This is a genomic window from Pseudomonas sp. 210_17 TE3656 (assembly GCF_054821965.1).
In genome coordinates, this window is sequence record NZ_JBTRBC010000001.1 from 3187501 (window position 1) to 3411081 (window position 223581).

General features: G+C 60.5%; 216 protein-coding genes, 7 tRNA genes, 2 rRNA genes, 1 other RNA gene and 3 pseudogenes (2 of these 229 cut by a window edge). 156 read left to right on the top strand and 73 right to left on the bottom strand.

Going from position 1 to position 223581, the window contains the following annotated elements:
• The 52 genes and pseudogenes from ACVI9W_RS14890 to bfr form a co-directional block, all read left to right on the top strand.
• A 23S ribosomal RNA gene (locus ACVI9W_RS14890) occupies positions 1-1812 on the top strand (it extends 1078 nt beyond the left edge of the window).
• 137 nt (positions 1813-1949) lie between these two features.
• Positions 1950-2065, top strand: a 5S ribosomal RNA gene (gene rrf / locus ACVI9W_RS14895).
• A 162-nt stretch (positions 2066-2227) separates the two neighbouring features.
• On the top strand, positions 2228-3187 hold the full coding sequence (gene birA, locus ACVI9W_RS14900) for a bifunctional biotin--[acetyl-CoA-carboxylase] ligase/biotin operon repressor BirA (RefSeq protein WP_461530400.1): 960 nt from the start codon (positions 2228-2230) through the stop codon (positions 3185-3187).
• Positions 3177-3923: a pantothenate kinase gene (locus ACVI9W_RS14905; protein ID WP_461530401.1), complete on the top strand. Its 747-nt coding sequence runs from the start codon at positions 3177-3179 to the stop codon at positions 3921-3923. The genes birA and ACVI9W_RS14905 overlap by 11 nt, the downstream gene beginning before the upstream one ends.
• Positions 3924-3930: 7 nt before the next feature.
• On the top strand, positions 3931-4359 hold the full coding sequence (locus tag ACVI9W_RS14910; RefSeq protein ID WP_461530402.1) for a hypothetical protein: 429 nt from the start codon (positions 3931-3933) through the stop codon (positions 4357-4359).
• A gap of 143 nt (positions 4360-4502) precedes the next feature.
• Positions 4503-4587 (top strand) — tRNA-Tyr (locus ACVI9W_RS14915).
• 23 nt (positions 4588-4610) lie between these two features.
• Positions 4611-4684: transfer RNA gene (locus tag ACVI9W_RS14920), tRNA-Gly, on the top strand.
• A gap of 27 nt (positions 4685-4711) precedes the next feature.
• A tRNA-Thr gene (locus ACVI9W_RS14925) sits at positions 4712-4787 on the top strand.
• Positions 4788-4872: 85 nt separating this feature from the next.
• Positions 4873-6066 carry an elongation factor Tu gene (gene tuf / locus ACVI9W_RS14930; protein ID WP_010220303.1) on the top strand — a complete coding sequence of 398 codons (1194 nt, stop codon included), beginning with the start codon at positions 4873-4875 and terminating at the stop codon, positions 6064-6066.
• A gap of 53 nt (positions 6067-6119) precedes the next feature.
• A tRNA-Trp gene (locus ACVI9W_RS14935) sits at positions 6120-6195 on the top strand.
• 45 nt (positions 6196-6240) lie between these two features.
• Positions 6241-6609: a preprotein translocase subunit SecE gene (secE, locus tag ACVI9W_RS14940; protein WP_038606143.1), complete on the top strand. Its 369-nt coding sequence runs from the start codon at positions 6241-6243 to the stop codon at positions 6607-6609.
• A gap of 9 nt (positions 6610-6618) precedes the next feature.
• Complete coding sequence (gene nusG, locus ACVI9W_RS14945) at positions 6619-7152, top strand: transcription termination/antitermination protein NusG (RefSeq protein WP_010220294.1); 534 nt, start codon at positions 6619-6621, stop codon at positions 7150-7152.
• Positions 7153-7271: 119 nt separating this feature from the next.
• Positions 7272-7703 carry a 50S ribosomal protein L11 gene (gene rplK / locus ACVI9W_RS14950; protein WP_010220295.1) on the top strand — a complete coding sequence of 144 codons (432 nt, stop codon included), beginning with the start codon at positions 7272-7274 and terminating at the stop codon, positions 7701-7703.
• Complete coding sequence (gene rplA, locus ACVI9W_RS14955; RefSeq protein ID WP_461530403.1) at positions 7703-8398, top strand: 50S ribosomal protein L1; 696 nt, start codon at positions 7703-7705, stop codon at positions 8396-8398. Before rplK ends, rplA begins: the two co-directional genes overlap by 1 nt.
• A 200-nt stretch (positions 8399-8598) precedes the next feature.
• Positions 8599-9099 carry a 50S ribosomal protein L10 gene (gene rplJ, locus ACVI9W_RS14960; RefSeq protein ID WP_045190247.1) on the top strand — a complete coding sequence of 167 codons (501 nt, stop codon included), beginning with the start codon at positions 8599-8601 and terminating at the stop codon, positions 9097-9099.
• Between the two features lie 78 nt (positions 9100-9177).
• The gene (rplL, locus tag ACVI9W_RS14965; protein ID WP_043861936.1) at positions 9178-9543 is read left to right on the top strand and encodes a 50S ribosomal protein L7/L12; all 366 of its coding nucleotides are present in this window, start codon (positions 9178-9180) and stop codon (positions 9541-9543) included.
• 219 nt (positions 9544-9762) lie between these two features.
• Complete coding sequence (gene rpoB, locus ACVI9W_RS14970; protein ID WP_461530404.1) at positions 9763-13836, top strand: DNA-directed RNA polymerase subunit beta; 4074 nt, start codon at positions 9763-9765, stop codon at positions 13834-13836.
• Between the two features lie 64 nt (positions 13837-13900).
• Positions 13901-18100 (top strand): DNA-directed RNA polymerase subunit beta', encoded by a 4200-nt coding sequence (gene rpoC / locus ACVI9W_RS14975; protein WP_400171206.1) that lies wholly within the window; start codon positions 13901-13903, stop codon positions 18098-18100.
• 210 nt (positions 18101-18310) lie between these two features.
• Positions 18311-18682, top strand: a complete 372-nt coding sequence (gene rpsL, locus ACVI9W_RS14980) for a 30S ribosomal protein S12 (protein ID WP_003186084.1) — start codon at positions 18311-18313, stop codon at positions 18680-18682.
• Positions 18683-18802: 120 nt separating this feature from the next.
• Complete coding sequence (gene rpsG / locus ACVI9W_RS14985; RefSeq protein ID WP_008089143.1) at positions 18803-19273, top strand: 30S ribosomal protein S7; 471 nt, start codon at positions 18803-18805, stop codon at positions 19271-19273.
• A 30-nt stretch (positions 19274-19303) separates the two neighbouring features.
• Positions 19304-21452, top strand: a pseudogene (gene fusA, locus ACVI9W_RS14990) (elongation factor G).
• 30 nt (positions 21453-21482) lie between these two features.
• The gene (tuf, locus tag ACVI9W_RS14995) at positions 21483-22676 is read left to right on the top strand and encodes an elongation factor Tu (RefSeq protein ID WP_010220303.1); all 1194 of its coding nucleotides are present in this window, start codon (positions 21483-21485) and stop codon (positions 22674-22676) included.
• Between the two features lie 143 nt (positions 22677-22819).
• Positions 22820-23131: a 30S ribosomal protein S10 gene (gene rpsJ, locus ACVI9W_RS15000; protein ID WP_003186070.1), complete on the top strand. Its 312-nt coding sequence runs from the start codon at positions 22820-22822 to the stop codon at positions 23129-23131.
• A gap of 80 nt (positions 23132-23211) precedes the next feature.
• Positions 23212-23847: a 50S ribosomal protein L3 gene (gene rplC / locus ACVI9W_RS15005; protein WP_028944484.1), complete on the top strand. Its 636-nt coding sequence runs from the start codon at positions 23212-23214 to the stop codon at positions 23845-23847.
• 12 nt (positions 23848-23859) lie between these two features.
• Positions 23860-24462, top strand: a complete 603-nt coding sequence (gene rplD / locus ACVI9W_RS15010; protein ID WP_010220305.1) for a 50S ribosomal protein L4 — start codon at positions 23860-23862, stop codon at positions 24460-24462.
• Complete coding sequence (rplW, locus tag ACVI9W_RS15015; protein WP_010220306.1) at positions 24459-24758, top strand: 50S ribosomal protein L23; 300 nt, start codon at positions 24459-24461, stop codon at positions 24756-24758. The genes rplD and rplW overlap by 4 nt, the downstream gene beginning before the upstream one ends.
• A gap of 14 nt (positions 24759-24772) precedes the next feature.
• Entirely contained in the window at positions 24773-25597 is an 825-nt protein-coding gene (gene rplB / locus ACVI9W_RS15020; protein WP_400171208.1) for a 50S ribosomal protein L2, read from the top strand.
• A gap of 16 nt (positions 25598-25613) precedes the next feature.
• Complete coding sequence (gene rpsS / locus ACVI9W_RS15025; protein ID WP_002555486.1) at positions 25614-25889, top strand: 30S ribosomal protein S19; 276 nt, start codon at positions 25614-25616, stop codon at positions 25887-25889.
• An 11-nt stretch (positions 25890-25900) separates the two neighbouring features.
• Positions 25901-26233 carry a 50S ribosomal protein L22 gene (gene rplV, locus ACVI9W_RS15030; RefSeq protein WP_003103908.1) on the top strand — a complete coding sequence of 111 codons (333 nt, stop codon included), beginning with the start codon at positions 25901-25903 and terminating at the stop codon, positions 26231-26233.
• Between the two features lie 13 nt (positions 26234-26246).
• The gene (gene rpsC / locus ACVI9W_RS15035) at positions 26247-26933 is read left to right on the top strand and encodes a 30S ribosomal protein S3 (RefSeq protein ID WP_010220308.1); all 687 of its coding nucleotides are present in this window, start codon (positions 26247-26249) and stop codon (positions 26931-26933) included.
• 12 nt (positions 26934-26945) lie between these two features.
• Positions 26946-27359, top strand: a complete 414-nt coding sequence (gene rplP, locus ACVI9W_RS15040) for a 50S ribosomal protein L16 (RefSeq protein WP_003255479.1) — start codon at positions 26946-26948, stop codon at positions 27357-27359.
• Positions 27359-27550 carry a 50S ribosomal protein L29 gene (rpmC, locus tag ACVI9W_RS15045; protein WP_002555481.1) on the top strand — a complete coding sequence of 64 codons (192 nt, stop codon included), beginning with the start codon at positions 27359-27361 and terminating at the stop codon, positions 27548-27550. Before rplP ends, rpmC begins: the two co-directional genes overlap by 1 nt.
• 2 nt (positions 27551-27552) lie before the next feature.
• Positions 27553-27819, top strand: a complete 267-nt coding sequence (rpsQ, locus tag ACVI9W_RS15050) for a 30S ribosomal protein S17 (protein ID WP_028944481.1) — start codon at positions 27553-27555, stop codon at positions 27817-27819.
• A gap of 23 nt (positions 27820-27842) precedes the next feature.
• A complete protein-coding gene (rplN, locus tag ACVI9W_RS15055) occupies positions 27843-28211 on the top strand; it encodes a 50S ribosomal protein L14 (RefSeq protein ID WP_002555479.1) in 369 nt (122 codons plus the stop codon).
• Positions 28212-28222: 11 nt separating this feature from the next.
• On the top strand, positions 28223-28537 hold the full coding sequence (gene rplX / locus ACVI9W_RS15060) for a 50S ribosomal protein L24 (RefSeq protein WP_009397501.1): 315 nt from the start codon (positions 28223-28225) through the stop codon (positions 28535-28537).
• 20 nt (positions 28538-28557) lie between these two features.
• Positions 28558-29097 (top strand): 50S ribosomal protein L5, encoded by a 540-nt coding sequence (gene rplE / locus ACVI9W_RS15065; RefSeq protein ID WP_028944480.1) that lies wholly within the window; start codon positions 28558-28560, stop codon positions 29095-29097.
• Between the two features lie 13 nt (positions 29098-29110).
• A complete protein-coding gene (rpsN, locus tag ACVI9W_RS15070) occupies positions 29111-29416 on the top strand; it encodes a 30S ribosomal protein S14 (RefSeq protein ID WP_203479709.1) in 306 nt (101 codons plus the stop codon).
• A gap of 209 nt (positions 29417-29625) precedes the next feature.
• A complete protein-coding gene (gene rpsH / locus ACVI9W_RS15075) occupies positions 29626-30018 on the top strand; it encodes a 30S ribosomal protein S8 (RefSeq protein WP_010220313.1) in 393 nt (130 codons plus the stop codon).
• 12 nt (positions 30019-30030) lie between these two features.
• Positions 30031-30564, top strand: coding sequence for a 50S ribosomal protein L6 (gene rplF / locus ACVI9W_RS15080; protein ID WP_038606175.1), 534 nt, complete (start codon positions 30031-30033; stop codon positions 30562-30564).
• A gap of 10 nt (positions 30565-30574) precedes the next feature.
• On the top strand, positions 30575-30925 hold the full coding sequence (gene rplR, locus ACVI9W_RS15085) for a 50S ribosomal protein L18 (RefSeq protein ID WP_038606178.1): 351 nt from the start codon (positions 30575-30577) through the stop codon (positions 30923-30925).
• Positions 30926-30928: 3 nt separating this feature from the next.
• Entirely contained in the window at positions 30929-31429 is a 501-nt protein-coding gene (gene rpsE / locus ACVI9W_RS15090; protein WP_010220316.1) for a 30S ribosomal protein S5, read from the top strand.
• 2 nt (positions 31430-31431) lie between these two features.
• Positions 31432-31608 carry a 50S ribosomal protein L30 gene (rpmD, locus tag ACVI9W_RS15095; protein WP_038606181.1) on the top strand — a complete coding sequence of 59 codons (177 nt, stop codon included), beginning with the start codon at positions 31432-31434 and terminating at the stop codon, positions 31606-31608.
• A 3-nt stretch (positions 31609-31611) separates the two neighbouring features.
• On the top strand, positions 31612-32046 hold the full coding sequence (rplO, locus tag ACVI9W_RS15100; RefSeq protein WP_010220318.1) for a 50S ribosomal protein L15: 435 nt from the start codon (positions 31612-31614) through the stop codon (positions 32044-32046).
• Entirely contained in the window at positions 32047-33378 is a 1332-nt protein-coding gene (gene secY / locus ACVI9W_RS15105; RefSeq protein ID WP_010220319.1) for a preprotein translocase subunit SecY, read from the top strand.
• Between the two features lie 28 nt (positions 33379-33406).
• Positions 33407-33523 (top strand): 50S ribosomal protein L36, encoded by a 117-nt coding sequence (gene rpmJ, locus ACVI9W_RS15110; protein WP_002555468.1) that lies wholly within the window; start codon positions 33407-33409, stop codon positions 33521-33523.
• Positions 33524-33654: 131 nt separating this feature from the next.
• A complete protein-coding gene (gene rpsM, locus ACVI9W_RS15115; protein WP_028944477.1) occupies positions 33655-34011 on the top strand; it encodes a 30S ribosomal protein S13 in 357 nt (118 codons plus the stop codon).
• 30 nt (positions 34012-34041) lie between these two features.
• Entirely contained in the window at positions 34042-34431 is a 390-nt protein-coding gene (rpsK, locus tag ACVI9W_RS15120) for a 30S ribosomal protein S11 (RefSeq protein ID WP_002555466.1), read from the top strand.
• 15 nt (positions 34432-34446) lie between these two features.
• The gene (gene rpsD, locus ACVI9W_RS15125) at positions 34447-35067 is read left to right on the top strand and encodes a 30S ribosomal protein S4 (protein ID WP_422417066.1); all 621 of its coding nucleotides are present in this window, start codon (positions 34447-34449) and stop codon (positions 35065-35067) included.
• A gap of 22 nt (positions 35068-35089) precedes the next feature.
• Positions 35090-36091, top strand: coding sequence for a DNA-directed RNA polymerase subunit alpha (locus ACVI9W_RS15130; protein ID WP_003186012.1), 1002 nt, complete (start codon positions 35090-35092; stop codon positions 36089-36091).
• A 42-nt stretch (positions 36092-36133) separates the two neighbouring features.
• Positions 36134-36520, top strand: a complete 387-nt coding sequence (rplQ, locus tag ACVI9W_RS15135) for a 50S ribosomal protein L17 (RefSeq protein ID WP_002555463.1) — start codon at positions 36134-36136, stop codon at positions 36518-36520.
• A gap of 181 nt (positions 36521-36701) precedes the next feature.
• Positions 36702-38150, top strand: coding sequence for a catalase (locus ACVI9W_RS15140; RefSeq protein ID WP_461530405.1), 1449 nt, complete (start codon positions 36702-36704; stop codon positions 38148-38150).
• A 155-nt stretch (positions 38151-38305) separates the two neighbouring features.
• On the top strand, positions 38306-38770 hold the full coding sequence (gene bfr, locus ACVI9W_RS15145; protein ID WP_038606192.1) for a bacterioferritin: 465 nt from the start codon (positions 38306-38308) through the stop codon (positions 38768-38770).
• Between the two features lie 120 nt (positions 38771-38890).
• Here bfr and uvrA read toward each other — a convergent pair whose 3' ends face one another.
• Positions 38891-41725, bottom strand: coding sequence for an excinuclease ABC subunit UvrA (gene uvrA / locus ACVI9W_RS15150; RefSeq protein WP_461530406.1), 2835 nt, complete (start codon positions 41723-41725; stop codon positions 38891-38893).
• 129 nt (positions 41726-41854) lie between these two features.
• On the opposite strand from uvrA, the gene ACVI9W_RS15155 reads away from it, so the two are divergent.
• The 9 genes from ACVI9W_RS15155 to ACVI9W_RS15195 all read left to right on the top strand — a co-directional run bounded on the left by ACVI9W_RS15155 (position 41855) and on the right by ACVI9W_RS15195 (position 53175).
• The gene (locus ACVI9W_RS15155) at positions 41855-43249 is read left to right on the top strand and encodes an MFS transporter (RefSeq protein ID WP_038606197.1); all 1395 of its coding nucleotides are present in this window, start codon (positions 41855-41857) and stop codon (positions 43247-43249) included.
• A 9-nt stretch (positions 43250-43258) separates the two neighbouring features.
• On the top strand, positions 43259-43774 hold the full coding sequence (locus ACVI9W_RS15160) for a single-stranded DNA-binding protein (protein ID WP_107024803.1): 516 nt from the start codon (positions 43259-43261) through the stop codon (positions 43772-43774).
• 226 nt (positions 43775-44000) lie between these two features.
• Positions 44001-47066 carry a formate dehydrogenase-N subunit alpha gene (fdnG, locus tag ACVI9W_RS15165; RefSeq protein WP_461530407.1) on the top strand — a complete coding sequence of 1022 codons (3066 nt, stop codon included), beginning with the start codon at positions 44001-44003 and terminating at the stop codon, positions 47064-47066.
• On the top strand, positions 47066-48016 hold the full coding sequence (gene fdxH, locus ACVI9W_RS15170) for a formate dehydrogenase subunit beta (protein ID WP_191831388.1): 951 nt from the start codon (positions 47066-47068) through the stop codon (positions 48014-48016). Before fdnG ends, fdxH begins: the two co-directional genes overlap by 1 nt.
• Positions 48013-48666, top strand: a complete 654-nt coding sequence (locus ACVI9W_RS15175) for a formate dehydrogenase subunit gamma (RefSeq protein WP_422417057.1) — start codon at positions 48013-48015, stop codon at positions 48664-48666. Before fdxH ends, ACVI9W_RS15175 begins: the two co-directional genes overlap by 4 nt.
• A gap of 4 nt (positions 48667-48670) precedes the next feature.
• On the top strand, positions 48671-49597 hold the full coding sequence (gene fdhE, locus ACVI9W_RS15180) for a formate dehydrogenase accessory protein FdhE (RefSeq protein ID WP_461530408.1): 927 nt from the start codon (positions 48671-48673) through the stop codon (positions 49595-49597).
• A gap of 129 nt (positions 49598-49726) precedes the next feature.
• The gene (gene selA, locus ACVI9W_RS15185) at positions 49727-51157 is read left to right on the top strand and encodes an L-seryl-tRNA(Sec) selenium transferase (RefSeq protein WP_461530409.1); all 1431 of its coding nucleotides are present in this window, start codon (positions 49727-49729) and stop codon (positions 51155-51157) included.
• Positions 51154-53073 carry a selenocysteine-specific translation elongation factor gene (gene selB / locus ACVI9W_RS15190; RefSeq protein WP_461530410.1) on the top strand — a complete coding sequence of 640 codons (1920 nt, stop codon included), beginning with the start codon at positions 51154-51156 and terminating at the stop codon, positions 53071-53073. Before selA ends, selB begins: the two co-directional genes overlap by 4 nt.
• Positions 53074-53079: 6 nt before the next feature.
• Positions 53080-53175, top strand: a tRNA-Sec gene (locus ACVI9W_RS15195).
• Positions 53176-53179: 4 nt separating this feature from the next.
• Here the strand turns inward: ACVI9W_RS15195 and ACVI9W_RS15200 are convergent.
• Entirely contained in the window at positions 53180-54172 is a 993-nt protein-coding gene (locus ACVI9W_RS15200; RefSeq protein ID WP_461530411.1) for an asparaginase, read from the bottom strand.
• Between the two features lies 1 nt (position 54173).
• Positions 54174-55616, bottom strand: coding sequence for an alanine/glycine:cation symporter family protein (locus tag ACVI9W_RS15205; RefSeq protein ID WP_461530412.1), 1443 nt, complete (start codon positions 55614-55616; stop codon positions 54174-54176).
• Between the two features lie 177 nt (positions 55617-55793).
• Between ACVI9W_RS15205 and ACVI9W_RS15210 the strand changes: the two genes are divergently transcribed.
• A complete protein-coding gene (locus tag ACVI9W_RS15210) occupies positions 55794-56612 on the top strand; it encodes a helix-turn-helix domain-containing protein (protein ID WP_461530413.1) in 819 nt (272 codons plus the stop codon).
• On the opposite strand, the gene ACVI9W_RS15215 is transcribed toward ACVI9W_RS15210, so the two are convergent.
• Complete coding sequence (locus tag ACVI9W_RS15215; protein WP_461530414.1) at positions 56613-57458, bottom strand: alpha/beta hydrolase; 846 nt, start codon at positions 57456-57458, stop codon at positions 56613-56615.
• A 163-nt stretch (positions 57459-57621) separates the two neighbouring features.
• Here ACVI9W_RS15215 and ACVI9W_RS15220 point away from each other — a divergent pair, with 163 nt between their 5' ends.
• The gene (locus tag ACVI9W_RS15220) at positions 57622-58506 is read left to right on the top strand and encodes a sugar nucleotide-binding protein (protein ID WP_038606229.1); all 885 of its coding nucleotides are present in this window, start codon (positions 57622-57624) and stop codon (positions 58504-58506) included.
• A complete protein-coding gene (locus tag ACVI9W_RS15225) occupies positions 58499-59431 on the top strand; it encodes an NAD-dependent epimerase/dehydratase family protein (RefSeq protein WP_461530415.1) in 933 nt (310 codons plus the stop codon). Before ACVI9W_RS15220 ends, ACVI9W_RS15225 begins: the two co-directional genes overlap by 8 nt.
• A gap of 51 nt (positions 59432-59482) precedes the next feature.
• On the opposite strand, the gene ACVI9W_RS15230 is transcribed toward ACVI9W_RS15225, so the two are convergent.
• From ACVI9W_RS15230 to ACVI9W_RS15250, 5 genes are all read right to left on the bottom strand, one after another.
• On the bottom strand, positions 59483-60166 hold the full coding sequence (locus tag ACVI9W_RS15230) for an OmpW/AlkL family protein (RefSeq protein ID WP_157190985.1): 684 nt from the start codon (positions 60164-60166) through the stop codon (positions 59483-59485).
• Between the two features lie 109 nt (positions 60167-60275).
• A complete protein-coding gene (locus ACVI9W_RS15235) occupies positions 60276-60791 on the bottom strand; it encodes a DUF3299 domain-containing protein (protein WP_038606238.1) in 516 nt (171 codons plus the stop codon).
• 8 nt (positions 60792-60799) lie between these two features.
• Positions 60800-62065, bottom strand: coding sequence for an ABC transporter permease (locus ACVI9W_RS15240; RefSeq protein ID WP_038606241.1), 1266 nt, complete (start codon positions 62063-62065; stop codon positions 60800-60802).
• Entirely contained in the window at positions 62065-62784 is a 720-nt protein-coding gene (locus ACVI9W_RS15245) for an ABC transporter ATP-binding protein (RefSeq protein ID WP_038606243.1), read from the bottom strand. The genes ACVI9W_RS15240 and ACVI9W_RS15245 overlap by 1 nt, the downstream gene beginning before the upstream one ends.
• 47 nt (positions 62785-62831) lie before the next feature.
• The gene (locus ACVI9W_RS15250) at positions 62832-63401 is read right to left on the bottom strand and encodes a DUF2796 domain-containing protein (protein ID WP_461530416.1); all 570 of its coding nucleotides are present in this window, start codon (positions 63399-63401) and stop codon (positions 62832-62834) included.
• Between the two features lie 132 nt (positions 63402-63533).
• Between ACVI9W_RS15250 and ACVI9W_RS15255 the strand changes: the two genes are divergently transcribed.
• Complete coding sequence (locus ACVI9W_RS15255) at positions 63534-63881, top strand: hypothetical protein (RefSeq protein ID WP_461530417.1); 348 nt, start codon at positions 63534-63536, stop codon at positions 63879-63881.
• 102 nt (positions 63882-63983) lie between these two features.
• On the opposite strand, the gene trxA is transcribed toward ACVI9W_RS15255, so the two are convergent.
• From trxA to ACVI9W_RS15270, 3 genes are read right to left on the bottom strand one after another with little or no spacing between them, the layout of a single operon-like run.
• Entirely contained in the window at positions 63984-64856 is an 873-nt protein-coding gene (gene trxA / locus ACVI9W_RS15260; RefSeq protein ID WP_461530418.1) for a thioredoxin, read from the bottom strand.
• A 31-nt stretch (positions 64857-64887) separates the two neighbouring features.
• Positions 64888-65547: a class I SAM-dependent methyltransferase gene (locus tag ACVI9W_RS15265; protein WP_038606254.1), complete on the bottom strand. Its 660-nt coding sequence runs from the start codon at positions 65545-65547 to the stop codon at positions 64888-64890.
• On the bottom strand, positions 65547-65993 hold the full coding sequence (locus ACVI9W_RS15270) for a hypothetical protein (protein WP_461530419.1): 447 nt from the start codon (positions 65991-65993) through the stop codon (positions 65547-65549). The genes ACVI9W_RS15265 and ACVI9W_RS15270 overlap by 1 nt, the downstream gene beginning before the upstream one ends.
• Positions 65994-66100: 107 nt before the next feature.
• Here ACVI9W_RS15270 and nrdR point away from each other — a divergent pair, with 107 nt between their 5' ends.
• The 12 genes from nrdR to ACVI9W_RS15330 all read left to right on the top strand — a co-directional run bounded on the left by nrdR (position 66101) and on the right by ACVI9W_RS15330 (position 74785).
• Positions 66101-66565: a transcriptional regulator NrdR gene (gene nrdR, locus ACVI9W_RS15275; protein ID WP_038606259.1), complete on the top strand. Its 465-nt coding sequence runs from the start codon at positions 66101-66103 to the stop codon at positions 66563-66565.
• 2 nt (positions 66566-66567) lie between these two features.
• On the top strand, positions 66568-67698 hold the full coding sequence (gene ribD / locus ACVI9W_RS15280) for a bifunctional diaminohydroxyphosphoribosylaminopyrimidine deaminase/5-amino-6-(5-phosphoribosylamino)uracil reductase RibD (protein ID WP_461530420.1): 1131 nt from the start codon (positions 66568-66570) through the stop codon (positions 67696-67698).
• 42 nt (positions 67699-67740) lie between these two features.
• Positions 67741-68406, top strand: a complete 666-nt coding sequence (locus tag ACVI9W_RS15285; RefSeq protein WP_157190994.1) for a riboflavin synthase — start codon at positions 67741-67743, stop codon at positions 68404-68406.
• 18 nt (positions 68407-68424) lie between these two features.
• The gene (gene ribBA, locus ACVI9W_RS15290) at positions 68425-69516 is read left to right on the top strand and encodes a bifunctional 3,4-dihydroxy-2-butanone-4-phosphate synthase/GTP cyclohydrolase II (RefSeq protein ID WP_191831404.1); all 1092 of its coding nucleotides are present in this window, start codon (positions 68425-68427) and stop codon (positions 69514-69516) included.
• 87 nt (positions 69517-69603) lie between these two features.
• Positions 69604-70080 (top strand): 6,7-dimethyl-8-ribityllumazine synthase, encoded by a 477-nt coding sequence (ribH, locus tag ACVI9W_RS15295; protein ID WP_028944446.1) that lies wholly within the window; start codon positions 69604-69606, stop codon positions 70078-70080.
• Complete coding sequence (gene nusB / locus ACVI9W_RS15300) at positions 70077-70577, top strand: transcription antitermination factor NusB (RefSeq protein ID WP_038606270.1); 501 nt, start codon at positions 70077-70079, stop codon at positions 70575-70577. Before ribH ends, nusB begins: the two co-directional genes overlap by 4 nt.
• A gap of 18 nt (positions 70578-70595) precedes the next feature.
• The gene (thiL, locus tag ACVI9W_RS15305) at positions 70596-71561 is read left to right on the top strand and encodes a thiamine-phosphate kinase (RefSeq protein WP_461530421.1); all 966 of its coding nucleotides are present in this window, start codon (positions 70596-70598) and stop codon (positions 71559-71561) included.
• On the top strand, positions 71558-72061 hold the full coding sequence (locus tag ACVI9W_RS15310) for a phosphatidylglycerophosphatase A family protein (protein ID WP_038606274.1): 504 nt from the start codon (positions 71558-71560) through the stop codon (positions 72059-72061). The genes thiL and ACVI9W_RS15310 overlap by 4 nt, the downstream gene beginning before the upstream one ends.
• 12 nt (positions 72062-72073) lie before the next feature.
• Positions 72074-72829, top strand: coding sequence for a substrate-binding periplasmic protein (locus tag ACVI9W_RS15315; RefSeq protein ID WP_461530422.1), 756 nt, complete (start codon positions 72074-72076; stop codon positions 72827-72829).
• A gap of 113 nt (positions 72830-72942) precedes the next feature.
• Positions 72943-73560 carry a GTP cyclohydrolase II gene (gene ribA, locus ACVI9W_RS15320; protein WP_038606280.1) on the top strand — a complete coding sequence of 206 codons (618 nt, stop codon included), beginning with the start codon at positions 72943-72945 and terminating at the stop codon, positions 73558-73560.
• Positions 73557-73976: an MFS transporter gene (locus tag ACVI9W_RS15325; RefSeq protein ID WP_461530423.1), complete on the top strand. Its 420-nt coding sequence runs from the start codon at positions 73557-73559 to the stop codon at positions 73974-73976. The genes ribA and ACVI9W_RS15325 overlap by 4 nt, the downstream gene beginning before the upstream one ends.
• Positions 73976-74785, top strand: coding sequence for a cobalamin-binding protein (locus tag ACVI9W_RS15330; protein WP_461530424.1), 810 nt, complete (start codon positions 73976-73978; stop codon positions 74783-74785). Before ACVI9W_RS15325 ends, ACVI9W_RS15330 begins: the two co-directional genes overlap by 1 nt.
• On the opposite strand, the gene ACVI9W_RS15335 is transcribed toward ACVI9W_RS15330, so the two are convergent.
• From ACVI9W_RS15335 to ACVI9W_RS15350, 4 genes are all read right to left on the bottom strand, one after another.
• The gene (locus tag ACVI9W_RS15335) at positions 74763-76643 is read right to left on the bottom strand and encodes a TonB-dependent receptor domain-containing protein (RefSeq protein WP_461530425.1); all 1881 of its coding nucleotides are present in this window, start codon (positions 76641-76643) and stop codon (positions 74763-74765) included. The genes ACVI9W_RS15330 and ACVI9W_RS15335 overlap by 23 nt on opposite strands.
• Positions 76644-76720: 77 nt before the next feature.
• On the bottom strand, positions 76721-78619 hold the full coding sequence (dxs, locus tag ACVI9W_RS15340; RefSeq protein ID WP_422415994.1) for a 1-deoxy-D-xylulose-5-phosphate synthase: 1899 nt from the start codon (positions 78617-78619) through the stop codon (positions 76721-76723).
• A gap of 140 nt (positions 78620-78759) precedes the next feature.
• Positions 78760-79647, bottom strand: coding sequence for a (2E,6E)-farnesyl diphosphate synthase (gene ispA / locus ACVI9W_RS15345; RefSeq protein ID WP_461530426.1), 888 nt, complete (start codon positions 79645-79647; stop codon positions 78760-78762).
• Positions 79644-79886, bottom strand: coding sequence for an exodeoxyribonuclease VII small subunit (locus tag ACVI9W_RS15350; RefSeq protein WP_107024764.1), 243 nt, complete (start codon positions 79884-79886; stop codon positions 79644-79646). Before ACVI9W_RS15350 ends, ispA begins: the two co-directional genes overlap by 4 nt.
• A gap of 243 nt (positions 79887-80129) precedes the next feature.
• Here ACVI9W_RS15350 and ACVI9W_RS15355 point away from each other — a divergent pair, with 243 nt between their 5' ends.
• The 4 genes from ACVI9W_RS15355 to ACVI9W_RS15370 all read left to right on the top strand — a co-directional run bounded on the left by ACVI9W_RS15355 (position 80130) and on the right by ACVI9W_RS15370 (position 85298).
• The gene (locus tag ACVI9W_RS15355) at positions 80130-81533 is read left to right on the top strand and encodes an MBOAT family O-acyltransferase (protein ID WP_461530427.1); all 1404 of its coding nucleotides are present in this window, start codon (positions 80130-80132) and stop codon (positions 81531-81533) included.
• On the top strand, positions 81520-82635 hold the full coding sequence (locus ACVI9W_RS15360) for an SGNH/GDSL hydrolase family protein (RefSeq protein WP_461530428.1): 1116 nt from the start codon (positions 81520-81522) through the stop codon (positions 82633-82635). The genes ACVI9W_RS15355 and ACVI9W_RS15360 overlap by 14 nt, the downstream gene beginning before the upstream one ends.
• Positions 82635-83840, top strand: coding sequence for an SGNH/GDSL hydrolase family protein (locus ACVI9W_RS15365; RefSeq protein WP_461530429.1), 1206 nt, complete (start codon positions 82635-82637; stop codon positions 83838-83840). Before ACVI9W_RS15360 ends, ACVI9W_RS15365 begins: the two co-directional genes overlap by 1 nt.
• A gap of 252 nt (positions 83841-84092) precedes the next feature.
• Positions 84093-85298 (top strand): RtcB family protein, encoded by a 1206-nt coding sequence (locus ACVI9W_RS15370; RefSeq protein WP_461530430.1) that lies wholly within the window; start codon positions 84093-84095, stop codon positions 85296-85298.
• On the opposite strand, the gene ACVI9W_RS15375 is transcribed toward ACVI9W_RS15370, so the two are convergent.
• Positions 85288-86232 carry a LysR family transcriptional regulator gene (locus ACVI9W_RS15375; RefSeq protein WP_461530431.1) on the bottom strand — a complete coding sequence of 315 codons (945 nt, stop codon included), beginning with the start codon at positions 86230-86232 and terminating at the stop codon, positions 85288-85290. The two genes, ACVI9W_RS15370 and ACVI9W_RS15375, sit on opposite strands and share 11 nt — an antisense overlap.
• An 88-nt stretch (positions 86233-86320) precedes the next feature.
• Between ACVI9W_RS15375 and ACVI9W_RS15380 the strand changes: the two genes are divergently transcribed.
• Both ACVI9W_RS15380 and ACVI9W_RS15385 read left to right on the top strand, forming a co-directional pair.
• Positions 86321-87646 (top strand): MFS transporter, encoded by a 1326-nt coding sequence (locus ACVI9W_RS15380; RefSeq protein ID WP_461530432.1) that lies wholly within the window; start codon positions 86321-86323, stop codon positions 87644-87646.
• A gap of 32 nt (positions 87647-87678) precedes the next feature.
• Complete coding sequence (locus ACVI9W_RS15385; protein WP_461530433.1) at positions 87679-88611, top strand: carbon-nitrogen hydrolase family protein; 933 nt, start codon at positions 87679-87681, stop codon at positions 88609-88611.
• 237 nt (positions 88612-88848) lie between these two features.
• Here the strand turns inward: ACVI9W_RS15385 and ACVI9W_RS15390 are convergent, their stop codons facing one another.
• On the bottom strand, positions 88849-89559 hold the full coding sequence (locus tag ACVI9W_RS15390) for a LexA family transcriptional regulator (protein WP_461530434.1): 711 nt from the start codon (positions 89557-89559) through the stop codon (positions 88849-88851).
• 415 nt (positions 89560-89974) lie between these two features.
• Here ACVI9W_RS15390 and ACVI9W_RS15395 point away from each other — a divergent pair, with 415 nt between their 5' ends.
• Together ACVI9W_RS15395 and ACVI9W_RS15400 are read left to right on the top strand one after the other, a co-directional pair.
• Entirely contained in the window at positions 89975-90235 is a 261-nt protein-coding gene (locus ACVI9W_RS15395) for a hypothetical protein (protein WP_422415987.1), read from the top strand.
• Positions 90232-90495, top strand: a complete 264-nt coding sequence (locus ACVI9W_RS15400; protein WP_461530435.1) for a DUF3077 domain-containing protein — start codon at positions 90232-90234, stop codon at positions 90493-90495. Before ACVI9W_RS15395 ends, ACVI9W_RS15400 begins: the two co-directional genes overlap by 4 nt.
• Positions 90496-90549: 54 nt before the next feature.
• Here ACVI9W_RS15400 and ppa read toward each other — a convergent pair whose 3' ends face one another.
• The 8 genes from ppa to exaC form a co-directional block, all read right to left on the bottom strand.
• Positions 90550-91077 carry an inorganic diphosphatase gene (ppa, locus tag ACVI9W_RS15405; RefSeq protein ID WP_007933577.1) on the bottom strand — a complete coding sequence of 176 codons (528 nt, stop codon included), beginning with the start codon at positions 91075-91077 and terminating at the stop codon, positions 90550-90552.
• 91 nt (positions 91078-91168) lie between these two features.
• The gene (locus ACVI9W_RS15410) at positions 91169-91984 is read right to left on the bottom strand and encodes a M90 family metallopeptidase (RefSeq protein WP_461530436.1); all 816 of its coding nucleotides are present in this window, start codon (positions 91982-91984) and stop codon (positions 91169-91171) included.
• Positions 91985-91993: 9 nt separating this feature from the next.
• Complete coding sequence (locus ACVI9W_RS15415; RefSeq protein ID WP_461530437.1) at positions 91994-92641, bottom strand: DedA family protein; 648 nt, start codon at positions 92639-92641, stop codon at positions 91994-91996.
• 270 nt (positions 92642-92911) lie between these two features.
• Positions 92912-93370, bottom strand: a complete 459-nt coding sequence (locus ACVI9W_RS15420) for a GNAT family N-acetyltransferase (RefSeq protein ID WP_107024753.1) — start codon at positions 93368-93370, stop codon at positions 92912-92914.
• 104 nt (positions 93371-93474) lie between these two features.
• Entirely contained in the window at positions 93475-94299 is an 825-nt protein-coding gene (gene eutC / locus ACVI9W_RS15425) for an ethanolamine ammonia-lyase subunit EutC (protein WP_461530438.1), read from the bottom strand.
• Between the two features lie 11 nt (positions 94300-94310).
• A complete protein-coding gene (locus ACVI9W_RS15430) occupies positions 94311-95705 on the bottom strand; it encodes an ethanolamine ammonia-lyase subunit EutB (protein ID WP_461530439.1) in 1395 nt (464 codons plus the stop codon).
• Between the two features lie 51 nt (positions 95706-95756).
• Positions 95757-97205 (bottom strand): ethanolamine permease, encoded by a 1449-nt coding sequence (gene eat, locus ACVI9W_RS15435; protein ID WP_461530440.1) that lies wholly within the window; start codon positions 97203-97205, stop codon positions 95757-95759.
• Between the two features lie 109 nt (positions 97206-97314).
• Positions 97315-98835 carry an acetaldehyde dehydrogenase ExaC gene (exaC, locus tag ACVI9W_RS15440; RefSeq protein ID WP_461530441.1) on the bottom strand — a complete coding sequence of 507 codons (1521 nt, stop codon included), beginning with the start codon at positions 98833-98835 and terminating at the stop codon, positions 97315-97317.
• Between the two features lie 268 nt (positions 98836-99103).
• Here exaC and ACVI9W_RS15445 point away from each other — a divergent pair.
• From ACVI9W_RS15445 to ACVI9W_RS15465, 5 genes and pseudogenes are all read left to right on the top strand, one after another.
• Positions 99104-100832: pseudogene (locus ACVI9W_RS15445) on the top strand (sigma-54-dependent Fis family transcriptional regulator); the annotation flags it as partial.
• Positions 100833-100915: 83 nt separating this feature from the next.
• Positions 100916-101062 (top strand): annotated as a pseudogene (locus ACVI9W_RS15450) (helix-turn-helix domain-containing protein); the annotation flags it as partial.
• 66 nt (positions 101063-101128) lie between these two features.
• On the top strand, positions 101129-102478 hold the full coding sequence (gene mpl, locus ACVI9W_RS15455; protein ID WP_461530442.1) for a UDP-N-acetylmuramate:L-alanyl-gamma-D-glutamyl-meso-diaminopimelate ligase: 1350 nt from the start codon (positions 101129-101131) through the stop codon (positions 102476-102478).
• Positions 102475-103104: a flavin prenyltransferase UbiX gene (ubiX, locus tag ACVI9W_RS15460; protein ID WP_461530443.1), complete on the top strand. Its 630-nt coding sequence runs from the start codon at positions 102475-102477 to the stop codon at positions 103102-103104. The genes mpl and ubiX overlap by 4 nt, the downstream gene beginning before the upstream one ends.
• A complete protein-coding gene (locus ACVI9W_RS15465) occupies positions 103101-103388 on the top strand; it encodes a YceK/YidQ family lipoprotein (RefSeq protein ID WP_461530444.1) in 288 nt (95 codons plus the stop codon). Before ubiX ends, ACVI9W_RS15465 begins: the two co-directional genes overlap by 4 nt.
• 121 nt (positions 103389-103509) lie before the next feature.
• Here ACVI9W_RS15465 and ACVI9W_RS15470 read toward each other — a convergent pair whose 3' ends face one another.
• From ACVI9W_RS15470 to ACVI9W_RS15480, 3 genes are all read right to left on the bottom strand, one after another.
• The gene (locus ACVI9W_RS15470) at positions 103510-104151 is read right to left on the bottom strand and encodes an oxidoreductase (RefSeq protein WP_038606457.1); all 642 of its coding nucleotides are present in this window, start codon (positions 104149-104151) and stop codon (positions 103510-103512) included.
• A 26-nt stretch (positions 104152-104177) separates the two neighbouring features.
• On the bottom strand, positions 104178-105908 hold the full coding sequence (locus ACVI9W_RS15475) for a C13 family peptidase (protein WP_461530445.1): 1731 nt from the start codon (positions 105906-105908) through the stop codon (positions 104178-104180).
• 88 nt (positions 105909-105996) lie between these two features.
• The gene (locus ACVI9W_RS15480; RefSeq protein ID WP_038606463.1) at positions 105997-106452 is read right to left on the bottom strand and encodes a MaoC family dehydratase; all 456 of its coding nucleotides are present in this window, start codon (positions 106450-106452) and stop codon (positions 105997-105999) included.
• Between the two features lie 169 nt (positions 106453-106621).
• Here ACVI9W_RS15480 and ACVI9W_RS15485 point away from each other — a divergent pair, with 169 nt between their 5' ends.
• The 3 genes from ACVI9W_RS15485 to ACVI9W_RS15495 are packed head-to-tail and all read left to right on the top strand — an operon-like array spanning position 106622 to position 108297.
• Complete coding sequence (locus ACVI9W_RS15485) at positions 106622-106984, top strand: CidA/LrgA family protein (RefSeq protein WP_422415975.1); 363 nt, start codon at positions 106622-106624, stop codon at positions 106982-106984.
• A gap of 2 nt (positions 106985-106986) precedes the next feature.
• A complete protein-coding gene (locus ACVI9W_RS15490; RefSeq protein ID WP_422421262.1) occupies positions 106987-107697 on the top strand; it encodes an LrgB family protein in 711 nt (236 codons plus the stop codon).
• A 9-nt stretch (positions 107698-107706) separates the two neighbouring features.
• Positions 107707-108297: an LON peptidase substrate-binding domain-containing protein gene (locus tag ACVI9W_RS15495; protein ID WP_461530446.1), complete on the top strand. Its 591-nt coding sequence runs from the start codon at positions 107707-107709 to the stop codon at positions 108295-108297.
• Between the two features lie 4 nt (positions 108298-108301).
• On the opposite strand, the gene ACVI9W_RS15500 is transcribed toward ACVI9W_RS15495, so the two are convergent.
• Both ACVI9W_RS15500 and ACVI9W_RS15505 read right to left on the bottom strand, forming a co-directional pair.
• Positions 108302-109618 (bottom strand): bifunctional DedA family/phosphatase PAP2 family protein, encoded by a 1317-nt coding sequence (locus ACVI9W_RS15500; protein WP_422415974.1) that lies wholly within the window; start codon positions 109616-109618, stop codon positions 108302-108304.
• A 4-nt stretch (positions 109619-109622) separates the two neighbouring features.
• The gene (locus ACVI9W_RS15505) at positions 109623-110315 is read right to left on the bottom strand and encodes a DNA-3-methyladenine glycosylase (protein ID WP_038606500.1); all 693 of its coding nucleotides are present in this window, start codon (positions 110313-110315) and stop codon (positions 109623-109625) included.
• Between the two features lie 182 nt (positions 110316-110497).
• Between ACVI9W_RS15505 and ACVI9W_RS15510 the strand changes: the two genes are divergently transcribed.
• The 13 genes from ACVI9W_RS15510 (at position 110498) to ACVI9W_RS15570 (ending at position 122856) form a co-directional block, all read left to right on the top strand.
• Positions 110498-111769, top strand: coding sequence for a glutamate-5-semialdehyde dehydrogenase (locus tag ACVI9W_RS15510; RefSeq protein ID WP_461530447.1), 1272 nt, complete (start codon positions 110498-110500; stop codon positions 111767-111769).
• Positions 111770-111806: 37 nt separating this feature from the next.
• Positions 111807-112457, top strand: a complete 651-nt coding sequence (gene nadD, locus ACVI9W_RS15515) for a nicotinate-nucleotide adenylyltransferase (protein WP_167335134.1) — start codon at positions 111807-111809, stop codon at positions 112455-112457.
• A gap of 44 nt (positions 112458-112501) precedes the next feature.
• Entirely contained in the window at positions 112502-112927 is a 426-nt protein-coding gene (gene rsfS / locus ACVI9W_RS15520; RefSeq protein WP_038606533.1) for a ribosome silencing factor, read from the top strand.
• Positions 112928-112936: 9 nt separating this feature from the next.
• A complete protein-coding gene (gene rlmH, locus ACVI9W_RS15525) occupies positions 112937-113404 on the top strand; it encodes a 23S rRNA (pseudouridine(1915)-N(3))-methyltransferase RlmH (RefSeq protein WP_461530448.1) in 468 nt (155 codons plus the stop codon).
• A 16-nt stretch (positions 113405-113420) separates the two neighbouring features.
• A complete protein-coding gene (gene mrdA, locus ACVI9W_RS15530) occupies positions 113421-115310 on the top strand; it encodes a penicillin-binding protein 2 (protein ID WP_038606544.1) in 1890 nt (629 codons plus the stop codon).
• Positions 115311-115348: 38 nt separating this feature from the next.
• A complete protein-coding gene (gene rodA / locus ACVI9W_RS15535) occupies positions 115349-116452 on the top strand; it encodes a rod shape-determining protein RodA (RefSeq protein WP_051939583.1) in 1104 nt (367 codons plus the stop codon).
• Positions 116453-116469: 17 nt separating this feature from the next.
• Positions 116470-117480, top strand: a complete 1011-nt coding sequence (gene mltB / locus ACVI9W_RS15540) for a lytic murein transglycosylase B (protein WP_038606550.1) — start codon at positions 116470-116472, stop codon at positions 117478-117480.
• Positions 117480-118472: a septal ring lytic transglycosylase RlpA family protein gene (locus tag ACVI9W_RS15545; RefSeq protein WP_191831432.1), complete on the top strand. Its 993-nt coding sequence runs from the start codon at positions 117480-117482 to the stop codon at positions 118470-118472. The genes mltB and ACVI9W_RS15545 overlap by 1 nt, the downstream gene beginning before the upstream one ends.
• Positions 118473-118607: 135 nt before the next feature.
• Positions 118608-119768, top strand: coding sequence for a D-alanyl-D-alanine carboxypeptidase family protein (locus ACVI9W_RS15550; RefSeq protein ID WP_157191036.1), 1161 nt, complete (start codon positions 118608-118610; stop codon positions 119766-119768).
• Positions 119769-119844: 76 nt separating this feature from the next.
• Positions 119845-120117: a DUF493 domain-containing protein gene (locus ACVI9W_RS15555; protein ID WP_038606559.1), complete on the top strand. Its 273-nt coding sequence runs from the start codon at positions 119845-119847 to the stop codon at positions 120115-120117.
• On the top strand, positions 120117-120764 hold the full coding sequence (gene lipB, locus ACVI9W_RS15560) for a lipoyl(octanoyl) transferase LipB (protein WP_038606561.1): 648 nt from the start codon (positions 120117-120119) through the stop codon (positions 120762-120764). Before ACVI9W_RS15555 ends, lipB begins: the two co-directional genes overlap by 1 nt.
• Positions 120765-120766: 2 nt before the next feature.
• On the top strand, positions 120767-121765 hold the full coding sequence (gene lipA / locus ACVI9W_RS15565) for a lipoyl synthase (protein WP_010222903.1): 999 nt from the start codon (positions 120767-120769) through the stop codon (positions 121763-121765).
• Between the two features lie 134 nt (positions 121766-121899).
• The gene (locus tag ACVI9W_RS15570; RefSeq protein WP_461530449.1) at positions 121900-122856 is read left to right on the top strand and encodes a S66 peptidase family protein; all 957 of its coding nucleotides are present in this window, start codon (positions 121900-121902) and stop codon (positions 122854-122856) included.
• 67 nt (positions 122857-122923) lie between these two features.
• On the opposite strand, the gene ACVI9W_RS15575 is transcribed toward ACVI9W_RS15570, so the two are convergent.
• The 5 genes from ACVI9W_RS15575 to leuS all read right to left on the bottom strand — a co-directional run bounded on the left by ACVI9W_RS15575 (position 122924) and on the right by leuS (position 128922).
• The gene (locus ACVI9W_RS15575; protein ID WP_461530450.1) at positions 122924-124240 is read right to left on the bottom strand and encodes a lytic murein transglycosylase; all 1317 of its coding nucleotides are present in this window, start codon (positions 124238-124240) and stop codon (positions 122924-122926) included.
• Positions 124241-124301: 61 nt separating this feature from the next.
• Complete coding sequence (gene arfA / locus ACVI9W_RS15580) at positions 124302-124457, bottom strand: alternative ribosome rescue factor ArfA (protein ID WP_038606564.1); 156 nt, start codon at positions 124455-124457, stop codon at positions 124302-124304.
• 110 nt (positions 124458-124567) lie between these two features.
• The gene (gene holA, locus ACVI9W_RS15585) at positions 124568-125605 is read right to left on the bottom strand and encodes a DNA polymerase III subunit delta (RefSeq protein ID WP_461530451.1); all 1038 of its coding nucleotides are present in this window, start codon (positions 125603-125605) and stop codon (positions 124568-124570) included.
• Between the two features lie 36 nt (positions 125606-125641).
• A complete protein-coding gene (locus ACVI9W_RS15590; RefSeq protein ID WP_461530452.1) occupies positions 125642-126250 on the bottom strand; it encodes an LPS-assembly lipoprotein LptE in 609 nt (202 codons plus the stop codon).
• A 65-nt stretch (positions 126251-126315) separates the two neighbouring features.
• On the bottom strand, positions 126316-128922 hold the full coding sequence (gene leuS / locus ACVI9W_RS15595) for a leucine--tRNA ligase (RefSeq protein ID WP_461530453.1): 2607 nt from the start codon (positions 128920-128922) through the stop codon (positions 126316-126318).
• A gap of 238 nt (positions 128923-129160) precedes the next feature.
• Between leuS and ACVI9W_RS15600 the strand changes: the two genes are divergently transcribed.
• A complete protein-coding gene (locus tag ACVI9W_RS15600) occupies positions 129161-129478 on the top strand; it encodes a hypothetical protein (protein ID WP_461530454.1) in 318 nt (105 codons plus the stop codon).
• A gap of 129 nt (positions 129479-129607) precedes the next feature.
• On the top strand, positions 129608-130369 hold the full coding sequence (locus tag ACVI9W_RS15605; protein WP_461530455.1) for a YdcF family protein: 762 nt from the start codon (positions 129608-129610) through the stop codon (positions 130367-130369).
• Here ACVI9W_RS15605 and lnt read toward each other — a convergent pair.
• The 5 genes from lnt to miaB all read right to left on the bottom strand — a co-directional run bounded on the left by lnt (position 130366) and on the right by miaB (position 135677).
• Positions 130366-131883, bottom strand: a complete 1518-nt coding sequence (lnt, locus tag ACVI9W_RS15610; protein WP_461530456.1) for an apolipoprotein N-acyltransferase — start codon at positions 131881-131883, stop codon at positions 130366-130368. The genes ACVI9W_RS15605 and lnt overlap by 4 nt on opposite strands.
• A gap of 8 nt (positions 131884-131891) precedes the next feature.
• Positions 131892-132731 carry an HlyC/CorC family transporter gene (locus tag ACVI9W_RS15615; RefSeq protein WP_028944390.1) on the bottom strand — a complete coding sequence of 280 codons (840 nt, stop codon included), beginning with the start codon at positions 132729-132731 and terminating at the stop codon, positions 131892-131894.
• 5 nt (positions 132732-132736) lie between these two features.
• Positions 132737-133231, bottom strand: coding sequence for an rRNA maturation RNase YbeY (gene ybeY / locus ACVI9W_RS15620; protein ID WP_461530457.1), 495 nt, complete (start codon positions 133229-133231; stop codon positions 132737-132739).
• Complete coding sequence (locus ACVI9W_RS15625; protein ID WP_461530458.1) at positions 133224-134225, bottom strand: PhoH family protein; 1002 nt, start codon at positions 134223-134225, stop codon at positions 133224-133226. The genes ybeY and ACVI9W_RS15625 overlap by 8 nt, the downstream gene beginning before the upstream one ends.
• 123 nt (positions 134226-134348) lie before the next feature.
• Positions 134349-135677, bottom strand: coding sequence for a tRNA (N6-isopentenyl adenosine(37)-C2)-methylthiotransferase MiaB (gene miaB / locus ACVI9W_RS15630; RefSeq protein ID WP_038606590.1), 1329 nt, complete (start codon positions 135675-135677; stop codon positions 134349-134351).
• 129 nt (positions 135678-135806) lie between these two features.
• On the opposite strand from miaB, the gene ACVI9W_RS15635 reads away from it, so the two are divergent.
• Positions 135807-136133 (top strand): DUF1820 family protein, encoded by a 327-nt coding sequence (locus tag ACVI9W_RS15635; RefSeq protein ID WP_038606593.1) that lies wholly within the window; start codon positions 135807-135809, stop codon positions 136131-136133.
• Positions 136134-136142: 9 nt separating this feature from the next.
• On the opposite strand, the gene ACVI9W_RS15640 is transcribed toward ACVI9W_RS15635, so the two are convergent.
• The 4 genes from ACVI9W_RS15640 to ACVI9W_RS15655 form a co-directional block, all read right to left on the bottom strand.
• On the bottom strand, positions 136143-136691 hold the full coding sequence (locus ACVI9W_RS15640) for a tetratricopeptide repeat protein (protein WP_461530459.1): 549 nt from the start codon (positions 136689-136691) through the stop codon (positions 136143-136145).
• Between the two features lie 224 nt (positions 136692-136915).
• A complete protein-coding gene (gene hemL, locus ACVI9W_RS15645) occupies positions 136916-138202 on the bottom strand; it encodes a glutamate-1-semialdehyde 2,1-aminomutase (protein ID WP_461530460.1) in 1287 nt (428 codons plus the stop codon).
• Between the two features lie 15 nt (positions 138203-138217).
• Positions 138218-138844 (bottom strand): thiamine phosphate synthase, encoded by a 627-nt coding sequence (gene thiE / locus ACVI9W_RS15650; RefSeq protein ID WP_422415202.1) that lies wholly within the window; start codon positions 138842-138844, stop codon positions 138218-138220.
• 15 nt (positions 138845-138859) lie between these two features.
• Positions 138860-139657: a hydroxymethylpyrimidine/phosphomethylpyrimidine kinase gene (locus ACVI9W_RS15655; RefSeq protein ID WP_038606609.1), complete on the bottom strand. Its 798-nt coding sequence runs from the start codon at positions 139655-139657 to the stop codon at positions 138860-138862.
• A gap of 264 nt (positions 139658-139921) precedes the next feature.
• Here ACVI9W_RS15655 and ACVI9W_RS15660 point away from each other — a divergent pair, with 264 nt between their 5' ends.
• The 4 genes from ACVI9W_RS15660 to ACVI9W_RS15675 all read left to right on the top strand — a co-directional run bounded on the left by ACVI9W_RS15660 (position 139922) and on the right by ACVI9W_RS15675 (position 145814).
• Complete coding sequence (locus ACVI9W_RS15660; protein WP_461530461.1) at positions 139922-141904, top strand: sensor histidine kinase; 1983 nt, start codon at positions 139922-139924, stop codon at positions 141902-141904.
• An 83-nt stretch (positions 141905-141987) separates the two neighbouring features.
• Complete coding sequence (locus ACVI9W_RS15665) at positions 141988-143640, top strand: acyl-CoA dehydrogenase family protein (protein ID WP_461530462.1); 1653 nt, start codon at positions 141988-141990, stop codon at positions 143638-143640.
• Between the two features lie 32 nt (positions 143641-143672).
• On the top strand, positions 143673-145178 hold the full coding sequence (gene amn / locus ACVI9W_RS15670) for an AMP nucleosidase (RefSeq protein ID WP_371261980.1): 1506 nt from the start codon (positions 143673-143675) through the stop codon (positions 145176-145178).
• A gap of 6 nt (positions 145179-145184) precedes the next feature.
• A complete protein-coding gene (locus ACVI9W_RS15675; RefSeq protein WP_038606621.1) occupies positions 145185-145814 on the top strand; it encodes an rRNA large subunit pseudouridine synthase E in 630 nt (209 codons plus the stop codon).
• Here the strand turns inward: ACVI9W_RS15675 and ACVI9W_RS15680 are convergent.
• Complete coding sequence (locus ACVI9W_RS15680) at positions 145811-146014, bottom strand: DUF2788 domain-containing protein (protein WP_038606624.1); 204 nt, start codon at positions 146012-146014, stop codon at positions 145811-145813. The genes ACVI9W_RS15675 and ACVI9W_RS15680 overlap by 4 nt on opposite strands.
• Positions 146015-146069: 55 nt before the next feature.
• Positions 146070-146546, bottom strand: a complete 477-nt coding sequence (locus ACVI9W_RS15685; RefSeq protein WP_038606626.1) for an Lrp/AsnC family transcriptional regulator — start codon at positions 146544-146546, stop codon at positions 146070-146072.
• A gap of 441 nt (positions 146547-146987) precedes the next feature.
• Between ACVI9W_RS15685 and ACVI9W_RS15690 the strand changes: the two genes are divergently transcribed.
• The gene (locus tag ACVI9W_RS15690; protein ID WP_461530463.1) at positions 146988-147821 is read left to right on the top strand and encodes a DUF6515 family protein; all 834 of its coding nucleotides are present in this window, start codon (positions 146988-146990) and stop codon (positions 147819-147821) included.
• A 9-nt stretch (positions 147822-147830) separates the two neighbouring features.
• On the opposite strand, the gene ACVI9W_RS15695 is transcribed toward ACVI9W_RS15690, so the two are convergent.
• A complete protein-coding gene (locus ACVI9W_RS15695; protein WP_191831452.1) occupies positions 147831-148703 on the bottom strand; it encodes a cation diffusion facilitator family transporter in 873 nt (290 codons plus the stop codon).
• A 25-nt stretch (positions 148704-148728) separates the two neighbouring features.
• Positions 148729-149148, bottom strand: coding sequence for a hypothetical protein (locus ACVI9W_RS15700; RefSeq protein ID WP_038606632.1), 420 nt, complete (start codon positions 149146-149148; stop codon positions 148729-148731).
• Positions 149149-149266: 118 nt separating this feature from the next.
• Here ACVI9W_RS15700 and hrpB point away from each other — a divergent pair, with 118 nt between their 5' ends.
• Positions 149267-151792 carry an ATP-dependent helicase HrpB gene (hrpB, locus tag ACVI9W_RS15705; protein ID WP_461530464.1) on the top strand — a complete coding sequence of 842 codons (2526 nt, stop codon included), beginning with the start codon at positions 149267-149269 and terminating at the stop codon, positions 151790-151792.
• Positions 151793-151812: 20 nt separating this feature from the next.
• On the opposite strand, the gene ACVI9W_RS15710 is transcribed toward hrpB, so the two are convergent.
• A complete protein-coding gene (locus ACVI9W_RS15710) occupies positions 151813-152481 on the bottom strand; it encodes a hypothetical protein (protein WP_461530465.1) in 669 nt (222 codons plus the stop codon).
• Positions 152482-152636: 155 nt separating this feature from the next.
• On the opposite strand from ACVI9W_RS15710, the gene ACVI9W_RS15715 reads away from it, so the two are divergent.
• The 3 genes from ACVI9W_RS15715 (at position 152637) to ACVI9W_RS15725 (ending at position 154581) form a co-directional block, all read left to right on the top strand.
• Entirely contained in the window at positions 152637-153377 is a 741-nt protein-coding gene (locus tag ACVI9W_RS15715; protein WP_461530466.1) for a DUF2076 domain-containing protein, read from the top strand.
• Positions 153378-153479: 102 nt separating this feature from the next.
• Positions 153480-153959: a LabA-like NYN domain-containing protein gene (locus ACVI9W_RS15720; protein WP_045182683.1), complete on the top strand. Its 480-nt coding sequence runs from the start codon at positions 153480-153482 to the stop codon at positions 153957-153959.
• Positions 153960-153978: 19 nt separating this feature from the next.
• A complete protein-coding gene (locus ACVI9W_RS15725) occupies positions 153979-154581 on the top strand; it encodes a 3'-5' exonuclease (protein ID WP_157191058.1) in 603 nt (200 codons plus the stop codon).
• Here ACVI9W_RS15725 and ACVI9W_RS15730 read toward each other — a convergent pair.
• Positions 154578-155036: an Lrp/AsnC family transcriptional regulator gene (locus tag ACVI9W_RS15730; RefSeq protein ID WP_461530467.1), complete on the bottom strand. Its 459-nt coding sequence runs from the start codon at positions 155034-155036 to the stop codon at positions 154578-154580. The two genes, ACVI9W_RS15725 and ACVI9W_RS15730, sit on opposite strands and share 4 nt — an antisense overlap.
• Positions 155037-155188: 152 nt before the next feature.
• On the opposite strand from ACVI9W_RS15730, the gene yedA reads away from it, so the two are divergent.
• Together yedA and ACVI9W_RS15740 are read left to right on the top strand one after the other, a co-directional pair.
• Positions 155189-156121, top strand: coding sequence for a drug/metabolite exporter YedA (yedA, locus tag ACVI9W_RS15735; protein ID WP_461530468.1), 933 nt, complete (start codon positions 155189-155191; stop codon positions 156119-156121).
• A gap of 75 nt (positions 156122-156196) precedes the next feature.
• Positions 156197-157528: a DEAD/DEAH box helicase gene (locus tag ACVI9W_RS15740; RefSeq protein WP_422415192.1), complete on the top strand. Its 1332-nt coding sequence runs from the start codon at positions 156197-156199 to the stop codon at positions 157526-157528.
• Positions 157529-157657: 129 nt separating this feature from the next.
• Here ACVI9W_RS15740 and ACVI9W_RS15745 read toward each other — a convergent pair whose 3' ends face one another.
• A complete protein-coding gene (locus ACVI9W_RS15745) occupies positions 157658-158893 on the bottom strand; it encodes a TIGR03862 family flavoprotein (RefSeq protein ID WP_461531836.1) in 1236 nt (411 codons plus the stop codon).
• Between the two features lie 149 nt (positions 158894-159042).
• Positions 159043-159957: a histone deacetylase family protein gene (locus ACVI9W_RS15750; RefSeq protein WP_038606657.1), complete on the bottom strand. Its 915-nt coding sequence runs from the start codon at positions 159955-159957 to the stop codon at positions 159043-159045.
• 95 nt (positions 159958-160052) lie between these two features.
• Here ACVI9W_RS15750 and ACVI9W_RS15755 point away from each other — a divergent pair, with 95 nt between their 5' ends.
• Positions 160053-160478: an EamA family transporter gene (locus tag ACVI9W_RS15755; protein ID WP_038606660.1), complete on the top strand. Its 426-nt coding sequence runs from the start codon at positions 160053-160055 to the stop codon at positions 160476-160478.
• Between the two features lie 14 nt (positions 160479-160492).
• Here the strand turns inward: ACVI9W_RS15755 and pmrG are convergent, their stop codons facing one another.
• Entirely contained in the window at positions 160493-161179 is a 687-nt protein-coding gene (pmrG, locus tag ACVI9W_RS15760; RefSeq protein ID WP_461530469.1) for a lipopolysaccharide core heptose(II)-phosphate phosphatase PmrG, read from the bottom strand.
• A 565-nt stretch (positions 161180-161744) separates the two neighbouring features.
• Here pmrG and ACVI9W_RS15765 point away from each other — a divergent pair.
• The 4 genes from ACVI9W_RS15765 to ACVI9W_RS15780 all read left to right on the top strand — a co-directional run bounded on the left by ACVI9W_RS15765 (position 161745) and on the right by ACVI9W_RS15780 (position 165975).
• Positions 161745-163730, top strand: a complete 1986-nt coding sequence (locus ACVI9W_RS15765) for a TonB-dependent receptor (RefSeq protein WP_461530470.1) — start codon at positions 161745-161747, stop codon at positions 163728-163730.
• Positions 163731-163868: 138 nt separating this feature from the next.
• Positions 163869-164438, top strand: a complete 570-nt coding sequence (locus ACVI9W_RS15770) for a GNAT family N-acetyltransferase (RefSeq protein ID WP_342624148.1) — start codon at positions 163869-163871, stop codon at positions 164436-164438.
• 77 nt (positions 164439-164515) lie between these two features.
• Positions 164516-165385, top strand: coding sequence for an acyl-CoA thioesterase II (tesB, locus tag ACVI9W_RS15775; RefSeq protein ID WP_038606666.1), 870 nt, complete (start codon positions 164516-164518; stop codon positions 165383-165385).
• On the top strand, positions 165382-165975 hold the full coding sequence (locus ACVI9W_RS15780) for an HAD family hydrolase (RefSeq protein WP_461530471.1): 594 nt from the start codon (positions 165382-165384) through the stop codon (positions 165973-165975). Before tesB ends, ACVI9W_RS15780 begins: the two co-directional genes overlap by 4 nt.
• Before the next feature lie 41 nt (positions 165976-166016).
• On the opposite strand, the gene ACVI9W_RS15785 is transcribed toward ACVI9W_RS15780, so the two are convergent.
• The 3 genes from ACVI9W_RS15785 to ACVI9W_RS15795 all read right to left on the bottom strand — a co-directional run bounded on the left by ACVI9W_RS15785 (position 166017) and on the right by ACVI9W_RS15795 (position 170044).
• The gene (locus ACVI9W_RS15785) at positions 166017-168491 is read right to left on the bottom strand and encodes a TonB-dependent siderophore receptor (RefSeq protein ID WP_461530472.1); all 2475 of its coding nucleotides are present in this window, start codon (positions 168489-168491) and stop codon (positions 166017-166019) included.
• A gap of 104 nt (positions 168492-168595) precedes the next feature.
• Positions 168596-169543 (bottom strand): FecR domain-containing protein, encoded by a 948-nt coding sequence (locus ACVI9W_RS15790; protein ID WP_461530473.1) that lies wholly within the window; start codon positions 169541-169543, stop codon positions 168596-168598.
• Positions 169544-170044, bottom strand: a complete 501-nt coding sequence (locus ACVI9W_RS15795) for a sigma-70 family RNA polymerase sigma factor (RefSeq protein ID WP_038606675.1) — start codon at positions 170042-170044, stop codon at positions 169544-169546.
• A gap of 141 nt (positions 170045-170185) precedes the next feature.
• Here ACVI9W_RS15795 and ACVI9W_RS15800 point away from each other — a divergent pair, with 141 nt between their 5' ends.
• Positions 170186-171196, top strand: coding sequence for a zinc-dependent alcohol dehydrogenase family protein (locus tag ACVI9W_RS15800; RefSeq protein ID WP_461530474.1), 1011 nt, complete (start codon positions 170186-170188; stop codon positions 171194-171196).
• Between the two features lie 273 nt (positions 171197-171469).
• Positions 171470-172723 (top strand): aromatic amino acid transport family protein, encoded by a 1254-nt coding sequence (locus ACVI9W_RS15805; RefSeq protein WP_051939156.1) that lies wholly within the window; start codon positions 171470-171472, stop codon positions 172721-172723.
• A gap of 67 nt (positions 172724-172790) precedes the next feature.
• On the opposite strand, the gene ssrA is transcribed toward ACVI9W_RS15805, so the two are convergent.
• The 5 genes from ssrA to ACVI9W_RS15830 all read right to left on the bottom strand — a co-directional run bounded on the left by ssrA (position 172791) and on the right by ACVI9W_RS15830 (position 179472).
• Positions 172791-173182, bottom strand: a transfer-messenger RNA (tmRNA) gene (ssrA, locus tag ACVI9W_RS15810).
• A 101-nt stretch (positions 173183-173283) separates the two neighbouring features.
• A complete protein-coding gene (locus ACVI9W_RS15815; protein WP_157191074.1) occupies positions 173284-173556 on the bottom strand; it encodes a hypothetical protein in 273 nt (90 codons plus the stop codon).
• Between the two features lie 145 nt (positions 173557-173701).
• Positions 173702-176512 carry an FAD-binding and (Fe-S)-binding domain-containing protein gene (locus ACVI9W_RS15820; RefSeq protein WP_461530475.1) on the bottom strand — a complete coding sequence of 937 codons (2811 nt, stop codon included), beginning with the start codon at positions 176510-176512 and terminating at the stop codon, positions 173702-173704.
• 80 nt (positions 176513-176592) lie between these two features.
• Positions 176593-177738, bottom strand: coding sequence for an FMN-dependent L-lactate dehydrogenase LldD (lldD, locus tag ACVI9W_RS15825; RefSeq protein ID WP_038606701.1), 1146 nt, complete (start codon positions 177736-177738; stop codon positions 176593-176595).
• 69 nt (positions 177739-177807) lie between these two features.
• Positions 177808-179472: a lactate permease LctP family transporter gene (locus ACVI9W_RS15830; RefSeq protein ID WP_038606703.1), complete on the bottom strand. Its 1665-nt coding sequence runs from the start codon at positions 179470-179472 to the stop codon at positions 177808-177810.
• Positions 179473-179725: 253 nt separating this feature from the next.
• Between ACVI9W_RS15830 and ACVI9W_RS15835 the strand changes: the two genes are divergently transcribed.
• The gene (locus tag ACVI9W_RS15835) at positions 179726-180493 is read left to right on the top strand and encodes a GntR family transcriptional regulator (protein WP_461530476.1); all 768 of its coding nucleotides are present in this window, start codon (positions 179726-179728) and stop codon (positions 180491-180493) included.
• A 105-nt stretch (positions 180494-180598) separates the two neighbouring features.
• On the opposite strand, the gene smpB is transcribed toward ACVI9W_RS15835, so the two are convergent.
• Entirely contained in the window at positions 180599-181081 is a 483-nt protein-coding gene (gene smpB, locus ACVI9W_RS15840) for an SsrA-binding protein SmpB (protein WP_038606709.1), read from the bottom strand.
• A 116-nt stretch (positions 181082-181197) separates the two neighbouring features.
• Between smpB and ACVI9W_RS15845 the strand changes: the two genes are divergently transcribed.
• The 3 genes from ACVI9W_RS15845 to ACVI9W_RS15855 are packed head-to-tail and all read left to right on the top strand — an operon-like array spanning position 181198 to position 183335.
• Entirely contained in the window at positions 181198-182601 is a 1404-nt protein-coding gene (locus ACVI9W_RS15845; protein ID WP_422415176.1) for a sodium-dependent transporter, read from the top strand.
• A 7-nt stretch (positions 182602-182608) separates the two neighbouring features.
• Complete coding sequence (locus tag ACVI9W_RS15850; protein ID WP_038606715.1) at positions 182609-183043, top strand: type II toxin-antitoxin system RatA family toxin; 435 nt, start codon at positions 182609-182611, stop codon at positions 183041-183043.
• Positions 183006-183335 (top strand): RnfH family protein, encoded by a 330-nt coding sequence (locus tag ACVI9W_RS15855; RefSeq protein ID WP_422415175.1) that lies wholly within the window; start codon positions 183006-183008, stop codon positions 183333-183335. Before ACVI9W_RS15850 ends, ACVI9W_RS15855 begins: the two co-directional genes overlap by 38 nt.
• A gap of 55 nt (positions 183336-183390) precedes the next feature.
• Here the strand turns inward: ACVI9W_RS15855 and ACVI9W_RS15860 are convergent, their stop codons facing one another.
• Positions 183391-183930, bottom strand: coding sequence for an outer membrane protein assembly factor BamE (locus ACVI9W_RS15860; RefSeq protein WP_461530477.1), 540 nt, complete (start codon positions 183928-183930; stop codon positions 183391-183393).
• Positions 183931-184027: 97 nt separating this feature from the next.
• On the opposite strand from ACVI9W_RS15860, the gene fur reads away from it, so the two are divergent.
• A complete protein-coding gene (gene fur, locus ACVI9W_RS15865; protein ID WP_461530478.1) occupies positions 184028-184432 on the top strand; it encodes a ferric iron uptake transcriptional regulator in 405 nt (134 codons plus the stop codon).
• A 68-nt stretch (positions 184433-184500) separates the two neighbouring features.
• Here the strand turns inward: fur and recN are convergent, their stop codons facing one another.
• The gene (recN, locus tag ACVI9W_RS15870) at positions 184501-186174 is read right to left on the bottom strand and encodes a DNA repair protein RecN (RefSeq protein WP_461530479.1); all 1674 of its coding nucleotides are present in this window, start codon (positions 186172-186174) and stop codon (positions 184501-184503) included.
• Positions 186175-186404: 230 nt separating this feature from the next.
• Here recN and grpE point away from each other — a divergent pair, with 230 nt between their 5' ends.
• From grpE to ACVI9W_RS15910, 8 genes are all read left to right on the top strand, one after another.
• Positions 186405-186959, top strand: coding sequence for a nucleotide exchange factor GrpE (gene grpE / locus ACVI9W_RS15875; RefSeq protein WP_038606729.1), 555 nt, complete (start codon positions 186405-186407; stop codon positions 186957-186959).
• Between the two features lie 101 nt (positions 186960-187060).
• The gene (gene dnaK / locus ACVI9W_RS15880) at positions 187061-188977 is read left to right on the top strand and encodes a molecular chaperone DnaK (protein WP_038606732.1); all 1917 of its coding nucleotides are present in this window, start codon (positions 187061-187063) and stop codon (positions 188975-188977) included.
• A 210-nt stretch (positions 188978-189187) separates the two neighbouring features.
• Positions 189188-190312, top strand: coding sequence for a molecular chaperone DnaJ (gene dnaJ, locus ACVI9W_RS15885; RefSeq protein WP_461530480.1), 1125 nt, complete (start codon positions 189188-189190; stop codon positions 190310-190312).
• Between the two features lie 13 nt (positions 190313-190325).
• On the top strand, positions 190326-191129 hold the full coding sequence (gene dapB, locus ACVI9W_RS15890) for a 4-hydroxy-tetrahydrodipicolinate reductase (protein WP_422415171.1): 804 nt from the start codon (positions 190326-190328) through the stop codon (positions 191127-191129).
• A gap of 292 nt (positions 191130-191421) precedes the next feature.
• Positions 191422-192558 (top strand): glutamine-hydrolyzing carbamoyl-phosphate synthase small subunit, encoded by a 1137-nt coding sequence (carA, locus tag ACVI9W_RS15895; protein ID WP_422415169.1) that lies wholly within the window; start codon positions 191422-191424, stop codon positions 192556-192558.
• Between the two features lie 103 nt (positions 192559-192661).
• The gene (gene carB, locus ACVI9W_RS15900; protein ID WP_461530481.1) at positions 192662-195883 is read left to right on the top strand and encodes a carbamoyl-phosphate synthase large subunit; all 3222 of its coding nucleotides are present in this window, start codon (positions 192662-192664) and stop codon (positions 195881-195883) included.
• Entirely contained in the window at positions 195880-196362 is a 483-nt protein-coding gene (greA, locus tag ACVI9W_RS15905; protein ID WP_178082823.1) for a transcription elongation factor GreA, read from the top strand. The genes carB and greA overlap by 4 nt, the downstream gene beginning before the upstream one ends.
• On the top strand, positions 196340-196786 hold the full coding sequence (locus tag ACVI9W_RS15910; RefSeq protein WP_422415166.1) for an MFS transporter: 447 nt from the start codon (positions 196340-196342) through the stop codon (positions 196784-196786). Before greA ends, ACVI9W_RS15910 begins: the two co-directional genes overlap by 23 nt.
• 12 nt (positions 196787-196798) lie before the next feature.
• Here the strand turns inward: ACVI9W_RS15910 and yhbY are convergent, their stop codons facing one another.
• Entirely contained in the window at positions 196799-197107 is a 309-nt protein-coding gene (gene yhbY / locus ACVI9W_RS15915; protein WP_038606752.1) for a ribosome assembly RNA-binding protein YhbY, read from the bottom strand.
• Between the two features lie 101 nt (positions 197108-197208).
• Between yhbY and rlmE the strand changes: the two genes are divergently transcribed.
• The 16 genes from rlmE (at position 197209) to ACVI9W_RS15995 (ending at position 213135) form a co-directional block, all read left to right on the top strand.
• On the top strand, positions 197209-197832 hold the full coding sequence (gene rlmE, locus ACVI9W_RS15920) for a 23S rRNA (uridine(2552)-2'-O)-methyltransferase RlmE (protein WP_203482764.1): 624 nt from the start codon (positions 197209-197211) through the stop codon (positions 197830-197832).
• Between the two features lie 212 nt (positions 197833-198044).
• Positions 198045-199943, top strand: coding sequence for an ATP-dependent zinc metalloprotease FtsH (gene ftsH / locus ACVI9W_RS15925; RefSeq protein ID WP_461530482.1), 1899 nt, complete (start codon positions 198045-198047; stop codon positions 199941-199943).
• Between the two features lie 8 nt (positions 199944-199951).
• Complete coding sequence (folP, locus tag ACVI9W_RS15930; RefSeq protein WP_461530483.1) at positions 199952-200803, top strand: dihydropteroate synthase; 852 nt, start codon at positions 199952-199954, stop codon at positions 200801-200803.
• A gap of 16 nt (positions 200804-200819) precedes the next feature.
• Positions 200820-202160, top strand: coding sequence for a phosphoglucosamine mutase (glmM, locus tag ACVI9W_RS15935; protein WP_038606763.1), 1341 nt, complete (start codon positions 200820-200822; stop codon positions 202158-202160).
• Positions 202161-202226: 66 nt separating this feature from the next.
• Complete coding sequence (gene tpiA, locus ACVI9W_RS15940; RefSeq protein WP_461530484.1) at positions 202227-202982, top strand: triose-phosphate isomerase; 756 nt, start codon at positions 202227-202229, stop codon at positions 202980-202982.
• A gap of 3 nt (positions 202983-202985) precedes the next feature.
• On the top strand, positions 202986-203372 hold the full coding sequence (secG, locus tag ACVI9W_RS15945) for a preprotein translocase subunit SecG (RefSeq protein WP_038606768.1): 387 nt from the start codon (positions 202986-202988) through the stop codon (positions 203370-203372).
• Between the two features lie 19 nt (positions 203373-203391).
• Positions 203392-203477: transfer RNA gene (locus ACVI9W_RS15950), tRNA-Leu, on the top strand.
• A gap of 97 nt (positions 203478-203574) precedes the next feature.
• Positions 203575-203651, top strand: a tRNA-Met gene (locus tag ACVI9W_RS15955).
• Positions 203652-203780: 129 nt separating this feature from the next.
• Positions 203781-204239 carry a ribosome maturation factor RimP gene (rimP, locus tag ACVI9W_RS15960; RefSeq protein ID WP_038616231.1) on the top strand — a complete coding sequence of 153 codons (459 nt, stop codon included), beginning with the start codon at positions 203781-203783 and terminating at the stop codon, positions 204237-204239.
• A gap of 59 nt (positions 204240-204298) precedes the next feature.
• Positions 204299-205780 (top strand): transcription termination factor NusA, encoded by a 1482-nt coding sequence (gene nusA, locus ACVI9W_RS15965; RefSeq protein WP_038606771.1) that lies wholly within the window; start codon positions 204299-204301, stop codon positions 205778-205780.
• Positions 205781-205807: 27 nt separating this feature from the next.
• Positions 205808-208306, top strand: coding sequence for a translation initiation factor IF-2 (gene infB / locus ACVI9W_RS15970; protein WP_461530485.1), 2499 nt, complete (start codon positions 205808-205810; stop codon positions 208304-208306).
• A gap of 121 nt (positions 208307-208427) precedes the next feature.
• On the top strand, positions 208428-208826 hold the full coding sequence (rbfA, locus tag ACVI9W_RS15975; RefSeq protein WP_038606777.1) for a 30S ribosome-binding factor RbfA: 399 nt from the start codon (positions 208428-208430) through the stop codon (positions 208824-208826).
• 3 nt (positions 208827-208829) lie between these two features.
• Positions 208830-209747, top strand: a complete 918-nt coding sequence (gene truB, locus ACVI9W_RS15980; protein WP_461530486.1) for a tRNA pseudouridine(55) synthase TruB — start codon at positions 208830-208832, stop codon at positions 209745-209747.
• Between the two features lie 153 nt (positions 209748-209900).
• On the top strand, positions 209901-210170 hold the full coding sequence (gene rpsO / locus ACVI9W_RS15985; protein ID WP_010222985.1) for a 30S ribosomal protein S15: 270 nt from the start codon (positions 209901-209903) through the stop codon (positions 210168-210170).
• A 250-nt stretch (positions 210171-210420) separates the two neighbouring features.
• A complete protein-coding gene (gene pnp, locus ACVI9W_RS15990) occupies positions 210421-212526 on the top strand; it encodes a polyribonucleotide nucleotidyltransferase (protein WP_461530487.1) in 2106 nt (701 codons plus the stop codon).
• Positions 212527-212784: 258 nt separating this feature from the next.
• Positions 212785-213135, top strand: a complete 351-nt coding sequence (locus ACVI9W_RS15995; RefSeq protein WP_038606786.1) for a BON domain-containing protein — start codon at positions 212785-212787, stop codon at positions 213133-213135.
• 128 nt (positions 213136-213263) lie between these two features.
• Here ACVI9W_RS15995 and ACVI9W_RS16000 read toward each other — a convergent pair whose 3' ends face one another.
• From ACVI9W_RS16000 to panC, 7 genes are all read right to left on the bottom strand, one after another.
• Positions 213264-216251 (bottom strand): DUF748 domain-containing protein, encoded by a 2988-nt coding sequence (locus ACVI9W_RS16000; protein ID WP_461530488.1) that lies wholly within the window; start codon positions 216249-216251, stop codon positions 213264-213266.
• Positions 216252-216297: 46 nt separating this feature from the next.
• Positions 216298-217314 (bottom strand): class I SAM-dependent rRNA methyltransferase, encoded by a 1017-nt coding sequence (locus ACVI9W_RS16005; RefSeq protein WP_461530489.1) that lies wholly within the window; start codon positions 217312-217314, stop codon positions 216298-216300.
• Positions 217315-217393: 79 nt separating this feature from the next.
• Entirely contained in the window at positions 217394-218572 is a 1179-nt protein-coding gene (locus ACVI9W_RS16010) for an acetyl-CoA C-acetyltransferase (RefSeq protein WP_342624166.1), read from the bottom strand.
• A gap of 125 nt (positions 218573-218697) precedes the next feature.
• Positions 218698-219567 (bottom strand): oxygenase MpaB family protein, encoded by an 870-nt coding sequence (locus tag ACVI9W_RS16015; protein ID WP_461530490.1) that lies wholly within the window; start codon positions 219565-219567, stop codon positions 218698-218700.
• A gap of 39 nt (positions 219568-219606) precedes the next feature.
• Entirely contained in the window at positions 219607-221541 is a 1935-nt protein-coding gene (acs, locus tag ACVI9W_RS16020; RefSeq protein WP_461530491.1) for an acetate--CoA ligase, read from the bottom strand.
• Between the two features lie 87 nt (positions 221542-221628).
• The gene (pgi, locus tag ACVI9W_RS16025; protein WP_461530492.1) at positions 221629-223293 is read right to left on the bottom strand and encodes a glucose-6-phosphate isomerase; all 1665 of its coding nucleotides are present in this window, start codon (positions 223291-223293) and stop codon (positions 221629-221631) included.
• A gap of 123 nt (positions 223294-223416) precedes the next feature.
• Positions 223417-223581 carry the end of a pantoate--beta-alanine ligase gene (gene panC, locus ACVI9W_RS16030; RefSeq protein WP_461530493.1) on the bottom strand. 693 nt of this gene lie beyond the right edge of the window, so the window shows 165 of its 858 coding nt (coding positions 694-858); its start codon lies off the right edge, out of view; its stop codon occupies positions 223417-223419.

Here is a 223581-nt window from a genome sequence, read left to right on the forward strand (position 1 = left end):
AAGCGTAATAGCTCACTAGTCGAGTCGGCCTGCGCGGAAGATGTAACGGGGCTCAAACCATGCACCGAAGCTACGGGTGTCACTTAGGTGACGCGGTAGAGGAGCGTTCTGTAAGCCTGTGAAGGTGAGTTGAGAAGCTTGCTGGAGGTATCAGAAGTGCGAATGCTGACATGAGTAACGACAATGGGAGTGAAAAACTCCCACGCCGAAAGACCAAGGTTTCCTGCGCAACGTTAATCGACGCAGGGTTAGTCGGTCCCTAAGGCGAGGCTGAAAAGCGTAGTCGATGGAAAACAGGTTAATATTCCTGTACTTCTAGTTATTGCGATGGAGGGACGGAGAAGGCTAGGCCAGCTTGGCGTTGGTTGTCCAAGTTTAAGGTGGTAGGCTGAGATCTTAGGTAAATCCGGGATCTTAAGGCCGAGAGCTGATGACGAGTTGCCTTTAGGCGACGAAGTGGTTGATGCCATGCTTCCAAGAAAAGCTTCTAAGCTTCAGATAACTAGGAACCGTACCCCAAACCGACACAGGTGGTTGGGTAGAGAATACCAAGGCGCTTGAGAGAACTCGGGTGAAGGAACTAGGCAAAATGGCACCGTAACTTCGGGAGAAGGTGCGCCGGTGAGGGTGAAGGACTTGCTCCGTAAGCTCATGCCGGTCGAAGATACCAGGCCGCTGCGACTGTTTATTAAAAACACAGCACTCTGCAAACACGAAAGTGGACGTATAGGGTGTGACGCCTGCCCGGTGCCGGAAGGTTAATTGATGGGGTTAGCTAACGCGAAGCTCTTGATCGAAGCCCCGGTAAACGGCGGCCGTAACTATAACGGTCCTAAGGTAGCGAAATTCCTTGTCGGGTAAGTTCCGACCTGCACGAATGGCGTAACGATGGCGGCGCTGTCTCCACCCGAGACTCAGTGAAATTGAAATCGCTGTGAAGATGCAGTGTATCCGCGGCTAGACGGAAAGACCCCGTGAACCTTTACTATAGCTTTGCACTGGACTTTGAATTTGCTTGTGTAGGATAGGTGGGAGGCTTTGAAGCGTGGACGCCAGTTCGCGTGGAGCCATCCTTGAAATACCACCCTGGCAACTTTGAGGTTCTAACTCAGGTCCGTTATCCGGATCGAGGACAGTGTATGGTGGGTAGTTTGACTGGGGCGGTCTCCTCCTAAAGAGTAACGGAGGAGTACGAAGGTGCGCTCAGACCGGTCGGAAATCGGTCGTAGAGTATAAAGGCAAAAGCGCGCTTGACTGCGAGACAGACACGTCGAGCAGGTACGAAAGTAGGTCTTAGTGATCCGGTGGTTCTGTATGGAAGGGCCATCGCTCAACGGATAAAAGGTACTCCGGGGATAACAGGCTGATACCGCCCAAGAGTTCATATCGACGGCGGTGTTTGGCACCTCGATGTCGGCTCATCACATCCTGGGGCTGAAGCCGGTCCCAAGGGTATGGCTGTTCGCCATTTAAAGTGGTACGCGAGCTGGGTTTAGAACGTCGTGAGACAGTTCGGTCCCTATCTGCCGTGGACGTTTGAGATTTGAGAGGGGCTGCTCCTAGTACGAGAGGACCGGAGTGGACGAACCTCTGGTGTTCCGGTTGTCACGCCAGTGGCATTGCCGGGTAGCTATGTTCGGGAGAGATAACCGCTGAAAGCATCTAAGCGGGAAACTTGCCTCAAGATGAGATCTCACTGGAGCCTTGAGCTCCCTGAAGGGCCGTCGAAGACTACGACGTTGATAGGTTGGGTGTGTAAGCGCTGTGAGGCGTTGAGCTAACCAATACTAATTGCCCGTGAGGCTTGACCATATAACACCCAAGCAATTTGCGTCGAAAGGCCAGATTGCGGTGTTGTGAAGACGAAACGAACCGAAAGTTTGCGACTCACAATCATCACATACCCAATTCGCTGGAGTGTCTAACAAGACCTTCTGGCAACAGAATTTCTTGACGACCATAGAGCATTGGAACCACCTGATCCCATCCCGAACTCAGCAGTGAAACGATGCATCGCCGATGGTAGTGTGGGGTTTCCCCATGTGAGAGTAGGTCATCGTCAAGATTAAATTCCGAAACCCCTATCTGCGTATGCAGGTAGGGGTTTTGTCTTTTCCGGCCCACTCCCGTGCTAGATGCCTCTTCAGGCGCCTGAAACCCATCAGTTTTCTATGCAATCCCTACCTGCATAGCTATCATGCCAGCCTCATTACGAGTCGAGATTGGCATGCTGAAGTTGTTGAAGCTCCTCAAGGATGGCCGGTTCCATTCCGGGCAGGACCTGGGGGTCGCCCTTGGCGTAAGTCGTAGTGCTGTCTGGAAACAGTTACAGCACCTCGAGGCCGAGTTGAATCTGCCCATTCATAAAGTGCGTGGCCGCGGCTATCAGTTGGCCGCACCGCTGTTCCTGCTAGAGGAATCGGCTATTGCTGAGCGCTCGCAGGGTGAGTACTGGCCTGCGCTGATATTCGACTCTATTGATTCCACCAATGCCCAGGCTTTACGCGCTATCACCGAAGGTCAGGCTGCCCCCTTTCTGGTGCTGGCCGAGCGTCAGACAGCAGGACGCGGGCGGCGTGGGCGTCAGTGGGTCAGTCCCTTTGCCGAGAACCTCTATTACAGCCTGGTGCTGCGTATTGAAGGCGGCATGCGTCAGCTTGAGGGTTTGAGCCTGGTGGTGGGGCTTGCGGTCATGCGTACGCTGCAGTCTTTCGGTGTGGCTGATGCAGGCTTGAAGTGGCCGAACGACGTTCTGGTCAATAATCAAAAGATTGCCGGTATCCTGCTGGAGTTGGTTGGCGATCCCGCTGATGTCTGCCACGTGGTATTGGGTATTGGCATCAATGTGAACATGCAGGCTACGACTGAGGTCGATCAGCAATGGACCTCTGTGCGTCGCGAGACGGGCGCGGCCATCGATCGCAATCTGTTGGTCGCCAGGCTCAACCACAATCTGCAGCTCGACCTTGAGCGGCATCGGCAGGCCGGTTTCGCCGCATTCCAGCATGAGTGGGAGCAGGCGCACCTTTGGCAGGGGAGGGCGGTGTCCTTGATTGCCGGAGTCAACAAGATCGACGGTGTGGTATTGGGTATCGACGGCCAGGGCGCATTGCGCCTTGAGGTCGATGGCGTAGAGAAGAGCTTCAGTGGTGGTGAGCTCAGTTTGAGGCTGCGTGATGATTCTTGAGCTCGATTGCGGTAATAGCTTTATCAAATGGCGCGTAATCCGTAGCGCCGATGCATCTATCGTTGCTGGTGGTGTGGTCGACTCCGATCAGGCATTGCTGGCAGCAGTCGCGGCGTTGCCCCTGCCACCTCAGCGTGGCCGTCTGGTCAGCGTGCGCAGTGAAGAAGAAACTACAGCGCTATCGGCGTTATTGGCCCAACGCTTCGGGTTTGACGTACTGGTGGCGCAGCCCGCTCAGGAAGTGGGAGGTGTGCGCAATGGTTATGAAGACTTCGAGCGTTTAGGTCTGGACCGCTGGCTTGCAGTGCTGGGGGCTTATCGGTTGGCCAAGGGCGCGTGCCTGGTCATGGATTTTGGTACTGCGGCCAAGGCGGACTTCGTTGCTGCGGATGGCGAGCACCTGGGCGGCTTCATCTGTCCTGGCATGCCGTTGATGCGCAGCCAGTTGCGCACCCATACCCGTCGTATCCGTTATGACGATGCGTCGGCCGAGCGCGCTTTGTCGAGTATGGCGCCCGGGCGCTCAACAGTAGAGGCGGTTGAGCGCGGCTGTGTGCACATGCTCCAAGGTTTCGTTCGTTCCCAGCTCGATCATGCACAAGCCTTGTGGGGTGAAAATTTCACCGTATTGCTGACCGGAGGGGATGCGCCCCTGGTGCAAGAGGCTGCGCCGAATGCGCGAGTGGTGCCGGACCTGGTATTTGTAGGCCTGGCCATGGCCTGTCCTCTGGATTGAGGTGACTATGCGTTGGTTGTTTCTGTTGCTGGTGGTGCTTAATGGCGTCTATTACGTCTGGCATCAGCAGGAAGCGCCCTTGAAGGTCAAGGAGGTCGCACCGCTATCGCTGTACAAGGGTAATCAGCAGGATATTCGTCTGTTGAGCGAGTCTCATCCGGGTAAGCAAGCTACCGAGCGTGGTCAGGAATGCCTTTATGTCGGTGGCCTGAACACTCAGGAACAGCTCGATGCCTTGCGCCAACGCCTGCTTAGCTTGGATGTGGCTGCGATTCCGGTGGTTGGTCGCCTCGGAGATGCGACCGGCCTGTGGCTGCAGATAGCGCCCCAGAGCCAGCGTTTGCTGGACCAAACCCTGCTCGGAACACTTTCCCATGATTTCAACGACTTAAAACATAAAATAATGTTGTGCAGGGGTATTGCAACTGGCGAATAGCTTGATAGAATGGCGCCCGCTTCACAGGGATGACCACTAAGTGGCAACACTGAGAAGCAGCTGTCAAATTAGCTAACCTCAAGATTTTAATGAGAAAAAGCTTGACAGCAGGACGGCAAGAGTTGAAAATGCCGCCCAGCTCAGGAGGGGTTCCCGAGCGGCCAAAGGGATCAGACTGTAAATCTGACGTCTACGACTTCGAAGGTTCGAATCCTTCCCCCTCCACCATTTTAGCGAGAGCTGCAAGCTCCGCGGGTATAGTTTAGTGGTAGAACCTCAGCCTTCCAAGCTGATGATGCGGGTTCGATTCCCGCTACCCGCTCCAAGTTTTGCGGTTGTTGCATAGTGTTACGCTCTTGTAGCTCAGTTGGTAGAGCACACCCTTGGTAAGGGTGAGGTCAGCGGTTCAAATCCGCTCAAGAGCTCCATATAACAAGGCAGATATGAAAATATCTGCCTTTGTTTTAATGGTCGTATTAACTTGCTTATTTCTTCTTGCTGAGGATTGTCTCGATGGCTAAGGAAAAGTTCGATCGTAGTCTGCCGCACGTGAACGTCGGCACCATTGGTCACGTTGACCATGGCAAGACCACGCTGACCGCAGCGCTGACTCGCGTTTGCTCCGAAGTTTTCGGTTCGGCCGTCGTCGAATTCGACAAGATCGACAGCGCTCCAGAAGAGAAAGCTCGCGGTATTACCATTAACACTGCTCATGTCGAGTACAACTCGAACATTCGTCACTACGCTCACGTTGACTGCCCAGGTCACGCTGACTACGTGAAGAACATGATCACCGGTGCTGCCCAGATGGACGGCGCGATCCTGGTTTGCTCGGCCGCCGATGGTCCGATGCCGCAAACCCGTGAGCACATCCTGCTGTCCCGTCAGGTTGGCGTTCCGTACATCGTGGTCTTCCTGAACAAGGCTGACCTGGTAGACGACGCTGAGCTGCTGGAACTGGTCGAGATGGAGGTTCGCGACCTGCTGTCCACCTATGACTTCCCAGGCGACGACACCCCGATCATCATCGGTTCGGCTCGTATGGCGCTGGAAGGCAAAGACGACAACGAAATGGGCACCACCGCTGTCAAGAAGCTGGTTGAGACTCTGGATAGCTACATCCCAGAGCCTGAGCGTGCTATCGACAAGCCGTTCCTGATGCCAATCGAAGACGTATTCTCGATCTCGGGTCGTGGTACCGTTGTTACCGGTCGTATCGAGCGTGGTATCGTCCGCGTTCAAGATGCCCTGGAAATCGTTGGTCTGCGTGACACCACCACCACCACCTGCACCGGTGTTGAGATGTTCCGCAAGCTGCTGGACGAAGGTCGTGCTGGCGAGAACTGCGGCGTTCTGCTGCGTGGCACCAAGCGTGACGACGTTGAGCGTGGTCAGGTTCTGGTCAAGCCAGGTTCGGTTAAGCCGCACACCAAGTTCACCGCAGAAGTTTACGTTCTGAGCAAAGAGGAGGGCGGCCGTCATACTCCGTTCTTCAAAGGCTACCGTCCACAGTTCTACTTCCGTACTACTGACGTGACCGGTAACTGCGAGCTGCCAGAAGGTGTTGAAATGGTAATGCCAGGTGACAACATCCAGATGACTGTCACTCTGATCAAAACCATCGCAATGGAAGATGGTCTGCGTTTCGCTATCCGTGAAGGCGGTCGTACCGTCGGCGCTGGCGTCGTAGCAAAGATTATCGAATAAGTAGTTGATTTCTCTCGATCAGGTCGGCATAATGGCCGGCCTGATAAGCTTTTAGGTCAGTAGCTCAATTGGCAGAGCGACGGTCTCCAAAACCGTAGGTTGGGGGTTCGATTCCCTCCTGACCTGCCAGATTCACCTCGTGTGTCTGGCTTTCTTTTCACAGGATCTTCCTAGATGACTCCCAAGGCTGAAGCCCAAGACTCTCGTTTTGATCTGCTCAAGTGGCTGGCTGTTGTCGCTTTGGTGGTCGTTGGTGTTGTAGGTAATCTTTATTACTCCGCTTCGCCGATTCTGTATCGCGTACTCGCACTGCTCGTTCTGGCTGCTGTTGCTGGCTTTATCGCCCTGCAGACCGCCAAGGGCAAGTCGTTCTTTACGCTTGTGAAGGAAGCTCGCACCGAGATTCGTAAAGTCGTATGGCCAACCCGTCAAGAGACCATGCAAACCACGCTCATCGTAGTGGCGGTTGTTCTGGTTATGGCGTTGCTGCTGTGGGGTCTCGACTCCCTGCTCGGTTGGTTGATTTCCTTGATTGTTGGCTAAGGGTGTCCCGTGGCTAAGCGTTGGTATGTTGTGCATGCTTACTCGGGTTACGAGAAGCATGTAATGCGCTCGCTGATCGAGCGCGTAAAGCTGGCTGGCATGGAAGACGGCTTCGGCGAAATTCTGGTCCCCACTGAAGAAGTGGTTGAGATGCGCAATGGCCAGAAGCGCAAGAGCGAACGTAAGTTCTTCCCTGGTTATGTCCTGGTGCAAATGGACATGAACGAAGGTACCTGGCACTTGGTCAAGGATACCCCTCGTGTCATGGGCTTCATCGGTGGTACTGCAGACAAGCCTGCACCAATCACTGATAAAGAGGCTGAAGCCATTTTGCGTCGCGTTGCCGATGGCAGCGATAAGCCCAAGCCGAAAACGCTGTTCGAGCCGGGTGAAGTGGTTCGCGTTATCGATGGTCCGTTTGCTGATTTCAACGGTACCGTTGAAGAAGTTAACTACGAGAAGAGCCGGATCCAAGTGGCCGTGCTTATTTTCGGTCGCTCTACCCCGGTAGAGCTCGAGTTCAGCCAGGTCGAAAAGGTCTAGCCGAACAAAGCATCCCATACCCCGCAGCCCTATGTGCTGCGGGGTTTTGTCGTCACTGGGATAAAACGCAAGTAATCCGGGGAGCCATCTGGCGTTCGTACCCGATATTGGAGTAGCTCATGGCTAAGAAGATTCAGGCTTACATCAAGCTGCAAGTAAAGGCCGGCCAGGCCAACCCAAGCCCACCCGTTGGTCCTGCACTGGGTCAACACGGTGTGAACATCATGGAATTCTGCAAGGCCTTCAACGCCCGTACTCAGGGTCAAGAAGCCGGCCTGCCGACTCCTGTGATCATCACTGTTTACAGTGACCGCAGCTTCACCTTCGAAACCAAAAGCACCCCTGCTTCGGTTCTGCTGAAGAAAGCAGCTGGCCTGACCAGCGGTTCTGCACGTCCGAACACCGTTAAAGTCGGTACTGTGACCCGTGCTCAGCTGGAAGAGATCGCAAAAACCAAAAATGCTGATCTGACCGCTGCTGACATGGATGCGGCCGTGCGTACCATCGCCGGTTCCGCTCGCAGCATGGGCCTCAACGTGGAGGGTGTGTAATGGCTAAGCTGACCAAGCGCCAAAAGGCCATTGCTTCGAAAATCGAAGCTGGCAAAACCTACAACTTCGAAGAAGCAGCAGTGCTGCTGGCCGAACTGTCCACCGTGAAGTTCAGCGAATCCTTCGACGTTGCTGTCAACCTCGGCGTTGACCCACGTAAATCCGACCAGGTCGTTCGTAGCGCTACCGTGCTGCCACACGGCACTGGCAAGACTGTACGTGTTGCCGTCTTCACCCAGGGTCCAGCTGCTGAGGCCGCTCTGGCTGCCGGCGCTGACCGTGTAGGTATGGACGATCTGGCTGCCGAAATGAAAGGCGGCGACCTGAACTATGACGTCGTTATCGCTTCCCCGGACGCAATGCGTGTTGTAGGTCAGTTGGGTCAGGTTCTGGGTCCTCGCGGCCTGATGCCTAACCCGAAAGTCGGTACCGTAACTCCAGACGTAGCCACCGCGGTTAAAAACGCCAAGGCTGGTCAGGTTCGTTATCGCACCGACAAAAACGGCATCATCCACACCTCCGTTGGCAAAGTCGGCTTTGAAGCTGGCAAGCTGAAGGAAAACGTTGAAGCCCTGATCGCTGATCTGAAGCGTATCAAGCCAGCTTCTTCGAAAGGTATCTACGTTAAGCGCGTTACCCTGAGCACCACTATGGGCCCAGGTCTGGTCATCGACCAAGGCTCGCTGAACGCGTAAGACAAAAGCCGGCGCGAGTAATCGCGTCCGCTTGAAAAAATTGGGGTCCCTGCCTGGCGGGGGCTATCCAAGACCGTAGGCGACGCAAGTCTTAAACCAAAAGCCTACGCAGATGGTGCCCCTGGTTCCTTAACGAATCAGACACCAAAACGACATCCGGCTTCGGCCAGATGAAACGGTAACAAGCAGGAGTTTTACCCGTGGCAATTAAACTCGAAGACAAGAAGGCCATCGTCGCTGAAGTCAACGAGGCTGCCAAAGTCGCTCTGTCTGCTGTCGTGGCTGATGCCCGTGGCGTGACTGTAGGCGCAATGACCGGACTCCGTAAAGAGGCTCGTGAAGCTGGCGTTTACGTACGTGTTGTACGTAACACCCTGCTCAAGCGCGCTGTTGCTGACACTGAATTCAGTGTCCTCAACGACGCCTTCACCGGCCCTACCCTGATCGCGTTCTCCAACGAGCACCCGGGCGCTGCTGCCCGTCTGTTCGCAGAATTCGCCAAGGGTCAGAGCAAGTTCGAGATCAAGGCAGCTGCGTTCGACGGCAAGTTCCTTGCCGCAAACCAGATCGACGTGTTGGCTTCCCTGCCGACCCGCGACGAGGCCATTGCGAAGCTGATGAGCGTGATCCAAGGCGCTACCAGCAAGCTGGCTCGTACTTTGGCAGCCGTTCGCGACCAGAAAGAAGCTGCTGCAGCCTAAGGCGCAGAAAGCACTTTCGAAATCATACGTTTAATTTGATGGCTGCGTAGGCTGTCACCCCAATACAGGATTTAAGTCATGTCTCTGACTAACGAGCAAATCATCGAAGCAATCGGCCAGAAAACCGTTCTGGAAGTTGTTGAGCTGATCAAAGCAATGGAAGAAACCTTCGGCGTTACCGCTGCTGTTGCCGCTGCTGGCCCAGCTGCTGCCGCTGCCGTTGTTGAAGAGCAAACCGAGTTCAACGTTGTTCTGGTTGCCGCTGGCGACAAGAAAGTAAACGTGATCAAGGCTGTTCGTGAACTGACCGGCCTGGGCCTGAAAGAAGCCAAGGAAAAGGTTGATACCGCTCCTCAGGTTGTTGCTGAAGGCGTTTCGAAAGAAGCCGCTGACAAAGCTAAAGCTGACCTGGAAGCAGCAGGCGCTACCGTCGAACTGAAGTAATTTCGACTGTGCGTCTCCAGCCCGAGCGATAAGCGAAAGGCTGATGGCTGGTGGCTCTTGCCACCGGCCTTTTTCCGTTATTGGCAGCTGACCAGGTCGGCGCCGATAACGAGCTGTAACCACCAACGATGGTGGCGCAAACCATGGGGTTTGCACGATTTTCTGGCTGCTCCCGTCGGGAGAAGCCAAACAAGCAGGTGACCAAGCTGGGGAACGCTGATGGCTTACTCATACACTGAGAAAAAACGTATCCGCAAGGACTTTAGCAAGTTGCCGGACGTCATGGATGTGCCTTACCTCCTGGCCATCCAGCTGGATTCGTATCGTGAATTCTTGCAAGCGGGAGCGACCAAAGATCAGTTCCGCGACGTGGGCCTGCATGCGGCCTTCAAATCGGTTTTCCCGATCATCAGCTACTCCGGCAATGCTGCCCTGGAGTACGTTGGCTATCGTCTGGGCGAACCGGCTTTTGATGTCAAAGAATGCGTACTGCGCGGCGTGACCTACGCGGTACCGCTGCGGGTAAAAGTCCGCCTGATCATTTTCGACAAAGAATCGTCGAACAAAGCGATCAAGGACATCAAAGAGCAAGAAGTCTACATGGGTGAAATCCCCCTGATGACTGAAAACGGTACCTTCGTAATCAACGGTACCGAGCGTGTTATCGTTTCCCAGCTGCACCGTTCGCCGGGCGTGTTCTTCGATCACGACCGCGGCAAAACGCACAGCTCTGGCAAACTGCTGTACTCGGCGCGGATCATTCCTTACCGCGGTTCGTGGCTGGACTTCGAATTCGATCCGAAAGACTGTGTATTCGTCCGTATCGACCGTCGTCGCAAGCTGCCTGCCTCGGTACTGCTGCGCGCGCTGGGCTACAGCACTGAAGAAGTGCTCAACGCTTTCTACACCACCAACGTATTCCACGTGTCGGGCGAGAGCCTGAGCCTGGAGCTGGTGCCTCAGCGTCTGCGCGGTGAGATTGCGGTCATGGATATCCATGACGAAGCCGGCAAGGTGATTGTCGAGCAAGGTCGTCGTATTACCGCTCGTCATATCAACCAGCTGGAAAAAGCCGGCGTCAAGCAGCTCGACGTTCCTATGGAATACGTCCTGGGCCGCACCACCGCCAAGGCCATCGTGCACCCGGCTACCGGCGAAATCCTGGCCGAGTGCAACACCGAGCTGAACACCGAGCTGCTGATCAAGATCGCCAAGGCTCAGGTTGTCCGCATCGAGACGCTGTACACCAACGACATCGATTGCGGTCCGTTCATCTCCGATACCCTGAAGATCGACTCCACCAGCAATCAGCTGGAAGCGCTGGTCGAAATCTACCGGATGATGCGTCCTGGCGAGCCGCCAACCAAGGATGCCGCTGAGACCCTGTTCAACAACCTGTTCTTCAGCGCCGAGCGTTACGACCTGTCGGCCGTTGGTCGCATGAAGTTCAACCGTCGTATCGGTCGCACCGAGATCGAAGGTTCGGGCGTGCTGAGCAAGGAAGACATCGTCGAGGTCCTCAAGACCCTGGTCGATATCCGTAACGGCAAAGGCATCGTCGACGACATCGACCACCTCGGTAACCGTCGCGTTCGTTGCGTCGGCGAGATGGCCGAGAACCAGTTCCGCGTTGGCCTGGTACGTGTTGAGCGTGCGGTCAAAGAGCGTCTGTCGATGGCAGAAAGCGAAGGCCTGATGCCTCAGGACCTGATCAACGCCAAGCCGGTTGCGGCAGCGGTGAAAGAGTTCTTCGGCTCCAGCCAGCTCTCGCAGTTCATGGACCAGAACAACCCGCTCTCCGAGATCACCCACAAGCGTCGTGTCTCCGCACTCGGCCCTGGTGGTCTGACCCGTGAGCGTGCAGGCTTCGAAGTCCGTGACGTACACCCGACCCACTACGGCCGTGTGTGCCCGATCGAGACCCCTGAAGGTCCGAACATCGGTCTGATCAACTCCCTGGCGGCTTATGCCCGCACCAACCAGTACGGCTTCCTGGAAAGCCCGTACCGTGTGGTTAAAGAGGGTGTTGTCACCGACGACATCGTGTTCCTGTCGGCGATCGAAGAAGCTGATCACGTCATCGCCCAGGCTTCGGCCGCGATGAACGAGAAGAAGCAACTGATCGACGAGCTGGTAGCCGTTCGCCACCTGAACGAATTCACCGTCAAGGCGCCGGAAGACGTCACCCTGATGGACGTTTCGCCGAAGCAGGTAGTTTCGGTTGCAGCGTCGCTGATTCCGTTCCTCGAGCACGACGACGCCAACCGTGCGTTGATGGGTTCGAACATGCAGCGTCAGGCTGTACCAACCCTGCGTGCCGACAAGCCGCTGGTCGGTACCGGCATGGAGCGTAACGTTGCCCGTGACTCCGGCGTTTGCGTCGTGGCTCGCCGTGGCGGCGTGATCGATTCCGTCGATGCCAGCCGTATCGTTGTTCGCGTTGCCGATGACGAAGTTGAAACCGGTGAAGCCGGTGTCGACATCTACAACCTGACCAAGTACACCCGTTCGAACCAGAACACCTGCATCAACCAGCGTCCGCTGGTGAGCAAAGGTGATGTGGTTCAGCGTAGCGACATCATGGCCGACGGCCCGTCCACCGATATGGGTGAACTGGCACTGGGTCAGAACATGCGTATCGCGTTCATGGCGTGGAACGGCTTCAACTTCGAAGACTCCATCTGCCTGTCCGAGCGTGTGGTTCAGGAAGACCGCTTCACCACGATCCACATCCAGGAATTGACCTGTGTGGCCCGTGACACCAAGCTTGGCCCAGAAGAGATCACCGCGGACATTCCGAACGTCGGTGAAGCTGCGCTGAACAAGCTGGACGAAGCCGGTATCGTTTACGTTGGTGCTGAAGTCGGCGCTGGTGACATTCTGGTCGGCAAGGTCACGCCAAAAGGCGAAACCCAGCTGACGCCAGAAGAGAAGCTGCTGCGCGCGATCTTCGGTGAGAAGGCCAGCGACGTTAAAGACACTTCCCTGCGCGTGCCTACCGGCACCAAAGGTACTGTCATCGACGTACAGGTCTTCACCCGTGACGGCGTTGAGCGTGACAGCCGTGCGCTGTCCATCGAGAAGATGCAGCTCGACGAGATCCGCAAGGACCTGAACGAAGAGTTCCGTATCGTTGAAGGCGCAACCTTCGAGCGTCTGCGTTCTGCCCTGAACGGCCAGGTCGTCGATGGTGGTGCAGGCCTGAAGAAAGGCACTGTGATCACCAACGAAGTGCTGGACGGTCTGGAGCACGGCCAGTGGTTCAAACTGCGTATGGCCGAAGACGCGCTGAACGAGCAACTCGAGAAGGCTCAGGCCTACATCGTTGATCGTCGCCGTCTGCTGGACGACAAGTTCGAAGACAAGAAGCGCAAGCTGCAGCAGGGCGATGACCTGGCACCGGGCGTACTGAAGATCGTCAAGGTCTACCTGGCAATCCGTCGCCGCATCCAGCCGGGCGACAAGATGGCCGGTCGTCACGGTAACAAGGGTGTGGTCTCGGTGATCATGCCGGTCGAAGACATGCCGCACGACGCCAACGGTACTCCGGTTGACGTGGTACTCAACCCACTGGGTGTACCATCGCGTATGAACGTTGGTCAGATCCTCGAAACCCACCTCGGCCTGGCGGCCAAAGGTCTGGGCGAGAAGATCAACCGCATGCTCGAAGAGCAGCGCAAGGTCATTGAACTGCGCAAGTTCCTCACCGAGATCTACAACGAGATCGGTGGTCGTCAGGAAAGCCTGGAAGACTTCTCCGACCAGGAAATCCTGGATCTGGCGAAGAACCTCAAAGGCGGTGTGCCAATGGCCACTCCAGTCTTCGACGGCGCCAAGGAAAGCGAGATCAAGGCCATGCTGAAACTGGCAGACATGCCAGAAAGCGGTCAGATGCAGCTGTTCGACGGCCGTACCGGTAACAAGTTCGAGCGTCCAGTGACCGTTGGTTACATGTACATGCTCAAGCTGAACCACTTGGTGGACGACAAGATGCACGCGCGTTCCACTGGTTCTTACAGCCTGGTTACCCAGCAGCCGCTGGGTGGTAAGGCGCAGTTCGGTGGTCAGCGTTTCGGGGAGATGGAAGTGTGGGCGCTGGAAGCATACGGCGCGGCATACACCCTGCAAGAAATGCTCACAGTGAAGTCGGACGACGTGAACGGTCGGACCAAGATGTACAAAAACATCGTGGACGGCGATCACCGTATGGAGCCGGGCATGCCCGAGTCCTTCAACGTGTTGATCAAAGAGATCCGTTCGCTCGGTATCGATATCGATCTGGAAACCGAATAACACGTGACGCGAATCGGGAGCGTGGCTGAAAAGCCCGCTCCCTGCTCCGCCAGGAGGAAAGGCCTTGAAAGACCTACTGAATTTGCTGAAAAACCAGGGTCAAGTCGAAGAGTTCGACGCCATCCGCATCGGATTGGCCTCGCCTGAGATGATCCGTTCGTGGTCGTTCGGTGAAGTTAAAAAGCCGGAAACCATCAACTACCGTACGTTCAAGCCTGAGCGTGACGGCCTGTTCTGCGCCAAGATCTTTGGCCCAGTCAAGGACTACGAGTGCCTGTGCGGTAAGTACAAGCGCCTGAAACACCGTGGCGTGATCTGTGAGAAGTGCGGCGTTGAAGTCGCCCTGGCCAAGGTTCGTCGTGAGCGCATGGCGCACATCGAACTGGCCTCTCCAGTTGCCCACATCTGGTTCCTGAAATCGCTGCCGTCCCGTATCGGCTTGCTGATGGACATGACCCTGCGTGATATCGAGCGCGTTCTCTACTTCGAGAGCTATGTCGTTATCGACCCGGGCATGACCACTCTGGAAAAAGGCCAGCTGCTCAACGACGAGCAGTACTTCGAAGCGCTGGAAGAGTTCGGCGATGACTTCGACGCCCGCATGGGTGCCGAGGCTGTCCGCGAGCTGCTGCACGCTATCGACCTGGAGCACGAGATTGGCCGCCTGCGCGAAGAGATTCCGCAGACCAACTCGGAAACCAAGATCAAGAAGCTGTCCAAGCGTCTGAAACTGATGGAAGCCTTCCAGGGTTCGGGCAACCTGCCTGAGTGGATGGTCCTGACCGTTCTGCCGGTTCTGCCGCCAGATCTGCGTCCATTGGTTCCGCTGGACGGCGGTCGCTTTGCGACTTCCGACCTGAACGATCTGTATCGTCGGGTGATCAACCGTAACAACCGTCTGAAGCGCCTGCTCGACCTGTCCGCGCCGGACATCATCGTGCGCAACGAAAAGCGCATGCTGCAGGAAGCGGTCGACGCCTTGCTGGATAACGGCCGTCGTGGTCGTGCCATCACCGGCTCGAACAAGCGTCCTCTGAAATCCCTGGCCGACATGATCAAGGGTAAGCAAGGTCGTTTCCGTCAGAACTTGCTCGGTAAGCGTGTTGACTACTCCGGCCGTTCGGTAATTACCGTAGGTCCGACCCTGCGTCTGCACCAGTGCGGTCTGCCGAAGAAGATGGCTCTCGAGCTGTTCAAGCCGTTCATTTTCGGCAAGCTGGAAATGCGTGGTCTGGCGACCACCATCAAGGCTGCCAAGAAGATGGTCGAGCGCGAGCTGCCAGAGGTGTGGGACGTTCTCGCCGAAGTGATTCGCGAACACCCCGTACTGCTCAACCGTGCACCGACCCTTCACCGTCTGGGCATCCAGGCATTTGAACCGGTACTGATCGAAGGTAAAGCTATCCAGCTGCACCCGTTGGTCTGTGCTGCGTACAACGCCGACTTCGACGGTGACCAGATGGCCGTTCACGTACCGCTGACGCTGGAAGCCCAGCTCGAAGCGCGTGCGCTGATGATGTCGACCAACAACATTCTGTCGCCAGCCAACGGTGAGCCAATCATCGTTCCGTCGCAGGACGTTGTACTGGGTCTGTACTACATGACCCGTGAAGCCATCAACGCCAAGGGCGAAGGTCGCGTATTTGCTGACCTGCAGGAAGTCGACCGCGTATTCCGCGCCGGCGAAGCTGCCCTGCACGCCAAGATCAAGGTTCGTATCAACGAAACCGTCAACGATCGTGATGGCGGCAGCGTCAAGAACACCCGTATCGTCGACACCACTGTCGGCCGTGCTCTGCTGTTCCAGGTTGTTCCACCAGGTCTGTCGTACGACGTGGTCAACCAGCCAATGAAGAAAAAGGCGATCTCCAAGCTGATCAACCAGTGCTACCGCGTGGTTGGTCTGAAAGAGACCGTGATCTTCGCTGACCAGCTGATGTACACCGGTTTTGCCTACTCGACCATCTCCGGCGTTTCCATCGGTGTTAACGACTTCGTTATCCCGGATGAAAAAGCCCGCATCATCGGTGCTGCCACCGACGAAGTGAAAGAGATCGAGAGCCAGTACGCCTCCGGTCTGGTAACCCAGGGCGAGAAGTACAACAAAGTCATCGACTTGTGGTCCAAGGCGAACGACGAAGTTTCCAAGGCGATGATGACCAACCTCTCGAAAGAGAAGGTCATCGACCGCGAAGGCAACGAAGTCGAGCAAGAGTCCTTCAACTCGATGTACATGATGGCTGACTCCGGTGCCCGGGGTTCGGCAGCTCAGATTCGTCAGCTGGCCGGTATGCGTGGTCTGATGGCCAAGCCGGACGGCTCGATCATCGAGACGCCGATCACCGCGAACTTCCGTGAAGGTCTGAGCGTACTCCAGTACTTCATCTCGACTCACGGTGCTCGTAAAGGTCTTGCGGATACCGCGTTGAAAACCGCGAACTCCGGTTACCTGACCCGTCGTCTGGTTGACGTTGCCCAGGATCTGGTCGTTACCGAGATCGACTGCGGCACCGAGCAAGGCCTGCTGATGACGCCGCACATTGAAGGCGGCGACGTTGTAGAGCCGCTGGGTGAGCGTGTACTGGGCCGTGTTATTGCTCGTGACGTGTTCAAACCGGGCACCGACGACGTTATCGTTCCGGCCGGCACCCTGGTCGACGAGAAGTGGGTTGAATTCATCGAGCTGAACAGCATCGACGAAGTGATCGTGCGTTCGCCGATCAGCTGCGAAACCCGCTACGGTATCTGCGCCAAGTGCTACGGTCGTGACCTGGCTCGCGGTCACCAGGTGAACATCGGTGAAGCTGTCGGCGTTATCGCTGCCCAGTCGATCGGTGAGCCGGGTACCCAGCTGACCATGCGTACGTTCCACATCGGTGGTGCTGCAAGCCGGACCTCGGCTGCCGACAGCGTCCAGGTGAAGAACGGCGGTATGGTACGTCTGCACAACCTGAAGCAGGTTGAGCGTGCCGACGGTAACCTGGTTGCCGTATCGCGTTCCGGTGAGTTGGCGATTGCCGACGAATTCGGTCGTGAGCGTGAGCGTTACAAACTGCCGTACGGTGCTGTGATTTCCGTCAAGGAAGGCGACAAGGTCGACGCTGGCGCAATCGTCGCCAAGTGGGACCCGCACACCCACCCGATCGTTACCGAAATGAAAGGTACCGTGACCTTCGTGGGCATGGAAGAAGGCATCACCATCAAGCGTCAGACTGACGAATTGACTGGTTTGACCAACATTGAAGTTCTGGACGTTAAAGACCGTCCGGCTGCAGGTAAGGAAATCCGTCCTGCAATCAAGATGGTCGACGCTAATGGCAAGGATCTGCTGCTGCCAGGTACCGATGTACCGGCTCAGTACTTCCTGCCGGCTAACGCCCTGGTCGGCGTGGCCGACGGTGCGCAAATCGGTGTTGGTGACGTTATCGCGCGTATCCCGCAAGAAACGTCGAAAACCCGTGACATCACCGGTGGTCTGCCACGGGTTGCCGACTTGTTCGAAGCCCGTCGTCCGAAAGAAGCCTCGATTCTGGCTGAAGTCAGCGGCACCATCGCGTTCGGTAAAGAGACCAAAGGCAAACGCCGTCTGGTTATCACCCCGAACGACGGTAGCGATCCGTACGAAGAGCTGATTCCGAAGTGGCGCCACCTGAACGTCTTCGAAGGCGAACAAGTGAACCGCGGCGAAGTTATCTCCGACGGTCCAAGCGATCCGCACGACATCCTGCGTCTGCTGGGTGTAAGCGCGCTGGCCAAGTACATCGTCAACGAGATTCAGGACGTTTACCGTCTGCAAGGCGTGAAGATCAACGACAAGCACATCGAAACCATCCTGCGTCAGATGCTGCGCAAGGTCGAGATTGCCGAGTCGGGCGATTCCAGCTTCATCAAGGGCGACCAGATGGAACTGACTCACGTACTGGTAGAAAACGAGCGTCTGAACGCGGAAGACAAGTTCGTCTCCAAGTTCACTCGTGTTCTGCTGGGTATCACCAAGGCCTCGCTGTCCACCGAATCGTTCATCTCGGCGGCTTCCTTCCAGGAAACCACCCGCGTACTGACCGAAGCGGCGGTAACCGGCAAGCGCGATTACCTGCGCGGCCTGAAAGAAAACGTGGTCGTGGGTCGTCTGATCCCGGCCGGTACCGGTCTGGCCTACCACAGCGAGCGCAAGCGTCGCCGTGACGCCGACAAGCCGCTGCGCGTAAGTGCCAGTGAGGTGGAAGCCGCACTGACTGAAGCGCTGAACTCCAGCGGTAACTGAAAGTAGGGCAGGGCCCCGGCTGACCCGATCCGGTCATTGACGACATAAAATGTTGCCGATGACTGGAGGAGGGAGGCTGGGGCCTTGTCTTGACTGGGGGCAAGATCCTCTTTAGACTCTTGTACCCCTAAATTTGGTGGGACTCCGTCCTGCCAATTTTTGCTTTTCTTGCAAGACAATAGCGTCGCAAGACAACAGTGGAGCTAGTAGATGGCAACTATCAACCAGCTGGTACGTCAGCCGCGTAAGCGTATCGTCGAGAAATCCGACGTTCCTGCGCTGCAGAACTGCCCGCAACGTCGTGGCGTGTGCACCCGTGTGTACACCACTACGCCGAAAAAACCTAACTCGGCACTGCGTAAAGTATGCCGTGTGCGTCTGACCAACGGTTTCGAGGTTTCCTCGTACATCGGCGGTGAAGGCCACAACCTGCAAGAGCACAGCGTCGTACTGATCCGTGGCGGTCGTGTAAAAGACTTGCCAGGTGTTCGTTACCACACCGTTCGCGGCTCCCTGGATACCTCCGGTGTTAAAGGTCGTAACCAAGGTCGTTCGAAGTACGGTACCAAGCGTCCGAAGTAATCGGTCGTTTGTTGCAGTTTGCAGTTATCAATTTTATTGAGTCGATAAGAGTAAGGTCGGGCACGCACCCTTTGGGTTCACTGTCCCGGGCTAACCTGAAGACCGTTTGAGGGCTTATCAATGCCAAGACGTCGTGTAGCAGCCAAGCGTGAGATTCTGGACGATCCAAAATACGGAAGCCAGATCCTCGCCAAGTTCATGAACCACGTAATGGAAAGCGGCAAAAAAGCCGTTGCCGAGCGTATCGTTTACGGTGCACTGGACAAGGTTAAAGAACGCAAGAACAGCGATCCCCTGGAAATCTTCGAGAAAGCTCTCGACGCCATCGCTCCGCTGGTCGAAGTTAAGTCGCGCCGTGTTGGCGGTGCCACTTACCAGGTTCCTGTTGAAGTTCGTCCATCCCGTCGTAACGCCCTGGCAATGCGCTGGTTGGTAGACTACGCCCGTAAGCGTGGCGAGAAGTCCATGGCTCTGCGCCTGGCTGGCGAGCTGCTGGATGCCGCTGAAGGCAAAGGTGCTGCAGTCAAGAAGCGTGAAGACGTACACCGTATGGCCGAAGCCAACAAAGCGTTCTCGCACTACCGCTTCTAATTCAGGCATCACTATTTTTGCGAGGGCTCTATGGCTCGTACTACACCAATCAACCGCTACCGTAACATTGGTATTTGCGCGCACGTTGACGCGGGCAAGACTACCACTACCGAGCGGATCCTGTTCTACACAGGTCTGAGCCACAAAATGGGCGAGGTGCATGATGGCGCCGCGACCACCGACTGGATGGTGCAGGAGCAGGAGCGGGGTATTACCATTACCTCCCGCTGCTGTTACCACCTTCTGGGAAGGTTCCCGTGGCCAGTACGGCAAATACCGCGTAAACGTCATCGATACCCCCGGCCACGTTGACTTCACCATTGAAGTAGAACGTTCGCTGCGCGTACTCGACGGCGCGGTCGTTGTGTTCTGCGGTACTTCCGGCGTTGAGCCACAGTCCGAAACCGTATGGCGTCAAGCCAACAAGTACGGTGTTCCACGTGTTGTTTACGTGAACAAGATGGACCGTGCAGGCGCTGACTTCCTGCGCGTCGTAGGTCAGATCAAGAACCGTCTGGGTCACACCCCGGTTCCTGTTCAGCTGGCCATCGGTTCGGAAGATAACTTCCAGGGTCAGGTAGACCTGATCAAAATGAAGGCTATCTACTGGAACGACGACGACAAAGGCACCACCTATCGCGAGGAAGAAATTCCTGCCGATATGCTGGAGCTGGCTGAAGAGTGGCGCGCCAACATGGTCGAAGCCGCTGCCGAAGCCAATGAAGAGCTGATGAACAAGTACCTTGAAGAAGGTGAGCTGTCGGTCGAAGAAATCAAAGCCGGTCTGCGTGCGCGCACCCTGGCCAGCGAGATCGTTCCGGCTGTCTGCGGTTCTTCCTTCAAGAACAAGGGCGTTCCTCTGGTTCTCGACGCTGTTATCGACTTCCTGCCTGCTCCTACCGAAATCCCGGCGATCAAGGGTATCCACCCTGATCTGATCGAGAAGCCGAAGGACGAGCTGGTTGCAGAAGACTACGACGAGCGTCATGCAGACGACAACGAGCCGTTCTCGGCTCTGGCGTTCAAGATTGCCACCGACCCGTTCGTTGGTACTCTGACCTTCGTCCGCGTTTACTCGGGTATGCTGCAGTCTGGCGACTCCGTGATCAACTCGGTCAAGGGCAAGAAAGAACGCGTTGGTCGTATGGTGCAGATGCACGCCAACCAGCGTGAAGAAATCAAAGAAGTTCTGGCAGGCGACATCGCTGCTCTGATCGGCATGAAGGACGTCACCACCGGTGACACCCTGTGCAACGCCGACAAGCCGATCATCCTCGAGCGTATGGACTTCCCTGAGCCTGTGATCTCGGTAGCTGTTGAGCCGAAGACCAAGCAGGACCAGGAAAAGATGGGTATCGCACTGGGCAAGCTGGCTCAGGAAGACCCGTCGTTCCGCGTCAAGACTGATGAAGAAACCGGCCAGACCATCATCTCGGGTATGGGCGAGCTTCACCTGGACATCCTCGTTGACCGCATGAAGCGCGAATTCAACGTTGAAGCCAACATCGGTAAGCCGCAGGTTTCGTACCGCGAGCAGATCACCAAGGACAACGTCGAGATCGAAGGTAAGTTCGTTCGTCAGTCCGGTGGTCGTGGTCAGTTCGGTCACTGCTGGATTCGCTTCTCGCAGCCATCAGTGGATGCCCAGGGCAACATCACCGAAGGCCTGGAATTCACCAACGAAGTTGTAGGTGGTGTGGTTCCTAAGGAATACATCCCGGCGATCCAGAAGGGTATCGAAGAGCAGATGAAGAACGGCATCGTTGCCGGCTATCCGCTGATCGGCCTGAAGGCAACCGTGTTTGATGGTTCCTACCACGACGTCGACTCCAACGAGATGGCGTTCAAGGTAGCCGCTTCCATGGCGACCAAGCAACTCGCAGCCAAAGGCGGCGGTAAGGTGCTTGAGCCGATCATGAAGGTAGAAGTTGTGACCCCTGAGGACTACATGGGTGACGTGATGGGTGACCTGAACCGTCGTCGTGGTCTGATCCAGGGTATGGAAGATTCGGTGTCCGGCAAGGTTGTCCGTGCTGAAGTTCCGCTCGGAGAGATGTTCGGTTATGCGACCGACGTTCGTTCCATGTCTCAGGGTCGCGCGAGCTACTCCATGGAATTCTCCAAATACGCCGAAGCTCCGTCGAATATCGTCGAAGCACTCGTTAAAAAACAAGGCTAATCCAGCCCTTTAGGCAAGAGGTTCACTGTCGTGGCTAAAGAAAAATTTGATCGTTCCCTTCCGCACGTCAACGTTGGCACCATCGGTCACGTTGACCACGGTAAAACCACTCTGACTGCTGCTCTGACCCGCGTCTGCTCCGAAGTTTTCGGTTCGGCCGTTGTTGAGTTCGACAAGATCGACTCGGCTCCAGAAGAGAAAGCTCGCGGTATCACCATCAACACCGCGCACGTCGAGTACAACTCGAACATTCGTCACTACGCTCACGTTGACTGCCCAGGTCACGCTGACTACGTGAAGAACATGATCACCGGTGCTGCCCAGATGGACGGCGCGATCCTGGTTTGCTCGGCCGCCGATGGTCCGATGCCACAAACCCGTGAGCACATCCTGCTGTCCCGTCAGGTTGGCGTTCCGTACATCGTGGTCTTCCTGAACAAGGCTGACCTGGTAGACGACGCTGAGCTGCTGGAACTGGTCGAGATGGAAGTTCGCGACCTGCTGTCCACCTATGACTTCCCAGGCGACGACACCCCGATCATCATCGGTTCGGCTCGTATGGCGCTGGAAGGCAAAGACGACAACGAAATGGGCACCACCGCTGTCAAGAAGCTGGTTGAGACTCTGGACAGCTACATCCCAGAGCCTGAGCGTGCTATCGACAAGCCGTTCCTGATGCCAATCGAAGACGTATTCTCGATCTCGGGTCGTGGTACCGTTGTTACCGGTCGTATCGAGCGTGGTATCGTCCGCGTTCAAGACGCCCTGGAAATCGTTGGTCTGCGTGACACCACCACCACCACCTGCACCGGTGTTGAGATGTTCCGCAAGCTGCTGGACGAAGGTCGTGCTGGCGAGAACTGCGGCGTTCTGCTGCGTGGCACCAAGCGTGACGACGTTGAGCGTGGTCAGGTTCTGGTCAAGCCAGGTTCGGTTAAGCCGCACACCAAGTTCACCGCAGAAGTTTACGTTCTGAGCAAAGAAGAAGGCGGCCGTCATACTCCGTTCTTCAAAGGCTACCGTCCACAGTTCTACTTCCGTACTACTGACGTGACCGGTAACTGCGAGCTGCCAGAAGGCGTTGAAATGGTAATGCCAGGTGACAACATCCAGATGACTGTCACTCTGATCAAAACCATCGCAATGGAAGATGGTCTGCGTTTCGCTATCCGTGAAGGCGGTCGTACCGTCGGCGCTGGCGTCGTAGCCAAAATCATCGAGTAATTCTCGATAGGTTGAAAAAGCCCCCGCTCAGCGGGGGCTTTTTTTATTGGGTTGACACCCAATAGGGGCGTCTATAGAATCACGCCTCCTTTTAACGGGCGTAGTGCGCCCGGTGGGAATAGCAGCCTGGAGTCTGAAATCCAATGCAAAATCAGCAAATCCGTATCAGGTTGAAGGCTTTCGACCATCGCCTGATCGACCAATCCACCCAGGAAATCGTGGAAACCGCGAAACGTACTGGTGCTCAAGTGCGTGGTCCAATTCCACTGCCTACCCGTAAAGAGCGGTTCACCGTTCTGGTCTCCCCGCACGTCAACAAAGACGCGCGTGACCAGTACGAGATCCGTACTCATAAGCGCGTTCTGGACATCGTCCAGCCAACGGATAAAACCGTTGATGCTCTTATGAAGCTTGATCTTGCGGCCGGCGTGGAAGTGCAGATCAGCCTCGGCTAAGACACGGTCTTAGTCGTGTAACGCTCTGAAATGGGCGGCCATAGCGGGTGAAAGCCCCGTACACTCATGAGGTTTACAACATGACTATTGGTGTAGTCGGTCGTAAATGCGGTATGACCCGTATTTTCACCGAAGAAGGTGTCTCCATTCCGGTCACGGTCATTGAGATCGAGCCGAATCGCGTCACCCAGTTCAAAACCGAAGAAACTGATGGCTACCGTGCAGTGCAAGTCACTGTGGGTGAGCGTCGTGCTTCGCGTGTGACTGCTGCTCAAGCAGGTCACTTCGCTAAAGCGAACGTTGCCGCTGGTCGCGGTGTCTGGGAGTTCCGTCTTGAAGAAGGCGACTACCAGGCTGGCGACTTGATCAATGCAGAAATCTTCGCTGCTGGCCAAATGGTAGATGTTACCGGTCAGTCGAAAGGTAAAGGCTTTGCCGGTACCATCAAGCGTTGGAATTTCCGCGGTCAAGATAACACCCACGGTAACTCCGTTTCCCACCGCGTCCCGGGCTCTATCGGCCAGTGCCAGACTCCTGGTCGTGTATTCAAGGGCAAGAAAATGTCCGGTCATATGGGCGCCGAGCGCGTGACCGTTCAGTCCCTGGAAGTAGTGCGCGTCGACGCTGAACGCAATCTGTTGCTGGTCAAGGGTGCCGTTCCTGGCGCTACTGGCGGTGATCTGGTTGTGCGTCCGGCTGCCAAGGCTCGCGGTTAAGGGGAAGCTGACATGCAACTAAATGTAAATGACGCTCAAGCGATCGAAGTTTCCGAACTGACTTTCGGTGGCGAATTCAACGAGACGCTGGTTCACCAAGCAGTCGTGGCCTACATGGCCGGCGGCCGTCAGGGCACCAAGCAGCAGAAAACCCGTTCCGACGTTGCTGGTGGCGGCAAGCGCCCATGGCGTCAGAAAGGTACTGGTCGCGCTCGTGCCGGTACTATCCGTAGCCCAATCTGGCGTGGCGGCGGTACCACTTTCGCAGCTCGTCCTCAGGATCACTCGCAGAAGCTCAACAAGAAGATGTACCGCGCAGCAATGCGTTCCATCCTCGCTGAGCTGGTGCGTACCGACCGTCTGGTCGTGGTTCAGGACTTCGCTGTTGAAGCACCGAAAACCAAAGACCTGCTGAACAAACTGAACGGCATGGGTCTGAGCGACGTACTGATCGTTTCTGACGCTGTTGATCAGAATCTGTACCTGGCTGCTCGTAACCTGCCGCACGTCGACGTACGTGACGTACAGGGTTCCGATCCGGTCAGTCTGATCGCATACGACAAAGTGTTGATCACTGTGTCGGCCGTGAAGAAATTCGAGGAGCTGCTGGGATGAACCAGGAACGCGTATTTAAAGTCCTCCTTGGCCCGCACGTTTCCGAGAAGGCTACCGTTCTGGCTGAGAAAAAAGGCCAGTTCGTATTCAAGGTTGCTACTGATGCAACCAAGCTGGAAATCAAGAAAGCTGTCGAAGGCCTGTTCGGCGTAAAAGTCGAAAACGTGTCGACCGTCAACGTTCTGGGTAAAACCAAGCGTACCGCACGTGGTCTGGGCAAGCGTAATGACTGGAAGAAGGCGATCGTCTCCCTTCAGCCAGGCCAAGATCTCGATTTCAGCAGCAGTGCTGAGTAAGGAAGGGGTGCATCATGGCAATCGTTAAATGCAAACCGACTTCCCCTGGCCGCCGTTTCGTGGTCAAGGTGGTCAACAAGGAGCTGCACAAAGGCGCTCCTCACGCACCGCTGCTCGAGAAAAAATCGAAGTCTGGTGGTCGTAACAACAATGGCCGCATCACTACTCGTCACGTAGGTGGTGGTCATAAGCAGCATTACCGTATGGTCGATTTCCGTCGCAACGACAAAGATGGCATCGTCGCCACTGTCGAGCGTATCGAATACGATCCAAACCGTACTGCTCACATCGCACTGCTCTGCTACGCAGACGGCGAGCGCCGCTACATCATCGCCCCTAAAGGCGTGAGTGCTGGCGACCAGCTGATCGCAGGTGCTCTGGCTCCAATCAAGCCAGGCAACTCCCTGCAACTGCGCAACATCCCAGTGGGTAGCACCATTCACGGCATCGAACTGAAGCCGGGCAAAGGTGCACAGATCGCTCGTTCCGCTGGTGCTTCGGCTCAGCTGATCGCTCGCGAAGGTGTCTATGTGACCCTGCGTCTGCGCTCTGGTGAAATGCGTAAAGTCCTGGCTGAATGCCGTGCGACCCTGGGTGAAGTCTCGAACTCCGAGCACAGCCTGCGTTCGCTGGGTAAAGCCGGTGCCAAACGCTGGCGTGGCGTTCGCCCAACCGTTCGTGGTGTTGCCATGAACCCGGTTGACCACCCACATGGTGGTGGTGAAGGTCGTACCTCCGGTGGTCGTCATCCGGTATCGCCATGGGGCTTCCCGACTAAGGGCGCGAAGACTCGTGGTAATAAGCGTACCGACAACATGATCGTCCGTCGTCGCAAGTAAATAGAGGGATACGACAGTGCCACGTTCTCTGAAAAAAGGTCCTTTTATCGATCTTCACCTACTGAAGAAGATCGAAGTGGCGGCGGAAAAGAACGATCGCAAACCAGTTAAGACCTGGTCGCGTCGTTCGATGATCCTGCCACAAATGGTCGGTCTGACCATCGCGGTACACAACGGTCGCCAACACGTCCCAGTTCTCGTGAACGAAGACATGGTCGGCCATAAACTGGGCGAGTTTGCCGGTACCCGCACTTATCGTGGGCACGTGGCTGACAAGAAAGCCAAGCGTTAAGGGGTAAGGAAATGGAAGTAGCCGCTAAGTTGTCGGGCGCTCGAATCTCCGCCCAGAAAGCCCGCTTGGTCGCCGACCAGATCCGCGGGAAGAAGGTGGGCGAAGCGCTCAACCTGTTGGCTTTCAGCAGCAAAAAAGCCGCTGAAATCATGAAGAAAGTCCTCGAGTCGGCCGTAGCCAACGCCGAGCATAACGAAGGCGCAGACGTTGATGACCTGAAGGTCTCCACCGTTTTCGTCAACGAAGGGCGTTCGCTGAAGCGCATCATGCCGCGTGCCAAAGGCCGCGCTGATCGCATCGTCAAGCGGTCTTGCCATATCACTGTCAAGGTTGCGGACAAGTAACGGAGTCGATCAGATGGGTCAGAAAGTACATCCCACTGGCATTCGCCTGGGAATCGTCAAGGAGCACACCTCCGTCTGGTACGCAGACGGTCGGACTTATGCGGACTATTTGCTCGCAGATCTGAATGTGCGTGAGTACCTCCAAGACAAACTAAAAAGCGCGTCCGTTAGCCGTATCGATATCCATCGTCCGGCTCAAACTGCACGCATCACCATCCACACCGCTCGTCCAGGTATCGTTATCGGGAAGAAAGGTGAGGATGTTGAAAAACTGCGTCAGGACCTGACCAAGCAAATGGGTGTGCCTGTGCACATCAATATCGAAGAGATCCGCAAGCCGGAACTCGACGGTATGCTGGTTGCTCAGAGCGTAGCTCAGCAGCTGGAGCGTCGTGTGATGTTCCGTCGCGCCATGAAGCGCGCCGTACAGAACGCCATGCGCATTGGTGCCAAAGGCATCAAGATCCAGGTGAGCGGTCGTCTCGGTGGTGCTGAAATCGCACGTACTGAATGGTATCGCGAAGGTCGTGTGCCGCTGCACACCCTGCGTGCTGATATCGACTATGCCACTTACGAAGCTCACACCACTTACGGTGTGATCGGTGTGAAGGTTTGGATTTTCAAAGGCGAAGTTATTGGTGGTCGCCAAGAAGAACTGAAACCACAAGCACCAGCGCCTCGTAAAAAAGCTGCTAAGTAAGGGGTACGCCAAATGTTGCAACCAAAGCGTACAAAATTCCGCAAGCAGATGACTGGCCACAACCGTGGTCTGGCCCTGCGCGGTAGCAAAGTCAGCTTCGGCGAGTTTGCTCTGAAAGCTGTTGCTCGCGGTCGTCTCACCGCCCGCCAGATTGAGTCGGCACGTCGTGCTCTGACCCGTCACGTAAAACGTGGCGGTAAAATCTGGATCCGTGTGTTCCCGGACAAGCCGATCTCCAAGAAGCCTCTCGAAGTGCGGATGGGTAAAGGTAAAGGTTCCGTGGAATACTGGGTTGCCCAGATCCAGCCAGGCAAAGTCCTGTACGAGATCGAGGGTGTTTCTGAAGAGCTGGCGCGTGAGGCTTTCGCCTTGGCAGCTGCAAAGTTGCCTCTCGCCACCTCCTTTGTTAAGCGGACGGTGATGTGATGAAAGCGAATGAACTTCGTGAAAAATCAGCACAGCAGCTGAACGAGCAACTGCTCGGCTTGCTGCGCGACCAGTTCAATCTGCGCATGCAGAAAGCAACTGGCCAGTTGGGGCAGTCGCACCTGCTCTCGCAAGTTAAGCGTGACATCGCTCGCGTGAAAACTGTGCTCAACCAGCAGGCAGGTAAGTGATCATGGCTGAAGCTGAAAAAACCGTCCGTACGCTGACTGGCCGTGTCGTCAGCGACAAGATGGACAAAACCATCACCGTACTGATCGAGCGTCGCGTAAAGCACCCGATCTACGGTAAATACGTTAAGCGTTCGACTAAGCTGCACGCGCACGACGAAACCAACCAGTGCCATATCGGCGACAAGGTCTCCATCCGTGAGACTCGTCCGCTGGCCAAGACCAAAGCTTGGGCACTGGTTGAAGTTCTCGAACGCGCTGTTGAAGTCTAAGGGCTAAGGGTCGGAGAAATTTTATGATTCAGACTCAATCCATGCTCGATGTGGCCGATAACAGCGGCGCTCGTCGCGTCATGTGCATCAAGGTTCTCGGCGGTTCGCACCGCCGTTACGCCGGCATCGGTGACATCATCAAGGTAACCGTCAAGGAAGCAATTCCGCGCGGTAAAGTGAAGAAAGGCCAAGTGATGACTGCTGTTGTAGTCCGCACTCGCCACGGTGTCCGTCGTGCTGACGGCTCCATCATCCGCTTTGATGGCAATGCTGCTGTTCTGTTGAACAACAAGCAAGAGCCGATCGGCACCCGTATCTTTGGGCCAGTGACCCGTGAACTTCGTACTGAGAAGTTCATGAAGATCGTCTCGCTCGCCCCAGAAGTGCTGTAAGGAGATCCGACATGCAAAAGATTCGTCGTGACGACGAGATCATCGTGATCGCCGGCAAAGACAAAGGTAAGCGCGGTAAGGTGCTCAAGGTTCTCGCTGACGACCGTCTGGTCGTTGGTGGGATCAACCTGGTGAAGCGTCATACCAAGCCTAACCCGATGTCGGGCGTACAAGGCGGTATCGTCGAGAAAGAAGCGCCACTGCACGCTTCCAACGTCGCCATTTTCAACGGCGAAACCAACAAGGCTGACCGCGTTGGTTTCAAAGTAGAAGACGGCAAGAAAATTCGTGTCTTCAAGTCGACCCAAAAAGCGGTTGATGCTTGAACACTGCTAGGTAGAAGACCATGGCACGACTGAAAGAGATTTACCGGAAGGAAATTGCTCCGAAGCTTAAGGAAGAACTTAAGCTGGCGAACGTGATGGAAGTTCCGCGCGTTACCAAGATCACCCTGAACATGGGTCTGGGCGAAGCTGTCGGCGACAAAAAAGTCATCGAACACGCTGTTGCTGACCTGGAGAAGATCACCGGTCAGAAAGCCGTTGTGACTTTCGCTCGGAAATCCATCGCGGGCTTCAAAGTCCGTGAGGGCTGGCCGATCGGCGTTAAAGTTACTCTGCGCCGCGATCGTATGTACGAGTTCCTGGACCGCCTGCTGGCGATCTCCCTGCCTCGGGTTCGCGACTTCCGCGGCCTGAATGCCAAGTCCTTCGATGGTCGTGGCAACTACAGCATGGGCGTGAAAGAGCAGATCATCTTCCCGGAAATCGACTACGACAAGATCGATGCTCTGCGCGGTCTGGACATTACCCTGACCACCACTGCCAAGAACGATGACGAAGGCCGCGCTCTGCTGCGTGCTTTCAAATTCCCGTTCCGCAACTGATTGGAGTAGGAAAATGGCCAAGAAGAGCATGAAAAACCGTGAGCTGAAGCGTCAGCTCACTGTTGCCAAGTACGCCAAGAAGCGTGCCGAGCTGAAAGCGATCATCGTAAATCTGGAAGCAACTCCAGAAGAGCGTTTTGCCGCTGTCGTAGCTCTGCAGAAGCAACCACGTGACGCCAGCGCTTCGCGCATGCGTAACCGTTGCCGCATCACCGGTCGTCCACACGGCGTTTACCGCAAGTTCGGCCTCGGCCGTAACAAGCTGCGTGAAGCAGCAATGCGCGGTGACGTTCCAGGTCTGGTTAAAGCCAGCTGGTAAGACGTACCGGCAGCGTCCAGGTGGCGGGGGAGCAATCTTCCGACCACCGGTGACTTTGCAACGAAACAAGCCCCTTCTGGGGCTTGTTTCGTTTCTGGGATCTGTCTAGAATGACCGGCTCTCCTGAGCCCGGGTTTTTTGACCTGGCGAACTCAGGTGACTGTAGTAGCCGAGAGGCTAATTTTTCTTGTATCAGGAGCGTCTAGCCCATGAGTATGCAGGACCCGTTAGCGGACATGCTAACTCGCATCCGTAATGCCCAGATGGCTGAAAAGTCCGTCGTAAGCATGCCTTCGTCGACTCTGAAGGTTGCGGTAGCCAAAGTTCTGAAAGACGAAGGTTACATCGCTGGCTATCAGGTCAGCAGCGAAGTAAAACCATCGCTTTCCATCGAGCTGAAATACTTCGAAGGCCGTCCGGTCATCGAGGAAGTCAAGCGCGTAAGTCGTCCAGGCCTGCGTCAGTACAAGTCCGTCGAAGAACTGCCGAAAGTACGTGGCGGTCTGGGCGTGTCTATTGTCTCCACCAACAAAGGTGTGATGACTGATCGTGCTGCGCGCGCTGCCGGTGTCGGCGGCGAAGTACTCTGCACAGTGTTCTAAGGGGGGATAAGCATGTCTCGCGTCGCTAAGAACCCCGTTAAGCTGCCAGCCGGTGTCGAAGTCAAATTCGTCGGCCAACAGCTTTCGGTGAAGGGTGCCAAGGGCACTCTCGAACTGAACGTTCACTCGTCCGTAGAAGTCGTTGAAGAAGCTGGTGAGCTGCGTTTCGCTGCTCGCAATGGCGATCAACAAACTCGCGCAATGGCCGGTACCACCCGTGCCCTGGTTAACAACATGGTCCAAGGCGTAAGCCAAGGCTTCGAGCGTAAGCTCCAGCTGGTCGGTGTTGGTTACAAAGCACAAGCCAAAGGCACCGTGCTGAACCTGGCGCTTGGCTTCTCGCATCCAGTGGATTACGAACTGCCAGCGGGTATTACCGCTGAGACCCCAAGCCAGACCGATATCCTGATCAAGGGTATCGACAAGCAGCTGGTAGGTCAGGTGGCCGCTGAAATCCGCGACTTCCGTCCACCAGAGCCGTACAAAGGCAAGGGTGTGCGTTACGCGGACGAAGTCGTCCGTCGTAAAGAAGCCAAGAAGAAGTAGGGCCTAGCAAATGACCGACAAAAAAGTTACTCGACTGCGTCGCGCTCGCAAAGCACGCCTGAAAATGCACGAACTCGAAGTCGTGCGTCTCTGCGTGTTCCGCTCCTCGCAGCACATCTATGCCCAGGTCCTTTCGGCCGACGGCAGCAAAGTCCTGGCCAGCGCCTCGACTTTGGACAAAGAACTGCGTGATGGCGCCACCGGCAACATCGACGCGGCCACTAAGGTTGGCAAGCTGGTAGCTGAGCGCGCGAAAGCCGCCGGTGTATCTCAAGTTGCCTTTGACCGTTCCGGCTTCAAGTACCACGGCCGCGTCAAGGCGCTGGCTGATGCTGCTCGTGAAGGCGGGCTGGAGTTCTAAGTTATGGCAAATAACGATCAAAAGCGCGACGAAGGCTACATCGAGAAGCTGGTTCAAGTTAACCGCGTTGCCAAAACCGTAAAAGGCGGCCGTATCTTCACTTTCACCGCGTTGACCGTGGTTGGTGATGGTAAAGGTCGTGTTGGTTTCGGCCGTGGCAAATCGCGCGAAGTACCTGCTGCGATCCAGAAAGCTATGGAAGCTGCTCGTCGCAACATGATTCAGGTTGACCTGAACGGCACCACTCTGCAGTACGCCACCAAGTCCGCCCATGGCGCGTCGAAGGTGTACATGCAGCCTGCCTCCGAAGGTACCGGTATCATCGCCGGTGGCGCAATGCGTGCCGTCCTGGAAGTTGCTGGCGTTCAGAACGTCCTGGCCAAGTGCTATGGCTCGACCAACCCTGTAAACGTGGTTCACGCCACTTTCAAGGGTCTGAAGGCTATGCAATCTCCTGAATCCATTGCTGCCAAGCGCGGCAAGAGCGTTGAGGAGATCCGTTGATCATGGCTACCGTTAAAGTAACGCTGATCAAAAGCACCGCCGGCCGTATCCCTAACCACAAACTGTGTGTTAAGGGTCTGGGTCTGCGCCGCATCGGTCACACTGTAGAAGTCCTGGATACTCCCGAGAACCGCGGGATGATCAACAAGGCTTACTACATGCTGCGCGTCGAGGGTTAATCGATGAAACTCAATGATCTGAGTCCAGCGCCGGGTTCCCGTCGCGAGAAGCATCGTCCGGGTCGTGGTATCGGTAGTGGTTTGGGTAAGACTGGTGGCCGTGGTCACAAAGGTCAAACCTCCCGCTCCGGTGGCACCATCGCTCCAGGCTTTGAAGGCGGTCAACAGCCGCTGCACCGTCGTCTGCCGAAATTCGGCTTCGTTTCCCTGAAAGCCATGGACCGCGCCGAAGTGCGTCTGTCCGAGCTGGCCAAAGTGGAAGGCGACGTTGTCACCGTGCAATCCTTGAAGGATGCCAACGTGATTAACCAGAACGTACAGCGTGTGAAAATCATGCTGTCGGGCGAAGTTACTCGCGCGGTCACCATCAAGGGTATCGCAGCCACCAAAGGTGCGCGTGCGGCTATCGAAGCAGCTGGCGGCAAGTTCGAGGAATAAATGGCTAAGCAAGGTGCTCTCTCTTCGCTCGGCAAAGGCGGGATGTCTGAACTTTGGGCTCGTCTGCGTTTTCTGTTCCTGGCGATCATCGTCTATCGGATAGGCGCACACATCCCAGTTCCAGGTATCAACCCGGACCGGCTGGCGGAACTGTTTCGACAGAATGAGGGGACCATTCTTAGCTTGTTCAACATGTTTTCCGGCGGCGCGCTGGAGCGGATGAGCATCTTTGCACTGGGGATCATGCCGTACATTTCGGCATCGATCATCATGCAGCTGATGACCGCCGTGAGCCCGCAGCTGGAGCAGTTGAAGAAGGAAGGTGAAGCTGGCCGTCGCAAGATCAGCCAGTACACCCGCTACGGCACCGTAATCCTGGCGCTGGTCCAGGCCATTGGCATGTCCATTGGTCTGGCCGGTCAGGGCGTGGCGTTTTCTGCTGACTTTGGCTTCCATTTCGTCGCGGTCTCCACGTTTGTGGCTGGCGCGATGTTCATGATGTGGCTGGGTGAGCAGATCACAGAGCGCGGTGTAGGCAACGGTATCTCGATGTTGATCTTCGCAGGTATCGTCGCCGGTCTTCCGAGAGCAATCGGGCAGTCTTTCGAGTCTGCACGTACAGGCGATATCAACATTTTCGCTCTGGTCGCTATCGGTTTGCTGGCAGTAGCGATTATCGGTTTTGTGGTGTTCATTGAGCGTGGTCAGCGTCGTATCGCCGTTCACTACGCCAAGCGTCAGCAGGGCCGCAAGGTCTTCGCTGCGCAGACCAGCCACTTGCCGCTGAAAGTGAACATGGCGGGCGTTATTCCTGCCATTTTCGCGAGCAGCATCTTGCTGTTCCCGGCTTCGCTGGGTGCCTGGTTCGGTCAGTCCGAAGGTATGGGCTGGTTGCAGGACATCTCGCAGTCGATCGCTCCTGGTCAGCCGTTGAATATTCTGCTGTTTAGTGCAGGGATTATTTTCTTCTGCTTCTTCTATACGGCGTTGATGTTCAATCCGAAAGACGTAGCGGAGAACCTGAAGAAGTCCGGTGCCTTTATTCCGGGCATCCGTCCAGGTGAGCAGTCGGCGCGCTACATTGATGGCGTTCTGACCCGCTTGACCATGTTCGGTGCTCTTTATATGACGGCCGTCTGTCTGCTTCCCCAGTTCCTGGTGGTTGCTGCAAACGTTCCGTTCTACCTTGGCGGGACCTCGTTGCTGATTGTGGTAGTGGTTGTGATGGACTTCATGTCCCAAGTACAATCGCACCTCGTTTCGCACCAGTACGAATCCCTGATGAAGAAAGCCAACCTGAAAGGCTACGGTGGCAGCGGTTTGCTGCGCTGATAGACCCTTAAGGTTCGAGGAGTTGGTGATGAAAGTTCGTGCATCGGTGAAAAAGCTGTGCCGTAACTGCAAGATTATTCGCCGCGAAGGTGTTGTTCGAGTAATTTGCAGTGCGGAACCACGTCACAAGCAGCGCCAAGGCTGAGTGTGATTTGCGCTACAAACCCAGCAGCTAGTGCGCTGCTGGGTTGATTATTTGTTTCTACAGCGATATTATCTCGCGCCCTATTTCTTGGCTTCCGGGGCGTAGGTAGCTGTCAATTGGAGTCCCACTGAATGGCCCGTATTGCAGGCGTCAACATTCCAGATAACAAGCACACTGTTATCTCGCTGACCTACATCTATGGTGTTGGTCGCACTACTGCACAGAAAATCTGTGTAGAGACTGGGGTCAACCCAGCCGCAAAGATCAAGGATCTGAGCGACGAGCAGGTTGAATCGCTGCGTACTGAAGTTGCGAAGTACATCACCGAAGGTGATCTGCGCCGTGACATCAACATGAAAATCAAGCGGTTGATGGACCTGGGTTGCTACCGCGGCCTGCGTCATCGTCGGGGTCTGCCAGTACGCGGTCAGCGTACCAAGACCAACGCGCGTACCCGTAAGGGCCCGCGTAAGCCGATCCGCAAGTAATCGCACCAGCGAATCGACAGGAATTTAGAAATGGCAAAACCTGCTGCTCGTCCTCGTAAAAAAGTCAAAAAGACAGTGGTTGATGGCATCGCCCACATCCATGCGTCTTTTAACAACACCATCGTGACCATCACCGATCGTCAAGGTAACGCTCTGTCCTGGGCTACCTCCGGCGGTTCGGGTTTCCGCGGTTCTCGCAAGTCCACCCCGTTCGCTGCTCAAGTAGCTGCTGAGCGTGCTGGTCAAGCTGCGCTGGAATATGGTCTGAAGAACCTCGACGTCAACGTCAAGGGTCCAGGTCCAGGTCGTGAGTCCGCTGTTCGTGCTTTGAACGGTTGTGGCTATAAGATCGCCAGCATCACCGACGTGACGCCAATCCCGCATAACGGGTGCCGTCCGCCGAAGAAGCGCCGCGTGTAATCAGGAGACAGATAAATGGCACGTTACATTGGTCCAAAATGCAAACTGTCTCGTCGTGAAGGCACCGATCTGTTCCTGAAGAGCGGCGTTCGCGCTCTGGAATCGAAGTGCAACATCGAAGCAGCCCCAGGTATCCACGGCCAGCGCCGTGGCCGTCAGTCCGACTACGGCACCCAGCTGCGCGAGAAACAAAAAGTACGTCGCATCTATGGCGTTCTCGAGCGTCAGTTCAGCGGTTACTACAAGGAAGCAGCCTCCAAGAAGGGTGCTACCGGCGAGAACCTGCTGCAGCTGCTCGAATGCCGTCTGGATAACGTCGTTTATCGTATGGGCTTTGGCGCTACTCGTGCCGAATCCCGTCAGCTGGTTTCGCACAAAGCGATCAGCATCAACGGCAAGACTGTAAACATTCCGTCCTACCAAGTTCGTCCGGGTGACGTGGTCGCGGTTCGCGAGAAGTCGATGAACCAGCTGCGCATTGTTCAAGCCCTTGAACTGTGCGCCCAGCGTGGCCGCGTTGAGTGGGTAGATGTGGATGCTGCCAAGAAGTCGGGCGTTTTCAAGAACGTTCCTGCTCGCAGCGACCTGTCCGCCGACATCAACGAAAGCCTGATTGTCGAGCTCTACTCCAAGTAAGGGCTAGAAAATAGGTGCATCCATGCAGATTTCGGTAAATGAGTTCCTGACGCCCCGCCACATCGATGTGCAGGTCGTCAGTCCAACCCGCGCTAAAATCACGCTCGAGCCTCTCGAGCGTGGCTTTGGCCATACCCTGGGCAACGCGCTGCGCCGCATCCTGTTGTCCTCTATGCCTGGCTGTGCAGTAGTCGAGGCCGAGATTGACGGTGTACTCCACGAGTACTCGGCAATCGAAGGTGTACAGGAAGACGTCATTGAAATCCTGTTGAACCTGAAAGGCCTGGCTATCAAACTGCACGGTCGTGACGAAGTTACGCTGACCTTGTCGAAAAAGGGTTCGGGGGTGGTTACCGCTGCCGATATTCAGCTGGATCATGATGTCGAGATCGTTAACCCCGATCACGTAATCGCTAACCTGGCGTCTAACGGCGCCCTGAACATGAAGCTCACCGTAGCTCGTGGTCGTGGTTATGAGCCGGCCGATTCGCGTCAGAGCGATGAAGACGAAAGCCGCAGCATTGGTCGCTTGCAGCTTGACTCTTCGTTCAGCCCGGTTCGCCGTATCGCATACGTGGTGGAAAACGCCCGTGTCGAGCAGCGTACCAACCTGGACAAGCTGGTTATTGATCTGGAAACCAACGGTACCCTGGATCCTGAAGAGGCTATCCGTCGTGCTGCAACCATCCTGCAACAGCAGTTGGCTGCGTTCGTCGACCTCAAAGGTGACAGCGAACCTGTGGTAGTCGAACAGGAAGACGAGATCGATCCGATCCTGCTTCGTCCGGTTGACGATCTGGAATTGACCGTGCGTTCGGCCAACTGCCTTAAGGCGGAGAACATTTACTACATCGGCGATCTGATTCAGCGCACCGAAGTAGAACTGTTGAAGACTCCGAACCTGGGCAAGAAGTCCCTGACTGAAATCAAGGACGTTCTGGCCTCCCGTGGTCTGTCCCTCGGCATGCGCCTCGACAACTGGCCGCCTGCAAGTCTTAAGAAAGACGACAAGGCGACTGCCTGATCGTCGTAATCACCGAACGTAGTGTTTGGTAAGGAATGAATCATGCGTCATCGTAAAAGTGGACGTCACCTGAGCCGTACCAGCTCTCACCGCAAGGCTATGTTCCAGAACATGGCGGTGTCGCTGTTCGAGCACGAGCTGATCAAAACTACCCTGCCAAAAGCCAAGGAACTGCGCCGCGTTGCCGAGCCGCTGATCACCCTGGCCAAGGAAGACAGCGTAGCTAACCGTCGTCTGGCTTTCGATCGTACCCGTTCGAAAGAAATCGTCGGCAAGCTGTTCAACGATCTGGGCAAGCGCTATGCCACCCGTCAGGGCGGCTACCTGCGTATCCTCAAGTGCGGCTTCCGCGCTGGCGATAACGCACCAATGGCGTACGTCGAGCTGGTTGATCGTCCTGTCGGTGGCTCGGTAGAAGCTGCTGAATAAGACGTCAGTCTGAAACAAGAAACCGGGCCTAGTGCCCGGTTTTTTGTGTCTGCATGTATTGAAACAATCTATTGATCCAAGTCAGGTAATGAATTTGTTGCTGTCATAGTTCTGGTCGATACTCATTCCAGGCCGATTAGCCGGCAGTTTGAGACCGTAAGGACCGATAGGGAGATAGCGCATGAGCCAGACCAAGACACTGACCACCGCCAGCGGTGCACCGGTTGCCGATAACCAGAACTCACGCTCCGCAGGGCCGCGGGGGCCGTTGTTGCTGGATGACTTCCACCTGCTTGAAAAACTCGCCCACTTCAACCGCGAGAACATCCCTGAGCGTCGTGTACACGCCAAGGGCTCGGGGGCCTATGGCACCTTCACGGTAACCCGGGATATCACCCGATACAGTTACGCCAAGCTGTTCAGCACTGTCGGCAAGCAGACCGAAACCTTCCTGCGCTTCTCTACCGTGGGTGGTGAGCGTGGTTCGGCGGATACCGAGCGTGATCCGCGTGGTTTCGCCCTGAAGTTCTATACCGAGGAAGGTAACTGGGACATCGTCGGCAACAACACCCCGGTGTTCTTCATTCGTGATCCGCTGAAATTCCCCGACTTTATCCACACCCAGAAACGTCTGCCGCAAAGCAACCTGAAAAGTGCGCAGGCGATGTGGGACTTCTGGTCGCATTCGCCTGAAGCGCTGCACCAGGTCACCATTCTGTTTTCCGACCGCGGCATTCCAGACGGTTACCGTCACATGCACGGGTTTGGCAGCCACACTTACAGCTTGATCAACGCTCAGGGCCAGCGCACCTGGGTCAAGTGGCACTTCAAGACCAAGCAGGGCATCAAGAACCTGGCGCCCGCCGAGGCGGCCCGTCTGGCTGGTACTGATCCTGATTACGCTCAGCGTGACCTGTTCGAAGCCATCGAGCGCGGCGACTTCCCGAAATGGGCGGTGTGCATCCAGGTGATGAGCGAAGAAGAGGCGGCCAGCCGCGACGAGAACCCCTTTGACGTGACCAAGACCTGGTCGCAGAAGGATTACCCGTTGATCGAAGTCGGCGAGCTGGAACTGAACCGCAACCCGCTCAACTACTTCGCCGAAGTCGAGCAGGCTGCATTCGGGCCGAGCAATATGGTTCCAGGTGTCGGTTTGTCGCCCGACCGTATGCTCCAGGGCCGCGTATTCGCCTATGCAGACGCCCACCGCTATCGCGTTGGTACCAACCATCAGCAATTGCCGGTAAACGCCCCACGCAGCCCGGTGAACACCTACCAGCGTGACGGCAGCATGGCGTTTGGCAGCAATGGTGGTGCGACACCGAACTACGAACCGAACAGTTACGGCAATGCGCCGAAGCAGGCGCCGCAGTTTGCCGAGCCTGCACTGGAGCTCAATGGTGTGGCTGATCGTTACGATCATCGCGAAGACACCGATTACTACAGCCACGCCGGTGCACTGTTCCGCTTGATGAACGCCGAGCAGAAGGCCCTGTTGATCAACAACATTGCCGGGGCCATGGCCGGGGTTTCCGAAGATGTCGTTCAGCGTCAGTTGCAGCACTTCTTCAAGGCCGATCCGGCCTATGGAGAAGGGATTGCCAAGGCTTTGGGCATAAATCTCGCCTAAGTCGAAGTGATAAGAAGAACCGCCCTCATTTGGGCGGTTTTTCAATGAATATCACTACCGTTTACCTGCTTTTTTGCACATTTATGCCCGATTCCAAGTGACCTTCCGGGCATCCTGGTTCAAACTATAACTTTCACACAGGGAGAGGCAGGGCGATGCAAGGTCACCCGGACGTAATCGATTATCTCAACACGTTGCTGACGGGCGAACTGGCGGCACGTGACCAATATTTCATCCATTCGCGGATGTACGAAGACTGGGGCTTGAGCAAGCTCTACGAGCGTATCAACCACGAGATGGAAGAAGAGACCCAGCACGCTGATGCCCTGATGCGTCGTATCCTCATGCTCGAAGGTACTCCACGCATGCGCCCGGATGACCTGGACGTTGGCGCAACCGTGCCGGAAATGATCGCTGCCGACCTGCGCCTGGAGTACAAGGTGCGCGCCGCACTGTGCAAAGGCATCGAGCTGTGCGAACTGCACAAGGACTACATCAGCCGTGACATCCTGCGCCTGCAACTGGCCGACACTGAAGAAGATCACACCTACTGGCTGGAAAAGCAGCAAGGTCTGATCAAGTCCATCGGCCTGGAGAACTACCTGCAGTCGCAGATGTAATTTTCCCGGAACAAAAAGAAGCCCCGCCAGTGCGGGGCTTTTTTGTTTCGATCGGTGGGAGCGGGCTTGCCCCGCGATGTGATAGACACACCGTTATCGCGGGGCAAGCCCGCTCCCACGTCACGCGCGATCGCGCTCCAACAGCGGTTTGAGGTAGTAGCCTGTATACGACTGCTTCATCTCGGCGACTTCTTCCGGTGTGCCGCAGCCAATGATCTGCCCACCCTTGGAGCCACCCTCGGGGCCCAGGTCGACAATCCAGTCGGCAGTCTTGATCACATCCAGGTTGTGCTCGATCACCACCACGGTGTTGCCGTGGTCGCGCAGGCGGTGCAGTACATCGAGCAACTGCTGGATATCTGCGAAATGCAGACCTGTTGTCGGCTCGTCGAGGATGTACAGGGTCTTGCCGGTATCGCGCTTGGACAGCTCGCGCGACAACTTGACCCGCTGTGCTTCACCACCGGAGAGAGTGGTCGCCGACTGCCCCAGTTTGATGTACGACAGGCCGACATCCATCAGTGTCTGTAGTTTGCGCGCCAGCGCCGGCACCGCGTCGAAGAACACGCGGGCTTCCTCGATGGTCATTTCCAGGACCTCGTGGATGTTCTTGCCCTTGTACTTGATCTCCAGGGTTTCGCGGTTGTAACGCTTGCTCTTGCACACGTCGCAGGGCACGTAGATGTCAGGCAGGAAGTGCATCTCGACCTTGATCAGACCGTCGCCCTGGCAGGCCTCGCAGCGTCCGCCTTTGACGTTGAAAGAGAAGCGTCCCGGACCGTAGCCACGGGAACGGGATTCCGGCACGCCGGAGAACAGCTCACGGATCGGGGTGAACAGGCCAGTGTAGGTCGCCGGGTTCGAGCGTGGCGTACGGCCGATCGGGCTCTGGTCGATATCCACGACCTTGTCCAGGTGTTGCAGGCCGTCACAGCTGTCATGCGGCGCCGCCTCGAGGGTACTGGCGCCATTCAGGGCCGTGGCACTGAGGGGGAACAGCGTGTTGTTGATCAGGGTCGACTTGCCCGAGCCGGAAACACCGGTCACGCAGGTCAGCAGGCCGATCGGGATCTCCAAGTCGACATTCTGCAAGTTGTTACCACGCGCACCCTTGAGCTTGAGCGAGAGCTTCTTGTTGCGTGGCGTGCGCTTGGCCGGTACGGCAATTTTCACCCGCCCGGACAGATATTTGCCGGTCAGCGAATCAGGATGGGCCATAACATCGGCCGGTGTGCCTTCGGCAACGATCTGACCGCCATGCACACCGGCACCCGGGCCGATATCCACGACGTAGTCGGCCAGGCGAATGGCATCTTCGTCGTGTTCGACGACGATCACCGTGTTACCGATATCGCGCAGGTGGTTGAGGGTAGCCAGCAGACGGTCATTGTCGCGTTGATGCAGGCCGATGGACGGCTCGTCGAGGATGTACATGACCCCGACCAGGCCGGCGCCGATCTGGCTGGCCAGGCGGATACGCTGGGCCTCACCGCCGGACAGGGTATCGGCGCTACGGTCGAGGGTCAGGTAGTCGAGGCCGACATTGACCAGGAACTGCAGGCGCTCACAGATTTCCTTGAGAATCTTGTCGGCAATTTCACCGCGACGCCCTGTCAGTTTCAGCCCGCCGAAGTAGGTACTGGCATCACCGATTGGCAGGTTGGTCACCGCCGGCAGAGTCTTTTCACCGACCCAGACGTGCCGCGCCTCACGGCGCAAGCGCGTGCCACGGCAATCCGGGCAGGGCTGGGTGCTGAGGAACTTGGCCAGCTCTTCGCGCACGGTCGCCGACTCGGTCTCGCGGTAGCGCCGCTCCAGGTTCGGCACGATGCCTTCGAACGGGTGCGAACGCTTGACGATATCGCCGCGGTCGTTGAGGTACTTGAAGTCGACGTTCTGCTTGCCGCTGCCATGCAGGATGATTTTCTGCTGTTCGACCGGCAGCTCGCCGAAGGGCACTTCGAGACTGAAGTCATAGTGCGCGGCCAGTGAGCCGAGCATCTGGAAGTAATAAACGTTGCGCCGGTCCCAGCCGCGAATCGCACCTTCAGCCAGGGTCAGTTCGCTATTGACCAGGCGTTTGGTATCGAAGAACTGTTTGACCCCCAGCCCGTCACAGGTCGGGCAGGCGCCTGCCGGGTTGTTGAAGGAGAACAGCTTGGGTTCCAGCTCGCTGATGGCATGGCCGCAGATCGGGCAGGCGAAGCGCGCCGAGAAGATCATCTCCTCGAACGGGTCGTCATCCATCGAGCCGACCAGGGCAATACCGTCAGCCAGCTTCAGCGCGGTTTCGAAGGATTCGGCCAAGCGCTGCTGGAGGTCCTCGCGGACCTTGAAACGGTCGACCACCACTTCGATGGTGTGCTTTTTCTGTTTATCCAGCTTGGGCAGTTCATCAAGCTCGAACAGCTTGCCGTTGACCCGCGCACGGACGAAACCCTGGGCGCGCAGTTCATCGAAGACGGCCAGGTGTTCGCCCTTGCGTTCGCGAATCACCGGGGCCAGCAGCATCAGCTTGCTGCCTTCGGGCTGGGCCAGCACCAGATCGACCATCTGGCTGACGGTCTGCGCCTCCAGCGGAATGTCGTGGTCCGGGCAGCGCGGGGTACCGACGCGGGCGTAGAGCAGGCGCAGGTAGTCATAGATCTCGGTGATGGTGCCGACAGTCGAGCGCGGGTTGTGCGAGGTTGACTTCTGCTCGATGGAAATCGCTGGCGACAGTCCTTCGATGGTGTCGACGTCAGGCTTTTCCATCATCGACAGGAACTGCCGGGCATACGCCGACAGCGACTCGACATAGCGGCGCTGGCCTTCGGCGTACAGGGTATCGAAGGCCAGCGACGACTTGCCGGAACCGGACAGGCCGGTGATAACGATCAGCTTGTCCCGGGGCAGGGTCAGGTCGATGTTCTTCAGGTTGTGGGTCCGTGCCCCACGAATCAGGATCTTGTCCACTGCGGCCTCGCTTGGCGGGCATAAACGGTTGAGTATACGGCTCCCTGCCAGTACGCGGCAAAGCGTCACGTATATGCCGTTACGCGATCGGACTGGTAGAATCGCCGCCGGTTCACACGAGGTTTATCCATGCACGATCCCCACAGCGAACGCATGAGTGGCAGCGAAACCCGCGCCGCAGGCGGCCTGGCCCTGGTGTTCGCCTTCCGTATGCTGGGCATGTTCATGGTCCTGCCGGTGCTGGCGACCTATGGCATGGACCTGGCTGGCGCCACGCCGGCGCTGATTGGCCTGGCCATTGGTGCCTATGGCCTGACCCAGGCATTCCTGCAGATTCCGTTCGGGGTCATTTCCGATCGCATCGGTCGTCGTCCGGTGATCTACCTGGGCCTGGTGATCTTTGCCCTGGGCAGCGTGCTGGCGGCCCAGGCTGATTCGATCTGGGGGGTGATTGCCGGACGTATCCTGCAAGGTGCCGGGGCGATTTCGGCGGCAGTGATGGCGCTGCTTTCGGACCTTACCCGCGAGCAACACCGAACCAAAGCCATGGCCATGATCGGCATGAGCATCGGTTTGTCGTTTGCCGTGGCCATGGTGGTTGGCCCCTTGCTGACCCGTGCCTTCGGCTTGTCCGGGCTGTTCCTGGCCACGGCCGCCATGGCGGTGGTCGGCATCGCCCTGATCGCCTTTGTCGTGCCGGCGTCCCACGGCGCCTTGCAACACCGCGAGTCTGGCGTCGCCAAGCAAGCCCTGGGGCCGACCTTGCGTCATCCCGACCTGCTGCGCCTGGATGTCGGCATCTTCGTCCTGCATGCGATCCTGATGGCCAGCTTCGTCGCCTTGCCCCTGGCCTTGGTCGAGCGCGGCGGCCTGCCCAAGGAAGAGCATTGGTGGGTGTACCTGACGGCTTTGCTGGTCTCATTTTTTGCAATGATCCCGTTCATCATCTACGGCGAAAAAAAGCGCAAGATGAAACGTGTCCTGCTGGGTGCGGTCAGTGTTTTGGTGCTGACCGAGCTGTATTTCTGGCTGTCGGCAGACAACTTGCACGAACTGGTGATAGGCACCGTGATATTCTTTACTGCCTTCAACCTGCTGGAGGCATCCTTGCCTTCGCTGGTGAGCAAGGTGTCGCCCGCCGGCGGCAAGGGCACGGCCATGGGGGTGTACTCCACCAGCCAGTTCCTTGGCGCCGCGCTGGGAGGAATTCTCGGTGGCTGGTTGTTCCAGCACGGTGGCCTGAGTACGGTGTTCCTGGGCTGTGCAGCCTTATGTGCAGTGTGGTGGATCGTTGCCCTGAGCATGCGTGAGCCGCCGTACGTGACCAGCCTGCGCATGCCGTTGTCGGCCGAGGCGGTCCGCGAAGCGGGACTGACCGAACGGCTGTTGGCCGTACCGGGTGTGACCGACGCAGTGGTGGTGGCCGATGAGTCCGCCATCTATATCAAACTTGATACACAAATTTTGGATCGCACGACCCTAGAGCGCCTGGTAAACCCGGCCTCCGCAGCGTGCGAAGCCTAGGAGAACGTTATGGCCCGTGGGGTTAACAAAGTCATTCTGGTCGGTACTTGCGGTCAGGATCCCGAAGTCCGCTACCTGCCCAACGGTAACGCCGTGACCAACCTGAGCCTGGCTACCAGCGAGCAGTGGACCGACAAGCAAACCGGCCAGAAGGTCGAGCGCACCGAGTGGCACCGCGTTTCGATGTTCGGCAAGGTTGCCGAGATCGCCGGCGAGTACCTGCGCAAAGGTTCGCAGGTCTACATCGAAGGCAAACTGCAGACCCGCGAGTGGGAAAAAGACGGCATCAAGCGTTACACCACTGAAATCATCGTCGACATGCAGGGCACCATGCAGCTGCTCGGCGGTCGTCCGCAGAACCAGGACGGTTCTCAGCAGCAGGGCGGCAACAACTACAACCAGGCGCCACGCCAACAGGCTCCGCGTCCACAGCAGTCGGCACCGCAGCAGCGCCCAGCGCCGCAACAGGCTGCTCCACAGCCGGCTCCGGATTTCGACAGCTTTGATGATGATATTCCGTTCTGATTCATGGCGCTGACCGCTACATCCACAAAACGCCCGGTGCCTCGCACTGGGCGTTTTGCTTTATGCCTGACCAGGGCGTGGCAATGTGCCGCTAGTCCACCTTCATCGCGCTTCCTGAAATCTTGACTACAGTATCAACTGGCGCCTGCAGTAAAAGTCGCCACCGTGATCGTTCAAGAGACGCCGGCAACGTCCCGCGCGTCCACCACCTGATCAGGAGTGCACGATGGATCTCAACCGTCGGCAGTTCTTCAAGGTCGCCGCTATCGGCCTTGGAGGTTCGAGCCTGGCTGCGTTGGGCATGGCCCCGACACCGGCCTTCGCCGAGCAGGTGCGTCACTTCAAGCTGGCGCATACCAAAGAAACCCGCAACACCTGTCCTTATTGCTCGGTTGGCTGTGGCTTGATCATGTACAGCCAGGGTGATGCGGCCAAGAACGTTGCGCAGAACATCATCCATATCGAAGGCGATGCCGACCATCCGGTGAACCGCGGCACGCTGTGCCCGAAAGGCGCCGGTCTGCTCGACTTTATCCACAGCCCCAACCGCCTGCAGTATCCACAGGTACGCAAGCCGGGCAGCAAGGAATGGACGCAGGTGTCCTGGGATGAGGCGCTGGATCGCATCGCCGATCTGATGAAGACCGATCGCGACGCCAACTTCATCGAGAAAAACGCCCAGGGCCAGACGGTCAATCGCTGGTTGAGCGTCGGCTTTCTGGCCGCTTCGGCTTCCTCCAACGAAGCCGGCTACATGACCCACAAGGTCGTTCGCAGTCTTGGCATGCTGGGGTTCGATAACCAGGCACGTGTCTGACATGGCCCGACGGTGGCAAGTCTTGCCCCGACGTACGGCCGTGGAGCCATGACCAATCACTGGACCGATATCGCCAACGCGAATCTGATCCTGGTGATGGGGGGCAACGCTGCAGAAGCCCATCCCTGTGGCTTCAAATGGGTGACCGAGGCCAAGGCGCACAACCAGGCCCGGCTGATCGTGGTCGACCCGCGTTTTACCCGAACCGCTTCGGTGGCCGACTATTACGCGCCGATCCGCACCGGCACGGATATCGCCTTCATGGGCGGGCTGATCAATTACCTGCTGACCGAAGACAAGATTCAGCACGAATACGTACGCAACTACACCGACGTGGCGTTCATCGTCAAAGCCGGTTATGGCTTTGAAGATGGTCTGTTCAGTGGCTACGATGCCGACAAACGCAGCTACACCGACAAGTCCGGCTGGGGTTACGAGCTCGGTGAAGACGGCTTTGCCAAGGTCGATCCGACCCTGCAGGATCCGCGTTGCGTCTACCAGCTGATGAAGCAGCACTACAGCCGCTACACGCCGGAGCTGGCCAGCCAGATCTGTGGCATGCCGGTGGACAGCATGCGCAAGGTCTGGGAAGAGATCGCCACCTGCTCGCAACCGGGCAAGACCATGACGATCCTCTATGCCCTGGGCTGGACCCAGCACTCGATCGGCTCGCAGATCATCCGCAGTGCGGCCATGGTCCAGTTGCTGCTGGGCAACGTCGGCATGCCCGGTGGCGGGGTCAACGCCCTGCGCGGCCACTCCAATATCCAGGGGCTGACCGACCTGGGGCTGTTGTCCAACCTGCTGCCGGGCTACCTGACCCTGCCGTCGGATGCCGAGCAGGACTACGACACCTACATCGCCAAACGCGCGCCGAAGCCGCTGCGTCCGGGGCAGCTGTCCTACTGGCAGAACTACGGCAAGTTCCATGTCAGCCTGATGAAGGCCTGGTATGGCGCCAACGCCACCGCCGAGAACCATTGGGGCTTTGATTACCTGCCGAAGCTGGATATCCCGGGCTACGACGTGTTGAAGATGTTCGACATGATGGCCAAGGAGCAGGTCAACGGTTACTTCTGCCAGGGCTTCAACCCGATTGCCGCCTTGCCTGACAAGAACCGTGTCACCGCCGCGTTGAGCAAGCTCAAGTGGCTGGTGGTGATGGACCCGCTGGCGACCGAGACCTCGGAGTTCTGGCGCAACGCCGGGCCGTACAACGATGTCGATACAGCGAACGTGCAGACTGAAGTCATTCGCCTGCCCACTACCTGCTTTGCCGAGGAAGACGGCTCGCTGGTCAACAGCAGCCGCTGGCTGCAATGGCACTGGAAGGGCGCGGAAGGGCCGGGTCAGGCCCGAACCGACGTGTGGATCATGAGCGCTCTGTTCCTGCGCCTGCGCGAGCGTTACCAGCGCGAGGGTGGGGCCTGGGCCGAGTCGATCCTCAAGCTCAACTGGCCGTACAAGGTAGCGCACGAGCCGACCCCGGAAGAAATCGCCAAGGAGTTCAGCGGTTACGCGGTATCCGATGTCACCGATGCCAGCGGCGCGACCATCAAGGCCGGGCAGCAACTGGCCGCCTTCGCCCAGCTCAAGGACGATGGCAGTACGGCTTCCGGCTGCTGGATTTTCTGTGGCAGCTGGACCGAGCAGGGCAACCAGATGGCCCGGCGCGATAACTCCGATCCGTTCGGCATGAAGCAGAACCTCGGTTGGGCCTGGGCGTGGCCGGCGAACCGGCGGATTCTCTACAACCGGGCATCGGCTGATGTGCAGGGCAAACCCTGGTCGCCGAACAAACGGCTGGTGTGGTGGAACGGTAAAGCCTGGGGCGGTACCGACGTACCGGACTTCAAGGCCGACGTGGCGCCGGAAGCGGGGATGAACCCGTTCATCATGAACCCAGAGGGCGTGGCGCGTTTCTTTGCTCTGGACAAGATGGCCGAAGGGCCGTTCCCGGAGCACTACGAGCCGTTCGAAACGCCCATTGGGGTCAACCCGTTGCACCCGAACAACAAGAAGGCCACCAGCAACCCGGCAGGCAGGGTGTTCGATTCGGTATGGGACACCCTGGGGCAAGCCAAGGACTTCCCCTACGCCGCTACCACCTACCGGTTGACCGAGCACTTCCACTTCTGGACCAAGCATTGCCCGATCAACGCCGTGACCCAGCCGGAGCAGTTTGTCGAAATCGGCGAGGTACTGGCCAAGGAGAAGGGCATCGCCGCCGGCGACCGGGTGCGCGTCAGCAGCAAGCGTGGGCATATCGAGGCGGTAGCGGTGGTGACCAAGCGGATTCGTCCGTTGCAGGTCAACAACCAGACCGTGCACCAGATCGGTATTCCGTTGCACTGGGGCTTTACCGGGGTGACCCGGCATGGCTACCTGACCAACACCCTGGTGCCGTTCCTCGGTGACGGCAATACGCAAACGCCGGAATCCAAGTCGTTCCTGGTCAACGTGGAGAAAATCTGATGGCTAGCCAAGACATCATCGCCCGTTCGGCCACCACCACGGCGCCGCCGTCGATCCGCCAGCAGGAGGAGGTGGCCAAGCTGATCGACACCACCAAGTGCATCGGTTGCAAGGCCTGCCAGGTCGCGTGTTCGGAATGGAACGAGTTGCGTGACGAGGTGGGGCACAGCTACGGCACTTACGATAACCCGCATGACCTGGGGGCCGAGACCTGGACCCTGATGCGCTTCACCGAGCATGAAAATGCCGACGGTAACCTGGAGTGGTTGATCCGCAAGGACGGCTGCATGCACTGCGCCGAGCCCGGTTGCCTGAAGGCCTGCCCGAGCCCAGGCGCGATCATCCAGCACGCCAACGGCATCGTCGACTTCAACCAGGACCACTGCATCGGTTGCGGTTACTGCATCACTGGTTGCCCGTTCAACATTCCGCGGATTTCGCAGAAGGATCACAAGGCCTACAAGTGCACCTTGTGTTCCGACCGCGTCGCGGTAGGGCTGGAGCCCGCCTGTGTGAAGACCTGCCCGACCGGGGCAATCGTGTTCGGCAGCAAGGAGGACATGAAGGAGCACGCCGCCGAGCGCATTGTCGACCTCAAGTCGCGGGGCTTCGACAACGCCGGCTTGTATGACCCGGATGGTGTCGGCGGTACTCATGTGATGTACGTGCTGCACCACGCCGATCAACCGAAGCTGTACGCGGGCCTGCCGGACCAGCCGGTGATCAGCCCGCTGGTTGGGCTGTGGAAAGGGGTGAGCAAACCGCTGGCGCTGCTGGCCATGGGCGCGGCGGTGCTGGCCGGGTTCTTCCACTATGTGCGCATTGGCCCGAACCGGGTCGAGGAGGACGAGCACCCGAGTGCGCCGGATACCAGCGTGCATGTGGTCGACCCTGCTGTGCATGTGTTTGACCCGCACAAACCGGGTGGGCAAGGGGAGGAGCGGCCATGAAAGACAAACCCATCCTGCGCTACAACGCCAACGAGCGCAGCAACCACTGGCTGGTAGCGATCCTGTTCATCATGGCTGCATTGTCGGGGCTGGCGCTGTTTCACCCGGCGCTGTTCTGGCTCAGCCATCTGTTCGGTGGCGGGCCGTGGACGCGCATCTTGCACCCGTTCATCGGTGTGCTGATGTTCGTATTCTTTCTCTTCCTGGTACTGCGCTTCTGGCGGGCGAATTTCTTTATCGCCAATGATCGTCTGTGGCTCAGGCGTATCGACCGGGTGATGCGCAACGAAGAGGAGGGCGTGCCACCTATCGGCAAGTACAACCCCGGGCAGAAGCTGCTGTTCTGGACCCTGCTGCTGTGCATGCTGGTCCTGTTGCTAAGTGGCGTGGTGATCTGGCGCGCCTGGTTCAGCCAGTACTTCGGTATCGGCTCGATCCGCCTGGCGACGTTGCTGCACGCGCTGGCCGCTTTCGTGCTGGTGCTGAGCATCATTGTGCACATCTACGCCGGGGTCTGGATCAAGGGCTCGGTCAGCGCGATGCTGCATGGTTGGGTCAGTCGCGCCTGGGCGAAAAAGCACCATGAACTATGGTATCGGGAAGTGACCCGCGAGGACCCACCAGACTCGCAGATCAGAAAAAAAGGATGACCACTTGAGCACCATTCTTGAACCTGGGCAGATCGAAGCGGCGGCCAGCTCGCCGCCGCTTCTCTATCTGCCGCCAGCGAATCTTTTTACGTTGCGTGCGGCGCGTCTGGACACCCTCGCCGAGGGCAATGCCCTGGGTGACTACCTGCGGCTGATTGCCGACCTGTGCCGAATCCAGCAGAACCTGCTCGATCAACCGCCGGTGGCGGCGCCTGCCGAGACTGAGCGTCAGCGTTTGTGTGTCGAGCACGGTTTGCCGCCGCTGGCTGCCGACAGTCTGGTGCGTGAAGGGCAATGGCTGGCTTATCTTGACGCCTTGTTGCAACGCTACCCGACGCCTGTCAGCGCTGAGTTGCTGGCTGCCGTAAGCGCCTTGAGCGCGTCCAGTGCCGAGCAACGCAAGCTCTGGGGCATCGCCTTGCTGACCGGGCAGTTCAGCGCCGTGCCAGCGGCATTGGTGCCGTTTCTCGGTGCAGCGCTGCAGGCGGCCTGGAGTCATTGGCTGCTGAGCCTGCCGAACACCGAACTCAAGGCTGGCGACAGCCTGTGTCAGTGCCCGGCCTGCGGCTCGCCGCCGATGGCCGGGGTGATCCGCCATCGCGGCAAGTACAACGGCCTGCGCTATCTGGTGTGCTCGCTGTGCGCGTGTGAGTGGCATGTGGTGCGGGTCAAGTGCATCTACTGCGAGCAGAGCAAGGGGCTGACTTATTTCAACCTCGAGGATGATCGCCATGCCGCCGGCAAGGCGCCGCTGCGTGCCGAATGTTGTCCGGGGTGCAAGAGTTATCTGAAGCAGATCTATCTGGAGTGCGACGCTGATGCCGAGGCGCTGTCTGCTGATCTGGCAAGCCTGGCGCTGGATCTGCGCCTGGATCAGGAGGGCTATCAGCGGCTGGCGCCGAATCTGATGCTGGCGCCGGGAGGGGAGTGATCTCAGCGTCTACACTCAGGTTTTGTGTTGCTGCCATCGCGGGGCAAGCCCGCTCCCACAGAGCCCCTTCACCTGTAGGGGCGAGCTTGCCCCGCGAACTGGTCCACCCTGTTGAAGGTAATCTCGTTAATGCCCTCCAACCTCGCCAAACTCCCGATACGCCTGCCCTCCATCGACACCCTGTTGCGCCACCCCGCCTGCCAGCCGCTGATTGAGCGCTATGGGCGCGACGCCGTACTGGCTACTTCGCGCCAGCTGCTCGACGACCTGCGCGATCCGGCCAGACTCGGCCAGCTAGACGGCGCAGAACTGGCTCCGGCAGTGCTTGCCGGACGCGCCGGCGAACGGCTTGCAGCCCAGCACCGCAGCCAGGTACGGCGGGTGTTCAACCTTACCGGTACGGTCCTGCACACCAACCTTGGCCGGGCGCTGCTGCCCGAGGAAGCCATCGACGCGGTGCAAATGGCCGCGCGCTATCCGCTGAACCTTGAATATGACCTGGCCACCGGCAAGCGCGGTGACCGCGATGACCTGATTGAAGGGCTGATCCGTGAGCTGACCGGTGCCGAGGCGGTCACGGTGGTCAACAACAATGCGGCGGCGGTATTGCTGGCACTCAACAGCCTGGGCGCGCGCAAGGAAGGCATCATCTCCCGTGGCGAACTGATCGAGATTGGCGGCGCCTTTCGCATTCCGGACATCATGGCCCGCGCCGGGGTCAAACTGCATGAAGTCGGTACCACCAACCGTACCCATGCCCGCGACTATGAAGCGGCCATCGGCCCACGCAGCGGCCTATTGATGCGGGTGCATTGCAGCAATTACAGCATCCAGGGTTTCACTGCCCAGGTTGCCACCCGGGAGCTGGCGCAACTGGCTCACCAGCATGACTTGCCATTGCTTGAAGACCTGGGCAGCGGCAGCTTGCTTGACCTCACGCGCTGGGGGCTGCCCGCCGAACCGACGGTGCGCCAGGCGCTGGATGATGGCGCGGACATCGTCACCTTCAGTGGCGACAAGCTGCTCGGCGGCCCGCAGGCCGGGATCATCGTCGGGCGCAAGGAACTGATCGCCAAGATCAAGAAGAACCCGCTTAAGCGTGCGCTCAGGGTCGACAAGTTGACCCTCGCGGCGCTGGAAGCGGTATTGGGCTTGTACCGTAACCCCGACCTGCTGGCTGAACGGCTGCCCAGCCTGCGTCTGTTGACCCGTCCCCAGTCTGACATTACGGCCCAGGCCGAACGCCTGGCGCCGCAGCTCGGCCGGGTACTGGGCGCTGACTGGGACGTCGCCGCAGTGCCGGCGCAGAGCATGATCGGCAGCGGCAGCCAGCCGGTGGCCCGTTTACCCAGTGCCGCCCTGTGCCTGCGTCCGCAGCTGTCCAGGCGCCTGCGCGGTCGCAGCCTGCGCAGCCTTGAGGAAGCACTGCGCAAGCTGCCGGTGCCGGTGCTTGGGCGCATCGATGATGACGCCCTGTGGCTGGACTTGCGGCAACTGGATGACGAGGCCGGTTGGCTGGCGCAACTCGCGCAATTGCAGTTGCTGGAGACGATCAGGTGATCGTCGGCACGGCAGGGCACATCGACCATGGCAAGACCTCCTTGCTTGAAGCGCTGACCGGCCAGGCAGGGGATCAGCGCCGGGAAGAGCGCGAACGGGGCATGACCATCGACCTGGGCTATCGCTATGCCAGCCTGGAGGCGGGGGCACCGTTGACCGGTTTCATCGACGTACCTGGCCACGAGCGGTTTATCCACAACATGCTGGCCGGTGCCCAGGGTGTCGATCTGGTGGTGCTGGTGGTGGCCGCGGATGACGGGGTGATGCCGCAGACCCGCGAACACCTGGCGATTGTTCAATTGCTGGGTATCCCCCGGTTGCTGGTGGTTATCAGCAAGTGCGATCGCGTCGAGCCGCGTCGGGTCCGCGAAGTCCAGGCGCAAGTCAGTAGCTTGCTGGAGGCCGGGCCCTATGCTGGCGCTAGGCAATTTCCGCTGTCCAGCATCACCGGCGAGGGGGTCGATGCCCTGCGCCAGGCTTTGATCAATGCCCAGGGCGAGATCCGCGCGCGCAGCCGCCGCGGCGGCTTTCGTCTGGCCATCGATCGCGCTTTCGCGGTGGCCGGTGCCGGTATTGTGGTCACCGGGACCGCGCTCGATGGCCAGGTGCAGTTGGGTGACACTCTGCTCCTGGGCAAGGCTGGAAAGGCGGTGCGGGTACGCGGGCTGCATGCCCAGAACCAGGCGGTGCCCGAGGCATGGGCGGGGCAGCGGGTGGCGTTGAACATCAGCGCCGAGCGCCTGGAACTTGCGCAGATTCACCGCGGCGACTGGCTGCTCGCCGAGTGGCTGCACGGGCCGACCCAACGGGTGGATATCGAACTGCAGTTACTCGCCAGTGAAGTGCGCAGCTTTGCCCATTTCAGTCCGGTGCATGTGCACCTGGGCACCCAGGATGTCAGTGCGCGGGTGGCCTTGTTGCAGGGTGAACATCTACTGCCGGGCGGCCGCATGTTTGCCCAGTTGCAGCTAAACGCACCGCTGCAGGCGGTGCACGGCGACCGCCTGGTGCTGCGCGACCATAGCGCGCAACGCACCCTTGGCGGTGGTCGGGTGCTCGATCCTTTTGCCCCGGCGCGCCAACGGCGCAGCGAGGCACGTCTGGCGCAGTTGCAGGCGCTGGCCAGCGTCGACAGCCTGGAGCAGGCCTTGCCGGCGCTGCTCGCCAACGATGAGGTCGGTCTTGATCCACAACGCCTGGAGCGTCAGTTCAACCGTCTGCGCAGCAGCTGGAAACTGCCGGCAGATGTCCAGGTCATCGCTACGCGTCAGGGCCCGTTGCTGTTCACCGCGGCGCGCTGGCAGGCGCTGAAACAAACCGTGCTAGAGCAGCTGGCGCACTTTCATGAGCAGGAGCCCGATCAGCTCGGCCCCGACCGGGATCGCTTACGCCGCTTTGCCGCCTTGCCGCTGGAGCGTCCGGCCTTCATCAGCCTGCTGGATGAATTGCTCGCCAGTGGTGCAATCGTTGGCAACGGCCCCTGGCTGCATTTGCCCGAACATCAAGTACGCCTGAACGAAGAGGATGAAACGCTATGGCTGCAGTTGCGGCCGCTGCTTGAACAAGGCCGGTTCGATCCGCCCTGGGTGCGTGATCTGGCCAGGTCGCTGGCGCAAGAGGAAGCGCAGGTTCGACTGCTTCTGCGCAAGTTGGCGCGTCTGGGCCAGGTGCACCAGGTGGTGCGCGATCTGTTCTATCCTGAAGCCACAATCCGACAAATGGCAGCTATGCTCTTGCAGCTGGCCAGTGATGACCCGGTGGTGCAGGTGGCGGCCTTTCGTGATGTGCTGGATATCGGCCGCAAACGCAGCATTCAGGTGCTGGAGTATTTTGATCGTATCGGCCTGACCCGGCGCATTGGTGACCGGCGTCAGGTACGGGCCGACAACGCCCTGGCACAATCGCCGGGGCATTGAGTTCAAGGAAGGCAATCGCGCCCGGTGGCGCGGCCGGGCTTCAAACCCGGTTGGGGACGGCAGCCGTTCCCGGGCAGGTTCGACTCCCGCTGCCTTCCGCCATTTTCTACTGCGCCCGTTCCCCGCAAAGGTCGAGGGCGAACCAGTGCTGTGCGGTCGCCACATCCAGTCCGGCACCCAGCAGCGCGAACAGTTTGCCCAGCGCAGCTTCGCGGGTCATGCCGCCGGCTGAGACCAGGCCTGCATCGCGTAGCCGGCTGCCCGCCGCGTAGGTATCGAACTTCACACTGCCTTGCGGGCATTGGCTGATAGCGACCATCAGTACCCCGCGCTGGCGCGCATCACTCAAGACCTGGAGCAAGGCCTGATCATCGGAAGGACCGGTGCCGCTGCCGTAACATTCCAGCACCAGGCCCTTGACGCCACTGTCGATCAACGCCCGCACATGAGCTGCCTGCAGCCCCGGAAAAACCGGTAATACAGCCAGGTTCACCGCAACCCGGGGCTGGCAGTAGGTGAGTACCGCCGGCACCTGTTCGGCCCGTTGACTCTCGCGATGCCGCGGGAGTGCGGCAAAGGCATCGAAGGCTTCGCTGCGCAGCTTGCTGGTGCGCGCGCCATGCAACAACTGGCCTGCGAAATACAGGTGCACGCCGTTCTCGACACCCGTCTCGAACAGGCTCAAGGCCCCGCACAGATTGCTCCAGGCGTCGCTGTCCGCGGCGCCCGCCGGCAACATCGAACCGGTCAGTACCACCGGGACTTCCAGCCCGAGCAGCAGGAATGACAGGGCCGCTGCGCTGTAGGCCAGGGTGTCGGTGCCGTGCAGTACGAGGATGCCGTCGTGGCCATCCTTCTTCACGGCTTCGACAATCGCATCGCACATCGCCAGCCAGTTGGCCTGCTGCATGTTGGCGCTGTCGAGCAGCGGCGACAGTTCACGCAAGGTCCAGCGGATGCCTGGCGAATCGGGGTGAGCCGCCAGGTAGTCGCGCATGCGCGCCTCGAAACCACCGCCTGGCGCCAGGCCTTGCGGTGTTTCGAGCATGCCGATGGTGCCTCCGGTGTAGAGCACCAGCAGGTTGTTGACGGCGCGCATGTCAGTTCTGCGGCTGCGCGACAGCGGCGCCGGTTGCAGGCTTGGGCTCAGTCTGCGGATTGACCGGCCAGGCCTGCAGATCCAGATCCAGGTCGCTGAACTTGCGCGCATCAAACACTGGTTGCTTGATACCGGCTTTGCGTTGCTCGTCGTAGTCGCGCATTACCCGCAGGCCGATCTTGAACAGCAGGGCCAGGGCAATCAGGTTGACGAAGGCCAGGCAGGTCATGGTGATGTCGGCGAAAGCGAACACGGTGGACAGGTTCTGCACCGAACCCCAGACGATCAGGGCCAGCACCAGCGCGCGGTAGCCCAGCAGTACCAGGCGGTTGCGGGTCAGGAACTGCAGGCTGGTTTCGCCCAGGTAGTAGTTGTAGAGGATGCAGGTGAAGACGAACAGCGACAGCGCCACGCTGACGAACAGACGGCCCCAGTCACCGACTACAGCGGCCAGGGAATTCTGGGTCAGCACGATGCCATCACCTTCGAAACCCGGGGTGTAGAAGCCGGACAGCAGGATCAGCAACGCGGTGCAGGTGCAGATCACGAAGGTGTCGAGGAACACGCTGAACGCCTGGACCACGCCTTGCGCGCCCGGGTGTTTCACCGCAGCCACGGCCGCTACGTTCGGTGCACTGCCCAGGCCCGCTTCGTTGGCGAACACGCCACGCTTCACGCCCATGACAATGGCGCTGCCGAGCAGGCCGCCGAACGCCGGATCGAGACCGAAAGCGCTCTTGAAGATGGTTTCCAGCATGGCCGGGACGTGTTCGATCTGGCTGCCGATCACGTACAGGGTTACGCCGATGTAGGCCAGGGTCTTGACCGGTACCAGCAGGTCGGAGACTGCGGCGATGCGCTTGATGCCGCCGAGGAAAACGATCGCCAGCAGCACGGCCAGAGCGATGCCGGTGCGCTCGGGAGCGAAACCGAAGGCGTTCTGCAGCGAATGGGTCACGGTGTAGGACTGCAGGCCATTGAAGGCAAAGCCGTAGGTCACCAGCAGCAGGAGGGAGAACACCACGGCCATGGTCTTGAGCTTCAGACCGTGCTGGATGTAATAGGCCGGACCGCCACGGTACAAGCCGTCGCCGTCGCTACGCTTGTAGACCTGGGCCAGGGTGCATTCGAAAAAGCTGCTGGACATACCCACCAGGGCAGTGACCCACATCCAGAACACCGCGCCTGGGCCGCCGAGGGTTACAGCGATACCGACACCGGCAATGTTACCGGCGCCGACGCGGCCGGCCAGGCTCAGCATCAGGGCCTGGAACGAGCTCAACTGGCCAGCCTGGCCGTGCAAGGATTCCTTGAAGACGCTGAACATGTGGGCGAAATGGCGGAACTGGACGAAACGGGAACGGATGGTGAAATAACCGCCGAGTCCGACGATCAGCACGATGAGGAGTTTCCCCGAAAGGAAATCGTTGAGTGCTTCGAGCATGGAGTGACCTCGATTCTTATTCTTTGCATGAAAGACAACCGGACAGACGTCGATGCGCCGTATCCATGGGGGCGCATGGTTGGCCAAGATAAATATGGTTACAATTTCGCGGGTTGCTCTGAGTTGATGCGACTTGATGCTAAACTAGCGCCTGTCGCATCACCTGGAACGACTCGCATGAGCGAAAATCTTGGTACCAACCTCAAACTCGCCTGCAGTCACTACCGCTCTATTTCAGAGGTTTGCCGGCAGCTGTCGATCAACCGGGCACAGTTCAACAAGTACCTGAGCGGGCAAAGTCAGCCGACGCCGTTCAACCTCAAGCGCATCGGCGATTTCTTCGGTGTCGAGGATTACGAGCTGGGTTTGCCGCCTGAGCAGTTCGCCCGCTTGATCGGGGCGCGCAACCCGGCCAGCGTCAGCGTCCCGCAAGAAGATCCGCTGAGCGAACTGCTGCGGCCATTGCGTGAGCAGAGCGGCAACCTGTCGCGGTACTGCGGTTACTACTTCGAATACTCCAACTGCATGTCGGTGCCGGGCTCGATCCTGCTGTCGCTGGTGCACCTGCGCGAGGAGCGTGGCACCTTTCTGTTCGAGCGCCAGGAACGCCAGGAGCGTTCCAGCAGTACCGATGTGCAGGCCGAAGACTGGGTACGCTGTCGCTACCTGGGCGCGGCGTTCCAGTTGCAGGATCGCCTGTTTCTCATCGACTACGAGTCGCTGACGGTGAACGAGATGAGCCAGACCATCCTGATTCCCAGCTTCAAGAGCCGCATCACCCGTTTGAACGGCCTGAAAACCGGGGTGTCCAGTGGCGACCGGCGTACCCCCGCCTGCACCCGGGTGGTCTGGGAGTATCTGGGGACCGAGATCAACCGCATCAGCGCCTACCGCCAGGTGAAGCTGTATCGCCCGGACGATCCGCGTATCGATGACGATGTGCGCGAGCGCCTGAGTGTCGGGCCGATCAGCAACGGCTTGTTCGAGATCGAGTGATCAACTGGCGTCGAAGATGAACTCCGCGACGGTCTGCGCCACCTGATCTGCTACCAATGGTGCGCTACGCAAATGTGCCGCAACGCCGTGATCGCAGTTTGAGAGCAGCAGACACTGAAGGTTTGGAGGCGGCACGGATTTGAGCAGCGAGCGGGTGACTTCTTCCGGGATCGGGCTGTAACGCTGCGCGCCCGCCAGCCACAAGGTGCCGGCCGATGTACCGGCACCCTGGCCATGCGTCTGGGAGTTGAGCCCGTCGAACTCACCCATCACCAGCAACACCCGGCCGTGGAACTGGCGCAGGAACTCAAAGCTGTCGCAGTCCAGAAAACCATAGGGCTTGCTGATTGCCGCAGTAAAGGCCGGGCCGAAGGGGGCGTCATGGGCGTTGTCGGGGTAGACGGCGGGACAGATCAGGATCAACTTATCCACAGCCGGTTGCTGTGCCGCCAGCTTCAAGGCGATGGACGCCCCCAGGCTATGACCGATCACGGTCTGGCAACGTGCAGCGATATGCCGGTGAAAGCGCAGTGCTTCATCGCGGTTGGTGCGCAGCGAAGGCGCAAGCGCACCCGGCTCGCTGGCCTGACTGTGCCCGGACAGGTTGGCGGTCAGTGAGCCGATACCCAATGCCTGTAGCCGGTAGAGCAGGGGGTTGAGGCGGGTAAAGTCCGAGCGTGCGCCACCGACAACGAACAGCGGCGCCGCGCGCTCCTCGTCGGGGATCAGTAGCCGGGCCTGTTGCTGATAGCTGTCGAAGGTTTCGCTGATGAACCGTTCAGCGCCGGGGCTGGGCTCATCGTATTGCCAGGTTGAACGTTGTGCTGAAGCCGCTTCAAGTTCCATGGACGTCGCCTTGAGAAGCCGAGGATGCTCGTGTCGGGCGCATTATAGGCCGTTTGCCGAATTGCGTAGATAAGGCGTTAGCTAGGCCAGCGTTGGACTTCCCCTGCCGGAAAACGCAAAATGTGCCCTTTCCTCAATCAATCTGACCGGACCTGCTGACTCTATGCGAATGCGCCTGATGCTGTTGGGTGGTGGAAATGCCCTTGGGCAAGCGCTGATTCGTCTCGGGGCCGAGGAAGATATCGGCTTTCTGGCACCGCGTCCGCCAGAGCACGGCTGGGACCCGGCCAGCCTGACCCAGTTGCTGGACGACACCCGCCCCGACGCGTTGGTGAACCTGGCCTATTACTTCGACTGGTTCCAGGCCGAGTCCGTCAGCGAAAAGCGCCTGGCTCAGCAGGAGCGCTCGGTGGAGCGCCTGGCTGAACTGTGCCAGCACCACAACATCATTCTGGTCCAGCCTTCGAGCTACCGGGTGTTCGATGGCTCGCGCGCCACCGCCTACAGCGAGAAAGATGAGCCGGTGCCCCTGGGCCTGCGTGGTCAGGCACTGTGGCGGATCGAGCAGAGCGTACGGGCGACCTGCCCGCAGCACGTACTGCTGCGTTTTGGCTGGTTGCTCGACGAGAGCATCGATGGCGTGCTCGGGCGTTTTCTGACCCGCGCCGAACAGCCTCAGGAATTGCTCCTGGCCGATGATCGGCGGGGCAATCCAACGCCGGTGGACGATGCTGCACGGGTGATTCTCTCGGTGCTCAAGCAGCTCGATTGCGCCGCGCCGCTGTGGGGGACGTACCACTACGCCGGTAACGAAGCCACCACGCCGCTGGCGCTCGGTCAGGCTATCCTCACCGAAGCGGCGCAGCTGCACCCACTGGCTGTTACCGCACCGACCGCGCAGGCCCATGCCGCACGTCCGGATGCCAGCGAAGAACCGCAACATGCAGTGCTGGCCTGCAAGAAAATTTTGCACACTTTCGGTATCAAGCCCCGCGCCTGGCGCTCGGGTTTGCCACCCTTACTGGATCGATTCTATCGTCATGGCTGATGCCCCAATTCTGATCACTGGTGGCGCCGGCTTCATCGGTTCTCACCTGAGCGATGCGCTGCTGGCAAAAGGCTACGCGGTACGGGTTCTCGATGACTTGTCCACCGGCAAACCCGCCAACCTGCAAATGGCCAACCCCAGGCTTGAGCTGATCGAAGGCGATGTCGCTGACGCTGAGCTGGTCAAGCGCGCGTCTGCAGGCTGCCAGGCGGTTGTGCATCTGGCCGCCGTTGCCTCGGTGCAGGCCTCGGTGGACGACCCGGTGAAAACTCATCAGAGCAACTTCATCGGCACCTTGAATGTCTGCGAAGCCATGCGCCTCAATGGCATCAAGCGGGTGCTGTTTGCCTCCAGCGCGGCCGTCTATGGCAACAACGGCGAAGGCCTGGCGATCGAGGAAGGTGCTCCCAAGGCGCCCCTCACGCCCTATGCCGTGGACAAGCTGGCCAGTGAGCAATACCTGGACTTCTATCGTCGCCAGCATGGTCTGGAGCCGGTGGTGTTCCGCTTCTTCAACATCTTCGGGCCACGCCAGGATCCGTCTTCGCCGTATTCCGGGGTGATCAGCATTTTCTGCGAGCGCGCCTTGAACGGTACCCCCATCACGCTGTTCGGTGATGGCGAGCAGACCCGTGATTTTCTCTACATCGCCGATCTGGTCGCGGTGATGGTACAGGCGCTGGAGTTGCGGGAAGTTGAAGAGGGGGCAATCAACATCGGCCTGAACCAGGCGACTTCCCTGAATCAGTTGCTGGACGCGCTCAAATCAGTGCTGGGCGAATTGCCGGCGATCAGTCACGGGCCTGCGCGCTCTGGCGATATTCGCCACTCACGGGCGAACAACCAGCGGCTGCTGGCGCGATTCGAGTTCCCGCAGCCCACGCCGTTGGCCGTTGGCCTGGCCCGATTGCTCGGCAAAGAATAAAAAAAAGCGGCGATTTAATCGCCGCTTTTTTCTTTCCCAGGCCCCGCAGCCTTAGAACTTGTAACCAACACCGACCATGTAGACCCATGGATCGACATCTACGTCGACCTTGGTCTTGCCGACGCCCAGAGCGGTCGGGCCGTCCATGGTGGCCTTGGTGTCGATGTCGATGTACCAGACCGCGGCGTTGACCAGGAAGTGGTCGGTGATCATGTAGTCCATGCCCAACTGACCGGCCAGACCGAACGAGTCTTTGACTTTCAGGTTGCTGAAACCCTGGGCTTTGCGGTTGCTGTCCAGGTCTTCGTCAAAGAACATGGTGTAGTTCAGACCGATACCGGCATATGGCTGGAACTTCGAGCTTGGTTCCATCGGGTAGTACTGCAGCGACAGGGTCGGTGGCAGTTGCTTGATGTCGCCCAGCTTGCCATCCAGGCCAGGGCCCAGACCTTTGACGCCGACAGTGTGGTGGAACGGCGTGGCGGCCAGCAGTTCCAGGCCGATGTGGTCGGTCAGCATGTAGGCGAAGGTCAGGCCCAGTTGGGTATCGCTATCCAGAGTCGCCTTGGTACCGGACACCTTGGTGCCGTCGAGCTTGATGTCACTGCTGTCCTCGTTGGGATTAACAGTGATTGCGCCGGCACGCACGATGATGTCGCCAGCCTGGTGGGCGTGGGCAACAGGGGCTGCGAGCGCCAAGGCGAAAAGCGAGGCGCTGAGCAAGGACTTGTTCATGGAAGCTCCCAGAGGACGTTTAGAATTGGTACGTCCAATGGTAAAGAGCCATTATTTTCGCGATTTGACCCAGCTCAATGAAAGCGTCAAAGCCATTGTGTGGGGCCAATCATTCTAGTTCATAAGCGTAGATTTTCTCGGCTTCCATCTGGTAACCGGCGTCGGCCAGTTCACTGCTGGTGCTTTTCACCTGCATCCGGCCTTCGATCCAGTAGGGCTGATAGAGGTCCTCGACGCGCACACCCATCTCACTGACGATATGCACGATCTGGTTCGAAGGTGGCGGCGGCACGTGGATGCAGGCGCCGTAGTAGGGCACCAGGAGAAACTCGGTGGTGCGACCTTCTTCACTGACTTCCAGCGGCACGATGTAGCCCGGCAACTTCACCTGCTGGCCATCGAGGGCCTTGACCACCGGGGCGTTTGGCACCTGCTGGTGGGCGGCCGGAGCCGATTCGGCGGCCAGGGCATCGCTCAATTGCGACAGGTCATGCAGCGGCGCCAGTTGCGGCTGGACGATTGGCGCACCGGCGGGAATCAGTTGCGGCCATTCCAGGGTGCGGGGCTCGTCCGCCCATAAGGGCGTGCTCACCAGCAGCAGTATCGACAGCAGAATGCGTGGCATCAAAGCTCTCACAAGTGAATGGACAGACCGTCGGCCAGAGACTGCCGATAGGCACGCCAGGCCGGCACGCTACCCATGAGCAGTGCGGCCCCGAGAATGATCGCCAGCAGGCTCCACTCATGGGCGCTCGGCCAGGCCAGCGGCAGGAACAGTCCGTAGTTGGCCTGTACATAACCCTGGGCCAGGGCAATCCCCAGGTACAGCAAGCCCAGACCGGCAGCGATGCCGACCACTGCCAGGGCCAGCGCCTCAAGTACCAACAGCCCGGCAATATGCCACGGACGGGCGCCGACCGAACGCAAAATGGCCATCTCCCGGCGCCGCTCGTTGAGGCTGGTGAGGATGGCGGTGAGCATGCCGATCAACCCGGTCAGCACGACGAACAGAGAGACCACGAACAACGCCTGCTCGGCAGTGCCCATCAGGCTCCAGAGTTCTTGCAGGGCGACCCCTGGCAGGATCGCCAGCAGCGGCTCATTGCGGTACTCGTTGATCTCGCGCTGCAGGCTGAAGGTGGCGATTTTGTTGTTCAGGCCTAGCATGAACGCGGTGATTGCGGCGGGCTTGAGGTCCATGTCACGCGCCTGCTCGGCGCTGATCCGTCCGGCACCACGGGCCGGTACGCCGTTGTGCCAGTCGATGTGAATCGCTTCCATGCCGCCGAGGCTGATGTGCAGGGTGCGGTCCACCGGGGTGCCGGTGCGCTGCAGCACGCCGACCACGGTGAAGGGTTTGTCGTCATGCTTGACCAGGCTGATGGCGGCCACACCGTGGGCCAGTACCAGCTTGTCACCGAGCTTGTAATGCAGGGCCTGGGCGACTTCGGCGCCCAGCACCACTTCGAACGGGTCGGTGGCGAACGCGCGGCCCTCGGCCAATTGCAAGTTTTGCTTGCGGCCGTACTGATAATGCTCGAAGTAACTGCCGGTAGTGCCCATAACCCGGTAGCCGCGATGCGAGTCACCGAGTGAAATCGGAATCGCCCATTTCACCCGCTTGTCACTGGCGTAGTGTTCGTAGCTGTCCCAGCGGATGTTGTTGGTGGCATTGCCGATGCGGAACACCGAATACAGCAGCAGGTTTACCGAACCGGAACGGGCGCCGACGATCAGGTCGGTGCCGCTGATGGTGCTGGCGAAGCTGGCGCGGGCTTCGGTGCGTACCCGCTCAACGGCCAGTAGCAAGCACACCGACAGGGCGATGGCAAAGGCGGTCAGAAAGGCGGTGAAACGACGGTTGGCGAGGCTCGCCAGGGCTAGACGGAGCAGGTACATCAGGCCTCCTGAGCGTTGGCTGGCAGGGCTGCGCGGTTGAGCTCGGCGAGTGACAACTGGCGGTCGAACAACGTGGCCAGGCTCTGGTCGTGGCTGACGAACAGCAGGCTGGAGCCGGCGTCACGGCATTCGGCGAACAGCAGACGAATGAACGCTTCGCGGGTGTCGGCGTCGAGGGCTGAGGTCGGCTCATCGGCGATCACCAGTTCCGGCTGGCCGATCAGCGCGCGGGCGGCAGCGACCCGCTGCTGCTGGCCGATCGACAGGCTGTCGGCGCGGCGGGCGAGCAAGTCCGGATCTTTCAGGCCAAGGTGGGCGAGCAGACTGGCGGCTGCCTGGTCGATACTGCCGTGGCGTTCGGCGGCGCGTTGCGCGCGGCTGCGCGAGAAGCGGCAGGGCAGTTCGACGTTTTCCCGTACGGAAAGAAACGGCAGCAGGTTGAACTGCTGGAAAATGTAGCCGGTGTGATCAACGCGGAAGCGATCACGGGCGCCCTGTTTCAACTTGCTCAAGTCCTGGCCAAGCAGGCGGATGCTGCCGCGGTCGGGTACCTGCACACCGCCGAGCAGGCCGAGCAGGGTGGTTTTGCCGCTGCCGCTGGGGCCTTTGAGAAACAACGATTCGCCGGCTTCCAGGCGCAAGGCGGGAATCTCCAGCAGGGGGGCTTGGCCCGGCCAGGCAAAGCCCAGGTCGGTCAGTTCAATCAGTGCCTGGCTCATAAATGAACGCCCGGGTTACCCCGGGGCGTTTCGCTGCAAAAGGGCTATCAGAAGGTGATCGTGGTTTTCGCCGGGGTCGCTTCGACGCCCTGCTGACCGTTTGGCCCGATCAGTTGTAGCTGAATTTTCTGGGTGGCGGGGAAGGCTTTGAACAGCGGGCTCAGGTCGAGGTTGGTGAGTTGCTCGGGCTTCTCGCAATTGAGTCGGTAGTGCGCATGGATGTCGCTGTGGTCATGGGCGTGGCCGTCATCATCCGCCGCTGGCTTGTCGCCGAACAGCGGGCTTTCCAGTTCCTGATCGTTTTCGCTGCAGTTGGCCGCCTTGCTCAAGGCGAACAAGGCCAGCGGCTTTTCCAGCTGGGCGCGCACGGTGGCGACCTTGGCTTTATCGGCAGCGCTGCTGGGCGCATGCTCGAAACCAACCAGGTTCATCGCCGGGCTGTCCAGTTCCAGCTCCAGAGCTTTGCCATCGAGAACCACATTGAGGCGAGCGACGCCGTGCTCATGGGCGGCGAGGCTGCCATGAGCGTGGTCATGATCGTGCTCGTGGTCCTCATGGGCATGAGCAACGGCCAGGGGCAGCAAGGCGAACGGCAGGGCAAGGAACAGGCGACGCATGGGCAGGACTCCACGAGGGCACAGGATATGTTTGGTTATGTTATAACAACTTATTCTGCAGGTGCCAGTGCGCTTGGCGACGGATCGTCGGCGTGGGAGCATGGAGCCCGTCACTGAGTAGAGGAAACGACCGTGCGAATTCGTGGACATATCGGCGATTGGCCGGTGGATTTGACCCTGGAGCTGGACCCGGCGGAATGGGCGCATCTGGGCGGACAATTGGCGGCTGTGGCGCCGGTCGCGACGGCTGCTGCAGTGGCATCGGTGGCCAATGCCCGGCCGGATGACGCACTCTGGCAGGCGGCACGTGAGGTATTGCGCAACGCCGGGCAGCTCAATGGGCCCGAGTTGCTTGAACATCTGGAAGGGCTGGCGGGGAGTACTGCAGCGGGCAAGCGCCTGCTGGTGCGCTTGCGCCATAGTGCCGAGGTGAAGGTCGAAAGCGGGGCGGATGCGCCGGTTTATCACTGGGTGGGGTGAGTCTGTGCTGGCTTCATCGCTGGCAAGGCCTGCTCCCACAGGGTTCGGAGATCACCATGTTCCATTGTGGGAGCCGGCCTTGCCGGCGATGGGGCCGGATGCTTAATACAAGGCAGCAAACAGCTTGCGCCGGTAAGTCCCCACCAACGGATGATCATTGCCCAGCAGATCGAACACCTGCAGCAAGGTCTTGTGCGGCAAGCCGCCTTCATAACCGCGATTACGCATGAACAGCTTGAGCATGCCGTCCAGCGCCGCTTCGTACTGCTGGCGGGAAAGCTGCTGGATGCACAGCTGATAGGCCGCTTCATCATCCTCGCTGTTCTTCGCCAGACGCGCCTTGAGGTCGGCAACTTCCGGCAGGCTCGCGGCCTGACGCAGGAACGTCAGCTGAGCCTTGGCGCCGGCCAGGGCAGCCTTGTGCTCATCGCTCTTGACCGCATCCAGCACGGTCTGGGCTTCACCCAGTTCACCGCGTTCAGCCAGGCAACGGGCGTACAGAATCAAGGCAGCGGCATTGCTGTTGTCTTCGCTCAGCAGCGCTTTCAGCGTGGATTCGGCTTCGCTGAAGCGCCCTTCGGCAAACAGTCCCTGAGCCAGCTCCAGCGGATCGGCAGCAGCCGGCGGCGGCATTTGCACATGCGGCTCGAGCAGCGCACGGATCGCCGACTCAGGCTGGGCACCGGCAAAACCGTCGACCGGCTGACCGTCTTTGAACAGCACCACGGTTGGCAGGCTGCGAATGCCGAAGCGGGCAACGATGTCCTGTTCGATATCGCAGTTGACCTTGGCCAGCAACAGCTCGCCTTGATAACTTTCGGTGATTTGCGCAAGCAGCGGCATCAGCGCCTTGCAGGGGGCGCACCACTCGGCCCAGAAATCCACCAGCACCGGTTTGTGGTGGGAGTTGGCGATTACCAGCTGATCGAAATCGGCAGCGCTGGTATCGAAAACATAGGGTGTGTCTTGGCTCATCGCGACTCTCGAAAATCCGTGAATGACATCACTATAAAGGCTGGCGGCTGGCGTGGTACAGGCTGACCCGGCGGAATTCGTGGGGCTCGGCCAGGTCCGGCAGGGTCAGGGCCTCCAGCACGCCCAAAGGCTGGTACAGCGGATGACTGAAGTCGCGTACCCGCGAGTCGGCCACCAGGGCTTGCTGGCCGCGGCTGAGGAACTCATCGAGCAGTGGCAGGTTGGCCCGGTCATAGAGCACGTCGGCCACCAGGATCAGGTCGAAACGGTCGGCTTCCTGGAAGAAGTCCTCGGAATAGCTCAGCTCCACGCCATTGAGCTCGGCGTTGGCCCGGCAGGCTTGCAGGGCCAGCGGGTCGAGATCACAGGCCACGACCTCAAGAGCGCCTGCACGGGCGGCTGCGATCCCGGCGATCCCGGAGCCGGCGCCAAAATCCAGCACGCGCTTGCCTTCTACCCAGTGCCGGTGCTGGTCCAGGTAGCGGGCCATGGCCAGGCCACTGGCCCAGCAGAAGCTCCAGTACGGCGGCTCGTGGAGGATGCGCCGGGTTTCTTCCGAACTGAATTCGCGGTCCATGTTCTCGGCATCGATCAGCCACAGCTTGAGCGCGCACTCAGGCAGGTCGCTGACCACCAGGCGGGCATCGCCGAGCAGTTCGCCCAAGGCCTGTTGTAAAGGTGCGGGTGCCATTATGGCGCTCGTTCGAAACGTAGCGGGCCGGTGGCCTGGGTCTGCGCCTGGAAAATCCGCACAGGCGGCAGGTGCAGGATCAGTTGCCCGGATTTGCTCGCGCGGCCGCGCAATTCGACCCGCGCGCCGGCCGGGAAGGCTTCGGGGTTGAAGCGCAGTTGGTACGGCAGGTCCAGGCCATTGCTGCTGAGCGTGCTGCTGGCCAGCAGGTCTTGCGGGCGGCCGCGGTCATCGATGACCAGCAAGGCCAGTTCGACTTCGGCACCGGCCGGAATATTGAGCAAGGTTCCGCTCAATTCACGTTGATAGGCCGGCAAAGGGCCGAGGTTTTTCGCGGTTTTACTGGCAACCGGTGCTTTTGGGGCCGGTGCAGTCTGGGGTTGATCGCTGCTGCAGGCTGCCAGCAAGGCGGCAAGACTGAGCACAACGAGCGCTCGAAATGGCATGGGGAATTCCTTCGCGGCATATTTCCTGAGTGGATGGTAACCCCTTTGGCTTGTCTTGCCAGTGGGATGCGCTACCATGGCCCTCCCTTTTTTTGTTGCCTGCCACCATGCACTGTCCCTTCTGCGGTGCCAACGACACCAAGGTCATCGACTCTCGACTGGTTGCCGAGGGCGAGCAAGTGCGCCGCCGGCGCGAATGCGTCGCCTGCGGTGAGCGGTTCACCACCTTCGAAACCGCCGAGCTGGTTTTGCCGCGCCTGATCAAACAGGACGGCAGCCGCCAACCCTTCGACGAAGAAAAACTGCGCGCCGGAATGCAGCGCGCCCTAGAAAAACGCCCGGTCAGCGTCGAGCGCCTGGAAGCGGCGCTGGCGCACATCAAGCACAAGCTGCGGGCAACCGGCGAACGCGAGGTCAAATCGCTGGTGGTCGGTGAGCTGGTGATGAACGAGCTGCAGAAGCTCGATGAAGTCGCCTACATCCGCTTCGCCTCGGTCTACCGGCGCTTCCAGGACCTCAACGAGTTTCGCGAAGAAATCGACCGCCTGGCCCGTGAGCCGGCTAAAGAATGAGCATGTCCAACGAACGCGCGGTACTCGACGCCCATTACATGGCCCGGGCCCTGGAACTGGCCCGCAAGGGCTTGTATTCGACCCACCCGAATCCGCGCGTCGGTTGTGTGATTGTTCGCGACGGCCAGATCGTCGGCGAAGGCTGGCATGTGCGTGCCGGTGAGCCGCACGCCGAAGTGCATGCGCTGCGTCAGGCCGACGAGCTGGCCCGTGGCGCCTGTGCCTACGTCACCCTTGAACCGTGCAGCCACCACGGGCGCACGCCGCCGTGTGCCGAGGCGCTGGTCAAGGCTGGCGTGGCGCGGGTGGTCGCCGCCATGCAGGACCCTAACCCGCAAGTCGCAGGTCAAGGCCTCAAGCGTCTGGCCGAAGTCGGCATCGAAGTCGCCAGTGGCGTTCTCGAAGCCGAGGCGCGCGCGCTCAACCCGGGCTTTCTCAAGCGCATGGAATGCGGTCTGCCCTTCGTGCGGGCCAAACTGGCAATGAGCCTGGATGGCCGCACGGCCATGGCCAACGGTGAAAGCCAGTGGATCACCGGGCCCGCCGCGCGCTCAGCAGTACAGCGTCTGCGAGCACGCTCCAGCGTGGTGTTGACCAGTGCCGAAAGCGTACTGGCCGACAAGGCGCGGATGACGGTGCGCGCTGACGAGCTGGGCCTCGATCCGCAAACCACAGCCCTGGCCCTGGCGCGTCCGCCCCAGCGGGTGCTGGTCGATGGCCGCTTGCGCCTGCCGCTGGATGCGCCGTTCTTCCAGGCCGGCCCGGCGCTGGTGGTCACTGCCGCCAGCGACGACCCGCGTTACGCCGAAGCCGGCCATGAGCTGCTGAGCCTGCCGGGCGAGGGCGGCCGGGTCGACCTGCCTGCGCTGATGCGCGAACTGGCGCAGCGTGGCACCAGTGAAGTGCTGCTCGAGGCCGGTGCCGGCCTGGTCGGGGCCTTTGCCCAGCTTGGCCTGATCGATGAATACCAGATCTTTGTTGCCGGCAAGTTCCTCGGTTCCAGTGCCCGTCCGTTGCTGGACTGGCCGCTGAACCACATGAATGAAGCGGTGCAGCTGAAAATCACTGAAATGCGCGCGGTAGGCGATGACTGGCGAGTCACTGCCATCCCTGTGCCGGCGTCCGGCGTATAATTCCAGGCTAGCCACGCGCAGCCCTGTTCTCGAGGAGGACTCATGTTTACTGGCATCATCGAATCCATCGGCAGCATCCGCTCGCTGACGCCCAAAGGTGGCGACGTGCGGGTCTATGTCGAAACCGGCAAGCTCGACCTGGGCGACGTCAAACTCGGCGACAGCATCGCTGTCAATGGTGTGTGCCTGACTGCGGTCGAGCTGCCTGGCGATGGCTTCTGGGCTGACGTCAGCCGTGAAACCCTCGACTGCACCGCCTTCAACGAGCTGAAAAGCGGCAGCCGGGTCAACCTGGAAAAAGCCCTGACCCCGACCACCCGCCTGGGCGGCCATCTGGTCAGCGGCCACGTCGACGGTGTAGGCGAAGTGGTTTCGCGCAGCGATAACGCCCGCGCCATCCAGTTCCGCATTCGTGCACCCAAGGAGCTGGCCAAGTACATTGCCCACAAAGGCTCGATCACCGTCGATGGCACCAGTCTGACCGTGAACGTCGTCGATGGCGCCGAGTTCGAGCTGACCATCGTCCCGCATACCCTGGCCGAAACCATCATGGCCGACTACCGTCCAGGTCGTCGGGTCAACCTTGAGGTCGACCTGCTGGCCCGTTACCTGGAGCGTTTGCTGCTGGGTGACAAAGCCGCCGAGCCGAACACCGGCAGCGGCATTACCGAAAGTTTCCTGGCCGCCAACGGCTACCTGAAATCCTGATTTGAAAGGGGGTGCCGCGTGGCGCTCAACAGCATCGAAGAACTGGTTGAAGACATCCGCCAGGGCAAAATGGTCATCCTCATGGATGACGAAGACCGCGAGAACGAAGGCGACCTGATCATGGCCGCCGAGTGCTGCAAGGCCGAACACATCAACTTCATGGCCAAGCACGCCCGTGGCCTGATCTGCATGCCGATGTCGCGCGAGCGCTGCGAGACGCTCAAGCTGCCACTGATGGCGCCGCGTAACGGTTCGGGTTTCGGTACCAAGTTCACCGTTTCGATCGAAGCCGCCGAAGGGGTGACCACCGGTATCTCCGCCGCTGACCGTGCGCGCACCGTGCAAGCGGCCGCCGCCCGTGATGCCAAGGCCGAAGACATCGTCAGCCCCGGTCACATCTTCCCGCTGATGGCCCAGCCTGGCGGCACCCTGGCCCGCGCCGGCCACACCGAAGCTGCCTGCGACCTGGCGCGCATGGCCGGGTTCGAGCCAAGCGGGGTGATCTGCGAAGTGATGAACGACGACGGCACCATGTCGCGTCGTCCAGAGCTGGAAACCTTTGCTGCCGAGCATGGCATCAAGATCGGCACCATCGCCGACCTGATCCACTACCGGATGATCCACGAACGTACCATTCAGCGGATTTCCGAGCAGCCGCTGGACAGCGAACTGGGCAGTTTCAACCTGGTGACCTACCGCGATTCGGTCGAAGGTGACGTGCACATGGCCCTGACCCTGGGCAACATCTGCGCGGAAGAACCGACCCTGGTGCGCGTGCACAACATGGACCCGCTGCGTGACCTGCTGATGGTCAAGCAACCGGGCCGCTGGAGCCTGCGTGCCGCCATGAGCGCGGTTGCCGAGGCTGGCAGCGGTGTCGTGCTGCTGCTCGGTCACCCGCTGGAAGGCGACGTGCTGTTGGCGCATATCCGCGAAAGCGCCGATGCCGCGCCGGCGAAAACCCCGACCACTTACAGCACCGTCGGTGCCGGTTCGCAGATCCTGCGCGACCTGGGCGTTCGCAAAATGCGCCTGATGAGTTCGCCAATGAAGTTCAATGCGATATCCGGATTCGATCTGGAAGTTGTAGAATACGTGCCCTCCGAATAAAGCAGGCGGTTTGTCGCGCTGCCATTCGTGTCCCAAACCCTCACAGGCCGCCATTTGCGGCCTGGCTCTTTAAGATGAGAACTCGCAATGACCCTGAAGACCATCGAAGGTACCTTCATTGCCCCCAAAGGTCGCTATGCTTTGGTGGTTGGCCGCTTTAACAGCTTCGTCGTCGAAAGCCTGGTAAGCGGTGCTGTTGATGCCCTGGTTCGCCATGGCGTGAGCGAAAGCGACATCACCATTATCCGTGCCCCGGGTGCTTTCGAAATCCCGCTAGTAGCACAGAAAGTCGCCCAACAAAGCGAATACGCTGCAATCATCGCCCTGGGCGCAGTGATTCGTGGCGGTACCCCGCACTTCGAATACGTAGCGGGCGAGTGCACCAAGGGCCTGGCCCAGGTGTCCATGGAGTTCGGCGTACCGGTTGCCTTCGGTGTCCTGACTGTCGATTCGATCGAACAGGCCATTGAGCGTTCCGGCACCAAAGCCGGCAACAAGGGTGCCGAAGCGGCCCTGTCCGCTCTGGAAATGGTCAGCCTGCTGGCGCAGTTGGAGGCCAAGTGATTAGCGACGAAAGCGATCGTTTCAACCCGCGCGATCCAAAACCTGCGGATGCTGGCAAGCCATCGAAGAGCGCCAAGCGTCGCGAAGCCCGTCAGCTCGCGACTCAGGCACTGTATCAATGGCACATGGCCCGGCAATCGCTGAACGAGATCGAAGCGCAGTTCCGGGTCGATAACGATTTCACCGATGTCGACGGTGCCTACTTCCGCGAAATCCTCCACGGGGTTCCGGCGAAGAAAGTCGAGATCGACGAAGCACTGAAGCCGTGCCTGGACCTGGCCCTTGAAGAGCTCGATCCAGTTGAACTGGCGGTACTGCGCCTGTCCACCTGGGAGTTCATGATGCGCGCTGATGTACCGTACCGCGTCGTCATCAACGAAGGCGTCGAGCTGGCCAAGGTGTTCGGTGCCACTGACGGCCACAAGTTCGTCAACGGTGTGCTCGACAAGCTGGCTCCGCGGCTGCGTGAAGCCGAAGTAAAGGCGTTCAAGCGCTGATTGCGGCGCTGATTGCCAATGGGTGAGTTCGAGCTGATTCGCCATTACTTCGCCGCTGCGCCCTGTGCGCAAGGCGGCGAAGCGGTTGCGCTGGGCATTGGCGATGATTGTGCCTTGCTCAGCCTGCCGCCTGGCGAGCAACTGGCGATCTCCACCGACACGCTGGTGGCCGGGGTGCATTTCCCGGCTGTCTGCGACCCTTTTCTGCTCGGTCAGCGTTCGCTGGCTGTTGCCGCCAGTGATCTGGCTGCCATGGGTGCTACACCCATCGGTTTTACCCTTGCCCTGACCCTGCCAGAAGTGCGTGCCGACTGGCTGCAGGCCTATGCCCGCGGACTGAACCAGATGGCTCAGGCTTGCAGGCTGAGCCTGATCGGTGGCGACACCACCCGTGGCCCGTTGAGCCTGACCATGACCGTATTCGGTCGTGTGCCGGCAGGCCAGGCCTTGACTCGCAGTGGCGCGCGCGCCGGCGACCTGCTGTGTGTCGGCGGCGAGCTGGGCAATGCCGCCGGCGCCTTGCCTTTGGTCCTCGGCCAGCGTCAGGCCGATCCCGCTGTAGCCGATCCGTTGCTCGCCCATTACTGGTCGCCGCAGCCGCAATTTGCCCTGGGGCAGGCGCTGCGCGGCAAGGCGACTGCGGCGCTGGATATCTCCGATGGCTTGTTGGCCGACTGCGGGCATATCGCCAAGGCTTCGCAGGTGTCGCTGCAGGTCGAGCTGGATCGGCTGCCGTTGTCTGCTGCACTGCAAGCGTTCTTCGGTCATGCAGGCGCTCAACAGGCCGCACTGGCCGGCGGCGACGACTATGTACTGGCGTTCACCTTGCCTGAAACCGAGCTGGCACCTCTGCTGGCTGCGGGTTGGCCGATCCATGTGGTGGGGCGTGCGGGCACTGGCGCTGGCGTCAGCCTGGTGGACGGCCAGGGACAGGACATCACCCCGACAACCCGGGGCTATCAACATTTTAGGGAGCAACCGTGACCGATCACCCCAATCAGGTGCCTGCGGAGAACGTTCCGCCGTCGGTCTGGCGCAATCCGTGGCACTTTCTCGCATTCGGCTTCGGCTCCGGGACCTTGCCCAAGGCGCCGGGAACCTGGGGCTCGCTGGTAGCTTTGCCGTTTATCCCGTTGTGGCAGATGTTGCCCGACTGGGGCTATTGGCTGATGCTCGGCCTGACCATGCTGTTCGGCTTCTGGCTGTGCGGCAAGGTTGCCGATGACTTGCGTGTTCATGACCATGAAGGCATTGTCTGGGACGAGATGGTCGGCATGTGGATCACCCTGTGGTTGGTCCCCGAAGGCTGGCAGTGGCTGTTGGCGGGCTTTTTGATGTTCCGCTTTTTCGACATCCTTAAACCCTGGCCGATTCGCTGGGTTGACCGCCATGTGCACGGCGGTGTCGGTATCATGCTTGACGATGTGCTGGCGGGCGTCTTCGCTTGGTTGGGTATGCAGGTGCTTGTATGGAGTGTCACTTAAGGGAGTGGTGCAATGCGTGGATGGCGAGTAGTCCTGTTGATTCTGGCGCTGGTCGCCAACGGTGTTCACGCCAGCGAGACAATCGAAGTTCCCAAGCAAGTAAGGCTGGCCAGTGAGCGCTGGGAGGATTACACCAACGCTGACGGTACGGGTATTGCCTGGGATATCCTGCGCAAGGTGTTCGAGCCGGCCGGTGTCAAGGTAGAGGTGCTCAGCGTGCCGTACAGCCGGGCAATTGGCCTGGTCAAGCGCGGAGAAGCCGATGCCTGGGTCGGCTCCTATCACGAAGAAAGCACCGACAACCTCTACCCGCGGTGGAATTTCGACACCGACCATATCTACGCCCTGAGCCTTACCAGCAAGCCTGTGCCGACCCCGGAGAACCTGGGGCAGTTCAAGCTTTCCTGGGTGCGCGGCTATGACTATCAGGACTACCTGCCCAATGTCGGCGAGTACCGGGAAGTGCAGCGTCGCGAAGGGATCTTGCCAATGCTCGAACGCGGGCGTGTGGATTTCTACATCGATGCGCAGACTGAAGTTGACTACGTTCTAAGCCAGGCTGCAGCAGGTGAGCGGCGCAGGTTTCGCAGCACGCACATTGCCGAACTGCCGCTGTATCTGGCCTTTGGCAAAACTGATGAGGCCCGGGCGCTCAAGGAACTGTTTGACCAGCGAATGGACAAACTGGTCGCCAGTGGCGAGTTGCGTGAAATCTTCAGCCATTGGTCTCAGCCCTATCCGTTCGATGAGAAGGCGCGCCTGGAGTAGGCCAAATCGTATCTATCGATGGGTTTGAGCAAAGATTCGACCTGAGCAGCCCGTGCACATGCTGGTACAATCGGCTCACTTTATTCTTCAAGCTTTCAAATCAGGAGCACAAAGTGCCCGTCGTCTTTGTTGCCGCTTCCAAGCTGCCTACCCCGTTTGCGATTTTCACCATGCATGGTTTTCTCGATGAAGCCACGGGCCGCGAGCACGTTGTGCTCAGCCTGGGTGATATCGCCGATGGGCAACCGGTGCTCGGACGCCTGCATTCCGAATGCCTGACCGGCGATGCTTTGTTCAGCCAGCGTTGCGACTGCGGTTCTCAGCTTGAGGCTGCCCTGCAGGCTATCGCCCGCGAAGGCCGTGGCGTACTGCTGTACCTGCGCCAGGAAGGCCGTGGCATTGGCCTGTTGAACAAAATTCGCGCTTACGAGCTGCAGGACGGTGGCGCCGACACGGTCGAGGCCAACGAGCGCCTGGGCTTTGCCGCCGACCAGCGTGACTATGGCATGTGCCAGCCGATGCTTGAGCACCTGGGGGTCAAGTCGCTGCGATTGATGACCAACAACCCGCGCAAGGTCAAGGCACTGACCGGCATGGGCATCCCGGTTGCCGAGCGTGTGCCGCTGCACACCGGTCATAACCCGCATAACAAACACTACCTGGCCACCAAGGCTGGCAAGCTCGGTCACATGATGGGCAACGAGCACCAGGGCGAGGCCGGTCGGGCGTGACCCGCGCCCAGGTTCGCCGTCGCCTCGAACTCGCCTGGTGGCAATACCTGGCGCTGGCGTTGGCGCCGTTGCTGGTATTTGCCTGGGCCTTTGGTGACCTGCAGGCATTGATTGCAGTCCTGGCCATGCCGGTGTTCATCGCCGGTGTGGCCTCGATGTTCCTCAGCCTGCCACGCTTTGGTGCCTACAAACGGGCACTGATCGCTACCCAGAAAGCCCTCGACAGCGACGCCGAACCTGGCGCCTGGACCGAACTGGGGCGTGTACGGCGCCTGGGCATGCTGTTCGCCTGCCTGCCGGCATGGATATCAGCGTTGTCGGTGTTCGTCGGCCTGGAAGCGGTGCCGCAGATCCTCCTGGCGATCTCCAGCCTGGTACTGCTCTACCTCTACCGTATCCCGCGTCAGCTCGGCTGATGCGCGGCGTTCTGCTGCTGGTGTTGCTGGCACTGGCCACGCCACTGGCGGCTGCTTCGCGGGTGGTCAGCCTGGCCCCCTCGCTGTCGGAAATCGTTGTCGAACTGCACGCCACTGATCTGCTGGTGGGCATGCTCGACGGTGGCGAGCGGCCAGCGGCCTTGGCCCAGGTGCCTTCGGTCGGGCGCTACGGCCAGATCGACATGGAGCGGCTGCTCAGTCTCAAGCCTGATCTGTTGCTGCTCTGGCCGGGCAGCGTTCCGGCGGCCCAGCGTGACCAACTCACGCGTCTGGGTATCGCCACCTACACCGCCGACCCCCATGGCATTGATGAGCTGATCGAACAGATTGAGGCCATCGGTGTGCAAATGGGGCGCGCGGAGCAAGGGCGAGCGCGTGCGCAGCAGCTGCGTGAGCAATTGCACAAGCTTCGTGCGCAGTATCATCGTCAACAGCCGCTAAGGGTGTTCTACCAGGTGTGGGACAAACCTTTGTACACCGTCGGCGGCGGGCAGATCGTCAGTGATGCCCTGGCGGTGTGCGGCGCGCGTAATGTGTTCGCCGAGCTCAAGGTGCCTGCGCCACAGGTGAATCTGGAGTCGGTGCTGTTGCGCGATCCCCAGGTGATCCTCGCCAGCGACCAGGCCCAGCTCGACGCCTGGAAGGCCTGGCCGCAGGTCGATGCCGTGCGCCATGGGCGTTTGCTGCTGGTGCCGGACAAGGGCCTGGAACGGCCCAGCGGGCAGATGATCGAAGCGACGGCGCGGTTGTGTCAGGTGCTCGACGTTAAAGCGCCGGTGTCCAGGTGATGCCGAGCAGCCAGGTGCGGCCTTCTTCGCGGTAACCGTACTGGCTACCTTCGTAGGTATACAGAGCGCGGGAATAAGCCTTGTCCAGCAAGTTGTCGACCTTCAGGTCCAGCTTGATTTCAGGATTCAATGTCCAGCTGCTGCGTAGGCCGAGAAGGCCATAGCCGCCCAGGCTATTGCTGTTGGCCTCATCGTCGTAACTGCTGCTCACCGCCTGCCAGCTGGCGCCCAGCCCCAGTTGATCGAACTGCCGATCAAGGTCCAGGCTCAGGGTGCGGCGAGCGCGGCGGGCCAGGGTATGACCGCTGTCGCGATCGCGAGGGTCAATCAGCGCCAGGCCGAGGTTGCTCTGCCAGCCGAACCATTGTTGGTGCAGGGCCGCTTCAAAGCCGTTGATTCGGGCTGAGGCCACGTTGCGCGGGATCGAACCTTCACCAAAGATGATCGCATCGCGCAGGTCCGTACGGTAAATCGAGGTTTCCAGACGACTGTCTGCACCGAGCTGGCTTCGCCACTGCAGTTCGTAGCTTTTCGAACGCTCAGGCTTGAGGTTCGGGTTGCTGTACTGCGGGTAATACAGGTCGTTGAACGTCGGGGCGCGGAAGCCTTCGCTGTAGGACAGCAGCAGGTCGTTATCCGGGTTGACTGGCAGGGTCAGGCTGCCGCTCCAGGTATTCTGCCCACCGAACTGCTGGTTCTGGTCGCGACGCAAGCCCAGTTCGGTGGAAAACCACTCCCCCTTGAAGCGGTGCTGGATAAAGGCTGCGCGGTTCCAGCGGCTATCCTCGTCGAAGTCGGTGCTGCCGTGAACACGGTCCTGGTACCAGTCGGCGCCGATCATCAGGCTGTTCTGCTCATCGAGCGTCAGGTCGTTCTGCCAGCTGGCTGAATCGCGATAGGTGTTGAACTCGCTGCTGTCGCTGCTGAGTTTGTCGCGCTTCTTGTCGCGGTTTTCGCTGTGGCCGACTTCGAGACGCGAATACCAGTGCTCGTTGAGTTGTGCGCCCAGGTAGGTGCCCAGGCTACTGACGGTGTAGTCGGTGTAGGGGGCTTGGCCGAAACTCTGGAAGGTGTCCATGTCGAAGCGCCCGTACGGGTTGTCGTACTCGCTGCGACCGCGGCTGTCGAGGAGGTTGAGGCCGGCTTCTATCTCGTCACTGAAGTTGTGGCTCAGGCTCAGGTTGAACGACTTGTTGCGATAGGCGTCATGGTCGCCATCGCTTGGGTAGGAGGTGTGGCTCCAGTCGATACCGGCGCTTTCATCGAGGCTGGCACCGAGATTGAAGCGGGTATCCTGGTCGCCGCCAGAAAGGCCGAGGCTGCGTTGCCAGGTCTGATTGCTGCCTGCGGCCAGGCGCAGGCGTGGCTGCAGACCCTCTTGGGCGCTGCGGCGGGTGAAGATCTGGATGACACCGCCAATAGCGTCGCTGCCGTAGACCGCCGAACGTGAACCGCGCAGTACTTCCACCCGCTCGATCTGGTCGATATTCAAAAACTGCAGACCGCTGTCACCGGAGGTGGCGTTGGCAATGCGCACGCCGTCGACCAGCACCAGGCTTTGAGCGGTCTTGCTGCCGCGGATGTAGATGCCGGGCACGCTGCCACGTCCGCCGGTAGGCGCGACCTGTACGCCCGGCACGCGGGTCAGCAGGTCGGTGACGCTGGAGGGCTGCAGGCGATCGATGTCGTCGCGGGTGAACACCGTATTGGCGGCACTGGATTGCGTGCGGTCCTCGACCTGGCGGTTAGCGCTGATCAGGGTGTCGGGCAGCTTCAGGGCGCTGTCGCGGTCGATGGGATCGGCGAGGAGGGCGGTGGGCAGGCAGAGCAGGAGCGGGGAAAGGCGATAGAGCTTCATGGCAGTTCCATTGCTATCGCGGGGCAAGCCCGCTCCCACAAAATCCTGTGGGAGCGGGCTTGCCCCGCGATGAGGCCCTAAAGGCCGAGCAGTTGCAGACGCTGACGCACCGAAGCCTCGATACCGGCAACATCCAGCCCGCACTCGGCGAGCATCTGCGCAGGCTTGGCGTGCTCGACGTAGACGTCCGGCAGGCCCAGGTGCAGTACCGGCTTGAGCACAGCTTCGCGGGCGAGGAACTCGCTGACCGCAGCACCCGCGCCACCCATGATGGCGTTCTCTTCGATGGTCACCAGCAGCTCGTGGCTGGCCGCCATTTCGCGTACCAGTGCTTCATCCAGCGGTTTGACGAAGCGCATGTCGACGACGGTGGCATCAAGATTTTCAGCCACCTTCAACGCTTCTGTCAGCTGCACGCCAAACACCAGCAAGGCGACTTTGCTGCCCTGGCGGCGAACCACGCCCTTGCCGATTTCCAGCGGCTCGAGGTTGTTCTCGATGGTCGCGTTCGGGCCGCTGCCGCGCGGGTAGCGCACCGCAGCCGGACCGTTGTACAGGTGACCGGTGCTGAGCATCTTGCGCAGCTCGTTCTCGTCGCTCGGGGTCATCACCAGCATGCCGGGGATGCAGCGCAGGAACGACAGGTCGAAGCTACCGGCGTGAGTCGGGCCGTCTTCGCCGACCAGGCCGGCACGGTCGATGGCAAACAGCACGTCGAGGTTCTGCACGGCAACGTCGTGGATCAGCTGATCGTAGGCGCGCTGCAGGAACGTCGAGTAGATCGCCACCACCGGCTTGGCGCCTTCGCAGGCCATGCCGGCCGCGAGGGTCACGGCATGCTGTTCGGCAATCGCCACGTCGAAGTAGCGCTGCGGATAGCGCTCGCTGAACGCCACCAGGTCAGAGCCTTCTTTCATCGCCGGGGTGATGCCGACCAGGCGTTCGTCAGCCGCGGCCATGTCGCACAGCCACTGGCCGAACACTGCCGAGTACTTCGGACCGCCAGCCTTTTTCGGCGCGGCAGCCGGCGCATCGACGGGCTCAAGCTTGGTGATGGCGTGGTAGCCGATCGGGTCGACTTCCGCCGGGGCGAAGCCTTTGCCCTTTTTTGTCACTACGTGCAGGAACTGCGGGCCTTTGAGGTCGCGCATGTTACGCAGGGTGGTGATCAGGGTCGGCAGGTCGTGACCGTCGATTGGCCCGATGTAGTTCCAGCCCAGCTCTTCGAACAGGGTGCCGGGCACCAGCATGCCCTTGGCGTACTCTTCGGTGCGGCGGGCGATTTCCCAGGCACCAGGCAGGCGCGAGAGAACCTTTTTGCTGCCTTCGCGCATGCTCGAATAGGTGCGGCTGGAGAGAATCTTGGCCAGGTAGTTGGACAGGCCGCCGACATTGCGCGAGATCGACATGTCGTTGTCGTTGAGGATCACCAGCATGTCGGCATCGACTTCCTGGGCGTGGTTCAACGCCTCGAAGGCCATGCCGGCAGTCAGCGCGCCGTCGCCGATCACGGCGATGGACTTGCGCGGATCGTTCTGCAGGCGGGCGGCGATGGCCATGCCCAGCGCTGCGCTGATCGAGGTGCTGGAGTGACCGACGCCAAAGGTGTCGTACTCGCTCTCGGCGCGACGCGGGAAGGCGGCCAGGCCGTCCTTCTGGCGCAGGGTGTGCATGCGCTGGCGGCGACCGGTGAGGATCTTGTGCGGATAGGCCTGGTGACCGACGTCCCACACCAGCCGGTCGTCCGGGGTGTCGAAAACGTAGTGCAGGGCAATCGTCAGCTCGATGACGCCCAGGCCGGCACCGAAATGCCCGCCGGTCTGACCAACGGTATAGAGCAGCTCCTGGCGCAGTTCGTCAGCCAGGTTCTCCAGGTCGGCTTCAGCCAGCCGGCGCAGGCCGGCAGGCGTATCGGCACGGTCGAGCAGCGGCGTGACCGGGCGTTCGCGGGGGATCTCTTGAAACGTCGTGGGCATCAGGCGAATCGTTATAGATATGAAGTGGCGGCAGTTTACCTTATTGCGGTAATGGCTGCCCGTTTGGGCTGATCGCGGGGCAAGCCCGCTCCTACAGTGATGTCTGTGGGAGCGGGCTTGCCCCGCGATGCGCTCAGCGTTTAATTACGGCGCTCAACGATATACCGTGCCAACTCGCGCAACGGCTCAGCCGCTGCGTCGAATGGCCGCAGGGCCTCCAGCGCCTGGTCGCGCAGTTCCAGGGCATAGGCCTTGGCGGCTTGCAGCCCGAGCAGGGCCGGGTAGGTCGGTTTGTCGCGGGCGATATCGGCACCCTGGCGTTTGCCCAGGGTTTCAGTGTCGCTCTCGACGTCGAGAATATCGTCCTGCACCTGAAACGCCAGGCCGATGGCCCGGGCGTAGATCTGCAGGGCATTGAGCTGCGCTTGATCGGCACGCGCACTGGCCAGGGCGCCGAGGCGCACGCTAGCTTCGATCAGGGCGCCGGTCTTGTGCCGGTGCATGAATTCAAGCGCGGTCTGATCAAGCTTGAGGCCCACCGAACCGAGGTCGATGGCCTGGCCACCGACCATACCGGCCGGGCCCGCGGCCAGGGCCAGGGTCTGGACCATGGCCAGGCGAATGCTGTCAGCCTGCGGGCTCAGCTGCGAATCGAGCAGGGCGTTGAATGCCAGGCTCTGCAAGCCGTCGCCAGCGAGGATCGCGCAGGCTTCGTCAAAGGCCTTGTGGGTGGTCGGCTGACCACGGCGCAGGTCGTCATCGTCCATGGCCGGCAGGTCGTCGTGCACCAGCGAATAGGCATGGATCAGCTCGACGGCGCAGGCGGCACCATTGGCTTGCTCGGGAGCCGCACCGAGGGCTTCGCAGGCGGCATAGGCAAGCAACGGGCGCACGCGCTTGCCGCCGTTCATCACGCTGTAGCGCATGGCGGCGTAGAGGCGGGTGAGCTCTACCGAAGGGGCGACGAACAACTGCTCGAGGGCCGCATCGACCCGGGCCTGACAGCTGGCCTGATAGTGGGCAATCATTCTGCCTGTTCCGCGTCGAAAGGTTCGGCCTTCAGTTCGCCATCGCGCTCCAGCAACACCTGGACCTTCTGCTCGGCCTGGACCAGCGCGGCCTGGCAGTCGCGGGTCAGACTGATGCCTTGTTCGAACGCGGTCAGCGAGTCTTCCAGCGACAGCTCACCGTTCTCCAGGCGTTCGACCAGGGCTTGCAGGTCGGCGAGGGATTGCTCGAAATCGATGGAGGCTTTTTTTCGGGCCATGGCGGCTGTCTCGGTGGCGGTATAAACGGCGCGACACTAGCAGAGCGGGGCGGGGGGAGCAAATCGATAGGGCGGATCTTTCGTCGCATTCTGTTGCATAAAGACCGACGGCTAGCGCTTGATTTTCCTGCAAGGCTTTCATTGTCGCTGCTTGCAGCTCTCTGCCATAATCGCGGCCGCTTTATCTCGCGGGTTCGCGCAGGTGCAGCTTCCTTTATCTGACGTCACGTAATGGACTACGTTGTGAGCTTCCTTTCGATCGAGTTCGGCCTCAGTTTCATCCTGTTTTTCGTCATTTACTGGAGCTTGTGCTGGAGCGTTCGCCTTCAGAACGTGCTTCTGCTGGCGGCCAGCTATGCCCTGGTGGCCAGTTTCAGCCTCAACTCCCTGTACGTTCTGCTCGGCTACAGCGCCCTGGTGTACCTGCTCGGCCGGCTCGCTGAACGCTATCCGGGGCGGCGTTTCAGTTACCTGCTGGTGTTGCTGCTGGTCGTGAGCTGCTTCTACCTGTTCAAGTATCAGGAGTTCTTTGTTGCGGGCGTGCAGGGCGCGCTGGCCAGTGCCGGTATTGATGTGTCGCTGCCGGTACTGGAAGTGCTGCTGCCGATCGGCTTGTCGTTTTACACCTTTCATTCGGTCAGCTACCTGGTGTCGATCAACCGGCGCGAGATGCCGTCAGCGAGTCCGATGGACCTGGCCCTGTACCTGGCATTCTTCCCCAGCCTGATCGCAGGTCCGGTCAACCGCGCCGCGCATATGTTGCCGCAGATCCGTCCGCAGACCATTCGCCAGGTGCTGGAGCCTCAACGGGCCCTGGGCCTGATCGCGCTGGCGGTGGTCAAGCTGTTCTTCTGCAGCGCCTGGCTGGCCAGCGAATGGGTCGATCCGGTGTTCGAAACGCCGGGCAGTTACTCGCCGGAACAGATCCTGCTGAGCGTCTATGGCTACAGCTTCCTGATCTATTTCAACTTCAGCGGCTACACCAACCTGGTGACCGGCATTGCCCTGTTGCTGGGGTTCCGTCTGCCCGACAACTTCGATGCGCCGTATGCCGCGCGCAACCTCAAGGAATTCTGGGGGCGCTGGCACATCAGCCTGTCGCTGTTCATCCGTGACTACGTGTACATCCCGCTCGGCGGCAATCGCCGGGGTGTATGGCGTGGCAACCTGAACATGCTGCTGGCCATGCTGATTTCCGGTTTGTGGCATGGCGCGAGCCTCAACTTCATTATCTGGGGCGCACTGCACGGTATCGGTCTGGCCTTGTACAAAGCTTCGACCTACATCCTGCCGCAACCCATGCGCTGGCCTGGGGCAGGGTTGGCGGCGCGTCTGCTGACCTTCCACTACGTGGCCTTTGCCTGGATCTTTTTCCGCTGCGCGAGCCTCGATGAAGCCATCGATATGCTTGCCGGCATCGGCGGCGTGAGCCTCGACGGACTGTTCTCGGCGACCGGCCTGCTGTTGCTGGCCAGTGTGCTGTACGTCGCGGTGTATCCGCAGCTGCTTGCGCTGCTACGGCAGCTGTTTACCGCCACAACCCGCTTGCCCTGGCAGTTCTATCCGATTCCGCTCGGGGTGTTCGTGTCGTTGGTGATCTTTGCTTCGCAGTCGGGCGTGCCGGGGTTCATCTATGCAAGCTTCTAATTCCGCTCAACTGCTGCGCGTGCAACTGGATGCGGCGAAAGCCTTCTACGCGATTGCCCTGGCCACTGCGCTGCTGTTCTGGCTGAACCAGGATTCGATCAGTCTCTACTGCCAGCAGAAATACCATCAGAGCTGCGAGCTGCCGGTGCTTGGGCAAAGCCCGGCCTGGCGCTTGGGGGGCAATCTGACCCAGGCCCTGGGTGCGGCCCGTGACAGCTTTGTCGACAGCCTGGCGCAGAGCCGCACAGCGATAGCAAAAGTCGAAACCGTCGAGCTGCCTGCGCCCATTCCCGTGGTTCCGGTGAATCTGGAGGCAGCCCATGCTGTGCCACACGCCGTGGCGAGCAAAGCACTGGCGGTCAAGGTGGCTGCTCCGGCGACGGTTGTGGCACCGGTCAAGCCAGCCGCAGCCGTTGCGCCAAGCCCGTCGCCGTCGGCCACCGTGGTCTCCCTGGCGGCGGGTGACGAGGTGTTTCTGGTGGGCGATTCGTTGATGCAAGGCGTCGCGCCGCACCTGGCCAACACCCTTCGCAAGCGCTACCAGATCAAGAGCGTCAACCTCAGCCGGCAGAGTACCGGTCTGGCCTATCCGGGTTTTTTCAACTGGCCGCGAACGGTGGCGCAGACCCTGGACAGCTCGCCGAACATTCGCCTGATGGTGATCTTCCTCGGCCCCAACGATCCCTGGGATATGCCCCAGGGCAAGGGCAAGCCATTCCTGCGCTTCAAGTCGCCGGACTGGGAGAGTGCCTACCGCCAGCGCATCGATGCGATTCTCGAGCAGGCTCGCGAGCATCAGGTACAGGTGATCTGGGTCGGCCCGCCGAACATGCAGAAGCCGCGGCTGTCGAGTGCCATGGCCTACCTCAGCGGCCTGTATCAGGAGCAGGTCGGGCTGCACCAGCAACACTACCTCTCGGTCAATCCGGTGCTGGGTTACAAGGATGACGAATTCTCCTATACCTTGCAGGACAGCCAGGGCAAACGGGTCAAGACCCGGGTTGATGACGGCATTCATTTCACTATCACCGGGCAAAAGCTGATCGCCGAACAGATATTGTCGAAGATCGCATTCCCGGGCCTCACTGTAACGGGACACTGATGCGTCGACTGCACAACATTCTCGGGCTGGCTCTACTGATCTGTGCGCTACCGGGCTGTAGCCCGGTGGCGGCGGTCGATACCACAGCCAGGCCGGTAACTGCGCCGGCCAAGCCTGCGCTCAACCAGAGCAATGGCAACCTGGCGGTGCTGGCCGGCAAGTTCAAGAATGCCAACCGCGCGCCGGTCACGGTCGTCCAGTTTGGTGATTCGCACACCGCCGCCGACCTGTTCAGCGGTGAGATGCGCCGCTTGCTGCAAGCGCAGTACGGCGATGGCGGCATCGGCCTGGTTGCCGCTACGCCGGTGCCCGGCACGCGTTATGAGCAGGTCATCCTCAAGGCTGCCAAGCGCCAGTGGGAACTGGTGTCGGCACGTAACCAGCAGAGCGCGCAGTTCCCCCTTGGCGGCTATCTGTCGGTACCCCTGGCGGCAAAGCCCAGTGTGCGTATCGAGGCACGTGAGCCGGGTTCCCAGCGCTATCGGGTGTCAGCCTTGTACCAGGCGCAGGAAAGTACTTCTCTGTTGTTGCGTGACTCCCGTGGCCAGAACCGCCGGTTGCTGGCAGCCACGGGTGGGCAATGGCGCTTCGGCCCGGTGGTGAACAATCTCGAGCTGCCGCTGGATCTGACCCTCGACAGTCGCCCCGGCACCGTACTGGGGGGCTGGTACCTTCAGGGGCAGAAGAATGCCGGGGTGATCTACTCGGCGTTGGGCATCAACGGCGCGCGGCTTGAGGTAACGGACAAATGGCAGCCGGGCTGGCAGGACACGCTCAAGTCGCTGCGCCCGGACCTGGTGATCCTTGCCTACGGCACCAACGAGGCGTTCGACGACACGCTTGACCTCAATCTGTACCAGACCCAGCTCAAGCAGACCCTTGAACGCCTGCGCCGTGACCTGCCGCGCGCTGTAGTGTTGATTGTCGGTCCGCCTGACTCGATCAAGCAGCGCAAGGCGCGTAGCTGTGCAGCGCGTCAGCCGCAGCAGCTGGCTGCGGTCATCCGTATCCAGCGTCAGGCCGCCCGGCAGGCCAATGCACTGTTCTGGGACTGGCAGGCGTACATGGGCGGTCAGTGTTCGATTGCTGCCTGGCAGGCGCAAGGCCTGGCGCGCGGTGATCTGGTGCACCTGACAGCCGATGGCTACCGCAAGAGCGCGGCCGCTCTGTACGACTATCTGCGCACGCAGCTGAAGTTGAAATAAGGGCGGGAAAAGGAGAGGCGGGGACAACTCCGGGTTGGCTTGCGGCGCCCCATGGAGTTGTCTCCCCGGCCCTCGAAAAGAGGCCAATCCAGATGCCCGGTGGCACCTGCTCAGCATGTGCCGACTGGCGTCCTGCCAGTCGCGATTCGGTCCTCTAAATACACCTTAGTCGCTGTCTGGTGTACTGTAAATTTTCCTGAACGCATTGTGTTTCTGGTTGTAAATACATGTGCGTCAATCCAGAGGTGTGACATGAACCTGCTTGAAGTGGCCGGCGGAAAACCGATCAAACTCTGGACCCAGGGCGTGCCGGTGGAAGACGAAGCCCGTCAGCAGTTGATCAACACGGCGAAGATGCCGTTCATCTTCAAACACCTGGCAGTCATGCCGGATGTGCACCTGGGCAAAGGCTCGACCATCGGCAGTGTGATCCCGACCTTGGGCGCAATTATCCCGGCGGCGGTCGGCGTGGATATCGGCTGCGGCATGATCGCAGCCTGCACCTCGCTGGTTGCCGCGGACCTGCCTGACAACTTGCACCGGCTGCGCAGCGCCATCGAACAGGCCGTGCCCCATGGAAAGACTTTCGGCCGTCACGACCAGGGTGCCTGGGACAAGGTCCCGGCCCAGGCCGATCATGCCTGGAAGGACCTGGCCGGGCGATTCAAGGCCATTACCGGCAAGTACCCGCAACTGGAAAAGACCAATAACCGCCAGCACCTGGGCACTCTGGGCAGTGGCAACCATTTCATCGAAGTCTGCCTGGATGAAAGCGACCGCGTCTGGTTCATGCTGCACAGTGGTTCGCGTGGCGTCGGCAACGCGATTGGCAACCTGTTCATCGAACTGGCCCAGGCCGACATGCGTCAGCACATCGCCAACCTGCCGGACAAGGATCTGGCCTATTTCAAAGAAGGTAGCCGCCACTTCAACGACTATGTCGAAGCGGTCGAATGGGCCCAGGATTTTGCCCGGCAGAACCGTGCCTTGATGATGCACGCGGTGATCGCTGCGGCCCGCCAGGTACTTGGCAAACCCTTCGAAGCCAACCTGGAGGCGGTCAACTGCCACCACAATTATGTACAGCGCGAACACCACTTCGGCCAGGACATCCTGGTAACCCGCAAGGGCGCGGTATCAGCGCAGAAAGGCCAGCTAGGCATCATCCCCGGTTCCATGGGCGCGAAGAGTTTCATCGTCCGTGGCCTGGGCAATGAAGAGTCGTTCTGCTCCTGCAGCCACGGCGCCGGACGGACCATGAGTCGTACCCGGGCGAAAAAGCAGTTCACCCTGGAAGATCAGGTACGCGCCACCGCGCATGTCGAATGCCGCAAAGACAAAGACGTGATCGATGAGATTCCCATGGCCTACAAAGACATCGATGCAGTGATGCAGGCGCAGCGGGAGCTGGTGGAGGTGGTACATACCTTGCGACAGGTGGTGTGCGTCAAAGGCTGAGCGCACCTGCGCCGCGCTGTAAATCCTGCGTGGTGTCGATGATGAAACTGCGCAGCCAGCGGTTGTGCGGATCGTCGTTGTGCTCCACATCCCAGACCATGAACACGCGAAAGGCCGGGACGAATATCGGTACAGGGCTGACAGTCAAACGCGCGATTCGGGCGTAGGACAGGGCCGCAAAAGTGGGCAAGGTGGCGATCACATCGCTATGCACCAAGGTCGCCAGGGCGCCACTGAAATGGGTGAATGACGCCGCAACGCGTCGGGCGACGCCTTCGCTTTCCAGCAGGTCGTCAACGAATCCCCGGCGTCCATCGAAGGAAATCCGCACATGCTCGTGCATGAGATATTCATCGCGGGTGAGCGGGCTTTTCAGGTTCAGCCGTGGTCCGTCGTACAGGCATGAGTAGGACGAAGAAAACAGCACCTGTGAGCTGTAATGTGAAGTCAGCTCCTTGGGTTCCGAACACAGGACCAAATCAATGTCCGGGTCCGCCAATGAAGTTTTCCACAGCGAACTGTTGCTCTGGTGAAAGGCAAATTTGACCGAAAGCCCGCGCGCTTTTGCTTCGTTGACCAGCCTTGGCGACACATAGCTTTCGATGTCATCCGACAGCGCGATATTGAACACCCGGGTGGATGATTCGGCGGAAAACTGCGGGCGCTTGTCGACGATGGAGGCCACGGCGGTGAGGGCCTCAGTGACTTTCGGCGCGATCTCCAGCGCCCGTCGGGTTGGCACCATGCCGGTGCTGGTGCGGATGAACAGCTCGTCGTGAAACTGTTCGCGCAGGCGCTTGAGCGAAGAACTCACCGCGCCTTGCGTGACATGCAGCAGCGCCGCTGCACGGGTCACGCTGCGCTCGTTCATCAGACACTGAAAAACAATGAGCAGGTTGAGGTCGACCCTGCTGATATTAGCGACACTAATCATGGTCATCTCTTGTATTCGTTTGATTAATTTGCCTCGACATTCTTAATCTCGACCCTGCGCAAACACAACAATAATCAGGTGGCCGGGGATGCAGGATTCAATAGTGCAATCGCAACAGGGTGAGCACACCGTCTCATCAAACGACGCAGCAGAGCTGCGCAAACGGGCCATTGCCGTCGGCATTGGCAACTTCATGGAATGGTTCGACTTTGCCATTTACGGCTACTTCGCCGCGGTCATCGGACAGCTGTTCTTTCCGTCCACTGCGCCAGGCGTTTCGCTGCTGTCGTCGTTGGCGGTGTTTGCCGTGGGCTTCCTGTCACGGCCCTTGGGCGCCGTGGTGTTGGGACCGATTGGCGACAAACTGGGACGCCGCGCTGTGCTGATCATCACCGTGTTCGGCATGGGCCTGGCCACCACCCTGATCGGTCTGTTGCCCGGCTACGCGAGCATCGGCATCGCTGCGCCGATCCTGCTGGTTGCGCTGCGCTTTCTGCAGGGGATGATGGTCGGCGGTGAGTGGTCCAGCGCCGGCATCTACATCGTGGAAAGTGCTCCCGCCAACCGCCGGGCAACCGCGGCCAGCGTCATCACCGGCACCGCAGGTGCGGCATTCCTGTGTGGTACGGCCATCGCCGCGATCATCACCGCGACCCTCTCTGACGCGGACCTCATGGCGTGGGGCTGGCGCGTACCGTTCGTAGCCTCGATCATCATGGCCGGTGTGGCCATGTACATCCGCCGCAAACTGGGTGACACCCCGGTCTACGAGGCGCTGCAGCACAAGCGCGCCACCGGTGGCCTGGAGCAGGTTTCGCGTGGGGCCAAGCAACGGGCCTTCGTGGTCTCGTTCGCCTTTTCCGCGCTGTTCGGTGTGTCGCTGTACTACTTCATCACCTACGCCAACACCCACCTGACCCAGACCGTCGGCCTGAGCAAATCGACCGCCTTGGTCCTGTGCAGCCTGGCTTTGGTGCTCTACACCCTGTTCAACCCGCTGGTTGGTCGTCTGAGTGATCGCTTTGGCCGCCGTCCTTTTGTCCTGACTGCCGCCGCTGGCCTGACCCTGTTGGCGTACCCGGTGTTCCTGTTGATGAACACCGGCAGCTTCGCCGCGATCCTGCTGGGGCTGGTGATCATGGCGGCGCTGGTGGCAATTACCGCAGTGATGGACGTGGTGCTGCTGGTTGAAGTGTTCCCGGCTTCGATCCGTTCGACCGGCGCCGCCGTTGGCCACAACGTCGCTCTGGCGCTGCTGGCGGGTCCCGGCCCGTTCATTGCCGTGGCACTGATCCAGGCCACCCACAACCCGAACATTCCCGCCGCCTACCTGGCTGCGGTGTCGCTGGTCTGCTTCATCGTGCTGTGGTTCATGCTGCCGGAAACCAAAGACCGGGACATCACCCGCGGTTAAGCCGATCCTCACCATTCATCAAGGGAAGACTCATGATCAAGGTTGCTGTTGTTCAAGCTTCATCCATCCCCTTCGAGCCGCAGCTGAGTGCCGAGAAAGCTGCCGGGCTGATCCGTGACGCTGCTGCGCAAGGTAGTGAACTTGCGGTATTCCCCGAGGCGTTTCTCGGTGGCTACCCCAAGGGCGCAGCGTTCGGCACCGTTGTCGGTAGCCGCAGTGACCTTGGCCGGGCGCAGTACCTGCGCTATGTGCAAGGTGCTGTCAGCCTGGACGGCCCGGAGCTGGCCATGCTCGGAGAAGTGGTCAATGAAACCGGCGTTCATGTGGTCATGGGCATTATCGAACGCCTGGGCCGGACCCTGTATTGCACCGCCGTGACCCTGGCACCGGGCAAGGGCGTGGCGGGCTTTCACCGCAAACTGATGCCGACCGGCCAGGAGCGCATCATCTGGGGCTTCGGCGACGGCTCGAGCATCGCCCCGGTAGACACCCCGTTTGGCAAGCTCGGCACTGTCATCTGCTGGGAAAACTACATGCCGGCACTGCGCCAGGCGATGTATGCGCAGGGCACTGAAATCTACTGTGCGCCGACCGCCGATGATCGTCCGACCTGGGCGGCGTCCATGGTCCACATTGCTCTGGAAGGGCGGGTGCCGGTGCTTTCGGCTTGCCAGGCGATCACCCTGGGCGAGTACCCGGCGTCCTACCGGGAGGATTTCGGCCTGGAGGCGGCAGAAGGGGACTACATCATGCACGGCGGCAGCATGATTGTCAGTGCGACCGGGCAGGTGCTGGCCGGGCCGGTGTTTGATCAGGAGACGATTTTGTATGCCGAGATCGATCTGACGGTGGGGCAGGCCAGTAACCTGGACTTTGACGTCTGCGGGCACTATGCGCGGCCGGATGTGTTTACCCTGAAGGTCAATACGGCGGCGATGAAGCCGGTGGTGTTCGACGGGGATTAAAAAGAGGCGGGCATTAAAAAGCCGGCTTGTGGCCGGCTTCTAGGGGACGGTCTTGGCTAATTTATGGTAAGCCGCAACCGCCTTAAAATCGTTGCTCCGGCGCTGGGGCCGGGAGGTGGCGACAGGCAGTGTGTGCCGCGCCAGGCCCGCTGGCGTGCTAAGCAGCCGGGGCGAAATGTGCGGCGTAGCATACTGGCTATCGCGCCGGATGCCCAGCAAAAAATCACCCGCAGCCGCTCAAACCGGGCGGCTGTCGCGCAAATGCCCCCACCAGAACACCCAGCCCAGCACGCTCAGCTTCTGGTTTTTGAGCTGCGCCGGGCTGTAGGTTTCGGTGGGGTGTTCGTCGCTGTCGTGGCTGTGCAGGCGCAAGGTGCCGTTGGCGCGCTGGCTGAGGCTGTGGATGCGCAAGCGGCCGTTGTGCAGCAAGGCGTAGAGCTCGCCTTCGACGATGTGTTTCAGGCCACAGTCGATGGCCAGGGTGCTGCCGGGTGGCAGCAACGGGCTCATGTTGCTCGCAGGCATGCTCACGCACAACGCCACGTCCGGATCGATACCGAGGGTGTCGAAGATGCGCACGGGCAAGCGCAGGTGGCGGTCGGGGATGGGCCTGAGCTGCCGGGATTGCATGCTATAGAACGGCAGCCGGATGTCATCAGTGGTGCTGGCGGCGAGCAGGCTCGGTTCCGCCGGCTCTGTACCCGGTTTGCGTAGTGCGGTGTTCAGGCGCGGCAAGGGGTTGGGGTGTTTGGGACCTTCGCCGGTTCGCAGCCATTTGCTGCGTACACACAGCAACTCGGCGATTTCGTCGAGTCGGGCCAGGGGTACGCCGCGTTTGAACCAGTTGTTGACGTGCTGCGGCGTGACCCTGCGCTGGGCGGCAAAGTCGGAAGGCGAGAGGCTGCACTCGTGCAGCAGGGTTTTGAGTCGATCACCGGAGGTATTCATGAGTCCCGAGTCTAGAGGGCTTGCACAGCCCGGGCTATAAACGCGAGGTTCATTTTTAAGGCGGGAAAAAGCCTGGTTTTACAGGCATTGCCTAGGATGGCGTAGGAGGTTTCTTTTCGAAAAAACTCACCTCGGATGGCGTTCGGAACTATCCTACGCGCGCTGCCGCCTTTTCGCTGTTGTTGGAAAAATGCATCAGGGCTAATTTCCTCAGGTCGTCTTTTTTGGCGATCGGACGTGAGAATCCGTTGATGAATATAGCGGCATGCATGTTATGGCGGCCGTGCGCGGGCAGACCTCGGTCTGGCCGAGTTTTCCTATGTTCCCTCGGTTTCTCACCCCGCGTACGGCTGCCACCCTTATCCCGTGAGAAGGATAGAGGTGGTGGCTCCTATATGGAACTAGGAGTTAAGCCATGAAAAAGATTGTCCCTGATCCACCAAATTCCCTCATTACCACCCCCTATTTCTCCATCCACAGCGATCTCATCCCCCCTGACTCCCTGGCCTTTGCCAGCGAACTCCTGCGTGGCATTCACGAAACCACCGACGAATTCTGCCGCGCCCACGCCAATGAACCCGGCCAGGGCATGCTGGTGAATGTGCTGCATTCGGCCGAGATGGCCAGGGCGCTGGTCGAGCATGCGCTGAGCAAGCTGCAAGGAGTCAAGCCATGAGCAAGGAGACTGGAAAGACGGTAGGTGTGGTGGATTTCATCCGCAGCGAGCAATCGCCCATGGGGCTGTTTCGTATTGCGCCGGGCGTGCCATGTGACTACGCGCTGGAGCAGGCTTCAACCGTGCTCGGTTGTGTGCACAAGCTGATTCAGGCGGGGCTGCTGGATGAAGACGGCGAGATGATGTGGGCCGCTTATTTTCTGTGCGAATTCGCCAAGGCGATTGTTGATGATGCCGGGTTGGGGATAAAGAAGACCTGATCCCACCGATAAACAAAAAGCCCCGCATGAGCGGGGCTTTTTGCTGAGGGTTACTTAGCCTTTGTAGGCAGCAACCGACTTGGTGATCGCAGCGCGAGCGGCGTCAGCGCCGTCCCAGCCTTCGATCTTGACCCACTTGCCCTTCTCCAGATCCTTGTAGTTGGCGAAGAAGTGCTCGATCTGCTGGATCAGCAGGGCCGGCAGGTCGGTGTATTCTTTGACGTCGACGTACAGCTGCGACAGTTTGTCGTGCGGTACGGCGATGACTTTGGCGTCGCCGCCGCCGTCGTCGGTCATGTTCAGGATGCCGACCGGACGGGCGCGGATAACCGAGCCTGGGGCAACCGGGTACGGGGTAACAACCAGCACGTCCAGCGGATCACCGTCGTCGGCCAGGGTGTTAGGGATGTAACCGTAGTTGGCCGGGTAGAACATCGGGGTGGCCATGAAACGGTCAACGAACAGGCAATCGCTGTCCTTGTCGATCTCGTACTTGATCGGGGCGTGGTTGGCTGGAATCTCGATGGCGACGTAGATGTCGTTCGGCAGGTCTTTGCCAGCCGGAATCTTGCTGTAGCTCATTGGGCAGTGCCCCCATGTTTGGCCAAAAATTGGTCGCGATTATAGGCACATTCCGCACTGCTTGCCACGTTCGCCCTGATGTCCGGCAGCGTCAGTCCTGTGCCTGCCGGTAATGCGGGTGGTTGTGCTGCAAATGCTGCAGACGTGCCAGCGGATCCTGGCGGTAAAAACCGCGCAGTTGCTGGTACACCGCGGGGTAGGCGTCGTTGAGCAGGTCGGGGGCGCTGAAGAAGTATTCGCTGGTGACGGCGAAAAATTCTGCCGGGTTTTCCGCTGCGTAAGGGTCGATGGCGGTCTCGGCGTCCGGGTCGCGGTCAAGCTGGCGGTTGAGGTCGTCGTAGGCTTCTTGCATGGCCTTGGCCCAGTCGCCGACGCGCATGTCGTTGTGCAGCGGCGGCAGGCCGTTGGCGTCGCCATTGAGCATGTCGAGCTTGTGCGCCAGTTCGTGGATGACCAGGTTGTAGCCTTCCCAGCCGCCGCTGGCCAGCACGCCGGGCCAGGCGAGGATCACCGGGCCTTGTTGCCAGGCTTCGCCACTGTGCTCGCCGTTCCATTCATGTTCCACGCCACTGGCGTCGCGGTGGCGCTGGGGGCTGAGGAAGTCGTCGGGATACAGCACGATTTCGTGGAAGCCCTGGTACCAGTTCAGATCGCCCAGATGCAGCAGCGGCAACTGGGCCTGGGCGGCGAGAAACAGCCGTTGCTCGCCGTCCAGCTCAACGCCGGGCAGGGCGCTCAGGTGTTTGTCGTGCAGGAACAGTACGCAGGCTTCGCGCAGCCAGTGGTCTTCGTCGGCGCTGAGGCCATCGAGCATCGGCAGGCGCTCGCGAACCCGCTGCCAGCGTTGCGGGTCGATGGGGTGACGTGCCAGGGTTCGGCGACGGCGCCAGGCGCTCAGTGACCACATGGCCAGGGCTTACTGGACCTTGGCGGTGCGGTGCATACGGCTGCGCACCACACCAATGATCATCGGTACCAGCGACAGCAGGATGATCGCGACGATCATCAGCGACAGGTTCTGTTTGATGAACGGTACGTTGCCGAAGAAGTAGCCGAGGGTCACCAGGCCACCGACCCAGAGTACGGTACCGGCGACGCTGAAACCAAGGAAACGTGGGTAGTGCATTTTTGCAATGCCAGCGACGAACGGTGCAAAGGTGCGCAGGATCGGCAGGAAGCGCGCCAGGGTGACGGTTTTGCCGCCATGGCGTTCGTAGAAGTCGTGGGTCTGCTGCAGGTAGTCGCGACGGAAGATCTTCGAATTGGGATTGCGGAACAGCCGTTCTCCGGCTGTTCGGCCGACTACATAGTTTGTGCTGTCGCCGAGGATCGCTGCCGCCATCAGCAGGCCAGCGAGCAGCACCGGGTCCATTCCACCGCCAGCGGCAACCGCACCGGCGATGAACAACAGGGAATCACCCGGCAGGAACGGCATGACCACCAGACCGGTCTCGCAGAAAATTACCAGGAACAGGATCGCGTAGATCCACGGACCATAGTTGTTGACCAGCAAATCGAGGTAGGCGTCGAGATGCAGAATGAGGTCCAGCGGGTTGAAGTCCATGTACAGCACCTGTGTTCTTTGAACCCGGTCGGGGCCTGCGATGACGGGCAGTGCGAATGCGTTCAACCGCTACCCGAGTGATGGGTAAAGTTTCACACATTTTGAGGAGGCGCATTATACGGCGGCGAGAAGATTGTGCCTGCGCAGTTTGTAGCGGCGGATTTCCAAGGAAGGGAAGGTTGATGCTCTTATCTCGGTGGGAGCGGGCTTGCCCCGCGATTGCGGAGTGTCAGCCACATTGCATCGCGGGGCAAGCCCGCTCCCACCGGGTTAGTCCGAGTTGATCGGCAGGATGTAGCTTTTGAACTCGTTGTCTTCACGAAAACCCATGGACTCGTAGGTCTTCATCGCCACTTCATTGTTGTTGCTGGTGGAGACCCGCAGGCGCACGGCGTTGGTCTCTTTGGCCATTTTCTTGGCTTCGCGCATCAGGTGGTCGGCGACCAGCATGCGTCGGGAATCTTCGGCGACATAGATGTCGTTGAGGATCCACACGCGCTTGAGCGATAGCGACGAGAAGCTCGGGTAGAGCTGGCAGAAACCCATCAGCTTGTTGTCGTCATCGTCCGCCAGGGCGAGGTAAATGATCGATTCACCGCGCTCCAGGCGTTTCTCCAGAAACGAGCGGGAAGAGTCCGGGTACGGCAACTGGCCATAGAACTCGCGGTATTTGACGAACAGCGGGGCAAGCAGGTCCAGGTGTTCCAGGGTGGCTTTGATGATCCGCATAAGCAGGCCTCAGGGTCCATGGGAGTGTGCGGCAAATTGCCGGCCGCCTTGGCAGATGCTGCCTGAAGATAATTAGAAAGCGCAATCTACGAAATGTTTGCACCTCAGGGTTTGCTTAACAGGAAGTTTCCTTTGTTTGGCGTGCCGGCGTCTGCCTCCAGCGTATGTACCTGCGCCTCATCCTTGAGGTTGACCCCGGACAACTGCCGTCGGCACGCCTCGCGCATCAGGTACAACAGGCGGTGGGCGGCCATGCCGTAGCTGAGGCCTTCGAGGCGCACGTTGGATATGCAATTGCGGTAAGCATCGGTCAGGCCGACTTTGGGGTTGTAGGTGAAGTACAGGCCGAGGCTGTCGGGGGAGCTCAGGCCCGGGCGTTCACCGATCAGGATTACGGTCATCTTCGCCCCGAGCAATTCGCCCACTTCGTCGGCCACCGCCACGCGGCCCTGCTCCACCAGAATTACCGGCGAGGTTGACCAGCCTTCAGCGGCAGACTGTTCTTCGAACCGGGTCAGAAACGGCAGGGTATGACGGTGCACCGCCAGGGCCGAGAGGCCGTCGGCGACCACGATGGCCAGGTCGACGCCGCCAGGGTTGGCCTGCGCGTGTTCGCGCAGCAGTTGTGCTGAATCCGGGTGCAAGCGCCGCCCCAGATCGGGGCGTTGCAGGTAACTGTCGCGGTCGGCGGCGGCGCTGTGCAGCAGCAGGCTGTCGCGCTGGCGCTCATTCAACTGGCTGCGCAGCCCCTGGTGATCAAAGGCCAGGTGCACGGCGTCGCGGGCCTGGGCATGGGCGAACTGAAAATCCAGCTGGGCACCGGTCGGCAGGCTGGTGCCGGTGCGGCCGAGGGCAATGCGCGCCGGGGTCAGGCGGCGCAGCTCCAGCCAGGGGTTGGCGCTGTTGTCGTGCTGTGGGGTGTTGTCCATGGTCGCCTCGCTTATCCCAGTTGGGCCAGGGCCTGGCGGAAAGCCGGGGGCAGGTTGTCACCAAAACGCACCCGGCCATCGGCCTGGGTGAAGATGCCCATGCGCGCCAGCCAGGCTTCGAACTCTGGCGCCGGTTTCAGGCCGAGGGTTTGGCGTGCATACAGCGCGTCGTGAAACGAGGTGGTCTGGTAGTTGAGCATGATGTCGTCGGAGCCGGGGATGCCCATGATGAAGTTGATCCCGGCAACGCCGAGCAGGGTCAGGAGCGTGTCCATGTCGTCCTGGTCGGCTTCGGCATGATTGGTGTAGCAAATGTCGCAACCCATGGGCACGCCGAGCAGCTTGCCGCAGAAGTGGTCCTCAAGCCCGGCACGGATGATCTGCTTGCCGTTGTACAGGTACTCCGGGCCGATGAAACCGACCACGGTGTTGACCAGAAACGGCTTGAAGTGACGGGCCACGGCATAGGCGCGGGTTTCGCAGGTCTGCTGGTCGACGCCATGGTGGGCATTGGCCGACAGGGCGCTGCCCTGACCGGTTTCGAAGTACATCAGGTTCTGCCCGAGGGTACCGCGATTGAGGCTCAGGCCAGCGTCGTAGCCCTCTTTAAGGACATTGAGGTTGATGCCGAAACTGGCGTTGGCTGCTTCGGTGCCGGCAATTGATTGAAACACCAGGTCCAGCGGCACGCCGCGGTTGATCGCTTCGATCGAGGTGGTCACGTGGGTGAGCACACAGGCCTGGGTAGGGATGTCATAGCGCTGGATGATGGCGTCGAGCATTTCCAGCAGGGCGCAGATCGAGGCGATGCTGTCGGTGGCCGGGTTGATGCCGATCATGGCGTCGCCATTGCCGAACAGCAGGCCGTCGAGGATGCTCGCGGCGATCCCGGCCGGTTCGTCGGTCGGGTGGTTGGGTTGCAGGCGGGTCGACAGGCGTCCGCGCAGGCCCATGGTGCCGCGAAAGCGGGTGACCACGCGGATCTTCTGTGCCACCAGCACCAGGTCCTGCACGCGCATGATCTTCGACACGGCGGCGGCCATCTCCGGCGTCAGCCCGGGCGCCAGGGCACGCAGGCTGGCTTCATCGGCCTGATCGCTGAGCAGCCAGTCGCGCAGGCCGCCGACGGTCAGGTGGCTGACCGCGGCAAAGGCACTGGCATCGTGGGTGTCGATGATCAGGCGGGTGACTTCATCTTCTTCGTAAGGAATCAGTGCTTCGCTGAGGAAGTGTTTGAGCGGGATATCGGCCAGGGCCATTTGTGCGGCAACCCGTTCGCCATCGTTGCTGGCCGCAACGCCAGCGAGAAAATCACCCGAGCGCGCCGGGCTGGCCTTGGCCATCACTTCTTTGAGGCTTTCAAAGCGGTAGGTCTGGTGACCTGCCGTGTGTACAAAACTTGCCATACAGACTCTCCAGAACGCCGCAGGCAGGGCCTGCGGCGCAGATAGCGTTGATCAGTGCAGGGCCTCTTCGGCCTTCTGGATCGCGGCGAATTCCTCTTCCGGTGTTCCGGCTACCAGGTGGTGCCGGCTGTAGAACGCAAAGTAGGCAATCAGTACGCCATAGATGATCGCAGCGCCAACCACTACCCGAGGGTCAACCAGGAAGCCGGCGACCACGGCGATGCAGGCCAGCACCAGCGCAACACCTGAAGTGAAGATTCCGCCCGGGGTGCGGTAAGGGCGCTCCATTTTAGGGCGTTTGATCCGCAGGGTGATGTGCGCGGCCATCATCAGTACATAAGACAGCGTAGCGCCGAACACCGCAACCAGGATCAGCAGGTCACCCTGGCCGGTCAGCGACAGGCCGAAACCGATGATCCCGGGGATCACCAGGGCCAGGACCGGGGCCTTGCTCTTGTTGGTTTCCGAAAGCTTGCGCGGCAGGTAGCCAGCACGGGACAAGGCGAAGATCTGCCGCGAGTAGGCGTAGATGATCGAGAAGAAGCTGGCGATCAGGCCGGCCAGGCCCACCAGGTTGACGAAGCTGCCCATCCAGGTCGAGCCGCCGTAGGCTTTGGCCAGCGCTTCAACCAGCGGGTTGCCCGAACTTTTCAGCGCTTCGGCACCGGCACCGCCAGGGCCGACCACGAGGATCAGCAGGGCGAAGGCCAGCAGCACCAGCATGGCGCCGATCAGGCCGCGAGGCAGGTCGCGCTTGGGGTTCTTGGTTTCTTCAGCGGCCAGCGGTACGCCTTCGACGGCGAGGAAAAACCAGATCGCGTAAGGAATTGCCGCCCACACGCCGACATAACCGAACGGCAGGAAGCTGCTGGCGCCAACGGCGTCGGTCTGGGCGATGTCGAACAGGTTGTTCACATCAAAGTGCGGCACCATGGCCACCAGGAACACGCCCAGGGCGATCGCCGCCACAGCGGTGATGATGAACATCAGCTTCAGTGCTTCACCGACGCCGAAGATGTGGATGCCGATAAAGATGATGTAGAAGGCCAGGTAGATCATCCAGCCGCCAATACCGAACAGCGACTGACAGTACGCGCCAATGAACACGGCAATGGCTGCCGGGGCGATAGCGTATTCGATCAGAATCGCCGTGCCGGTGAGGAATCCGCCCCAGGGGCCGAACGCGCTGCGGGCAAAGCCGTAGCCGCCACCGGCGGTGGGGATCATCGAGGACAACTCGGCGAGGGAAAAACACATGCACAGGTACATGGTCGCCATCAGCAACGTGGCGAGGAACATCCCGCCCCAGCCACCCTGGGCCAGGCCGAAGTTCCAGCCGGCGTAGTCGCCGGAAATCACATAGGCAACGCCGAGGCCGACCAGCAGTACCCAGCCTGCTGCGCCTTTTTTCAGTTCACGTTGTTGGAAATAGTCGGTGCCGACCTTTTCAAAGTCGACAGAAGAGCCTGCCGGCACACTGCCGGAGTGATCGCTTGGCATAGGGTTCACCTGTTTTTTTTATCGTGACCGGCGGGTGCCGATGTCTCTGGTGATGGTCTTGCAGGAAGCGAGCCAGAGCGGCCCCGGGTGGGGCCGCGCTGTTTGTGGGTTAGAAGAAGCCCAGCGGATTGATGTCGTAGCTGACCAGCAGGTTTTTGGTTTGCTGGTAGTGGTCGAGCATCATCTTGTGGGTTTCACGGCCGACGCCGGACTTTTTGTAGCCACCGAACGCGGCGTGAGCCGGGTACAGGTGGTAGCAGTTGGTCCATACGCGGCCAGCCTTGATGCCGCGGCCCATGCGGTAGGCGCGGTTGATGTCGCGGGTCCAGACGCCGGCACCAAGGCCGAACTCGGTGTCGTTGGCGATGGCCAGTGCTTCGGCTTCGTCCTTGAAGGTGGTGACGCTCACCACCGGGCCGAAGATTTCTTCCTGGAACACGCGCATCTGGTTGGTGCCCTTGAGCAGGGTCGGCTGGATGTAGTAACCGGTCGACAGGCTGCCTTCGAGTTTTTCCACCTTGCCGCCGGTGAGCAGCTCGGCGCCTTCTTTCTCGGCGATTTCCAGGTACGAGAGGATTTTGTCGAACTGCTGCTCGGAGGCCTGGGCGCCGACCATGGTGTCGGTGTCCAGCGGGTCGCCGCGCTTGATCTGTTTGATCTTCTTCATCACCTCTTGCATGAATGCCGGGTAGATCGACTCTTGCACCAGCGCCCGTGATGGGCAGGTGCACACTTCACCCTGGTTGAAGAAGGCCAGTACCAGGCCTTCGGCGGCTTTCTCGATGAAGGCAGGTTCGGCCTGCATGATGTCTTCGAAGAAGATGTTCGGCGACTTGCCGCCCAGTTCCACGGTCGACGGGATGATGTTCTCGGCGGCACATTTCATGATGTGCGAACCCACCGGGGTGGAGCCGGTGAAGGCGATCTTGGCGATGCGCTTGCTGGTGGCCAGGGCTTCACCGGCTTCGCGGCCATAGCCTTGCACCACGTTGAGGACGCCCGGTGGCAGCAGGTCGCCGATCAGTTCCAGCAGCACGGTGATGCCCAGCGGGGTCTGTTCGGCCGGCTTGAGTACCACGCAGTTACCAGCAGCCAGGGCGGGCGCCAGTTTCCACGCAGCCATCAGGATCGGGAAGTTCCACGGGATGATCTGGCCGACCACGCCCAGTGGTTCATGGAGGTGATAGGCCACAGTGTTGCCGTCAATTTCTGCAGCACCGCCTTCCTGGGCGCGTATGCAGCCAGCGAAGTAGCGGAAGTGGTCGGCGGCGAGTGGGATGTCGGCGTTAAGGGTTTCGCGGATGGCCTTGCCGTTGTCCCAGGTTTCGGTGATGGCCAGCAGTTCGAGGTTCTGTTCGATACGGTCGGCGATTTTCAGCAGAACCAGCGAGCGCGCCTGCGCCGAGGTCGAGCCCCAGGCGTCAGCGGCGGCATGGGCGGCGTCCAGGGCCTTTTCAATGTCTTCGGCGCTGGAACGCGGGAATTCGGCAATCAGTTGGCCGTTCACCGGTGAGGTGTTTTCGAAGTACTGCCCTTTGACTGGAGCTACGAACTCGCCACCGATGTAGTTGCCATAGCGGCTCTTGAAGGAAACCTTGGCGCCTTCGGTACCGGGATGTGCGTAACGCATGGTGTGTCTCCTGGCTATTGTGTTTGTTGGGGAGGATATCTAAAGCATAGAGCAAGGCTCGGGCCAGTGTTGTCGGACCTAGTAAAATCAAGGGTTTGCAGGGTTTTGCCGGAAGGCGGAAGGTGGTGGTGTAGCAGCGTCGGTACAGCGTGGGTGACACTTTGTACCGCTAATGGCACAGGCCGTGACCCAACGGTCAAGCCAGCATTGCAATGCGCGGACGGGTGGGGGATGCTGGGCCGATCTCGTCTGCGGAGAACAATAAAAAGTGCAGAACAATCACCTCAGCCGGCACGCCCGGCAAGTGCTCACGGTGACTCAGGGCAAGGCACAGATGCACGGGCCGGGCAGCGACCCTTCGATTGCCCGCTCATGGTTGCGCTGCCTTGAGGATTACCACCTGGACCCGGCCCAGAGCATGGCGCCGACCGTGCTTGAACATGGCCGCGTGCTGGAGAGCCGCGAGCGTCTGCAGCAGGTGCTGCAGATTGCCGGCAATGAGATGAACAGCCTGCACCAGCAGTTGTCCGGCGCCGGGCACGCGGTGTTGCTGACCGATGCCCGTGGGGTGATCCTCAATTGCGTTACCGCGCCCAGCGAACGACGGGTGTTCGAGCGTGCCGGGCTGTGGCTGGGCGCCGACTGGAGCGAGGCCCGCGAGGGCACCAACGGCATCGGCACATGCCTGGTCGAGCGGCAGGCGCTGACCATCCATCAAGACGAACACTTTCGTGGCAGGCATACCGGCCTGACCTGTTCGGCCAGTCCGGTGTTCGATCCGCACGGCGAGCTGCTGGCGGTGCTCGATGTGTCTTCGGCGCGCCCGGACGTGTCGCGTCAGAGCCAGTTTCACACCATGGCGCTGGTCAATCTCTCGGCGAAGATGATCGAGAGCTGCTATTTCCTGCGCTACTTCGAGAACCAGTGGCTGCTGCGCTTTCACCTGCAGGCCGAATCGGTCGGTTTGTTCAGCGAAGGTTTGCTGGCCTTCGATGGTGACGGGCGAATCTGCGCGGTCAACCAGAGTGCCCTGAACCTGCTTGGCACTATTCGTGGCGGTGCGTTGGGCAAGCCGGTGGAGATGTTCTTCGACTGTGCCCTGGATGAGTTGTTCAGCCGTGCCACTACCCATGCCAGTGCCAGTTGGCCGCTGCGTACCCGCGATGGACGCTTGCTGTTTGCCAGTTTGCGGGGGCAGGTGCGCCAGCCGGTGCAACCTTCGTTGCCAACGCCAGCCCCTGCCGCCAAGGTGGAAAAGGCGGGGTCAATCTGCCTGCTGGATCCTGCGCTGCAGAACGATTTTCGTCGTGCCGTGCGGGTATTCGAACGTGATGTGCCGTTGTTGATCAATGGTGAAACCGGCAGTGGCAAGGAAGCCTTCGCCAAGGCCGTACATCAGGCCAGCCAGCGCCGCGACCGGGCGTTTGTCGCTTTGAACTGCGCCTCGATTCCGGAAAGCCTGATCGAGAGCGAGCTGTTCGGTTATCGCGGCGGCAGCTTTACCGGTGCGCGCAAGGAGGGCATGCGCGGCAAGTTGCAGCAGGCTGATGGCGGCACCTTGTTGCTGGATGAAATCGGTGACATGCCGCTGGCCCTGCAGACCCGTCTGTTGCGGGTGCTGGAGGATCGCATGGTGGTGCCGATCGGTGGCGAGCCGCAGGCGGTCAACGTGCGCATAATCAGTGCCACCCACCGCAACCTGCTGGAGCGGGTAGAGGATGGCAGCTTTCGTGAAGACCTTTATTACCGGCTCAATGGTCTGGAGATCGAGTTGCCGGCCTTGCGTGAGCGCAGTGACAAGTCGCAGTTGCTTGATTTCATTCTGGCTGAAGAGGCAGGCGAGCAGTCAGTAACGCTGGAGCCCTCGGCACGCCAGGCCTTGCTCGATTTCGCCTGGCCAGGGAACGTACGGCAGTTGCGTAATGTGTTGAGAACATTGGTGGCGCTGTGTGATGAGGGCTGTATTACTTACGGTGATCTGCCAGCTGTCGTTCGGGTGGGAGCTGCGGTGCGACGACTCGACTTGCCCCGCGATAGCGGTCTGTCTGAACCAACGCCTCGCGGGTCAAGCCCGCTCCCACCGTTGGAGGATGCCGAGCGCAGTGCCTTGCTTGCAGCCCTGGAACAACAACGCTGGCACATGACCCATGTAGCAGCCCAGTTAGGCGTCAGCCGCAATACCTTGTATCGAAAACTTCGCAAACACGGTATCGCCCGGAGCCTTTGAGCGAAACACAGGATGCGAATTCCTGCGCCCTGGGCTACCCTGCCTCGACGTTTTGCGAGGTCGATAATGCACATTCATATTCTTGGTATCTGCGGCACTTTCATGGGCTCTCTGGCGGTGCTGGCCAAAGAGCTCGGGCATCGGGTCACCGGCTCCGACGCCAATGTCTATCCGCCCATGAGCACTCAGCTTGAGGCCCAGGGCATCGAGCTGACCCAGGGTTATGATGCCGCCCAGCTGGACCCGGCACCCGACCTGGTAGTGATCGGCAACGCCCTGTCGCGGGGTAATCCTGCGGTTGAGTACGTGCTCAACAAGGGCCTGCCTTATGTATCGGGTCCGCAATGGCTGGCTGACCACGTCCTGCAAGGCCGCTGGGTGCTGGCAGTTGCCGGTACCCACGGCAAAACCACCACCAGCAGCATGCTGGCCTGGGTTCTGGAACATGCCGGCATGAGCCCGGGCTTCCTGATCGGTGGCGTGCCGCAGAACTTCTCGGTGTCGGCACGTCTGGGCGGTACGCCGTTCTTCGTGGTCGAGGCCGATGAATACGACAGTGCCTTCTTCGACAAACGCTCGAAGTTCGTGCACTACCGTCCGCGTACCGCGATCCTCAACAACCTTGAGTTCGATCACGCCGATATCTTCCCGGACCTGGCTGCCATCGAGCGGCAGTTCCACCACCTGGTGCGGACGATTCCGAGCGAAGGCCTGGTGATTCATCCGACTACCGAGCCGGCCCTGGAACGGGTGATCAAGATGGGGTGCTGGACTCCGGTGCAGACCACCGGTGAAGGCGGACAGTGGCAGGTCAAACTGCTCAGCGCTGACGGTTCGCGCTTTGAAGTCAGCTTCGAAGGTGAAACCCAGGGCGTGGTCGAGTGGGAGCTGACCGGTCAGCACAACGTCGCCAACGCTTTGGCGACCCTGGCTGCAGCCCGTCATGTTGGCGTGGTGCCGGCCATGGGTATCGCTGCGCTGAGCGCGTTCAAAAGCGTCAAACGGCGTATGGAAAAAGTCGCTGAAGTGCAGGGCGTGACGATCTATGACGACTTCGCTCACCACCCGACCGCGATTGCCACCACTCTCGATGGTCTGCGCAAGCGCATTGGCGATGCACCGCTGATCGCGGTGATCGAGCCACGTTCCAACTCGATGAAGCTGGGCGCCCACCGTGATGGCTTGCCAGAAAGTGTCAACGACGCCGATCAGGTGATCTGGTACGCACCGCCTAACCTTGGCTGGGACCTGGCCGCCACCGCCGCTGAATGCAAGGTGCCTTCGGTGGTCGCCGACAGCCTTGAAGCGATCATCGAACGGGTAAAGAGCCAGGCTACGCCGGGCACCCAGGTGGTGATCATGAGCAACGGCGGCTTTGGCGGGCTGCACGGCAAACTGGCCGAGGCGCTGAAATGAACGGGCCGGAACGCATCACCCTGGCGATGACCGGGGCCTCGGGGGCGCAGTATGGTCTGCGCCTGCTCGATTGTCTGGTGCGCGAAGACCGTGAGGTGCATTTCCTGATCTCCAAGGCGGCGCAACTGGTGATGTCGACCGAGACCGATGTGGTGCTTCCGGCCAAACCTCAGGCGATGCAGGCCTTCCTGACCGAGTACACCGGCGCTGCCGCCGGGCAGATTCGCGTGTATGGCAAGGAAGACTGGATGTCGCCGGTGGCCTCTGGCTCCGGCGCGCCTGCGGCGATGGTGGTGGTGCCGTGTTCCACCGGTACGCTCTCGGCCATTGCCACCGGGGCCTGTAACAACCTGATCGAGCGTGCTGCCGATGTCACTCTTAAAGAGCGTCGGCAACTGATTCTGGTGCCGCGTGAGGCGCCGTTTTCCAGTATTCATCTGGAGAACATGCTCAAGTTGTCGAACATGGGCGCAGTGATTCTGCCGGCGGCACCTGGGTTCTACCATCAGCCCCAGACCATCGACGACCTGATCGACTTTGTCGTGGCGCGGATTCTCAATGTGCTGAATATTCCCCAGGACATGCTGCCGCGTTGGGGCGAGCATCACTTCGGCGCTGATGAATGAAGCGACTGCTTGGCTTAGGCCTGCTGGTTTTACTGTTTAGTGGTTGTGCCACCGTGCGCACGCTGGATGCGGCCAAGCCGGGGGCGCCGTTGGTGTATAGCGGTACTCGTCTGGATTTGTACGCACTGCAGGGTGGTTGCTGCGCCATGGATCGTTTCGGTGCCGAAGCGCCGCACTACCCGGGGTTGGATCTGCCGGGTAGCGCGTTGCTGGATACCTTGTTGTTGCCCTTGTCGGTGTTGACCGCATTGGGGATTGGGTTTCAGGCGACTGGCGGGTTGTAACTGCCGGAGCGGATTGTAGGAGCGGATTCATCCTCGATGGACTGCAGAGCAGTCCCAATCTTTGGGGCCGCGCTGCGCCCCTTCGCGGCGGTCCGGCGTCCCGGTGAATCCGCTCCTACAATTATTTCCCGAGCTTGCGCAATTCATCAGACTCGACAATACGAATGCCGTCCTGTTCTTCCAGCGCCAGACGCCACAGCGCCCGGGCCAGCTGACAGGCTTCGATGCCGCGGTACTTGCCGGGAATCAGCTTCGACAGAGGGCCGGCAATCTGTTCGACCAGGCGTGGTTCCTCTCGGTCACCGAGCAGCAGGGAAGGTCGGGCAATGGTCAGCTGCGGCCAATCCTGGGCCCTCAGCGCGTATTCCATCTCACCTTTGACCCGGTTGTAGAAGATCGGCGATCTGCGGTCGGCGCCCATGGCACTGACCACCAGCAGATGGCGTGCCCCCATCTCCCGGGCGCGCTTGCCAAAGGCCACGACCATGTCCAGGTCGACAGCGCGGAAGGCCGGCTCGGAGCCAGCCTGTTTGATCGTGGTACCCAGGCAGCAGAAGGCGATATCGACGCGACCGGCCAACTGCGGCAGGAACAGCGCCGGATCGCCGACCGGGTTTTCCAGATGCGGGTGTTTAGCCAAGGGGCGGCGGGTAGGGGCCAATACTCGGCTGACGGTCGGCTCGCTGAGCAGCCGATCGAGTAGGTGTTCACCGGTGAGACCGGTGGCTCCGGCAAGCAGGATATGCTGAGGCGTCAAGTACATGATGTCTCTCCCTTGATACAGTCAGCTTAGTGGGTACTGGCATTTTTTGCATGTCCAGTCTGCTTGTCCGCGTTGCTCTGCAACGCTTTGCGTGCCTGTTGCTGGCGCAGTCGCTGCCAGTGTGCGAGAACCTCGGCGGGCGCCCAGATCTGCGGCTCGGACGCTTCGAATCCTTCTGCCGCTTCGCGTCCGGCAACGCTGGCGCTGGCCAGCTCGAAGGCCAGGTTCAGGTTGTCGGTCTGGTTCAGGGCCTGGGCAAACAACGCGTCACCGAAATAGGTGAAGTCGGCTTCTTCAGAGCAGCCAAATGATACGCGGTCGGCGCGTGAGGCCGTCATGATCAGGGTCATGTTGTCCTTGAGTGCGTCGATGTAGCCCCCTGAATAACAGGCGGAGATGACGATCACCTTGTGGCGATCCTTTAATGGCGCCAAAGCACTGGCCAGGGCGTCGGCGGGCAGGTCGGCCAGTTGCATGCGCGGCAGGTCCAGCACCAGTTCGTGCTCGTGGCTGCCATGGCTGGTCAGGTAGATGAACACCAGGTCTTCGGGGCCGCTGCGCTCGGCCAGGGTTTGCGCCGCGCGGGCAAGGTTCTCGCGGGTGGCCAGCGCGCGGTCATCCAGATGGTCGCGGTGATTGACCAGAGTGATCTGGCCTACCGCGCCAAAGCGGCTCTTGAGCAAGTTGCTGACATAGTCGGCTTCGCGCAGAAACACGCTTTGCTTGCCGTCGCCAGCCAGAGCCAGGCTGTACAGTTCGATTTCCGGCGTCGAGGCCGGCACCTTGGCCAGGGCCTGTTCCAGCAGGCGACCTTGATTGAGCAAGGCCAGCTCCAGTGGATCAGGTAACAGGCGGCCCTGTTCGTCGCGCACGCGCTGGCCATTGACCCAGTAACCACTCTGGCTGTTGCCATCGTTCAAGGTCAGACGGCCAGGCCCCTGGTAGGTGTCGTTTTCGAAACCGCCGACGTAGAGGCTGCCGTCCGCCAGTTGCAGGCGGCCCTTGCCGGAAAAGCGCCAATCGACAAAGTTGCCCTTGTAGTGACTGCCGTCTGCGCCGATCAGCTCACCCTTGCCGTTGAGCGTGCCGTCCTTGAACTGACCGATCCAGACATCACCGTCGGTACTTTCGTAGCGGCCGCGGCCTTCCAGGTGATTGTCACGAAAGGCGCCGATGTACTGGTCGCCTTCGGCGCTATTGAAGGTGCCGCTGCCTTCGAGCTGACCGTTGACGAAGCGACCGCTGAACTGGTTGCCGCTGGCGTCGCTGCGGATGCCTTCGCCATTGGGTTTGCCGCGGGCAAACAGGCCCTGGTACTGGCTGCCGTCGGCCAGTTCCAGATGCCCGGCGCCATTGTATTGGTCGTCCTTGAACTGGCCGCGGTACAACAGACCGGTTTCTTTCAGGGTGCCTTCGCCATCGCGGCGGCCCAGCTTGAAGCCACCGGTGTAGCTGCTGCCCGGTGTCTTCAGGGTGCCCAGGCCATGGAACAGGCCCTGTTGGAACTGGCCACGGTAGACCTCACCATTGCTGCCATGCCACTCGCCCTGACCATGCCACTGGCCATTCTGGAAGTTGCCGGCATACCAGCTGCCGTTGGGGTAATCGATGCGCCCTTCGCCTTGCAGCAGGCCATCGACGACCTGGCCCCGGAAGCGGCCGCCATCGGGCAGGCGGGCATCAGGTGGAGACAGCGGTTCGCCATCGCCACAGGCGGCGAGCAGCAAAGTCAGGGCAAGGGGAACAAGTGGGCGCATGACGGGGTCCGGACGGGTAAGGCCCCGAGTATGCCGCACAATGTGCAGGCTGAAACAGCCGCAGAGGCTGTTTCAGTGCAGGGTGGCCTCAGACAAAGCAGAGTGTCAGCGGCTCGGCAATATAGGCGGGCTTTTCCTGGCCGTCGATTTCCAGGGTGGCGGTGAATTTGAGCAGCCATTGGCCGGGCTTTTTCTCGAAGGCTTCGCTCAGGTCAACTTTAAGGCGGACTTTGCTGTCGACCTTGACCGGCTGGATGAAACGCACGCTGTCCAGGCCATAGTTGACGACCATCTTCAGACCTTCAGGCAGGACCAGGATGTCCTCCATCAACTTGGGGATCAGCGACAGGGTGAGAAAACCGTGAGCGATGGTGCTGCCAAATGGCGTTTTTGCCGCCTTCTCCGGGTCCACATGAATGAACTGGAAGTCGCCAGTGGCTTCAGCAAACAGGTTGATGCGCTCTTGATCGATGGTCAGCCATTCGGAACGTCCCAGTTCCTTTCCAACGTACTGCGACAGCTCTGCAACAGGTACAAAGGGCATTGTGACTCTCCAGGTGATTTTTGGTTTTCTTATGATTTCGGCAGATTCGAAAGACTAAGATCAGCACGCCTGCACAAAGCGGTCAAGTCGCCATGTTTTCGGCGAATATCAGGTTATAGGCAAGTCGTTAGCGTGCTTATAATGGCCGCCAGGCCTGAAGGAGATAGTTATGCTGTTGCGTGGTTTGACCTGGCTGGTGTTGTTTCAATTGCTTGGGACGGCAATCAATCACTTGTTCGTGCCCATCTTGCCCGGGCCGATCATCGGCCTGTTACTGCTGCTGGTGTTCCTCATGGTGCGTGGTGAAGTGGGCGCGCCGCTGAGCGAGGCGGCCAATAGCCTGTTGCGCTACCTGCCGTTGCTGCTGGTGCCGCCAGCGGTGGGGGTGATGGTCTACGCCACGGATATCGCCGCGGATTTCTGGGCCATCGTCGGTGCCCTGGTGATTTCGGCGCTGGTGACCCTGGCCTTCGTCGGGGTGCTGATGCAAAAGCTCATCGCCCGTCAGGCCAAGCGTGAGGAGCAGCCATGAGCCTGGACTGGAGCGGCGCACTGGACGCGGTCATTCACCATCCATTGTTCGGGATCGGCATCACCCTGGGGGCGTACCAGCTGGTGCTGGCTGCCTACGAAAAGACCCGCTGGATTTTCCTCCAGCCGGTGCTGGTGTCGATGCTGGTCGTCATTGGCGTACTCCTCGCCTGTGGCCTGACTTACAGCGAGTACCGCAAAAGTACCGAGATCATGAGTATCCTTCTGGGGCCGGCGACGGTGGCGCTGGCGGTGCCGCTTTATCTCAATCTGCGGCGGATTCGCCAGCTGTTCTGGCCGACCTTTACTACGCTGGTAATCGGAGGGGTCGTCGCGACGGGCGCTTGTCTGCTGCTGGGCTGGTGGTTTGGCGCCGAGCACATGATCCTGATGACCATGGCACCCAAGTCGGTGACTTCGCCGATCGCCATGCTGGTGGCCGAGCAGATCGGTGGCGTGGCCGCCCTGGCGGCGGTGTTTGTGTTGATCACCGGGGTGATTGGCGCAATCTTCGGCCCTGGCTTGCTGTCGCGCTGTGGTGTGCACAGCCCGGAGGCGCGCGGCATGGCACTGGGTGTAACCGCTCACGCAGTGGGCACTTCGGTGGCCCTGCAGGAAAGTGATGAATGCGGGGCCTTTGCGGCCCTGGCGATGAGCCTGATGGGCGTTGCCACGGCGGTGTTCCTGCCGCTGGCGGTCAGCCTGGTTGCTTGAGGAGTTGCAATGACCTTACCGCTGTTTCCGCTCAATACCGTGTTGTTTCCAGGTTGCTTTCTCGATCTGCAGATTTTCGAGGCGCGCTACCTGGACATGATCGGCCGCTGCATGAAGCGGGGCGGCGGTTTTGGTGTTGTCTGCATACTTGACGGCGAGCAGGTCGGCAGGGCACCGACGGGCTTTTCGCAGATAGGTTGTGAGGCTGTGATCCGCGATTTTCAGCAGCAGGACAACGGCCTGCTCGGCATTCGTGTCGAGGGCACCCGGCGTTTTCGCGTCGGGCCTTTCGAGGTGCAGAAGGACCAGTTGCTGGTCGCCGATGTGTCCTGGCTGCCAGAAGGGGACGACCTGCCGCTGACGGATGACCATCATGACTTGCTGGCGCTGTTGCATGCGCTCGGCGAGCATCCGATGGTGGAGGCGCTGGGCATGCCGGTGACGGTCACAGGCCAGCAGGCACTGGCCAACCAGTTGGCTTACCTGCTGCCCTTTGTCGAAGAGGACAAGCTCGACCTGCTGGCCATCGATTCACCTCGGCAACGCCTGGACGCTATCCAGGCATTGCTCGATCGGCTGCAAGGCGAGTTGTTCGCCTGAACCCTCAGTACTGATAACGCATCAGTGCGTGTGGCAGCGAATGCAGGCTGAAGAACGCCAGTAGCGCCACGCACGCCGGCAGAATCAACCACCAGACTTTCAGTGGCAGGGCGGTGATCGGCTCGCGGTGCTGGATCAGCGTCAGGCTGGTGGCACAGATACAGCAGGCGAGCATGGCCCCGGCGAGGATATCGGTTGGCCAGTGCGCGCCCAGGTAGACCCTCGACAACGCAATGGCCAGCGCCGGCAAACACCCCAGCAGGATCCAGGTCAGGCGCATGCGCGCCGGCTGGCCGCGTCCGGCCAGTACCGCCAGCACCAGGAAAAACGCGAAGGCTGCCGAGCTGTGGCCGCTGGGCATGCTGTAGGTGGTCAAGGGATCGGTCAGTACTTCCGGGCGGGCGCGGGCGAACAGCCATTTCAGGCTGCCATTGGCCAGGGCCGTACCGATCAGGGTGGCACCGGCAAAGATCGCCGGACGCCATTGGCGTGCCAGCAACAACAGGCCGGTCAGCAAACCACCGAGAAAGAACTGGGTACGAAAATCACCCATGCGCGTGATCAGTACCACGCTGCCATCGATGACATTGCTGCGATGTTCCTGGATCAGGGTCATCAAGCCCTGGTCGAATTCATGCAGATACGGCCAGCCGAGAAACAGTGCGGTCAAAGCCACCAGGCTGAGGAGGGCGATTACCCGGGTGCCGCTACGCAGGCTGCGCAAGCTGCAGTTGATGCTGACCCCGAGCAATAGCGCCAGGCCTGCGCTAATCAGCCCGGCATCCAGCCAGAAGCCTTCGGGGAGCGGCAAACGCATCGCCGCGCCAGTGGCCCAGCCCGGCAGCAGGTACGCAACCGACCAACCGGCACCGGCCAGCAGGCTGACGGCGATAAAGCGTGGCAGGGGCATGTCGAACATGCCGGCGACCATCGGCAGCATCGGTCGCAGCGGGCCGATGAAACGGCCGACCAGCAGGCTGGCGATGCCGTAACGCTGGAAATAGGTCTCAGCGCCGCCGATCCATTCCGGATGGTGACGTAACAGCGGCAGGCGCCGGATGTTCTGATGGAACTTGCGCCCCAGAGTGTAGGAGATGGCGTCACCCAGCAGGCCGCCGAGGAATCCCAGCAACAGGGTTTCGCCGAGTGAAAGGGCACCGCTGCCGGCCAGTACGGCCACGCCGAACAGCAACACGGTCCCCGGCACGATGATCCCGGCGATGGCCAGGCACTCCACGCAGGCCACCAGAAAAATCGCCAAGCCAAGCCATTGCGGGTTGGCGCCTAGCCAACCGGTCAGGCTGTCGAGCCATTGGCCCATCGTGTCAGTTTCCTTGTGTCAGTAGAAAGTAGTCCCGGCCTTCGACTTGGCCCCGGCGCAGCGGGTTCCGTGTGCAATGGCGGGCAAAGTCGGCGTCGACAAATCGGTAGGGCAGATGTTCGTCGCGGCCATGGGGAATGCCCAGGCGGGCGGCCTGAATAATGTGTTTCACGTTGATACCGCAGTCTTCGACAAACAGTTGCTCGGGGTCGAAGCGCTTGCCGTCCCAGTGTGGCACTTTCAGGCCCAGAGCCTTGCACAGCAGCGTCTGCCCGGCGCACAGGCGTTCGGCTGGACGGGCCTGGCCGCTGGCGTCGGGGTTGTTCAGTTGCATCTGCGCCAGGCTGTTGTCGTCGCTGATGGCGTCGACGAACGGATAGGCCGACTTGATCAGCACGGCATTGCCCGGGCCATGGGCGCTGAAGTTCAGCGAGTCGCCGCCGCGCGCGTAGTACATGTAGATGTGCCCACCATCGAGGAACAGCGCCTTGCGCTTTTCGGTGTAGCCGAGCGACGCGTGGCTGCCTTTGTCGCTCAGGTAATAGGCCTCGGTCTCGATGATCCGCGCCGCCAGCCAGTACGGGCCGTGACGGTGGCGGATGACCTTGCCCAGCAGGGCTTTGGCCAGTTCCTGGGCGTCGCGGTCGAAGAAGCTGTCGGGCAGGGCCTGGGACGGGCAGGGGGCTGAGTCGGGCATGCGGGCGAATTCGCGGTGGTCAGGCCGGCGATGATAGCAATTTCTGGCTTAATCTAGGCTGAACAGGGGGCTTGCAGGAGCACATTGAACACTGTTTTCGACCATCCGCCTGTCACCGCTGGGCGTGGGGCGACGTGCCAGTTATAATCAGCCGATTTCCCCTTCGCCAAGACACTGAGCCCATGACTGAGTCCGTTCTTGACTACATGACCCGCCTGGGTCGCGCCGCCCGTGAAGCTGCCCGCGTCATCGCCCGCGCCAGTACCGCGCAGAAGAACCGTGCGCTGCAGGCCGCGGCCAATGCCCTGGACGCCGCGCGCGCCGAGCTGTCTGCCGCCAATGAACTGGACCTGGCCGCTGGTCGCGCCAATGGTCTGGAGCCAGCCATGCTTGAGCGCCTGGCGCTGACCCCTGCACGGATCGACGGCATGATCGTCGGCCTGCGCCAGGTGGCCAGCCTGCCGGATCCGGTCGGGGCGATCCGCGACATGAGCTATCGGCCTTCGGGTATCCAGGTCGGCAAAATGCGCGTGCCGCTGGGCGTGATCGGGATCATCTACGAGTCGCGGCCGAACGTGACCATCGATGCCGCCAGTCTGTGCCTGAAGTCGGGCAACGCCACCATCCTGCGCGGTGGCTCCGAAGCCATTCATTCCAACCGCGCCATTGCCGCCTGTATCCAGCGTGGCCTGGCCGAAGCCGGTCTGCCGGCTGCGGTGGTGCAGGTCGTGGAAACCACCGACCGCGAAGCCGTCGGCGCGTTGATCAGCATGCCCGAGTATGTCGATGTGATCGTGCCGCGCGGCGGCAAGGGCCTGATCGAACGCATCAGCCGTGATGCACGGGTGCCGGTCATCAAGCATCTGGACGGTATCTGCCACGTTTATGTGGCCGAGCACGCTGAGCTGGACAAAGCCCGACGCATTGCCTTCAACGCCAAAACCTACCGTTATGGCATTTGCGGTGCGATGGAAACCCTGCTGGTCGATCAGTCGGTCGCGGCGGACTTCCTGCCGGAAATGGCCCGTCAATTTCGGGAAAAAGGCGTCGAACTGCGCGGTTGTGAGCGTACCCGCCAGATTATCGATGCCGTGCCGGCCACTGAAACGGACTGGAGCACCGAGTACCTGGCGGCGATTCTGTCGATCCGCGTGGTCGACGGTCTGGACCAGGCTATCGAGCACATCAATCATTACGGCTCGCATCACACCGATTCCATCGTCACCGAACATCAGGGGCAGGCCCGGCAGTTCACTGCCGAGGTCGATTCGTCCTCGGTGATGATCAATACGCCGACCTGCTTTGCCGATGGTTTCGAATATGGTCTGGGCGCAGAAATCGGTATTTCTACCGACAAACTGCATGCCCGCGGCCCGGTCGGCCTGGAAGGCCTGACCTGTGAAAAATACGTGGTGATCGGCGACGGTCAGCTGCGTGGACAGGAGTCGCTCTGACTTGGCCGAGCGCAAACCGCTCGCTGCAGTCATGACGATGCCGCCCGCCCGGCGCATTGGCGTGCTCGGCGGGACATTCGACCCGGTACACATCGGCCACTTGCGCAGCGCGCTCGAGGTGGCCGAGGTGCTGGCGCTGGACGAGCTGCGGCTGATGCCCAATGCCCGCCCGCCGCACCGGGGCACGCCGCAGGTATCGGCCCAGGACCGCCTGGAAATGGTCCGTTGTGCGGTCGAAGGCGTGCCGACTTTGTCGGTGGATGCACGAGAACTGGCGCGCGACACGCCGTCGTATACCATCGAAACACTGGAACTGATGCGCGCCGAACTGGCCGCTTCGGATCAGCTGTTTCTGCTGCTGGGCTGGGACGCGTTCTGCGGCCTGCCCAGTTGGCACCGTTGGGAAGAATTGCTGCAACACTGTCACATCCTGGTGCTGCAACGCCCGGATGCCGACGTCGAGCCACCGGATGCCCTGCGCAACCTGTTGGCCGCACGCTCAGTCAGTGATCCGCAGGCCCTGGCAGGGCCTGCGGGACAAATTGCATTCGTCTGGCAGACGCCGCTTGCGGTGTCAGCCACGCAGATCCGACAGCTGCTGGCCAGCGGCAAGTCGGTGCGGTTTCTGGTGCCGGACGCAGTACTGGCCTACATCGATGCGCACAACCTCTACCGTGCGCCGAACTGAGCGCGCTTTCAGCGCCTCATACCTAAGAGTTGAATGAGTTTTATATGAGCAAGCAAGAAATGATTAAAGGCGAAGAGCTGGTCAAGGTAGCCGTTGCTGCCCTGGAAGACGTCAAGGCCCAGGACGTTCTGGTCATCGACGTTCGCGACAAGCAGAGCATCACCGACTACATGATCATCGCCACCGGTACCTCGAACCGTCAGATCGGCGCGATGCTGGACAAGGTCCGCGAAATGGTCAAAGCCCAGGGCGTGCGCCCGTTGGGTGAAGAAGGCAAGGGCGACAGCGACTGGGTTCTGCTGGACCTGGACGACGTTATCGTGCACATGATGACCGCCGCTGCCCGCCAGTTCTACGACCTGGAGCGTCTGTGGAAAGGTGCCGAGCAAAGCCGTGCGGCCGATGGCAAGCACCACAGCCCGGAAAACACCCACGAGTTCTTCGCCAAGCTCAACAAAGACCAGGAATAAGGAAGCGTCGTGCGTCTGCGTTTGATCGCGGTCGGCTCGCGCATGCCCAAGTGGGTCGAGGACGGCTGGCATGAATATGCCAAGCGCCTGCCCTCGGAGCTGTCGCTTGAGCTGGTGGAAATACCGCTCAACACCCGGTGCAAGAATGCCGATGTCGCCCGCCTGATCCGTCAGGAGGGTGAGGCCATGCTCGCCAAGGTCCAGCCAGGGGAACGGATTGTCACCCTGGAGGTCCATGGCAAGCCCTGGAGCACCGAGCAACTGGCGGTCGAGCTGGACCGCTGGCGCCTGGACTCGCGTACCGTGAACTTTATGGTCGGTGGCCCGGAAGGGCTGGCGCCGGAAGTCTGCGCGCGGGCCGAGCAGCGCTGGTCGCTGTCGCCGCTGACCCTGCCGCACCCATTGGTAAGGATACTGATCGGCGAACAGCTGTACCGCGCCTGGACCGTGTTGTCCGGGCATCCTTACCATAAATGAACCTGTAAGCCTTTCAATGACGCAGCCGATTCGCCTCAAGGATCACGAGAAAGACGCCCGTATGGTGCGCAGTCGCGTCGTGGTCGGTGCCGTGGCGATCGTCCTGCTGATCTGCGTGCTGATCGCGCGCCTGTATTACCTGCAGGTGATCCAGTACGACTATCACTCGACGCTGTCGGAAAACAACCGGGTGCATGTGCAGCCGATTCCGCCGACCCGCGGGCTGATTTTTGACCGTAATGGCGTGATCATCGCCGATAACCGGCCAAGCTTCAGTCTGAGCATGACCCGTGAGCGCTCCGGCGACTGGCAGCAGGTGCTCGATGTGATCGTCGAAGTGCTGGAGCTGACCCCGGACGACCGTACGCTGTTCGAAAAGCGCATGCGCCAGGGGCGTCGGCCGTTCGAGCCGGTGCCGATCCTGTTCGAGCTGACCGAGGAGCAGATTGCCCGGATTGCGGTCAATCAGTTCCGCCTGCCCGGTGTCGAGGTGGTTGCCCAGCTGGTCCGGCATTACCCGCAGGGTGCGCATTTCGCTCACTCGGTCGGCTATGTCGGGCGGATCAACGAGAAAGAGCTCAAGACCCTCGATCCGGTCAACTACAGCGGTACCCACCATATCGGCAAGACCGGTATCGAGCGCTTCTACGAGCCTGAGCTGCATGGCCAGGTTGGCTACGAAGAGGTCGAGACCAACGCCCGGGGCCGGGTACTGCGGGTACTCAAGCGCACCGACCCGATCCCAGGCAAGGACATTGTCCTGAGCCTCGACATCAAGTTGCAGGAAGCTGCCGAGGCCGCGCTGGGCGGGCGTCGTGGGGCCGTCGTCGCGCTCGATCCGAACACCGGTGAAGTGTTGGCGATGGTCAGCCAGCCAAGCTTCGACCCCAACCCGTTCGTCACCGGCATCAGCTTCAAGGCCTATGCCGACCTGCGCGATTCGATCGACCGGCCGCTGTTCAACCGGGTGCTGCGGGGCTTGTACCCGCCGGGTTCGACCATCAAACCGGCAGTGGCCATCGCCGGCCTCGACAGTGGTGTGGTCACGGCCAGCAGCCGGGTGTTCGACCCGGGCTACTATCAGTTGCCCAACTATGACCACAAGTACCGCAACTGGAACCGCAGCGGTGACGGCTGGGTCGACCTCGACCTGGCGATCATGCGTTCCAACGACACCTACTTCTACGATCTGGCGCACAAGATGGGCATCGACCGCCTGTCCAGCTACATGAACAAGTTCGGCCTCGGACAGAAAGTCTCCCTCGACATGTTCGAGGAGTCCGCCGGCTTGATGCCGACCCGCGAATGGAAGCGCGCTACCCGCCGCCAGGCCTGGTTCCCGGGTGAAACCCTGATTCTCGGTATCGGCCAGGGCTACATGCAGACCACGCCGCTGCAGATGGCCCAGGCGATCGCGCTGATCGCCAGCAAGGGCAAGTGGAACCGTCCGCACCTGGCCAAGACCATCGAAGGCCAGCCGCCGGTGGACGAGAATCCGATGGAAGACATCGTCCTGCGCGACAAGTCCGACTGGGCCAAGGTCACCCATGGCATGGAGCAGGTGATGCACAACGCCCGTGGTACCGCCCGCGCCGCCGCCGCCGGTGCCCAGTACCGCATTGCCGGCAAGAGTGGTACCGCCCAGGTGGTGGCAATCAAGCAGGGCGAGAAGTACGACCGCAACAAGGTTCAGGAGCGCCACCGTGACCACGCCTTGTTCGTCGGCTTTGCTCCGGCAGAGAACCCGAAGATCGTAGTCTCGGTCATGATCGAAAACGGCGAGGCGGGTGGCCGCGTCGCAGCGCCGGTGATGCGTCAGGTGATGGACGCCTGGTTGCTCGACGAGAATGGCCGACTCAAATCCGAGTTCGCTCCCGCCACCGTCGCTCAGGAATCGGCCCAGTGAAGAACAATTTCGATCGCATGCTTTCCAGTGAAGACGTGATGCGCCGCCGCGCCAGCTTCCTGCAGCGTATCCATATCGACGGCCCCTTGCTGATCCTGCTGCTGACCCTGGCGGCGGGCAGCCTGTTCGTCCTCTATTCGGCCAGTGGCAAGAACTGGGACCTGCTACTCAAACAGGCCAGCTCGTTCGGCATCGGTCTGGTGTCGATGTTCGTCATCGCCCAGCTGGAACCGCGGTTCATGGCGCGCTGGGTACCCTTGGCCTACGTCTGCGGGGTGATCCTGCTGGTGGTGGTGGATGTCATGGGCCACAACGCCATGGGCGCCACACGCTGGATCAACATTCCCGGGGTGATTCGCTTCCAACCCTCGGAATTCATGAAAATCATCATGCCGGCCACCATTGCCTGGTACCTGGCCAAGCGCTCCCTGCCGCCGCACCTCAAGCATGTGATGATCAGCCTGATCATGATTGGCGTGCCGTTCATCCTCATCGTGCGTCAGCCGGACCTCGGTACGGCGTTGCTGATCCTCGCTTCGGGTGCGTTCGTGCTGTTCATGGGTGGGCTGCGCTGGCGCTGGATCCTCAGTGTGCTCGCCGCCGCAGTACCAGTGGCTGTGGCCATGTGGTTTTTCGTCATGCACGACTACCAGAAGCAGCGGGTACTGACCTTCCTCGATCCGGAAAGCGACCCGTTGGGTACCGGCTGGAACATCATCCAGTCCAAGGCGGCCATCGGTTCCGGTGGTGTGTTTGGCAAAGGCTGGCTGCTCGGCACCCAGTCGCACCTGGACTTCCTGCCGGAAAGCCACACCGACTTCATCATTGCCGTGCTGGGCGAGGAGTTTGGTCTGGTTGGTATCTGTGCGCTGCTGCTGATCTACCTGTTGCTGATCGGCCGTGGCCTGGTGATTACCGCCCAGGCCCAGACGCTCTACGGCAAGCTGCTGGCCGGCAGCCTGACCATGACCTTTTTCGTTTATGTGTTCGTCAATATCGGTATGGTCAGCGGTTTGTTGCCCGTGGTGGGTGTGCCGCTGCCCTTCATTAGTTATGGCGGAACTTCGTTAGTGACGCTGCTGTCAGCGTTTGGAGTTTTAATGTCGATCCATACGCATCGCAAATGGATTGCGCAGGTTTGAATAAGGTGAAGAATTACATGCAAGTAATGCGTGGCTGGGCAGCTCGTTGTGCGCCCTGGGTGGGCCTGCTCGGCTTGCTCGGTGGTGGTCAGCAAGCGGTCGCAGGCGACTATGACGGCTCGCCTCAGGTAGCGGAGTTCGTCGCTGAGATGACCCGCGATTATGGCTTTGCCGACGAGCAGTTGATGGATGTGTTTCGCGACGTCAAGCGCAAGCAGTCGATCCTCGATGCGATTTCCCGGCCGGCCGAACGGGTAAAGCCCTGGAAGGATTACCGGCCGATGTTTCTCACTGACGCACGGGTCGCCCGTGGCGTGGATTTCTGGCGTCAGCACGAGGCGACCCTGGCCCGTGCCGAGCAGGAGTATGGCGTCCCGGCCCAGGTGATCGTGTCGATTATCGGCGTTGAAACCTTCTTTGGCCGCAATACCGGCAACTACCGGGTGATCGATGCGCTTTCGACCCTGGGCTTCGATTACCCGCCGCGGGCCGAGTTCTTCCGCAAGGAACTGCGCGAGTACCTCTTGCTGGCGCGTGAAGAACAGGTCGATCCGCTGACCCTCAAAGGTTCCTACGCCGGCGCCATGGGCCTGCCGCAATTCATGCCCAGCAGCTTTCGCGCCTACGCCGTGGACTTCGACGGTGACGGCCACATCAATATCTGGAACAACCCGGACGATGCCATCGGCAGCGTTGCCAGCTACTTCAAGCGTCATGGCTGGGTTGCCGGTGAGCCGGTGGTCAGCCGGGCCACGGCCAGCGGCGATCGCATCGATGAGGGCCTGACCCCCGGGATTGACGCGGTCAAGACGGTCGGGGAGTTGCGGGCACTGGGCTGGTCAAGTCATGATGCGCTGCGCGATGATCTGCCGGTCACCGCTTTCCGGCTTGAAGGCGACAACGGCCCCGAATACTGGCTGGGTCTGCAGAACTTCTACGCGATCACTCGCTACAACCGCAGCGTGATGTACGCGATGGCGGTACATCAGCTATCGGACCTGCTGGTTCAAGCACGGGGCGCCAAGTAATGCGCGTAATGTTTTCTGATACATCCCTCAAACTGATCGGCTGCGCGGCCCTGGGCCTGATGCTGGCCAGTTGCTCTTCCAGCAAACCGTCGACACAGCAAAGCACCAATGTAGTGCGGGCCAAGCCCGGTCTGGACATCAACCGTGCGCACAAGGACGGCGCGCCGTGGTGGGACGTCGATGTCTCGAAGATCCCGGATGCCACGCCGACCGTGCACACCGGCAACTACAAGGCCAACCCCTACACCGTATTGGGCAAGACCTACTTCCCGATCCAGGACTCGCGCAACTACCGCGCCGAGGGTACGGCGTCGTGGTACGGCACCAAGTTCCACGGTCAGAACACCGCCAACGGCGAGGTCTATGACCTTTATGGCATGAGCGCGGCGCACAAGACCCTGCCGCTGCCGGCCTACGTCAAGGTCACCAACCTGGACAACCATCGCAGCGTGATCCTGCGCGTCAACGACCGCGGCCCGTTCTATTCGGACCGCATCATCGACCTGTCCTATGCGGCGGCGAAGAAGCTCGGTTACGCCGAAACCGGTACCGCGCGCGTGCGTGTCGAGGGTATCGATCCGAAACAATGGTGGGCCCAGCGTGGCCAGCCGGCGCCGATGGTGCTGGATCAGCCGCAGGTTGCCCAGACCCAGGCATTTACGCCCAGCACCGGCGCCGTTGAGCAGTGGACGCCTCCGCCGCAGCAGCATGCCGCAGCGGTCGTGCCTGTGCAGGTCGCCAGTAACCAGGCCAGTAATGGTCTTTACTTGCAGGTCGGCGCTTTCGCCAACCCGGATGCCGCCGAACTGCTGCGTTCCAAGCTGAGCGGCATGGTCAGCGCGCCGGTCTTCATCAGCTCGATCGTGCGCAACCAGCAGACCCTGCACCGCGTACGCATGGGGCCGATCAACAGCCAGGGCGAAGCCCAGCAGATGCAGGACAGTGTGCGTCTGGCCAACCTTGGCCAGCCAAAAGTTGTGACGGCAGACTGATCGGGGGGACTGGTCGGTTTGTCATGCAAGCGGGCGGAACAGCCATGTACAATGGCGGTTTTGCTCGCAAGGCCCAGCGCCTGAAGACGTTTTGCCCATGTAGGGCATGAGCCCAATAGCCATTTCGAGAGACGGATGAACATAACCAGCTTTGCCAAACGCCTTTGCCTGCTTGTACCGCTGATGATCACCCCTGCCGCCTTTGCGGCAGAGCAGATGATGCCGTCGCCGCCGCAACTGGCAGCCAAGTCCTACGTGCTCATGGAAGCTTCCAGCGGTAATATCCTGGTCGAGAACAATGGTGACGAGCGTTTGCCGCCGGCCAGCCTGACCAAGCTGATGACCGCCTACATCGCGACCCTGGATATCCGTCGCGGGCAAATCGGCGAGAACGACCCGGTAACCGTCAGCGAAAACGCCTGGCGTACCGGTGGCTCGCGGATGTTCATCAAGGTCGGCACCCAGGTCAGCGTCAGCGACCTGCTGCACGGCATCATCATCCAGTCGGGCAACGACGCCAGTGTCGCCCTGGCCGAGCACATCGCCGGTAGCGAAGACGCCTTCGCCGACATGATGAACAAGACTGCCGCTGACCTGGGCATGACCAACAGCCACTTCATGAACCCGACCGGTCTGCCGAACCCCGAGCACTACTCGTCGGCTCACGACATGGCGGTACTGGCGCGTGCGATCATCCACGAAGACCCTGCTCACTATGCGATCTACTCGCAGAAAGAGTTCTTCTGGAACAACATCAAGCAGCCTAACCGCAACCTGCTGCTGTGGCGCGACAAGACTGTCGATGGCCTGAAAACCGGTCACACCGACGAAGCTGGCTACTGCATGGTGTCTTCGGCCGTGCGTGATGGCATGCGTCTGATCGCCGTGGTCTTCGGTACCAACAGCGAGCAGGCCCGTGCTGCCGAAACCCAGAAGCTGCTGACCTACGGTTTCCGCTTCTTCGAAACCCAGACCTTCTACCAGAAGGGCACTGAACTCGCCCAGGCGCAAGTCTGGAAGGGTGCTACCAACCAGGTCAAAGCCGGTCTGGCCCAAGACCTGAGCATGACTTTGCCTAAAGGCCAATTGAAGAAACTGGCTGCAAGCATGACCATGAACCCGCAACTGACCGCGCCAATCGCCAAAGGTGACGTGATCGGTAAAGTGGAAGTCAAACTGGATGACAACGTTGTACACAGCGCCGATCTGATCGCGCTGGACGCTGTTGAGGAAGCTGGTTTCTTCGGCCGGGTGTGGGATAGCATTCGTCTATTCTTCTACGGGCTGTTCAACTGATATCGTGACCAGCCACGCCCCCGCCAACTCACGCGGGGGCGTTGTTGTTGCCACGGCTTACGAGGCCGTTACTGCCATGACCGAAGCTGACAAATCGCACAAAATCGAATTCCCTTGCGCTGATTACCCGATCAAGGTAATCGGTGACACCGTGGTCAATTTCAAGGATACGGTGATCGAGATCCTCAAGAAGTACGCCGAAGTCGATCTCAAGACCCTGGCCGAACGCCAGAGTAAAGAAGGCAAGTACACCACCGTGCAACTGCACATCGTCGCTACCGGTGAAGACCAGCTGCACAATATCAACAGCGCCCTGCGCGCTACCGGTATTGTGAAAATGGTGCTCTGATGCCGGCAAGCCTCGGCTTTCGCGATCTGGGATTATTGCCTTACGAGCCGGTGCTCGAGGCCATGCGGCGGTTCACCGACCAGCGTGGCCCCGAAACCTGCGACGAGGTCTGGCTGGTGGAGCACCCTGCGGTGTTCACCCAGGGCCAGGCGGGCAAGGCCGAGCACCTGTTGGTGCCCGGCGATATTCCAGTAGTGCAGACCGACCGGGGCGGCCAGGTGACCTATCACGGTCCTGGCCAGTTGGTGGCTTACCTGTTGCTTGATGTGCGCCGGCTCGGGTTTGGCGTGCGTGATCTGGTCTCCCGGATCGAACGCTGCCTGATCGAGTTGCTGGCCAGTTATGGCGTCGAGGCGGCGGCCAAGGCCGATGCCCCGGGCGTTTACGTCGATGGAGCGAAGATCGCCTCCCTCGGCCTGCGGATCCGCAATGGCTGTTCTTTCCATGGCCTTGCCTTGAACGTGGATATGGACCTTGCGCCATTCCGCCGGATTAACCCCTGCGGGTATGCGGGGCTGGCCATGACCCAGCTGCGCGACCAGGCAGGCTCGATCGAACTCTCTGAGGTAAGGGCAAGGCTGCGCGGGCAGCTGGTCAAGCACCTCGACTATGCTGAGCAGACGACCCTTACGGGCGGAATCTTCTGAATATGACTACTGTTGTGCAAGAACCAGTGCAAAGCGTGACACCAGCGCCACGGCCCAAGGTCGAGGCGGGTGTCAAACTGCGTGGCGCGGAGAAAGTCGCGCGTATCCCGGTAAAGATCATCCCGACCGACGAGTTGCCGAAGAAACCAGACTGGATCCGCGTGCGTATCCCGGTTTCGCCGGAAGTCGACCGTATCAAGCAATTGCTGCGCAAACACAAGCTGCACAGCGTCTGCGAAGAGGCGTCCTGCCCGAACCTGGGTGAGTGCTTCTCCGGTGGTACTGCGACCTTCATGATCATGGGTGACATCTGCACCCGTCGCTGCCCGTTCTGCGACGTTGGTCACGGTCGTCCGAAGCCTCTGGATGTCGACGAGCCGAAGAACCTGGCTGTCGCCATTGCCGACCTGCGCCTGAAGTACGTGGTGATTACTTCGGTGGACCGCGACGACCTGCGTGATGGCGGTGCCCAGCACTTTGCCGACTGCATCCGCGAAATTCGCGCGTTGTCGCCGGGTGTCCAGCTGGAAACCCTGGTGCCGGACTACCGTGGACGGATGGACGTGGCTCTGGCGATCACCGCGGAGACCCCGCCGGACGTGTTCAACCACAACCTGGAAACCGTGCCACGCCTGTACAAGGCTGCGCGTCCAGGCTCCGACTACCAGTGGTCGCTGACCCTGCTGCAGAAGTTCAAGGAACTGGTGCCGCACGTACCGACCAAGTCCGGTTTGATGCTGGGCCTGGGCGAGACCGACGAAGAAGTGATCGAAGTGATGCACCGCATGCGCGAGCACAACATCGACATGCTGACCCTCGGCCAGTACCTGCAGCCATCGCGCAGCCACTTGCCGGTGCAGCGTTTCGTGCACCCGGATACCTTCGCCTGGTTCGCCGAAGAAGGTTACAAGATGGGCTTCAAGAACGTCGCTTCCGGTCCTCTGGTGCGTTCTTCGTACCATGCCGACCAGCAGGCGCATGAGGCCAAGATCAAGCTCTGATCCCGGCTGTGTTGAATGCCGATGCCCGCTTGCCGGCGGCATCGGCATTTTTGTTTGCGGGATTCTTTCCACCCGCCGTTTGACCGTCAACCGCTCTAGGGTTGATGCTCAAGTCCAAACAAGGAGTCGTCTGGATGAACCTTCCTATCGATCAGCAGCCAGCCCTGCAGTCAGGTAGTTCAATGCTGCCAAAGGCGCTGCCAGAGAATGGCCGTATCGCCATCATCGCACCGGCTGGACCGGCCCAACTCGATACGCTCAAGGCGATCCAGTGGTTCGAAGCGCGTGGCTATCAATGCCGGATCTACCCGGGGGTAACCGAGGTTCAAGGTTATCTGGCGGGTAGCGACGCGACGCGGCTGGCGGACCTGCATGCGGCGTTCGCCGCGGATGATGTGGATGCAATTATCTGCTTGCGCGGTGGATACGGCAGTATCCGCCTGCTTGAGGGGCTCGACTATGGCTTGTTGCGCAAACACCCCAAGCCGTTTGTTGGCTACAGCGATATCAGCGCATTGCACAGCGCGATCGCCCGGCATGCCGGTTTTGTGACCTTTCATGGGGCAATGCTCAAGTCCGAGTTGCTGGCGCACAAGCAGGCGCCTTCGGTGTCCTCACTTTTCGAACTGCTCAGCGGGCGTTTGAAGTGTGGTGACAGGTTGGAGCATCCACAGAGTCATCCTTTAAGTACGATCGTCTCTGGCGCTGCCTCAGGGCGATTGATGGGCGGTAATCTGGCGATGCTGTGTGCAACCTTGTGTACGCCGGCAGAACTCGAGTGCCGGGATGGCATTCTGTTCATCGAGGATGTCAATGAGCCGCTGTACCGCATCGACCGTCTGTTGACCCAGCTGCGCCTGGCCGGCAAGTTCGAAGGGTTGCGTGGTGTACTGGTCGGGGACTTTGCCGGGCTGACACTGCAGGCGCTGACGCCGTTGTTGCGGGAGATGTTCGAACCGCTGCAGATACCGGTGCTGGCCGGTTGGCGCAGTGGCCACTGCGATCCCAATATCACCTTGCCGCTAGGGGCGCAGGTGTACCTGGACGCTGAGCGCAAGTGCTTGCGCCTGGAGCAGGATCTGTTTGTTTGAACACTAATCGCGGGGCAAGCCCGCTCCCACAGGTGGCGTGGGAGCGGGCTTGCCCCGCGATCATGGTTTAGCGCTGACGCAGGCTTTCCAGCAGTTTATGCGTCGGATAGCCATCAGCCGGCCAACCCAGTGCTTGCTGGGCATTGCGGATAGCTTTGCGAGTGTTGGCGCCGATAATGCCGTCGGCAGTCCCGGCGTCATAGTTTCTGGCGCTGAGCAGGGTCTGCAGCTCGACGCGCTCACTACGGCTCAACGGTAGATCGTCTTTTGGCCAAGGGCCGGCGATGTAGCCCGAGCCATCGAAACGCTGGCCGAGCAGGCTGACAGCCAGGGCATAAGAAGACGAGTTGTTGTACTTGAGGATCGCGCGGAAGTTATCCAGTACCAGGAACGCCGGGCCGCGATATCCCGCAGGCAGCAGCAGGGCAGCGGAGAGTTGCTCGCTACCGGCCGGCAGGCGTACACCGGCTGGCAGTTTCAGGCCCAGTTGCATCCATTCGGATACGCTCTTGCGCTGGCTGCCATCGGCCAGCCAGTAATCGAAGCCGGGTGCCAGTTGTACCTCGAAGCCCCATGGCTCGCCGCGTTTCCAGCCGGAGCTTTGCAGGTAATGGGCAGTGGAGGCCAGGGCATCGGCGGAGCTGTTCCAGATATCCCGACGGCCGTCGCCGTCGAAGTCCACTGCATGGGTGTTGTAGGTGGTGGGGATGAACTGGGTCTGGCCCATGGCGCCCGCCCACGAGCCTTTCATGGCGTCGGGCTGGATATCGCCATTCTGCAGGATCTGCAGGGCAGCGATCAGTTGTGCCTGGGCGAAGGCCGGGCGGCGGCCTTCATAGGCCAGGGTTGCCAGGGAGCGGATCACTGACTTGTTGCCCTGGAACTGGCCGAAGTTGCTTTCCATGCCCCACACCGAGACCAGCACATTGCGGTCGACGCCGTAGCGCTGTTCGATCTGGCTCAAGAGCTCTGCGTGTTTTTCCAGCAGACCTTTGCCATTGCGTACGCGCAGGGGCGACAGGGCGCCGTCGAGGTACTCCCAGACGGGGCGCGCGAACTCTGGCTGGCTGCGGTCGGCCTTGATCACGTCCATGTCTGGCGTGACACCGAGGAAGGCGCGGTCAAATGTGCCGGGGTTGATACCCGCTTGCAAGGCTTGCTGACGGAAGCCTGCTTGCCATTGGGCAAAGCTTTGCAGCGGCTGGATTTCGGTGCTGGTGTCGACTACCGGGTTCGGCACGGTCACGACCGGGGCGGGCTGGGCAGGAGCCAGCGGCAGGGCATCGGCGGCGGTGGGTTTTTCCGCGCAGGCGACGAGCAGGATGAGGCTGGAGGCAGCAATCAGCTGGCGAGGTTGCCAGCGATGGGAAAGACAAAAGGGCATGCACAGGTCCAGGTATTTCAGGTCAGGTGACGACCATACCATGCCTGCCGGAATCTTGCTTTTATGCCGCCAAAAAGTAAGAAGCCTCCCAATCTCTCGATTGGAAGGCTTCGCGGCGGTAGCTGCCTTTGCCTTTGCCTGCGCGTTCCTGGCGGCTGCGGAACAGAGGTTGGGCGATGATGGATTTGGCCTTGTTGGGCCTGGGTTTTTTGCTCATGGCAGGGCTCCTGTTGGGTTGCTGGGCGCAATATAGGGGTGAAAGTATCGCGGGGCAAGCCAGCTCCCACAGATGACGCCTGTGGGAGCGGGCTTGCCCCGCGATTGCAGTCACTCAGCCGGCAATGGCAAACGTTGCCCAGCCATCAACAACGACAATCGCGCAAGGCTTGTCCAGGGCGAACCCTGTGCCTGCCCCTTGATCTGCGCATCAATGCGCTGGGCGTCCTGCAACAACTGGCTCCAGCGCTGCGCCGAGTGGCGTTGCAGGGCTTTGCTCATCAGTGGCTTGCGCTTGTCCCAGACCGGTGGCCGGGCCTGGCTGAAGGCCTTGTCCAGCGGTACGCCCTGGCTGTACTGCTGGGCAAGCCCGGCCAGCACACGTAATTCCCGGGCCAGGGCCCAGAGAATCACTGGCGGTTCGACCCCTTCACCGCGCAAACCTTCGAGCATGCGCAGGGCATGAGCTGCCTCGCCGTTGAGAATTGCGTCGACCAGGCCGAAGACATCAAAGCGGGCGCTGTCAGCCACCGCCGCTTGCACCGTCTCGACGGTGATCTGATTGCCTTCGGCCAGCAGCTTGAGCTTTTCGATTTCCTGGGCTGCGGCGAGCAGGTTGCCTTCGACCCGGGCGGCAATCAGGTCTACCGCATCGCGCTGGGCGGACAGCCCGGCCTGGGACAGACGCTGGTTGATCCACTGTGGCAGTTGCTGGGTGTCGACTGGCCAGATCTGGATGAACTGGACCTGCTGGCCTTCGATCAGCGCCTTGCCCCATTTGGTCTTCTGCGCACTGCCGTCGAGCTTGGGCAGGCTGATCAGCAGCAGGGTGTCTTCGGCTGGTCGTGAGCAGTATTCGATCAGTGCCGCAGCGCCCTTGTCGCCAGGCTTGCCGGAAGGCAGGCGCAGCTCCAGCAGGCGCCGTTGGGCGAACAGTGACAGGCTGGCACCGGCCTGGAGCAGGGTGCCCCAGTCGAAGTTGGCGTCAGCGCTGAACACCTGGCGTTCATCGAAACCTTGCTGGCGCGCGGCAGCACGCACCGCATCGGCGGCTTCCTGGCAGAGCAACGGATCATCGCCACTGATCACGTAGACCGGTGCGAGGCTGCCTTGCAGGTGTTTGTTGAGCTGGGCGGGGGCGAGTTTCATGATCGCAGGCGGGGCACCGAAGTGCCCCGTTCAGGCTCAGTTGATCGGCAGTTGCAGGGGCGACTGCTGAGGTGTCTCGTCCTGGGCGCGACGGGCGGCTTCCACGGCGTCGGCCTGGGCCTTGGCACGTGCGTCAGCGTCCTGCTGCAGCTGGTCGAGCTGGCTCGGCGTCAGCAGTTGCAGGCGTACCAGCATGTTCTGCACCAGCTCGCGGCGCATTTCCTGGCGGGTCTGGGTCGCTTCTTGCTGGGAACCGGTGATGTTGTTGCCGTCGTGCAGGTAGATCTTGCGCACTTCCAGCTTGTCATTGAGCAGGTTGGTATTGTTGTGGCCATCGATGCTGTAGCTCAGTACGGTACTCAGCTCATACTCGGCCGAACGACCCGAACCACCGGAATAGGTAGCGGCGCGCTGGGTTTCCGCTTCGTTGGTCAGGACCAGCTTGTATGGCGCGCCAGCGTGTACGTTGACGCCACTGCTTGTCAGGGCCTGACGCAGCTGGTTCACGGTTTCGCCATAGGCGTTGCGTGCACTCAGGTCCAGTTCCGTGATGGTCAGCTCACTGGTGCCGGTACCACGCAGCTGGAAACCGCAGGCACTGAGCATCACGGCCAGGCCCATTACCAGCAGATTGCGTTTGATCATCTTGTTGCTCCCTTGTGGGCCGATTCTGTGTACCGGCCCGCCATGCTTGCGGGCCGGTAGTCCTGTCAGTTGGCGACGATGTTGACCAGTTTGCCCGGTACCACGATGACCTTGCGGATGCTCAGGCCTTCGGTGAAACGCAGCACGTTTTCGTTGCTGCGCGCAGCCGCTTCGACGTCTTCGCGGCTGGCGCCGGCCGGCATTTCGATCTGGCCGCGCAGCTTGCCGTTAACCTGGATGACCAGAACGATGCTGTCCTGCACCAGGGCGCTTTCATCCAGCGCCGGCCAGCCAGCATCGATCACCGCACCCTGGTGACCCAGGCGGTGCCACAGTTCGTGGCTGATGTGCGGCGTGATCGGGGCCAGCAGCAAGGCGACGGTTTCCAGGCCTTCGTGCAGCAGGGCACGGTCCTGTTCGCTGGCTTGCGGGGCTTTTTCCAGCACGTTCATCAGGGTCATCACCTGGGCGATGGCGGTGTTGAACTTGTGGAACTGGCCGACGTCGGTGCTGGCCTGTTTGATTGCTGCGTGAATGGCGCGGCGGACCACTTTCTGGCCATCGTCCAGGGCTGCAACGTCCAGCTTGCCCGGCAAGCCCAGAGCGATATGGGACTGGGCCAGACGCCAGACGCGACGCAGAAAACGGTTGGCACCTTCGACGCCGGAGTCGGACCACTCCAGGCTCATGTCGGGCGGCGAGGCGAACATCATGAACAGGCGGCAGGTGTCGGCACCGTAGGCTTCGATCATTGCCTGCGGGTCAACGCCGTTGTTCTTGGACTTGGACATCTTCTCGGTGCCACCGATCTCGACCGGCAAACCGTCGGTTTTCAGCGTGGCGCCGATGATCTTGGCCTTGGCGTCACGTTCGACTTCGACGTCGGCCGGGTTGAACCAGTCCTTGCCGCCGTTGCTGGCAACCCGGTAGTAGGTTTCGGCAACGACCATGCCCTGGGTCAGCAGGTTCTTGAACGGCTCGTTGGAGCTGACCAGGCCTTCGTCACGCATCAGCTTGTGGAAGAAGCGTGCATAGAGCAGGTGCAGGATGGCGTGTTCGATACCACCGATGTACTGGTCTACCGGCAGCCAGTGGTTGGCCGCTTTCGGGTCGACCAGGCCACCCTCGTAGTTTGGCGAGGCGTAACGGGCGAAATACCAGGACGACTCGACGAAGGTGTCCATGGTGTCGGTTTCGCGCTTGGCCGCAGTGCCGCATTTCGGGCAGGTGCACTCGTAGAATTCAGGCATGCGTGCCAGTGGCGAACCTGCGCCATCCGGTACCACGTCTTCAGGCAGCTTAACCGGCAACTGGTCTTCCGGTACCGGCACATCGCCACAGGCTGGGCAATGGATGATCGGGATCGGGCAGCCCCAGTAGCGCTGGCGGCTGATGCCCCAGTCACGCAGACGGAACTGGGTACGCGATTTGCCCAGTTCTTTCTTGATCAGGGCCACTTCGATGGCATCGAACGCGCCCTGGAAGTCCAGGCCGTCGAATTCGCCGGAGTTGATCAGCTGGCCGTACTCACCGCAGGCGGCATCCCACTCGGCGGCGACTTCGTCGCCCAGGCTGGTGCGCACCACGGCCTTGAACGGCAGGTTGTACTTTTTGGCGAACTCGAAATCGCGCTCGTCGTGGGCCGGAACGGCCATTACCGCGCCGTCGCCGTAGTGCATCAGTACATAGTTGGCGACCCATACCGGCAGTTTTTCACCGGTCAGCGGGTGCTCGACGAACAGCGAGGTGGCCAGGCCTTTTTTCTCCTGGGTGGCGACGTCGGCTTCGGCGACGCTGCCGCTCTTGCATTCATCGATGAACGCTTGCAGCTCGGGGTTGCCCTGGGCGGCCTGGGTGGCCAGCGGGTGCTCGGCGGCAACGGCCACGTAGGTGGCGCCCATCAGGGTGTCCGGACGGGTGGTGAAGACCTTCAGTGCCCCGGCGTGGCCGATGCTGGCCTGATCGAAGGGGAACTGCACTTCCATGCCGCGGGACTTGCCGATCCAGTTGCGCTGCATGGTCTTGACCTGTTCAGGCCAGCCCGGCAGCTCGTCGAGGCTTTCCAGCAGCTCGTCGGCATAGTCGGTGATCTTGAAGTAGTACATCGGGATTTCGCGCTTCTCGATCAGCGCGCCCGAACGCCAGCCACGGCCGTCGATGACCTGCTCGTTGGCCAGTACGGTCTGGTCGGCCGGGTCCCAGTTCACGGTACCGTTTTTGCGGTAGATCACGCCTTTTTCGAACAGGCGGGTGAACAGCCACTGTTCCCAGCGGTAGTAATCCGGTTTGCAGGTGGTGACTTCACGCGACCAGTCGAAGGCCAGGCCCAGGCTCTTGAGCTGGGTCTTCATGTATTCGATGTTTTCGTAGGTCCATTTGGCCGGTGCGACGTTGTTTTTCATCGCGGCGTTTTCCGCCGGCATGCCGAAGGCATCCCAACCCATGGGTTGCAGGACGTTCTTGCCTTGCATGCGCTGGTAACGGGCGATCACGTCACCGATGGTGTAGTTGCGCACGTGGCCCATATGTAGCTTGCCGCTTGGGTACGGGAACATCGATAGGCAGTAGTACGACTCCTTGCCTGGCTGTTCACTGACTTCAAAAGACTTTTGCTCGTCCCAGTAGGACTGGGCGGCGGCTTCGATTTCGCGGGGCTGATAGAGTTCGTGCATGGCTACTTTGCGCTTAGAGATGGGAGACCTTATCCAGGCAGCGGGAAAACCGCTGCATCGGCAATCCGGTGTCAAAATGGTGAACGGCCTAGCATACATGACCCCTGTCCACCGAGGGAAACCCTGATTGCACCGCCAGAGGCGTTGCGGGCCGTTGGTCGCAGCGTCCGGCTGCTTTTTCGAGTAACGCTAAGCTCACTGTTGGGGGGAGATATTTTATCTTCAATGAGGTGAACGGATGGGAGAGTCGCAGCTACAAGCAACAAAACCGGAGCTTTACGAACGGCTGATCGATCGTCTGGGGCTTGCTCTGGAGGTCGCCAGAACTTCCGTTCGGTTACGCGATGAAGTGCCTGCTGAATTGGAGTTGCGTGGTCTGAGCCGCGCCGAATTCGATGTGATCAAAGCCTATCTGGACTCCCTTCCAGAGGGCAGGCATGGATGCGCTGGCGCACAGCTATCAGCGGAGCCGGCACCTACAGCCAGAGTTGTCTGGCTCAAGGACAAGACACGCTCCACTACCACGGCAAAATCCAGAAAGCTGCAATTCAAGTAGCTACCGGATTCCCAGGCGCAATACGGAGTGCGCCCCCCTTTGCAAACTCAAGATGATCGGCATCTGACTCCTGACTATTGTTGCCAGGTGCCGATCCTCTTAGGCTGCGCACCTCCATGGAGGTGACCTGTGCCTATTCGTTACTTGATCAAGCAAATGATCCTGCCGCCCGGCGTGTTGTTCCTGCTGTTGATCGCTGCCTGGTGGCTGCGTCGTTCCTGGCCGCGCCTGTCCGCCTTGTGTTTTGTCCTTGGCTTGGGTGGTTTGTGGGCGATGAGCCTGCCGATTGTCGTCGAGCGCTCGGCGCGTTTGCTGGAGTCCGAGCCGGCCTTGAGCCATGAACAATGGGCGCAGCTGGCCGCGCAGGCAGATGCCATTGTGGTGCTGGGGGCAGGGCGTGAACGCGGAGATCCGGCCTGGGATTACATTGATCAACCCACGGGTGTGGCGATGGAGCGCATGCGTTATGCCGCACAGCTGGCCAAGGCCTCTGGCTTGCCGTTGCTGACCAGCGGCGGTTTGCACTATGGCACCCCGCCCAGCGAGGCGCAGCTGATGGCCGATGCGTTGCAGCGTGATCTGGGGGTGAGTGTGCGCTGGAAGGAAGAGCACAGTCGGACCACCTGGGAGAATGCCCGGATGAGTGCGCAAATCCTCTTGCCTCAGGGCATCAAGCGTGTGGTTGTAGTGACCCAGGCCTGGCATATGCAGCGTTCGCGCTGGAGCTTCGAACAGGCGGGCTTTACCGTCATCCCGGCGCCAGTCAACTTTCTCGGCCGTGATCATGCCCGACCATTCGGTGGCTGGCTGCCGGAAGGCAAGGCCATGTGGCAGAGCGGCCAACTGCTCAATGAGGCAGTCGGCCTGCTCGGTTACCGCCTGTTCTACTAGACGGTCTTGGCGATCCGGCTGGCCAGCAAGGCCCAGCCAAACAGCAGCGTGCAGACAATCAGCAGTGGCCAGGAGCGCCACTGCAGGTATGGCGTGAGCTGCTGCATCGGCACCACTTCACCGTAGAGGATGCCGCGTTCGAACTGCGGGATCTGGGCGGTGATGCGCCCGAATGGATCAATCAGCCCGGTGACGCCATTGTTGGTGGCGCGAATCATCCAGCGACCGGCCTCCAGTGCGCGCATCTGGGCCATCTGCAAGTGCTGCAAGGGGCCGATCGAGGTGCCGAACCAGGTGTCGTTGCTGATGGTCAGGAGGATGTCGCTACGGGCCGCCAGGCTTGCAGCAAACTCCGGGTAGACCACTTCGTAGCAGATGTACGGGGCAATCTGATAGCCCTTGGCCTGTAGCAGTGCCTGGTCGGCGGGCCCGCGGGCAAAGTCCGACATCGGCAGGTCGAAGAAGGCAATCACGCCGCGGAGCATGTCCTGCAGTGGAACGTACTCACCAAAAGGCACCAGTTTCTGCTTGAGGTAGGTGCCATCGCCTTCACCGGTCACGGTGATGCCGTTGTAGTAACGACGTTGCTGGTGCACCACTTCGCGAACCGGCACACCGGTGATCAGCGCCGAATGCCGGTCGGCGGCGAAGCTGCCCATCATGTCCAGATAACCCTGGGCCTGTTCCTTGAGGATCGGCACAGCGGTTTCCGGCCAGACCAGCAGGTCGACCGGTTTGGAGCTGAAGCTCATGTCACGGTACAGGGCCAGCTGGGCGTTGACGTGTTCGGGGTTCCACTTCAGCTCCTGCTCGACATTGCCTTGCAGGGCGGCCACTGACAGCGGCTTGCCAGCAGGCTCGGTCCAGGCGTGGTTCTTCAGGGCCAGGCCCACGGCCCAGGGCGCCAGCAACAGGACGATGGCTGCGGCCAGGAAGGATTTGCGCGCCCGCAAACGAGGCAGGTTGCACAGCAGGGCGGCACACAAGGCCAGGCAGAAGGAAATCAGCCACATGCCACCGACCGGAGCCAGGCCGGACAGCGGGCCGTCGAGCTGGCTGTAGCCGGAATAAAGCCAAGGGAAACCAGTGAGGAACCAGCCGCGAAAGGCTTCCTGGCCGACCCACAGGGCGGCGAAGCACAGGGCGTCGGCCAGGGGCGCCTCGTTGCGGCGCAGCCAGCGCGCCCAGATCCAGGCAGGCAGGGCGAAGAACCAGGCAATGGCAGCAAAGAATGCCAGCAGCAGACCTGTGGCCAGTAATGGCGTAGCGCCGCCATAGGTGTTGATGCTGACGTAGATCCAGCTGGTACCGGCGGCGTACAGGCCGAAGCCAAAGCACCAGCCGCGGCCCAGGGCCTGGCGTGGGCTCAGCTCACGTAAACCGAGGTAGAACAGGCCGGCCGCGAGCAGTGCCAGCGGCCAGATGTCGAACGGCGCCAGGGCCAGGGTGGTGATTGCACCGGCCGCCACGGCCAGCAGGTTACCGGGCCAGCCGGGGCGGGTGATCCAGCGCATGGTTGTCCTTAACGGGTGATAGGGGTCAGTCGCAGCAAGTGTATCCGGCGGCTATCGGCATTGAGGATGCGGAAGCGGTACGGGCCGATTTCGGTGGTCTCGTTACGCTTGGGCAGGTGGCCGAAGGCGCTCATGACCAGACCGCCAACCGTGTCGAACTCGTCGTCGGAGAACTGGCTGTCGAAGAATTCGTTGAAGTTCTCGATCGGGGTCAGGGCCTTGATCAGGAAGTCGCCGCTGGGCAACGGCTTGATGTAGCTGTCTTCCTCGACGTCGTGTTCGTCTTCGATATCGCCGACGATCTGCTCAAGCACGTCTTCGATGGTCACCAGGCCAGCCACGCCGCCGTATTCGTCGATGACGATGGCCATGTGGTTATGGTTGGCGCGGAACTCGCGCAGCAGCACGTTCAGGCGCTTGGACTCGGGCACGAAGGTGGCCGGGCGCAGCAGGTCCTTGATGTTGAAGCTGTCGCCGTTCTCCTTGAGGATCAACGGCAGCAAGTCTTTGGCCAACAAGACGCCAAGGACGTCGTCATGGCTTTCGCCGACCACCGGGTAGCGCGAGTGCGCAGCGTCGATCACCGCTGGCAGGAACTCGCGTGGCGACTGTGTGGCCTTGATGCTGATCATCTGCGAGCGCGGCACCATGATGTCGCGTACTTGCAGGTCGGCGACCTGAATGGCGCCTTCGACGATGGTCAGCGCTTCGCTGTCGAGCAGCTTGTTCTGATGGGCTTCGCGCAGCAGCTCAAGCAGCTCCTGGCGGTTTTTCGGCTCATGGGCAAAAGCCTGGGTCAGTTTGCCCAGCCAGGACTTTTGCCCGTTGCTCGATCGATCTTCGCTCATGGCGGTTACTCGTGATCCTTGCAGATATCAGTGTGGGGTACGTCGTGTTCGTCGTCGGCGTATGGGTCCGGATGACCCAGTTCAGCCAGCAATTCTCGTTCCAGTGCTTCCATTTCCTCGGCCTCATCGTCGTCGATGTGGTCGTAGCCCAGCAGGTGCAGGCAGCCGTGGATCACCAGGTGTGCCCAGTGGGCCTCCAGCGCCTTGCCCTGTTCGACGGCCTCGCGCTCGACCACGGCGATGCAGATCACCAGGTCGCCGAGCAACGGGATGTCGAGCAGTTCGTCAGGCACATCCGCGGGGAAGGATAGGACGTTGGTGGCGTAGTCTTTGTGCCGCCAGGTGTGATTGAGCTCACGACCTTCGGCTTCGTCCACCAGGCGAATGGTCATTTCCGAATCAGCCGTGCGCTGGCGCAGGGCCAGCTCACACCAGCGGCGGAACTGTTCTTCACTTGGGTGCGGTGCATCGCTTGCCAGCTGCAGATCGAGCTCAAGCATCGCGTTTGCTGCCTTCGCTGATGTCATGTTGATGGCTCTCAAAGCGCTCGTACGCTTCGACAATGCGTTGCACCAACGGGTGGCGGACCACGTCTTTGGGCTGGAAGTGCGTGAAGCTGATGCCCGGCACGCCCTTGAGCACTTCGATGACATGCGCCAGGCCCGATTTGGTGCCACGAGGCAGGTCGACCTGGGTGATGTCACCGGTGATCACCGCAGTGGAGCCGAAACCGATACGGGTGAGGAACATTTTCATCTGTTCGACCGTGGTGTTCTGGCTCTCATCGAGGATGATGAAACTGTTGTTCAGGGTGCGGCCACGCATGTAGGCCAGCGGGGCGATCTCGATCACCTGGCGCTCGATCAGCTTGGCCACATGTTCGAAGCCGAGCATTTCATACAGGGCGTCGTACAGCGGGCGCAGGTACGGGTCGATCTTCTGGGCCAGGTCGCCGGGCAGGAAGCCGAGCTTTTCACCCGCTTCGACCGCCGGGCGTACCAGCAGGATGCGGCGTACCTGTTCACGTTCCAGCGCATCGACGGCGCAAGCCACGGCCAGGTAGGTCTTGCCGGTACCGGCCGGGCCGATGCCGAAGTTGATGTCGTTGCCGAGGATTTCCTTCACATAGCGCTGCTGGTTCAGTCCGCGCGGACGAATCATGCCCTTGCGCGTGCGCAGGGAAACACTGACTTCGTTGACGGCCGGGTTTTCCAGCTCCTGGACCGCAGATTCCTGCAGGAACAGGTGAACCATTTCCGGCGACAGCTCGGTGGCCTTGGTCTCGCGATAGAGACGGCGCAGCAGTTGCTCGGCGGAGGAGGTGTGTTTGGGTTCGCCGATCAATTCGAACTGATTGCCGCGGTTGCGGATTTCGATAGCCAGGCGCTGTTCGATCAAGCGCAAATGCTCGTCGAATTGCCCGCACAGATTGGCGAAGCGATGGGCCTCGAAGGGTTCGAGGATGAAGCGATGAGGTTCTATGGGTGCGTTCAAGGTTGTTTTTTAGCCGCCCAACGGCAATGGAGATGGACTCAAGGATAACCCTAGCCGCTGCAGGGCGAAAGCGCTGAAACGATCAAGGGTCGCCGGGCCAGTATTGCGACCCGGCGGGACAGGTCAATGTGCCAGCGAACCGAACAGCGAATGCGGGCGGGCGTCGTCGATATGGATGTCGACGAACTGGCCGATCAGCTTCGGATTGTCGCAGCGGAAGTTGACGATACGGTTATTCTCGGTACGCCCCTGCAACTGGCCGGGGTCGCGGCGCGAGTAGTCGGTGACCAGGATGCGCTGCACGGTGCCGACCATTTGTCGGCTGATCTCGAAGCCCTGGGTGTCGAGGCGATGCTGCAGGGCTTTGAGGCGCTCTTTTTTCAGCTCTTCCGGGGTGTCGTCGGGCAGGTCGGAGGCCGGGGTGCCCGGACGCTGGCTGTAGACGAAGGAGTAGGAAAAGTCGAAACCGACCTCGGCGACCAGTTTCATGGTCTGCTCGAAGTCTTTCTCGGTTTCACCCGGGAAACCGACGATGAAGTCCGAGCTGATGCAGATGCCTGGCACGGCGGCCTTGAGTTTGCGCAGCTTGGACTTGTATTCGAGGATGGTGTGGTTGCGTTTCATCGCTGCCAGCACCCGGTCAGAGCCCGACTGCACCGGCAGGTGCAGGTGTTTGACCAGCTCGGGTACTTCGGCGTGGGCCTGGATCAGGCTGTCGGAGAATTCCAGCGGGTGCGAGGTGGTGTAGCGAATGCGGTCGATGCCATCCACTGCCGCTACGACCCTGATCAGTTCGGCCAGATCGGCCAGGCGACCATCGTGGGTCTGGCCACGGTAGCCGTTGACGTTCTGCCCCAGCAGGGTGATCTCGCGCACGCCGTTTTCGGCCAGGTGAATGACTTCAGACAAGACGTCGTCGAATGGCCGGCTGACTTCTTCACCGCGGGTGTAGGGCACCACGCAGAAGGTGCAGTACTTGCTGCAACCTTCCATGACCGAGACATAGGCGGTCGGCCCGTCGATGCGCGGCTCGGGCAGGTGATCGAACTTTTCGATTTCCGGGAACGATACATCGACCTGCGGCAGGCGCGTGGTGCGCGCGGCATCGATCATTTCTGGCAGGCGGTGCAGGGTCTGCGGGCCGAACACCACGTCGACATACGGCGCACGCTTGCGGATCGATTCGCCTTCCTGGCTGGCCACGCAACCGCCGACGGCGATGACCATGTCCGGCTTCAGGTCCTTCAGTTCGCGCCAGCGGCCCAGCTGGGAGTAGACCCGGTCCTGGGCGCGCTCGCGGATCGAACAGGTATTGAGCAGGATCACGTCGGCGTCTTCGGCCCGTGCCGTGACCTCCAGGGCTTGATGTTCACCCAGCAAGTCGACCATGCGCGAGCTGTCGTACTCGTTCATCTGGCAACCGTGGGTTTCGATATAAAGCTTCTTGGCCATGGGAGATCATCAGGTAATTCGAAGAACCGCACATTATAAGGGCCCGGGGCGGTGGATCCTAGCGTTGTCGGTCTGGGGGCTATGTTATAGTTTGGCCTTTCTTTACAACCTGTGGCTGTCCCCGCCGAAATGACCAAACGCGAAGCACCTATCTACAAAGTGATCTTTCTCAACCAGGGCCAGGTATTCGAGATGTATGCCAAGCAGATCTACCAGAGTGATCTGTGGGGTTTTCTTGAAATAGAGGAATTTGTCTTCGGCGAACGCACCCAGGTGGTGGTCGATCCGAGTGAAGAAAAGCTCAAGGCGCAATTCGAGGGCGTGGTGCGCAGCTTTGTGCCGATGCACTCGATCGTGCGTATCGATGAGGTCGAGCGCCTGGGAACGCCAAAAATCAGTGAGGCGCGTGGCGTCAGCAACGTGATGCCGTTTCCGATGCCGATGCCGGAAAAATAAGCCCGGGCTTCAGGGCAGTGGCGAGAAGGGGGTACGCCCTTCGGCGGTCTGCAGCTCCAGCAGGTATTTGCGGAAAATCTGTCCCAATACCTGGGTCGCCACTTCAAGATCCTCACGAGGCATTTGCTCGGAGACCTCATCGGCCAGGTCCAGGGCATCTTCGGCGCCATTGACTGCCGCCATTTTCAGCACGATGTACGCCTGTACATTGTTGGCTGCGACACCTTCACCTTTGAAAAACATGGTGCCCAGACGGTACTGAGCTTGAGCGTGGCCTTGCAGCGAGGCTTGCTCGAAGTAGCTCAGGGCTTGCTTGAGGTCGCGTGGCGTATTGGTGCCCTCGTAATAGAACTCACCGAGCTCGTATTGGGCTTGTGCATCGCCGCCCTGCGCAGCCTGCTGGCACGTTGCCAAGGCTTGGGGCAGGTCTTCGGGCTGGGAATTGAGGGTGCAGCGGCCCGTTGCCGGAATCAGCAACGAGTTACCGCCTGCTGAGGCCAGCAGGGGCTGAAGAAGCAACAGGCAGCCCAGGGCGAGGGCGCGGCCGGTGCGGTTCATGGGGATCGACTTACCTCTGCAAAGCTGCGGCCAAAGTGTCTGGTGGCACATTATGGGATAAGCAACGCCTACCTTACAAAGTCTTTACTCGATTTTCTGCTTGTGTAGGAGCGGATTCATCCGCGATGGACGACAAAGTCGTCCCCATTCCCAGTGAAGGGGGGACGCTATGCGCCCCGTCGCGGCGGTCCGGCGTACCGGTGAATCCGCTCCTACAGACAGTGTCAGCTCTTGAGCTTGGCGAACGCCCGCTCGGCGGCATCCAGGGTGATCTTCAGCTCGGCTTCGCCGTGGGCGATCGAGGTGAAACCGGCCTCGAAGGCGCTTGGCGCCAGGTACACGCCGCCTTCAAGCATCAAGTGGAAGAAGCGCTTGAAGCGTTCGGCATCGCTGGCCATCACGTCATCGAAGGTGACGATATCGTCAGCGCCACTGAAGTACAGGCCGAACATACCCCCGGCCTGCGTGGTGACGAACGGAATGCCAGCGGCATCGGCACGCTGCTGCAGGCCATCGAGCAGACGGCTGGTGTAGTCGCTGAGCTCGGCGTGGAAGCCCGGGCGGCTGATCAGTTTCAGGGTGGTCAGGCCCGCGGCCATGGCCAGCGGATTGCCCGACAGGGTACCGGCCTGGTAGACCGGGCCCAGCGGTGCAATCTGCTCCATGATCTTGCGCTTGCCGCCGAAGCAGCCCACGGGCATGCCGCCGCCGACGATCTTGCCGAAGGTCGACAGGTCCGGCGTCACACCGTAATGCGCCTGCGCGCCGCCGAGGGCGACACGGAAACCGGTCATCACTTCGTCAAAGATCAGTACCACGCCGTGCTTGTCGCACAGCGTGCGCAGGCCTTCGAGGAAGCCTGGTGCCGGCGGCACGCAGTTCATGTTGCCGGCCACCGGCTCGACGATGATGCACGCCACTTCCTGGCCGACTTCAGCGAGCATTTTCTCGACCGCGTCGATGTCGTTGAAGGGCAGGGTCAGGGTGTGTTTGGCAAAGGCTGCCGGCACGCCAGCGGAGCTTGGCACGCCCTGGGTCAGCAGGCCGGAGCCGGCTTTAACCAGCAGGCTGTCGGAGTGGCCGTGGTAGCAGCCTTCGAACTTGATGATGCTGTCCCGGCCGGTGTAGCCGCGGGCCAGACGAATGGCGCTCATGGTCGCTTCGGTGCCGGAGCTGACCATACGCACCATTTCCATCGACGGCACGATCGAGCAGACCAGGTCGGCCATCTCGGTTTCCATGGCGGTCGGCGCGCCGTAAGACAAACCGTGGTCCAGCTGCTTGCGTACCGAGTCGAGCACGTCCGGGTGGCTGTGGCCAAGGATCATCGGGCCCCAGGAACCGACGTAGTCAACGTAGCGCTTGTCATCTTCATCGGTGACGTAGGCGCCTTCGGCATGCTTGAAGAACAGCGGCGTGCCGCCAACGCTCTTGAACGCCCGCACCGGCGAGTTGACGCCTCCGGGGATGTGTTTCTGGGCGTTGGCGAACAGGGTTTCGGAACGAGACATGATGGGCTCTCTCAATCAGGCAGATGCGAACAGGGCATTGAAGGCGCGGGCACGGCGGGTGACTTCCTGCGTGCTGTCGGCGCCGAACAGGCCATGAATCACCGCCAGCAGGTCGGCGCCGTGGGCGACCAGCGGGGCGGCGTTGTCGAGGGTGATGCCGCCGATCACGCAGATCGGCAACTTGATCCGGGCCCGGGCCTGGTCCAGCAAGGCGGTATCGGCAGCAGGTGCGCCCGGCTTGGTCACGGAGTTGAAGAAGCGGCCGAAGGCGACATAACTGGCGCCTTCGCGGGCGGCTTGTTCGGCCAGCTCAAGCTGGGCGTGGCAGGTCGAGCCGATGATCGCTTCGCGGCCGAGCAGGGTGCGCGCCGGCGTCAGCGGGCCATCGGTCTGGCCCAGGTGCACACCGACACCCAGGCGCGCGGCCAGCTCGGCATCGTCGTTGATGATCAGCTGGGTTTTGTAGCGTGCACAAAGCTCGGCCAGGGCTTCGGCTTCGCGCAGGCGGCGGGATTGGTCCTGGCTTTTGTCGCGGTATTGCAGCAAGGTCACGCCGCCCTCAAGGGCCGCTTCAACGTAGGGCAGAAACTTGCCGGCCAGCAGTTGGCTGTCGGTGATGGCATACAGACCGCGTAGCTTCATCTAGGGGCCTCGGGCTCAGGAACAGAAATCCAGGGGTAGGCGACGCGGCACATATTGGCCTTTGCCCAGTTGTTCGGCATCGCGCAGGGTTCGCCAGGTGTAGTCCAGGGCCGAACGTACGGCACTTTGCAGTTGTTCGCCGAGGGCCAGGCGACCGGCCAGGGCGCTGGCCAGGGTGCAGCCCGAGCCGTGGTAGCTGCCAGGCAGGCGCTGGCAGGTCCAGGTGTGACGCTGGCCATCGCGGCTGTACAGGCGGTTGTGGATTTCGTGTTCGTCACCGTGACCGCCGGTGATCAGCAGATGTCTGACGAAGGGCAGCAGTTTTTCTGCGCATTCATCCGCGGTGCCTTCAGGCAGCTCGGCTAGGATGCGGGCTTCGGGGAGGTTCGGGGTGGCGATAGTGGCCAGGGGCAACAGTCGTTCGCGCATGGCGTAGCCGACTTCGTCCTTACCCAGGCGGCCACCGCCGCCAGCGCGCAGCACCGGGTCGCAGACCAGCGGCAGATGCGGGTGGGCACTGAGCAGTTCGACTACGGTGTCGACCATGTCCAGCGAGCCGAGCATGCCCAGCTTGACTGCTGCGACCGTGGAGTCGGCCAGTACGGCGTTGGCCTGGGCCAGTACCCACTCGCGGTCGAGCACGCGGAAGTCAGTGACATTGACGGTATCCTGCACGGTCAGGGCGGTCACGGCGGGAGCGGCGTGGCAACCTTGAGCGATCAGGGCTTCGATATCTGCCTGCAAGCCGGCGCCGCCACTGGGGTCGTGGCCGGAGAGACAGAGGACAACGGGGCGGGAGCTGTAGGTATTCATGGTGCGCGAGCTTACCACCAAACGCTTTTGTCGGGTCTGCCCCTGCGCCAGGCTTTTTTGATCAAGTGGTCAGGAAATGAATTCACATGTGGCTGAAAGTGCCGTGCTAGAGCCTTTTCTTCAAAGTTTTATGTGGCGTCTGGTAGCGCTGAAAAGCTATGCTAGAGTGCTCAAACAACCGATAACGGTTACTGCCGGATCGCGTCGCCTCAAACGGACAGGAGGCTACCGCGACACGACCGGGACAGACCATGCTGGGGCTGTATGCGCTATTTGCTGATTGTTGTGCTGGGCTGGTTGCCGCTACTGGCCACGGCGGTCGATTTCGACGACTCGACGCGCAGCTTGCCCTTGGGGCGAGTGATGCAGGTATTCGAAGACCGCGATGGCAATGCCAGCATCGCGCAGGTCAGTGCTCCTTCGTTCAGTGAGCATTTCCGTACGCATCAAGCCGATGTGTTGAATGCCGGTTACTCGAGCTCGGTGTTCTGGATCCGCCTCGATCTGCGCTACACCGCACTGCCTTCGGCCGCGCCGCGCAGCTGGCTGCTGGAGCTGGCCTACCCGCCACTGGACCATCTGGAGCTTTACCTGCCTGACAGCAGTGGCACTTTCCGCCTGGCTCAGCGCACCGGTGACGCACTGCCGTATGCCAGTCGCCAGATCGAGCAGAACAACTACCTGTTCGAATTACCCTTCAGCCCCGGACAGACCACCACCGCCTACTTGCGCCTGCACAGCCAGGGTTCGGTCCAGGCGCCGTTGACCTTATGGTCCACCGAAGCCTATCTGGAAGCGCAACCGACCCGCCTTTATGTGCTGGGCCTGATCTACGGTGTGCTGCTGGGGATGCTGGTCTACAACCTGTTCATCTACCTCAGCGTACGCGACACCAGTTATCTCTATTACATCCTCTATATCGCCTCGTTCGGTCTCTATCAGGTATCGGTCAACGGCGCGGCGGTGGCTTATTTCTGGCCTGACAGCCCCTGGTGGGCGAATGCCGCCACGCCGCTGTTCATCGGCGCGTCGGGACTGTTCGGTTGCCAGTTCGCCCGTAGTTTCCTGCAGATGGCCCGGCACAGCCGCGCCTTCGATGGCCTGCTCAAAGTGCTGATGGCCTGTGGCGGGGTGGTCATGCTGCTGTCGCTGATCAGCAGTTACGGCATCGCCCTGCGTCTGGCTACGGCCCTGGCGTTGCTGTTTACCGTGACGATCTTTGCCGCCGGGGTGTATGCCTGGCGGCGCGGGTTGCGGGTGGCACGTTATTTCATCATCGCCTGGACGGCATTCCTGCTTGGCGGCCTGGTCAATACCTTGATGGTACTGGGCTACCTGCCCAATGTGTTCCTGACCATGTATGCCAGCCAGATCGGTTCGGCGCTGGAGGTGTGCCTGCTGTCGCTGGCCCTGGCCGACCGTATCAACAGCATGCGTGACCAGCAGGCCCAGGCCCTGCGCGACACGGGCCGGGCCCTGGAAGTGCTCAACCAGCAACTGTCCAATAGCAACCGCTTGAAGGATGAGTTCCTGGCCACGGTGACCCATGAACTGCGCACGCCGATGAACGGCGTGATCGGTTCGCTGGAATTGATGCAGACAGTGCCGATGGCGCACGAGTTGGCGCAGTACCAGCGCACGGCCAGTTACGCGGCCCAGGACATGATGGGCATGGTCGACGACATTCTGATCCTCACCGAGCTGCAAGCCGGTCGCCTCAGTGCGCAAAACGCACCGTTCGGCTTGCGCAACCTGTTGCAGGAACTGCGCAGCAAGTACGCGGCAGCGGCGCTGGGCAAGGGGCTGTACCTGAATCTGGATACGCCGGCCGATTTGCCCGAGTTGCTGGTCGGCGACCGGCATAAGCTGGCCCTGTGCATCAGCTACCTGCTCGACAACGGAATCAAGTTCACCCATGAGGGTGGGGTAGTGTTGCAGGTGCGTGGGCGCTTGCAAGGGCCGGGTCTGCTTGGCCTGAGCATCAGTGTCAGCGACAGCGGCATCGGCTTTGATCGCCTGGCCGAGCCAGGTCTGTATCAGCGCTTCTTCCAGGTTGATGGCTCGATGAGTCGCCAGTATGGAGGCCTGGGCATCGGTCTGGCGATCTGCCGGCAGCTGGCCGAGTTGATCGGGGCGCGCTTGCAGCATGAGTCCAGTCCGGGGCTGGGCAGCCGTTTCGAGCTGGTACTGAGCCTCGCCTTGAGCCAGCCGCAGGCGCTGGCCAGGCCCGGGCTAAATCGCGGCTAGTTAGGCGTATTTGTCACTTTGAGCAGGGGGCGCGGCGTGATTCACTGAAATTTCAGTCACGTCCGGATCCAGGAGGCCCCCTGATGAACCTGCACCAGTACGCTGAAACCCATGAAGTCACCAACCAGCCGCCATCGCTGGACGGGGCCAATCTGTATCGCATCGACCTGCCGCTGCAGCAATGGTCGCGGCACTATGGGGCAGGCTGGGCTGAGGCCCGGATCGACGCGTACGGGGCGTTGGCGGGCGGGCCGCTGATGGCCGCAGGGTTCCTGGCCAACCAGCACAAACCGCAATTCAGCAGCCATGACCGCTACGGCCATCGTATCGACCTGGTGGAGTTTCATCCGGCTTACCACGAGCTGATGCGCACGGCCATCGAGCACGGCTTGCCGTCGCTGCCGTGGACCGACCCGCGCCAGGGTGCCCACGTCGCCCGGGCCTCGATGACCTATCTGCATACTCAAGCGGAAGCCGGCAGCGGATGCCCGCTGACCATGACCTTTGCCGCAGTGCCGGCGCTCAAGTTGCAGCCGGAACTGGCCGAGTACTGGCTGCCCAAGGTCCTCGCCACCGAATACGACCCGCGTAACGTCGGCGATCGGCACAAGGTCGGGGTAACCCTGGGCATGGCCATGACCGAGAAGCAGGGCGGCACCGATGTCCGTGCCAACACCACCCGTGCTTACCCGGTTGGCGCGCCGGGGCCGGGGCAGGCCTACGAGCTGGTCGGGCACAAGTGGTTCTGTTCGGCGCCGATGTGCGACGCCTTCCTGACCCTGGCCCAGACTGACAAGGGTTTGAGCTGCTTCCTGCTACCGCGCCATCGCCCGGATGACAGTCGCAACCAGTTCTATATCCAGCGCCTGAAGAACAAGCTCGGCAACTGCTCCAACGCCTCCAGTGAAGTGGAGTTCCGTGGCGCCCTGGCGTGGATGATCGGCGAGGAAGGCCGCGGCGTGCCGACCATCATCGAAATGGTCGCCATGACCCGTTTCGACTGTATGGTCGGCTCCAGCGCGCTGATGCGCCAGGCCCTGACCCAGGCCGCCCACCACTGTGCTCATCGCCAGGTCGGTGGACGGCTGTTGGCCGAGCAACCCCTGATGCAGAACGTCCTCGCTGACCTGGCCCTGGAAAGCGAAGCGGCGCTGGCCCTGAGCCTGCGCATGGGCCATGCCCTCGATCAGCCGGATGACCCGCAGCAGGCACGGTTTGCCCGGCTGATCACCGCTGTCGGCAAGTACTGGATCTGCAAGCGTGCCCCGGCAATGATCAACGAAGCGGCTGAATGCATGGGCGGCGCCGGGTATGTCGAAGACAGCATCCTGCCACGCCTGTACCGCGAAGCACCGGTCAACTCGACCTGGGAAGGTTCCGGTAATGTCCAGTGCCTGGACGTGCTGCGTGCCCTGTCCAAGGAGCCAGGTGTGCTCGATGTGCTGTTCGAGGAGCTCGGTGACGGTCACGGTGATCCGCGTCTGGCGGCGCACATCGGCAATCTCAAGGCGGCGTTTGCCGACACTGGCGACATTCAGTACCGCGCCCGTCAGCTCACCGAAGACATCGCCCTGGGCTTGCAGGCCAAGCTGTTGCTTGAAGCGGGCAATGCCACCGTCAGCGATGCTTTTATCGGCAGCCGCCTGGGCGGCAGCGGCCGGGTCTACGGTGTGCTGCCGCGGGGCATCGATGTTGGCGAAATAGTGGCACGGTCGACGCCAAACTGGCCGCTCTAACGTGCGTGCCTTTGCCTGAATAAGTAGGCAAGATGGCTACATGCATGTCAGACAGGAAGTACATTGTGAGCCGTACTGATGAAGCCTTCGTTGTCGTAGAAACCGCCGAGCAGGCCGTCGATCGTTTGGCGGCCCTGCACGAGAAGTCCACCGCGGCCCTGAGCCAGGCGCTCAAGCGCTATCTCAAGGACCGCACCGAGCCGAATGCCGAAGAGCGCGCCTTGTTCCGCTACCCGGAACTGCGCCTGACCTACGAGTATCATGGTGAAGTGCCGGCCACCACCCGCGCCTACGCCAAGGTTCAGTTGCCGGGCACTTACAGCGTCACGGTGACCCATCCCGCTGCCTTCCGTGGCTATTTGCTGGAACAGCTCAAGCCACTGATGCGCGACTTCACCGTCACCGTCGAAGTGGGTGTCAGCCAGCAGAACATCCCTTATCCCTACGTGGTCGAGCAGGGCGACGAACTCGCCGGTAGCGGTATCACTGCTGCCGCGCTGGCACGGGTTTTCCCCAGCACAGACCTGTCGGCCGCCACCGATGGCATCGCCGATGGCCTGTACGACTGGGCCAACGTCGATCCTTTGCCGCTGGCGCTGTTCGACGCGGCGCGGGTGGACTTTTCCTTGCGCCGCCTGGTGCATTACACCGGCAGCGACTGGCGCCATGTGCAGCCGTGGATCCTGCTGACCAACTACCACCGCTATGTCGACCAGTTCGTCAGCCACGGCCTGGAGCAGCTGCGCGATGACCCGCGTTTCGTGCGCATGGTCCTGCCGGGTAACGTGATCATCGAAAAGAGCATGGACAACGGTGAGGCCCAGTCGCTGGTGGCGAGTGTGGTCTGGCACCGTTACCAGATGCCGGCGTATCACCTGATCGCCGCCGATGGCGATGGCATTACCCTGGTCAACATCGGCGTCGGCCCTTCCAATGCCAAGAACATCACCGACCATTTGGCGGTACTGCGTCCGCACTGCTGGCTGATGATCGGTCACTGCGGCGGCTTGCGGCAGTCGCAGACCATCGGCGACTACGTGCTGGCCCACGCCTACATGCGCCGGGACGGCATTCTGGATCGGGTGGTACCGCCGCATATTCCGATTCCGGCCCTGGCCGAGGTGCAGATGGCGCTGCAGGAAGCGGCGGCGCAAGTGACCGGCGAGCGTGGCGACGAGCTGAAAAAGCGTCTGCGTACCGGCACCGTGTTGACTTACGACGACCGCAACTGGGAGCTGCGCTGGGCTCAGGAGCGTCCGCTGATCAACCTGTCACGGGCGGTGGCGGTCGACATGGAAAGCGGCACTATCGCCGCCCAGGGTTACCGCTTGCGCGTACCTTACGGCACGTTGCTGTGCGTTTCGGACAAGCCACTGCACAGTGAAATCAAACTGCCGGGCGCGGCCAACGCCTTCTACAACCGGGCAGTCAGCCAGCACCTGAAAATCGGTATCGCCGCACTCGACCTGCTGCGCACCGAGCTGCATTCGCTGCACTCGCGTAAACTGCGCAGTTTCGACGAGCCGCCGTTCCGCTGAGGCCCCATGCCGTTACCCCCACGTTCCAAGCCGCGCCCTGGCGCGGCCAAACCCGCAGGCCCGCGTCGCCAGGCCAAGGCGCCGCCGGCCGAGCCGCGGTTGATTCTGTTCAACAAGCCCTTTGACGTACTGACCCAGTTCAGCGACGGCGAAGGGCGCGCGACCCTCAAGGATTTCATCGATATTCCCGGCGTCTATCCGGCCGGCCGCCTGGACCGCGACAGTGAAGGCTTGCTGCTGCTGACCAATGACGGCCAGCTGCAGGCGCGGATTGCCGATCCGAAGCACAAGCTGGCGAAAACCTATTGGGTGCAGGTCGAGGGTGAGCCGACAGAAGAGCAGCTGCAGCGTTTGCGCGACGGTGTCGAGCTCAACGACGGGCCTACCTTGCCTGCCCAGGCCAGGCAGCTTGAAGAGCCGCAGTTGTGGCCGCGCAACCCGCCGGTACGCTTTCGCAAAAGCATACCGACCAGCTGGCTGGAACTGGTGATCAAGGAAGGACGTAACCGCCAGGTGCGGCGCATGACCGCCGCCGTCGGTCTGCCGACCCTGCGCCTGGTGCGCGTGCGGATCGGCGACTGGACCTTGGACGGTCTGGATCAGGGGCAGTGGCGGGAAGTTCCGGCCAGGCGTTAAACGCCTTCGATATAGCCGATCACCACGCTCTTGATGATGAAAGCAAGGATACCCAGGCCCAGCACGAAAAACAGAATGAAGGTGCCGAACTTGCCGGCTTTGGACTTCTTCGCCAGGTCCCAGACGATAAAGCCCATGAAACCAATCAGGATGGTGACCAGGACAGTCATCATCCACTCTTCGAACAACGCAGGATCCATCGATATTCTCCGGCAAGTTGAGGCGCGCGATTATACGCCCCGCTTGCCGGTCTGACTAACGCAGGTGCGTCAACGGTAGTTCGGTGCTGGCCAGCACCTGGTTGAGCACGAAGCTGGAGCGCACGCTGGTCACCCCTTCGATACGGGTCAGGTGGCCGAGCAGCAGTTGCTGATAGTGGTCCATGTCCGGGACCACCACTTTGAGCTGGTAGTCGGCATCCATTCCGGTAACCAGGCTGCACTCAAGCACCTGAGGCAGGTTGCGGATAGCGGTTTCGAACGCTTCGAAACGTTCCGGGGTATGGCGATCCATGCCGATCAATACGTAGGCCGTGAGGCTCAAGCCGAGCTTCTTGCGGTCGAGCAGCGCCACTTGACGGGCGATGTAGCCGTCGTCTTCCAGTTGCTTGACCCGGCGCGAGCAGGGCGAAGGCGACAGACCGATGCGTTCGGCCAGTTCCTGGTTGGAGATGCGCGCATCGCGCTGCAATTCGGCAAGAATGCTCAGGTCGTAGCGGTCAAGCTTGCTCATGGAAGATGCCTTTTCTGTTTCGATTGCGTCGAATTATCAATCCTTAGGTAAAAATTGCGCAAGTGCTATTTGAATGAGCAATCTTCGCAATCCTCTGCTGCCGCTCTAGCCCTATGCTTGTACCCAGAATCACTGCCCGGACATCAGTCCAGTGCGGCTGGCCTTATCAGGGCAGCTGCGGCCAGCAACCCAACAGGGTTGTGCTCGGCCCCCGGGCTACACACTGTTCACAAGACAGCGTGAGGTGAGCCGACGTCACAAGCGTCGAGCACGGACAAAATTCTCAAAGGGAGACCCAGGGTCTCCCTTTTTTATTGCCTGTAATTTTTCATCCTGGTGCCGATACCTCGTTGCGGACAGCCTGATAAATTGTTGGTTAAACCCGTCGTGGTTTTTCCAGTCTTATCCACAGGCCCATCTCAACGGTCCGAGAGGAACAACATGAAGTCGCGTAGCTGGTGTCTGGCCGGTGCAGGTTTGTTGTGCATCACTATCAACCTGCAGGCATTGGCCGAGGGGCAGGGTGGATCGGGTGACGGGTATGGCGGACAAGGCGCCGAGCAGTCTCAAGGGACGTCGCCGCTGCAGTCGCGCCCGGACGAGGTGCGCCAGACCCAACCACCGCGAACCGGGTACTACCAGGACATTCCTCGGCACAACAATGGCAACCGCTACTACCAGGCGGGCGGGCCGCAACAGCGACCGCAGGAGGATAACTGGCCGGGACGGCCTGATGGTCATGGCAACGGCTGGGGCAGCGGGCCGCGTTATCGACCCGGTCAGGTGGTTGAGCAGTTTCCTGACCAGTACTGGCGTGTGCCTTACCGTGGTGGCGATTACTTTTATTCCGGTGGGTACTGGTACCGTCCGCAAGGGCCCCGCTATGTGGTGGTAGCGCCTCATTATGGTATGCGGGTCGGCTACTTGCCGGATTACGCTCGCGAAGTATGGGTCGCCGATTCGCTGTATTTCCTTGTGGCAGGTACCTACTACCAGTACCTGCAAGACAGCAACGAGTACGTTGTGGTCAATCCGCCGGTGGCCAGCACAGAGCCTCAGCCAATGGAAAATGACTACGACGTCGTTGCCAATCCGGTTTCCGGGCAAAGTCCGGAACAGGCTGACCGGGATCGCTACGAGTGCCACCGCTGGGCGGTGCAGCAAAGCGGCTTCGATCCGGCCAAGGCGACTTATGCTCCGGCGTTACAAGTGACGGACAGCTACCGGCAAGCACTGAGGGCTTGCTTGAGCGGGCGGGGCTACAGCGTTAACTGATACGCCGGCTCAGCCCACTGGATCGGCATGTACCAATACTTCCGCTTTTGGGTACTTGCCGTGAATGGCTGCTGCCGCTTGATCGCACAGCGCATGGGCATCGGTTAACGGCATGTTGCCCGGCAACTCCAGGTGCACCTGGACAAACCAGTGACTACCGGAAACACGCGTGCGCAAATCATGCGCACCGTGCACGCCAGGCACGCTGCAGGCCAGGGCCAGCATCTGTTCGCTGATATCGCCGGGTAGTTCCTCGTCCATCAGGATCGATGTACTTTCCCGGGCGATCTGCAGCGCGCTCCAGAGTATGTACAGGGCAATGCCCAGACCGAAGAAGGCGTCCAGTTGCGGCCAGCCCAGGCGTGCCAGGACCAGGGCAACCAGGATGCTGCCATTGAGCAACAGGTCGGAGCGGTAATGCAGCGAGTCGGCACGCACCGCGGTGGAGCCGGTGATGCGTATCACCCGGGCCTGCAGCGTCAACAAGGCCACCGTCAGCGCCAGTGATAGCAGCATCACCGCGATGCCGATAGCGGTGTCGCCCAGCGGTTGGGGATTTTGCAGGCGTTCCACGGCCTGTACGCCGATCAGCACGGCACTCACCGCGATGAACAACGCCTGAGCCATGCCGGCCATGGCTTCGGCCTTGCCGTGGCCGTAACGGTGGTCGTCATCGGCCGGGCGCAAGGCGTAGTGCACCGCCAGCAGGTTGAGCAATGAGGCCACGCCGTCGAGCGCCGAGTCAGTCAGCCCGGCCAACAGGCTTACCGAGCCGCTGAGCCACCAGGCCACCGCCTTGGTCAGGATCAGGATGCTGGCCACCGCCAGCGAAGCACGGGTGGCCAGGCGCAGCAGACGTTGATGTTCAGCCGAAGAGGTCATGCTGCCGGGGCTTCCTGTGCGTTGCTCAAGCGGCGGGCTTGAGGCCGTACATCGCCAGTTGCTCGACACTGCCCTTGTGCTGGATCAGGCGCGGGTCGTTGAGCGGCAAGCGCAGGCCCAGCTCGCTTTCGAGGATGGCCTGCAGCTTGCTGTTGTCGACCTTGCCATCAGCGCTGATGGCCTGGTTGAGTTTTTCCGGTGCGATCTGCGCGTTTCGCCCTCCTGGCATATAGATGGCACCGGTGGCGAAGTCGACGCCAAAAGCGATCAGCCCGGGGAGCACGTAGAACAGGATGCCAATGGCGTCCATTGCCGCCACCACAGGGTCGATCTTGCCTTCGATCTGGCCGCGCCGGTCTGGGTAGAAGATGGTGCCGCAGGCCGTCAGTTGGGTCAGCAAGGATGCTATCAGGACGCCGCCGATGACGCGGGAGGGAATACGCATGGAAATCTCCGGAATGAGGGCCACAAAGATACAGGCAAAGACCCGGTATCTACAGCTAAGACCATGATAGAGCAGGCTCGGTTCGCCGTTATACTGGGCGAATTGTTTGAGGGCCACCATGATTTCGTTACCGATCGATGCCGTACTGCCAGCCTTGCGTGAAGCCTTGAGCTTGCGCCATGAAGCGGTACTGGAAGCGCCGCCCGGCGCCGGCAAGACCACCCGTGTGCCATTGGCACTGCTCAATGAGCCGTGGCTGGCAGGGCAGAGCATTCTCATGCTTGAGCCACGCCGGCTTGCCGCCCGCGCGGCGGCCGAACGACTGGCCAGCGAGTTGGGTGAGCAGGTCGGGCAAACGGTCGGCTACCGAATTCGGCTGGACAGCAAAGTTGGTCCCGAAACCCGGATTGAAGTGGTCACCGAAGGCATCCTCACCCGCCGTCTGCAGGCCGATCCGGCGCTGGAGGGCGTCGGGTTGCTGATTTTCGACGAATTCCACGAACGTAGCCTCGACGCGGACCTGGCCCTGGCCCTGAGCCTCAATGGCCGTGAGCTGCTGCGTGATGAGCCGCCGTTGAAGATTCTGCTGATGTCGGCAACCCTGGAAGGCGAGCGCCTGTCGAGCCTGCTCGATGACGCGCCGGTGATCAGCAGTGAAGGGCGCATGTACCCGGTCGAAATACGCTGGGGCAGGCCGTTCCAGCCGGGCGAGTACATCGAGCCACGGGTGGTCGATTGCGTATTGCAGGCCATTGCCGACGAGTCGGGCAGTCTGCTGGTGTTTCTGCCCGGCCAGGCCGAAATCCGCCGGGTGCACCAATCGTTGCAGGAGGCACTGGGTGAGCGTCAGGACATTCTGTTGTGCCCATTGCACGGCGAACTGGAGCTCAATGCCCAGCGCGCGGCCATTGATGCTGCGCCGCCCGGTAAACGCAAGGTGGTGCTGGCGACCAACATTGCCGAGACCAGCCTGACCATTGATGGCGTGCGCGTGGTGATCGATGCTGGTCTGGCGCGTGTGCCGCGCTTCGACCCGGGCAGCGGCATGACCCGCCTCGATACCCAGCGTATCTCCCGGGCCAGTGCCACCCAGCGTGCCGGTCGTGCCGGTCGCCTTGAGCCGGGGGTGTGTTATCGACTGTGGTCCGAGGCCCAGCATGAGCAGCTGGCCGCTTACGGCAGCGCCGAAATTCTTCAGGCCGACCTCGCCGGGCTGGCCTTGCAGCTGGCGCGCTGGGGTGTCACCCCGGATCAATTGCGCTGGCTTGATCAACCTCCTGCGGCTGCTTATGCACAGGCCCTGGATCTGTTGCAGCGCCTGGGGGCATTCAAGGCTGACAGTCGGGACAGCTTGAATGAGCACGGCCAGGCCATGGCCGAGTTACCCGCACACCCGCGCATCGCCCATCTGTTGTTGCGTGGTCAGGACCTGGGGCTGGCAGCCATGGCCTGTGACGTCGCTGCGCTGCTCGGCGAGCGCGATATTCTGCGCGGCGCTGGCGCCGATCTGCACAGCCGCCTGGCCTTGCTCAGCGGTGATACCCGCGCGAGCAGAGGCGGGCAGGGTGGGGTGCAGCGTGCCCGGCAACTGGCCCGGCAGTATCGTGGTTATCTGCGTGGCAAAGCGCGTTCTGCGGTTGACGACCCTGAGCATTCCCGCTGGCTGGGTGCATTGTTGGCGCTGGCTTATCCGGACCGGGTTGCTCAGCAGCGCCGCGCCGGTGGCGCCGAGTACCGCCTGGCCAACGGCCGTGCGGCGTTGTTTGGCGAGCCCGATGCACTGATGAAGTGTCCGTGGCTGGTGATTGCCGATCTTGGCAGCCGCCAGGGGCAGCGTGAAGAGCGCATCTATCGGGCTGCTGAGTTCGATCCGGCCTTGTTTGACGGGGTACTGGCCGAGCAGGTGCGTAGCGTCGACATCCTCGACTGGGACGAGCGTGAAAACGTATTGCGCGCCGAGCGCCAGCGCAAGGTCGGCGAGCTGGTGCTCAGTCGCGAGCCGTTGACCGGTCTGGATGCAGATGCCCGCGCGCGGGCGTTGCTCGAGTTGGTACGACGCAAGGGCCTGGAACTGCTGTCATGGACGCCCGAACTGCGTCAGTGGCAAGCGCGGGTTGCCCTGCTGCGCCAGCTTGATCTGGCCGCCAACGGTGCAAGCGAATGGCCTGATCTAAGCGACGAGGCTCTGCTGGCAAGCCTGCCGGACTGGCTGCAACCCTATCTGGGCAAAGTTACCCGCCTGAGCCATATTGCCCAGCTCGACCTGTCGTCGATGCTGCGCAATCTGCTGCCATGGCCGCTGCCGCAGCGTCTGGACGAATGGGCGCCGATGCACCTGAGCGTGCCTTCGGGGTCGAACATCCGCCTGGACTACAGCGAAACGCCGCCGATCCTCGCCGTGCGCCTGCAGGAGCTGTTCGGCCTGGCTGAAACTCCGCGCATTGCCCAGGGGCGCCAGCAAGTCCTGCTGCACCTGCTTTCGCCTGCACGGCGCCCGGTGCAGGTGACCCAGGATCTGGCCAACTTCTGGCGCAGTACCTATGCCGAGGTGAAGAAGGATCTCAAGGGCCGCTACCCGAAACACTACTGGCCGGACGACCCATTGATCGCCGAGGCTACGGCGCGGGCCAAGCCGCGCAAGTAGCCATCCGGCGCTGAAACCGCTCAGGGTGCTGGCGGCTCCACGACCGCTTCACTGACCAGCATGTACAGACGGAACATCACCACCGTACTGAACAGCTGCAAGAAGCCATTGGCGCTGTCGAGGGCCAGCTGCGCCAGGGGCGAAGGCTCGGGGATCAGCATCTGGCTCAGGCCATCGATCAGCCACAAAGGGGCCATTACACCGAGGATGCAGGTGAGGATTCGCCAGAAGTTGCCCGTGGTCATCTGGAAGCTTTCGCGCATGGCGGCCAGCGGCGGCAGGCCGCGCAGTACCAGCAGGTACTCGGCAAACACCAGGTTGATCATCACCCAGATCCCCGGAAGGATGAACAGTGCGGCGCCGGCCATGATCAGCAGCGAGCTGAGCATCACCATCAAGGCGAACGACGGCCACAGGCGCAGGGCCATGGCCAGCAGGTTGCGCTTGAGCGGGGTGTAGCCGTTGCTGCGGGTATCGAGGTAGAGAATCAGCGCGGCACTGTACAGTGGGTAGAACAACAGACTGACAAGCATGCCATAGGCCTGTGACGCGTCCTTGCCCAGCTGTTGGTAGAGCAATTGGGTGCAGAGTGCTTCGAGCACCACCAGCGGCAAACAGAGCTGGGCGATGCTCAGCAGGTGGCGGCGGAAGAAGTACAGGGAGTCACGCAGAACGCTGAGCGGATTCATCGGTCGATATCGTAGTTGAAAAAAGCAGGGCGTAACTTTAGCCCAGCCCGCCCCCAACCTGAAGAAAGTTTCATCGCGCCTTGTGTTGAATCCACAGCCCTGGCACCCCATTTTCAGTGAACCTGAATTCCCCCGGCTCTTGTGTGAGGTTGCCCATGAACAGTGAAGAACAAACCCTGATCGATGGCCTGTTCGGTCGACTCAGGCAAGCCGAAGACCCGGCCGTCCCCCGTGATGCCCTGGCTCAGGCGCGCATTGCCGAGCACCTGCAGCAGCAACCGGCGGCGCCCTACTACATGGCACAGGCGATCCTGGTTCAGGAAGCTGCGCTCAAACGCCTGGACGAGCAGAACAAGCAGCTGCAGGCCGAGCTGAAACAGGCCAAGGCACAAGTGGCAGCTACTACGCCGAGCAACAGCGGGGGCTTTCTTTCGAGTATCTTCGGTAGCGGTACCCGTGATCCTCTGCCGCAGTCACAAGCACCGGTCAGTGCTCCGGCTGGTGGCGGCTGGCGTGAACCGTCGCGCTCGTTCAATCAGCCCGGCGCTGCCGCGCCGCAAGGTTTCAACGCAGCGCCCGCTCAGGCGCCTGCCCGTGGTGGCGCCAGCAGCTTTCTCGGCGGCGCCTTGCAGACCGCTGCCGGTGTGGCGGGCGGGGTCATGCTGGCGCAGGGCATCAGCAGCCTGTTCAACCAGCACTCACAACCCGAAGAAGTGGTTGAGGTGATCAAGGAAGAGCCCGCACCCGCCAGCGACAGCGGCGGCTGGGGAAGTAATGACGAGCAGCGTCTGACCGCCGACAACAGCGACTACGGCAACGATCAGGGCGGCTTCATGGACAGCGACTACGGCAGCGACGACGGCGGATTCTTCGACGGCGACGACAGCTTCGTCTGAGCGCGCATACCCGCACCAGCCTCCAGGCTGGCATACTGGGCGCCGAAACGGCCCCGGTGTGCGGCGGCCGGTAACCGCGCCACGGCGCCATGAGGAAGAACGGTGAAGAAGATCGCGGTATTCGCCGATGTGCAGAACCTCTACTACACCGTGCGCCAGGCCTATGGCTGTCATTTCAATTACGCGGCGCTGTGGGCCGATATCAGCCAGCACGGTCAGATCGTCGAGGCGGTTGCTTATGCCATCGACCGCGGCGACAGCAAACAGCAGCAGTTTCAGCAGATCCTGCGCAACCTCGGTTTCACCGTCAAACTCAAACCCTACATTCAGCGCAGCGATGGCTCGGCCAAGGGCGATTGGGATGTGGGTATCACCCTGGACGTGATCGACGCCGCAGCGCGGGTCGATGAAGTGGTGCTGGCTTCCGGCGACGGTGATTTCGATCTGCTGCTGGAGCGGGTCATCAGCCGTCACGGTATTGAAGCCGTCGCTTATGGCGTTCCGGGGCTTACCGCCAACTCGCTGATTCGCGCGGCCAGCCGCTATGTGCCCATCGAGGGCGGCCTGCTGCTCAGGCACTAGGTTTTACTGAGGTTTTGTTTTGGAACGTATTGCTGTCATCGACTTCGAAACCACCGGGATTTCGCCCGGTGCCAATTGCCGGGCCACTGAAGTGGCGGTGGTCATGCTCGAACGGGGGCGTATTGTCGAACGCTACCAGAGCCTGATGAACGCAGGTGTGCCGGTGCCGGCTTTCGTTGCCGGGCTGACCGGCATCACCACGGCCATGCTACGCAGTGCGCCGCCTGTTGCACGGGTGATGAACGAGGTCGCCGAGTTTGTCGGTGACACGCCGATGCTGGCGCACAACGCTTCGTTCGACCAGAAGTTCTGGGACTATGAACTGGCGCAGATCGGACGCAGCCGTAGCCAGCGCTTCGCCTGTTCGATGCTCCTGGCCCGGCGCCTGATGCCGGCGGCACCGAACCACAAGCTCGGCACCTTGACCCGTTGGGCCGGCTTGCCTGACACCGGCACCGCTCACCGGGCCATGGCCGATGCGGAAATGGCCGCCAACCTGGCCCAGCACCTGGCCGGGCAGCTGCGTGAGCAAGGCGTCAGCGCGGTGTCCCACCAGTTGTTCTGCAGCTTGCAGAAAGTCCCGGCGGCGAAGATCGCCGAGGCGCTGAAGACCTACCGCTAGGGTTTCTTGCCGTTGTGCTCGAGGTGGCCCAGCGGCAAGCGCCGCTCCACCGCGCTGGAGAGAATGATCGAGGTTTTGCTGAAACCGAACTGGGCGACGCGATTGATCAGCGCCTCCAGCTCATGCATCGAGCCCACGGCTGCGTGCATGATCACGCAAGGATCACCGGTGACCCGGTGGCATTCGGTCAATTGCGGAATCTGCGTGAGCTCTTCATAAGTCTGCTGATTACCGTGGCTGGCCAGGCGCAGTTCAATCACGCACTGGATCGGCAAGCCGATCTTTTCCAGATCGACCTTGGCCTGATAGCCGGTGATCACGCCGCTGGCTTCAAGCTTGGCGACCCGTTCAGCGACCGCTGGGGCAGACAAGTTAACCTTGCGGGCGAGCTCTGCAAACGAGGCGCGGCCGTTTTCCAGCAAGGCGCTGAGGAGCATTCGATCGTACTTGTCCATGGTCTTCTCGGGGCGTGTTTCGAATCAAAGGTTGATTGCCTGAATAACCGTGCTTTCGAAAGTGTACGGTTTGTTTAAACAGGTTTTGTAACTTATGTTTGCACGCGTGCCTTTCTAAACTAATCCCCCGACAATCAGAATTCGAGCCCCCCATGTCTGCCTCTCGTCGCTTTCCATTGGTTTTGATCGGCGCCTTCCTCGCCTTGTACCTGGTGTGGGGCTCGACTTACCTGGTCATTCGTATCGGTGTCGAATCCTGGCCGCCGCTGCTGATGGCGGGCGTGCGCTTTGTGATTGCCGGGACTTTGCTGTACGGCTTCCTGCGCTGGCGCGGTGTGCCGGCGCCGACCTGGCCGCAATGGCGCGCAGCAGGCGCGATTGGCGTGCTGTTGCTCAGCTGTGGCAACGGGGGCGTGACGCTGGCCGAACACGCTGGCGTAGCCTCCGGGGTGGCGGCATTGGCGGTGGCCACGGTGCCGTTGTTCACTCTGGTATTCGGCTTGTTCTGGGGGCATCGCAACACCCGCCTGGAATGGGCCGGGATCGTCCTCGGCCTGGTCGGTATTGCCATGCTTAACCTGGGTTCCAACCTGCAGGCCAGTCCTATGGGTGCCGCGTTGATCCTGTTCGCCGCCGCATCGTGGGCGTTCGGCTCGGTCTGGAGCAAAAGCCTGCCATTGCCTCAGGGGCCGATGGCCAGCGCCGCCGAGATGCTCGTGGGTGGTGCCGCGTTGCTGCTGGGCAGCGCCCTGAGTGGCGAGCGCATGACCCAGATGCCCACAGCCGCGGGTTGGGGCGCGCTGGCTTATCTGGTGTTCTTCGGCTCGATTCTGGCCTTCAGCGCCTACATGTACCTGCTCAAGCATGTGCGCCCGGCGGCGGCCACCAGCTACGCCTACGTCAACCCGGCGGTAGCGGTGCTGCTCGGCATCCTGTTTGCCGGCGAGCAGATCGGTTTCGAGGAATGCGTGGCCATGGCGGTCATCATCGGTGCGGTGGTGTTGATCGGTCTGCCGCAGTGGCGCAAGCCGACAGTCGAGCAGGTCAAGCCACAAGCGCAGGTAGAAGGCGAGCTGTGCAAGTAACAGCGGTTTGTCAGGAAGGTGCTGGCGGAACAAGGTAAACTGCCGCCATTGCTGAATTCCCCTGACGGTACTGCCATGACATTCGCCAAACTCGGCCTGATTGAACCCTTGCTGCGCGCGCTTGAGCGCCTGGACTACAACACCCCGACGCCGGTCCAGGCCCAGGCCATCCCTGCCGTGCTGGCCGGGCGCGACCTGATGGCCGCAGCCCAGACCGGTACCGGCAAGACCGCAGGCTTCGCCCTGCCGCTGTTGCAGCGCCTGACCCTGGAAGGCGCCAAGGTTGCCAGCAACTCGGTGCGCGCGCTGGTGCTGGTTCCGACCCGCGAGCTGGCCGAACAGGTGCACAGCAACATCCGCGAATACGCCGAACACCTGCCGCTGAGCACTTACGCGGTATACGGTGGCGTCAGCATCAACCCGCAGATGATGAAACTGCGCAAGGGCATCGACCTGCTGGTGGCAACACCTGGGCGCTTGCTCGATCTGTTCCGTCAGAACGCGGTGAAGTTCAATCAGCTTCAGGCGTTGGTCCTCGACGAAGCTGACCGCATGCTCGACCTGGGTTTTGCCGAAGAGCTGCGTGCGGTGTATGCCGCCTTGCCGGTACGGCGGCAGACCTTGCTGTTCTCGGCGACCTTTTCCGACGAAATCCGCCAACTGGCCGCGCAGACCCTGAATGATCCGTTGAGCATCGAAGTCAGCCCGCGCAACGTCACCGCCAGCACGGTCAAGCAGTGGATCGTCCCGGTGGACAAGAAGCGCAAGCCGGAGCTGTTCAGCCACCTGATGCGCAAGCAGCGCTGGAAGCAGGTGCTGGTGTTCGCCAAGACGCGCAACGGTGTCGATCAACTGGTCGAGCGTCTGCGTGGTCAGGGCGTGAACGCCGATGGCATCCATGGCGACAAACCCCAGGCGACCCGCCAGCGTGCCCTGGACAGTTTCAAGGCGCGCGAGATCCAGATCCTCGTAGCCACCGACGTGGCGGCGCGCGGCCTGGACATTGACGACCTGCCGCTGGTGGTCAACTTCGACCTGCCGATCGTGGCTGAAGACTATATCCACCGTATTGGCCGCACCGGTCGTAAAGGCAACAGCGGCGAGGCGATCTCGCTGGTGTGCGCCGATGAGGTGCAGCTGCTATCGGCTATTGAAACCCTGACCCGCAAGACCCTGCCGCGCCATGAAGAACCGGATTTCATTCCTGATCACAAGGTGCCGATGACCGATGCCAGCGGGCAGGTGCTGAAGAAGCCGAAGAAACCGAAGAAGCCCAAGGAAAGTAGCGGCAAGCGTACATTGGGTCGTTGGATGGATAGTGGCGATACGCCGGCAGCAGCGCCTGCGGCCAAACCGGTGCGCAAGGTGCCGACGTTCAATACCGGGCCGCGTAAGCGTAAACCTTGAGCCCTTGGGGCCGCGTTGCGGCCCATCGCTGGCAAGGCCAGCTCCTACATCCATGGTCCATTAGGACTCTTGCCTGGCCAGGCTTCTGTGGGAGCTGGCCTTGCCGGCGATGGAAGGCGCAGCCTTCCCTCAGTTTTTCAGCCAGTCGAGAACCCCAAGCCCTGCTTTGCGCCCACTGGCAAAACACGCCGTCAACAGATACCCCCCGGTCGGCGCCTCCCAGTCGAGCATCTCGCCGGCACAAAACACCCCCGGCAGCGCCTTGAGCATCAAACGCTGATCCATCGCCTCAAACACAACCCCACCGGCGCTGCTGATCGCTTCATCCAGCGGGCGAGGGCGCACCAGCACAATCGGCAGGGCCTTGATTGCCTGGGCCAGCAACGCCGGGTCGGCAAAGGTCTGCGCATCGGTCAGCTCGCGCAGCAACGCCGCCTTGACCCCGTCCAGGCCCAACTGGCTGTGCAGGTGCTTGGCCATCGAACGTGAGCCACGTGGCCTGGCCAAAGCCTTCTGAATGTTATCCAAAGTGCGATTGGGCATCAGGTCGAGCAACACCGTGGTGCTGCCTGCACGGTTGATCGCTTCACGGATCTGCGCCGACCAGGCATACACCAGGCTGCCCTCCAGCCCTTGCGCAGTGACAATGCACTCACCCAGACGCGGCGCCTGACCTGCAAGGCTCAGGGCGATGTTTTTCAGCGGTGCGCCAGCGAATTTGTCCTTGAGCAGATCGCTCCAGGCATGCACCTCGAATCCGCTGTTGGCGGCCTGCAACGGCGCGACCTGTACGTCTTTATCCACAAGCCAGGGCAACCAGGCTGCATCAGAGCCCAGGCGTGCCCAGCTGCCGCCGCCCAAGGCCAGCAGGGTGGCAGCAGGCTTGAGCGCCAGTTCGCCCTGTGGATAAGCCACTCGCAAGCTGCCATCGGCATTCCAGCCAAGCCAGCGGTGACGGGTGTGGATAACTACCCCGGTATCGCGCAGGCGCTTGAGCCAGGCGCGTAGCAGCGGGGCGGCTTTCATGTCGCGGGGAAAGACCCGGCCAGAGCTGCCGACAAAGGTTTCGATGCCCAGATCGTGAATCCACTGGCGCAGGGCGTCGGCGTCGAAGCCTTCGAGCAATCCGGCGATTTCAGCGCTGCGCTCGGCATAACGGGAAATGAACGCCGGGTAGGGGTCGGAATGGGTGATGTTCATGCCACCGACCCCGGCCAGAAGGAATTTGCGTCCCACCGAAGGCATGGCGTCGTACAGATCCACCGCGACTCCGGCCTGGCCGAGCACTTCGGCGGCCATCAACCCGGCCGGCCCGCCTCCGATAATGACAACGTGTGGGCGGTGGGGGGCGCGGGTGTCGGTCATGGTCGGCTGCAAGCTGGGAAAAAGAACCGGCATTCTACCTCAGCGCGGCAGGCGGAAACACTGATCAAAAAATGTACAGCCGCTTCAAACCCATACGGACAAAGGGCTGCAGTGGCTTTCACGCAGGTTATCCACAGGCGGTTCCACAGTCATTGTGAGTAACCCAGTACCCGCTTGGCGCTGTGATGGAGGATGCCATGGCGGCGTGCCAGGGCCTGGCGGTCCTTGCTGTAGCCGCCACCGATCACCCCGACTACCGGGATGTCGCGGCCCAGACACTGGCGCAGGACATGCTCATCACGGGCTGCGACGCCTTCATCGGTCAGTTGCAGATACCCCAGGGCATCGTCCTTGTGCACATCGACGCCAGCGTCATACAGCACCAGGTCCGGACGGTACATCGGCAACAGGTAGTTGAGGGCGTCCTCTACCACTTTCAGATAGGCCTGATCGCCCATGCCGCGGGGCAAGGGGATATCCCAGTCGCTCTGGGCCTTGCGTGCCGGGAAGTTCTGCTCGCAGTGCAAGGACACGGTGATGGCGTCGGGGGTGTTGTGGAGAATCCGCGCGGTGCCATCGCCCTGGTGCACGTCGCAGTCGAAGATCAGCACCTTGTGCACCCGTCCGGCTTCCAGCAGGTAGTGGCTGATCACCGCCAGGTCGTTGAAGATGCAAAAGCCGGCAGGGTGGTCGTAATGGGCATGGTGGGTGCCGCCCGCTAGATGGCAGGCGATGCCATGTTCCAGCGCCTGTTCGGCGGCCAGCAGCGAGCCGCCGACCGCTCTTACCGTGCGTCGGGCCAGGGCCTCGCTCCAGGGCAGGCCGAGGCGGCGCTGGTCTTCGCGTGACAACTCGCCATTCATGTAGCGTTCGATGTAATCGCGGTCATGGGCCAGGGCGAGGATATCGTTGGGGCAGATCTGCGGGCGCAGCAAGTCCTGGTCGGTGGTCAGTCCACTGTCGACCAGGTGATCGCGCAGCAGGCGGAACTTGTCCATCGGAAAGCGGTGCTCGGCGGGAAACGCCGGGCTGTAGTCGTCGTGGTAGATCAGCGGCAGGGGCATGGCAGATTCTTGAGCAAGTCAGGGCTCGATCTTGCCAGTTGCGCTTGCCGTTGCGCTACTTTGTAGGAGGCACGACTCATTAAAAAGGCGCATACATGCTGGCTTCCTGGACGTTCTGGGCTGTTCTCTCGGCTATCTTCGCAGCGCTGACTGCGATCTTTGCCAAAGTCGGCATCAGCGGTATCAATTCCGACTTCGCCACCTTGCTGCGTACCGTGGTGGTCCTGATCAGCCTGGCGCTGATTCTCTACGCCACCGGGCAGTACCAGTCACTGGCTTCGATTTCGCCGCGCAGCTATCTGTTTCTGGTGCTGTCCGGGCTGGCCACCGGGGCTTCCTGGATCTGCTACTTCCGCGCACTGCAATTGGGCCAGGCGTCTCAGGTGGCCCCTGTGGATAAACTCAGCGTGGTGCTGGTCGCCGTGCTGGGGGTGACCCTGCTCGGCGAGAAGCTCGATCTGCGTCAGTGGGCAGGTATCAGCCTGGTCACTCTGGGCGTAGTGATGCTGGCATGGCGTTGAGCCGGCCCGCATGCTCAGGTCCGTGTACTGTTAAGAATTTTTTGCCATTCGCTGGCGTTCATCTGGCCGAGAATTCTTGCTTTGCCGTTGGCGGAGACCGAGACGAACAATGCACTGGCATAGTCGCTGGAGCGCTGACCGCCGGGCACCTTCAACTGACGCTCCATATGGTCAATGCAGCCGCTGTGGGTCACCAGCACCAGGTTGTGCTTCGGCGCCTTGTGCGCCAGGGCGGTCTTGGCGAAGTCCTGGTCACACTGTTGCACCCATTCTTCGCTGCTGATGGCTTTACCGAAGATGAAGTGCGCGGTCTGGCGGGTCCTGACCTGCGGGCTGCTGAGCACCTCGGCGCTATCCAGGCCCAAGTGCTGCAAACCATGGCCAACGTCCGTGGCGGCCTGGCTGCCGGCCACAGTGATCCCGGTCGGGTCGCCAAGACAAGCGTTGCTTGAGCGATCACAGCGCTCTGCATGACGGATCAGTACGATCACCGCGCCCTTGGACCATTCACTGTAAACACCGCTGCTGTGCATTTGATTGTCACTGCCCAAGTCCACAATTCGAGTTCTCGTTGCTGCCCATGTGGTCAGAGTGGCCAATGCAAGCATGACGCACAGGCCGATGAGCATCGTTCTGATGGCGGGTAGTCGTCGGCGCTTGAGCGCTGAAAGGGCGGTGTTTCGAGTGGTACCAGGCAACATGCTGCAACTCCATAACGCGCAATCGGATCGGGTGGCAGCCGGTTGGGGCAGGTACCACGAACGTGGCCGCACTGTAGGCGAGACTCCGTGGAGGGCAGGTGAAGTGGATGTGAAAAAAATCTTTATGGGACGAGGGCGATAAACGGCGCAATTGAACAAAGCGTTTCGATGTTTGTCATAGCGTGCAAGTTGAAGTGGATGGCACTGTCGAAGTGCAAGTTGTAACTTCACATGTGTAACTAAATATATGTAACTAATTTTTATCTTTGAAACGAATTGTTACTCTGCGTAAATAATGTAAATTCGCTTCATCTGATAATTACTCGTAAATAGCATTGCGCATCATTTTCTGATGGTGGCAATACTAATGGCACACAAGGCTGAAATAACACGTCGTTCAGAATCAGGTCATCTTTACACTGCACTTGGCTTGGCAGTGGCTTCCTGGTCTTCCGTCAGTCTGGCTGAAACCTCCGCTACCACCGTTGCGCAGCCGGCAACAGCGGTGGAGCTGGATGCAACCGATATCACCGGGAAGCCACACGAAACATTCAAAGTCGATGAAATGTCATCGCCAAAGTTCACCGCGCCCCTTCTTGAAACGCCCAAGTCGATCACCATCATTAATGAAGCCTTGATCAAAGAGCGTGGCGCAACCTCGTTGACTGACGTGCTGCGCACCACCCCGGGCATTACTCTGGGCGCAGGCGAAGGCGGCACTCCGCTGGGCGATCGCCCGTTCATTCGTGGCTTCGAAGCCAGTACAGACATCCAGATTGATGGCGTGCGTGACCTGGGGCGCATGTCCCATGAGGCGTTCAACGTCGAATCGGTGGAAATCGTCAAAGGTCCGGGCTCTTCCTATAGCGGTCGGGGTTCGACCGGCGGCACGATCAACCTGGTGAGCAAGGCGGCAAAGATGGATGACTCCATCGCCGGCACCGTCACCATGGGTACTGACCAGCTGTGGCGCAGTACCATTGACGTCAACCAGTACCTGCCAGAGCAGGACCTGGCCTTGCGCCTGAATGCGATGAAGCACGAAGCCGATACCCCCGGTCGTGACGATGTCGAGGTCAAGCGCTGGGGTATCGCCCCGACCATCACCTGGGGCCTGCAGGGGCCGACCCGTGTCACCGCCAGTTACTACCACCTTGAAACCGATGACATTCCTGATCAGGGGCATCCGATTTCGCTGATTACCAACAAGCCGGCCGACGTTGATCGTGACAACTTCTACGGTCTGGTCGATCGCGACTTCCGCAAAACTTCTGCCGATCTGGCAACGTTGATTCTCGAGCACGACTTTTCCGAAGAGCTGAAAGTACGAAACACCTTGCGTGGTGGTCGTAGCATGCAGAACTACGTCATGAGCCGTCCGGTGTTTGCCAATGTCGGACAAGAAGAAAGCGGACTGGTCGGGCGCGGTTTCCGGCCACGCAATGTGGTCAACACGACGTTGATCAACCAGACCGACCTGTTTGGTACTTTCCACACCGGCAACATCAAACATACTTATGCCACCGGCCTGGAACTCAGCCGCGAAACCATCACCGACAAGGATAAGCACAAAGGTAATAACGGTCGTCCTGCCGACCTGGAAAACCCCAACCCCCATGACGGTGGCTGGACGCTGTTGCCAGGTACTGGCCAGGTCACCAGCAAGTACCAGACCGAGGTCAAATCGCTGTACGCCTTCGACACCTTGGGGCTGCACGAACAATGGGACCTGAACCTGGGCCTGCGTTATGACGACTACGACGTGAAAAACCGCGTTGCCGGTGGTGCCGAGTCGTCCAGCGAGCTGTGGAACTACCAGGTCGGTGTAGTCTTCAAGCCCATGCCCAACGGCAGCATCTACCTGTCCTACGGCACGTCGTCCAACCCCTCGGGGGAAAACACCCAGTCCGGCGGTGCTGATGGTGCGGGTGCCGGTAACCTGAACGGCAACAAGGCCAACCTGGACCCGGAAAAAGCCCGTAGTGTGGAGCTGGGTACCAAGTGGGATGTGCTCAACGAGCAGCTGTCGCTGACCGCCGCGGTTTTCCGCACGGAAAAAACCAACGCCCGTGTAACCGATCCGATCACCGGCCTGGTGGCCCTTGATGGCGATCAGAAAGTTACCGGCTTCGAGCTGCAGGCCACCGGACGAATCACCGACGCCTGGGCCATCTGGGCCGGTTACACCTACCTGGACGCCGAGGTGGTGAAGTCCGGAGGTGACCGCAGCAACGATGGCAATCAGTCCAAGTTCATTGCACCCAACAGTTTCAGCCTGTGGAGTTCCTACGACATTACCGAGCGCTGGAGAGTCGGTGGCGGGGCCAACTACATGGATGATCGCTACATGAACGACGCCAACACCATTACCGTGGATGACTACTGGCGCTACGACGCGATGGTTGGCTACAAGGTCAGCAAGAACCTGGACCTGCAACTCAACGTCCTCAACCTGACCGACGAAACCATCTACGATGCGTCCCATGTTGGCCTGTTCGCCACCGTGGCACCGGGCCGCTCGGCGGAGCTGACTGCAAGCTTCACGTTCTGATTGCTCCCGCCCTGAATGTCTCGACAGTGATGGCCTGGCCGGCGCTGTCGAGACTGTGATTTTTCCTGACCCCTGATCGCCAGCTTTCCTGCGTCTGCCTACGCTGTAAACTGCAGGTGATGTGTTCAGGAGCAGGCGATGACCCCCATACTCGAGTTGGAAAGCGCACGACTGGTGCTGCGCCAATGGCAGGATGACGACCTCAACGAGTTCGCCGCCCTGTGCGCCGACCCTCAGGTCATGCGTTATTTTCCCGCCCCGCTGACGCGCCTTGAAAGCGCCGCACTGATCGGCCGTATCCGTGGCCATTTCAATGAGTACGGTTTTGGTTTGTGGGCGTTGGAACGCAAGGATTCCGGTGCCTTCATCGGCATGACCGGTTTGCTCAATGTCAGCTTCGACGCCGATTTTGCGCCAGCCGTGGAGATCGGCTGGCGCCTGGCCCGTCGCCATTGGGGCCTGGGTTTCGCCAGCGAAGCGGCCTGGACCAGCCTGCGTTGCGCCTTTGCCCAATTGGGCCTGGAGCAGGTGGTGTCGTTCACTTCTGAAAGCAATTTACCGTCGCAGAAGGTCATGCAGGCCATTGGCATGCAACAGGACCTGACCGGCAGTTTTCTGCACCCGAAACTGCCCGAGGATCATCCCTTGCGTGCCCATGTGCTGTACCGCATCAACCGGGCCCAGTGGCAACAGACCCTGCGTGGCTGAATTGCACAACATACAGGTGAGCTATGACAAACCCTGTATCATTTGTCGCAGTTGCGCATTGCTTTGGAGAATCTTGAATGAGCCACGTGTTGGACGATCTGGTCGACTTGCTGAGTCTGGAAGCCATTGAGGAAAACCTGTTCCGCGGACGCAGTCAGGATCTGGGTTTTCGCCAGCTGTACGGTGGACAGGTGCTGGGGCAGTCGTTGTCGGCCGCCAGCCAGACGGTCGAAGAAGCACGCCATGTGCATTCGTTGCACGGCTATTTCCTGCGTCCGGGTGATGCGACGATGCCGGTGGTCTACTCGGTTGACCGGGTGCGCGATGGCGGCAGTTTCAGTACCCGGCGGGTGACGGCGATCCAGAAGGGCCAGCCGATCTTTACCTGCAGCGCGTCGTTCCAGTATGACGAAGAGGGTTTCGCCCACCAGACGCAGATGCCTGCGGTGGTAGGTCCGGAAAACCTGCCTTCGGAAGTGGAGCTGGCCCAACGCATGGCCGACCGTCTACCAGAGGCAATCCGCGACAAGATGCTGTGCGCCAAGCCGATCGAAATGCGCCCAGTCACCGCAGAAGACCCGTTCAATCCCAAGCCGGGCGAGCCAGTGAAGTACATCTGGTTCCGGGCTGACGGTAACCTGCCAGATGTGCCTGCGCTGCATAAATACATGCTCGCCTATGCTTCGGACTTCGGCTTGCTGACCACCTCGTTGCTGCCGCATGGCAAATCGGTGTGGCAGAAGGACATGCAGGTCGCCAGCCTCGATCATGCGCTGTGGTTCCACGGCAACCTGCGCGCTGACGAATGGCTGCTGTATGCCATGGACAGCTCCTGGGCGGGTAATGCCCGCGGCTTTTCCCGCGGCAACATCTTCAACCAGGCGGGGCAACTGGTGGCTTCGTCCTGCCAGGAAGGCCTGATCCGTCAGCGCAAGGACTGGGCATGAGCCTCAAGGATATCCGTCACTGGGTGTTCGACATGGACGGCACCCTGACCGTCGCGGTGCATGACTTCGCGGCCATTCGCGAGGCCCTGGAAATTCCGCCGGCGGACGACATCCTTACCCATCTGGCGGCGTTGCCTGCTGCCGAAGCGGCGGCCAAGCATGCCTGGTTGCTGGAGCATGAACGTGATCTGGCGATCGGCTCGCAGGCTGCAGTCGGTGCCGTGGAGCTGGTGCGTGAGCTTGCCGGGCGCGGCTGCCAGTTGGGCATCCTCACCCGCAACGCGCGGGAACTGGCGCATGTCACGCTGCAAGCCATCGGCCTGGCCGACTGCTTTGCCGAGCCGTACGTGCTGGGACGTGATGAAGCGCCACCCAAGCCACACCCCGGTGGCTTGTTGAAGCTGGCCGAGGCCTGGGATGTGGCGCCGGCCGAGATGGTCATGGTCGGTGATTACCGTTTTGACCTCGATTGCGGTCGTGCGGCGGGGGCCCGGACCGTCCTGGTCAACTTGCCCGACAATCCATGGCCAGAATTGGCTGACTGGCATGCGGCGGATTGCCGGGCGTTGCAGGCGTTGCTGCAAGGTTGAAATCTTTCGCGGGGCAAGTCGGATTGCCCCGCGATGAACACTCAGAAGTCCCAACGCGTGGTCAGCATCACATTGCGCGGCTCACCATAGTAGGTGGTGTCGAAGTTGCCCAGCCCGCTCAGGTAGCGTTTGTCGAACACGTTGTTGGCGTTGACCGTGAAGCTCAGGTGCTCGTCATATTGGTAGCGGCTCATCAGGTCGACCAGGGTATAACCGCCTTGCTTGATGTAGGTGTAGTCGTTCACCGCACCGCTGTAGATCTTGCCGTAAAACGCGCTCTGCCAGTTCACTCCACCACCGACGGTGACCTTGTCCAGCATGCCTGGTAGGCGGTAAGTGGTGAACACACGCACCAGGTGCTCAGGCTTGCTGGTGCTCATCGGGAAGCCGTAGATGTGTTGTTCGTCGGCATCGCGGGAGCGGGCATAGGTGTAGCCGGCCGAGAGGTTCCAGCCTTCCATCAGCTCACCGGCAACTTCCAGTTCCAGGCCTTTGGTGGTTGCGCCGCTTGTGGCTTTGTAGATGCCTTCGTTGGTGAGCGGGTTGGAGCCGATCGACTCGGCGACGTTGTCCTGCTCGATACGGAAGAAGGCCAGGCTGGCATTGAGCCGGCCGTCGAAGTAAGCCGCTTTCAGACCGGCTTCGTAGCTGTCGCCTTCAACCGGGTCGAGCGTGACGCCGCTGGCGTCCTTGTTGCTCTGCGGCTGGTAGATCGAGGTGTAGCTGGTGTACACCGAGTAGGTGTCGTTCAGGTCATACACCACGCCGGCATAGGGCGTGACCACGCCATGCTGTTTGTAGCTCGCAGAGTTGTCGGCGAAGACAGTCGGGTTCAGACCATCGTAGTCGTAGTTATCGTGGTACTTGAAGGTGCTGACACGGGTACCGAGGATCACCGACAGCTCATCGGTGGGGCGCAGGCGGGTGGCGATGTAGGCGCCGTTCTGGCTTTTCTTCTGCTCATACTTGCCGTTTTTCGGGAAGTCCGGCACGCCGATGTGGCCGTCCCAGTCGAAAATGCTGCCCGGCACCATGGCGAATTCACTGGTGTCCCAGGTGCTGCCGGTCTGGCGTGAGTGGGCAGTGTTATAACCGACGACCAGATCATGCTGGCGACCGAACAGGGTGAAAGGTCCGGAGAGGTTCAGGTCAGCAGAGTTCTGTACCCGATGACCTTCCCAGCGCCCCCAGAAGAAGAACATGCCGTTGCCGTCGCGGTCCGGCGAGCCGCCACTGGCCGACGCCAGGCGGGTGTCGTGATCGCTTTGCAACTGGTTGACGCTGAACTTGAGTGACCAGTCGTTGGCCAGTGCCTGTTCCAGGGAGGCGAAGTAGGTGCGGTTCTGGAAGTCGCGACGGCTCCAGTCGGCGCCCGGGTTGAACGAACGGGAGAAATCCGTACGGCCGCCGTCGGTAAAATACACCGGGTTGCCGGTCCAGGAGGTACCGCGCGGGGTGGTGTTCTGCTGGTCGATGCCGACTGTCAGCAGGGTATCGGGAGTGATGTCGGCTTCGAGAATGCCGTAGTACACCTCTTTCTTCTGCTGGTAGTGATCCTGATAACCCTTCTTGTCCTGTTGTGCGCCGACAAAACGGCCGCGCAGGGTGCCGCTGCTGTTAAGCGGTCCGGAAACATCGCCTTCGCCGCGATAGTTGTCCCAACTGCCGGCACTGCCAGTGAGCGATGCCTGGAACTGCGCGGTGGGCTTCTTGCGGATCAGGTTAACGGTGGCGGAAGGATCGCCGGAGCCGGTCATCAGGCCGGTCGCACCCTTGAGTACTTCGACTCGGTCGTAGATGGCCATGTCGACATGGGCAGTGCCCTCGTCATAAACACCGTCATAAATGGTGTTCACACCATCGTACTGGTAGTTGGTGATCACCAGGCCGCGACTGGTGAATTCGGTACGGTCGCTGTCGTAGGTCTGCGCCGATACACCGGGGGTATTGCGCAACACATCGGAGATGCTCTGGGCGCCCTGGTCATCCATCAACTGGCGAGTGACCACAGTGATCGATTGCGGCGTTTCGCGAATCGACAACGGCAGCTTGGTTGCGGTCCGGGAGGCGGCGGTGGTGTAGGAGCCGGTGTTTTCCGTGGTTTCGCCGAGGAGCTGGCCGTTGATGCTGGTCGCCCCCAGCTCCAGGGCGTCACCGTTGCCGGCCGGGACCAGTACATAGCCGCCGTTGCTCTGGCGCTGGGCCTGCAGGCCGCTGCCCTGCAGCAGGCGCGCCAGGCCTTCCTCAACCGAATAGTCGCCCTGCAGCCCAGCTGATTGTTTTCCCTGGGTTTCACGGGCATCGAACGACAGGGTGATGTTGGCGCGAGTAGCGAACAGGCTGAGGTTGGTGCCCAGTGCCCCCGGAGCGATCTGGAAATTTTTGCTGGCGCTCTGTGCCATGGCCTGCGCCGGCAGCAATGCCAGCATCGGCAGTGGCGCCAGGGTCAGGCCGAACAACGCCAGGTGAACGGCGCGAACCAGAGGGCGGGGTGCCCGGGGGCAAATGCGGGTCATGCAGGTTTTCCTTCGATTGGCTGGGCAGAGGTGCAGCTGAATTTGCTGCTTTAACTGCGTAGCCGAATGAGAATGAAAATCGGCAACCCTTTTATTGAAATTATTCAGACCGCTTCGATGCTGACCCAATAGCGGGTCAGGTAGCGCACCTTGACCGGTAACGAGGCGCTGAGGTTTTCCAGAATGGTGTCGGTATCGTCGATGCGAAAGGCGCCGGACAGACGCAAATCGGCAATGCCTTCGGCGCAGCGCAGCATGCCCGGGCGATAGCGGCGCAGCTCGCTGACAAAGTCGGCCAGGCGCCATTCGATCACCGTCAGCATTCCTTGGGTCCAGGCACCGGTGCCGGGTGCAGCGCTATGGGCGCTGCCGATCTGCCGCTGGTCGAAGCTGACCGATTGCCCGGCGTCCAGGCGCAGCATCAGCAGCGGGTTATCCACAGGACGGATCTCCACCGCGTGCTGCAACACGCTGACCCGGCTCTGGCCGTCGTCGCTGCGCACACTGAAGCGCGTACCCAGGGCACGTACGCGGCCCTCGGCGGTCTGCACCTCGAAGGGGCGGGCGGCGGGGTCACTGGCGGTCTGCACCATGATCTCGCCGCGGTGCAGGCGTAACTGGCGCTGCTGGCCATCAAAGTGAATATCCACGGCGCTGTCGGAATTGAGTTCGAGCTGGCTGCCATCGCTGAGCCTGACCTGGCGCCGTTGCCCCTTGGCGGTACGCAGTTCGGCCATCAGCGCCAGCGCCGGGGTGCTCTCATGCACGCTCCAGCCGGTGGCGCCGACGGCCAGGAGCATGGCCAGGGTCTTTACCACTGCACGACGGCGCGCGCGGACGCCAGCCAGGGTCGGCAGGGCGACGTCGGCCGGCAGACTGCCAAATTGGCGTTGCAGCTTTTCCACCCGGGCCCAGGCCAGGGCGTGCGCCTGGCTTTTGCCCAGCCAGTCCTGCCAGGCTTGCAGCTGGGCGTCACTGGGCTGCGCCGCGTTGAGCTGGACATACCAGGTGGCAGCGGCTTCGAGGGTGCGGTAATCCAGAGCTTGAGCCATTCAGTCGTCCGTCAGCAGCAGGCAATGGGTCATGGCGCGGATCAGGTGCTTTTTCACCGTGGTGACCGAAACCCCCAGGCGCTCAGCAGTGGCGACATAGCTCAGGCCTTCCAGTTGCACCGCGAGGAAGATGCGGCGGGTGCGCTCACCCAATCCGTCGAGCAGGGTGTCGACAGCCACCAGAGTTTCGAGGATCAGCAAGCGCTTTTCCGGTGAATCGGCCATCCGTTCCGGGCGGCTTGCCAGCTCGGCAAGATAAGCCTGCTCCAGTGCCTTGCGGCGGAATTTGTCGATCATCAATGCATTGGCGATGGCACCCAGATAGCTGCGCGGCTCGCGAATGGTCTGGGCATTGCGCGCGGTCAGTACCCGGATAAAGGTGTCCTGGGCCAGGTCAGCAGCATCGCTGGCGTTGCCCAGGCGGGCGCGTAGCCAGCCTTTCAGCCAACCGTGGTGTTCGCTGTAGAGCGTGTGCAGAGCGGCATGATCGGGAGCGGGCATGAACGGCAACTAGCGCAGTAATTGATAATTACTCGCATTATGGTTGTTTGTCTGGATATTTCGCAAGAGCTGGCGCTTGACCGCTGCCAAGTCGAGGCAAAGACTGATCAGCTATTTACCCGATCCAACCAGGAGGTTCGCATGACCAGCAAGGCTATTTATGTCCAGGCGGGCGGTGGCTACGACAAGGTTCAAGTCGGTACCTGCGAGGCAGCCGCACCCAAGTCTGGCGAGATTACTGTTCGTCTGCACGCCAACTCGCTCAACTATCACGATTTTGCCGTGGTCAGCGGCATGTGGGGGCCGACCGAGTCGCGCATCCCCATGGCTGACGGTGCCGGTGTGGTCACGGCTGTGGGTAACGGCGTGACGGAGTTTGCTGTGGGCGATGCCGTGGTCAGCACCTTCTTCCCCGACTGGCTCGATGGCCAGGCGCAGGTGGAAGGCTTTGCCACGGTGCCAGGAGACGGTATCGATGGCTATGCCCGCGAACTGGTCACCGCGCGTGCTACATCGTTTACCCATGCCCCCAAAGGCTACAGCCATGCCGAGGCGGCGACCCTCACCACCGCAGGGCTTACCGCCTGGCGCGCGCTGATGGCCGACGATTCACTCAAGCCGGGCGATACCGTGCTGGTGCAGGGCACTGGCGGTGTTTCGATCTTCGCCCTGCAATTCGCCAAACTGGCTGGCGCCACGGTGATTGCCACCTCGTCCAGTGACGAGAAACTTGAACGCCTCAAGGCCATGGGCGCCGATTACCTGATCAACTACCGCAAGACGCCGGCGTGGGGCGAAACGGTGCGCCAGCTCACAGGTAATCGTGGGGTGGATCACGTCATCGAAGTGGGCGGCCCGGCGACCCTTGAGCAATCGATGATCGCCGCGCGGATTGGCGGGCACATTTCGCTGATCGGAATTCTCACCGGGGTCGCCGGCCAGCTGCCGCTGGTGCAGGCACTGGTACGCCAGATCCGCTTGCAAGGGGTACTGGTCGGCAGCCGAGCCCAGCAGCAGGCGATGGTGCGGGCAATCGATGCCAACGGTTTGCGTCCGGTGATCGACAAAACCTTCGCTCTGGAACAGATCGTCGATGCGTTCCGCTACCAGGAAAGCAACCAGCATTTCGGCAAGATCTGCCTGGAATTCTGATCGTACTCGCCTCCGAGGCAGCCCGACCTTGGTCGGGCTTGACCTCTGCGCTACAACGTTGAAGATCGCTAACCACCTGCTTTTAAACAAATTTCCTGAAATCTCGGTTCACACTCTCACACTTCGAATGAATGTTATTTCGAACATCATGTGTGATATTTTGCCCGCCGCTCGAAAAATCCATGGCACAGAGCCATCGCCCAGGCGATGGGCCTGTGACGCATCGTTTCAGGTGCTTCCGGTAATAAATATAAATACGCAGTGAGTGTGATCATGAGTGCAAACCCCAACATCGCCGTGGGCGGTGCTGACGCGTCCGTTTCCGAATCATCGGGCCTTGAAGTCAAACGCCTGACCTTCGTAGAGGCCGTGGCGATGATCGTCGGCACCAACATCGGTGCCGGCGTGCTGTCGATGGCCTATGCCAGCCGTCTGGCCGGTTACATGCCGCTGCTTTTGTGGCTGGCGGTTGCCGGTGTCTTCACCACCATCTCCATGCTCTATGTCTCGGAAACGACCTTGCGTACCCGCAGCCATCATCAGTTGAGCGGCCTGGCGCAACGCTATGTCGGCTCCTTCGGTGCCTGGGCGATCTTCCTTTCGGTGGCGGTCAACAGCATCGGCGCCCTGACCGCCTACATGAGCGGCAGCGGCAAGATCCTCAGCGAGTTCTTCGGTATCAGTCCGGCGTTGGGCAGCCTGCTGTTCTTCCTGCCTGCGGCATTTGTGCTGTACCTGGGACTGAAGGCGATCGGCAAGGGTGAAAAGTTCATCAGCATCGGCATGGTCTCGATGACCCTGGTGCTGGTGATTGCGACACTGATCAACGAGCGCACCGATTTTGCCAACCTGTTCGAGGGCAGCTGGATCTACATGATTCCGGTGTTCAACATTGCCGTGTTCTGTTTTTCGGCGCAGTACGTGGTGCCGGAAATGGCCCGTGGTTTCAGCCATGCACCCAAGCGCCTGCCAGTCGCAGTTATCACCGGGATGGTGATCACCTTCATCTTGCTGGCGATCGTGCCGATGTCGGTGATTGCCCTGAACGGCCTGGAAAACCAGACCGAAGTCGCCACCCTGGCCTGGGGCCAGGCTCTTGGGCAATGGGCGTTCTACACCGCCAACACCTTTGCCTTGTGCGCGATGATGACGTCTTACTGGGGCCTGGGCGGCAGCTTCCTGACCAACATCTTCGACAAGTTCAAAAGCCTGGGCTCGGAAAGCAACCCCAAGAACCGTCTGCTGGTGCTTGGTATCGTCTGCGTACCGCCGTTCATCCTGGCTTACAGTGGCATGGTCGGCTTCGTCAACGCCCTGTACTTTGCCGGGGTGTTCAGTGGCGTGATTCTTTCGATCATGCCGATTCTGATGCTGCGCTCGGCGCGCAAGAACGGTGACATTGTTCCGGCCTGGCAGTGCGGCTGGATCGCCCATCCGCTGATCCAGGTACTGGTGGTGATTCTGTACCTGTGCAGCATGGCCTATGCGATTGCCAGTGCACTGGGCTGGTTGCCTGGGGGCTGGTAAGGGGAATTTAAGGCAACAAAAAAGGCATCTGCGCAGAGCGTCAGATGCCTTTTTTGTTTTGCGTGTTTGGTGGAACCGGGGGGATTTGAACCCCCGTCCGCCAGTGCTCCGCTGTCGGTCCTACATGCTTAGCCGTGTCTATTGAGTTAATCCGCAGCCGCCCGACGGGCAGGGTGCTTTGGACGAGTTGTGTAAGTTTTAGCCGCTTCGTCCACAACGTACTGCACGGCGATCCTGTTCTGTATGACAATCACTTTGGGTTTACAGGCATCCCCTGGTGATTGCTGGAGCCGAAGCTACCAGAAGGAAGCTCTAGGCTGCTTACGCAGCGAAGCGTACTTCCCCGTAGTTTTCGTCATTGGCAACTATAGAAAGTTGCAACAGTGGATTTACGAGTTCTGTTACCAACTCGGCATGCACCTAGAGTTTCACTACCGGCGTCGAATCCTAATCGGCCCCATTTGTTGCGCTCTAGCTGAAGCGTTTTTCAACGCTCGGGGATCAGTATACGCCATCGGTCGGGCGACGTCGACTGCGGTTCCAGTCGCCCTGCTGATTCGCTACTGGCCGCCTTTTTCGGTCTTTTCCAGGCGCTCGATCACTTTGCTGGTGATCGCGATGCAATCTTTGTCATTGCCTGCGGCCTGGGCTTTCTTGGCATCTTCGACGTGTTTGGCAATGCTTTCGTCGAGCCCTTCTGGGGTGGCGCCGGCGGTGGCCATAGAGTCGCTGATTTTCTGCAGGTTGGCAGTGCACAGGTCTTCAGCCGCGAACACAGGGGAGGCAAGCAGTGCGGCGGTGATGAACAGTCCGGAAATCGCAGTACGCTTCATGTGAATCTCCTTGGCGGGATGGCCCTGGGAAAAACGGGCCTTTCTGGATGGACTGCGACGCTTGCCGGGGGTTCAGATTAGATGGCCTCTTCGCGGGGCAAGCCCGCTCCTACCGGTAGGAGCGGGCTTGCCCCGCGATCGGAGTTCAGAGGTTCCGAGGCCGGGTCACGCGGTCCACCAGATAAACTAGTCCGTGATAATCGATCCCGCCATGATTCGACAGGCCGATTTCACAGGTGCGGCTAGTGGAGATTCCTTCACTGCAGTACTGCACCGCGTCCTTGAGACTGCGCAGCGAATGGGCGTTGAGCTCCGGAGTGGTGAAGCCCTTGTCGCCGGCAAAGCCACAGCAGTGGATGCCCTCAGGGATCACCACCTGTTTACTGCAGCGCCGCGCAAGGTCGATCAGCTCCTGGCTTTCGCCCAGGTGCTGGGTGCTGCAGGTCACGTGCACAGCAATCGGTTCGTCCTGGGGGGTGAATTCCAGTCTGTCGATCAGATGGGTGCGGATGAAACGCACCGGGTCGTAGAGATCCAGGCGGGTTTCGGCCAGGTCCTGAACCAGGCGCAGGGTGCAGGGGCTGGTGTCGCAGTAGATCGGATCAAGCCCGCCACGACTGGCATGCAGCAGTGCGTTGATCAGCTCCTGGCGCTTGTGTTCGGCCTGTTCGGCGTAGCCCTTGGATGCAAAGGGCTGGCCGCAGCACAGGTTGTCCTGGTTCTCCGGAAACACCACTTGGTAGCCGGCTTTTTCCAGCAGGGCGCGGGTCTTGTCGAGCAACGAGGTCTGTTCACGGTCGGCTGCCGCCGGGCCCATCACCCGCGACACACACGCTGCCAGGTACACCACTCGTGGCCGCGCATCGTTGCTCGCCGGGCCGAACGAAACGGCCTTCAGTGGTTGCGGCATGGCCGCCGTCCACTGCGGAAGCCGGCCGTGACTGACTTTGCTGAGGTGGGCGCTAAGGCGGCTCAGGCGCGGGGCGCCGAGCAACCTGCGTGCACCATTGGCCGCCTGCAGGGTAAAGCGTGCACCGCTGAGGGCGGTGTGGAAGTTTTCTGCCAGCCAGTCAGCGGTTTTCACATGCGCTGCGACCTGGCCGCGCAGTTTCTTCACCAGTTCGCCGGTGTTGATACCCACCGGGCAGCGCTGGGCGCACAACCCGGTGGCGGCACAGGTGTCGATGCCTTGGTACTGGTAGTCACGCTCGAGTTGACGGGTATCGTTGCCAGCGCGTTTCTGCGCCTGGATATCGCGCCACATGACGATGCGCTGGCGCGGGCTGAGCGTCAGCCCTTTGGACGGGCACACCGGTTCGCAGAAGCCGCATTCGATGCATTTGTCGACAATCTCGTCGGCGGCCGGCAGCGGCTTGAGGTTTTTCAGGTGCAGTTGCGGATCGTCGGTCAGCACTACATCAGGGTTGAGAATGCCGGCCGGGTCGAGCAGGCGCTTGAGCTGCCACATCAACTGATAGGCGTCGCTACCCCATTCCAGCTCGACGAAGGGCGCCATGTTGCGCCCGGTGCCGTGTTCGGCCTTCAGCGAACCGCCGTATTCCACGGCAACCAGCTGGGCGACGTCATCCATGAAGGCTGAATAGCGCGCCACCTGCTGTGGCGAGTCGAAGCCCTGGGTGAAGACGAAGTGCAGGTTGCCTTCCAGGGCATGGCCGAACAGGATTGCTTCGTCATAGCCGTGCTTGTCGAAGAGTGCGATCAGGCGATTGACGCCTTCGGCCAGTTTTTCCACGGGGAAGGTGACGTCTTCGATGATCACCGTGGTGCCCGTCTCGCGCACTGCACCGACGGCCGGGAAGGTGTCTTTGCGGATGCGCCAGAGCTGGTTGTAAACCACCGGGTCTTCGCTGAAATCAACCTGCTTTTCCACCGGGAAGCCGGCGATCGAGGCACTGATGTGTGCCAGTTGCTCGTGCAGCAGCGATTGTGTGGCAGCGCGGGATTCGATGAGCAGCGCACAGGCACCAGCAGACAGGCTCTTCACCCACACCGGCATGCCTTGCATGTTCTCCACCGAGCGCAGACTGCGGCGGTCGAGCAGCTCGACAGCGGACACCGGTTGCTGCTTGAGCACCGGCACTGCGTTGCAGCAGGTCTCGACATCGGGGAAGACGATCAGCGCACTGGCTTTGTGCGGATGGTCCGGCACGGTGTTGTAGGTCACCGCGCTGATGAAACCGAGGGTACCTTCGGAGCCGACCATCAGGTGGGTGAGGATATCCACCGGTTCGTCGTAGTCCACCAGCGCATTGAGCGACAGTCCGGTGGTGTTTTTCAGCCGGTATTTGTGGCGGATCCTGGCTGCCAGCTCGGTGTTGGCGCGGGTCTGCCGACCCAGTTCACCGAGTTGATCGAGCAGCGCGCCGTGGCTTTCACGCAAACGCGTGACGCTCTCGGGGATTTCGCTGTCGAGCAAGGTGCCGTCGGCCAGCAGCAGGCGCATGCCGGCGAGGGTGTGGTAGCTGTTCTGCGCGGTGCCGCAGCACATGCCGCTGGCGTTGTTGGCGACGATGCCGCCGATTTTGCAGGCATTGATCGAGGCCGGGTCCGGGCCGATTTTGCGTCCGAATGGGGTCAGCCAGGCGTTGGCCTGGGCGCCGATTACGCCCGGCTGCAGACGGATCTGCTTGCCGCCATCGCGAATGTCACGGCCGTTCCAGTTGTCACCCAGCACCAGCAGCACCGAGTCGCTCACCGCCTGACCGGACAGGCTGGTGCCGGCAGCGCGGAAGGTGACTGCAACCTGCTGGGCGTGGGCCGCCTTGAGCAGGGTGGCGACTTCGTCTTCGCTCTCGACACGGATCACTAGCTTGGGAATCAGCCGGTAGAAGCTGGCGTCGGTACCGAAGGCCAGGGTCGAGAGCGGGTCGTCGAAACGCCGCTCGCGGGGGATCAGGTGTTCAACCGTGTCGAGGAACGCGGCGGGCAGACTCATGCAATCTCCTCGCGGGACCGCGGCGTCTGGTGCGCCATGTGTCCCGGTCAATCAGGCGGTGATCGGTGCGGGCGCGGCAATCAGGCGCCCAGTTCGCGTACCAGCGAATCACGGGTGATCTCGCTGATGGTCTTGGCGCCGGTAAGCACCATGGCCACGCGCATTTCTTTCTCGAACAGGTCCAGCAGGTTCTTCACTCCGGCTTCACCAGCGGTGGCCAGCGCATAGAGGAATGCACGACCGATCAGCACGGTGTCCGCACCCAGGGCGATCATGCGCACCACATCCAGGCCGCTGCGAATGCCGGAGTCAGCGAGGATCTTCAGGTCGCCTTTTACCGCATCGGCGATCGCCGGCAGGGCACGGGCGCTGGACAGCACGCCATCGAGCTGGCGGCCGCCGTGGTTGGAAACGACGATACCGTCGGCACCGAACTTCACGGCGTCCTTGGCATCCTGCGGATCAAGGATGCCCTTGATCACCATCGGGCCATCCCAGAACTCGCGGATCCACTCCAGGTCCTTCCAGGAAATCGACGGGTCGAAGTTGGCACCCAGCCAGCCGATGTAGTCGGCCAGGCCCGTTGGGCTGCCACGGTAGGTGGAGATGTTGCCCAGATCGTGCGGCTTGCCCAGCAGGCCGACATCCAGCGCCCACTGTGGATGGGTCATGGCTTGCCAGACGCGGCGCAGCGGCGCATTCGGGCCGCTCATGCCCGAGTGTGCGTCACGATAGCGGGCGCCAGGTACCGGCATGTCGACGGTGAACACCAGGGTGGTGACACCGGCGGCTTTCGCCCGCTCCAGGGCATTGCGCATGAAACCGCGATCCTTGAGGACGTAGAGCTGGAACCACATCGGGCGATTGATGGCCGGAGCGACTTCCTCGATCGGGCAGACCGACACCGTCGACATCGTGAAGGGGATGCCCTTGGCCGCGGCCGCACGGGCGGCCTGGACTTCGCCACGCCGCGCGTACATGCCTGTCAGGCCAACCGGCGCCAGGGCCACCGGCATGCTCAGCGTTTCGTTGAACAGTTGGGTCTCAAGGCTCAGCTCGGACATGTTTTTCAGCACGCGCTGACGCAGTGCAATGCTGGCCAGGTCTTCGACGTTGTGGCGCAGCGTGTACTCGGCGTAGGCGCCGCCGTCGGCGTAATGGAACAGGAACGGCGGCAGCTTGCGTTGCGCTGCGGCGCGGTAGTCGGTAGAGGCAGAAATGATCATGTGGTCTCGCTGCGTCGGTGGAAAAGGGCGGATGCCGGGCGCGCAGCAACGCGCCCGGCATCTAACACTTTAGTGAACCAGCATGCCGGTCAGCCAATATGCCTGGATCAGGGTGATCAGGCCGACGATGGTGGCGAAGAACAGGCTGTGCTTGAGGGTGAAGCGGAACAGGTCGGATTCCTTGCCGACCAGGCCGGTGGCCGCACAGGCTACCGCGATCGACTGAGGCGAAATCATCTTGCCGGTTACGCCGCCGCTGGTGTTGGCCGCAACCAGCAGGGTGTCGTTGACCCCGATCTGGTGCGCAGTGGTGGCCTGCAGTGAGCTGAACAGGGCGTTGGACGAGGTGTCGGAACCGGTCAGGAACACACCCAGCCAGCCGAGGAACGGCGAGAAGAACGGGAATGCCGCGCCAGTGCCGGCCAGTACCAGGGCCATGGTCGAAGACATGCCCGAGTAGTTGGTGACGAAGGCAAAGGCCAGGACCATACCGATCGACAGGATCGGCCAGCGCAGTTCGAAGAAGGTCTCTTTCAAAGTGGTAAGACCAGTTTTGAAGTTGATCTTCAGGACCAGCATGGAGATCAGCGCCGAGAAGAAAATCGCCGTACCGGTGGCGGAAATCGGGTCGAGTTTGAACACGGCCGGAATCGCAGTCGGGGTGGCGACGATCGGGGCGGTCTTGATCACCAGTTGATCAAGGTGCGGGATGGCGAAGTTGAACACCCAGCTGTACATCGAACCGCCGGCGGCAAAGGCTGCCTTGAACGGCTTGAGGGTCCAGATGGTGACCAGCACGGTGAGGATCAGGAATGGCGACCAGGCTTTGAAGATCTCGCCGAGGCTGTATGGCGAAGGCTGACTGCCGCCTTTGACCACTGCTGCGCCGACGCTGCCGGTGGCGCCAGCGAACGAACGCTTGGGCTGCCAGACCTTGAGGAACAGGGTCAGGGAAATCAGGCTGGCCAGGGCCGAGGTGATGTCCGGCAGTTCCGGGCCGATGAAGTTCGAAGTGAAGTACTGGGTCACGGCGAAGCTCAGGCCAGCTACCAGTGCGGCAGGCCAGGTCTCTTTGACGCCGCGCAGGCCGTCCATCATGAACACCAGCCAGAACGGCACGAACATCGATAGCAGCGGCAGCTGGCGGCCGGTCATGGCGCCGATTTTGAAGGCGTCGATACCGGTCACCTGACCAGCGACGATGATCGGGATGCCGAGGGCGCCGAAGGCCACTGGCGCGGTGTTGGCGATCAGGCACAGGCCGGCTGCGTACAGCGGGTTGAAGCCCAGGCCGACCAGCAGCGCGGCGGTAATCGCCACCGGGGCGCCGAAGCCTGCCGCACCTTCAAGGAAGGCGCCGAAGCAGAAACCGATCAGCAGCACCTGCAGGCGTTGGTCATCGGTAATCGACAGCACCGAGCTGCGGATCACTTCGAACTGGCCGCTCTTGACGGTCAGTTTGTAGAGGAACACTGCAGCGACGATGATCCAGGCGATTGGCCACAGGCCATAGGCAAAACCGTATCCGGCGGCGGCAAGCGCCATGTCGGCGGGCATCTGGAAGGCGAAGATCGCTACCAGGATCGACAAACCGAGGGTGATGCTGCCGGCGACGTGGCCCTTGAGCCGGAACACTGCCAGAGCGAGGAAGAAGAACACGATCGGGATGACTGCCGCGAGCGCGGACAGGCCAAGACTACCAAGCGGACTGTAGAGCTGTTGCCAGGTTTGCATATGGGGTGGCCCCTAATTGTTGTTGGTCAGCACTGGCATTGGATAATTGGTAAGACCAATTTACAATGTCGAGGCGCTAGGTTAAAAGCCTCGCTGTGGGTGTGTCAATTTGTCCCAAGAAAACTTTCGCCGGACGGGTGTCGGCGAGCTGGCCTGAGCGGCAGCGAAAGTTGCAATCTGATGGGTGTCGGCAGGGAGCGGATAGGCCAGAATAGACAGCCCCGAACGCACTCGGGATTGTGGAGAGCATGTGATGGTTTTTGATCAGGTCCGCCAACGCCGTTTGTCCGACGATATCGTCGACAGGCTTGAGGGGATGATTCTTGAGGGCACCCTGACTGCCGGTCAGCGGCTGCCTGCTGAGCGGGCATTGGCTGAGCAGTTCGGGGTGTCGCGACCTTCATTGCGTGAAGCAATCCAGAAACTGGTGGCCAAAGGGCTGCTGGTCAGTCGCCAGGGCGGCGGCAACTATGTGGCCGAGGCGTTGGGTTCGACCTTCAGCGACCCGTTGTTACAGCTATTGGAGAGCAACCCCGAGGCCCAGCGCGATCTGCTGGAGTTCCGGCATACCCTGGAGGCATCGTGCGCCTATTACGCGGCAATCCGCGCGACCGAGCCTGACCGTCAGCGGCTCAAGGCGGCGTTCGATGCCTTGCAGGACTGTTATGCCCGCTCGGGTGAAGTGGATCGGGCCGAGGAGGGCGCTGCTGATGCACGCTTTCATCTGGCGATTGCTGAAGCCAGCCACAATGCGGTGTTGCTGCACACCATCCGTGGTCTGTTCGATCTGCTCAAGCGTAACGTGGTGACCAACATTGGCGGCATGTACAAGCAGCGTGCCGAAACCCGCGACATGCTGATCAATCAGCACCGTGAGCTGTACCTGGCGATCGTGGAAGGGCGGGCAGAGGATGCTCGCGAGGTGTCCAGCCGACACATTCTGTATGTGCAGGAAGTGCTCGATGAAGTGCGCCAGGAAGTGCAGCGAACAGCGCGAGCGGAGCGGCGTAGCGGGCGTTGACGCAATCGCGGGGCAAGCCCGCTCCCACCAGGATCACTTAACCCCGGTGGGGGCGGCGGTACGACGACTCGACTTGCCCCGCGATAAGGCCGGTTCAGACTGAAATCAGTCTTCCTTGCCCTTGTTGCGCACCGCACGCTGCAATTCGCGATTGGAATCACGCTCGCGCTGGGTATCGCGCTTGTCGTATTCCTTCTTGCCCTTGCCGAGCGCGATCTCGCACTTGATCAGATGCTTGCTCCAATAAATCGACAAGGCTACGCAGGTGTAGCCCTTTTGCTGGACGGCAGCATGCAGCCGCTCCAGCTCACGTTTATTGAGCAACAGTTTGCGGGTGCGTGTCGGGTCGGCAATGACATGTGTACTGGCGGCCGTCAGCGGCGTGATATGGCTACCCATCAGCCAGGCCTCGCCATCTTTGAGCACCACGTAACTGTCGGTCAGATGCGCCTTGCCGGCACGCAGACTTTTTACTTCCCAACCGGACAGGACCAATCCGGCCTCGAACTTGTGCTCGATGAAGTAATCGTGTCGCGCCTTTTTATTCTGCGCGATGGTCCCTGTCGGATGTTTCGTTTGTTTAGCCATAGGGGCGGCATTATAGGCAGTCGTTGCGCTGTCGGCTACGGGGTAGCAGTGCGCTTGAGCCTGTGAGGTGAATCCCGGACAATGCGCGCTCTTTTTTTCCACAGTTGAGCGTGTTGATGTCGACGGACAAGGTTTCTGTCCATGGTGGCTGGGCCAGTCGCTGGGTATTTGTACTGGCGGCGACCGGTGCCGCGGTGGGCTTGGGGAGTATCTGGAAATTCCCCTACATGGTCGGCGTCTACGGTGGCGGTGCCTTTGTTCTGGTGTTTCTGGCCTGTATTGCCTTGATCGGTATTCCGGTGATGCTGGCCGAGACCCTGATCGGCCGCCGCACCCGGCAAAGCCCGGCCAACGCCTTGCGTGACCTGGCGCTGGAAGCAGGGCATTCGCCGCGCTGGTCCTGGTGGGCATTCGCCGGGATGGTCACGGCGTTGCTGATCCTGTCGTTCTACAGCGTGGTCGGTGGCTGGTCGTTCGACTACATCATCAATATGGGCCGGGGCGATTTTCAGGGGGTGACGGCTGATCAGGTCGGTGGTTACTTCAATGGCGTGATCAGCGACCCTTGGCGCCTGGTGCTGTGGCACAGCCTGTTCATGCTGCTGTCGGCGCTGGTGATTGCCCGTGGCGTGGTGGCGGGGCTGGAGAAAAGCCTGCGGATCATGATGCCGCTGCTGTTCCTGCTGCTGGTGATCCTGCTGGGGTACAGTCTGACGACCGGGCACTTCATGCAGGGCCTGCATTTCATGTTCGACTTCGACACCTCGCGTTTGCTGGATGGCTTGTTGCCGGCCATGGGGCACGCCTTTTTTTCGTTGAGTGTCGGTGTTGGCTCGCTGTTGATCTATGGGGCCTACATGCCGAAAGGCGCCTCTATTGGCGGCACCATCGTTGCTGTTGCCCTGCTCGATACCTTTGTTTCGCTGCTGGCCGGCCTGGCTCTGTTCCCGATTGTCTTCGCTGCCGGCCTGAACCCTAGCGAGGGCCCGGGGCTGATGTTTGTCGCCTTGCCATTTGCCTTCGGTAATGTGGCCTTTGGCCAATTGATGGGCGTCGTATTCTTTGTTCTAGTGGCAGTGGCGGCCTGGAGTTCGGCGATTTCCCTGCTTGAGCCCATGGTCGCCTACCTGGTGGAGCGTACTGGCGTACGCCGTGGCTGGATCACTACCTGGCTGGCTTTCAGTTGCTGGTTGGTCGGCCTGGGTACAGTGTTTTCGTTCAATATCTGGCAGCAGGCGCGCTTTTTCGTGAACGACGGCAGCGGTTTTCAGCTCTACCAGTGGGGTGTGAGCGGCGGGCTGGACTTCTTTGGCGTGATCGACTTTTTCACCTCGCGGGTCATGTTGCCGCTGGGTGGTTTGTGCTTTGTGATATTCGCGGGTTGGATCATGGGGCGTGAGGCGGTGCGCGATGAGTTGGCAATGCGCAGCCCGCTGCTGTTTGCTCTGACTTTCTTCTTGATGCGCTATGTGGCGCCACTCGGCATTCTGGTTGTGTTTGCCGCTCAGCTTTGGAAGTGACACCTGGATGACTACCCATATTCAACGTTCGGCCCTGCTGCCCTATCCGGCCCAGGCGTTGTACGACCTGGTCAACGATGTTGCGCGCTACCCGGAGTTCCTGCCCTGGTGCTCGTCCAGCACTGTGCTCGAGGTCAATGACGAGTTGATGCGTGCCAGCCTGGAAGTGGCCAAGGGGGGCATGAGCCAGAAGTTTGTCACCCGTAATGTGCTGGTGCCCGGGCAATCCATCGAAATGAACCTGGAGGAGGGACCGTTCAATCAGTTGCACGGTCTGTGGATCTTCAAACCATTGGGCGAGAAGGCCTGCAAGATCAGTCTGGACCTGTCTTTCGACTACGCCGGACCGCTGGTGCGGGCGACCCTCGGGCCGCTGTTCAATCAGGCAGCCAACACCCTGGTCGATGCCTTCTGTCAGCGGGCCAAACAACTTGCGGGTTGAAGTGGTTTACGCCACGGCCGAGCGGCAATGGTTGCTGGCTGTGGACGTTGCGCCCGGCACGACACTGCGTGAAGCAGTGCGGTTGTCGGGTATTGCCGAGCAAGTGCCGGGTCTGGATGTAGACGCGTGCCCGCTCGGCATCTTCGGCAAAGTCGTCAACGAGGCAGCCCAGCAGGCGGTCGCTGAGGGTGATCGCATCGAGCTGTACAGGCCTTTGCTGATCGACCCGAAGGAGGTGCGCAAGCAGCGCGCGGCCAAGGTGGCGAGGGTCTTCAAGAAAGCCAAGCGCTGAATTACAGGCACAAAAAAGCCCGGAATGTCCGGGCTTTTCTTTGCCTGCAGAATACTTACTGCGGCGAGGTTTCCAGCGGGGCTGGGGTCGGTACCGGGATCGTTTCGATGGTATCGACTTCGCGCTGGATTTTCTCTTCCAGGGAGCCTGGCTTGGCCGGGGTCTCTTTGACCTGCTCAGCTGGCTCAGTGGTGGTGCCTGGCTGTGCCGGGCTGACGCTGGTGTCGCCGCTGCCGCCGAGGATTTCCTGGTCGCGGCTGACGCCTGGCATGAAGTCGCCGGACAGGCTGACCAGTTGATCGTTCTCGTTGAAGAAAATGCTCATGCGTTCCTGTTGGCGTTGGCCGCCACCAGGTTGCAAGCTGTACAGGTAATCCCAGCGATTGGTGTGGAAGGTATCCTGGATCAGCGGGTTGCCCATGATAAACCGTACTTGCCGACGGGTCATTCCGGGGCGTAATTGGTCTATCATGTCTTGCGTGACGACATTGCCCTGCTGGATGTCGATTTTGTAAACCCCGGGGAACGAGCAACCGGCGAGTGCGAGCAGTCCCACAAAGGTGAGGCTGGTTAGCAAGAGCTTGGTGTTTTGCATCGGTGGGCGACTTCCACTATCTTGGCTGGACAACGTAAACCCCGATCATACCCGTATTCAGAGAAGCTGCGAAGCAGCATCGGCGAGAAAGCTGACCATGGTTGAAAATAGCGAATTGCGCAAAGCCGGTCTCAAGGTGACACTGCCTCGAGTAAAAATTCTACAGATGCTCGACTCTACCGAGCAGCGTCACATGAGTGCTGAGGATGTCTACAAGGCGCTGATGGAGGCAGGCGAGGATGTCGGTCTGGCCACGGTCTACCGTGTTCTGACCCAGTTCGAAGCTGCCGGCCTGGTGGTGCGCCACAACTTCGATGGCGGTCACGCCGTGTTCGAGCTGGCCGATGGCGGCCACCACGACCATATGGTCAACATGGAGTCTGGCGAAGTTATCGAGTTCTTCGATAGCGAAATTGAAAAGCGCCAGAAAGAAATCGTTGCTGCGCATGGTTTCGAACTGGTTGACCATAATCTGGTCCTGTACGTGCGCAAGAAAAAGTAAGTAACACTTCTTGCTGTGCTGCATCAAAGGCGACCCAGGGGTCGCCTTTGTGCTTTCTGGTGCGGGCCTCAGGCCTTGCTGGTGACCACCATTTTGCGGGCGTGGGCCAGCGACTCCTTGGTCAGGTCGATACCGCCGAGCATCCGCGCCACTTCTTCAACGCGTTCGCGCTTGCCCAGGTTGGCCACGGCGGTATGTGTGGCGTCACTGTTGCGCACCTTGTGGACAAACAGGTGGTGATGGCCCTGGGCGGCCACTTGTGGCAGGTGGGTCACGGTCAGAACCTGGCCACGCTCGCCCAGGCGTCGCAACAATTGACCGACGATCTCTGCCGTCGGGCCGCCGATCCCGACATCGACTTCGTCGAACACCAGGGTCGGGATGCGCGAGGTTTGCGCGGTGATTACCTGGATTGCCAGGCTGATCCGTGACAGTTCTCCCCCGGAGGCGACTTTGGCCAGACCCTTGAGCGGTTGGCCGGGGTTGGCACTGACCAGTAGCTCCACCTGCTCCAGGCCGTGGGGCGACAGCTCATCGCTGCCATTGGCGTGCAGTTCGATGCTGAAACGGCCACCGGGCATGCCCAGGCGCTGGATTTCCTGCTCGACCGCGCCGGCCAGCTGGTTGGCAGCCTGGATGCGCAAGGCGCTCAACTCACCGGCCTTGTCCTGGTAATGACGGGCAAAGGCAGCCAGTTCTTCGCCAAGACGCTCAATGGACTCGTCATTGGCATTCAGGCCTTCGAGTTCCTCCATCAGCCGCTGTTGCAGGTTTGCCAGTTCCGTCGGGTGCACGCGGTGCTTGCGAGCGAGGGTATAGATGCTGTCGAGCCGTTCTTCGAGTTGCTGCAGGCGCGCGGGGTCGGCGTCGAAGTGATCAAGGAAGCGGTTCAGCTCGCCGACCGCTTCTTCAACCTGGATCTGTGCGCTGGCGATCATGTTGGCGGCTTCGCCCAGCGCCTTGGGCGCATTTTGCACCGCGGTCAGGCGATTGAGGCTGGCGGTCAGGGCGTTGAGCACATTCCCCGAATCGTTTTCACTGCAGTGATCGATCACCTGACGGCAGATACCAAAGAGTGCTTCGGCGTTGGTCAGGTTCTTGTGTTCCTGCTCCAGCTGCTCCAGTTCGTTCTCGCCCAGGCCGAGGTTGTCGAGTTCTTCGAGTTGGTAGCTGAGCAATTGATGTTGCGCCCGCTGCTCGTCGCCGGAGTTGGACAGGCGCTCCAGCTCCTGGCGGGTCTGGCGCCAGCGCTGGGCGGCCAGCTGTACCTGGCGGGCCAGGTCGGTGGCCCCCGCGTACTCGTCGAGCAGGCGGCGATGGGTATCGGACTTCAGCAGCGACTGGTGCTCGTGCTGGCTGTGGATATCTATGAGCAACTCGCCGAGGGCCTTGAGGTCGCCGAGCGGGCAGGGCGTGCCGTTGATGTAGCCGCGGCTGCGGCCTTCGGCGGTGATCACCCGGCGCAGGATGCACGGACCATCATTGTCCAGGTCGCGCTCGGCCAGCCAGGTGCGGGCCTCGGGAATGTCTGCCAGATCGAAGGTGGCGAGGATGTCGGCCTTGTCAGCGCCTGGACGCACCACGCCACTGTCGGCACGATCACCCAGAGTCAGGCCCAGGGCGTCGAGCATGATCGATTTGCCGGCCCCGGTTTCACCGGTAATGACGCTCATCCCGCGGGCGAGCTCGAGGTCCAGGTGTTCGACGATGGCGTAGTTGTGTACGGACAGGTGCACCAGCATTGGGGCGGCTCCCAGGCGTTAAGTCTGGTTATTTATACAGTGTTTTCAAATCCTCTGACAATGCTGCCGTTTAGTTCATTTTGGTTATCAGGGCGCAGTTCTGATTGCGACGGGTTATGAGCGAATGCGCGTGAGCTGTTTCGTAGCCCTTGAACCTGGGTTTTGCGACCCCATATAGGCGGCAGAAGCGCGAGTAATGCTCGCAGACCTTATTCGAGAGGAGAGATTTTATGGCTGACGAACAGCTGGATGAACAGAATCTGAACGCCGAAGCGACTGGCGACCAAGACCTGAGCGCCCGCGTACAGGTGCTCGAAGAGCAGCTGGCGGCGGCCCAGGATCAATCCCTGCGCACCGCCGCCGACCTGCAGAACGTGCGCCGTCGCGCCGAGCAGGACGTAGAGAAGGCGCACAAGTTCGCCCTGGAAAAATTCGCCGGTGACCTGCTGCCGGTCATCGACAGCCTCGAGCGTGGCCTGGAGCTGTCCAGCGCCGAGGACGAGAACATTCGCCCGATGCGCGAAGGTATCGAGCTGACCCTGAAGATGTTCCACGACACCCTCAAGCGCTACAACCTCGAGGCGATTGACCCGCACGGCGAACCCTTCAATGCCGAGCACCACCAGGCCATGGCCATGCAGGAAAGCGCCGAGGTCGAGCCCAACAGCGTGCTCAAGGTGTTCCAGAAGGGCTACCAGCTCAACGGTCGCCTGCTGCGCCCGGCCATGGTCGTGGTCAGCAAGGCCCCGGCAGCGGTTTCGCCGTCGATTGACGAGCAGGCTTGAAATCGTTTCTGGCGCCCCCATCTAGGTGTCAAGCATTCAAGTATTACCGCAGTTAGCCACCACTGCTGCGGCAACCAAATTCAAGTTTCGGGAGAGTTAACATGGGTAAAATCATCGGTATCGACCTGGGGACCACCAACTCCTGCGTCTCCATTCTGGAAAACGGCAGCGCCAAGGTTATCGAGAACGCTGAAGGCGCGCGTACCACGCCGTCGATCATCGCTTATGCCAACGATGGCGAGATCCTGGTTGGCCAGTCGGCCAAGCGTCAGGCTGTCACCAACCCGCACAACACCCTGTACGCGGTAAAGCGTCTGATCGGCCGTCGCTTCGATGAAGACGTCGTGCAGAAAGACATCCAGATGGTTCCGTACAAAATTGTCAAAGCGGACAACAGCGACGCTTGGGTTGAAGTGAACGGCCAGAAAATGGCACCGCCACAAATCTCGGCTGAAATCCTGAAAAAGATGAAGAAAACCGCCGAAGATTACCTCGGCGAGCCAGTGACCGAGGCGGTCATCACCGTTCCGGCCTACTTCAACGACAGCCAGCGTCAGGCCACCAAGGATGCCGGTCGCATCGCCGGTCTGGACGTAAAACGTATCATCAACGAACCAACCGCAGCTGCGCTGGCATACGGTATGGACAAGGCCAAAGGCGACCACACCGTGATCGTTTATGACCTGGGTGGTGGTACCTTCGACGTTTCGGTAATCGAAATCGCCGAAGTCGATGGCGAGCACCAGTTCGAAGTATTGGCCACCAACGGTGACACTTTCCTCGGTGGTGAAGACTTCGACATTCGCCTGATCGACTACCTCGTCGACGAGTTCAAGAAAGAAAGCGGCATGAACCTCAAAGGTGACCCGCTGGCCATGCAGCGCCTGAAAGAAGCCGCTGAAAAAGCCAAGATCGAGCTGTCCTCGAGCCAGCAGACCGACGTCAACCTGCCGTACATCACTGCAGATGCCACCGGTCCTAAGCACCTGAACGTGAAGATCTCCCGCGCCAAGCTGGAGTCGCTGGTCGAAGACCTGGTTCAGCGCACCATCGAGCCTTGCCGCATTGCGATGAAAGACGCCGGTATCGACGTCAGCAAGATCGACGACGTGATCCTGGTTGGCGGTCAGACCCGTATGCCGCTGGTACAGAAAGCGGTTACCGATTTCTTCGGTAAAGAAGCGCGTAAAGACGTCAACCCTGACGAAGCTGTTGCCATGGGTGCTGCTATCCAGGGTGCGGTACTGGCTGGTGACGTCAAAGACGTACTGCTGCTGGACGTCAGCCCGCTGACCCTGGGTATCGAAACCATGGGTGGCGTGATGACCGCGCTGATCGAGAAGAACACCACTATCCCGACCAAAAAGTCGCAGGTGTTCTCGACTGCCGATGACAACCAGAGCGCCGTGACCATTCACGTGCTGCAAGGTGAGCGTAAGCAGGCTGCGCAGAACAAGTCCCTGGGCAAGTTCGACCTGGCCGAGATTCCACCAGCACCACGTGGTGTGCCACAGATCGAAGTAACCTTCGACATCGACGCCAACGGCATCCTGCACGTAGGCGCCAAAGACAAGGCTACTGGCAAGACTCAGTCGATCGTGATCAAGGCCAACTCCGGTCTGTCTGATGAAGAAATTCAGCAGATGATCCGCGACGCCGAAGCGAACTCGGAAGAAGACCGCAAGTTCGAAGAACTGGCCGCTGCCCGCAACCAGGGTGATGCACTGGTTCACTCGACTCGCAAGATGGTCGCTGACGCCGGTGACAAGGTCACTGCTGAAGAGAAGACTGCGATCGAAGCTGCCGTGGTTGCCCTGGAAGCCGCTATCAAAGGCGACGACAAGGCTGCCATCGACGCCAAGGTCGAAGAGCTGTCGAAAGTTTCGGCTCCAGTTGCTCAGAAGATGTACGCCGAGCAGCAGGCCGAGCAGCCACAGGCTGGCGCACAGCAGGCTGAAGAAGCCAAGCACGACGACGTCGTTGATGCTGAGTTCGAAGAAGTTAAAGACAACAAGTAATTGCTACAGGTTGTCGGCCGGTTGACTGCTTTCTAGTGGTTGGCTGGTAGGATGTCGCCGCGCGGGGGCTTGCTCCCGCGTTGGCGTGTCTGCAATACCCGAATTTTTACAGTATCTGTCAGGCCTCCTGGAGGGGGTTGAGGCAGCTGCTGGCGGCACAGCGCGGAATGCGCAGAGGTTTGCCGAACGTCCTCAAGAGTGCAAAGACTTATGGCAAAGCGTGACTATTACGAAGTTCTGGGAGTTGAGCGCGGCTCCAGTGAAGCGGACCTGAAGAAGGCCTATCGCCGCCTGGCGATGAAGCATCACCCGGACCGTAACCCTGATGACAAAGACTCGGAAGAGAAATTCAAGGAAGCCAACGAGGCTTACGAAGTGCTCTCCGATGCCAGCAAGCGCGCCGCCTATGATCAGTACGGTCATGCCGGTGTCGATCCGAGCATGGGTGGTGGCGGTGCCGGCTTTGGTGGCGCGAACTTCTCCGATATTTTCGGTGACGTGTTCAGCGATTTCTTCGGCGGCGGCCGCGGTGGCTCGCGCGGTGGTGCCCAGCGTGGCAGTGACCTGCGCTACACCCTGGAGCTGAACCTGGAAGAAGCGGTGCGTGGCACTACGGTCAATATCCGTGTGCCGACACTGGTCAACTGCGAGCCGTGTGATGGCTCCGGTGCCAAGAAAGGCTCGTCGCCTTCGACCTGCCCGACCTGCGGTGGTATTGGTCAGGTGCGCATGCAGCAGGGCTTCTTCTCGGTCCAGCAGACCTGCCCGCGTTGCCATGGCCAGGGCAAGATCATTACTGATCCGTGCGGTTCCTGCCACGGTGAAGGTCGTGTCGAAGAGTACAAGACCCTTTCGGTCAAGGTGCCGGCTGGTGTCGATACGGGCGATCGCATTCGTCTGTCCGGTGAAGGTGAAGCCGGCTCTCATGGTGGTCCGACCGGTGACCTGTACGTTGTGATCAGCGTGCGCGAACACCCGATCTTCCAGCGTGACGGCAAGCACCTGTACTGCGAAGTGCCGATCAGCTACACAGATGCTGCCCTGGGTGGTGAGCTGGAAGTGCCGACCCTCGATGGTCGGGTCAAGCTGAAGATTCCGGAAGGTACCCAGACCGGCAAGCAGTTCCGTTTGCGTGGTAAAGGTGTGGCGCCGGTTCGTGGTGGTGGCGCTGGCGACCTGATGTGCCGCGTCGCGGTCGAAACGCCGGTCAACCTCAGCCGTCGCCAGCGTGAGCTGCTTGAAGAGCTGCGCGATTCGCTGGAAGGCGACAGTTCCCATTCGCCGAAAGCCAATGGCTGGTTCGAAGGCGTAAAGCGCTTCTTCGGCGACTTGTAAGAAGGAATAGGGCATGCGACGTATAGCGGTAATGGGCGCGGCAGGGCGCATGGGCAAGACCCTGATCGAAGCGGTACAGCAGGCTCCGGGTGCGGGGCTGACTGCGGCGATTGATCGTCCGGACAGTTCGCTGGTCGGGGCTGATGCCGGTGAGCTGGCGGCGCTGGGTCGGATCGGCGTACTGCTGTCCGACGATCTGGCCAAGGTTGCTGACGAGTTCGACGTGCTGATCGATTTCACTCACCCGTCGGTGACCCTGAAGAACCTGGCGTTTTGCCGTAAGGCAGGCAAGGCCATGATCATCGGCACTACCGGTTTCAGTGTCGAAGAGAAGCAGCTGCTGGCCGAGGCGGGTAAAGACATCCCGATCGTCTTTGCGGCCAACTTCAGTGTTGGTGTCAACCTCAGTCTGAAACTGCTGGACATGGCTGCGCGAGTGCTCGGTGATGATGTCGACATCGAAATCATCGAAGCTCACCATCGGCACAAGGTCGATGCGCCATCGGGTACCGCGCTGCGCATGGGTGAAGTCGTCGCCAATGCGTTGGGGCGTGATCTGCAGGAAGTGGCGGTGTACGGCCGTGAAGGCCAGACCGGTGCCCGTGATCGCCAGACCATCGGTTTCGCCACTGTGCGTGCCGGCGACGTGGTCGGTGATCACACCGTACTGTTCGCTGCTGACGGTGAGCGCCTGGAGATCACTCACAAGGCTTCCAGCCGCATGACCTTTGCCAAGGGTGCGGTACGTGCCGCCCTGTGGCTGGACGGGCGCGAGCCTGGCTTGTACGACATGCAGGACGTGCTCGATCTGCGTTGATCGGTTCTGCTGAGAGGGGTAGTTGCCTGTGGGAGCGGGCTTGCCCCGCGATTGCAGTTAGCCAGTTGCAACGCCTCGCGGGGCAAGCCCGCTCCCACTGTCGCATTCCTGAGCTTTTCAGGCACATCAGTGGTAGACCAAAAAAGCGTTTTTCTGTAAGCTACAGCTTTAGTGTGTCCACTAAAAGCGCGCAGATAATTCGATTAAGAAAGCGGGGTGACGTGTCTATACGTCATTCCGCTTTTTTGCAACCTGCGATCGCCCCTTCAGGCTTGATTTACGGGAGGTCTTCTTGACTAAGCCAGCCATACTCGCCCTTGCCGATGGCAGCATTTTTCGCGGTGAAGCCATTGGAGCCGACGGACAAACCGTTGGTGAGGTGGTGTTTAACACCGCAATGACCGGCTATCAGGAAATCCTGACTGACCCTTCCTATGCGCAGCAAATCGTTACCCTGACTTACCCGCACATCGGCAACACCGGCACCACGCCGGAAGACGCCGAGTCCGACCGCGTCTGGTCGGCCGGTCTGGTGATTCGCGACCTGCCACTTATCGCGAGCAACTGGCGCAACAAGCAGTCGCTGCCTGACTACCTCAAAGCCAATAACGTGGTAGCGATCGCCGGCATCGACACGCGTCGTTTGACGCGCATCCTGCGTGAGAAGGGCGCGCAGAACGGTTGCATCCTGGCCGGCGACAACATCAGCGAAGAGGCTGCAATCGCCGCCGCTCGCGGTTTTCCTGGCCTCAAGGGCATGGACCTGGCAAAAGTTGTCAGCACCAAGTCCAGCTACGAATGGCGTTCCAGCGTCTGGGAGCTGAAAACCGACAGCCACGCGACCATCGATGCCGCCGAGCTGCCGTACCACGTGGTTGCCTACGACTACGGCGTCAAGCTGAATATCCTGCGCATGCTGGTCGCCCGCGGCTGCCGCCTGACCGTGGTGCCGGCGCAAACCCCGGCCAGCGAAGTCCTGGCGCTCAACCCGGATGGCGTGTTCCTGTCCAACGGCCCTGGTGATCCGGAGCCATGCGACTACGCGATCCAGGCGATCAAGGACATCCTCGAAACCGAAACCCCGGTGTTCGGTATTTGTCTGGGTCACCAGCTGCTGGCCCTGGCCTCCGGTGCCAAGACCGTGAAAATGGGTCATGGTCACCACGGTGCCAACCACCCGGTCCAGGACCTGGATACCGGCGTGGTGATGATCACCAGTCAGAACCACGGTTTCGCGGTTGATGAGGCCACCCTGCCGGGCAACGTCCGCGCCATCCACAAGTCGCTGTTCGACGGTACCCTGCAGGGCATCGAGCGCACCGACAAGAGCGCCTTCAGCTTCCAGGGGCACCCTGAAGCCAGCCCGGGCCCGACTGACGTCGCGCCTCTGTTCGACCGTTTCATCGATGCCATGGCCAAGCGCCGCTGAGCACCTGAGAGAAGGCCCTGAACCGGTGCAAGCCGCGTTCAGGTGCTGTCCCAAGAATGTTCAAAGCGGCTTGCCGACTGACCTGCGGAATTGAGTGATACCCATGCCAAAACGTACAGACATTAAAAGCATCCTGATTCTCGGCGCTGGCCCGATCGTGATCGGCCAGGCCTGCGAATTCGACTACTCCGGCGCCCAGGCCTGTAAAGCCCTGCGCGAAGAGGGTTATCGCGTCATCCTGGTGAACTCCAACCCGGCCACCATCATGACCGACCCGGCCATGGCCGACGCCACCTACATCGAACCGATCAAGTGGCAGACCGTTGCCAAGATCATCGAAAAAGAGCGCCCTGACGCACTGCTGCCGACCATGGGTGGCCAGACTGCCCTGAACTGCGCCCTGGACCTGGAGCGCGAAGGCGTCCTGGAAAAGTTCGGCGTGGAAATGATCGGTGCCAACGCCGATACCATCGACAAAGCCGAAGACCGTTCGCGCTTCGACAAGGCGATGAAGGCCATTGGCTTGGAGTGCCCGCGCTCCGGCATCGCCCACAGCATGGAAGAAGCCAACGCAGTGCTCGAGAAGCTCGGCTTCCCGTGCATCATCCGTCCGTCCTTCACCATGGGCGGCACCGGTGGCGGTATTGCTTACAACCGTGAAGAATTCGAAGAAATCTGCGCCCGTGGTCTGGACCTGTCGCCGACCAAAGAGCTGCTGATCGACGAATCGCTGATCGGCTGGAAAGAGTACGAGATGGAAGTGGTCCGCGACAAAAAGGACAACTGCATCATCGTCTGCTCGATCGAGAACTTCGACCCGATGGGCGTGCACACCGGTGACTCGATCACCGTGGCTCCGGCACAGACCCTGACCGACAAGGAATACCAGATCATGCGCAACGCCTCGCTGGCGGTGCTGCGTGAAATCGGTGTTGAAACCGGCGGTTCCAACGTTCAGTTCGGTATCTGCCCGGACACCGGCCGGATGGTCGTGATCGAGATGAACCCGCGGGTATCGCGTTCCTCGGCCCTGGCATCGAAAGCTACCGGTTTCCCGATCGCCAAGATCGCTGCCAAGCTGGCCGTTGGTTACACCCTCGACGAACTGCAGAACGACATCACTGGCGGCCGTACCCCGGCTTCCTTCGAGCCGTCGATCGACTACGTCGTCACCAAGCTGCCACGTTTCGCCTTCGAAAAATTCCCGAAAGCCGACGCCCGCCTGACCACCCAGATGAAGTCCGTGGGTGAAGTCATGGCCATCGGCCGGACCTTCCAGGAATCCCTGCAGAAAGCCCTGCGCGGTCTGGAAGTCGGTGTTTGCGGCCTCGATCCGAAAGTCGATCTGGCCAGCCCTGACGCTGCCAGCATTCTCAAGCGCGAGCTGACCGTGCCGGGTGCCGAGCGTATCTGGTACGTGGCTGACGCCATGCGCTCGGGCATGACCTGCGACGAAATCTTCGCCCTGACCGGTATCGACCACTGGTTCCTGGTGCAGATGGAAGACCTGATCAAAGAAGAAGAAAAGGTCAAGACCCTGGCCCTGTCGGCGATCGACAAGGACCTGATGCTGCGTCTGAAGCGCAAGGGCTTCTCCGACCAGCGTCTGGCCAAGCTGCTGGGTATCACCGACAAGAACCTGCGTCGTCACCGCCACAAACTTGAAGTGTTCCCGGTCTATAAGCGCGTTGACACCTGCGCGGCCGAGTTCGCCACCGACACCGCCTACCTGTACTCGACCTACGAGGAAGAGTGCGAGGCCAACCCGTCGACCCGCGACAAGATCATGATTCTCGGCGGCGGCCCTAACCGTATCGGTCAGGGTATCGAGTTCGACTACTGCTGCGTGCACGCAGCACTGGCCCTGCGTGAAGACGGTTACGAGACCATCATGGTCAACTGCAACCCGGAAACCGTCTCCACCGACTACGACACCTCCGACCGTCTGTACTTCGAGCCGCTGACTCTGGAAGACGTGCTGGAAGTGGTGCGCGTCGAGAAGCCAAAAGGCGTGATCGTCCACTACGGCGGCCAGACTCCGCTGAAACTGGCGCGCGCCCTGGAAGAAGCCGGCGTACCGATCATCGGTACCAGCCCTGACGCCATTGACCGCGCGGAAGACCGTGAGCGCTTCCAGCACATGGTTCAGCGCCTGAATCTGCTGCAGCCGCCTAACGCCACCGTGCGCAGCGAAGACGAAGCGATTCGTGCTGCCGGCGTTATCGGTTACCCGCTGGTGGTTCGTCCGTCCTATGTACTGGGCGGCCGTGCGATGGAAATCGTCTACGAACTGGACGAGCTCAAGCGCTACCTGCGTGAAGCGGTACAAGTCTCCAACGACAGCCCGGTGCTGCTCGACCACTTCCTCAACTGCGCCATCGAGATGGACGTGGATGCGGTCTGCGACGGCAAGGACGTGGTGATCGGCGCGATCATGCAGCACATCGAACAGGCGGGTGTTCACTCCGGTGACTCGGCTTGCTCGCTGCCACCGTACTCGCTGCCAGCCCATGTTCAGGACGAAGTCCGCGAGCAGGTCAAGAAAATGGCCCTGGAGCTGGGTGTTGTCGGCCTGATGAACGTCCAGCTGGCGCTGCAGGGCGACAAGATCTACGTGATCGAAGTCAACCCGCGCGCTTCGCGTACCGTGCCTTTCGTCTCGAAGTGCATCGGCACATCGCTGGCGATGATCGCCGCGCGCGTCATGGCCGGTAAATCGCTGAAAGAAATCGGTTTCACCGAGGAAATCATTCCTAACTTCTACAGTGTCAAAGAAGCGGTGTTCCCGTTTGCCAAGTTCCCGGGTGTTGACCCGATCCTCGGCCCTGAGATGAAATCCACCGGTGAAGTCATGGGTGTCGGTGACAGCTTCGGTGAAGCCTTCGCCAAGGCCCAGATGGGTGCCAGCGAAGTGCTGCCGACCGGCGGTACTGCGTTCATCAGCGTGCGTGACGACGACAAGCCGCAAGTGGCCGGTGTTGCCCGTGACCTGATCGCCCTGGGCTTCGAAGTGGTTGCCACCGTCGGTACCGCCAAGGTTATCGAAGCGGCTGGCCTGAAAGTGCGTCGCGTGAACAAGGTGACCGAAGGTCGTCCGCACGTGGTCGACATGATCAAGAACGACGAAGTGTCGCTGATCATCAACACCACCGAAGGCCGCCAGTCGATCGCCGACTCCTACTCGATTCGCCGCAATGCGTTGCAGCACAAGATTTACTGCACCACCACCATTGCGGCCGGTGAAGCCATCTGCGAAGCGCTGAAGTTTGGTCCTGAAAAGACCGTTCGCCGCTTGCAGGATCTGCATGCAGGACTCAAAGCATGAGCATTACCAAGTACCCGATGACCGTCCGGGGCGCTCGCGCCCTGGAGGAAGAGCACCTTTTCCTGAGCAAGACCGAGCGTCCGCGCTTGAGTCAGGCCATTGGTGAAGCCCGCGAGCTGGGCGATCTCAAGGAAAACGCCGAGTACCATGCTGCCCGTGAAGAGCAGGGTATGGTCGAGGCGCGTATTCGCGATATCGAAGGCCGTCTGCAGAACTCGGTGGTGATCGACGTCACCACCATCGCCCACACCGGCAAAGTGATTTTCGGTACTACCGTGGACCTGGAAAACACCGAGACCGGCGAGCAGGTGACTTACCAGATCGTGGGTGAGGACGAAGCGGACGTGAAGCAGGGCAAACTCTCGGTCGGTGCTCCGATCGCCCGCGCCATCATTGGCAAGGAAGAGGGTGATACCGTGGTGATCAAAACGCCAAGTGGTACGGTCGAGTACGAGATTGTCGAAGTCAAACACATCTGACCGTCGCCGGGGCTTTGCTGCCGCCCCGGCAATCTGGCAACTGACCCAGGTGTTCTGGGTAGGTGGCCTGTGGATGCTGCATTTCGGTTTGCTGCCGGCGTTGGGCCAGATTGGCCTGGCGCCGCTGTTGATCGAGGATATTGGTAGCCTGATGGCATCGTTGCTGGTGGCGTTTGCGGCGTTTTGCGCAGGCGTGCAGGCACTGGTGCTGATTCAGGCACAGGGCCTGGCCAGTCTGTGGCGGGACATGCGGGGGCAGTTGTTGTCGATGGCAATGCTGGCGTGCGTGGTGTATTTCGCCTTGCGCGTGGGCATGCCGGAGGAATTGCGCTGGCAGCTGTTCTGCTACCTGGTGTTGGGTCTTACCGGCTTGCTGCTGGTCATGCAGCCGGTGCCGGGCAGGGCGCGCAGGGCGCGCCACTGACCGCGGCGAACATCACTTGTAGCGATGGATGTTCGACAGCTGCTTGTTCGGCTGCGGGTTGCGGCGATAGATCAGCGCCTTTTTGCCGATGGTCTGTACCAGTTCTGCGCGACCGGCTTTGCACAGTGCGGCGATTGCGGCAGCACGTTCTTCCCGATCTTCCGAACGAATCTCGACCTTGATCAGTTCGTGATCGGCCAGAGCGCGTTCGAGTTCGGCGATAACGCCCTCAGTCAGCCCGTTGCCTGCCACAATCAGAACTGGTTTCAGATCGTGGCCAATGGATTTGTACTGTTTCTTCTGCTCGTTATTGAGCGGCATAATCTGACCCTTGTGTCTGATTCTGTAAAAATGGCGGCCATTTTACCCGAGGGCCCGTGGATCCGCCCAGTTAATCACGACCCTAATCATCGAGGTGCCCAGTGGCGCGTTCCAAGACAAGCCTTGGCTGGCTGAAAGAACACTTCAACGATCCTTACGTCAAAAAGGCGCAAAAGGATGGTTATCGCTCGCGTGCGAGCTATAAATTGCTGGAAATCCAGGAAAAGTACCGTTTGATCCGCCCTGGTATGAGTGTGATCGATCTGGGTGCGGCACCCGGTGGCTGGTCGCAGGTGACCAGTCGTCTGATCGGTGGTCAGGGTCGTCTGATTGCGTCTGACATCCTGGAAATGGACAGCATTCCGGATGTCACCTTCATTCGCGGAGATTTTACCCAGGACGAAGTGTTGGCGCAGATTCTCGAGGCGGTCGGTAATTCGCACGTAGACCTTGTGATTTCCGATATGGCCCCCAATATGAGTGGTACGCCTGCCGTGGACATGCCCAAGGCCATGTTTCTGTGCGAGCTGGCACTTGACCTGGCAACCCGGGTACTCAAGCCCGGTGGCGATTTTGTGATCAAAATTTTCCAGGGCGAAGGATTTGACGTGTATCTGAAAGATGCCCGTAAAAAGTTTGACAAGATCATAATGCTTAAACCTGACTCCTCGCGGGATCGCTCCCGTGAGCAGTACATGCTGGCGCGAGGTTATCGCGGCGAGTAAGGCTTCAGGCTGGTGGCTTTCAGGGTGTCCGATAGTTATTTCCAATCGGCCGTCCTGCCTGACCTGGATGAACATCGTGTAGTCTAGGTTTCACAAAGGGTTACAGACGGCGCCTGCAGATGTGTAGGTTATGTAGTAAGTTAGGCCGGTGAATATCATGCGAGGCACGGCTGCGCCGTCAGCCGGCTTCAGAGGGTAGCTAATTGAACGATATGGCAAAGAACTTGATCCTGTGGTTGATCATCGCGGCTGTCCTGGTGACAGTGATGAACAACTTCTCCAGCCCGAATGAGCCACAGACCCTCAACTATTCCGACTTCATTCAGCAGGTCAAGGATGGCAAGGTCGAGCGCGTAGCGGTCGATGGCTATGTCATCACCGGCAAACGTACCGATGGCGACAGCTTCAAGACCATCCGTCCGGCCATCCAGGACAACGGCCTGATCGGTGATCTGGTCGACAACCACGTCGTGGTCGAGGGCAAGCAGCCTGAGCAACAGTCCATCTGGACCCAGCTGCTGGTCGCCAGCTTCCCGATCCTGGTCATCATTGCCGTATTCATGTTCTTCATGCGCCAGATGCAAGGTGGTGCCGGCGGCAAGGGTGGGCCGATGAGCTTCGGCAAGAGCAAGGCGCGTCTGTTGTCCGAAGACCAGGTCAAGACCACTCTGGCTGATGTCGCAGGTTGCGACGAAGCCAAGGAAGAGGTTGGCGAGCTGGTAGAGTTCCTGCGCGATCCAGGCAAGTTCCAGCGCCTGGGCGGCCGCATTCCTCGTGGCGTGCTGATGGTCGGCCCACCGGGTACCGGTAAAACCCTGCTGGCCAAGGCCATTGCCGGCGAAGCCAAGGTGCCGTTCTTCACCATCTCCGGTTCCGACTTTGTCGAAATGTTCGTCGGTGTCGGTGCCAGCCGTGTTCGTGACATGTTCGAGCAGGCCAAGAAGCACGCACCGTGCATCATCTTCATTGACGAAATCGACGCCGTTGGTCGCCATCGTGGCGCCGGCATGGGTGGCGGTCACGACGAGCGTGAGCAGACTCTCAACCAGTTGCTGGTAGAGATGGACGGCTTCGAAATGAATGACGGCATCATTGTTATTGCCGCGACCAACCGTCCCGACGTGCTCGATCCGGCGCTGCTGCGTCCTGGCCGTTTCGACCGTCAGGTTGTGGTCGGGCTGCCGGATATCCGCGGCCGTGAGCAGATCCTCAAAGTACACATGCGCAAGGTGCCGGTTGGCGAGAACGTCAATCCAGCGGTCATCGCCCGTGGTACCCCTGGTTTCTCCGGTGCCGACCTTGCCAACCTGGTCAACGAGGCGTCGCTGTTCGCTGCCCGTGGTGGCAAGCGCGTCGTCGAAATGAAAGAGTTCGAGCTGGCCAAAGACAAGATCATGATGGGTGCTGAGCGCAAATCCATGGTCATGTCCGAGAAAGAGAAGCGCAATACCGCTTATCACGAAGCGGGTCATGCCATCGTTGGTCGCGTCGTGCCTGAGCATGATCCGGTCTACAAGGTGTCGATCATTCCGCGTGGTCGCGCCCTGGGTGTCACCATGTTCCTTCCTGAGGAAGACCGTTACAGCCTGTCCAAGCGTGCGTTGATCAGCCAGATCTGCTCGCTGTACGGCGGCCGTATCGCCGAGGAAATGACCCTTGGTTTCGACGGTGTGACTACCGGTGCCTCCAACGACATCATGCGTGCCAGCCAAATTGCCCGGAACATGGTCACCAAATGGGGCCTGTCGGAAAAACTCGGGCCGCTGATGTATGCCGAAGAAGAAGGTGAAGTCTTCCTGGGTCGCAGCGCCGGCTCCCAGCATGCCAGCGTCTCGGGCGAAACGGCCAAGCTGATCGACTCCGAGGTGCGCAGCATCATCGATCAGTGCTATGCCACCGCGAAGCAGATCCTTACGGATAACCGTGACAAGCTCGACGCTATGGCAGATGCGCTGATGAAGTACGAGACCATTGATGCCGAGCAGATCGACGACATCATGGCTGGCCGTACTCCGCGCGAGCCGCGTGATTGGGAGGATGGCTCGGGTACGCCTGCACAGCAGAGTGATCGCCCGGAATCGCCGATTGGCGGCCCGGCGGCGCAAATCTAAGGGCTTTTATGACGTCAAAGCAGTACCCAACCCGGTTGCCTTGCGGCAACCGGGTTCTTGATTTGTCCCGTACCCATGTCATGGGTATTCTCAATATCACCCCCGATTCCTTCTCCGATGGCGGTCGTTTCACCCAGCGTGATGCGGCATTGCGTCATGCCGAGGCGATGGTGGCTGCCGGTGCGACCCTGGTCGATGTCGGTGGCGAGTCCACTCGTCCTGGTGCTCGAGCGGTGTCTGCGCTTGAAGAGCTGGAGCGCGTTGCCCCGATCGTCGAAGCCATCAATCGTGAGCTCGATGTGATCATCTCGATTGATACCTCGACGCCAGCGGTCATCCGCGAGTCAGCCAGGCTCGGTGCCGGGTTGATCAACGATGTGCGTTCGCTCAGCCGTGACGGTGCTCTGGATGCTGCTGCTGCAACCGGTTTGCCAGTGTGCCTGATGCATATGCGCGGCGAGCCGGGCGACATGCAGGACAATCCGCATTACCAGGATGTCACTGCCGAGGTAGCGAGCTATCTTGAAGAGCGAATGGCAGCTTGCGCGGCCGTCGGCATCGAGGCCGGGCGGATCATCCTCGATCCGGGCTTCGGCTTTGCCAAGACGCTGGAGCACAACCTTAGCCTGTTCAAGCACATGGAAGCGCTTTATCGGCTGGGGCGTCCCTTGCTGGTGGGCGTTTCGCGCAAGAGCATGATCGGCCTGGCCCTTGGTCGTCCGGTTGGAGAACGGCTCTATGGCAGCCTTGCCCTGGCTGCGCTGGCGATGACCAAGGGTGCGAGCATCCTGCGTGTTCACGATGTCGCCGAAACCGCCGATGTAGTGCGGATGATTGCAGCGGTTCAAACCGCCGAATAAGCGTGATGGAGCATCTATGAGCAGAAAATATTTTGGTACCGACGGTATCCGTGGCCGTGTCGGCGAATACCCCATCACCCCTGACTTCATGCTCAAGCTCGGCTGGGCCGCGGGCATGGCCTTCCGCAAGATGGGCGCTTGCCGGGTGTTGGTGGGCAAGGATACCCGCATTTCCGGGTACATGTTCGAATCGGCCCTGGAGGCTGGCTTGTCCGCCGCTGGCGCTGACGTGATGTTGCTCGGGCCGATGCCGACCCCGGCCATCGCCTACCTGACCCGGACCTTTCATGCCGAGGCCGGTATCGTTATCAGTGCTTCGCACAATCCACATGATGACAACGGCATCAAGTTCTTCTCCGGTCAAGGCACCAAGTTGCCTGACGAAGTCGAGTTGATGATCGAAGAGTTGCTCGATCAGCCAATGACCGTGGTCGAGTCGAGCAAGCTGGGCAAGGTGTCGAGAATCAACGACGCTGCCGGGCGCTATATCGAATTCTGCAAAAGCAGCGTGCCGACCAGCACCGATTTCGCCGGCCTCAAACTGGTGGTCGATTGCGCTCACGGCGCTACCTACAAGGTCGCGCCAAGCGTGTTTCGCGAGCTGGGTGCTGATGTCACGGTGCTTTCGGCACAGCCAGACGGCCTGAACATCAACGAAAACTGTGGTTCGACCCATATCGAATCGCTGCAAGCGGCGGTTCTGGTTGGTCATGCTGACCTGGGTATTGCCTTCGATGGCGATGGCGACCGGGTGTTGATGGTCGACCATACCGGTGCGGTCGTCGATGGTGATGAGTTGCTGTTCATCATCGCCCGTGACCTGCAGGAGCGCGGCAAGCTGCAGGGTGGGGTGGTTGGCACGCTGATGAGCAATCTGGGCCTGGAGCTGGCGCTCAAGGACCTCGATATCCCCTTTGTGCGTGCCAAGGTCGGTGACCGCTATGTGATGGCTGAGTTGCTCGAGCGCGAATGGATCATTGGCGGCGAGAACTCCGGGCATGTGGTGTGCTTCAACCACACCACTACGGGGGACGCGATTATCGCTGCGCTGCAGGTGCTGATGGCCCTCAAACGTCGTGACGAGACCCTTGCCCAGTCTCGTCAGGCCCTGCGCAAGTGCCCGCAGGTGCTGATCAATGTGCGTTTCGGTGCCAGCAAGGTCGACCCCCTGGAGCATCCGGCGGTGAAGGAGGCTTCTGCCCGGGTAACCGAAGAAATGGCCGGGCGTGGTCGCGTGTTGCTGCGCAAGTCCGGAACAGAGCCATTGGTGCGGGTAATGGTCGAAGGCGATGACGAAAGTCAGGTTCGCGCACACGCCGAAACCCTGGCAAAGCTGGTAAGTGAAGTTTGCGTTTGAAATACGCTTGCCAGCAGTGATTTGGTTGGGTAACATCTGCGCCCACTTTGACCGACGAGGTACAGCATGCGTCGCCCTATGGTAGCTGGTAACTGGAAGATGCACGGTACCCGCGCCAGCGTCGCTGAGCTGATCAATGGCTTGAGTAATCAGGCCTTGCCGAGCGGTGTTGAGGTCGCGGTGTTTCCTTCCTCGTTGTACATCAATCAGGTGATTGATGGATTGCAGGGTAAGTCGATCGCCGTTGGCGCTCAGAATTCTGCGGTACAGCCTGAGCAAGGCGCGCTGACCGGTGAAATTGCACCGAGCCAGCTGGCTGAGGCAGGTTGCGAGCTGGTACTGATTGGGCACTCCGAACGCCGCCAGATCATTGGCGAGAACGACGAAGTCCTCAATCGCAAGTTCGCTGCGGCACAGGCTTGCGGTTTGAAGCCGGTGCTCTGTGTAGGGGAAACCCTCGAAGAGCGCGAAGCAGGTAAAACGCTTGAGATTGTCGGGCGTCAGCTGGACAGCGTCATCGAAGCGTTCGGTGTTGATGTCTTCGCCAGTGCGGTGATTGCTTATGAGCCTGTATGGGCCATCGGTACAGGGCTGACAGCCTCGCCACAGCAGGCTCAGGATGTGCATAAGGCCATTCGTGAGCAACTGGCGGCAAAGAACCCGGAAGTCGCGAAGAATGTGCGGCTTCTATACGGCGGCAGCGTGAAGGCGGCCAATGCGGCTGAACTGTTCGGCATGCCGGATATCGATGGGGGCCTGATTGGTGGGGCTTCTCTGAACGCAGACGAATTCGGTGCAATTTGTCGCGCCGCAGGAAACTGAAAAATGCTGGAAACAGTGATCGTTGTTTTGCATCTGATGGGCGCACTGGGTTTGGTAGTGCTGGTGTTGCTGCAACAGGGTAAAGGTGCGGAAGCGGGTGCATCTTTCGGCGCAGGTGCTTCAAATACTGTGTTCGGAAGCCAAGGTTCTGCTACCTTTCTGAGTAAGTTTACTGCTATACTAGCTGCCTCTTTCTTCTTAACTGCTCTTGGGTTAGGATACTTTGCTAAAGAGAAAGCTCATGAGCTGACTCAGGTAGGGTTACCAGATCCAGCGGTACTTGAAGTGAAGCAGCAAAAGCCGGCAACAGATGATGTACCGGTGCTCCAGGAGCAGAAGAGCGAAGCCACTAACACTGGTGATGTTCCTCCCGCTCAAGAGCAGAAGTAACGGGTTTCAAAGTAGTATTGCCGAGGTGGTGGAATTGGTAGACACGCAACCTTGAGGTGGTTGTGCCCATAGGGTGTAGGGGTTCGAGTCCCCTTCTCGGTACCAATTGAAACAAGACAGCCCGCTACAGCGGGCTTTCTTGTAGGTGGAGGTTAGATTGACCCTAACAGGGTTCGGTCGTATACTTTCGCCCCAGCTTTGTCGCGGGGTGGAGCAGTCTGGTAGCTCGTCGGGCTCATAACCCGAAGGTCGTTGGTTCAAATCCAGCCCCCGCAACCAGTTTCAGCGGAGCCCCTTTTGCAGGGGCTTTTTCTTGGCTGAACAGTCATAACGCCGGTATTCAACGGCGTATCAGGGATGGGCGCTTCGCCCATTTTTTATTTGCATAGCATGCACGAGGGGGTTCAGGTGTCGAGCAAGCTAGAACAGTTGCAGGCCTTGTTGGCCCCGGTGGTCGAGGCTCTTGGCTATCAATGCTGGGGGATCGAATTCATCTCTCAAGGCAAACATTCGGTACTGCGTATCTATATCGATAAAGAGGATGGAATCCTGGTTGATGACTGCGCGATTGTCAGTCGTCAGGTCAGCGGTGTTCTCGATGTCGAAGATCCGATCAGTTCTGAGTACACCCTTGAAGTGTCCTCTCCTGGCATGGAACGCCCGCTGTTCACTTTGGAACAGTTTGCTTCGCATGCCGGCGAACAAGTGAAGATCAAGCTGCGTACGCCCTTTGAAGGTCGTCGTAACTTTCAGGGCCTTCTCCGTGGCGTGGAGGAGCAGGATGTGGTTGTCCAGGTAGACAACAACGAATTCCTGTTGCCGATCGATTCGATCGACAAGGCCAACATTATTCCCAGTTTTGACTGAGACGTGCCGGATCCCGCGGACCGCGCGGATCCAATGGCTTGCGAAAGGCGAGGCGTACGATGAGCAAAGAAGTACTGCTGGTTGTTGAGTCGGTATCCAACGAAAAGGGCGTACCGGCCGGCGTAATTTTTGAAGCGCTGGAAGTGGCTCTGGCCACTGCAACCAAAAAACGTTTTGACGACGAAGTTGATCTGCGTGTGGAAATCAATCGCCACACCGGTAGCTACGAAACCTTCCGTCGCTGGACTGTCGTCGAAGAGAAAGATCTGGACGATCCGGCGATCGAAGTGTGGCCGGCGAAGATTCAGGAGACTCATCCTGAAGCCAAAGTCGGTGACGTGATCGAAGAAAAGATCGAGTCGATCGAGTTCGGCCGTATTGCCGCCCAGACCGCCAAGCAAGTCATCGTCCAGAAGGTCCGTGAAGCCGAGCGCGCTCAGGTGGTAGATGCCTACCGCGAGCGTCTGGGCGAGATCATCTCCGGTACCGTCAAGAAGGTCACCCGTGACAATGTCATCGTTGACCTGGGCAACAACGCCGAAGCGTTGCTGGCCCGTGAAGACATCATCTCTCGCGAGACTTTCCGTGTCGGTGTGCGTCTGCGTGCCCTGCTCAAGGAAATCCGCACCGAGAACCGCGGCCCGCAGTTGATCCTGTCGCGTACCGCGCCACAGATGCTGATCGAACTGTTCCGCATCGAAGTGCCGGAAATCGCCGAGGGCCTGATCGAAGTCATGGCCGCGTCCCGTGATCCGGGTTCGCGCGCCAAAATCGCCGTACGCTCCAAGGACAAGCGCATTGACCCGCAAGGTGCCTGTATCGGCATGCGCGGTTCGCGTGTCCAGGCTGTGTCCGGTGAACTGGGCGGCGAACGTGTGGATATCGTCCTGTGGGACGACAACCCTGCACAGTTCGTCATCAACGCAATGTCGCCGGCTGAAGTCGCGGCGATCATCGTCGATGAAGATGCCCACGCCATGGACATCGCCGTGGGTGCCGACAACCTGGCCCAGGCAATTGGCCGTGGTGGCCAGAACGTGCGTCTTGCCAGCCAGTTGACCGGCTGGACCCTGAACGTGATGACCGAATCGGACATCCAGGCCAAGCAGCAAGCTGAAACCGGTGACATCCTGCGCAACTTCATCGACGAGCTGGAAGTCGACGAAGAGCTGGCACAGGTGCTGGTCGATGAAGGCTTCACCAGCCTGGAAGAGATTGCCTACGTACCGTTGGAAGAAATGCTCAACATCGACGGCTTTGACGAAGACATCGTCAATGAGCTTCGTGCTCGCGCCAAGGATCGTTTGTTGACCAAAGCCATCGCTACTGAGGAAAAGCTGGCAGACGCCCATCCGGCCGAAGACCTGCTCTCGCTTGAGGGTATGGACAAGGATTTGGCGATGGAACTGGCGGTGCGCGGCGTAGTTACCCGCGAAGACCTGGCCGAGCAGTCGATTGACGACCTGCTCGACATCGACGGCATCGACCAAGAGCGTGCCGGCAAGTTGATCATGGCCGCCCGAGCCCACTGGTTCGAGTAATTAGGCGCGGCCTGAGGAGAGAAGTGCATGACGCAAGTCACGGTGAAAGAATTGGCCCAAGAGGTCGCTGCACCGGTAGAGCGCCTGCTGCAGCAGATGCGTGAGGCAGGTCTGCCGCACACCGACGCCGGTCAGGTAGTGACCGACAATGAGAAGCAGGCTCTGCTGGCTCATTTGAAGAGCAGCCACAAGGCGAAGGTGGAAGAGCCGCGCAAGATCACCTTGCAGCGCAAGACCACCAGCACCCTGCGTGTTGCCGGTAGCAAAAGCATCAGCGTAGAAGTACGCAAGAAGAAAGTATTCGTTCAGCGCAGCCCGGAAGAAATCCAGGCCGAGCAGAAGCGCGAGCTGGAAGAGCGCCGTGCAGCCGAAAACGCTGCCCGTGAGAAGACCGACACCGAAGCACGTCAGCGTGCCGAGGAAGAAAGCCGTCGCCAGCCAGCTGCAGCACCTGCTGCCGCTGCTCCGGTTGCTCCGGCTCCGGCCCCAGTGATCGTGTCTGCTGACGCCGCTCCGGCGCCGGTTGCTGACCGCAAAAAAGACGACGTGCGTCGCAACGACAAGTCGCGTGACGACGATCGTCGTGGTGGCGAGCGCCGTAACGAAGCGCCACGCGTTTCGGTCAAGGTCAAGGAAAAGGAAAAGGCGCCAACTCCGCGTGCCGCTCCGCGTACCACCGACGAAGAAAGCGATGGCTTCCGTCGTGGTGGCCGTGGCAAGGGCAAGCCGAAGAAGCGCAATGCCCATGGTTTCCAGAGCCCGACCGGTCCGGTTATCCGCGACGTGCAGATCGGCGAGACCATCACGGTTTCCGATCTTGCCAACCAGATGTCCGTCAAGGGCGCTGAAGTGGTCAAGTTCATGTTCAAGCTGGGCACTCCGGTGACCATCAACCAGGTGCTTGATCGCGAGACCGCTCAGCTGGTTGCCGAAGAGCTGGGCCACAAGGTCACCCTGGTCAGCGATACCGCCCTGGAAGACTCCCTGGCCGAATCGCTGAAGTTTGAAGGTGAAACCTTCTCCCGTGCACCGGTCGTGACCGTAATGGGCCACGTTGACCACGGTAAGACCTCGCTGCTCGACTATATCCGTCGTGCCAAGGTAGCTGCTGGCGAAGCCGGTGGTATTACCCAGCACATCGGTGCCTACCACGTGGAAACCGACCGCGGTATGGTCACCTTCCTCGATACCCCTGGTCACGCCGCGTTTACCGCCATGCGAGCCCGTGGTGCCAAGGCTACCGACATCGTGATCCTGGTGGTCGCGGCGGACGATGGTGTGATGCCGCAAACCCGTGAAGCCGTTCAGCATGCCAAGGCAGCTGGCGTCCCACTGGTTGTTGCAGTGAACAAGATCGACAAGCCGGGTGCTGATCTGGATCGCATCCGTAACGAGCTGTCCGTCGAAGGCGTTACTTCCGAGGAATGGGGTGGTGACACGCCGTTCGTCAAGGTTTCCGCGAAGATGGGTACCGGTGTCGACGAGCTGCTCGAAGCCGTTCTGTTGCAAGCAGAGATCCTCGAGCTCAAAGCTACGCCATCGGCCCCGGGTCGTGGTGTTGTCGTCGAGTCGCGCCTGGACAAGGGTCGCGGCCCGGTGGCTACCGTGCTGGTCCAAGACGGTACCCTGCGTCAGGGCGATATGGTCCTGTGCGGTTCGAACTATGGCCGTGTACGGGCCATGCTCGACGAAAACGGCAAGCCTGTTAAGGAAGCCGGTCCGGCAATCCCGGTCGAGATCCTCGGCCTGGACGGTACCCCGGATGCGGGTGACGAGCTGTCGGTAGTGGCTGACGAGAAGAAAGCCCGTGAAGTCGCGCTGTTCCGTCAAGGCAAGTTCCGCGAAGTCAAACTGGCTCGCGCACATGCCGGCAAACTCGAAAACATCTTCGAGAACATGGGCCAGGAAGAGAAGAAGACCCTCAACATCGTACTCAAGTCCGATGTACGTGGTTCTCTCGAGGCGCTGCAGGGCTCCCTGAGCGGCCTGGGCAACGACGAAGTACAGGTTCGTGTGATCGGTGGCGGTGTCGGTGGTATCACCGAGAGCGACGCCAACCTGGCCCTGGCTTCCAATGCAGTACTGTTCGGCTTCAACGTGCGTGCCGATGCCGGCGCGCGCAAGATCGTCGAGCAGGAAGGTCTGGATATGCGTTACTACAACGTAATCTACGACATCATTGAAGACGTCAAGAAAGCCCTGACCGGTATGCTCGGCAGTGATGTTCGCGAGAACATCCTGGGTATCGCCGAAGTGCGTGATGTGTTCCGTTCGCCGAAGTTCGGCGCCATCGCTGGCTGTATGGTCACCGAGGGTGTGGTCTACCGCAACCGTCCGATCCGCGTACTGCGCGAAGACGTGGTGATCTTCGAAGGCGAGCTGGAATCGCTGCGTCGCTTCAAGGACGATGCGTCCGAAGTGCGTGCCGGCATGGAATGCGGTATCGGCGTGAAGAGCTACAACGACGTCAAAGTCGGCGACAAGATCGAAGTCTTCGAGAAAGTCCAAGTGGCTCGTACGCTCTAAGCATCGAGCATGGGAAGCGCGAAATGCCCGTCGCAAGGCGGTCGTCAGCGCCTCTGAACGCAACGCCCGGTCAGGCTCAAGCCTGGTCGGGCGTTTGCCGCTTTAGTTACAGGTAGCAAAAATGGCCAAAGAATATAGCCGTACCCAACGCATTGGCGATCAGATGCAGCGTGAACTCGCGCAACTGATTCGTCGCGAAGTCAAAGATCCACGCGTGGGTCTTGTGACCATCACTGCCGTCGACGTCAGTCGCGATGTCGGTCACGCCAAGGTGTATATCACCGTGATGGGCCAGGACAGCGCTGAAGACATCAAGCAAAGCCTTAAAGTGCTCAATAGCGCCGCGGGCTTCCTGCGCATGCAATTGGGCAAGGAAATGAAACTGCGCAGTGTGCCGCAGCTGCATTTCCACTACGACGAGAGCGTGACGCGTGGCGCCCACCTGTCGGCGCTGATCGAGCGTGCTGTTGCCGAAGACAGTCAGCACCAGGCCGCCGATACCCCGGACACCAAGGAGTAAGCGGTGGCCCAGGTCAAACGTATTCGTCGTAACGTCAGTGGCATCATTCTGCTCGACAAACCGTTGGGGTTTACCTCCAACGCTGCGCTGCAGAAGGTCCGCTGGCTGCTCAACGCCGAGAAGGCCGGTCACACCGGCAGTCTCGACCCGCTGGCCAGTGGCGTACTGCCGCTGTGCTTCGGTGAGGCCACCAAGTTTTCCCAGTACCTGCTCGATTCCGACAAGGGCTACGAGACGGTCATGCAACTGGGGCAGACCACCACCACCGGCGATGCCGAGGGTGAAGTGCTGAAAACCCGCGAAGTGACCGTTGGTCGCGCCGATGTTGAAGCCGTTCTGCCACAATTTCGTGGTGAAATCAGTCAGATACCACCGATGTACTCGGCCCTCAAGCGCGACGGACAGCCGCTGTACAAGCTCGCCCGTGCAGGTGAAGTAGTGGAGCGCGAGGCGCGTTCTGTTACTATTAACCGCTTGCAGTTGCTCGAGTGCGAAGGCACCCGCGTTCGACTGTCGGTCGGCTGCAGCAAAGGCACCTACATCCGCACCCTGGTCGAAGATATCGGCGAGATGCTCGGTTGTGGCGCCTATGTCGCCGAACTGCGTCGCACGCACGCCGGGCCCTTCGAACTGGCGCAGACGGTGACCCTCGAAGAGCTCGAAGCGGTTCACGCCGAAGGTGGCAACGAAGCGGTTGATCGCTTCCTGATGCCTTCGGACAGCGGCCTGCAAGACTGGCCTCTGCTGCAGTTTTCCGAGCACAGTGCTTTCTACTGGCTGCACGGTCAGCCGGTCAGAGCCCCCGACGCGCCGAAGTTCGGCATGGTCCGGGTACAGGATCACAACGGTCGTTTCATCGGTATCGGTGAAGTGAGCGAAGACGGGCGCATCGCGCCGCGTCGACTGATTCGGTCAGAATGATCGAAACCTTCAGTGTCGGGCCCCGGTCCGGTACTGGTGGCAAAGAGGATGGCTGTCAATAGGCACGGTTACGCCTCACTTTATGAATACAGGGATTTGTCCCTGGCCTATTGGAAACCGTTTGTTCGGTTTCCCTTGATTTGGAGAAGCCAGATGGCACTCAGCGTTGAAGAAAAAGCAAAGATCGTTGGCGAATACCAGCAAGCCGCCGGTGACACCGGTAGCCCAGAAGTGCAAGTTGCACTGCTGACCGCCAACATCAACAAGCTGCAAGGCCACTTCAAGGCCAACGGCAAAGACCACCACTCCCGTCGTGGTCTGATCCGCATGGTTAACCAGCGTCGTAAGCTGCTGGACTACCTGAAGGGCAAAGACACCACTCGTTACAGCGCCCTGATCGGTCGCCTGGGTCTGCGTCGCTAATAGCGGCCTGGCCAGTGGTGTGCACGGCGTGTTGCATTCTTCGCTCCCGATGCCTGGCATTGGGAGCGATGAGCACGCCGCGCGTATCTATGAGGTTGGCTGTCTGTCTCGCCTGAGCGGTTTTCCGCAAGGGCAGGGCAGGCTTCCAACCTCTAGTTTTATCTGGACTGCCAACAGGGCCGATTCCCTGTGCTGCCCAAGAATTCGCAAGAACCAGTTCCCCCAGAGCCACTGAAGAAGGTAGGAAACCGTGAACCCGGTAATCAAGAAATTCCAGTTCGGTCAATCGACCGTTACCCTCGAGACGGGCCGTATTGCTCGTCAAGCGTCCGGCGCCGTATTGGTCACCGTCGACAACGATGTCACCGTACTGGTGACCGTGGTCGGTGCCAAACAGGCCGATCCAGGCAAAGGCTTTTTCCCCCTGTCCGTTCACTATCAGGAAAAGACCTACGCCGCCGGCAAGATCCCTGGTGGTTTCTTCAAGCGTGAAGGCCGTCCTTCCGAGAAAGAAACCCTGACCTCGCGTCTGATCGACCGTCCGATCCGTCCGCTGTTCCCAGAAGGCTTCATGAACGAAGTGCAGGTTGTCTGCACCGTCGTTTCCACCAGCAAAAAGACCGATCCGGACATCGCTGCGATGATCGGTACCTCGGCTGCCCTGGCAATCTCCGGCATTCCATTCGAAGGCCCGATCGGTGCCGCGCGCGTTGCTTTCCACGAAAGCACCGGCTACCTGCTGAACCCGACTTACGAGCAACTGGCTGCCTCTAGCCTGGACATGGTCGTTGCTGGTACTTCCGACGCCGTCCTGATGGTTGAATCGGAAGCCAAAGAGCTGACCGAAGACCAGATGCTGGGCGCTGTACTGTTCGCCCACGACGAATTCCAGGCTGTTATCCAGGCTGTCAAAGAGCTGGCCGCCGAAGCTGCCAAGCCTACTTGGGACTGGACTGCCAAGGCTGAGAACACTTCCCTGCTGAGCGCCATTCGCGCTGAACTGGGCGAAGCGGTTTCCCAGGCTTACACCATCACCGTCAAGGCCGACCGTTACGCTCGCCTGGGTGAGCTGCGCGATCAGGCGATTGCCAAGTTCTCCGGTGAAGAAGGTCAGCCATCGGCCGGCGAAGTCAAAGAAATCTTCGGCGAAATCGAATACCGCACCGTTCGCGAAAACATCGTTAACGGCAAGCCACGTATCGACGGCCGCGACACCAAGACTGTTCGTCCGCTGAACATCGAAGTCGGCGTTCTGCCGAAGACTCACGGTTCGGCGCTGTTCACCCGTGGCGAGACACAGGCTCTGGTCGTTGCGACCCTGGGTACTGCCCGTGACGCCCAGCTGCTGGACACCCTCGAAGGCGAGAAGAAAGACCCCTTCATGCTGCACTACAACTTCCCGCCGTTCTCGGTAGGCGAGTGTGGTCGCATGGGCGGTGCTGGTCGTCGTGAAATCGGTCACGGCCGTCTGGCCCGTCGTTCGGTCCAGGCCATGCTGCCTGCCGCTGACGTGTTCCCGTACACCATCCGTGTGGTATCGGAAATCACCGAATCCAACGGTTCCAGCTCCATGGCTTCGGTTTGCGGTGCTTCCCTGGCCCTGATGGACGCCGGTGTACCGATGAAGGCACCAGTGGCCGGTATCGCCATGGGTCTGGTTAAAGAAGGCGAGAAGTTCGCCATCCTGACCGACATCCTCGGTGACGAAGACCACCTGGGCGACATGGACTTCAAAGTAGCCGGTACCGCCAAAGGTGTTACCGCGCTGCAGATGGACATCAAGATCAACGGCATCACCGAAGAGATCATGGAAATCGCCCTGGGCCAGGCCCTGGAAGCGCGCCTGAACATCCTCGGTCAGATGAACCAGATCATCGGTCAGTCGCGTAGCGAGCTGTCGGAAAATGCTCCGACCATGATCGCCATGAAGATCGACACCGACAAGATCCGTGACGTCATCGGTAAAGGTGGCGCAACCATTCGTGCCATCTGCGAAGAAACCAAGGCTTCGATCGATATCGAAGACGACGGCTCGATCAAGATCTTCGGTGAAACCAAAGACGCCGCTGAAGCTGCTCGTCAGCGCGTTCTGAGCATCACTGCAGAAGCTGAAATCGGCAAGATCTACGTCGGTAAGGTCGAGCGCATCGTTGACTTCGGTGCCTTCGTCAACATCCTGCCAGGCAAGGACGGTCTGGTTCACATCTCCATGCTGAGCGATGCTCGCGTTGAGAAAGTGACCGACATCCTGAAAGAAGGTCAGGAAGTTGAAGTACTGGTACTGGACGTGGACAACCGCGGTCGTATCAAGCTGTCGATCAAGGACGTTGCCGCTGCCAAGGCATCCGGCGTCTAAGAACGTAGCGTAAAGAAAAGGACCCTTCGGGGTCCTTTTTTTATGCCTGCGGCAATTGTCTTGCGGACTTGCATCTTGCATGCGGGATTCTGCCGAGGCTTGCAAATTGCACGATCGCGGCTTTTTCGTCTAACTCTAAACGACTGATTTATAAGGAAATAATCAATTAGAAAAGCTGGCATAGACCCTGCAACGGTAGTCATACCCCTGCTGCCAGGACTTACGGCGCAGACTTTTCGAAAAACAGGAGTGTCTCGTATGAAGAAGTTCGCTATTGCTGCCGCTACTGCCACCGCCCTGACTCTGACCCTGGCTAACGCGGCATTTGCCCAACAGCCTGCCCAGGCTCCGCTGACTGTTGCTGCCGGTGAAATGGACAAGGCAACAGAAGCGACCAAAGACACCTGGATCACTACCAAGGTCAAATCCGACCTGATGACCGAGAAAGGTATTCCAGGCACAGACATCAAGGTAGAAACCAATAAAGGTGTGGTTTCCCTGTCTTCCGATACTGCGCTGACCAAGTCGCAGAAAGACACGGCAGTCATGATCACCAAGAAGATCGATGGCGTTAAGGCGGTTTCGGCTGATGGCCTGAAAACCGACTGACCTGCGTAAACAAAAGCCCCGGCACAGGTTGCCGGGGCTTTTGTTTGAACGGTGGGAGCGGGCTTGCCCCGCGATGCAATGTGACTGGCAGTCTGCAGTCGCGGGGCTAGCCCGCTCCCACCGTTCGGTTACTCAGCATCCAGATGCAGCGGCGTGATTACCCGCCCATCCGCTTCCGCCTGGCCGAGGCTGGCATCAATGAAGTACACCCGATCATCTTCCAGTTTGCCCTTGTCGACCAGGTAGTCCTTGATACTGCTGGCCCGGGCCTGACCCAGCTGGCGCAGCAGCAGAGCGCTCTCGCCCCAGGACTTGAGCACTGCATCGCGCAACTGAGTGGTGCGCTGCTCGCGGTCCAGCTGCTCCCATTCGGCCGGCGGCTGCTGCTTCATGCGGGTGCGGTAGATCCCTTCAAGCATCGCCGGTTTGTCGCCATCCGGGACCTTCAGGTCGGAAGCCTGGGCCGGAACCTTTTCACCGCGACGCTGGAGGATCTTGTAGTAGGTACTCTGGTACTCACGCTCCAGACGTTGCTGGGCAATCAACGGTCCATCGCTGCTTTGCGCGCTGGTACCTTCGATCTCCAGGCGCAGGGCTGGGCGTTCCTTGAGTGCCGCCGCCAGCTTGTCGAGGGCGCTCTTGGCATCAGGTGCCAGATCGCTGGAACCGGCGACGAAGGCGACGCTGCCCAGGTCCTGCGCATCGCCACCGCTGATCAAGCCACCGATGAACTTGAATGGCGCCTGGGCGGCACGCAGTACCAGGTTGCGCAGGGTCTGCCAGACGATCGGCATGACGCTGAACTGCGGATCGTTCAGGTCGCCGGTCACCGGCAATTCGATTGAGATCTTGCCTTCGGTGTCCTTGAGCAAGGCCACTGCCAGGCGAATCGGCAGGTCCACCGCATCCGGGCTTTCGACTTTCTCACCAAGCTGCAACTGCTCAACCACCACTTTGTTCTCGGCTTTGAGCTTGCCTTGGGTGATGACGTAGTGCAGGTCGATGTTCAGCCGGCCCTTGCGGATGCGAAACCCAGCGAACTTGCCTGAATAAGGCGTCAGGGTGGTCAGCTCGACGCGTTTGAAGCTGGTGGCGATGTCCAGGCTGGCCATCGGATCAAAGGGGTTCAGTGCGCCTTTGATGGTCACTGGCGCATAGCGATCAACCTTGCCCTTGATATCGATCTTGGCCGGTTTTGGCTGGCGGTTGTCGATGGTGCCAATCTGACCGTTGAGTTGCTGGATGGCGGTGGCGAAGTTGGGTGTCAGGCTGAAGTCGGCGAAGTTCGCCGAGCCATCGTTGATGTCGATTGCGCCGATGCGGATACCCAATGGCTTTTCACTGCCCGCCGGTGCCTTCGCTTTCGCCTGGGCACTGGTTTGCGCGGTGGCCGGCTGCGGGATAAGCAGGTCATCGACGCTGGTGGTACGGTCTTCGTTGATCATGAAGCGCGCATAGGGCTGCTTCAGGCTGACTTTGCCGATGCTCAGGGCATCGCCATGGCGATAAGACAAACCATCAAGGTTGAGCTGTTGCCATTTGACGAAGTCGCGGTCCTTGATGGTGTCCAACGTATGCAGTTGGTTGACCTGGGCCTTGCCATCGATGCTGAAGGCCAACGGCTCAACGTTGCTGAGATTGACGTTGAGGTCACTGCCAAGCATGCCGCTGCGCAGCTCCAGACGGATGTACGGCGTGATGTAGGCCTGGGCGATGCGCAAGTCGATGTCCTGGGTGCTGACCTTGAGCTTGGCGGTCACCGGCGCCAGATTGACTTCACCGGCAGCCTGCAACTTGCCTTGCTTGCCCACGCCGGTATCGAGCTTGAGGGTGAAAGGCGACTGGTTGAGGCTGTCGAAGTTCTGCAGGTCGAGGTTCAACGGACCTACGTCCAGTGCCACCGGCTGCTTTTGCGAACGATCGGCCAGGTGGACCTGGTAGTTACGCAGTTGCACATCCTTGAGCAGCACCTGCCAGGGCTTGCCTGGCTCGGCAGGGGTCGCTTGGGCCTGGCTTTCAGGTTCGGCTGCAGCAGGTTCGGCTTTCTCTTTCGGCGTGGCCTTGGCCGGCTGGCTGGCGAACAGCTTCTGCCAGTCGAGTTGGCCATCGGCTTCCAGGGCGGCCCAGGTTTCCAGTTTCTCGCTGCGGATCTTGCCTACGGTTACCAGTTGTTTGGCGAGGTCTACAGAAGTTTCACTGACATCCAGGCGTGCCAGACGCGCCAGTGGGCGACCATCCGGCGCCTTGATGGCAAAGGGCGCGATACTCACCGAGGTGTTGTCGAGCAGCAGCTCGGTTTCCTTGGACAGGTTCAGTTTGTAGTGGGTGTCGAGACTGATGACGCCTTCTTCCAGTACCAGCGGCACGGCATCGCGAACATAGGGCCAGAAGGCTTTCATCTTGCCGTCGGTGACTTTCAAGGTACCTTCGGAAGCGATGGGCACAAGGCTGAAGGAACCGCTCCAGTCGATGCGGCCACCGTGCGGCCCGATCGCCACCAGGGTCATGTCGGAGCTGTCTTCAGGCAGGGTGCTGAGGTTCTTCAGTTCCAGGTTCATCGAATCGTAGAGGAACTCGATAGGTTCGCTGGGCCGCAAGTCCTCGAAGTGCAGGAAGCCTTCGACGAGCTTGATGCTGTCGATGCGCAGCGGGAACGGGTCGCTGGGCGGTGTTTCGGGTTTCGGTTCGCTGGGCGGAAGTTTGAACAGTTGTGCCAGGTTCAGTTTTCCATCCTTGGCAAACAGCAATTCGGTATGCGGCTTTTCCAGCTCGACGCCCGCCAGGTGCAGGGCACCGGTCCACAGGCTGTCGAGCTCAAGGTTGGCGTACAGGCGTTCAAAGCCGACCTGCTTCTTGTCCGGCTCGCCAATCTGCAGGCCCCAGAGGGTCAGCTCAAGACTGAAGGGGTTGAGCTCGATACGCTGCAAGTGCGCAGGTACCGTGGCGTAGTTGGCCAATTGCTGGTTGGCGATACGCAGGGCAACCCCTGGGAGAATCAGAAAGCCAAGCAGGCTGTACAGGGCCAAAGCGGCCAACATGGCGCCGAGGGCGCGTTTCAATCCTTTGGGCATGTGCGGCGTCGTCTGTCTGGAACGGGAGTGCTTGGAGTATGGCACGTAAAAACGGTTCCGAAGGTAGCTCGGAAATTACCGGTTTTTTGTTTTAAAGTTGAAGAATCAAGGTCTTCAGCGGTGGTTGCTGGTCCTGCGACGGAAAGTCGCTGGCCGGTTTAAGCACCTGGCAGTCGCGTACCGGGCGCCCGGCTTTCTCGGCGCAGCGCAGTACTTGTTCGCGCCAGTCGTCGAGGCTGACCTTGGCCAGGTTGTTACAGCAGATCAGTACGCCGTCTTCGGCGGTGCTGAGCAGGGCCGGCTTCAGCAGGCTCTGGTAGTCGCGCAGCAAATCGACGGTGCCGAAGGCGCTCTTGGCCCAGGCCGGCGGGTCGAGGAACACCAGATCGAACTGGCGTTGCTCCAGGCGCGGGTACGGTGGCAGCTTGTGACCGCGGCGCTGGCTGATCGGCAAACCGGCGAACTGGCGGATCGCCGGGAAGTAATCGGACTGGATGAAGCTCATCGGTACCAGCCCCGGGTTGAGTGCCGCGTTCTCCTTGCCCACCGCCAGGTTGCCTTCGGCGAAGTCCAGGTTGCACACCTCACGGGCGCCGCCTGCTGCAGCGCTGAGACCGACACCGCAGGTATAGGCGAACAGGTTCAGCACACGCTTGCCGGCACTGTGTTGCTTGACCCAGCCGCGGGCGTTGCGCAGGTCGAGGAACAGCAGTGGGTCTTGACCGGCATGGCGGCCACGGACACGGTAGTTCAGCCCCCACTCATGACCGACATGGTCGGCCAGGGCCGCTTCGCTGGCCTGGTAAACCGGGTCGCGGCGGTCGATGCGGCTGTTGCCCTGGGAGCGGTCGTTGTAGACCAGCAGCAGCTCAAGGCCAAGCTGCGCCTCAACCATGGCGTGCAGTTCAAGCAAGGCGCTGCTCTCAAGCGTCTGATGGAAACTCTGCACCAGCAGTTGCGGGCCATAGCGGTCAACGGTCAGGCCGCTGGCGCCTTCCTGACTGCCATGGAACAGGCGGTAGCAGTCAGTGTTCTGGGCATGCAATTCGGCGATTAGGCCCTGGCGGGCGTCGAGGGCGGCGCGCAGCGCCTGATTCAAGAGGGACATGCACGTGGCCTTGGTTTGCGGACGTGCAGTTTATCAGTTCACGCCAGGGGAGGGGCCGTTGCAGCCCCTCCCGCTGTTATCAGCGTTCGATCGCCAGGGCTACACCCTGGCCGCCGCCGATGCACAAGGTGGCCAGGCCTTTGCTGACATCACGCTTGATCATCTCGTGCAGCAGGGTCACCAGCACCCGGCAACCCGAAGCACCGATCGGGTGGCCCAGGGCAATGGCGCCGCCGTTGACGTTGACCTTGCTGGCGTCCCAACCCAGCTCCTTGCCTACCGACAGGGCCTGGGCGGCAAAGGCTTCGTTGGCTTCGATCAGGTCGAGGTCGGCCAGATCCCAGCCGGCTTTTTCCAGGCAGCGGCGGGTGGCGCTGACCGGGCCGATGCCCATGATCGCAGGGTCGACACCGGCATTGGCGTAAGCCTTGATCCGCGCCAGGATCGGCAGGCCCAGTTGCTGGGCCTTGGCTGCACTCATCAGCATCACGGCGGCGGCACCGTCGTTGAGCGACGAAGCGTTACCGGCAGTGACAGTACCGTCTTTCTTGAAGGCCGGCTTGAGTTTGCCCAGCGATTCGGCAGTGGTGCCGGCACGTGGTTGTTCGTCAGTGGCGAAGGCAACCGGATCGCCCTTGCGCTGAGGAATCAGGATCGGGGTGATTTCGTCGACGAAGCGTCGGGCTTCGATGGCGGCAGCGGCTTTTTGCTGGGAGGCGGCGGCGAAGGCATCCTGGTCTTCACGGCTGATGCCGTACTTTTCCACCAGGTTCTCGGCGGTGATGCCCATGTGGTAGTCGTTGAAGGCATCCCACAGACCGTCACTGATCATGCTGTCGATCAGCGTGCTGTGGCCCATGCGCAAACCGGTACGGGCGCCGGGCATGACGTAGTTGGCCAGGCTCATGTTTTCCTGGCCGCCGGCGATGATCACTTCGGCGTCGCCGCAGCGGATGGCCTGGGTTGCCAGGTGCAGGGCCTTGAGGCCGGAGCCGCAGACTTTGTTCAGGGTCATGGCCGGTACCGCGTGGGGCAGGCCAGCCTTGATCGCGGCCTGGCGCGCAGGGTTTTGCCCGGCACCGGCGGTCAGCACCTGGCCGAGGATCACTTCATCGACCAGCTCGGCATCGATGCCGGTCAGGGTCAGCAGTTGGCGAATCACCGCAGCGCCGAGGTCAACGGCGGGAATGGCGGCCAGCGCTCCTTGGTAGCTACCGACAGCGGTTCGGGTGGCGGCAACGATAACAACATCTTGCATGGCGCGGGTCCTCACTATTATTCGATTTGGCGTCAGAACAGCACAGGCCCCTGCGGGGCCTTGATCAACCGTCATGGTGGCATAGATGCTCGGGGAATCGCTAATGGCGAACTGCTCGGTCGCCTTCAGTGGATACCCATGCGCCGCCGCGCTCGATGCGCCGAGCCGTCACGCATGGCCCAGCGCAGCACCGGGGCCGTGCTGTTGATACCCAGGCGAATAAGGCGCCGTTGCAAGGAATGTTGCTGCAGGTCCAGCATGGCGCTGGCCCAATCAGGCAGCAAATCGATACCCGCGCGCAACATCAGGCTACCCACCGGCTTGGCCAGACGGCTGGGCGCGGGGGCATCGAGCAATACCTGCACCACTTCCCGGCTTCGTTCATCGGCGTACAACTGCGGACGCATGGCCTGCAGGTAGTCGGTTACCTGCTGACGCGAGCGTGGTACATCCCGGGCCCCCAGGCGTTCGGCGATCAAGGCGATTTCGGCGTAGTAGGCATCCTGCTCGGCGAGGGGCAGGTTTGGATTGCGGTAGCGCAGGTGGGCGGCAAGAAAGCTGCTGACCTCGGCCACATGCACCCAGGTCAACAGCTCTGGGTCGCTGGCTGCATAGGGGCGCCCATCGGCAGCGCTACCGACGACTTGTAGATGGATGGTGCGGACTTTTTCGATCAGCCAGTTGGCATCGCCGGTGGCGCCGAAGGTGGTGCCGGAGATGAACTGGCTGGTGCGGCGCAGGCGTCCGAGCAGGTCCTGGCGAAAATTGGAGTGATCCCAGACCCCGGCCAGGGCCAGCGGATGCAGCAGTTGCAGGAGTAGAGCACTGATACCGCCCACCAGCATGCTCGGGAAGTCGCCGTGTACACGCCAGCTGATGCTGTCCGGGCCGAACAGGCCGGGGTCGCCCTTGGGGTTTTCCAGGTCCAGCTGCCCCAGGGACAAGCCGGTCAGGCTCATTACCTGGGTTTCGATACGGCGGCGAATCGCTTCCATGGTTACCTTGCGTGCGAGGCAGCCATGACCTGCTGCCGGTTATGTATTCAAACGTTTGTCGATCAGGCCCTGAACGACACTGGGGTCGGCCAGGGTCGACGTGTCGCCCAGGTTGTCCAGCTCGTTGCAGGCGATCTTGCGCAGGATGCGGCGCATGATCTTGCCGGAGCGGGTCTTGGGCAGTGCTGGCGCCCACTGGATCAGTTCCGGCTTGGCGAAGTTGCCGATTTCCTTGCTGACCAGGGCCAGCAGCTCCTGCTTGAGCGTGTCGTCCGGGTTCACCCCGTTCATCGGCGTGACAAAGGCATAGATGCCTTGCCCCTTGAGATCGTGAGGGTACCCGACTACCGCGGCCTCGGCGATGCTGTCGTGCAATACCAGCGCACTTTCGACTTCGGCGGTGCCGATGCGGTGCCCGGAAACGTTGATCACGTCATCGATGCGCCCGGTTATCCACAGGTCGCCGTCTTCATCGCGACGGGCGCCGTCGCCGGTGAAGTAGTAACCCGGCAGTGGCTTGAAGTAGGTGTCGATCATCCGTTGCGGGTCGCCATACACGCTGCGGATCTGCCCGGGCCAACTGGCCTTGATCGCCAGCATACCGCTGCCGGGGCCTTCGATGAGCTTGCCCTTGTCATCGAGCAGTACGGGTTGTACGCCGAACATTGGTTGGGTGGCGCAACCGGGTTTTATCCGCCGGCTGCTTACCAGCGGGCTGATCATGATGCCGCCGGTTTCGGTCTGCCACCAGGTATCGACAATCGGGCAGCGTTGCTCGCCCACCGCATTGAAATACCATTCCCAGGCCTCCGGGTTGATCGGTTCGCCGACGCTGCCGAGCAGGCGCAGGCTCTTGCGCGAAGTGTTCTGCAGCGGCCCATTACCATCACGCATCAAGGCGCGCAGGGCGGTGGGGGCGGTATAGAAAATGTTCACCTTGTGTTTGTCGACCACCTGCCAGAAACGCGAGGTGTCGGGGTAGTTGGGCACGCCTTCGAACATCAAGGTGATAGCACCATTGGCCAGCGGCCCGTAAACGATATAGCTGTGCCCGGTTACCCAGCCGACATCGGCGGTGCACCAGAACACTTCGCCGTCACGGTAATCGAATACGGTCTTGAAGGTCAGGGTGGCCTGCAGCAGGTAGCCGGCGGTGGTGTGCAGTACGCCTTTGGGTTTGCCGGTGCTGCCGGAGGTGTAGAGGATGAACAGTGGGTCTTCAGCGTCCATGGGTTCGGGCGGGCAGTCATCGCCGACCTGTCTGATCTCTTCGTGGTACCAGAGGTCGCGGCCTTCGCTCCAGGCGACCTGGCCGCTGGTGCGCTTGATCACCACCACCGTGCTGACATCCGGGCAACTGAGCAGCGCCTTGTCGACGTTGTTCTTCAGCGGTACGGTTTTGGCGCCGCGAATGCCTTCATCGGCAGTGATTACGGTGCGGCAATCGGCGTCGAGGATACGGTCACGCAGAGCATCGGGTGAGAAACCGCCGAACACCACTGAATGAATCGCACCGATGCGGCTGCAGGCGAGCATGGCGTAAGCGGCCTCGGGGACCATGGGCATGTAGATGCATACCCGATCACCTTTTTTGACCCCACGCTGCTTAAGCACATTGGCCAGGCGGCAGACATGCTGGTGCAGTTCACCGTAGGTGATGACGCTGGAGTCGGCAGGATTGTCGCCTTCACGGATGATCGCCGGCTGGTTGCCCCGTGTAGCCAGGTGGCGGTCGATGCAGTTGTAGCTGACATTAAGTTGGGCATCCTTGAACCAGCTGGCCTGGCCGGTCTTCATGTCACTGTGCTGGATGCTGCTCCAGGGCTTGATCCAGTCCAGGGCTTTGGCCTGTTCTGCCCAGAACACCTCAGGCTCTTCAATCGACTGGCGGTACAGACGCTGGTACTCGGCCTGGCTCAGGCGCGCCGCTTTGCTGACGGCATCGGCATGGGGATAGGCGCTGATATCGAACATGGCGGGGTCCTGTCCTGATTGTTTTTGTCAGGACAGTGTAGCCGCTACCCCTGGCTGTGTTCGTTCAGCCAGGGGTAACACGGGCGATCAACCGCGGTGACGGCTGCGGAAGAAGTTGATCAGGCCCTGGGTCGACGCGTCTTCGGCAGCTTCTTCGATACCACCGGTCAGGCGCTGGTAGACGCCCTTGCCGAGCTCTTTGCCCAGCTCCACGCCCCACTGGTCGAAGGCGTTGATACCCCAGATTACGCTCTGCACGAACACCTTGTGCTCGTACATCGCCACCAGCGCGCCGAGACGGCGTGGGCTGATGCGCTCGACCACCAGGGTGTTGCTCGGACGGTTGCCCGGGATCACCTTGTGTGGTGCCAGCTTCTGGATATCGGCTTCGCTCATGCCCTTGTCGCGCAGCTCGGCTTCGGCCTCGCTGCGGGTCTTGCCGAGCATCAGCGCCTGGCTCTGCGACAGGCAGTTGGCGTACAGCCATTGATGGTGGTCGGCAACCGGATTGAAGCTGACCACCGGAACAATGAAGTCGGCCGGGATCAGTTGGGTGCCCTGGTGCAGCAACTGATGGTAGGCATGCTGGCCGTTGCAGCCGACGCCACCCCAGATCACCGGACCGGTGTCATGGTTGACCGGTGTGCCATCCTGGCGAACGCTCTTGCCGTTGGATTCCATGTCCAGCTGTTGCAGGTGCTTGGTGATGTTACGCAGGTAGTGATCGTACGGCAGGATCGCGTGGCTCTGCGCACCCCAGAAGTTACCGTACCAGACGCCCAGCAGAGCCAGCAGCACCGGCATGTTCTGCTCGAACGGGGCGTTCTGGAAATGCTGGTCCATGGTGTAGGCGCCGGACAGCAGCTCTTTGAAGTTGGCGGTGCCGATGGCCAGGGCAATCGGCAGACCAATGGCCGACCACAGTGAGTAACGACCGCCGACCCAGTCCCACATCGGGAAGATGTTTTCTTCGCGGATGCCGAAGGCCACAGCGGCGGCCTTGTTGCTCGACACGGCGATGAAGTGCTTGTACAGCTCGGCTTCCGAGCCGCCCTGGGCCAGGTACCAGGCGCGAGCGGCCTGGGCGTTTTTCAGGGTTTCCAAGGTATTGAAGGATTTCGAGGAAACGATGAACAGGGTGGTTTCAGCGCGCAGTTTGGCCGACAGCTCATGGAACTCGCTGCCGTCGATATTGGCCAGGTAATGGCAGCGCACGCCGCGCTGGGCATAGGGCAGCAGCGCCTCGGAAACCAGCTCTGGGCCGAGGAACGAGCCACCGATACCAATGTTGACCACGTCGGTGATCGGCTTTTCGCTGTAGCCGCGCCACAGCCCGTCATGGATACGGCTAACCAGCTCGGTGACCTGGTTGAGGACTTTGTGCACCTCAGGCATCACGTTGGTGCCGTTGACACTCAATTTGTCGCCTACTGGCCGGCGCAGCGCGGTGTGCAGGGCCGGGCGGCCTTCGGAGGCGTTGAGAATTTCGCCGGCGAACAGTGCCTTGATTGCCTCTTGCAGGCCGACTTCATTGGCCAGATTGACCAGCAGGTCACGGCTTTGGCCGTTGATCAGGTTCTTCGAATAGTCGAGAAACAGTCCGCAGGTGCTCAGGGAAAACTGTTCGAAGCGCTTTGGCTCGGCATTGAATGCCTCGCGCATGCTGAAGTCCTGCATGGCTTCGCGGTGTTGCTGGAGCGCCTGCCAGGCGGGCAGAGCGGTGACATCATGGGGGGTGCGGTAATAAGCCATCGCTGCAGGTTTCCTTATTGCGTGAACTGCCTTGGACACTGAAACCAGCGTCCCGTTTGCAGGCTGATGCCAATTATAGGCATCAGCCCGGCTTACAGGGAGTGGGCTCGGCGGGCGACCTTGTTACTTGTCGTCGAGATTCAGGTGCAGGTTGTCGATCAGGCGGGTGGCACCGAGGTAGGCGGCGGCCAGGATCACCACATCGCGGTCTTCGGCGGTTGCCGGACGCAGACTCAGGGCCTGGCGGATTTCCAGGTAGTCAGGGCGGAAACCGGCGTTTTGCAGCTG

What these genes read in the sequence shown, in the direction of transcription:
- birA (WP_461530400.1), top strand. Translation starts at nt 2,228, where the DNA reads ATGCTGAAGTTGTTGAAGCTCCTCAAGGATGGCCGGTTCCATTCCGGG.
- ACVI9W_RS14905 (WP_461530401.1), top strand. Translation starts at nt 3,177, where the DNA reads ATGATTCTTGAGCTCGATTGCGGTAATAGCTTTATCAAATGGCGCGTA.
- ACVI9W_RS14910 (WP_461530402.1), top strand. Translation starts at nt 3,931, where the DNA reads ATGCGTTGGTTGTTTCTGTTGCTGGTGGTGCTTAATGGCGTCTATTAC.
- tuf (WP_010220303.1), top strand. Translation starts at nt 4,873, where the DNA reads ATGGCTAAGGAAAAGTTCGATCGTAGTCTGCCGCACGTGAACGTCGGC.
- secE (WP_038606143.1), top strand. Translation starts at nt 6,241, where the DNA reads ATGACTCCCAAGGCTGAAGCCCAAGACTCTCGTTTTGATCTGCTCAAG.
- rplK (WP_010220295.1), top strand. Translation starts at nt 7,272, where the DNA reads ATGGCTAAGAAGATTCAGGCTTACATCAAGCTGCAAGTAAAGGCCGGC.
- rplA (WP_461530403.1), top strand. Translation starts at nt 7,703, where the DNA reads ATGGCTAAGCTGACCAAGCGCCAAAAGGCCATTGCTTCGAAAATCGAA.
- rplL (WP_043861936.1), top strand. Translation starts at nt 9,178, where the DNA reads ATGTCTCTGACTAACGAGCAAATCATCGAAGCAATCGGCCAGAAAACC.
- rpoB (WP_461530404.1), top strand. Translation starts at nt 9,763, where the DNA reads ATGGCTTACTCATACACTGAGAAAAAACGTATCCGCAAGGACTTTAGC.
- rpsL (WP_003186084.1), top strand. Translation starts at nt 18,311, where the DNA reads ATGGCAACTATCAACCAGCTGGTACGTCAGCCGCGTAAGCGTATCGTC.
- rpsG (WP_008089143.1), top strand. Translation starts at nt 18,803, where the DNA reads ATGCCAAGACGTCGTGTAGCAGCCAAGCGTGAGATTCTGGACGATCCA.
- rpsJ (WP_003186070.1), top strand. Translation starts at nt 22,820, where the DNA reads ATGCAAAATCAGCAAATCCGTATCAGGTTGAAGGCTTTCGACCATCGC.
- rplC (WP_028944484.1), top strand. Translation starts at nt 23,212, where the DNA reads ATGACTATTGGTGTAGTCGGTCGTAAATGCGGTATGACCCGTATTTTC.
- rplD (WP_010220305.1), top strand. Translation starts at nt 23,860, where the DNA reads ATGCAACTAAATGTAAATGACGCTCAAGCGATCGAAGTTTCCGAACTG.
- rplW (WP_010220306.1), top strand. Translation starts at nt 24,459, where the DNA reads ATGAACCAGGAACGCGTATTTAAAGTCCTCCTTGGCCCGCACGTTTCC.
- rplB (WP_400171208.1), top strand. Translation starts at nt 24,773, where the DNA reads ATGGCAATCGTTAAATGCAAACCGACTTCCCCTGGCCGCCGTTTCGTG.
- rplV (WP_003103908.1), top strand. Translation starts at nt 25,901, where the DNA reads ATGGAAGTAGCCGCTAAGTTGTCGGGCGCTCGAATCTCCGCCCAGAAA.
- rpsC (WP_010220308.1), top strand. Translation starts at nt 26,247, where the DNA reads ATGGGTCAGAAAGTACATCCCACTGGCATTCGCCTGGGAATCGTCAAG.
- rplP (WP_003255479.1), top strand. Translation starts at nt 26,946, where the DNA reads ATGTTGCAACCAAAGCGTACAAAATTCCGCAAGCAGATGACTGGCCAC.
- rpmC (WP_002555481.1), top strand. Translation starts at nt 27,359, where the DNA reads ATGAAAGCGAATGAACTTCGTGAAAAATCAGCACAGCAGCTGAACGAG.
- rpsQ (WP_028944481.1), top strand. Translation starts at nt 27,553, where the DNA reads ATGGCTGAAGCTGAAAAAACCGTCCGTACGCTGACTGGCCGTGTCGTC.
- rplN (WP_002555479.1), top strand. Translation starts at nt 27,843, where the DNA reads ATGATTCAGACTCAATCCATGCTCGATGTGGCCGATAACAGCGGCGCT.
- rplX (WP_009397501.1), top strand. Translation starts at nt 28,223, where the DNA reads ATGCAAAAGATTCGTCGTGACGACGAGATCATCGTGATCGCCGGCAAA.
- rplE (WP_028944480.1), top strand. Translation starts at nt 28,558, where the DNA reads ATGGCACGACTGAAAGAGATTTACCGGAAGGAAATTGCTCCGAAGCTT.
- rpsN (WP_203479709.1), top strand. Translation starts at nt 29,111, where the DNA reads ATGGCCAAGAAGAGCATGAAAAACCGTGAGCTGAAGCGTCAGCTCACT.
- rpsH (WP_010220313.1), top strand. Translation starts at nt 29,626, where the DNA reads ATGAGTATGCAGGACCCGTTAGCGGACATGCTAACTCGCATCCGTAAT.
- rplF (WP_038606175.1), top strand. Translation starts at nt 30,031, where the DNA reads ATGTCTCGCGTCGCTAAGAACCCCGTTAAGCTGCCAGCCGGTGTCGAA.
- rplR (WP_038606178.1), top strand. Translation starts at nt 30,575, where the DNA reads ATGACCGACAAAAAAGTTACTCGACTGCGTCGCGCTCGCAAAGCACGC.
- rpsE (WP_010220316.1), top strand. Translation starts at nt 30,929, where the DNA reads ATGGCAAATAACGATCAAAAGCGCGACGAAGGCTACATCGAGAAGCTG.
- rpmD (WP_038606181.1), top strand. Translation starts at nt 31,432, where the DNA reads ATGGCTACCGTTAAAGTAACGCTGATCAAAAGCACCGCCGGCCGTATC.
- rplO (WP_010220318.1), top strand. Translation starts at nt 31,612, where the DNA reads ATGAAACTCAATGATCTGAGTCCAGCGCCGGGTTCCCGTCGCGAGAAG.
- secY (WP_010220319.1), top strand. Translation starts at nt 32,047, where the DNA reads ATGGCTAAGCAAGGTGCTCTCTCTTCGCTCGGCAAAGGCGGGATGTCT.
- rpmJ (WP_002555468.1), top strand. Translation starts at nt 33,407, where the DNA reads ATGAAAGTTCGTGCATCGGTGAAAAAGCTGTGCCGTAACTGCAAGATT.
- rpsM (WP_028944477.1), top strand. Translation starts at nt 33,655, where the DNA reads ATGGCCCGTATTGCAGGCGTCAACATTCCAGATAACAAGCACACTGTT.
- rpsK (WP_002555466.1), top strand. Translation starts at nt 34,042, where the DNA reads ATGGCAAAACCTGCTGCTCGTCCTCGTAAAAAAGTCAAAAAGACAGTG.
- rpsD (WP_422417066.1), top strand. Translation starts at nt 34,447, where the DNA reads ATGGCACGTTACATTGGTCCAAAATGCAAACTGTCTCGTCGTGAAGGC.
- ACVI9W_RS15130 (WP_003186012.1), top strand. Translation starts at nt 35,090, where the DNA reads ATGCAGATTTCGGTAAATGAGTTCCTGACGCCCCGCCACATCGATGTG.
- rplQ (WP_002555463.1), top strand. Translation starts at nt 36,134, where the DNA reads ATGCGTCATCGTAAAAGTGGACGTCACCTGAGCCGTACCAGCTCTCAC.
- ACVI9W_RS15140 (WP_461530405.1), top strand. Translation starts at nt 36,702, where the DNA reads ATGAGCCAGACCAAGACACTGACCACCGCCAGCGGTGCACCGGTTGCC.
- bfr (WP_038606192.1), top strand. Translation starts at nt 38,306, where the DNA reads ATGCAAGGTCACCCGGACGTAATCGATTATCTCAACACGTTGCTGACG.
- ACVI9W_RS15155 (WP_038606197.1), top strand. Translation starts at nt 41,855, where the DNA reads ATGCACGATCCCCACAGCGAACGCATGAGTGGCAGCGAAACCCGCGCC.
- ACVI9W_RS15160 (WP_107024803.1), top strand. Translation starts at nt 43,259, where the DNA reads ATGGCCCGTGGGGTTAACAAAGTCATTCTGGTCGGTACTTGCGGTCAG.
- fdxH (WP_191831388.1), top strand. Translation starts at nt 47,066, where the DNA reads ATGGCTAGCCAAGACATCATCGCCCGTTCGGCCACCACCACGGCGCCG.
- ACVI9W_RS15175 (WP_422417057.1), top strand. Translation starts at nt 48,013, where the DNA reads ATGAAAGACAAACCCATCCTGCGCTACAACGCCAACGAGCGCAGCAAC.
- selA (WP_461530409.1), top strand. Translation starts at nt 49,727, where the DNA reads ATGCCCTCCAACCTCGCCAAACTCCCGATACGCCTGCCCTCCATCGAC.
- ACVI9W_RS15200 (WP_461530411.1), bottom strand. Translation starts at nt 54,172, where the DNA reads ATGCGCGCCGTCAACAACCTGCTGGTGCTCTACACCGGAGGCACCATC.
- ACVI9W_RS15205 (WP_461530412.1), bottom strand. Translation starts at nt 55,616, where the DNA reads ATGCTCGAAGCACTCAACGATTTCCTTTCGGGGAAACTCCTCATCGTG.
- ACVI9W_RS15210 (WP_461530413.1), top strand. Translation starts at nt 55,794, where the DNA reads ATGAGCGAAAATCTTGGTACCAACCTCAAACTCGCCTGCAGTCACTAC.
- ACVI9W_RS15215 (WP_461530414.1), bottom strand. Translation starts at nt 57,458, where the DNA reads ATGGAACTTGAAGCGGCTTCAGCACAACGTTCAACCTGGCAATACGAT.
- ACVI9W_RS15220 (WP_038606229.1), top strand. Translation starts at nt 57,622, where the DNA reads ATGCGAATGCGCCTGATGCTGTTGGGTGGTGGAAATGCCCTTGGGCAA.
- ACVI9W_RS15225 (WP_461530415.1), top strand. Translation starts at nt 58,499, where the DNA reads ATGGCTGATGCCCCAATTCTGATCACTGGTGGCGCCGGCTTCATCGGT.
- ACVI9W_RS15230 (WP_157190985.1), bottom strand. Translation starts at nt 60,166, where the DNA reads ATGAACAAGTCCTTGCTCAGCGCCTCGCTTTTCGCCTTGGCGCTCGCA.
- ACVI9W_RS15235 (WP_038606238.1), bottom strand. Translation starts at nt 60,791, where the DNA reads ATGCCACGCATTCTGCTGTCGATACTGCTGCTGGTGAGCACGCCCTTA.
- ACVI9W_RS15240 (WP_038606241.1), bottom strand. Translation starts at nt 62,065, where the DNA reads ATGTACCTGCTCCGTCTAGCCCTGGCGAGCCTCGCCAACCGTCGTTTC.
- ACVI9W_RS15245 (WP_038606243.1), bottom strand. Translation starts at nt 62,784, where the DNA reads ATGAGCCAGGCACTGATTGAACTGACCGACCTGGGCTTTGCCTGGCCG.
- ACVI9W_RS15250 (WP_461530416.1), bottom strand. Translation starts at nt 63,401, where the DNA reads ATGCGTCGCCTGTTCCTTGCCCTGCCGTTCGCCTTGCTGCCCCTGGCC.
- trxA (WP_461530418.1), bottom strand. Translation starts at nt 64,856, where the DNA reads ATGAGCCAAGACACACCCTATGTTTTCGATACCAGCGCTGCCGATTTC.
- ACVI9W_RS15265 (WP_038606254.1), bottom strand. Translation starts at nt 65,547, where the DNA reads ATGGCACCCGCACCTTTACAACAGGCCTTGGGCGAACTGCTCGGCGAT.
- ACVI9W_RS15270 (WP_461530419.1), bottom strand. Translation starts at nt 65,993, where the DNA reads ATGCCATTTCGAGCGCTCGTTGTGCTCAGTCTTGCCGCCTTGCTGGCA.
- nrdR (WP_038606259.1), top strand. Translation starts at nt 66,101, where the DNA reads ATGCACTGTCCCTTCTGCGGTGCCAACGACACCAAGGTCATCGACTCT.
- ribD (WP_461530420.1), top strand. Translation starts at nt 66,568, where the DNA reads ATGTCCAACGAACGCGCGGTACTCGACGCCCATTACATGGCCCGGGCC.
- ACVI9W_RS15285 (WP_157190994.1), top strand. Translation starts at nt 67,741, where the DNA reads ATGTTTACTGGCATCATCGAATCCATCGGCAGCATCCGCTCGCTGACG.
- ribH (WP_028944446.1), top strand. Translation starts at nt 69,604, where the DNA reads ATGACCCTGAAGACCATCGAAGGTACCTTCATTGCCCCCAAAGGTCGC.
- thiL (WP_461530421.1), top strand. Translation starts at nt 70,596, where the DNA reads ATGGGTGAGTTCGAGCTGATTCGCCATTACTTCGCCGCTGCGCCCTGT.
- ACVI9W_RS15315 (WP_461530422.1), top strand. Translation starts at nt 72,074, where the DNA reads ATGCGTGGATGGCGAGTAGTCCTGTTGATTCTGGCGCTGGTCGCCAAC.
- ACVI9W_RS15330 (WP_461530424.1), top strand. Translation starts at nt 73,976, where the DNA reads ATGCGCGGCGTTCTGCTGCTGGTGTTGCTGGCACTGGCCACGCCACTG.
- ACVI9W_RS15335 (WP_461530425.1), bottom strand. Translation starts at nt 76,643, where the DNA reads ATGAAGCTCTATCGCCTTTCCCCGCTCCTGCTCTGCCTGCCCACCGCC.
- dxs (WP_422415994.1), bottom strand. Translation starts at nt 78,619, where the DNA reads ATGCCCACGACGTTTCAAGAGATCCCCCGCGAACGCCCGGTCACGCCG.
- ispA (WP_461530426.1), bottom strand. Translation starts at nt 79,647, where the DNA reads ATGATTGCCCACTATCAGGCCAGCTGTCAGGCCCGGGTCGATGCGGCC.
- ACVI9W_RS15350 (WP_107024764.1), bottom strand. Translation starts at nt 79,886, where the DNA reads ATGGCCCGAAAAAAAGCCTCCATCGATTTCGAGCAATCCCTCGCCGAC.
- ACVI9W_RS15360 (WP_461530428.1), top strand. Translation starts at nt 81,520, where the DNA reads ATGCAAGCTTCTAATTCCGCTCAACTGCTGCGCGTGCAACTGGATGCG.
- ACVI9W_RS15365 (WP_461530429.1), top strand. Translation starts at nt 82,635, where the DNA reads ATGCGTCGACTGCACAACATTCTCGGGCTGGCTCTACTGATCTGTGCG.
- ACVI9W_RS15370 (WP_461530430.1), top strand. Translation starts at nt 84,093, where the DNA reads ATGAACCTGCTTGAAGTGGCCGGCGGAAAACCGATCAAACTCTGGACC.
- ACVI9W_RS15375 (WP_461530431.1), bottom strand. Translation starts at nt 86,232, where the DNA reads ATGATTAGTGTCGCTAATATCAGCAGGGTCGACCTCAACCTGCTCATT.
- ACVI9W_RS15380 (WP_461530432.1), top strand. Translation starts at nt 86,321, where the DNA reads ATGCAGGATTCAATAGTGCAATCGCAACAGGGTGAGCACACCGTCTCA.
- ACVI9W_RS15385 (WP_461530433.1), top strand. Translation starts at nt 87,679, where the DNA reads ATGATCAAGGTTGCTGTTGTTCAAGCTTCATCCATCCCCTTCGAGCCG.
- ACVI9W_RS15390 (WP_461530434.1), bottom strand. Translation starts at nt 89,559, where the DNA reads ATGAATACCTCCGGTGATCGACTCAAAACCCTGCTGCACGAGTGCAGC.
- ACVI9W_RS15395 (WP_422415987.1), top strand. Translation starts at nt 89,975, where the DNA reads ATGAAAAAGATTGTCCCTGATCCACCAAATTCCCTCATTACCACCCCC.
- ACVI9W_RS15400 (WP_461530435.1), top strand. Translation starts at nt 90,232, where the DNA reads ATGAGCAAGGAGACTGGAAAGACGGTAGGTGTGGTGGATTTCATCCGC.
- ppa (WP_007933577.1), bottom strand. Translation starts at nt 91,077, where the DNA reads ATGAGCTACAGCAAGATTCCGGCTGGCAAAGACCTGCCGAACGACATC.
- ACVI9W_RS15410 (WP_461530436.1), bottom strand. Translation starts at nt 91,984, where the DNA reads ATGTGGTCACTGAGCGCCTGGCGCCGTCGCCGAACCCTGGCACGTCAC.
- ACVI9W_RS15415 (WP_461530437.1), bottom strand. Translation starts at nt 92,641, where the DNA reads ATGGACTTCAACCCGCTGGACCTCATTCTGCATCTCGACGCCTACCTC.
- ACVI9W_RS15420 (WP_107024753.1), bottom strand. Translation starts at nt 93,370, where the DNA reads ATGCGGATCATCAAAGCCACCCTGGAACACCTGGACCTGCTTGCCCCG.
- eutC (WP_461530438.1), bottom strand. Translation starts at nt 94,299, where the DNA reads ATGGACAACACCCCACAGCACGACAACAGCGCCAACCCCTGGCTGGAG.
- ACVI9W_RS15430 (WP_461530439.1), bottom strand. Translation starts at nt 95,705, where the DNA reads ATGGCAAGTTTTGTACACACGGCAGGTCACCAGACCTACCGCTTTGAA.
- eat (WP_461530440.1), bottom strand. Translation starts at nt 97,205, where the DNA reads ATGCCAAGCGATCACTCCGGCAGTGTGCCGGCAGGCTCTTCTGTCGAC.
- exaC (WP_461530441.1), bottom strand. Translation starts at nt 98,835, where the DNA reads ATGCGTTACGCACATCCCGGTACCGAAGGCGCCAAGGTTTCCTTCAAG.
- mpl (WP_461530442.1), top strand. Translation starts at nt 101,129, where the DNA reads ATGCACATTCATATTCTTGGTATCTGCGGCACTTTCATGGGCTCTCTG.
- ubiX (WP_461530443.1), top strand. Translation starts at nt 102,475, where the DNA reads ATGAACGGGCCGGAACGCATCACCCTGGCGATGACCGGGGCCTCGGGG.
- ACVI9W_RS15465 (WP_461530444.1), top strand. Translation starts at nt 103,101, where the DNA reads ATGAAGCGACTGCTTGGCTTAGGCCTGCTGGTTTTACTGTTTAGTGGT.
- ACVI9W_RS15470 (WP_038606457.1), bottom strand. Translation starts at nt 104,151, where the DNA reads ATGTACTTGACGCCTCAGCATATCCTGCTTGCCGGAGCCACCGGTCTC.
- ACVI9W_RS15475 (WP_461530445.1), bottom strand. Translation starts at nt 105,908, where the DNA reads ATGCGCCCACTTGTTCCCCTTGCCCTGACTTTGCTGCTCGCCGCCTGT.
- ACVI9W_RS15480 (WP_038606463.1), bottom strand. Translation starts at nt 106,452, where the DNA reads ATGCCCTTTGTACCTGTTGCAGAGCTGTCGCAGTACGTTGGAAAGGAA.
- ACVI9W_RS15485 (WP_422415975.1), top strand. Translation starts at nt 106,622, where the DNA reads ATGCTGTTGCGTGGTTTGACCTGGCTGGTGTTGTTTCAATTGCTTGGG.
- ACVI9W_RS15495 (WP_461530446.1), top strand. Translation starts at nt 107,707, where the DNA reads ATGACCTTACCGCTGTTTCCGCTCAATACCGTGTTGTTTCCAGGTTGC.
- ACVI9W_RS15500 (WP_422415974.1), bottom strand. Translation starts at nt 109,618, where the DNA reads ATGGGCCAATGGCTCGACAGCCTGACCGGTTGGCTAGGCGCCAACCCG.
- ACVI9W_RS15505 (WP_038606500.1), bottom strand. Translation starts at nt 110,315, where the DNA reads ATGCCCGACTCAGCCCCCTGCCCGTCCCAGGCCCTGCCCGACAGCTTC.
- ACVI9W_RS15510 (WP_461530447.1), top strand. Translation starts at nt 110,498, where the DNA reads ATGACTGAGTCCGTTCTTGACTACATGACCCGCCTGGGTCGCGCCGCC.
- nadD (WP_167335134.1), top strand. Translation starts at nt 111,807, where the DNA reads ATGCCGCCCGCCCGGCGCATTGGCGTGCTCGGCGGGACATTCGACCCG.
- rsfS (WP_038606533.1), top strand. Translation starts at nt 112,502, where the DNA reads ATGAGCAAGCAAGAAATGATTAAAGGCGAAGAGCTGGTCAAGGTAGCC.
- mrdA (WP_038606544.1), top strand. Translation starts at nt 113,421, where the DNA reads ATGACGCAGCCGATTCGCCTCAAGGATCACGAGAAAGACGCCCGTATG.
- rodA (WP_051939583.1), top strand. Translation starts at nt 115,349, where the DNA reads ATGCGCCGCCGCGCCAGCTTCCTGCAGCGTATCCATATCGACGGCCCC.
- mltB (WP_038606550.1), top strand. Translation starts at nt 116,470, where the DNA reads ATGCAAGTAATGCGTGGCTGGGCAGCTCGTTGTGCGCCCTGGGTGGGC.
- ACVI9W_RS15545 (WP_191831432.1), top strand. Translation starts at nt 117,480, where the DNA reads ATGCGCGTAATGTTTTCTGATACATCCCTCAAACTGATCGGCTGCGCG.
- ACVI9W_RS15550 (WP_157191036.1), top strand. Translation starts at nt 118,608, where the DNA reads ATGAACATAACCAGCTTTGCCAAACGCCTTTGCCTGCTTGTACCGCTG.
- ACVI9W_RS15555 (WP_038606559.1), top strand. Translation starts at nt 119,845, where the DNA reads ATGACCGAAGCTGACAAATCGCACAAAATCGAATTCCCTTGCGCTGAT.
- lipB (WP_038606561.1), top strand. Translation starts at nt 120,117, where the DNA reads ATGCCGGCAAGCCTCGGCTTTCGCGATCTGGGATTATTGCCTTACGAG.
- lipA (WP_010222903.1), top strand. Translation starts at nt 120,767, where the DNA reads ATGACTACTGTTGTGCAAGAACCAGTGCAAAGCGTGACACCAGCGCCA.
- ACVI9W_RS15570 (WP_461530449.1), top strand. Translation starts at nt 121,900, where the DNA reads ATGAACCTTCCTATCGATCAGCAGCCAGCCCTGCAGTCAGGTAGTTCA.
- ACVI9W_RS15575 (WP_461530450.1), bottom strand. Translation starts at nt 124,240, where the DNA reads ATGCCCTTTTGTCTTTCCCATCGCTGGCAACCTCGCCAGCTGATTGCT.
- arfA (WP_038606564.1), bottom strand. Translation starts at nt 124,457, where the DNA reads ATGAGCAAAAAACCCAGGCCCAACAAGGCCAAATCCATCATCGCCCAA.
- holA (WP_461530451.1), bottom strand. Translation starts at nt 125,605, where the DNA reads ATGAAACTCGCCCCCGCCCAGCTCAACAAACACCTGCAAGGCAGCCTC.
- ACVI9W_RS15590 (WP_461530452.1), bottom strand. Translation starts at nt 126,250, where the DNA reads ATGATCAAACGCAATCTGCTGGTAATGGGCCTGGCCGTGATGCTCAGT.
- leuS (WP_461530453.1), bottom strand. Translation starts at nt 128,922, where the DNA reads ATGCACGAACTCTATCAGCCCCGCGAAATCGAAGCCGCCGCCCAGTCC.
- ACVI9W_RS15600 (WP_461530454.1), top strand. Translation starts at nt 129,161, where the DNA reads ATGGGAGAGTCGCAGCTACAAGCAACAAAACCGGAGCTTTACGAACGG.
- lnt (WP_461530456.1), bottom strand. Translation starts at nt 131,883, where the DNA reads ATGCGCTGGATCACCCGCCCCGGCTGGCCCGGTAACCTGCTGGCCGTG.
- ACVI9W_RS15615 (WP_028944390.1), bottom strand. Translation starts at nt 132,731, where the DNA reads ATGAGCGAAGATCGATCGAGCAACGGGCAAAAGTCCTGGCTGGGCAAA.
- ybeY (WP_461530457.1), bottom strand. Translation starts at nt 133,231, where the DNA reads ATGCTTGAGCTCGATCTGCAGCTGGCAAGCGATGCACCGCACCCAAGT.
- miaB (WP_038606590.1), bottom strand. Translation starts at nt 135,677, where the DNA reads ATGGCCAAGAAGCTTTATATCGAAACCCACGGTTGCCAGATGAACGAG.
- ACVI9W_RS15635 (WP_038606593.1), top strand. Translation starts at nt 135,807, where the DNA reads ATGACCAAACGCGAAGCACCTATCTACAAAGTGATCTTTCTCAACCAG.
- ACVI9W_RS15640 (WP_461530459.1), bottom strand. Translation starts at nt 136,691, where the DNA reads ATGAACCGCACCGGCCGCGCCCTCGCCCTGGGCTGCCTGTTGCTTCTT.
- hemL (WP_461530460.1), bottom strand. Translation starts at nt 138,202, where the DNA reads ATGTCTCGTTCCGAAACCCTGTTCGCCAACGCCCAGAAACACATCCCC.
- thiE (WP_422415202.1), bottom strand. Translation starts at nt 138,844, where the DNA reads ATGAAGCTACGCGGTCTGTATGCCATCACCGACAGCCAACTGCTGGCC.
- ACVI9W_RS15655 (WP_038606609.1), bottom strand. Translation starts at nt 139,657, where the DNA reads ATGAATACCTACAGCTCCCGCCCCGTTGTCCTCTGTCTCTCCGGCCAC.
- ACVI9W_RS15660 (WP_461530461.1), top strand. Translation starts at nt 139,922, where the DNA reads ATGCGCTATTTGCTGATTGTTGTGCTGGGCTGGTTGCCGCTACTGGCC.
- ACVI9W_RS15665 (WP_461530462.1), top strand. Translation starts at nt 141,988, where the DNA reads ATGAACCTGCACCAGTACGCTGAAACCCATGAAGTCACCAACCAGCCG.
- amn (WP_371261980.1), top strand. Translation starts at nt 143,673, where the DNA reads ATGGCTACATGCATGTCAGACAGGAAGTACATTGTGAGCCGTACTGAT.
- ACVI9W_RS15675 (WP_038606621.1), top strand. Translation starts at nt 145,185, where the DNA reads ATGCCGTTACCCCCACGTTCCAAGCCGCGCCCTGGCGCGGCCAAACCC.
- ACVI9W_RS15680 (WP_038606624.1), bottom strand. Translation starts at nt 146,014, where the DNA reads ATGGATCCTGCGTTGTTCGAAGAGTGGATGATGACTGTCCTGGTCACC.
- ACVI9W_RS15685 (WP_038606626.1), bottom strand. Translation starts at nt 146,546, where the DNA reads ATGAGCAAGCTTGACCGCTACGACCTGAGCATTCTTGCCGAATTGCAG.
- ACVI9W_RS15690 (WP_461530463.1), top strand. Translation starts at nt 146,988, where the DNA reads ATGAAGTCGCGTAGCTGGTGTCTGGCCGGTGCAGGTTTGTTGTGCATC.
- ACVI9W_RS15695 (WP_191831452.1), bottom strand. Translation starts at nt 148,703, where the DNA reads ATGACCTCTTCGGCTGAACATCAACGTCTGCTGCGCCTGGCCACCCGT.
- ACVI9W_RS15700 (WP_038606632.1), bottom strand. Translation starts at nt 149,148, where the DNA reads ATGCGTATTCCCTCCCGCGTCATCGGCGGCGTCCTGATAGCATCCTTG.
- hrpB (WP_461530464.1), top strand. Translation starts at nt 149,267, where the DNA reads ATGATTTCGTTACCGATCGATGCCGTACTGCCAGCCTTGCGTGAAGCC.
- ACVI9W_RS15710 (WP_461530465.1), bottom strand. Translation starts at nt 152,481, where the DNA reads ATGAATCCGCTCAGCGTTCTGCGTGACTCCCTGTACTTCTTCCGCCGC.
- ACVI9W_RS15715 (WP_461530466.1), top strand. Translation starts at nt 152,637, where the DNA reads ATGAACAGTGAAGAACAAACCCTGATCGATGGCCTGTTCGGTCGACTC.
- ACVI9W_RS15730 (WP_461530467.1), bottom strand. Translation starts at nt 155,036, where the DNA reads ATGGACAAGTACGATCGAATGCTCCTCAGCGCCTTGCTGGAAAACGGC.
- yedA (WP_461530468.1), top strand. Translation starts at nt 155,189, where the DNA reads ATGTCTGCCTCTCGTCGCTTTCCATTGGTTTTGATCGGCGCCTTCCTC.
- ACVI9W_RS15740 (WP_422415192.1), top strand. Translation starts at nt 156,197, where the DNA reads ATGACATTCGCCAAACTCGGCCTGATTGAACCCTTGCTGCGCGCGCTT.
- ACVI9W_RS15745 (WP_461531836.1), bottom strand. Translation starts at nt 158,893, where the DNA reads ATGACCGACACCCGCGCCCCCCACCGCCCACACGTTGTCATTATCGGA.
- ACVI9W_RS15750 (WP_038606657.1), bottom strand. Translation starts at nt 159,957, where the DNA reads ATGCCCCTGCCGCTGATCTACCACGACGACTACAGCCCGGCGTTTCCC.
- ACVI9W_RS15755 (WP_038606660.1), top strand. Translation starts at nt 160,053, where the DNA reads ATGCTGGCTTCCTGGACGTTCTGGGCTGTTCTCTCGGCTATCTTCGCA.
- pmrG (WP_461530469.1), bottom strand. Translation starts at nt 161,179, where the DNA reads ATGTTGCCTGGTACCACTCGAAACACCGCCCTTTCAGCGCTCAAGCGC.
- ACVI9W_RS15765 (WP_461530470.1), top strand. Translation starts at nt 161,745, where the DNA reads ATGTCATCGCCAAAGTTCACCGCGCCCCTTCTTGAAACGCCCAAGTCG.
- ACVI9W_RS15770 (WP_342624148.1), top strand. Translation starts at nt 163,869, where the DNA reads ATGACCCCCATACTCGAGTTGGAAAGCGCACGACTGGTGCTGCGCCAA.
- tesB (WP_038606666.1), top strand. Translation starts at nt 164,516, where the DNA reads ATGAGCCACGTGTTGGACGATCTGGTCGACTTGCTGAGTCTGGAAGCC.
- ACVI9W_RS15780 (WP_461530471.1), top strand. Translation starts at nt 165,382, where the DNA reads ATGAGCCTCAAGGATATCCGTCACTGGGTGTTCGACATGGACGGCACC.
- ACVI9W_RS15785 (WP_461530472.1), bottom strand. Translation starts at nt 168,491, where the DNA reads ATGACCCGCATTTGCCCCCGGGCACCCCGCCCTCTGGTTCGCGCCGTT.
- ACVI9W_RS15790 (WP_461530473.1), bottom strand. Translation starts at nt 169,543, where the DNA reads ATGGCTCAAGCTCTGGATTACCGCACCCTCGAAGCCGCTGCCACCTGG.
- ACVI9W_RS15795 (WP_038606675.1), bottom strand. Translation starts at nt 170,044, where the DNA reads ATGCCCGCTCCCGATCATGCCGCTCTGCACACGCTCTACAGCGAACAC.
- ACVI9W_RS15800 (WP_461530474.1), top strand. Translation starts at nt 170,186, where the DNA reads ATGACCAGCAAGGCTATTTATGTCCAGGCGGGCGGTGGCTACGACAAG.
- ACVI9W_RS15805 (WP_051939156.1), top strand. Translation starts at nt 171,470, where the DNA reads ATGAGTGCAAACCCCAACATCGCCGTGGGCGGTGCTGACGCGTCCGTT.
- ACVI9W_RS15815 (WP_157191074.1), bottom strand. Translation starts at nt 173,556, where the DNA reads ATGAAGCGTACTGCGATTTCCGGACTGTTCATCACCGCCGCACTGCTT.
- ACVI9W_RS15820 (WP_461530475.1), bottom strand. Translation starts at nt 176,512, where the DNA reads ATGAGTCTGCCCGCCGCGTTCCTCGACACGGTTGAACACCTGATCCCC.
- lldD (WP_038606701.1), bottom strand. Translation starts at nt 177,738, where the DNA reads ATGATCATTTCTGCCTCTACCGACTACCGCGCCGCAGCGCAACGCAAG.
- ACVI9W_RS15830 (WP_038606703.1), bottom strand. Translation starts at nt 179,472, where the DNA reads ATGCAAACCTGGCAACAGCTCTACAGTCCGCTTGGTAGTCTTGGCCTG.
- ACVI9W_RS15835 (WP_461530476.1), top strand. Translation starts at nt 179,726, where the DNA reads ATGGTTTTTGATCAGGTCCGCCAACGCCGTTTGTCCGACGATATCGTC.
- smpB (WP_038606709.1), bottom strand. Translation starts at nt 181,081, where the DNA reads ATGGCTAAACAAACGAAACATCCGACAGGGACCATCGCGCAGAATAAA.
- ACVI9W_RS15845 (WP_422415176.1), top strand. Translation starts at nt 181,198, where the DNA reads ATGTCGACGGACAAGGTTTCTGTCCATGGTGGCTGGGCCAGTCGCTGG.
- ACVI9W_RS15850 (WP_038606715.1), top strand. Translation starts at nt 182,609, where the DNA reads ATGACTACCCATATTCAACGTTCGGCCCTGCTGCCCTATCCGGCCCAG.
- ACVI9W_RS15855 (WP_422415175.1), top strand. Translation starts at nt 183,006, where the DNA reads ATGCCTTCTGTCAGCGGGCCAAACAACTTGCGGGTTGAAGTGGTTTAC.
- ACVI9W_RS15860 (WP_461530477.1), bottom strand. Translation starts at nt 183,930, where the DNA reads ATGCAAAACACCAAGCTCTTGCTAACCAGCCTCACCTTTGTGGGACTG.
- fur (WP_461530478.1), top strand. Translation starts at nt 184,028, where the DNA reads ATGGTTGAAAATAGCGAATTGCGCAAAGCCGGTCTCAAGGTGACACTG.
- recN (WP_461530479.1), bottom strand. Translation starts at nt 186,174, where the DNA reads ATGCTGGTGCACCTGTCCGTACACAACTACGCCATCGTCGAACACCTG.
- grpE (WP_038606729.1), top strand. Translation starts at nt 186,405, where the DNA reads ATGGCTGACGAACAGCTGGATGAACAGAATCTGAACGCCGAAGCGACT.
- dnaK (WP_038606732.1), top strand. Translation starts at nt 187,061, where the DNA reads ATGGGTAAAATCATCGGTATCGACCTGGGGACCACCAACTCCTGCGTC.
- dnaJ (WP_461530480.1), top strand. Translation starts at nt 189,188, where the DNA reads ATGGCAAAGCGTGACTATTACGAAGTTCTGGGAGTTGAGCGCGGCTCC.
- dapB (WP_422415171.1), top strand. Translation starts at nt 190,326, where the DNA reads ATGCGACGTATAGCGGTAATGGGCGCGGCAGGGCGCATGGGCAAGACC.
- carB (WP_461530481.1), top strand. Translation starts at nt 192,662, where the DNA reads ATGCCAAAACGTACAGACATTAAAAGCATCCTGATTCTCGGCGCTGGC.
- greA (WP_178082823.1), top strand. Translation starts at nt 195,880, where the DNA reads ATGAGCATTACCAAGTACCCGATGACCGTCCGGGGCGCTCGCGCCCTG.
- yhbY (WP_038606752.1), bottom strand. Translation starts at nt 197,107, where the DNA reads ATGCCGCTCAATAACGAGCAGAAGAAACAGTACAAATCCATTGGCCAC.
- ftsH (WP_461530482.1), top strand. Translation starts at nt 198,045, where the DNA reads ATGGCAAAGAACTTGATCCTGTGGTTGATCATCGCGGCTGTCCTGGTG.
- folP (WP_461530483.1), top strand. Translation starts at nt 199,952, where the DNA reads ATGACGTCAAAGCAGTACCCAACCCGGTTGCCTTGCGGCAACCGGGTT.
- glmM (WP_038606763.1), top strand. Translation starts at nt 200,820, where the DNA reads ATGAGCAGAAAATATTTTGGTACCGACGGTATCCGTGGCCGTGTCGGC.
- tpiA (WP_461530484.1), top strand. Translation starts at nt 202,227, where the DNA reads ATGCGTCGCCCTATGGTAGCTGGTAACTGGAAGATGCACGGTACCCGC.
- secG (WP_038606768.1), top strand. Translation starts at nt 202,986, where the DNA reads ATGCTGGAAACAGTGATCGTTGTTTTGCATCTGATGGGCGCACTGGGT.
- nusA (WP_038606771.1), top strand. Translation starts at nt 204,299, where the DNA reads ATGAGCAAAGAAGTACTGCTGGTTGTTGAGTCGGTATCCAACGAAAAG.
- infB (WP_461530485.1), top strand. Translation starts at nt 205,808, where the DNA reads ATGACGCAAGTCACGGTGAAAGAATTGGCCCAAGAGGTCGCTGCACCG.
- rbfA (WP_038606777.1), top strand. Translation starts at nt 208,428, where the DNA reads ATGGCCAAAGAATATAGCCGTACCCAACGCATTGGCGATCAGATGCAG.
- rpsO (WP_010222985.1), top strand. Translation starts at nt 209,901, where the DNA reads ATGGCACTCAGCGTTGAAGAAAAAGCAAAGATCGTTGGCGAATACCAG.
- ACVI9W_RS15995 (WP_038606786.1), top strand. Translation starts at nt 212,785, where the DNA reads ATGAAGAAGTTCGCTATTGCTGCCGCTACTGCCACCGCCCTGACTCTG.
- ACVI9W_RS16005 (WP_461530489.1), bottom strand. Translation starts at nt 217,314, where the DNA reads ATGTCCCTCTTGAATCAGGCGCTGCGCGCCGCCCTCGACGCCCGCCAG.
- ACVI9W_RS16010 (WP_342624166.1), bottom strand. Translation starts at nt 218,572, where the DNA reads ATGCAAGATGTTGTTATCGTTGCCGCCACCCGAACCGCTGTCGGTAGC.
- ACVI9W_RS16015 (WP_461530490.1), bottom strand. Translation starts at nt 219,567, where the DNA reads ATGGAAGCGATTCGCCGCCGTATCGAAACCCAGGTAATGAGCCTGACC.
- acs (WP_461530491.1), bottom strand. Translation starts at nt 221,541, where the DNA reads ATGTTCGATATCAGCGCCTATCCCCATGCCGATGCCGTCAGCAAAGCG.
- pgi (WP_461530492.1), bottom strand. Translation starts at nt 223,293, where the DNA reads ATGGCTTATTACCGCACCCCCCATGATGTCACCGCTCTGCCCGCCTGG.